Origin of the sequence: Ancylobacter rudongensis (assembly GCF_900100155.1) — a bacterium.
GTDB classification, from domain to species: Bacteria; Pseudomonadota; Alphaproteobacteria; order Rhizobiales; family Xanthobacteraceae; genus Ancylobacter; species Ancylobacter rudongensis.
In genome coordinates, this window is the sequence record NZ_FMTP01000004.1 from 1 (window position 1) to 225,354 (window position 225,354).

Genomic DNA, 225,354 nt, shown 5'->3' on the forward strand with positions numbered 1-225,354 from the left:
AGAACGGCTTCATCGAAAGCTTCAACGGCCGATTGCGGGACGAGCTGTTGAACGAGACGCTGTTCTCCAGCCTGCCCCAGGCCAGAGCCGCTCTCGCCAAGTGGCAGCTCGACTACAACACGGCCCGGCCGCACTCCAAGCTCGGATGGCAGACGCCAACGGCCTTCGCCTCAACGTTCCACCCGCGGCGGGATCAGACGATCCTCACCATCAACGGCTCCGCGTCTGCCCCCGCCGCTCCGCACGCCCGACAGGGCAAATCCAACCGTCAGAACGAACTGAAAGCTGGATAGAAGTTGGGGGCAACGTCACCGCGCTGCTCTACACCTCGGGCACGACAGGCCGCTCCAAGGGGGCGATGCTGACCCACGCCAACCTCGCCTCCAACGCGCAGGCGCTGGTGGAGACCTGGCGCTTCACGGGCGATGACGTGCTGATCCACGCGCTGCCGATCTTCCACACGCACGGCCTGTTCGTCGCTATCAACGTCACGCTGGCGGCGGGCGCGTCGATGATCTTCCTGCCGAAGTTCGACCCGGAGCGAATCCTCTCCCTCATGGGCCGGGCGAGCGTGCTGATGGGCGTGCCGACCTTCTATGTCCGGCTGCTGAAATCCTCCGAACTCACGCCCGAGGCGGCGGCGGGCATGCGCCTGTTCATCTCCGGCTCGGCGCCGCTGCTGGCCGAGACGCACCGCGAATGGCGCGCCCGCACCGGCCACGCCATTCTCGAGCGCTACGGCATGACCGAGACCGGCATGAACACCTCCAACCCCTATGAGGGCGAGCGCCTCGCCGGCACGGTCGGCTTCCCGCTGCCCGGCGTGGAACTGCGCGTGGTCGCCCCGGAAAGCGGGGAGGTGCTGGGCACAGGCGAGATCGGCATGATCGAGGTGCGCGGACCGAACGTGTTCAAGGGCTATTGGCGCCTGCCGGAAAAGACGGCGGCCGAATTCCATGATGGCTGGTTCGTCACCGGCGATCTCGGCCTCATCGGGCCGGACGGCTATGTGCAGATCGTCGGGCGCGGCAAGGACCTCGTCATATCGGGCGGCTACAATGTCTACCCGAAGGAGGTCGAGACCGAGATCGACGCGCTGCCCGGCATCATCGAGAGCGCGGTGATCGGCCTGCCGCATCCCGATTTCGGCGAGGGCGTGACCGCCATCGTGGTCGCCCGCCCCGACGCCGCGCTGGACGAGCAGGCGGTGCTGGAAGCGCTGGAAGGGCGGCTCGCCCGCTACAAATCCCCCAAGCGCGTCATCTTCCTCGACGACCTCCCGCGCAACACCATGGGCAAGGTGCAGAAGAACCTGCTGCGCGAGCAGTACAGGGGGCTGTACGGGGGGTAGGGGAGCGGTTCGGGCTGTTTCCAGGACGCCTGCATCCGCATCCCGGCCAAACGGAGGCGCAGCTGAAGCGCCGAGCCGGACCCAGCCCCAAAGCCTCCGGCGAAGTTCTTTTCGCTCTCTTTGTTGAAAGCGTGCACCCGGTCCCCCGGCCCCCGGATCGGCGCCGCAGCGCGGCGCTTGTCCGGGGATGGCGGGGCCGGACGCGGCCCGCTCCTCACCGGAGCTTGCCGAGCACCTCGATGAGTTCCGACACCTTGGCGCGCTGGTCGTCGGCGTCGCCGGAGGCCATCGCGTGGGCGACGCAATGGCCGAGATGGTCGCGCAGCACTTCCTCCTCCACCCTCTTCAGCGCCGCCCGCACCGCCGCCACCTGGGTGACGATGTCGATGCAGTAGCGGTCCTCCTCGACCATGCGGGAGAGGCCGCGCACCTGTCCCTCGATGCGGCTCAGGCGTTTCAGACAGGCGGTGCGGGTGTCGTGCTGCATCCTTGCCATATACCCATGCGGGGTATATATCGCAAGTATCGAATACCTCATGGGGGTATAAGGAGGGCGTCATGGCCGACAGGAACCACGATCACCCGGCGCAGGAGCATGCCGCGCACACGCAGGGCGCGCCCGGCAAAGGCGCCTCCTGCTGCGGCGGTCATCATCATGACGCCGCCCCCGCGCCCGCCCATCCGCACGATCCCGGACATCCGCACGCGCATGCCCACGCCGCGCCCGCCTCCCACATGGCCAAGGACCCCGTCTGCGGCATGGATGTGGACCCGCACACGGCGACGCTGAAGGCGGACTATCGCGGCATCACCTATTATTTCTGCGCCCCGGGCTGCCGCACCAAGTTCATCGCCAACCCGGAAAAATACCTCGGCGACAAGGGCCCGGCCGAGCCGGTGCCGGAGGGCACGGAATATACCTGCCCGATGCACCCGGAGATCGTGCAGGTCGGCCCCGGCAGCTGCCCGATCTGCGGCATGGCGCTGGAGCCGATGCTGGTGAGCCTCGATGACGGCCCGAACCACGAACTGATCGACATGACCCGCCGGTTCTGGATCGGCCTCGCCCTCACCGTGCCGGTGTTCGCGCTTGAAATGGGCGCGCATCTGGTGCCGGCGCTGCATCACCTGGTGCCGCCCGCCACCTCGGCCTGGATCCAGCTCGCGCTGGCGACGCCGGTCGTGCTCTGGGCGGGGTGGCCGTTCTTCGTGCGCGGCTGGCAGTCGCTCGTGACGCGCAACCTCAACATGTTCACGCTGATCGCGCTCGGCACCGGCGTCGCCTATCTCTACAGCCTCGTCGCGGTGCTCGCGCCCAGCCTGTTCCCGCCCGCCTTCCGTGGCGCGGACGGGGCGGTGGCGGTCTATTTCGAATCGGCCGCCGTCATCACCGTGCTGGTGCTGCTCGGCCAGGTGCTGGAGCTGCGCGCCCGCGAACAGACCTCCGGCGCCATCAAGGCTTTGCTCGATCTCGCTCCGAAGACCGCTCGCCGCCTCAATGAAGATGGCAGCGAGGAGGAGGTGCCGCTGGCCGATGTCGTCGTCGGCGACCGGCTGCGGGTGCGGCCGGGCGAGAAGGTGCCGGTCGACGGCACCGTGGTCGAGGGCCGCTCGGCGCTCGATGAATCGCTGGTCACGGGCGAATCCATGCCGGTCAGCAAAGGGGAGGGCGATGCTGTCATCGGCGGCACGCTCAACCGCTCGGGCGGGCTCGTCATCACCGCGGCCAAGGTTGGGCGCGACACGCTGCTCGCCCGCATCGTGCAGATGGTGGCGCAGGCGCAACGCTCGCGCGCGCCGATCCAGCGCCTGGCCGACCACATCGCCGGCTGGTTCGTGCCGCTGGTGGTGGCCTGCGCACTGTTGGCTTTCGCCGCCTGGGCGCTGTTCGGGCCGGAACCGCGCCTCGCCCATGCACTGATCGCCGCCGTCGCGGTGCTCATCATCGCCTGCCCCTGCGCGCTGGGCCTCGCCACGCCGATGTCGATCATGGTCGGGGTCGGGCGCGGGGCGCAGATGGGCCTCTTGGTGAAGAACGCCGAGGTGCTGGAGCGGATGGAGAAGGTCGACACGCTGGTGGTCGACAAGACAGGCACGCTCACCGAAGGCAAGCCGGCCGTTACCGCCATTGTCACCCTGGAAGGGTTCACCGAGGACGAGGCGCTGCGCCTTGCCGCCGCCGTCGAGCGCCCGTCCGAGCACCCGCTCGCCCACGCGATTCTCACGGCGGCAGAGGCGCGCGGCCTCGACATCCCGAAGGTGCGCGGCTTCGATTCACCCGTGGGCAAGGGCGCCTATGGCCTTGTCGAGGGCAAGCGCGTCGCCATCGGCAGCGCGGCGTTCCTGAAGGAGCTCGGCATCGACCCGGCGCCGCTGCACGCCCGCGCCGACGAACTGCGCCGCGAAGGCGCCAGTGCCGTGCTGCTGGCCGTCAACGGCAAGCTTGCGGCGGCGCTCGCGATTGCCGATCCGGTGAAGGCGACGACGCCGGCGGCGCTGGCCGCGCTCGCCAAGGAGGGCATCCGCGTCGTCATGCTCACCGGCGACAACCGGGTGACGGCGGAGGCGGTGGCCCGCCGGCTCGGCATCACCGAGGTCGAGGCCGAGGTGGCCCCCGAGGACAAGGCGGCGGTGGTGGAGAAGCTGAAGGCGCAGGGCCGCGTCGTCGCTATGGCCGGCGACGGGGTCAACGACGCGCCCGCGCTGGCAGTGGCCGATGTCGGCATCGCCATGGGCTCGGGCACCGATGTCGCCATCGAGAGCGCCGGGGTGACGCTGCTGCATGGCGATCTCGCCGGCATCCTTACCGCCCGCCATCTGTCGCAGGCGACGATGCGCAACATCCGGCAGAACCTGTTCTTCGCCTTCCTCTACAATGGCGCCGGCGTGCCGATCGCGGCCGGCGTGCTCTACCCTGTCTTCGGTCTGCTGCTCTCGCCGATGGTGGCGGCGCTCGCCATGGCGCTGTCCTCGGTCAGCGTCATCAGCAACGCGCTGCGGCTGCGGTCGGTGAAGCTGTAGGGCGGGGCGGCGCGGCGGCGGGGCCTGTCCACCCCGCGCAGCCTCATCCCCGGGCCTGACCCGGGGATCCAGTCACTTCCCCGCCGCGCCCCTCGTTCCCCGGACAAGCCGCGCTTGCGCGGCGCCGATCCGGGGCCAAGGTGGGACGGGCACGCACCCAACGCCCCCCGCTGGCGCGTTGCCGAAGAGTCTTCCGCTGGGTCCCGGCGCGCCTTCCGCTGGCGCTGCAGGCGATCGGGACACGCGGGCGGGGCCCGTCCACCCCGCGCGCCCTCATCCCCGGGCTTGACCCGGGGACCCAGCGTTTCCGCCCGGCCCCGGCCTGAGGGCTGGGTGGCCGGGTCACGCCCGGCCATGAGGGGGCGGGAGCGGGGAAGGGGGCGCGGTCCCAGCCCCCGCGCGCCTTTCCTGATCGGCCGCCGCGCGCCACCGCTCTTGCAGCCGCGCCTAAATCGTAATAAACGAAGTTACATGAAGCGCGACAGCCGTCTCTCCTCGGTTCTCCACGCCCTGCTGCACATGGCGGAGCGGGAGGGGCCGATGACCTCGGAAGAACTCGCCGCCTGCATGCACACCCATCCGGTGGTGGTCCGCCGCACCATGGGGCTGCTGCGCGAGGCGGGGCTGGTGCGCTCGGCCCGGGGGCCGCAGGGCGGGTGGCGGATCAGTGCCGATCTCGCCGCCGTCACCCTGCGCCAGCTGCACGAGACGCTGGGCGAGCCGGCCATCTTCGCCATCGGCAACCGGCAGGAGATGCCGGGCTGCCTGGTCGAGCAGGCGGTCAACGCCGCGCTGGACGACGCCTTTGCCGAGGCCGAGGCGCTGCTGCTGGCGCGTCTCGGCCAGATCACCCTGGCGGATCTCGCCGCCGATTTCAGCCGCCGCCATGCCGGGCGGCGTCAAGGGAACACCTGATATGCACGATGTCATCGTCGTCGGCGGCGCCTATGCCGGCATGGCCGCCGCCCTCCAGCTGCTGCGCGCCCGGCGCCGGGTGCTGGTCATCGATGCCGGCCTTCGCCGCAACCGCTTCTCCCGCGCCTCGCACGGCCTGCTCGGGCAGGACGGGGTCGACCCGGCCGAGCTCGCCCGCACCGCCCGCCGCCAGCTGGAGGCCTATCCGACGCTGCAGTGGATCGAGGGCGAGGCGCAAAGCGCGGCCGGTGCGAGGGATGATTTCACCGTCAGCACGGCGGCCGGCGCGCTTCATCGCGGCCGGCGCCTGCTGTTGGCGCTCGGCGTCAGCGACGAGCTCCCGGCGATCGAGGGGCTGGCCGAGCGCTGGGGGCGCAGCGTGTTCCACTGCCCCTATTGCGACGGCTACGAGCTTGATCGCGGCCGCATCGGCGTCATCGCCACCGGGCCGATGTCAGTGCATCAGGCGTTGATGGCGACGGAGTGGGGCGCGGTGACGCTGTTCACCCATGCCAGCTTCGTCCCGGACACGGCGACGCGGGCCGAACTCGCGGCCCACGCCATCGCGCTGGAGGAAACGCCGCTGGCGCGGCTGGAGGGGCATGCGGACGTCGTGCTGGCCGATGGCCGCCGGCTCGCCTTCGCCGGCCTGTTCACCGCCCCGCGCAACAGGCCGGCATCAAAGCTGGCCGAGTGCCTTGGCTGCGCGCTGGAAGAGACGCCGTTCGGCACGCAGATCGGCACGAATGAAGCGAAGGAAACCAGCATCCCCGGCGCCTTCGCCTGTGGCGATGCCGCCCGCGTCCCGCACTCGCTCACCCTCGCCATCGCCGATGGCGCCTGGGCCGGCATGCAGCTGCACCGCTCGCTGGTGTTCTGAGCCGCCGACCCGCCCGCCGCTTCCCAGCCCCGCCGCGCGCCCCTCGTTCCCCGGACAAGCCGCGCTGGCGCGGCGCTGATCGGGGGCCCAGGGGGAGTGGGAGCGCCGCCTTGCACCTCCCGTCGCGCAAGGCGTTGCCGAAGAGTCTTCCGCTGGCTCCCGGCGCGCCTTCCGCTGGCGCTGCAGGCGTCCGGGACACGGGTGTCTTCACGACACATCTCACCGCCCTCATCCCCGGGCTTGACCCGGGGACCCAGCATTTCCGCTTGGGGCCCGGCTTGAGGGCTGGGTGGCCGGTGGAGATGCACCCGCCGCACGCGGCGGGCGGCTTACTCGGCCGCGAGGCGCAGCAGCGGGGCGGGCGCTTCCACCGGCATCGCGTCGGCCACCTTGGCGGCGATGATCTCGGCGGTGGCGCAGGAGAGCGTCCAGCCCAGATGCCCGTGGCCGGTGTTGTAGAACACGCCCGGCTTCTTGCCGGCGGCGACGCGCGGCATCATGTCGGGCATCATCGGCCGCAGCCCGGCCCACGGCACCACGCGCGCGGTGTTGACGCCGGGGAACAGCTTGCGGGTCCAGTCGACCAGCGGGCGGATGCGGTCGGCGCGGATGTCGCGGTTCTCGCCGTTGAACTCGGCGGTGCCGGCGACGCGGAAACGGTCCTTGCCGAGGCGCGAGGTGACGATCTTGGTCTTGTCGTCGAGCAGGCTCACCCAGGGGGCGGAGGCCTGGCTCTCCTCGTCGTCCAGCATCACCGTGATCGAGTAGCCCTTGACCGGATAGATGTTCACCCGGTCGCCGAGCCCGGCGGCGATGGCGCGCGAGCCGATGCCGGCGCACACCACCGCGCCGTCGAAGGACAGCGTCTCGCGGCGCGGCAGCGCGTCTTCCGCGTCGGGGGCGACGGAGAAGGTGACGTCAACGCCGGTGCCGTCCTTGCCGGTGCCGGTGTGGGTCACGCGCTCGACGCTGGCCTCGCTGATGAAGCGCACGCCGTGGCGCCGGCACACTTCCGCCAGCCCATAGGTGAATTTGTGGATGTCGCCGGTGGAATCGGATTCGGTGAAGAAACCGCCATAAAAATGGCCCTTCAGCGTCGGCTCCAGCGCGCGGATTTCCTCGCCCGTCACCTCGCGCCGCTCCAGCCCGCCCTTGGCATAGAGCGCCGACACCTTGCGGGCGTAGTCCTGGGCTTCCTTGTCGCGGTAAATGTGCAGGATGCCGCGCGTCTCGTGGTTGAAGTCGATGCCCTCGCGCTTGGCGATGTCGAACATGTAGTTGCGGGCCTGGATGGCGAGACGGGTGGTCTCGACCGTGTTGGCCTCGTAGTTCGGGATATTGGCGAGGAACTCGGCCATCCAGGAATATTTGTGCCAGGAGGGCATGGGGTTCATCAGCAGCGGCGCGTCCGGCGTGAACATCCACTTGATGCCCTTGAGCACGGTGGCCCAGGAGTTCCACACTTCGGCATTGGAGGCGGAGAGCTGGCCGCCATTGGCGAAGGAGGTTTCCATCGCCGAGTAGCGCTGGCGGTCGATGACGGTGACGTCATAGCCCTTCTGGTTGAGGGCATAGGCGGTGGTAACGCCGGTGATACCGGCACCGATAACGGCGATGTGGCGCATGGGAGGCTCCCGCGCTTGAGGACGACATGGCCCGACGCGCGGTGCCCCGCTTGGCGTCGGCCGGCTGTCCCCATCTGTCGCGGTACCTGAGAGCTCGCCCCGAGACAGACGGCGGCGCCGTCAAACCATCCCGGGCTTCCCCTTCGGTGGGCGTCCTACCCCGGGAAAACCCGGCGCGACGCCTCTCTCCAGATTGTCCTGACCATGCGGTCCGTGGTGCCTGAGAGTTTCCTGGGGGGTTGCTCCGTCGGCGCCGACAATTGTCCGGGAGGACTGTCGATCTCTCCCGCATGATCACTAGCAGACGGTCATATGCATCGCACGAATGCATGCCTCATTCAAGGGCAGGCACCCCCGCTCGCGCCGAGTTGAGCCTGCGACCTTGGGAGGGGGCCAGGGGGAAAAGCCGCCGAAGAGTTTCCCCTCGTGTCCCGGCTCATCGCGCCGGCTTCGCCAGCGCTCGTCCGGGACACGATGGGGCTGCCACTGATGTCGCCCCTCATCCCCGTCCCCGGACTTGACCCGGGGACCCAGCGTTTCCGCTCGGGCCTCCGCCGAAGGCTGGGTGGCCGGGTCAAGCCCGGCCATGAGGGGAGGGGATGACGGCGTTAAGCGGGAGGCGAGCGCACGGCTGCTTCGCCACCGCCCCGCGCCGCGCCGGGTGGGAAAGAGATTCTGCCGAAGAGTCTTCGCTGGGTCCCGGATCATCGCGCCGGCTTCGCCTGCGCTCGTCCGGGACACGAGGGGGCTGCCGGTTGCGCCGTCGCTCGTCCGCGCGCCGAGAGCCTCGTGTCCCGGACGCCTGCAGCGTCAGCGGAAGGCGAGCCGGGACCCAGCGGAAGACACTCCAGTGGAAGACTCTTCGGCCAAAAAGCCTCAACCGCCCCCCGCCAACCCGCCCCTCACACCTCCGCCGCGTCCAGGCCGAGGTCGAGGATCGGGGCGGAATGGGTGATCCAGCCGACCGAGATCAGGTCCACCCCGCTGGCGGCGATGGCGCCGACCGTTTCGCGCGAGACCCGGCCCGAGGCCTCGGTGAGCGCCCGCCCCGCCACCAGCGCCACCGCGTCGGCCAGCATGGCGGGGGTCATGTTGTCGAGCAGCACCGCGTCGACCCCCTCGGCCATCGCAGCGTCGAGCTGGGCCAGCGTGTCGACCTCGACCTCGATCTTCACCATATGCCCGGCATGGGCCTTCGCCGCCCGGATCGCCGGCACCACGCCGCCGGCCACGGCGATGTGGTTGTCCTTGATCAGCACCGCGTCATCGAGGCCGAAGCGGTGGTTGGAGCCACCGCCCGCCCGCACCGCGTGCTTTTCCAGCGCCCGCAGGCCCGGCGTGGTCTTGCGGGTGCAGACGATCTGCGCCTTGCCATGCTGGCGGGCGATGGCCACCAGCCCTGAGGTGGCGGTGGCAATGCCGGACATGCGGCAGGCGATGTTCAGCGCCACCCGCTCGGCGGTGAGGATCGACCGGGCGGAACCGTCGAGCCGCAGCACCACGTCGCCCGGCGCCACCTCACTGCCATCGCCGCGCTCGACGCTCACCTTGAGTGCGGGGTCGATCAGGTCGAAGGCGATCACCGCCGCGTCGATGCCGGCGATCACCCCCGGTTGCCGCGAGGCGATCACCGCCTGAAACCGCGCCTGCGGCGGGATGCAGGCATCGGTCGTCACGTCGCCGGCGCGGCCGAGATCTTCCAGCAGCGCGGCGCGCACCACCGGCTCGACCAGCAGGCGGGGGAGGGGGGGAAGGGAAGATGACATCACTCGACTCGCTTCACATTCAAGGCCCCTCAGGACCGAGCTTGACCCGGCCACCCAGTCATCTGGATCCCCGGGTCGGGACCGGGGATGAGGGTGGTTCAATGGCAGCCCGTCGCGGGCGCCGAAGTGGAAGACCTGGACATGCCCGGGCATGGCGTCGTCGTCCGGGCGGTTCTCACGCCACCTGCCGCGCCTCGATCGAGGGCGCGACGCCCGGCGTCTCGTCGAATCGCGTCTGCGAATGCCGCGCCACCATCGCCGGGTCGGGGTGGTCGGCGCGGAAATGGCCGCCCCGGCTCTCGCAGCGCCGCAGCGCCGCCTCGGTGATCGCCAGCGCCACCAGCGAGAGGTCGCAGCCGTCGCGGTCGGCGATCGCGCCGAGCCGGGCGGCGGCGGCTTCCAGCCCTTGCGCCTCGCGCACCACCCCGACCTGCCGGTCCATCAGCGCGCGGATCTCGGCACGGGCCGGGGAGCGCGGGCGGGCGGGAGAGGGCGCGCGCGGCGTGCCGGGGGCGGCCTCTTCGCCGGCGATGTCAGCCGCGATCCAGTACGCATAGGCCAGCGCCTCCAGCAGCGAATTGCTGGCGAGCCGGTTGGCGCCGTGCAGCCCGGTCGAGGCGACCTCGCCGCAGGCCCACAGGCCCGGCACGCTGGCGCGCCCGGCGCCATCCACGCTTATGCCGCCCATATGGTAATGCGCCGCCGGCCGCACCGGGATCGGCGCGCGCGCCGGGTCGAGCCCATGCGCGCGGCACAGCGCCACGACGCCGGGAAAGCGGGTCTCGATGTCCTTGATGCGGGCGTCCAGCACCACGGTCTCCCCGGCGGCGATCTGCGCGAAGATCGCGCGCGCCACCACGTCGCGCGGCGCCAGTTCCTGTCCCGGTACCTCGGCCATGAAGCGCTCGCCGCGGCTGTTGAACAGCCGGGCGCCTTCCCCGCGCAGGGCCTCGGTGGCGAGCGGCATTGGCGCAGGGCCGCCAGAGGCGGCGCGTTCGGGGTCTCCGCCCACCGCCATCGCGGTGGGGTGGAACTGCACGAACTCAAGATCGCGCAGCACCGCGCCCGCGCGGGCGGCGAGTGCCAGCCCGGAGCCGACCGCGCCGAGCGGGTTGGTGGTGGCGCCATAGAGCCCACCGAGCCCGCCGGTGGCGAGCACCACGGCGCGGGCGGCGAGGGTGAGCGTGCGGCCGGCGCGGTCGCGGGCGGCGATGCCGGCGATGCGGCCCTGGGCGTCGGCCAGAAGCTCGCCCGCCCGCCAGCCTTCCATCACCGTGATGGACGGGCAGGCCCGCGCGGCGCGGGTCAGCGTTTCCAGCACCACCCGGCCGGTGCCGTCGCCCTGCGCATGGACGATGCGCCGGCGCGCATGCGCGGCTTCCAGCCCGAGGGCGAGGCTGCCATTGGGGTTGCGGTCGAACGGCGTGCCGAGCCCGACCAGCCAGTCGATCGCGCCCGGTGCCGCCGCCGCCACGCGCCGCGCCACCAGCGGCTCGGACAGGCCCGCCCCGGCGGCCAGCGTGTCGATGGCGTGCAGATCCGGCCGGTCGTCGGCGCCGAGCGCGGCGGCGATGCCGCCCTGCGCCCAGCCGGTGGCGGCCTCCGCCCCCAGCGGCGCGGCCACGACCAGCGTGACCGGGAGCGGGGCGAGCCGCAGCGCGGTGGCAAGGCCGGCCACCCCGCCGCCGACCACGACGATGTTCTCACGCGAATGGCTCACAAGCGGACCCTTCCGAGATGCGTTCAGCGAGGGAGAGGCGTTCAGCTGATCGCCAGCATGCGCTCGACGGCGAGGCGGGCCCGGCCGGCGATGGCTGGGTCGATCTCGACCTGCGTCGTCATCGTCTCTAGCGCCCGGCGGATGTTCGGCAGGGTGATGCGGCGCATATGCGGGCACAGGTTGCACGGGCGCACGAACTCGATGTCGGGATGGTTCACCGCCACATTGTCGGCCATCGAGCATTCGGTGATCAGCACCACCCGCGCCGGCTTCTCGTCGCGCACATAATCCGCCATCCCGGCGGTGGAGCCGGCATAATCGGCCTCCGCCACCACCTCCGGCGGGCATTCGGGGTGCGCCAGCACCACCACGCCGGGATGGTTCTCGCGCAGATCGCGAATGTCCTGCGGGGTGAAGCGCTCATGCACCTCGCAATGGCCCTTCCAGGCGATCAGCTCCAGCTCGGGCACCAGCTTCTGCACATTCTGGGCGAGGAACTCGTCCGGCAGCATGAGGATGCGGTTGACGCCCCACTCCTTCGCCACCGCGCGCACCACCTTCACCGCGTTGCCCGAGGTGCAGCAGTAATCGCTCTCGGCCTTCACCTCGGCCGAGGTGTTGACATAGGTGACAACAGGCACGCCGGGATAGCGTTCTTTCAGCAGGCGGATATCGGCGGCGGTGATGCTGTCGGCCAGCGAGCAGCCCGCGCCCATGTCGGGCATCAGCACGGTCTTGGACGGGTTCAGCAGCTTGGCGGTCTCGGCCATGAAGTGCACGCCGGCCATGACGATGACATCGGCATCCACCGTCACCGCCTCGCGGGCGAGCGCGAGGCTGTCGCCGACGATATCGGCCACCGTGTTGAAGATTTCAGGCGCCTGGTAATTATGGCCGAGCACGACGGCGTTGCGCTCCCGCTTCAGCCGCTCGATCGCCTCGACCTCGCGGGCGATCAGCGGCCATTCCGCCGGGGTGATGTGCTTGGCGACGCGGGCATAGAGGTGCCCCAGCGCCGGCGCGGCAGGCCGCTCGTCGGGCAGGCCCTGGACAAACGCCTCGGGGCGGTCGGCATGGGCACGGTCGGCATGGGCAGCGACGTCGAAGTCCAGCATCGCCTTCTCCATTATGCTCGTTATGAGTATAACTAGGGCCAAAGAAGACCGGGCACCAAGGCCCGGCGGATCGCCATTATGCTAGGACTGAGTATAAGTCGCTGTCAACACTTCGTCACAAATCGGGCGATATGGGATTTGCATCGGTGAGGTAACGCATGACGCTCGATATCGACTCCGCCCGCATGGACGACGAGAGCGCGGTGGTCGCTCTCTGGCAGGCCTGCGGGCTAACGGTCCCCTATAATGACCCGGCGGCGGATTTCCGCTTCGCGCGCGGTGGGGCGAATTCGGACGTGCTGGTGGCGCGCCGTGACGGCGGCCGCGTCTTCGCCTCCGCCATGGTCGGCCATGACGGGCATCGGGGCTGGATCTACTATGTCGCCGTCGATCCCACGCTCCAGCGCCAGGGCGTCGGCGCGGAGATCGTGAGCGCGGCGGAGGCGTGGCTGAAGGCGCGGGACGTGCCGAAGGTGCAGCTTCTGGTGCGCGAGACCAACACGGCGGTCGTCGCCTTCTACGAGAAGCTGGGCTTCGAGGTCGCCCCGCGCGTGGTCCTGTCGAAATGGATCGACGGGCGGGACTAACCCTCACCGCCGCCCGAACCCTCCCGGCAACCTCACCCCCGGCGCCGGGCGCTCCAGCAGCACTTCGCGGCGGAAGCGCACCAGACGGGCGGGGCGCCCGCCGGTCTCGGCCGTGCTCTCGCCGGTCTCTTCCACAAGGCGCTGCTGCTCCACCAGCCGGCGGAAATTCTGCTTGTGCAGCCGCGAGCCGGACAGCGCCTCCACCGCCTGCTGCAGCTGGCCGAGCGAAAAGCTCGGCGGCATCAGCTCGAACACCACCGGGCGGTATTTGATCTTGCCGCGCAGCCGGGCGATGGCGAGGGCCAGCATGCGGCGGTGGTCCTCGCGCATCTCGGTGCCCGAGGGGACGGCGGCGATGCGGCCGGAGCCGCGCTCGCGCAGCGCCTCGCCCACGAGGCCGGCCTCATAGAGCAGTTCGTAGCGCTCCAGCACCCGCTCCTCGTTCCAGCCCGCCTCATGGCCGCCGCCGGCGCCGCCGAAGCCCAGCGCGATGCGCTCGGCGCGCCGCTCGCTCAGCCGTCCCTGCGCCGCCCCCGCCGCCCAGGCGCGCAGGCCATGTTGGAGCGTGTCGAGCACGGCGGGGCGCCCGCCGCGCCAGTCCTCCCAGGGGAAATAGCGGTACCAGCTCTGCCAGGCGGCGTCGGTGTCGCCGGCCGGGCGGGCCTCGCGCACGAGGGCGAGATAGGCCAGCGAGAGCGCGCGGGTGCCGTCCTCGCCCCGGTCGCGGTCGCCGAAGGTGTAGAGCTGCTCGACATAGCCGAGTTCCTGCAGCGTCTGCCGCTCCACCCAGCTGCGCAGGCCCACCTCCAGCGTGCGGTGGCCGCGCTCCAGCGGGCCGGAGGGCAGCGAATCGCGGCCGTCGCCATGGCGCAGGGTGAGCACCTTGGGGTCGTCGCCCGTCACCGCCACGATCACCGCCGACAGGCCGATCGCCAGCGCCGGCTCCGGCGCGTGGGAAGGGGCGGCGCTCGCGCGCTCGTCTGGGCTCGGCGTGGTCGGCATCGGGTTCCGGGCGGTGGCTCTGTTGTCGTCCACCTTAGCACGGAAGCGGCGGCGGCGCTGCGCCGGCAACTCTTGCGCCGGCGGCGCGGGAGTGGCACTCCGGCGGAGGTTGCAACGGAGGCGGATGATGAGCGGCAAGGCGGTTTTACCCGGCGGTCACAAGGTTTCGGCGCTTGGCATCGGCACCTGGATGATGGGCGAGCGCCCTGAGGCGCGGGCGGAGGAGACCGAATCGGTCCGCCTCGGCGTCGAACTCGGCCTCTCCCTGGTCGACACGGCGGAAATGTATGGCGAGGGCGCCTGCGAGCGCTTTCTCGGCGAGGCGCTGGCCGGGCTGCGCGACAAGGTGTTCCTGGTCTCCAAGGTCTACCCGCACAATGCCAGCCGCGCCGGCGTGGTCTCGGCCTGCGAGCGCAGCCTCAAGCGGCTGAAGACCGATCATCTCGATCTCTACCTGCTGCACTGGCGCGGCAGCGTGCCGCTGGCGGAAACCATCATCGGCTTCGAGCAGCTGAAGACCCAGGGCAAGATCCGTGACTGGGGCGTGTCGAATTTCGACACTGACGACATGAACGAGCTGTACGAGACCCCCGGCGGCGAGGCCTGCGCCACCAACCAGGTGCTCTACAACCTCACGCGGCGCGGGCCGGAATGGGATTTGCTGCCCTGGCTGCAGGAGCATGAGATCCCGCTCATGGCCTACAGCCCGATCGAGCGCGGCCGGCTGAAGAGCACCGGCGTGCTGGCCGATCTCGCTGCCAAGCACAATGCCCGGCCCTATCAGATCGCGCTCGCCTGGGCGCTGCGCATGCCGGGCAACATTGTCATCCCCAAGGCCTCGCGCGCTGCCCATATGCGCGAGAATGCCGGTGCCCGCGACATCGCGCTCGACGCGGAAGACCTCGCCGCGCTGGACGCGGCCTTCCCGCCGCCCTCGCGCCGGCGGGCGCTGGAAATGCTGTGAACAGACTGCCCGGCGCTCATGGTGCCGGGCAGCGCACCGCCCGGCGGGGCATCATGTCGGCGAAGAGATAGCCGGCGACGGCAATGACCACCAGCGCGCCCCCGAACAACGTGGCTGGGTCGACCCGTTCGTCAAAGGCCAGCCACACCCAGAGCGGCGACAGCACCACGTCGAGCAGCAGCAGCAGGCCGGTCTCGCCCGAGCGGATGTGGCGCCCGCCCATCAGGGTGAGCACATTGGCGAGGCCGGAGGTCAGCACCCCCAGCAGGGCGCAGACCCAGAGCATGTGGAGCGAGGGCAGGCCCGCGGGCAGCAGCGGCAGGGCGACGAGCGCCGCGCCGAGCGCCGACAAGACGCTGATCAGCGTCAGGTCGAGCGCGGGGTGTTTCTTCGCCTGCACCAGCAGCCCGGCCCAGCTCAGCGTCATCACCAGCGAGACCGCGATGCCGGCGGCATCGCTCATCGCCATCGCGGCGCCAGAGGTGATGACGATGCCGAGCGTCGCCAGCGCGGCCGCCGCGCCGAAGCGCCGGTTCAGCGGCTCGGCCAGCAGCAGGAAGCCCAAAGCGGCGGTGATGAAGGGCAGCGTTGCATAGACGGTCATCACGGTGGCGACCGATGTCAACTGCACGGCGGCGATATAGGCAATGTTGCCGGACACGGCGAGCCCGATCGTGATCATGCCGGGCTTCGAGAAGGTCGCGCGCAGCGCCTCCGCCTTGTTGCCGGTGGCGAGCAGCCAGAACGGGCCGAGCGCCAGTGCGGCAAAAACTGAGCGCCAGACAATGATCGACCACAGATCGGCATCGGCCATGCGGACAAAAAGGCCGACAAGGCTCCATAGCAAGGTGGAGACGAGAACCACGGCCAAGCCGGTTGAGCGCGGTGTCACAATGGAGTTGGGCACGATGGACATGACGGCCTCTCTGTGTTCCGATCCGACACAGGATGGATTAAAGTAGACCGGTCGTCTAGTCATGACAGGAAAGATATCCACGCGCGACAGGATCGTCGCGGCTGGCAGGAGGGCGATGCTGGAGCATGGCTATGCCGGCACCGGCATTGGCCCGCTGCTGGCGTCGGTGGCGGTCCCCAAGGGCTCTTTCTACCACTTCTTCGCCAGCAAGGAAGATTTCGCCGCGGCGGTCCTCGATTCCTATGTCGCCCAGTATCGCCAGCAGCGGCAGGAACTATTTGCCGATGAGGGCCTAAGCCCGCTGGCGCGGATCGAGCGTCACCTCGTGCAGGTCGAGCACGACGCGGCGGCGGATACGAGCGTGACGGCGTGTCTCTACGGCGCCCTCGCCCAGGCCTCGCCCGCGCTGGGCACCGAACTGCGCGACCGGGTGAACGGCGCCTTCGCGGCCTGGGAACAGGATCTCGCCGCCCTGATCGCCGAGGCACAGCGTGCGGGCGAGGTCGACCCCGCGCTCGATCCCGTGGACACCGCCGCCCATGTGATTGACGCCTTCGAGGGGGCGGTGATCCGCGCCCGTGCCGGGGCTGGACCGGCGGCCTTCGCCCGCTTCCGCACGTTCACGCTGGCCACCCTCCGGCGCGGGGTGGGTACGTCCGGTGCCTGAGCCGCGCGCGCCGACGAAACGCCCCCTCGACAGCATGGCCGTCCCGGTCCGATAAGCGGCGAGGCGGCGACATGTCGTCCCTTCGATTTCCTCCGCCCCGGAACGCCGCCCGTGCCGCATGCCCCGCTGATCCGCCTTGAGAATGTCACCCTCACGCGCGGCGGCCGGGTGGTGCTGGACGCTGTCTCGCTCGACATCACCGAGCGCCGGGTCGGGCTGATCGGCACCAACGGTTCGGGCAAGAGCTCGCTGGTGCGTCTGCTCAACGGCCTGCTCGCCGCCGACAAAGGCCGCGTCAGCGTGCACGGCCTCGACGCGTCGACGCAGGCGAGCGAGCTGCCGCGCAAAGTCGGCTTCATCTTCCAGAACCCCGACCATCAGATCATCTTCCCCACCGTGGCGGAGGAGATCGCCTTCAGCCTGGAACAGGCGGGAATGCCGCGCCGGCAGGCCGCGAAGGAGGCCGTGCCGGCGCTCGCCCGCTTCCAGCGCGCCCACTGGGCCGAACGGCCGGTGCATGCGCTCTCGGAAGGCGAGAAGCAGTTCTTGTGCATCATCGCCGTGCTGGTGATGAAGCCGGCGCTGCTCATCCTCGACGAGCCGTTCTCCAGCCTCGATTTGCCCACCCGCCGGCGGCTGGAGACATTGGTCGCAGGGCTGGAGCAACAGGTGATCCTCGTCGCCCATGAGCTCGACGCCTTCGCCGGTTACGACCGGGTAGTCTGGCTGCATGAGGGGCAGGTGCGCGGTGACGGCCCCCCCGGCGAGATCATCCCCGCCTACCGCGCCTTCGCCGAGGCGCTGGCATGAGCGCGCCGCGCTTATCCCGCCGTGTCCCACCCCCGCGCCGCGCTCCGCGCAGCTTGTCCGGGACACGAGGGGGCGGGATGCGTGAGGTTCTGACGTGATCTCGCTCTATCTCACCCAGCGCACCTGGCTGCACGCCATCCCCGCCGGCTGGAAGCTGCTGGCGCTGGCGCTGGTCAGCCTCATCGCCGCGCCGCTCGACAGCCTGCCCGTGATGGCCGGGCTGCTGCTCGCGGTGCTGGCGCTCTACGCCTCGCTCGGCAAAGCGGCGCTGGCGCAGATCGCCCTGCTGCGCCCGCTTTGGCCGCTGTTCCTCATCCTGCTCGCCTTCCACTGGTGGAATGGCGACATCATCGCCGGCCTCGTCGTGCTGGCCCGCATCCTGGCCATGGTGCTGCTGGCCAATGCGGTGACGATGACCACCCGCATGGACGCGATGATGGACGCGGTCGAGCCGCTGCTCGCCCCGCTCGGCTGGTTCGGCGGGTCGCCGCGCGCGGTGGCGCTGGCCGTGGCGCTGATGATCCGGCTGATCCCGCTGCTGTTCGCGCTGTGGGAGGCGCTGAACGAATCCTGGCGCGCCCGCACCGGCACGCGCGGCGGCTGGCGCCTGCTCGCGCCTTTCTGTATCCAGACGCTGAGACTGTCCCATCACACCGCCGAGGCGCTGGCCGCGCGCGGCGGCGTGCCGCGAGGAACCCGCCGATGAAAGACCGCACGCTCGTCCAGGTCGCGCTCTACGCCGCCATCTTCGCCGTGCTCGGCCTGCTGCCGCGCTTCGATTTGCCCTTCGCCGCCGGCGTGCCGATCACCGCCCAGAGCATGGGGGCGATGCTGGCCGGCGTGATGCTCGGTGCCTGGCGCGGGGCGCTGGCCATGGTGCTGCTGCTGTTCGTTGTCGCGCTCGGCGCGCCGCTGCTGGCCGGCGGGCGCGGGGGCTTGGGCGTGTTCTTCACCCCGTCGGTCGGCTTCATCTTCGGCTGGATCGCGGTGGCGTTCGTCTCCGGCTGGCTGATGCAGGCGCTGCGCAAGGCGCCGGTCTTCCCCGCCGCGCTCATCGCCGCCGTGCTGGGCGGCATCGTGGTGATGTATGCCTTCGGCATTGCCGGCATGGCGCTGGTCGGCGGGCTCACGGTGATGGATGCCACCAAGGCCTGCCTCATCTTCATTCCCGGCGACGCCATCAAGGCGGTGCTGGTGGCGCTGATCGCCCAGACCGTGGCGCGCGGCATGCCGGAAGCGCTGCTCTCGCGCAACGCCTGAGGCGATGACCCGCACCCTCGGCGCCGACCTGCCCGCCTTGGCGGAGGCGGCACCCGCCCGCGCCGCGCTGGTCTGCGACGACGAGGAGGTGAGCCGCGCCGCCCTCGCGGCCCGCATCGGTGGGGTGGCGGCGCATCTGGCGGCGCACACCGCGCCGGGGCAGGGCGTGGCGCTGGCCATGGGCAACGGGCCGGAACTGGTGGAAGCCTTTTTCGCCTGCGCCGTCAGCGGCCGGCAGGCCTTCGTCTATGATCCCGCCTGGCCGGCGCCCTACCGCGCCGCCATCGACGCGGCGCTGGCCCCGGCGCTCACGCTGGAAACCCTGCCCAGCCTCGCCCCCGCCGCGTTCCCGCCGGCGCCATCGCCGGACGCGCCGTTCTATGTCGGCTTCACCTCCGGCTCCACCGGCCTGCCCAAGGGCTACCGGCGTTCCCACCGCTCCTGGATCGACAGCTTCGCCGCCAGCGCGGTGGAATTCGGCCTCAGTGAACAAGATGTGGTGCTGGCGCCCGGCGGGCTGGCGGCCTCGCTGCATCTCTATGGCGTCGTCCACGCGCTGCATATCGGCGCGCTTGCGGTGATGATGCGCCAGTTCCACCCGCGCCGCGCCCTGCGCCTCATCGCCCGGCATGGTGTTACCGCGCTTTATGCCACCCCGACCCAGCTGCAAATGCTGGTCGAGGCCGGGGCGGGCGAGAGCTTCCCGACGCTGCGCCGGCTCATGATTTCAGGCGCGAAATGGCGGGCGGAGACCCGCGCGGCCACCCTGGCGCTGTTCCCCAAGGCCGGCATTGCCGAGTTCTACGGCGCCTCGGAAACCAGCTTCATCACCATCGCCCATCCGCGCGAGGCCGTGCCCGCCGGCTCGGTCGGCCGGCCCGCTTATGGCGTCACCCTGCGCATCCGCGACGCTTCGGGCCGGGACCTCACGGCCGGCGAAGCCGGGGCGATCTGGGTGGCAAGCTCCCAGCTTTTCGACGGCTATGCCTGCGGCGACGCCCCGGAAACCCGCCGCGAAGGCGGCTTCCTCACCATTGGCGACCATGGGCGGCTGGACGAGGCCGGCTTTCTCTACCTGCATGGGCGCGAGAAGCGCATGCTCGTCACCTCGGGGCTCAACGTCTATCCCGAGGAGGTGGAGACGGTGCTGATGAGCCTGCCCGGCATCGAGGAAGCCGCCGTGTTCGGCCTGCCGGACGATTTGCGCGGCGTCGAGCTTGTGGCGGTGCTGCGCGGCGCGGTTGACGAGAAGTCGCTGCGCGCCGCCTGCCGGAAGCTGCTGCCGGCGGCGAAGATTCCCCGCCGCTTCCTCAGCTTTGAGGACTGGCCGCGCACATCAGGCGGCAAGGCGGATTTGCGGGCGCTGGAGGCGATCGCGCGGGAGACATTCACGCGATGAACCCGGCCTTTATCCTCGCCGCCCGCCGCACGGCGGTGGCCCCGCGCGGGGGCGCCTTTCGCGCGGTGGAAGCGCACGATCTCGCCGCCCCGGTGCTGCGCGCCTGCCTCAACGATGCGGGCGTGGCGCCGCATGAGGTCGATCACGTCATCCTCGGCAATGCGCTCTCCGGCGGAGGCAATATCGCCCGCCTCGCCGCGCTGGCGGCCGGCCTGCCCCCCACCGCGCCGGCGCTGACGGTCGACACCCAATGCTGTTCCGGCCTCGACGCCATCCAGCTGGCGACACGGCTGGTGGAATCGGGCGCGGCGCAGCTTGTGCTGGCGGGCGGGGTGGAGAGCTTCAGCCGGTCGCCCCTGCGCGCCGTCCGGCCGAAGGCGAAGGGCGAGGCGCCGGTGTTTTATGACCGCCCGCCCTTCACCCCCTGGCCGGCGCGCGACCCTGACATGATCGAGGTTCTGGCCCGCGCGGCGCGCGGCCTCAGCCGGGCGGAACAGGCGGCCTTCGCCATTGCCAGCCATGCCAGGGCGCTGGCGGCGCGGGCACGGCTGGCGGCGGAAATCGTGCCGGTGGCGGGCCTCGCCTTCGACAGCTTCACCCGCACCCTCACCCCGGCTCTGTGCGCCCGCGCGCCGGTGCTCCACCGCGACGGCGAGAGCGAGCTGGATGCGGCCGGCGTCGCGGTAGAGGCGGACGCCGCCGCTGTCGTGCTGGTGGCCTCGCGGCAATGGGCGCAGCGCCTGCAGGCCGGCGGCGCGGTGTGCGAGGTGTCCTTGGCCCGCTCCTTCGCCGCCACGCCGGAGGACCCGCCGGGGGCGATCGACCAGGCATTGCGGGGCGGCCCTGCCGGGCTGGAATGGGCGCGCATTCCCGTGGTCGAACTGATGGAAGCCTCCGCCGGGCAGGCGATTCAGAACTGCCGGCGCGCGGGCCTCGATCCGGCCGCGATCAATCGCGGCGGCGGGGCGCTGGCGCGCGGCCATCCCATCGGCGCCTCCGGCGCCATCCTCGCGGTGCGCCAGTTCCACGAACTGGCCCGCGAGGCCACCGGCGCGCTCGGCCTTTCCGCCATCGCCGCCGCCGGCGGGCTCGCCAGCGTGCTCATGTTGCAGCGCCTCTAAACAGGCGTTTGCCGCGCCCGGCCTCCTTGTGCAGGATGCAGCACGAATCGTCCGCAGAAGACGGTCGTTCATTTCGGGAGAAAGACCGTTGGCCGCATGAACGCGATCTCCTCACGCCAGCAGGACATTCTGGGGCTCGCGCGCGCCCAGGGACGGGTGAGCGTCGAGGACCTCGCCGGCCGTTTCGACGTCTCGCCCCAGACCATCCGCAAGGATCTCAACGATCTGTGCGTGCGCCGGCTGATGTCGCGCGTGCATGGCGGCGCCGTCGTCGCCTCCGGCGTCGAGAACCTCGCCTATGAGGCCCGCCGCGCCATGGCGCAGGGCGCCAAGCGCGCCATCGCCGAGGCCGCCGCCAGCATGGTGCCGAACCGCGCCTCGCTGTTCATCAATATCGGCACGACCACGGAAGAGGTCGCCCGCGCGCTGTCCGACCATGAGGACCTTCTGGTCATCACCAACAACCTCAATGTCGCGACGCTGCTCTACCGCCACCCCCGAATCGAGCTGATCATGGCCGGCGGCCCGGTGCGCCATGCCGACGGGGCGGTGATCGGCTCGGCGGCGGTGGACTTCGTCCGCCAGTTCCGCGTCGACTACGCCGTCATCGGCGCCTCCGCCATCGAGGAGGACGGCACGCTGCTGGACTTCGACTACCGCGAGGTGCAGGTCGCCCGCGCCATCATCGACAATGCCCGCCAGATCATCCTGGTCGCCGACCGTTCCAAGCTGGAGCGCACGGCGCCGGTGCGCATCGGCTCAATGTCGGAGGTCGACACCTTCGTCACCGACACCGTATCCTCTCCCGAGCTGCGCCATGTGTGCCAGCGCGAACAGGTGGAACTGATCGAGGTCGGTTCGCTTGACGAGGACGGGTTCTAGAGCACGCGCCGATCAGCTTGCATCGCAAGCTGATCGGATAACGCGTTCTCTATCTTAGAGTTAGAGTGCGATCCCGCATTGCAACATTGGGGCGACGCGCGCCAGGGCCTGACAGCCTGCGGCGTCTGCCGCGTCCCGCTTCATCGACCGCCGGAGGAGAGACGAATGGAACTGCGCCGCCTCGGACGCTCGGATATTCTGGTGCCGCCACTGTGCATCGGCGGCAATGTCTTCGGCTGGACCGCCGACGAGCCCACCTCGTTCCGCTTGCTCGACGCGCTGTTCGAGGCCGGCTTCTGCTTCATCGACACCGCCGACATGTATTCGCGCTGGGTGGAAGGCCATGTGGGCGGCGAATCCGAGGCCATCATCGGCCGATGGATGAAGGCGCGCGGCAATCGTGACCGGCTGGTCATCGCCACCAAGGTCGGTGCCGATATGGGACAGGGCAAGGTCAGCCTCGCCCCGGACCATATCAAGAGCGCCGCCGAGGCCTCTCTCGCCCGGCTGCAGACCGACTATATCGACCTCTACCAGTCGCATTGGGACGACCCGGACACGCCGTTCGAGGAGGTGCTGGGCGCCTATGACGAGCTGATCCGCGCCGGCAAGGTGCGGATCATCGGCGGCTCGAACCTCACCGCGCCCCGGCTGTTCGAAGCGCTGGCAGTGTCGACCCGCGAAAAACTGCCGCGCTACGAGACGTTGCAGCCGGAATACAACCTCTACGCCCGCGCCGGCTATGAGGCCGATATCGAGGCGGTCTGCGCCGCCAGCGGCCTTGGCGTCATCCCCTATTTCTCGCTCGCCGCCGGCTTCCTCACCGGCAAGTACCGCAGCGCCGCCGATGCCGGCAAAAGCGTGCGCGGGGCCTCGCTGGTGGAGAAATATCTCAACCCCAGGGGCGAGCGCATCCTCGCCGCGCTGGACGAGGTTTCCGCCGCCCATGGCGCCACCCCGACCCAGGTGGCGCTGGCCTGGGTGATGGCCCGCCCCAGCATCACCGCCCCCATCGCCAGCGCCTCGCGTGTCGAGCAGCTCGGCGACCTCATCGCCAGCGCCGATCTCGCCCTCACCGGCGCCGAGATGGCCCTGCTCGACACCGCCAGCGCCTGGAAGGACTGACCATGGCGACAAAGAGCCCGGCCGAGATCGCACGCCTCATCGAGGCCGGTCGCGGCACCGCGCCGGCCGACCTCGTCATCAAGGGCGTCCAGCTGCTGGATGTCATCACGGGCGCGATCACCCGCACCGACATCGCCATGGTGGGCGAGCGCATCGTCGGCACCTATGGCGCGTATGACGGCGCGCAGGAGATCGACGGCGCCGGCCTGTTCGCTGTGCCCGGCTTCATCGACACCCATCTGCATGTCGAATCCTCGCTGGTCACGCCGCTGGAATTCGACCGCTGCGTGCTGCCGCACGGCGTCACCACCGCGATCTGCGACCCGCACGAGATCGCCAATGTGCTCGGTGCAGAGGGCATCGCCTATTTCCAGCGCTGCGCCGAGCACACGATCATGGACCTGCGGGTGCAGCTCTCCTCCTGCGTGCCGGCCACGACCTTCGAGACCGCCGGCGCTGAGCTCGCCGCGCCCGATCTCGCGCTGCTGCGCGGCCATGGCTCCGGCATTGGCCTCGCCGAATTCATGAACTTCCCCGGCGTGCTGTTCGCCGATGAAGGGTGCCTCGCCAAGCTCTCTCTATTCTCCGACGGCCATATTGACGGCCACGCGCCGCTGCTGCGGGGCCAGGACCTCAATGGCTACATCGCCGCCGGCATCCGCACCGAGCACGAGGCGACCTCGCTGGAGGAGGCGCGGGAGAAGCTGATGAAGGGCATGTCCGTCCTCATCCGCGAGGGCTCGGTCTCGAAGGACCTGCACGCGCTGATCCCGCTCATTTCCGCCGACACCTCGGCGTTCCTGGCCTTCTGCACCGATGACCGCAACCCGCTCGACATCGCCGAGGAAGGCCATCTCGACTACATGATCGCCGAGGCGATCCGCCACGGCGCACCGCTGCACCATGTCTACCGGGTGGCGAGCTGGTCGGCGGCCAATGCCTTCGGCCTCACCGATCGCGGCCTCATCGCGCCGGGACGGCGGGCGGACATCGTGCTGGTGGACAGTCTGGAAGCCTGCTCGGTCCGCCAGGTCATCTCGGCCGGGCGGCTGGTGACGCCGGAACTGTTCGCCGGGCGCGGCAGCGTCGCCCCGGTCGGCATGGATTCGGTGAAGGCGCGGCCCGTGACGGCGGAGGATTTCCGTATCCCGGCCACTGAGAGTGCCACCCGGGTCATCGGCGTGGTGCCCGGCCGGATCATCACCGAGGATGTGCGGCTCGACCTGGAGCTGATCGACGGCGAGAAGCGGGTGGACCTTGAGAAGGACGCGGTGAAGGTCTGCGTCGTCGAGCGGCACGGGCGCAACGGCAATATCGGCCGCGGCTTCGTCCATGGCTTCGGCATGAAGCGCGGCGCCATCGCCTCCTCGGTCGGCCATGACAGCCACAACATCACCGTGGTCGGGGTCGATGAGGCCGACATGGTGCTGGCGGTGAACCGGCTGATCGAATTGCGCGGCGGCTTCGCGGTGGCGCAGGACGGCGCGGTGACGGCCGAGCTCGCTTTGCCCGTCGCCGGGCTGATGGCGGACACCTCGTTCGAGGACGTACACGATGCGCTGATCCCGCTGCGCGCGGCGGCCAAGGCGCTCGGCGTGGTGCTGGCCGAGCCGTTTTTGCAGGTGGCGTTCCTGCCGCTGCCGGTGATTCCGCATCTGAAGATCACCGATTTCGGCATGTTCGACGTCAACGCCTTCGCCCTGCTGGAGCCGCCCCCGCCCCCCGCCGGCAACGGCTGACGCGCGCGGGGAACGGCCCCTCATCACCCTCGCTCCCTCATGGCCGGGCGTGACCCGGCCACCCAGGCTGGAGACCGGGCGCGGGCGGCAGGGCTGGGTCCCCGGGTCAAGCCCGGGGATGAGGGGGCTTGCGCTGCGCAGCCTCCCGGTCGCCCTGGGCCCCGGATCAGCGCCACGCGGGGCGTGGCGTGTCTGGGGAACAGCCCCCTCATCACCCTCGCGCCCTCATGGCCGGGCGTGACCCGGCCACCCAGACTGGAACCGGGCGCGGGCGGCAGGGCTGGGTCCCCGGGTCAGGCCCGGGGATGAGGGGCCTGCGGCGCACACCCTGCCGGCACCCCTCCCGCCGGCCGGCTCGATCTGCTAGACGTTCCAGCCCCGTTCGAGACCCCCGCCCATGGCCCGCCTGCGCTCCTCGTTCTTCCTCGTCCTGCTGGTGGTGTGGACAGCGCTGCTCGCCGTGACCATTCCCTATTTCGCGCTGCGCGACCGGCCGCCGCTGACCCGCCGCTTCTCGCGCTTCTGGGCCGGCGGGGTGATGGTGATCCTGCGCCTGGTCGGGCTTTCCTACCGCACCATCGGCGAGGACAACCGCCCGCCCGAGCCGGCGCTCTATGTCGGCAACCACCAGTCCGCCTTCGAGACCATCGCCGCCGCCTTGCTGATTCCCGATGTCGCCATCGTGCTGAAGGAAGAGCTGTACCGCATCCCGGTGTTCGGCTGGTTCCTCAAGCGCTCGCCGATGATCGCCATCGACCGCGCCGGCGGCGCTTCCTCGGTGAAGAAGATGTTCCGCGAGGGGCGCGAGGCCAGCGAGGCAGGGCGCAATCTGCTGATCTTCCCGGAAGGCACCCGCCGGGCGGTGGATGAACGCGCCGAATTCCATCGCGGCGTGCTGCTGCTCTACAAGGCGCTGGACCTGCCGGTCGTGCCGGTCGTCAACAATGCCGGCCTGTTCTGGCCGGCGCGCAGCTTTGCCATCCGGCCGGGCACCATCACCGTCTCCTACCTGCCGTCCATCCCGCCCGGCCTGCCGGACAAGGAGTTCATGGCCCGGCTCACCGAGGCGATCTATGCGGAACGCGACCGGCTGGTCGCGCAGGAAGGGAGGGCTTCATGAGCGAGGTGGGCACACGCGAGGCGGGCATCGTCATTGTCGGCGCCGGGCAGGGCGGCTTCCAGGCCGCCGCCTCGCTGCGCGATGCCGGCTATGCCGGCCGGCTGGTGCTGGTCGGCGACGAGCCGGGCCTGCCTTATCAGCGCCCGCCGCTGTCCAAGGCCTATATGAAAGGCGAGGCCGGCATCGAGCAGATCGAACTGCGCGCCGGCGCCTTCTATGCCGATCACCGCATCGAGCTGGTCAACGCCCGCGCCACCGCCATCGACCGGCCCGGCCAGCGCCTCGTGCTGGAGGACGGCACCGCGCTCCCTTACGCCCATCTCATCCTCGCCACCGGCGCCCGCAACCGGCCGCTCCCGGTGCCCGGCCATGACCTTGCCGGCGTGTTCTATCTGCGCACCCTGGCCGATGCCGACGCGCTGAAGGGCAAGCTCGCCGTCGCCCGCCGCGTGGTGGTGATCGGCGCCGGCTTCATCGGGCTGGAATTCGCCGCCGTCGCCCGCGCGCTCGGCCATGAGGTGACGGTGCTGGAAGGCGCCGGCCGCGTGCTCTCCCGCGCCGTCTCGCCCGAAATGTCGGCGTTTTTCGCTGACGCCCACGCCGCCATGGGCACCACGCTCGTGCTCGGCGCCGGCGTCATCGGGCTGCGCGGCGAGGGCGGCCATGTCACCGGCGTCGAGACCGGCGACGGCACGGTGCACCCGGCCGATTTCGTGCTGGTCGGCATCGGCGTGGTGCCGAATGTGGAACTGGCGGCTGAGGCCGGGCTGGACGTGGCGAACGGCATCGTCGTCGACGCGCATCTGGCCACCAGCGACCCCGCCATATCGGCACTGGGCGACGCGGTGGCCTATCCCAGCCGCTTCGCGGCAAAAGACGGCACCGCCCATGTGCGGCTGGAATCGGTGCAGAATGCCGCCGACCAGGCCCGCAGCCTCGCCCATCGGCTCACCGGCAAGGTGTCCCCGACGGGGGAGCCCGCCCCCTTCGACGCCGTGCCGTGGTTCTGGAGCGATCAGGCCGACCTCAAGCTGCAAATGGTCGGCCTCGCGGCCGCCACCGACAGCGCGGTGCTGCGCGGCGACCCCGCCTCGCGTCGCTTCTCGGTGTTCCGCTTCCGCGACGGGGTGCTCACCGCCATTGAGAGCGTCAACCGCCCCGCCGACCACATGCTCGGCCGCCGCCTGCTCGCCGGCACGCCGACGCTCACCCCTGAACAGGCGGGGGATGAGGGGTTCGAGCTGAAGAGCCTGCTGGCGAAATAGCGCGCGGGGGGCGAGGGGGCTGGGCGATGTCGGCCTGTTCGCTCTCATCGGCCTGATCGTCCACCTCATCGGCCCGGCTAGGCGGCGGTAAAACGGGGGTCTACACTCGCCGGGGACCTCTCCCCCCGGAACTTCCGATGGCTTTTTCGCTGCGCCAGCTTCAATATCTCGTCGCGGTGGCGGAGAACGGTTCCGTCTCCTCAGCAGCGCACACGCTGTCGATCTCGCAATCGACCGTGACCGAAGCCCTGCGCGAGCTGGAGCTGGACCTCGGCGTCACGCTGCTGGAGCGCCATGCGCGCGGCGTCGACCTCACCCTCAAGGGCCATCATTTCCTGCGTCACGCGCGAAAGATTCTCGGCGATGTCGCCGATGCGCGCCGGGCGCTGGCGGGGCCGGAAATGGCGGCGCTCACCGGCCGCCTGGCGGTAGGGGTGACGCCGCTGGTGGCCGGCTACATCTATTCCGACCTCATCGCCCGCTTCCACCGTGCCTTCCCCGGCGTGGCGGTGGAGGCGGTGGAGGACGCGGCCGATTATCTCGAACATCTGCTGGTCGGCGGCGAGCTGGATGTCGCGGTCATGGTGCTGCCGCCCGGCCGGCAATCGGCGGCGCTGCAGACGCAGGCCGTTGAGATTTCGCCCTATCGTGTGTGGCTGCCGCTCGGCCATCCAGCGCTGGTGGAGGAGCGGGTGAGCCTGCGCGATCTCGCTGAGGAGCCGCATGTGCTTCTCACCATTGATGAAATCGCCGAGGCGTCGGAAATCGTCTGGCGCCGGCTGGGTATCCGCCCGCCGGTGGCGTTCCGCACCCGCTCGGTGGAGGCGGTGCGCTCGCTGGTGGCCACTGGGGCGGGGGTGGCGGTGCTGCCGGACCTCACCTATCGGCCCTGGTCGCTGGAAGGCGACAAGATCGAGGCCCGCACGCTGATCGACAATGTGCCGGCGGTGGAAGTCGCGACCGCCTGGCGGCGCGGCTCCCCACTCTCGCCCGCCGCCACCGGCTTCGTCTCCATCGCCGCCACGCGGCATGGCGGGCGCGGGCGGTAGCGGGGCCTTGTTTGCCGCGCCCGTCCAGCGTTCCCCGGGCAAGCCTGCGGCCCCATTCGCAGATGCGTTCCCCGGACAAGCCGCGCGGACGCGGCGCCGATCCGGGGCCCAGGGGGGGCGGGCGCGGGCTCGGGCCGGGCGTGGGCGGTCGGCTTCTCGCTGCCGCCGCTCAGCATCGCTGAAGAGTCTTCCGCTGGGTCCCGGCTCCGCGCTCCGGCTGCGCCTCCGCTTGGCCGGGACGCGCGGGGAGGGTGCGCGCATCAGAGCCCCTTATCCTCCGCGCCGCCCTCATCCCCGGGCTTGACCCGGGGACCCAGCCTTGCGCGATGCCCGCGCTCCCCCCGGGTGGCACTTCAAGCCCGGCCATGAGGGCAGTAGAGGGGAATATCTGCCCATTTCCTGCTCATCGGTTTTTCCGATGGCTGCCTTCTGATCTTTGGTGTGGCGCCCCGCCCGACGCAGCGTCACACTCACCCCAAAGGGCCGCCTGCGCCCGCAGAACAGAGGGAAACAGACCATGCCGCGCCTCTCGCCTTATCTGCATCTGCCGGCGCTCGCCGCCAGCGCTTCTCTCGCCTTAAGCCCTGTTTTTGCTGCGGAAATGACATCGGTCGGCAAGGGCGAAGGCCAGGTCGATATCGTCGCCTGGGCCGGCTATATCGAGCGCGGCGACACCGACAAGGCGTTTGACTGGGTCACGGAATTCGAGACCAAGACCGGCTGCAAGGTCAATGTGAAGACCGCCGGCACTTCCGATGAGATGGTCGCGCTGATGAATGAGGGCGGCTTCGACCTCGTCACCGCCTCCGGCGACGCCTCGCTCCGCCTCATCGCCGGCAAGAAGGTCGCCCCCATCAACACCAAGCTGATTCCGAGCTGGGGCACGGTGGACCCGCGCCTGCAGGACGCGCCCTGGCACACGGTGAACGGCGTGCATTACGGCACGCCCTATCAGTGGGGCTCCAACGTGTTGATGTACAACACGGAAGCGTTCAAGGGCGAAGCGCCCAAGAGCTGGAACGTGGTGTTCGAGGAGCAGACCCTGCCGGACGGCAAGTCCAATAAGGGCCGTATCCAGGCCTTTGACGGCCCGATCTACATCGCCGATGCCGCGCTCTATTTGATGACCCATAAGCCGGAACTGGGCATCAAGGACCCCTATGAGCTGACCGAGGCGCAGTACAAGGCGGCGCTCGACCTGCTGCGCCAGCAGCGCAAGATCGTGCAGCGCTACTGGCACGACGCGATGATCCAGATCGACGATTTCACCAATGAGGGCGTCGTCGCGTCCTCCTCCTGGCCGTTCCAGGTCAACCTGCTGAAAAGCCAGAACAAGCCGATCGCCTCCACCATCCCGAGCGAGGGGGCGACCGGCTGGGCCGATACCACCATGATGCACGCCGACGCGGCTCATCCCAACTGCGCCTATATGTGGATGGAGCACTCGCTGAGCCCCAAGGTGCAGGGCGACCTCGCCGCCTGGTTCGGCTCGGTGCCCGCCGTCCCCGCCGCCTGCAAGGGCAATGAGCTGCTGGGCGCGGAAGGCTGCACGACCAATGGCATGGAGGAATTCGAGCGCATCCATTTCTGGCGCACGCCGGTCGCCAAATGCGCCACCCAGGCCGAAGGCTGCGTGCCCTATTACCGCTGGGTGTCGGACTACATTGCCGTCCTCGGCGGGCGGTGACGCGCCGCGTCACACAACGCAATCCTGAGGTGCCCGGGCGAAAGCCCGGGCGTTGAGGGATGCTGAAGCGGAAGGGGATTTGAGCCGCCTGCGGCGGCACTCTCCGCTGGGTCCCGGATCGGCGCTCCGCCTGCGGCGCCGCTTGTCCGGGACACGAAATCTGGCTTCCCGGACAAGCCGCGCGACGCGCGGCGCCGATCCGGGGCCCAGCGCACGAGTCGCGCAGCGTCCTCTCGCTCTGATTTCTGACCGCCTTCCCGGAATTTCTTCATGCACGCTCACGCCGCCCCGCTCGTCCTGCCAGCTGTCCGTTTTGCCGGTGTCGTCAGGCATTTCGGCGCGGTGCGGGCGGTGGATGGCGTCGACCTTGCCATCGCGCCGGGCGAGTTCTTCGCCATGCTGGGCCCGTCCGGCTCGGGCAAGACCACCTGCCTGCGCCTGATCGCCGGCTTCGAGCAGCCCGATGACGGCCATATCGAGATCTTCGGCGAGACGGTGGAAGGCCTGCCGCCCTATCGGCGGGCGGTGAACACCGTGTTCCAGGACTATGCGCTGTTTCCGCATCTCTCGGTCGGCGAGAATGTCGCCTATGGGCTGCGGGTGCGCGGTATCGGCCGGGCCGATCGCGACCGGATGGCCCGCGAGGCGCTGGCCATGGTCAAGCTGTCGGGCATGGAAACCCGCCGCCCGGCGCAGCTCTCCGGCGGCCAGCGCCAGCGCGTGGCGCTCGCCCGCGCCCTGGTGGTGCGGCCGAAAGTGCTGCTGCTCGACGAGCCGCTGGGCGCGCTCGACCTCAAGCTACGCGAGGAAATGCAGAGCGAACTGAAGGGCTTGCAGCGGGCGCTCGGCCTCACCTTCGTCTTCGTCACCCATGACCAGAGCGAGGCGCTGTCCATGGCCGACCGCGTCGCCGTGTTCAATGAGGGGCGGATCGTGCAGGTCGGGCCGCCGGAAGAAGTCTATGAGCGGCCGGCCACGCGCTTCGTCGCCCGCTTTGTCGGCTCGGCCAATGTGCTGGAGGCGCGTGAGGCGCTGGCGCTGGGCGCGCCGGCCCGGCCTTCCAGCCTGCGGCCGGAGAAGATTGTGCTCCTCGCCCCCGGCGCGCCGGTGCCGGAAGGCGCGGCGCTGGTGGAGGCGCGCGTCACCGACGTGTCCTATCAGGGCCCGGTGCGCCGCGTCAGCGCGGTCACGGGCGAGGGGCTGGCGCTCACGGCCGCCGTTCCCGCAACGGCTTCAGGCGTGATGGCGGGTGCCACCGTCCGGCTCGCCGTGCCCGCAGGGGCGGTGCGGCCGATGGGGGGCGAGCAATGAGCCTCGCGACCCTCGATCTGCCCGCCCCGCGCGAGGGCCTGCTGCGCCGGCTTTCCGACGTGCTGGTGCGCCGCGCCCGGCTGCTGACGCTGCTTCTGCTGCTGCCGCCGCTGCTGTGGCTGGGGCTTGTCTATCTCGGCAGCCTGTTCGTCTTCCTCGGGCAATCGGTTTTTTCGATAGACGAGTTTTCCGGCACCATCGTCCGCGAGCCGACCACCGCCACGCTGCTCGAACTCTTCCGCCCCGCCAATCTGGACATTCTGCTGCGAACCATCGGAATTGCCGGGGGCGTCACCCTGCTGTGCGCGATCATCGCGTTCCCCATCGCCTATTATGCCGCCCGCTATGCCGGGCCGAAGGTGAAGGCGGCGTTCTATCTCGCCGTCATGATGCCGCTGTGGTCGAGCTATCTGGTCAAGGTCTATGGCTGGAAGCTGCTGCTGGCCAAGGAAGGGGCCATCGGCTGGTTCGCCGGCAAGCTGGGCCTCGGCGGCGCGCTGGAGGCGTGGCTGGCGCTGCCGCTGGTCGGCGGGCCCTCGCTTTCGGTCAGCTATACCGGCATGGTGCTGACCTTCACCTATCTCTGGCTGCCCTTCATGATCCTCCCCGTCCAGGCGGCGCTGGAACGGGTGCCGCCGCATCTCATTGAGGCGGCGGGCGATCTCGGCGCCGCGCCGGGCCTCGTCTTCCGCACCGTGATCCTGCCGCTCGCCATGCCGGGCGTGGTGGCGGGGTCGATCTTCACCTTCTCGCTGACGCTGGGCGACTACATCGTGCCGCAGATCATCGGCACCTCGGCGCTGGTGCTGGGGCAGGCAGTGTACACGCTGCAGGGCACGGCCGGGAACATCCCGCTGGCGGCGGCTTTCTCGCTGGTGCCGATCCTGGTCATGGCCGTGTTCCTCACCCTCGCCAAGCGCACGGGAGCGTTCGATGCGCTGTGAGGTCGGGCGTATCGGTAATCTCGATGGGAGCGCCACACCATGACTCGCGCCCCGCTCTCGCTCAAGATCGCCGCCCTTGCCGGGCTGGCCTTCCTGCACATCCCGCTGCTGTTCATCCTGCTCTATTGCTTCACCACGGAAGAGAAGAGCTACGCCTTCCCTCCGCCCGGCTTCACGCTGAAATGGTTCGGCGTGGTGTGGGGGCGGGCCGATATCTGGGCGGCTGTCGGGCTGTCGCTGAAGGTGGCGAGCATCGCCACGCTGCTGGCGCTGGTGCTCGGCACGCTGGCGGCCGGAGCGTTGGCGCGGGCGCGGTTCTTCGGCCGCGAGCCGATCTCGCTGCTGTTCGTGCTGCCCATCGCACTGCCGGGCATCGTCACCGGCATCGCGCTGCGCCAGGCCTTCGGGCTGATGGAGATCCCGTTCTCCGTCTGGACCATCGTGCTCGGCCACGCCACCTTCTGCATCGTCGTCGTCTACAACAATGCCGTGGCGCGCCTGCGCCGGCTCTCGCCCTCGCTGATCGAGGCGTCGATGGATCTGGGCGCCGATGCCTTCCAGACCTTCCGCCTCGTGGTGCTGCCGAACATCGGCACCGCGCTGCTGGCCGGCGGCATGCTCGCCTTCGCGCTCAGCTTCGACGAGGTGATCGTCACCACCTTCACCGCCGGCCAGCAATCGACTTTGCCGATATGGATGCTGTCCGAACTCATCCGCCCGCGGCAGCGCCCCGTCACCAATGTGGTCGCCGTGCTCGTGATCCTCGTGACTTTCCTGCCCATCCTCGCCGCCTACTACCTCACCCGCCATGGCGAGGCGGTGGCCGGCTCGGGAAAATAGGAGACGCCCCATGACTGCCTTGTCCGATACCGAAATGCTGATCGGCTCCGCCTTCGTCGCCGGCACGGAGACGACGGAGACGGTGCTGAACCCGAAGACCGAGGAGACGCTGATCGAACTGCCCGAGGCGTCCCCGGACCAGATCGACGCGGCGGTGAACGCCGCCGACAAGGCATTTCGCACCTGGTCGCGCACCACGCCGGCCGAGCGCTCCTACATGTTGCTCAAGCTGGCGGACCGCATCGAGGCCGAGGCGGAAGCCTTCGCAACCCTTGAGGCGCTGAACTGCGGCAAGCCCCGCCATGCGGTGCTGAACGACGAGATTCCCGGCGTGGTCGACTGCTTCCGCTTCTTCGCCGGCGCCGCGCGGACCCAGCACGGCATGGTGGCGGGCGAGTATCTGGCCGGCCACACCTCGATGATCCGGCGCGACCCGATCGGCGTCGTCGCCTCCATCGCGCCGTGGAACTACCCGCTGATGATGGCGGCGTGGAAGCTGGCCCCGGCGCTGGCCGGTGGCAATACGGTGGTCATCAAGCCTTCCGAGCAGACGCCGCTTTCCCTGCTGAAGCTCGCCCGGATCATCGCCGATATTTTCCCGGAGGGCGTGGTCAACGTCGTCGTCGGGCGCGGCGAGAGCGTCGGCAATGCGCTGATCAATCATCCCAAGGTCGCGATGGTCTCGCTCACCGGCGACATCGCGACCGGCAAGAAGGTGCTGACCGCCGCCGCCAAGACGGTGAAGCGCACCCATCTGGAACTGGGCGGCAAGGCGCCGGTCATCGTGTTCGACGATGCCGATATCGACGCCGTGGTCGAAGGGGTAAAGGTGTTTGGTTACTACAATGCCGGGCAGGACTGCACCGCTGCCTGCCGCATCTATGCCGGCTCCAAGATCTATGAAAAACTGGTGGCGGATCTCGCCTCGGCGGTGTCGGGGCTGAAATTCGGCCAGGTCGATGACAGCGAGAACGACATCGGCCCGCTGATTTCCGCCCGCCAGCGCGCCCGCGTCGCGTCCTTCGTCGAGCGGGCTTCCGAGCTCAATCACATCGAGATCGCGACCGGCGGCAAGGTTGCCGGTGGCGCCGGTTCCGGCAAGGGGTTCTTCTACGAGCCGACCGTGGTGGCCGGGGCCCTGCAATCCGACGAGATCGTTCGCCGGGAGGTGTTCGGTCCCGTGGTGTCCGTCACGCGCTTCAGCGATATCGACGAGGCCGTGGGCTGGGCCAATGACAGCGACTACGGCCTCGCTTCCTCGGTATGGACGCAGGATATCGGGCGCGGCATGGCCACCGCTTCGCGCCTGCAATATGGCTGCACCTGGGTGAACTGCCATTTCATGCTGGTGAGCGAGATGCCCCATGGCGGGTTGAAGCAGTCCGGCTATGGCAAGGATCTCAGTGCCTATGCGCTGGAGGACTATACCGTCGTGCGCCATGTCATGGTGAAGAACGCCTGATCTGACCGAGTTTCGCTCGAAATGGCGCGGCGGGCAGCCGGGTAGTCGGCACCTTCCGCAAGTTGGAGTATGATGTTCCGGCAGGCGCGTGAAAGTGATCGTCGCGGCGTCGTGTGACACATAAGTGAGTTGGAACTCTTCCTCTAATCTGTTGTGTCGCAGCATGAAATTGCGTGCTTACCGACACAGTCCGATGGGGGCATGATGCGACGTGGAACCGGCTTGCTGCTGACGATCGCCGTGCTTGCGGGAGCTGGCTGGCTTGCCCATGACCAGGGCTGGGTCGAGACGCAAGCGCTGTTCGGCGGGCGCAGCCAGGCGAACGCGGCGGCCCAACCCGCCACACCCCGCGCGGTTCCTGTCGAGGTGGCGCCGGCGCGTGCCGCGTCGGTGACCACCGACATCTCGTCCATCGGCTCGCTGCAGTCCGACGAATCGGTGAAGGTGGCACCGGAGGTTTCCGGGCGCATCCAGGAAATCCGTTTTCAGGAAGGCCAGCACGTGAAGGCCGGCGACGTGCTGGTGCAGCTCGATGCGGCGCTGGTGAAGGCCTCGCTCGACGAGACAGAGGCCCGCCTCGCGCTGGCCGAAGCCAATTACGACCGCGCCCAGCGGCTGCAGAAGACCGGGTCGGGCACGGCCCGCGCCCTGGACGAGGCGCAGGCGGAACTGAACACGGCGCGCGCTTTGCTGAATTCCCAGCGGGTTCAGATCGCCAAGCACACCATCACCGCCCCGTTTGACGGGGTGGTCGGCCTGCGCACGGTCTCGAACGGCGCCTACATCGCGGTGGGCACCGAACTGGTCAATCTCGAGAAGATCGACACGCTGAAGTTGGACTTCAAAGTGCCGGAAACCCAGCTCTCCAGCATTGCCGAGAACCAGAGCGTGACGATCACGCTCGACGCGCTGCCGGGCCGGAGCTTCTCCGGCACGATCTACGCCATCGATCCCATGGTCGACATCAATGGCCGTTCGCTGAGCGTTCGCGCGCGGCTCGACAACAAGAACCTTGAACTGCGCCCAGGCCTGTTCGCGCGCGTGGTGGTGCAGGGCAGCCAGCCGCGCGATGCCGTGTTCGTGCCGGAAAGCGCCATCGTGCCTCGCGGTCAGGAGCGTCTGGTCTGGCAGATCGTCGACGGAAAGGCGCAGCAGCTGAAAGTCGAACTCGGCCAGCGCGCCAATGGCGAGGTCGAGGTCAAGGGCGTTTCGGCCGGGGCTTCCATCGTCGTCGCCGGCCAGGGGCGCCTGCAGGCCGGTTCCGTGGTGGAGGTGGTGCCGCCGCCGCCCGCGCCGCAGGGCTGAGGCCGCGCCATGGGCATTTCCGAACTCTGCGTCCGCCGCCCCGTCTTCGCGACCGTGCTGAGCCTGCTGCTGATCCTTATCGGCATTGTCTCCTACGACCGGCTTTCGGTGCGTGAATACCCGAATATTGACGAGCCGACCGTATCCGTCGTCACCAGCTATCCCGGCGCCTCGGCGAGCATCGTCGAGAGCCAGGTGACTCAGGTGCTGGAAGGCTCCATTGCCGGCATCGAAGGCATCGACGTGCTGGAATCCACCAGCCGTTCGGAATCGAGCCGCATCACGGTGCGTTTCCGCCTGGAGATCGACCCCGACGTCGCCGCCAGCGATGTGCGCGACCGGGTGAGCCGGGTGCGCCAGCGCCTGCCGGACGAGATCGACGAGCCGGTGATCTCCAAGGTCGAGGCCGACGCCCAGCCGGTGCTGTTCGTCGTCTTCCGTTCCGACCGCATGTCGGGGCTCGAACTGTCCGACTATATCGACCGCTATGTCGTCGACCGCTTCAAGAACATCAGCGGCGTCTCCGATGTGCAGATCTATGGCGAGCGGCGCTATGCCATGCGCGTCTGGGTCGACCGCGAGCGGCTCGCCGCCTACGCCCTCACGGTCCAGGACGTGGAGGACGCGCTCAGCGCCCAGAATGTCGAGATTCCCTCCGGTCGCATCGAAAGCGTCGACCGCGAATTCACCGTGCTCTCGCGCACCGGGCTGACGACGGTCGACCAGTTCAACCAGATCGTGGTCAAGCGGGCCGAGGGCGCGCAGGTGCACCTCAGCGACGTCGCGCGCGTCGAGCTCGGCGCGGCGGACGAGCGCCGGGCCAGCCGCTTCAACGGCGGCGCGGCGATCTTCATCGGTGTGATCAAGCAGGCGGTGGCCAACCCGCTCGATGTCTCCGCCGGCGCGCGCGCCGTCCTGCCGCAGGTCAATGAGAGCCTGCCCGAGGGCATGACCGCCACCATCGGCAACGACAACGCGGTGTTCATCGACCGCTCGATCGAAGCGGTGTTCCACACCATCTTCGAGGCGGTGATCCTGGTCGTGCTGGTGATCGTGGTGTTCCTGCGCTCGTTCCGGGCATCGATTATTCCGATAGTCACGATCCCGATCTCACTGGTCACCACCTTCGCCATCATGTACGCGCTGGGTTTCAGCGTTAACACGTTGACACTTCTGGCGTTTGTGCTCGCGATCGGCCTCGTGGTCGACGATGCCATCGTCGTTCTGGAGAACATCTTCCGCCATATCGAGCACGGCATGAAGCCGATCCCTGCCGCCATCAAGGGTGCGCGCGAGATCGGCTTCGCCGTCATCGCCATGACGATGACGCTGGCTGCCGTCTATGCGCCTGTCGCCTTCGCGCCCGGGCGCACCGGCCGGCTTTTCCTCGAATTCGCGCTGACGCTCGCCGGCGCCGTCATCATCTCGGGATTTGTCGCGCTGACGCTGACGCCGATGATGTGCTCGCGCCTGCTCAAGCACGAGGCAAAGCCGGGCCGGGTCTCGGCCTTCATCGAGGGACGGCTGCGGTCCATGGAGAGCGGCTATCGCCGCCTGCTCGGAACGGCCCTGAAGATACGGCCCCTCATCCTGCTGCTGGCGCTGATGGTCGCGGGCGCCAGCGCCTTCTTCCTCACGGCGCTGCCATCCGAACTGGCCCCGGTGGAAGACCGTGGGGTGATCCGCGTCTCCGGCAGTGCGCCGGAGGGTTCCACCCTTGCCTACACGTCGCGCTACACCAACCAGATCGACCAGATCGTCTCGAAGGAGCCGGAGGTCGGCAGCGTCCTCATCATCAACGGCTTTCCCGAAGTGCACCGCTTCCTGGTGATCGGCCGGCTGAAGGACTGGGACGAGCGCGACGTGCGCCAGCAGGAACTCGTGGCCAAGCTGACGCCGGAACTCAGGCGCATCGCCGGCATCAATGCCTACGCCAACAACCCGCCCTCGCTCGGCGCGTCCAATAATTCGCGCCCCATCGAGTTCGTCATCCAGACATCGAGCACCTATGAGCAGCTCGACGAGTATGTGAACCGCTTCCTGGAACGCATCCGCGACTATCCCGGCCTTGTCAGCATCGACAGCGACCTCAAGCTCAACAAGCCGGAGATTTCCATTGCGGTGGATCGCGCCAAGGCGGCGGATCTCGGCATCGACATTGCGGTTCTGGGGCGCACGCTGGAAAGCCTGCTCGGCGGGCGGCAGGTGACGCGCTTTGAGGTGGGGGGCGAGCAATACGATGTCTACGTCCAGCTCGACGCCAGCGACCGTTCCTCGCCAGCGACGCTGGACACCATCTATCTGCGCTCGGCGGGCGGGGAAATGGTTCAGCTCTCCAACCTCGTCACCGTGCGCGAGAGCGTGGCACCGCAGGAATTGAAGCGCTTCAACCAGCTGCGCGCCGCCACCATATCAGGCAATCTGGCGCCGGGCTTCTCTCAGGGCGAGGCGCTTGATTTTCTCGACCAGACCGCCCGCGAGGTGCTGCCGCAAACTGTGCAGACCGATGTCGCCGGCCAGAGCCGTGAATTCCGCGCCGCCGGCCAGAGCCTGGTGGTGGTGTTCCTGCTCGCCCTGGGGTTCATCTATCTCGTGCTCGCGGCGCAGTTCGAGAGCTTCCGCGATCCGGTCATCATCATGCTGACCGTTCCCCTGTCGATGACCGGGGCCCTGGCGGCGCTCTATTTCACCGGCGGATCGCTCAACGTTTATTCGCAGATCGGACTGGTGACGCTGGTCGGCCTGATCACCAAGCACGGAATCCTGATCGTCGAGTTCGCCAATCAGCAGCAGGACGCGGGTCTTGATCGCCGGGCCTCGGTGATCGAGGCTGCCGTGCTGCGCCTGCGGCCCATTCTGATGACCACGGGCGCCATGGTGCTGGGAGCCGTCCCGCTGGCGCTGGCGAGCGGTGCCGGTGCCGAGAGTCGGGCGCAGATCGGCTGGGTCATTGTCGGCGGAATGACCCTGGGGACGCTGCTCACCCTGTTCGTGGTCCCGGTGGTCTATTCACTCATCGGGCGCGTTCACCACACGCCCCATGCCGAGGTCGCTCCTGGCGTCGTCCACACCCCGGCCGAATAAATGGCGAACGGGGCGAAGGCGGGACGGGGCTAGCCCGATAGTCCTTCGTGGCTGATGGGCGGTGCGCGGGAGGCCTATTTGATGGCCCAGAAGTGCAAGCATTCCTCACACAACTCACCCGCGTCACAATAGGGGCATTCGATCTCGTAAGCATCGAACAGCCAGTGCCAAAGGCTCATGACGAATTTTAGCATTGATGCTTTTCACCGCGATGACGAATTGTTGAGTGTACATTCGCGGTGCAATGGGTTCGGAGTGTGGTCGAATTATTTCACGACTATACGATATTGTTTCTGAAAATTACTGTCGAGAATTGGTCAATGCTGTGACCGGATCAAGGCGAGCCGCGCTGCGTGCTGGTAGATAGCCGAACGCCACGCCGATGAAGCTGGAACAGGCGAGGGCGAGCAGGATCGACCCACTGGAATAGACGAGGGTAAAGGTCGAGCCGGCGAGGGCGAAAGCGGCTCCGAAGGCCAGAGCCAGCCCCACCCCGGTTGCCCCGCCCAGCAGGCAGACCATCACCGCCTCGGTCAGGAACTGCTGGAGAATGTCGGACGGTCGGGCGCCGACCGCCATCCGCACGCCGATTTCGCCCACGCGCTCGGACACCGACACCAGCATGATGTTCATCACCCCAATGCCCCCGACCACCAATGAGATGACGGCGATCGCGGCGATCAGTAGCGTCATGGTCTGGGTGGTGCTGGTAATCGTACGGCGGATGTCGTCGGTGTTGAGGATGAAGAAGTCCTTGGCGCCATGGCGCTGGGTGAGAAACTGCGTCACCGCCTGCGCCGCATAGGCGCTATCAACGTCATCCTTGATCTTGAGGGTGATGGAGCGTAGCGCGGTCGTGCCGAGAATGCGGGTCTGCACGGTGGTATAGGGCAGGTAGAGCGAGAGGTTCTGGCTGGATCCGAACCCACCCTGCTGGGGCTGTATGACGCCGACCACGCGCGCCGGCACCGTGCCGATCAGGACCACGGCTCCGATAGGTTCGACGCCCGCCGCATCGAACAGCGCCTTGCGGGTATTCTCGTCGATGACGACGTCCAGCGCCCGGGAGGCGACACTGGTCGCGTCGAAGAAGCGGCCGCGCGCCAGCTTGGTGCCCTTGGCGGCGAAATAGCTTTCGCTCACCCCGTTCACCAGCGCGTTCGCCTCCTTGGCGCCGAGGCGCACCGTGCTCTGGGTGGAAACGGTAGGGGTTGCGGCGGCGACATAGGGTTGGCGGGCGAGCTGGTCGGCGTCGGCGGCCACCAGCGTGGTGATCCGCCCCGAGCGCGTGTCGCCAAAGTCCTTGCCGGCGAAAATCTCGATCGTGTTGGTGCCAAGAGCGCTGATATTGGCGAGTACCCGCTGCCGCGAGCCTTCCCCCAGCGCCACCACGCACACCACTGAGGCGACGCCGATTACGATCCCGAGCATGGTGAGGCCGGTGCGCAGCCGATGTGCGTTCATCGACATCAGCGCCATGCGGAACGCCTCGCGGAACGGGTCGAGCCTTTGACGCCAGCGGGGCGGGACCATTGCCGGCGTCTCGGATGACACCGGCGGTGGCACCCGCGCCGGCCCGGTGAGGCGGTCATCGACGATCCGCCCGTCGTCGATTTCGATGATGCGCCGGGCGCGCGCCGCCACATTCATGTCATGGGTGACGATGACTACGGTGCGGCCTTCGGCGTTGAGCTCGTCGAGGATCTTCAGCACCTCTTCTCCGCTCTGGCGGTCGAGCGCGCCGGTCGGTTCGTCGGCCAGGATCACCTCGGCGTCGTTCATCAGCGCGCGGGCGATGGAGACGCGCTGCTGTTGCCCGCCGGAAAGCTGGCCGGGGCGGTGCGCCAGTCGCGAGGCCATGCCGAGCCGGCCGAGCAGCGCGGCCGCGCGGGTCCGGCGCACGCTTGGCGCCAGGCCGGCATAGATGGCGGGCATTTCGACATTGCCGAGCGCGCTCAGTTCCGGAAGCAAATTGTAGCGCTGGAACACAAAGCCGAAATGCGCCCGCCGAAGGCCTGCCAGTTCATCCGCCGAGAGCTGCGCGACATCGCGGCCGGCGACTCGGTAGCGTCCGCTGCTCGGTCGGTCGAGGCAGCCGAGTATGTTCATCAGCGTCGATTTGCCGGACCCCGAGGCGCCGACGATGGCCACCATTTCGCCGGCCATGATCGAGAGGTCGAGGCCCCGAAGCACGGTGACCGTTTCTTCGCCGGAGATGTAGGTGCGCGTCACCCCCTCCAGCGCGATGAGCGGCGCCGCGCCGGTGTCTGCCTCGTGCATGTTCAGAACCCCATGGGCGGCGGGCCGGGCATGCCGGACGTGGAGGGCGTGACATTCGCCGTGTCGCCCGTCACCACCCGCTCGCCCTCCGACAGGCCGGCGCGAATTTCGGCAACCGTCTTGTCGTTGAGACCGATCTCGACCCAGCGCGTCTCGACCTTGCCGTCGCCACCTAGGACCCGCACCTCGTAGCGCCCGTCGGCGCCGCGCGCGCCGAGCGCCATGGCGGGCATGGTGAGAGCGTCGGCGACATGGCCGACGACGATGTGCACCTCGGCCGTCATATAGGTTCGCAGCCGCCCCTCCGGGTTCGGCACGTTGAGGATGCCGTTATAGTAGATCGCCGAACTGCTGCTGCTCGACGCGCTCGACGCGGAAGAGGTGGCCGTGCTGGAGGAGAAGCTGTCGTCGCTCTTGATCGATTCCGGCGCCGGTTCGATGAAGGCCAGCTGCGTCTCGTAGCGATGGGTAGTGTCGCCGACGATGGTGAAATAGGCACGCTGGCCGGGGGCGGTGCGCACCACATCGGCCTCGGAGATTTCGGCCCGCACCGTCATCGTGTCGAGCTGGCCGAGCACCATGATGGTGGGCGCGGACTGGGCCGCATTCACCGTCTGGCCCTGCTGGCTGACGATGGCGAGCACGGTGCCGTCGATGGGCGCGGTGATGCGGGTATAGCCAAGATTGGACTGGGCATTCTCGACCGCGACTTCGGCCTCGATGATCTGCGCCTTCAGCTGATCGATCTGCGCACGGGTGGCCTTCACATCGGCTTCGGCCGCCTCGAAATCGGCCTGCGACACGATCTTGCTCGTCACCATGGAGGTGCGGCGCTCCAGGATCAGCACGTCGCGCTGCAACAGCGCCTCCTTCTCGGCGCGTTGGGCGCGGACATTGTCGAGCGCCGCGCGGGCTGTGCGAAGGGCGTTCTCCTGCAGAACGGAATCGATCTCGGCGAGAAGATCGCCTGCCTTCACCTGCTCTCCCAGCGCGACCGCGACGCGGGTGATGCGACCGGAGGCCTGCGCACCGACGGCCACCAGCGTGATAGGCTTCAGCGTGCCGGTGGCCAGCACGGCTTCTTCCACCTCGCCGCGCGCCAAACTTGCTGTCACCAGCGTCGAAGTGGGATCGGTGGCCCATTGGCTGCGTGTGGCATAGACGCCTGCCAGCAGGATGAGAAACGCCACCAGCAGGAGCGGCGCGAGAAGCCTGCCCTTCACTTTTCCTCACTCGGTTCAACCTGTCGCCGGCCCGGCGAGCCGGGTCGACCTAGCGCGCGCCGATTGCCCCACTGTTTCCCGCGCGGTTTCGAAGAGAGGCGTTTTGTGTCCCGCAATGGCCAGCGGCGGGCGCAGCAACATTCGTTCATCCAGGCCGCTGCCGCGCGCGACCAGGCGCCGGTTCGCGCTGTGTCGCCTCCGCCACAGTCGGGTCTGATGCGAAGCCCCGAGACAAAGTTAACGCCGCGTTAACCATGCTACCCCGATCCTGCCGCCGGTGCGCTGCGGGTGCGCCGGACGGCGGATTCGAGAACGTTTGATGCGACGGCGCCTTTTCACGACATGCGGATCGGCAATTTTCGCCCTGTGGGCGGGCCATGTCTCCTGGCCGGCTGCTGCAGAAGACATCAGCTGCCAGCTCACGGCCACGGCTTTGCAATGCGGCGGCGCGGCGAGCGGTGCCGCTTCCACCGCCATCGGCGATGACGCGCAAGCGACCCAGGCCGGCACCACCGCGGTTGGTCAGGGCTCACGCGCCTTCTCTGACAATGCCAGCGCTTTCGGTCAGCTCGCCGTGGCCAATGGCGTTTCCTCCACCGCCATCGGCTGGAGCGCCACGGCCAATGGCGAGCAAGCCACCGCGACCGGACAGAGCGCCGTCGCCAATGCCGCCTACTCGTCGGCCTATGGCAGCGGCGCGAGTGCCAACGGCACCGCCTCGTCCGCCCTCGGCCAGGATGCGCTCGCCAATGGTACCAACGCCACAGCGGTGGGGCAGGGCGCGCGGGCCAACGCTTCTGCGACCACTGCCGTCGGCCAGGGGGCCGTCGCCAATGCGGCAAATGCCACCGCCCTCGGCACCGGCGCCACCGCCAATGGCGCCGGCTCGACCGCGCTCGGGCAAGGCGCCGTCGCCAATGCGGACAACGCTACCGCGCTCGGCTACGGCGCGACAGCCAATGGCTCGGGAGCCACCGCCCTCGGCCAGAACGCCGTCGCGGCAGGGACGGGCGCCGCTGCGCTCGGCCAGAATGCCAATGCGTCCGCGGCTCAGTCCAGCGCCATCGGCTACGGCGCCATCGCCGCCTATGAGGGATCGACCGCAATCGGCGCCGGGGCGACCACCAGCCGGGCGAACCAGATCGCGCTGGGAACCGCGAGTTCGACCTACACCATGTCCGGCTTGACCTCCGGCGCCAGCCGCGCCGCGCAGAGCGGGGCGGTGCAGATCGTCACCACCGACGCCGCCGGCAACCTCGCCAGCGCCAGCACGGCGGAGCTGTTCGATCTGCGCCCGGTCATGGCCGAGATCGACCGCGTCAGCGAGGGCGTCGCCATGGCGATGGCGATGGACACGCCGCCCCTGCCCAGCGGCAAGAACATGGCGCTGAGCGCCCAATGGGGAACGTTCGGCGGGCAGAACGCGCTCGCCCTTTCCAGCATCGCGCGGATTCACGAGGATTCCTTCTTCGTCACCGGCAGCATCGGCGTCGGGCTCAACGAAGGCACGGTCGGCGGCAAGGCCGGCGTGCTGTTTGCCTGGTGAGGCCGATGCGTCGCCGCCTCCACCTCACGGTTCTCATGGTCGCTCTGGCGGTGCTCGTGCCGGGACTCGCCCGGGCGCAGGAGAAGCCCGCCGATGCGGTCCCCCAGCCGGCGGTGCTGCTGGCTCTTCTGCGCGGCACGCTGATGGCGCTCAATCAGGCCAATATCACCGGTAATTACTCGGTCTTGCGCGACCTGGCGGCCCCCTCTTTCCGGGATGCCAATTCGAGTGCCGCCCTCGCCGATCGTTTTCGCGCCTGGCGCGAGGGCCGGCTCGATTTTGCCGCCGTGGTCCTGCTCGACGCCAAGCTCTCGGCCGCGCCGGCCATCGGACCGGATGGCGCGCTGCGCCTGCGCGGCCATTTCCCGACCGCGCCGCTGAGGATCGGTTTCGATGTCGCTTTTCTGCCGGTGGAGGGGCACTGGCGTCTCGGCGCCATCACCGCCGAACCGCTTGAGCCGGAAGCGACGGGGTCCGTTGCCCGCGCGGTGGAGGTGCCGGCCAAGCCGGTGGCGCCTGCACCTATCGCGACAGCCGCGACGGAGGCGCCCGCGACATTTACTCTGCCTGAGCTGCCCCCCGCCGCCAGCCTCGGCATCCCGCTTCCTCCCGGCGACCGCCCGCGTGGCTAGAGCATGCGCCGACCAGCTTGAACCGCAAGCGGATCGGATAACGCTATGTCCTAGCGTTTGAGAATGATCTACCGATCAGGCTGATCCACTCTGATCGGATAGCGACCGACCGTCGGCGCGGACAAAAGTCCGATCCTCACTGCGGTGCGGGCACGGTCGGGTAGCCTTCCAGCGGTGCGCTGGGCACGCTGGGCGCAGCTTCGGGAGCGGCCGACATGGTGCGTGGTGCACTCTCCGGAGCCCGTGCGGGTGCCGGCGGTGGTGCGCTTGCGCCGCCCGAGCCGAAGGCTTCGGCGGGATAGATTATCGGCCCGCCGATCCGGCCAAGCTCGGGCGAGGCTGGGAGTGGGCGACCATAAGGCTGCCAGCTGCGCGGCAGGAAATAGCCATTGATGGTGTAGCGGTACATGATCCGCAGGAGAGAGGCCTCGCTCGCCCCGCTCTGGCAGAAGCGCAGACGTACCGAGAGCACGCCGCGATCGCCGGTCATGACATTTACCCGGTCCTGCCCCTGGATACGCTGCCAAGCATAGAGGCACAGATCGCGCCCCTGTCCATGGCCCAGCGCGTAGCCGAATGGCCCATAGCGGTTCTGGACGAAATAGGTTGAGGGGCGCATGTCGACGCCCGTCAGCGCCCGCTCCATCTCCTCCGCCAGCGCGTCGTCGGCTAGAAATGTGTCGCTCTTGATGTTCTCGGGGCCGGTGCGGCCCTCCACCGGACCGAAGAAAGTGACGTGAAAAGCGTTCTGGCCGGGCGTCGCGGCGTCGGTGCCGAGCATCACCTCCTGCTGCAGCGCATTGGCAAAGCGCGTCTCTATGACGCCGATGACGCGCGGGCCGCCCGGCTCGGGCAGGATTAGCGCTTCAACGGCAGGCACCTCGATCGTCATGGTGGCGACCACAGGCGGTCCGCCGCGCGCCGTCACGCAACCTCCCGCCAGCAGCAGGCAGCCCATGGCGAGGACATGCCGGGGCAAGCTTTGCGCGCTTTTCTGCCCGGCAGGACCGCTCTGGCGGTGCACGGTGGTGCCGCCCGCGCCTGGGGTCGAGCGGGTCATGGCGGGCCTTTCAATCTCGCAAAACGAATCACGCATTTCGACAATCTAGCTCCCCGGAGCCGCGGCAGAAACGGTCAAAGATCGAGGAAGATGATCAGCGAAGTGATGATCTCGTGAAGTCTCACCTCGTCCGGCGACTTGCGACTAATCTCAGCGTCACGTAAGAGCCGCCGGCAAGGCGACTGCGGAGACCGGCCAAAATCATGAATAGGAAGTGGCTTACTGGTATTTGGGTAATGTTAATCGCTATGGTGGCGTTTATCATCACCTTGCCGGTTAACTTGCAGGCGCAGCTGGTTACCGGCTGCATTGTGATTCTACTAATTGTCTTTTTGAAAATGTTTGCGCCCGAAGGGGTTCCGCGCATGGTCGCGCTGGCTCTCGGTGTCGCAATGGTATCAAGGTATGTCTACTGGCGAACGACGTCAACCTTGCCGCCGATGGAGGAACTGGCCAATTTCATTCCCGCGATGCTGCTCTATTGCGCGGAGATGTACAGCGTCGCCTTGATGGCGCTCAGCCTTTTCGTCGTCTCGTCGCCGCAGCCGCCGCGCACCGCGCCGGTCATCGCGCCCGGACGCGAGCCGACGGTTGATATTTTCGTTCCCAGCTATAACGAGGATGCGGGTCTGCTCGCCACGACGCTGGCCGCCGCCTCGGCGATCGATTATCCCCGTGATCGGTTCACGGTATGGCTGCTCGACGATGGTGGCACCGACCAGAAATGCGAACAGCACGATCTCGCGGCGGCCCGCGAGGCGCAGATGCGGCGGGAGACCCTGACCGAGCTCTGTCGCGAATTGGGCGTGAACTACCTCACTCGTCCGCGTAACGAGCACGCCAAGGCCGGCAATCTCAACCACGGCCTCGCCCATTCGAGTGGCGAACTCATCGTCGTCTTCGATGCGGACCATGCGCCGGCGCGCCCGTTCCTGCGCGAGACCATCGGCTATTTCAACGAGGACCCGCGCCTGTTCCTCGTCCAGACGCCGCATTTCTTCATCAATCCCGATCCGGTGGAGCGCAGCCTCGACACCTGGCGGCGCATGCCGTCGGAGAACGAGATGTTCTATGGCGTCATCCAGCGCGGCCTCGACCGCTGGGGTGGCGCGTTCTTCTGCGGCTCGGCGGCGGTGCTGCGTCGCGAAGCGCTGAAGGAAACCGACGGCTTCGCCCATTCCTCCATCACCGAGGATTGCGAGACGGCGCTCACTTTGCATGCGCGCGGCTGGCACAGCGTCTATGTGGACACGCCGCTCATCGCCGGGCTGCAGCCGGAGACCTTCGCCAGTTTCATCGGCCAGCGCTCGCGCTGGGCGCAGGGCATGTACCAGATCCTGCGCTTTCACTTCCCGCTGTTCCGGTCGGGGCTGACCGTCGCGCAGCGCATCTGCTACATGTCCAGCATCCTGTTCTGGTTCTTTCCGATTTCGCGCGCCATCTTTCTCGTTTCCCCTTTCTTCTACCTGTTTTTCTCGTTGGAAATATTCAACGGTTCCGGTGCTGAATTCGTCGCCTATACCGCCGTCTACCTCCTGATAAATCTATTTATACAGAGCTATCTTTACGGGAAATATCGCTGGCCGTGGTTCTCTGAGCTCTACGAGTACATTCAGACGGTCTATCTCCTGCCAGCTCTTCTGTCCGTCATGATCAATCCGAAGAAGCCGACCTTCAAGGTGACATCGAAGGGTGAGACCATTGACGAGAACCGCATTTCGGAGATCGGTATTCCGTTCTTCGTCATCTTCGTGATTCAGATCGCCGCTGTGTTCGTGACCTTCTGGCGGATCGCGACGGAGCCCTATGCGGCCGACATCACCATCGTCGTCGGTATGTGGAACCTGCTCAACCTGATCATCTCGGGCTGCGCCTTGGGCGTCGTGTCGGAGAAGGCAGCCAAGCGACACAGCCAGCGCATGGCCATTACCCGGCGTTGCAGCTTGCTGATCGATGGCGTCGAGGTGCCGGCCATCATCGACGACGTCTCCATGGGCGGCGTGCGCGTGCGCACCGAGCTTCCCTCCGAGGCGACGGCGCGAGTGGGCATGCATGCCGTGGTTCGGATAACGCCTCCGGACGACTGCATCAGCGACACGCTGCCGGTGCTCGTGCGCAACGTCGCCCGCGACGATGGCGTGGTGGTGCTGGGGACCCAGTTCAACGCCAAGACCGCCGCTCACTATCAGCTGATCGCCGATCTCATTTTCGCCAATGCGGATGAGTGGAAGAAATTCCAGGCGGGGAGGCGGAAAAATCCGGGCGTGTTGCGCGGCACTGTGATGTTCGTGATGATGGCAGGCTTCCAGACCCTGCGCGGCCTTGCCTATGTCACGCAGCTCGAAAGACTGACCCGCCGCTTTGCACCCGGCCTTTTTGCAGGGGCGCATGGCCGATGAGCGCCCTTGCACGCTGCTTGCCTTGCGGCACTCTCCTCGCTGCGCTGCTTCTCTCGACGTTTGGCGCAACGGCACAGCCGGCTTTCAACATGGACGAAGGAAACGCGGCGCCTGGCGATGCTGTGATGTCACCTGCCTTGGATATGGGAAACGACGGCACGGGCGCGGGCGATCCCCGTTCCCCCGTTTTCGACATTCAGGGCCGAATGAAAAACGGGCCGGGAGATGCGACGGGCGCGCCCTTCACCATGACGGCCCCCGGTCCGGCCGGCGGGTCCGACGCGACATCGGCGCCGGGGGCGGCCGCTCCGGGTTATGTGGCGCCGTTCCAGATGCTGCCGGGCCAGCCTGTCACCACGGCTCCGGCCAAAGCGGAAGTGGCCGGGCCAATGGTGCCCGACCGATTCATCGTTCCTGGTCCCCGTCTCCGCCTTGAAGGGGAGTCGGTGTCGCGCAGCTGGATGACGTACTTTACCCAGCAGGAGGTGGAGCGCCCCGTCACTCTGCTGATCGGCTACGTCAACGCGATTTACGTCATGCCGGAACTGTCCCGGCTTCGCGTCACGATCAATGGCCAGTTCGTGACCGAAATAGCGATCACCTCGCCCCAGGGGCCGACACAGGTGAAGGCGGCGATCCCCGCCGGCGTCCTGCGTGCCGGGGGCAATCTCATCCGCCTCGACATGCAGGCGGTGCATCGCACCGATTGCTCGATCGAGTCGACCTATGATCTCTGGTTGGAACTCGACAATGCGCTGACCGGCGTGGCTTTCGCGGGCGGCCCCGCCGCGCCTCCCGCCATGGTCGACGATCTTCCCGCTGTCGGCGTCGATGTGCGTGGATCCACCCATATCCGCTTCATCCATGCGGGGGCTATCGAGCCCAATTACAGCGCCCAGGTTCTGCTGGCCGCCCAGGCGCTGGCGTTGCGCGGGCGCTTTTCCCACCCCGTCGTGTCGATCGTCGGGCCAGACCCCGGGCCCACACCCCCCGGGACACTGAACGTGGTTCTCGGCTCACCCGAGGATCTACGCAACGCGATGGCGTTCCCTCCTCCGATGGCGACCAATCAACCGCTGGTGCGTTTCGTCAACGATAGCCGGGCGGGCGGGACTGCCCTGGTGATAGGCGGGGAAACGGCGCGCACCGTCGATGCGGCTATCGACCGCCTGGCTTCCGGCAGCGGGCTTGCCAATGACGACAAGGTGATGATCTCCAGCCGCTTCGCGCCGGACGCCCATTTCTTCACTGGCGCAGGCAGCGTCCGCTTTTCGGAACTTGGCGTGACCACCCAGGAGTTTTCCGGCCGCCGGCTCCGGTTAGGCTTTCCCATCGCCCTGCCGGCCGATTTCTATGGCGCGGCGAATGGTCAGGCGCGCATCCTGCTCGACGCGGCCTACGCTCCCAGCGTGCGCCCGGGCAGCCAGCTTTCTGTTTACGTGAACGGTTCGCTCGCTTCCGCCTACATGCTTACCGAGCGCCATGGTGGGCTGATGGAGCGGAAGGTCATCAAGGTTCCGCTGACCCATTTCCGCGCCGGCATCAACAGGGTCTGGATCGAGGTGATGCTGGAGGTCGACGCCGACAAGATTTGCGGTCCCGGCGCCACGCTGGTGCGCCAGCAGCGCTTTGTGGTGTTCGATTCCAGCGAGTTCGTGATGGATGACTTCGCGCGTATCGGCACGAGCCCCAATCTCGCAGCGTTTGTCGGCCGGGGCTTCCCTTATTTCCACTCGGCCCAGCCTGTCGCCGTGGTCATGCGCCATGACGTCCCGACGGTTGCGGCGGCGGCGACGGTCATGGCTCGGCTTGCTCTCGCCCACGAGGGCACGACGTTGGTCGACACCGCCCCGTCGCCCGCGTCTCTGTCAAGTCGGCCCGTTCTCTTCATCGGAGACATCAATCACATCCCGCCCGACGTGCTGCGCCAGGTCGGAGTGGTCGATGCGAGCAAGATTCGCTGGCTCGCCGACCCCGCGAACGACCGAACGGGGCAGGGGACGACGCCCACCTGGGACAGCGCGATAGCCTCCACGCCAAATCCTGCTGCCATGTTGGATCAGGCCGTGCGCGTGCGCTCAGGTTCCGGCAATGAGGCCATCTACGACCGTTGGCGCGATGAAGTCGTCAGCGAAAGCTATGTCAGCGCCGAACTCCTGCATTTTCAGGAGTGGGTCAGCAGGACCTTCGGCATTTCGCTCGGTCTGCCTGGGGCCGGCGGCGGCGAGGAGCCGTTCACCCCGCCGCAGAACACGTCGGTACTGATGGCTCAGGGCTTCGCGCTCAACAGCAATGCGGTCTGGACGCTTATCGCCGGCCATACGGCTGAAAGTCTCGATGCCGCCGTCAACGAGTTCACGCTGCCGGAGTACTGGGTGAAGGTCTATGGTCAGGCTGCCGCGTTCGACGACGCGACCGGGCAGATGGAGATTCGAATGGCCACGGACCGGCGATTTGTCGTGACCCAGCCTCTCACCCCGTCCAATCTCAGGCTCATCGCGGCAAACTGGCTGTCGCTGAACATTGTCACCTACGCGCTGGTTCTCATCCTATGCTGCATTGCTTTTGCCATCGTCACCAGCCTTCTGCTCCGGCGCCGGGCGGGAGGTCGAGGCTAGGTAACCTCGCGAGTCTGGCAGCCCTTCTTCCGGCGATGCTGCTTCTGGCCGCGCTCGTCGCCTCTGCTGCCTCCGCACGGGCCCAGCCTGGCATGATCTCCCCTGCCGACTGGTCTGACTATGCGGCGCGTTTCGTCGACCCTAGCGGCCGTGTCATCGACGATGCCAATGGCCGCATCAGCCATTCCGAGGGCCAAGGCTACGGCATGTTGCTGGCCTATCTCGCCGGCGACAAAGCGGGTTTCGAACGGATATGGACGTTCACCCGCACCGAACTGCTGATCCGTGACGACGGGTTGGCCGCCTGGCGCTGGGACCCGAACGCGGACCCGCATGTCACGGATATCAACGTCGCCAGCGACGGCGACCTTCTCATCGCCTATGCGCTCGCCCTGGCCGCCCAGGCGTGGAACGTGCCGGACTATGAGCGGAGCGCGGCCCGCATCGCCCAGGCGCTCGGCCAGCAGGTGATCCGTCGCGAAGGCGGGCGGCTTGTGCTGCTGCCGGGCGCGACCGGCTTTTCGGTCGGCGAGCGCCCGGATGGGCCGGTGCTCAACCTGTCCTACTGGATATTCGAGGCCTTTCCGGTGCTTGCCCGCCTGGCGCCCGAGGTGGACTGGGACGGTCTTGCCGCTTCCGGCCGCGAGTTGCTGTCCCTTGCCCGCCTCGGCCCGGCGCGGTTGCCGCCGGACTGGATCTCCGCCCCCGCCGACGGTCCGCTGGAGCCGGCGGAGGGCTTCGAGCCGGTCTTTGGTTACAATTCGTTAAGGATAGTTCTTTACCTTCTGCGGGCTGGCATCGCCGACACCGACGTTCAAAAAGCCATTCTCAACAATTGGATGGTCCAGAATGGCGGGATGCCGGCGATCGTGAATATTCCGACCGGCAAGGCCTTGGCCCGGCTGTCGGAGCCCGGCTACCGGATGCTTGCGGCGACGCTTGCGTGTGCGATCGACGGCTCGGCCATTCCGGCCGACCTGCGGCGCCTGCAACCGAGCCAATATTATCCGTCGACGCTGTATCTCCTGAGCCTTTCGCTGGTGGGTGAGAAATATCCGACATGTCTTCGCTGAGGGTAATCTTGCTGGTCCTGATCGGGGCGGCTGCCGTCCCGGCCATCGGCCAGCAATTCACCTCTCCCTCCTCGTCCGAAGACACCGCCGCCCCCTCCGGCACGACCCCGGCGCCCAAGGTCGATGAATCGGCGCTGCGCTTCTTCGCGGCCCAGGGCGACAGCCAGCGGCTGGAAGCCGAAATGGCGCGCCTGCGGGCGCTTTATCCCAATTGGCAGCCGCCCAAGGACCTGTTCAGTCCGACCCCCGACCAGGATCCGGACCTGGTCCGGCTGTGGCAATTGTTCGCCGAGGGCAAGTTCTCCGACATACGCGCCGCCATCGCCCAGCGTCAGGCGGCGGAGTCCGGCTGGCAGCCGCCAGCCGACCTGCTGACCCGGCTTGATGAGGGCGAGGCTGCCCGCCGGCTGGTCAATGCCGCCGAGGCCAAGCAATGGGCCTCAGTTCTGCGCATCGCCACCGATACGCCCGGCATGCTGGTCTGCGCCAACATGGATGTTCTGTGGCGGGTGGCGGAGGCCTTTGTGCGGACCGACGCGACCGAGCGGGCCAAGGACGTCTACGCCTATATTCTCAGCACCTGCCCCGACCCCAAGGAGCGTCTCGCCACCGCGCAGAAGGCGATGCAGGTGCTCGACGGGCCCGAGCTGGATTCGCTGCTTGCTCTTCAGCGTGCCAAGCCCGACGGTACGCCTGAGTTTGCCAGCCTGCGCGACGATCTTCTGCGCACGCGCGTCGGCCGCGCCGCGCAGGATGCGACCCTCAACGTTTCCGCCGAAGACATCGACGCTTTGGAGCAGGTGGCCCGCAATGGTTCAGCGGCCGACGACGCGCTGGTTCTCGGCTGGTATGTCTTCCGGCGCGGGGATGCCGCCCAGGCGCTCGACTGGTTCAAACTGGCGCTGGATCGTAAGGGTGGGGCTTCGGCCGCCGAGGGCTATGTGCTGGCGCTGGAGGCGACAGGGCGGGCGCTCGAGGCGGAGCCGATCGCCTATCAGTGGCGCGACGCGGGTGCCGACAACCGGACCGCCTATATCGACCTGATGGCCGGCCTGCTTGCCCAATCGCCGCCGCCCCGTCTCGACCAGTCGATCGTCGCCCGGTTCGCCCCTGTTGTATCGCAGGACAAATCCGCAACCGGGGCGCAGGCGCTCGGCTGGTATGCCTACAATACCGGGCAGCTCCGCACCGCTGCCTCCTGGTTCCGCACCGCCGTACAATGGGCGCCGGAGGACGAGACGTCGGCCTTTGGGCTCGCCCTTGCCAGCGCGCGCCTGAAAGACAATGCGACGCTCGACGCCATCGCCGCCACCTGGGCCGGCAAGTCCGAGCGCATCCTGGCGCTGGTGTCGCCGGCGACACGCCGCCAGCTGGCAAGCCGCGCGCCCGCCACCGCCCCGCTTCCGCTGCCGGCGGCATCCGCACCGACGCCCATAGCGCGGCCGGCCGCGGCGGCACCGTCCAGTCCCCCAGCCGCTCCCATGCCGCTCAATGTCGCGGTGAATGACCGGCGTGGCACCAACGAGACGAGCGGCGCGCCGGCATCGTCGGCCGGCCGTGGGCACACGTCTTGCGCGAGCACCGGCGACGCGGCTTTCCGCGCCGGCCGCCTTTCGGCCGAGGATGCCGTGGGGCGCGGCTGGTGCCTGCTCGATCTCGACCGCCCGAGGGAGGCCATCGATGCGTTCGACATCGGCCTCCGCAACGGCGCGGGCCGGACGGCGGAAGATGCGGCCTACGGCAAGTCCTTGGCCTATCTGCGGCTGGGCCTGACCAATCAGGCGCAGGTGGCGGCGGTTGAGACCGCCCAGCCGCCTGCCCGTGCGGTCGAACTGAGCGTCGATCTTCTCACCCAGCGGGCGATCGCCGCCTATCGCGATGCCCGCTATGTCGAGGCGATCCTGGCGCTGGACGAGCGCAACCGCCTCGCGCCCGAGCAGCAGGACCTGATGATGATCCGCGCCTGGTGCTATTTCAAGCTCAGGGACTTTGCGTCCGCCGGCCGGATCTTCAAGGCTCTGCGCGCGGCCGGCTATGCGGAGGCCGGTGCCGGCATCAACGCCATCATGGCCGTCACGCGCCAATGGCGCAGCTGAACCGCTACCGCCTGCCTCGCTAAGCCAGTGCTCAGCGGCGAGCGGCCGGTGCCACGCCCGACCACACCGGGAAAAGGTGTTCCAGCATCATCTTGGGCACGATGAGGCCGAAGGCCATCGCCAGCAGGATCATCGCCGCCGTGGTGGCATCGATCACCAGCGGCACCAGCAGCGCCGGATTTGCCGCCTCGCCGGCGCTCATCAGCGTCACCAGGCCCGCCGCCAGTCGGAACAGGAAGGCGCCCGGAAGCAGCGAGACGACCGAGGCGAAGGCGACGGCGGCGAAGGGCAGATGGAGGCGGTTGGCGACCGGGGTCACGATCACGCCGACCAGTAGACAGGCGATGAAGGCGCCGCCCGCCACGCTCGCTCCATCCGCCAGCGCCAGCCAGCGGCTGGCATGCGCCAGCATGCCGATGGCGATCGGGATCGCCAGCGTGCGCCAGGGCATCGAGAAGAATGTGCCATAGGCCGCCACGGCGACGCCCGCCGCCAGCATGTCGATCAGCAGCGGCACCGCCACAACAGCGCTGGGCCGGGGCAGGCTTTCCCGGCCGAGCGCCAGCCCGGCGATAAGGCCGGTGCAGATGACCAGGATGATGAGCCCGGCAAAGCTGAATCGGGCCACGCCGAGAGCAATGCGCAGCCGTGCCAGATCGAGCGCGCCATTGAGCAGATGCGGGCCCGGCACCAGGATCATGCAGGGGCACAGCGCAATGAGATAGGGATCGGCGTCCGGCAGCAGCCGCGAGGCCAGCGCGGCGATGACGCCGGCCAGCAGGGCGGCGCAAAGCGGCTGGGTGAGAAAATTGGCCGAGATATGGGCGAGGCTGCGACGCGCGGCGCCGCCGGCGCAGGCGCTGAAGAAGGTGATCAGAAGCGTGGCGGTGTCGCTGGCACCGAAGATGATCCCAAGGGCGGCAGCTCCCGCGCCGTTCATGGCGATCGTGCGCAGCACCGAAACCGGCGCCACCTTGTCGACCTTCGCCAGCGCCTGCAGCGCCTGCCGGGCATCCATGCGCCCGGCGGCCACCGCATCGACGATGTTGAGGGTCAGCGTCACCTTGTTCATTTCGACGCCCGCCGGTGCCGCCGCCACCGTCTCCACAACCGGGCTGCCGGGAAGCGCATCGCCCTCGATCCGCAGCACGATCTCGCCCCAGGCGGGCAGCACCGAAATTGTCAGGCCGAAGGCCCGGCCGAGCCGCTCCACGGTTTCGATCAGGCGTTCGGTGGTCAGCCCGTTGGCGTAGAGCAGCCGGGCGACGGCGGAGGCGACGGCGACGGGTTCACCCGCCGCCCTCCTTGGCGCTGCCATGTCAGATGGCGGGGTAGCGGGGGATATAGGCGAGCTCATTGATATGCGCTTCGATGTCGGCGGGGCGGGGCACCCGGGCGAGGCCCTTGTCGAAGATGAGCTCGGCGATGCGCGCCGCCACATGCAGCGACGCTTTGCGGATATCGCGCTGCGGCGGATAGATGAGACCCAGCGCGAGGTCGTCCGGCGTCACCTGCTCGGCCACCGCCTTGGCGGCGACGATGAACATGTCCTCGGTGACGCGGGTCGACTGGGTGGCGAGCACGGCCATGCCCATGGCGGGGAAGATGTAGACATTGTTGCCCTGGCCCGGCACGAACCGCTTGCCGCCGAACTCTACCGGCGGAAACGGGCTGCCGCTGGCGAAGATCGCCTGGCCATTGGACCATTTATAGGCTTCCTCTGCCGTGCATTCCGAACGCGAGGTGGGGTTCGAGTAGGGGAAGATGATCGGCCGGGCGTTTATCTTCGCCATCGCCTCGATCACCGCCTGGTTGAACAGCTTCGGCACGGTGCTGACGCCGACGATCCCCGTCGGCCGGATCGCCTCGATCGCCTCGACGAAAGAGGAGACCGGCGCGTGGTCGTGGGCGAAGGGCTTCTGGAACCCGGCAATGTCGGTGCGCGAATTGACCATCAGCCCGTTGACGTCGAACAGCCAGTTGCGGGCCCGGGCTTCCTCGACGGTCGCGCCTTCGAGCACCATGGCCTGGCTGATCAGCTCGGCAATGCCGGTCGCCGCCGAGCCGCCGCCGAGGAAGAGGAAGGTCTGGTCGGTGAGCTTCTCGCCGGAGAGCTTCAGTGCCCCGTAGATGCCGGCCACGGCGACCGCCGCGGTGCCCTGGATATCGTCATTATAGGTGCAGATCTGGTCGCGGTAGCGCTCCAGGATCGGCACGGCATTGATATTGGCGAAGTCCTCCCACTGCAGGCAGCACAGGGGGAACAGCTCGGTCACCGCCTCCACGAACTCGGCGATGAAGGCGTCGTACTCCGCGCCCCGCACGCGGTTCTGGCGCAGGCCGAGATAGAGCGGATCGTCGAGCAGCGTGCCGTTATTGGTGCCGACATCAAGGGTGATCGGCAGCGTCATTTCCGGTGGCACGCCGGCGCAGACGGAGTAGAGCGCGAGCTTGCCGACCGGAATGCCCATGCCGTTGACCCCGAGGTCGCCGAGCCCGAGAATTCGCTCGCCATCGGTCACGACGATGAAGCGCACATCCGGATGCGGCCAGTGCGACAGCACCTCCTTCAGGCGTCCCTTCATGGTGATCGGCAGGTACATGCCACGCGTCGCGCGCAGCACATGGTCGTATTTCTGGCAGGCCTCGCCGACGGTCGGGGTATAGACCAGCGGCATGAACACCGCAGGGTCGGACATCAGCACCGCATAGTACAGCGTCTCGTTGCGGGCCTGCAGGTCGCTGAGCAGCAGGTATTTCTGCAGGTCGTTGTCGAGGATCGACAGCTGCAGGTGAATGCGGGCGACCTGCGTCTCCAGCGTATCGGCCATCGGCGGCAGGAAGCCTTCGAGGCCGAGCCGCGCCCGATCCTCGCTGGAGAACGCGCTGCCGCGGTTGAAGACGGGATCGTGCAGCAGGGACGGACCGCTCGTGGCGGGCTGGGTGCCGGACTGCGACATGGCTTGGTTCTCCAGGAGGACGCTTGGAAAGGCTTGAAGCTGCAGGGGCCCGGCAACGCCGCGCGGGCGCCGCCGGGCGATATCCGGAAAGGCCTCAGCCGTCCTGTTCCTTGGCGACGTAGGGCTTCACCATCTTCGCGGGATCGACCACCCGCATGAACTCCTCCTCGGTCACGAAGCCGAGTTCGAGCGCGGCTTCTTTAAGCGAGAGGTCGTTGTCCATCGCGTGATGGGCGATCTTCGACGCACGATCATAGCCGATCACCGGCGCCAACGCTGTGACAAGCATCAGCGAGCGGTCGACATAGGACTGGATGCGCTTGAGGTTCGGCTTGGTCCCTTCGACCAGGAACCTGCGGAAATTGGTGCATCCGTCGGTGGCGATGGCGATGGAGTGCATGATGTTGAAGATCATCAGCGGCTTGTAGACGTTCATCTCCAGATAGCCGCTGGCGCCGCCGACGCCGACGCTGACATCATTGCCCATCATCTGCACGGCGATCATGGTCAGCGCCTCGGCCTGGGTCGGGTTGACCTTGCCGGGCATGATCGAGGAACCGGGCTCGTTCTCCGGGATGATCAGCTCGGCGAAGCCGGCGCGCGGGCCGCAGGACATCAGCCGGATATCGTTGGCGATCTTGTAGAGCGAGACCGCCACCGTGCGCAGCGTGCCGGAAAACTGCACCAGCGCGTCATGCGCGCCCTGCACGGTGAACTTGTTCGGCGCCGTCACATAGGGCAGGCCGGTGAGGGTGGCGATTTCCGCCGCCACCGCCTCGGCGAAGCCCGGCGCCGCATTGATGCCGGTGCCGACCGCCGTGCCGCCGAGCGCGAGGCGATAGACGTCGCCGAGCGCGGCCTCAAGGCGCGCCACGTCGTCGGCTAGCATGCCGGCATAGCCCGACCATTCCTGGCCCAGCGTGATCGGCGTCGCGTCCTGCATGTGGGTGCGGCCGATCTTGACGATATCCGCCCATTCTTCCGCCTTGGCGGTGATGGCGCCCTCAAGCGCCTTGAGAGCCGGGATCAGGCGCTGGGTCGCGTTCACCCCGACGGCGATGTGCATCGCCGAGGGGAACGAGTCGTTGGACGACTGCGACATGTTCACATGGTCGTTCGGGTGAACCGGCGCCTTGCTGCCGAGCGGGGTGCCGGCGAGCTGGCAGCAGCGGTTGGAGATCACCTCGTTGACGTTCATGTTGAACTGGGTGCCGCTGCCGGTCATCCACACATGCAGCGGAAACATGTCGTGATGCTGGCCGGCGAGAATTTCGTCGCACACCGTCACGATGAGCTTGAACGCCTCGTCGGGCAGGCGGCCGCCGGCGTGATTGGCCCGCGCCGCTCCCTTTTTCAGGAGCGCATAGGCGGTGATCATTTCGCGCGGCATCAGGTCCTTGCCGATGCTGAAATGCTCGAGCGAGCGCTGCGTCTGGGCGCCCCAGAGCTTGTCGGCCGGGACCTGGACTTCGCCCAGGCTGTCGGTTTCTTGGCGGAAATCAGACATGTGGAACCTTCTGGTGGCCGAAGCCTCGGCCCAAGATCAGCGACGAGGTGAGGTGGGATATCCTACCTCCCACGCGGGCCTTGCCCAAAGCTCTCTGACTTCGCCACAGCCTGTCAAGGAAACCGATCCGGGTCCGGCGGGGAGGGCGGAAAGGCCCTTGCCGGCTGCCCCGGTCCGTTGCGTCAGCCTGCCCTTCAGGAGCATATCTTGATAAGGCAATTCTATTCAATAGATTTGATAATACTAATGTTGGCTATGGGGCGTAGCGTATTTGTAATTCTGAGTAAAAGAAGTATCGTCTAAAGAATGATTTATCTCCTTTGCACTGAATGATGGACGGGCAGCGCCGCGATGACGAGACTTTCTGGAGCCGAAGCGAGCCCCACTTTCGCCTATGACGGCTACGCTACACTCGGGCGCATCGGTCTTATCTATATCGCCTCCAGCGTGGTGATGGATGCGGAGATGGCCGCGATGGCGGCGCCCGGTCTTGCCGTGCACACCACGCGCCTGCGCCTGCCCAAGGTCACGCTCGAAGGGATCGACGCGATGATGACCGCGCCGGAGCTTGAGCAGTCCGCCCGCCTGGTCGGCTCGGCGCCCATTGACGCGCTGTGCTTCGGCGGCACCAGCGCCTCCTTCGTCTATGGCACCGCCTATGACAAGGCGCTGATCGCGCGCATGGAAGGCTGGGCGCCCGGCCCGCGGGTGACGACCGCGTCCACCGCCTCGCTGGCGGCGCTGGCGGCGGTGAAGGCCGGCCCGGTGGCGCTGGCGACGCCCTATGTCGATGCCATCCACCAGCGCGCGATCAACTTCCTCGGCTCCAATGGCCATCCGGTGCTGCGGCACGGCAATCTTGGTATCGACGAGGACCACGCCCTGGCGGAGGTGCCGCTGGAGAAGGTCTATGACCTCGTCTGCTCGGTCGACCATCCCGATGCTACCGCGATCTTCATCAGCTGCACCAATTTCCGCTCGGTCGGCGTGATCGCGGCCCTGGAGACGGCGCTCGGCAAGCCGGTGATTTCGGCGGTTCAGGCGTCCTTCTGGCATTGCCTCGAGATCACCGGCATCCAGGGAGCGCGCCCCGGCTACGGCCAGTTGCTGGACAACCGGCTCGCTCGATGAGCGGAGCGCGTAGGATAGATCCATCCAATGCAATGCAGCGAATAAATATATTTTATTGATAGCCTGCAAGACGGCACGCTGCCCACCTCATGTCTCGGTGCGGCGGATCGGCCCGCCGGATGCCGGGCGTGTATTTCAAGTAATAAGTCCACAAGATCAAATTATTCTCATCTTCAATGTGTCAGGCTCTGAACGTTATGGCGTTCGGAGTTTTCATTGTTGCTTTATAAGAACTAGTGGTCTAATTGCCAAGATATGAAACAAGTCTATGTCCATAAAATAGACAACTGCACAAATTTAATGTGATGGGTCAGGGTATCAGTATTTATACTTGACGAAGCGGCATCGTTCTCCAAAATCAGCGACACAAGAGAGGTGTCGCCATGCTTGAGATGTCCGCTCGGCAGATCGGAACGCTCATCGGCCGCGAGCAAGTGTCGCCGCTGGACCTAGAACGCGCGGGTTTTGTGCGGTTCGAGGCGGTGCTCCCTTAGGTCAATGCCTTTCGCCGTCAGCGCCGGGTAGGTGACGCAAGCGCTTCGTCTTGCGCCCGGCAGCCCGGGCCGTGGCCGCGCTGAAGCTCATGAGTCACTGGAGAGCAGGTTTTGCAGATCAAGGACGTGCGCGTCAGCGTGCATCGGTTCAAGAATTCGGTGCCGCTGATCAACAAGCCGATCGAGGATGATTTCCGCATCATCTGCGAGATCGAGACCGACGAAGGGCATGTCGGCGTCGGCATGGCGTCGCGCTTCCTCTGGCACGGGGTGGCGGCGATCGTTGAGAAGCATCTCGGCCCGGCGATCATCGGCATGGACCCGCGCGATCTTGAGAAGATCCACGCCCGGCTGCAGCCGCTGATCTCCGAGCGCGGCGCGATGACCGGCATCAACCTGGCCGGCCTGTCCTGCGTCGACCTCGCGCTCTGGGACGTGATCGGCAAGGCCAGCAACCAGACCGTTGCCCAGATGCTCGGCGGCGCCAAGGATTATGCCGACGCCTATGTCACCTATGGCTTCGGTGCCTTCGAGACCGAGCACCTGATCGAGATGGCGCGGATACTGATCGGCAAGGGGCATACGCGCCTGAAGATGCTGGTCGGCACCGGCCGGGGCCTGGTCGCAGATGCCCGCCGCGTCGCCGCCGTCCGCGAGGCGGTGGGCGAGGACATCCTGCTTGCGGTCGACGCCAATGAGAGCCTGCGGGCGGAAGAAGCGCTGCGCATCGCCAAGATGATTGAGCCCTATAACATCGCCTGGTTCGAGGACCCCCTGCAGCGTGTCGATGCCCGCGATCTCGGCAATATGCGTAAGCGCACCAGCATCCCGCTCTCCGCCGGGCAGATGGATGGGCATTCGCTGCGCTTCCGCGAATGGATCGAGCATGACGCGATCGACATCTTCATGCCGAACAGCATGTATAATGGCGGGATGACCGAGACCCGCCGGGTCGCTCATCTCTCCCAGATCTACAACAAGCCCTTGTCCGACGCCGGTGGCGGCGGCGTGTGGTGCGTTCATCACGTCGCCGGGTTTCGAAACGGCACGCTGGCGGAAATCCACCTCGGCACCGAGCAGGTGGAGGAGCAGATGTTCGTCGACCCGCCTCGGGCGGTGAACGGACGGATCGCCATACCGGCCGCGCCAGGCTTCGGCGTCACGCTCGACAGGGATGTCCTCAAGGAAACGCTCGTCAGCGCCTGACGGGCCAACGCAGGAGACTGAGTAATGACACGCCGCCTCACGTCCAGTGCCGTGCTCGCAGCCCTCGCTCTCGGCGCGGCCCTCTTCACCGCCCCCGCGAGTGCCCAGCCGCTGCATCTTAAGATCGCCAGCCCGTCGCCGGCCGGCGGCTTCGATACCGTCATGGCGCAGAAGATCGCCGACAAGATGAAGGCCAAGCTTGGCGACCAGTTCACCTATGAGCTGTTCGACAATGCCACCATCGGCGACGAAGTCGTCCACATGCAGCAGGTGCGCACCGGCCAGATCGACATGACGCCGCTCGGCTCGGACGCCGTGACCCTCGACCCGGTATGGGCGGTGTTCGACATGCCGTTCATCTTCGCCGACCGCGCGGCGGTGGCCAAGGCGCTCGACGGCCCGTTCGGGCAGGAGCTTGCCGCTTCCATGCGCGAGAAGGCCGGCCTCGAAGTGCTGGCTTTCGGTGAAATCGGCTTCCGCCAGATCACCAACAGCGTCCGGCCGATCAAGACCCCGGCCGATTTCAAGGGGATGAAGATCCGCGTGCCGGGCAGCGAAACCCGCATGCTGACCTTCAAGACCCTCGGCGCGACCCCGGTCAACATGAACTTCGGCGAGGTGTTCCTCGCCCTGCAGAACAAGACCATCGACGGGCAGGAGAACCCGCTGAACGACATCGTCGAGCGCTCGCTCAACGAGGTCCAGCCCTACATCTCGATCTCCAACCACGTCTACACGCCCGTCACCTTCGTGATGAACGCCCGCAAGTTCGCCGCTCTCCCCGACGAACAGAAGGCGATGCTGAAGGAAGCCGCGCTGGAATCCGCCAAGGAGATCCGCGAACTCGGCGCGGTGAAGGATGTCGAGCTCCTGGCCAAGCTGAAGGCGGCCGGCAAGAACGAGATCATCGAGATCGATCGCGCCTCGTTCGTCGCCGCCTCGCAGCCGCTCTACGAACAGATCGGCGCCATCGCCGGTGGCACCTACGCCGCCGACCTGCTGAAGGCCGTCAAGTAGCGGCACCCGGCCCCGCGCATCAGTGGCGTCCGGCCGCATGTCGCGCCGCCGGGCGTCTTCTCTCAGGAACGGATGCGATGTCCTTGCCCGCCCAGCCCACCCCCATCGACGAAGACCTCCGCCGCCAGTTGGAGGAGGCCGAATTCGAGGTCGAGCTCGGACAGAACGAACGGGGCCTCGACGCCTGGATCAACGGCATTGCCGGCGCGCTCGGGGCGGCGACGCTGGCGGTCATCACCCTTCTCGTCTTCACCAATGGCTCGCTGCGCTACCTCTTCAATTCCGGCATCATCTGGGCGGATGAGATCGTGATCGCGCTTGTTCCCTGGCTCACCATGATCGGCATGTTCCTGTCGGTGCGCCGGCGGGAGATCATCCGCATCACCCATTTCGCCAATCGCCTGCCGGAGCGGGTCCGCCGCCTCATCAATGCCTTCGCCGATCTGCTCTCGGCGGCCTCCTTCGCCTATCTCGCCTTCTTCTCGTTGGATTATTTCGCGCTGTTCGGCGGCGACAAGACGATCTACCTCAAGATCCCGAAGGGCTGGTTCGTCTCGGCGATGGTCATCGGCTCGGTGTTGCTCGCCCTTGCCTTCCTGGTGGATTTCCTGCGCAGCCTGCGCGCCCCGCGCGCCGCGCCGGTCTCCGAGGAGGGGGCGGCACGATGACCGGCGCCCTGATTGCCATCGGCATTCTGCTCTGCCTCCTCGTGCTCGGCGTGCCGATGATCGCGGCGCTGCTGACGGCGGTTGCGCTGCTGCTTTATCTCAGCGGCCAGTGGGGCCTGTCGCTGCCGCAGACCATGGTGGCGGGAATGTCCAGCTACACGCTGCTGGCGCTGCCGCTGTTCGTCTATGCCGGCAGCCTGATGAACTCCGGCGGCATCGCCGTGCGCCTGTTCGACTTCGCCCGCTCGCTGATCGGCTGGACCAAGGGCGGGTTGGCGCAGGTGGACGTGCTGACCAGCATCTTCTTCGGCGGCATGGTGGGCTCGTCGGCGGCCGATCTTGCCGGCACCGGATCGGTGATGATCCCGGCGATGAAGCGGCATGGCTATTCCGGCGCTTTGGCCTCCGCCGTCACCGCATCGTCCTCCGGCGTCGGGCCGCTGATCCCACCGTCTTCGCCGGCCATTCTCTACAGCGCGGTCACCGGCACCTCGCTCAGCGCGCTGTTTCTGGCCGGCCTCATTCCCGGCCTGCTGCTGGGCCTCGTCTTCATGCTCACCATTGCGTGGCTGGCGCGGCGGCACGGCTATCCCACCTATGGCCGCTTCTCCCTGCGGGAGGTGTGGAAGACCGGCCTTGCCGCCGCCTTCGCGCTCGGCATGCCGGGGCTGATCATTGGCGGGCTGGTGGTCGGCGCCTTCACCCCGTCGGAGGCCGGCGCGTTCGGGGCGTTCTATGCCGCCTTCGTCTCCTGCGCGATCTATCGCACGCTCAACCTCAAGGGCCTCTACCGCGCCACCGTGGCCGCGGTGCAGATGACCGGCGAACTGCTGGGCATTGTCGCCTTGTCGGTGGCGCTCGGCAGCGCCCTGTCGGCCGCCCATGTGCCGCAGGCCTTCACCGGCCTCATCGACCTTCTCACCATCGGCGACAGCGTGTTCATGCGCCTGCTGGCGATGATGATTATAGCCGTTATCGCCGGCATGTTCATCGACCCGCTGATCCCCGTGCTGGTGCCGGTGCTGATGCCGGCGCTGCTGGCCTACGGGATCGACCTCACCCATTTCGGCGTGCTGATGATCATGGCGGTGGTGATCGGCCAGATCACGCCGCCGGTGGCGATGTCGCTCATCATCACCGCCCGCATCGCCAAGGTCGACCAATGGCAGGTGTTCCGGGCCAACATGCCGTTCTTCATCATCACGCTGGCGTTCACGCTTGTGCTGATCGCGGTGCCGGGGCTCTCGACATGGCTGCCCGCCTATATGCAGGACTGAGCGGGACAGCGTCGCAATGGAAGGAGTGTCGGGCTTGAAAGACGAATGGGCGATCATGAACTGGGTCAAGCGCGGCAATGTCCGCTCGAAGATCTGGGCGATTCTCCCGGTGGAGACCGCCGCCGTCCTGCCGCGCATCGACGACACCGGCTATTGGGAGGATTTCCGCCGCCTTCCGGCGCAGCGCTTCGCCGGCCATGCCGCCGCTGCCGAGGCGATCGAGTCGGACGGATTCTGCTTCATCACCGAAGCCCTGGCCATCGGCCCGCTGGTCAACTGAGGCGGCGTCGGGCATCCCGGCACGCGGACTGGCGGGGAAGCAGCTTAGCCACGCCCTCCATCGAATGATCTGAGCGTGGTCCGGCTCTCCGCCTCGATCGCGCTGCCAAGCGCCCGCAAGGCCTCTCGCGCACCGGGACCGGCCTTGGCGCCCAGCTCCGCCGTCGCGGCCACGAGCTGGCGCACCACGTCCGGATCGTTCATCCCATAGCGCGCGATCGCCGCGAGAGCAGGGCAGGCGAACTCCTGCAGCGAGCTCACCGGCGTGATCACGCGCAGGTGCCCGTCCTCGTCCGCCCGCACCGGCGAGGGCAATTCCCGTTCGGCCAGCGCGCACAGCGCCTGCGCCAGCCTGTCAATGCAGTAGAGCGCGGTCGTCGGGTCGTTGATGCCGGGCGAGAGCGCGCGCTGGGCAATCTCGACGAACCGGCGCAGCGAGAAATGCAGGTCCTGCGTCGGCGTGCGGTCCACTCCCACCACGAACGCCTCGCGCAATAGGTCGAGGACCTCGTCGGGCGCGCGGGCGCGGGGAGCGGCCCGCAGAAGCGCGTCCCGTTCGGTGACAAACCGACCCGGCGGAGCGTCGACGCTCACTATGAGATCGTGTTCGATGGCGATGCGCATCAGCGCCGCTTCGTCGAGGCGCTGCACATAGCCGCTTCCGGGGATAAAAACGGCGTTCGAATCCGCCGCCAGCTCCCGTAGCAGCCCGGCCGGGGCATGGGCGTCACGCGGGTTCGGCTCCTGCCCCAGCTGGGTGGGATAAAGCCGGTCGATCGCGGCCTGCGTCTCCCGTGCCAGCTCGGCCAGCACCGTCTCGATGCGGATCGAGTTGGCGATGTGGTGGATGAAATAGATGAGCACGGCAAGGCTAAGCGTTGCCAGCACCACGCCGAAGGTGACGGAGATATGCGGGACGAAGCTCGATTCCTCGGTGCCCCGCACGGTACGCAGGACCAGCAGGCAGTACAGGAACGTGCTGGTGAAGGTGCCGAGCACCAGCTGGTTGCCCCGATCGCTCATGAAGCTGCGCAGCAGCCGGGGACCGAACTGCGACGAGGCAAGCTGAAGCGTCAGCATGGTCATTGAGAAGGTGAGGCCGGCCACCGTGATCATCGAGCCCGCGACCGCCGAGAGCACGGCGCGCGCGCCTTCCGGCCCGAAGCCGTAGAGCCAGCCCAGGCGCTCGATCACTCCGTCGTCCAGCGAGGTGTCGACCCACACCAGGGCGAAAGAGAGCGCGGCAGCGCCCGCCGCCATCGTCGAGGGCAGGAACCAGAAGCTGGAGCGCAGGCGATCCCACACGCCCAGCAGCCAAGTCGGCAATGACAGATGTTCCATGCTCACCCCCACCCATCAATCACCAGGGCACCATTTGGTTCCGGCGCGACAGCGTGCTTGGCCGCCCCGGGAGCCGGGCTTGGCGAAAGGGGCAAAGTCCTTCTTCATCCTTGAAAATAATCGGGCACCGGAGCGCCGGGCAGGAGTTCACCGCTATCTCGCTACCGGCTAGAACGTCGTTGCTGCGGATGGAGCACGATAGGCCGGATACCCCTACAATCCTCCTGCTCGGGCATAAGGCGACCCTTCACGAATCCCTCTCGCCGATCCGGATCCGAGCCCTTCTCGGCGAGGCGGCGCTGCGGGGTGTCAGGGTGGTCCTGGCCCGTAGTGCCGATTGCGACGTTTCCACCGGGCGGATAAGGGCCAATGAGTTCGTGGCAGGGGCCTGGACGGGCGTGGAGATAGGTGTGCCGCCGCTTGTCGTCGCGGCGGCGCCGGTGACCCGGCCCGAGCATCGCGTCGTCGAGAACTGGCTGCAGGCGAGAACCCGGCTTCTCGGCTTTGACGGCTTCGACAAGCACGAAATGACCGCGCTACTGGCCGCCTATCCCCACCTTGTGCCGCACCTGATTCCCGAAGCGGTGCTCGTCGCCGAGCGGGTCGAGGCACAACTCGCCCAGGGACTGGCCCGTGGCCCGATCGTGGTGAAGCGCTCCGATGGCGCTCTGGGAACCGGAATCTTCTTCATCATTCCGCAGGGCGACGAGGTTGTCGTTCACAAGGACTCGCAGTCCTGGCGGGGCACGGCCGGCGAGGCAATCGCACGCGTCGCCGGCGCGATCCGCGCGCGCATGGCGTACCGGACCTATCTGGTCCAGCGCTTCATCGACACCCGCGATGCGGCTGGCCAGCCGGCGACGGTGAGGGCCGACATAGTCCGCCGGCCGTTTCTCGAAGCCAACAAGCGCCCGCTCGCCCATGGTGCCGAAGTGGAACGGATGGGACCGGCGATGACCTACTGGCTGTCGCTGATCGACGCCTGATCCCGTCCTCCCCAGGCCCCTGAGCCGGACGACTGGACCAACCCGTCGATCAGTGTGCCGAATGTGTTGCTGCTCACGGTTTCCTGTATCGTTCCATGGTTGCTGACGCCTTGGAGCGGCCGCTCGACGACACGCGGCAAGCCGGAGAGATGCCGCGCCGACGCCACGTCCGCGACGTTCTCAGTGCCGTAGACGATCTCGATATGAGGTGCCCGCTCGGCGCTGGCGATCTGGTGCCGGAGATTGGTCTCGTCCTCGGTCAAGGGACGTCCGATCCTGGTGCCGATGCGGTCCCGCGTCCGTCCCGCCACCACCGGAAGGATTTTGGGGCTGAAGGTCACAATGCCGTCGGCGCCGAGCTTCAGGCCGTAATGGAGCGCGCCGAAGCCGCCGGCGGACTGGCCAAGGCAGAGCACCCGACGCGACTGGAGGTCCGCGCAGATACCGTGAAGTCGCCGCCCCGTCGTCTCCACGTCGCCGCCGAGCCCAGACACCCCTCCGAAATAATAGCTGTGCGACCAGTCGAAGAGATAGATGATGTTGGCGTTCAGCCGTCCAAGCAGGCTGTGCATGAAGTAGATGGACAAGCCAGCGGGAGAGGTTTGTTTAGTCCAATTGAGGTATCATATGCACGCTCTCGAAACCTGAGCAAGGGCCGGGCGCACTCCAGCCATCCGCTTCCCGCGAACGCTCCATTTTCCGCGAACCGGCATTGCCGCCCTGTTTCCCGTAGCCGGGAAAATGCGCCAGAATTGTTTCCAGGCGTTGCGCGTACCGGGACAGCAATGCTGGTTTGCAAAATTCTTCGGCAGCGTCGAGGTTGGGCGCGTATAGCGGCGGCATGAATGATATGCGCGGTTCGGAAGCGGGCGGTGGCCCCCACATACTCGTGGTCGATGACGACCAGCAAATCCGCAAGCTGCTCGGGCGCTATCTCGTCGAGCAGAATTTTCGCGTGTCGCTGGCGGCCGACGGCAAGGAGGCGGAACGCCGCCTCACCGAGGGCCGGATCGACCTGGTGGTGCTCGACCTGATGCTGCCTGACGTGTCCGGCCTCGACCTGTGCCGGACGATCCGAACGCGCTCCACCGTCCCGATCATCCTCCTCACCGCACTGAAGGAAGACGTGGATCGCATCATCGGTCTGGAGATCGGCGCCGACGATTATCTCGGCAAGCCGTTCAATCCGCGTGAGCTGGTGGCCCGCATCCGCGCCGTGCTGCGGCGCCTGTCGCCGCGTGACGCGACCCCCGCCGCACCGGCTATACGCCTGCGTTTCAACGGTTTTGTCGCCGATCCGACCAGTCGCCAGCTTTGGGATCCGGAGGGCGAGGAAATCGTGCTTACCGGCGCCGAGTTCGACCTTCTGCTCGCCCTTCTGGAGCGGCCCGGGCGCATGCTGTCGCGCGAGCAGCTTCTGGACATCACCCATGGCCGCGCCTCGGCCGGCTTCGACCGTTCGGTGGACGTGCTCATCAGCCGGCTGCGTCGTAAGCTGGGCGATGCCGGAAACTTCCAGATTATCAAGACCTTGCGCAATGGTGGCTACCAGCTTGCCGCGCGGGTCGAGCCCGCAGCTGGCGCGGACACCGCCTCCTCGTGAACACCATTCGCACCAAGCTCACCGCACTTCTGGTCGGTTCCGTCCTGGGCGTGCTCATCGTGGCGACCGGGCTGTCCTTCCTCATGCTCACCCCTCCCGATTTCGGCCGGGTGGACGATGCGGCGGCGGTTCAGATCGGCCTGCTGGTCGATCTTGCCGAGCGCACGCAGGATGCTGTGCAGGAAGGCCCCTATGGCCGCATCGCCGGCGCTCCGGCCGGCGGGCACCGGATCGAGCCCGTCACCGACGCGATCAACGGGGCCCTCGCGCGTCGCGGGCGGGCGTTGCACGTTCTCATCAGCGAGCCGCCGGATCTGGATTGGCCGGTTATCTCGGCTCCGCTCTCCGACGGGCGCTGGCTCATTGTGCCGATGGCCCTTCCGTTGCCGGGGCCGGACAATGCGTGGGCGCTGGTTGGCTGGATACTTCTGGTCGCGCTGGGGGTGACGTTGGTGATGGTGATCGCCGTGCGGCGGATGACGGAGCCGCTGGCGCTGCTGCAACGGACCGCCGATGCCATCACGCCCTGCAGCGATGTTGATCCGGTTGCCGAGAAAGGACCCGCCGAGGTGCGCGCTGCGGCGCGCGCTATCAACCAACTGGCGACACGGCTGCGACAGGTGATGGAAAGCCGCATGCGGCTGGTGGCGGCGGCTGGGCACGATCTGCGCACGCCGATGACGCGCATGCGCCTGCGCGCCGAGTTCCTCGGCGAAGAGGAGCGGGCGGCATTCATCGAGGATCTCGACGAACTCGACCGGATCGCCGACAGCGCCATCCGGCTGGTGCGCGAGGAGGTGGAGGAAGGCAGCGGCGAGCCGCTGCGGCTTGAGGCGATGGTGGCCGACACGGCGGAGGAACTGCGGGAGATCGGCTATGCCGTGGCGGTGGCGCGGACCTGCCCGGCCTTGATCCGTGCGCGACCGGAGGCGCTCCGCCGTGCCATGCGCAACCTGTTCATCAATGCTGCCACCCATGGCCGTGCGGCGACAGTCAGCATGACCAGCCGGGACGGCAGGGTGCAGATGCTGATCGAGGATGCCGGTCCCGGCATTCCTGAGGAACTGCTTCCCCGCGTGTTCGAGCCCTTCTTTCGTGTCGATCCCGCGCGCGGCGCTCCCACCCCAGGGGCGGGGCTGGGCCTCGCTATCGCCGAGCAGATCGTCACACGCAGTGGCGGTACCCTGAAACTGGAGAACATGCCGGTCGGGTTGCGACAGGTGCTCGAGTTTCCAATGGTGACGCAGGGAGAGGGGGTGCCCGAAGGAGGATAACCCAAGGAAGGTATTGCGCTGGCGCGTCTTTCCGGGCTGAGATGGCGCATCCCCCCTGTGCCGGAGCCAGTCATGGCCAATTACGTAAAGATCAGCGGCTTTCTGGGTGCCTGCATCACGGGCGTCGTGCATTTCCTCACCGATCTGCGCAAGGCTCCCGCCCTTGCCGAGGAAGCCGGCTATGGCGACCTGCCCAAGCTTCCCAAGCCCAAGCCGACACTCATTCCCATCATGAAGATCGCCCCGGCCATCGGCTGGGGACCGGGCCAGAAGCCGACGCCCGCGCCGGGCTTCAAGGTCAGCTTCTTCGCCGAGAATCTCGATCATCCGCGCTGGGTCTATGAATTGCCCAATGGCGACATTCTCGTCGCCGAGACCGCCGGCCCGCGCTGGCCGGCGGGCATTTTCAGCCTGCGCTGGTGGGCGATGGGCTTCGTCATGGTGCGCGCCGGCGCCGGCGTGAAGAGCGCCAACCGCATCACCCTGCTGCGCGACGCCGATGGTGACGGGGTGGCCGAGATCAAGGTGCCGTTCCTGGAGAATCTGTACTCGCCCTTCGGCATGGCGCTGGTAGGTGACCAGCTCTATGTGGCGAACGCGGATTCGCTGGTGCGCTTTCCCTATGTTCCCGGCGCCACCCGCATCGACGCGCCCCCGGTGAAGATCTGCGACCTGCCTTCCGGCCGCAATCACCACTGGACCAAGAGCCTTGTCGCCAACAAGGAAGGCACCAAGCTCTATGTCGGCGTCGGTTCCAACTCCAACGTTGCCGAGTTCGGCATGGAGGAGGAGGTCGACCGCGCGGCCATCCTGGAGGTCGACATCGCCACCGGGACGCGGCGCGTCTTCGCCGGCGGCCTGCGCAATCCGGTCGGCATGGACTGGAACCCCGTCACCGGCGAGTTGTGGACCAGCGTCAACGAGCGCGACGAGATCGGCGACGATCTGGTGCCGGACTATATGACCTCGGTGAAGGACGGCGCCTTCTATGGCTGGCCCTATTGCTACTACGACAAGATCGTCGACGAGCGGGTGAAGCCCCAGCGGCCGGACCTTGTCGCGGCCTCGCTCAAGCCGGATTACGCGCTGGGCTCGCACACCGCCTCGCTCGGCCTCACCTTCGTCGATGACGACCGCTTCGGCGCGCGCTTCACCCATGGCGCCTTCATCGGCCAGCACGGCTCTTGGAATCGCAACCCGCCCTCCGGCTACCGGGTCATCTTCGTGCCGTTCAAGGACGGCAAGCCGGCCGGGCCGCCGGAGGAAATCCTCGGCGGCTTCCGCGTCGACGGCAAGGCGCTGGGACGCCCGGTGGGGGTGATCGTCGACAAGCGCGGCGGGCTTCTGTGCGTCGATGATGTCGGCGACTGCATCTGGCGCGTGTCGGCGGTCTGATCGCCGCAGCGCGGTATGACGAAGGCGCCGGCCCTTCCTCCGGAGCCGGGAATGGCTTAAACGCGCGGGAGCTTCTCTTCAGGACCTCCCGCGCGCATGATCCGGCTCGATTCCATCGGCAAGCAGAACGGCAAGCAACTCGTCTTCATCGAAGCGTCGGCGACGCTGCTGAAGGGCGAGAAGGTGGGCCTCGTCGGTCCCAATGGCGCTGGCAAGACCACGCTTTTTCGCCTGATCACCGGCGAAGAGGCGCCTGACGAGGGGCAGGTATCCACCGATCGCGGCATCACCATCGGCTATTTCAGCCAGGACGTCGGTGACATGGCCGGCAAGTCGGTGCTCGCCGAGGTAATGGACGGCGCTGGGCCGATCAGCGTCATTTCCGCCGAATTGCGGGCGCTCGAGGCCGCCATGGTCGACCCCGACCGCGCCGACGAGATGGATGCCATCATCGAACGCTATGGCGAGGTCCAGGCCCGCTTCGAGGAACTCGACGGCTATTCGCTGGAGGGCCGGGCGAGCGAGGTCCTGGCCGGGCTCGGCTTCACCCAGGAAATGATGGAGGGCGATGTCGGCCGTCTCTCCGGCGGATGGAAGATGCGCGTCGCGCTCGGCCGCATCCTGCTCATGCGCCCCGACGTGATGCTGCTCGACGAGCCCTCGAACCATCTCGACATTGAGAGCCTGATCTGGCTGGAAGCGTTCCTGAAGAATTTCGACGGCGCGCTGATGATGACCTCCCATGATCGCGCCTTCATGAACCGGATCGTCAACAAGGTCGTGGAGATCGACGCCGGTTCGCTCACCTCCTATTCCGGCGATTACGAGTTCTATGCTCAGCAGCGCGCTTTGGCTGAGAAGCAGCAGCAGGCGCAGTTCGAACGCCAGCAGGCCATGCTGGCCAAGGAGGTCGCCTTCATCGAGCGCTTCAAGGCGCGCGCCTCCCATGCCGCGCAGGTGCAGAGCCGGGTGAAGAAGCTCGACAAGATCGAGCGTGTCGAGCCGCCTCGCCGGCGCCAGACGGTGGCCTTCGAGTTCCAGCCGCCGCCGCGCTCGGGCGAGGACGTGGCCAGCTTGAAGAACGTCCACAAGAGCTATGGCACCCGGCGCATCTATGACGGGCTGGACTTCCATGTGCGCCGGCGCGAGCGCTGGTGCGTGATGGGCGTGAACGGCGCCGGCAAGTCGACCCTGCTCAAGCTGGTGGCGGGCGAGACCGCGCCGGACGATGGCAGCGTGTCAGTCGGTGGCAGCGTGAAGATGGCCTATTTCGCGCAGCACGCCATGGAGGTGCTGGACGGCGAGCGCACCGTGTTCGAGACGCTGGAAGACGCCTTTCCGCAGGCGGGGCAGGGCTCCCTGCGCTCGCTGCTCGGCTGCTTCGGCTTCTCCGGCGACGATGTGGAGAAGAAGTGCCGTGTGCTCTCAGGTGGCGAGAAGGCGCGCCTCGCCATGGCCCGCATGCTCTATGACCCGCCGAACTTCCTGGTGCTCGACGAGCCGACCAACCATCTCGACATTGCCACCAAGGAAATGCTGATCGCCGCCCTCGCCGACTATGAGGGCACGATGCTCTTCGTCAGCCATGACCGACACTTCCTCGCCGCTCTGTCGAACCGCGTGTTGGAACTGACGCCGGACGGCATCCATCAATATGGCGGCGGCTATATCGAATATGTCGCGCGCACCGGGCAGGAAGCGCCGGGGCTGCGGAACTGACGGGCGCCTTCAGACCGGCGCGCTGATCGCGCGCAAGCCCTCTTCTTCGAGGGTGAGCGTGTCGTCATGCGCTTCCGGCACGAAGCCGAGCCGCGCATAGAAGGCCTGTGCGCCGGCATTGGCTTTGTCGACATGCAGCTTGATGAAGCTGCAGCCCTTCGGCGCCTCGCGGGCGATGACGGCGGCAAGGAGCGCGCGCCCCAGCCCGCTGCCGCGCTCGGCCGGCGCCACATAAAGGTCCTCGACGAACACCCCCGGCCGGCCGCGCCAACCGGAAAAGGCATAGGTGTAGAGGCACAGCCCGACCGGGCCCCTCGGCCGGGTGGCGATAACAGCCTCGAACAGGCCGAGCCCAGTCGGCCCATAGCGCTCCAGGCTCGCCGCATCGGCGCCCGGTGTGAAGCCTGGCCGGACATGGTCAGCCAGCTGCGCGATCATGTCGGCCACGGCGGCGAGGTCGTCCCGCTCGATCGGCCGGATCGTCGGGGCCTCCACATCTTCCATCGCCCTCACTAGCCTGCCCCCGATGCCACGCGATGGGTCGCGCCAAAGCCGTCGAGAAAGGCGATCAGGTTGCCTCCGAGCCCGTCGCAGACATAGCCGCCTTCCTGCACCAGAACGGTCGGCAGGCCGAGCTGGCCGATCTGCTCGCCGATGCGCCGGAAGCCGGGCGTCGAGACGCTGAGCCCGGCGAACGGGTCGCCCTCATAGGCGTCGAGCCCGAGCGCGATGACGAGCGCGCCCGGACAGAAGGCGGCGATGCGCGACAAAGCGCGGTCGAGCGCGGCAAGAAAGCCTTCGTCGCCGGTCTTTCGGGCCAGCGGCAGGTTGAAATTATAGCCGAGGCCCGGCCCTTCGCCGCGCTCATCGTCATGGCCCCAGAAGAAGGGGTAGAAGCGGGCCGGGTCTGCATGAAGCGAAACGGTGAGCACATCCGCCCGGTCGTAGAACACGCCCTGCGTGCCGTTGCCGTGATGCACATCGATATCGAGGATGGCGACGCGGGGCGTGTTGGCGCGCAGCACCTGCGCGGCGATGGCGGAATTGTTGAGGTAGCAGAAGCCGCCGGCCAGATCCTTGAAGGCATGGTGGCCGGGTGGGCGGCAGAGTGCATAGGCGGCGCTCTCGCCCTCCATCACGCGATGCGCCGCATGGGCGGCGGCATGGGCGCTGCGCAGCGCGGCGGCGTAGGTCTCCGTCCCGATCGGGCAGGACGTGTCCGCCATGTGATAGCCGGCCTGCCCGACGGCGGAGAGCGGATAGGCGCTGCCGCGCCGGTCGGGGTGGATGTTCGGGATCACCTCTTCCGAGGCCCCTTCGATCCGCTGCCAGCGCGCGAAGATGCCTTTCAGGAAGGAAAGATATTCCGGTGTGTGGATGGCTGCCGCCGGCGCGAGGCCGAGATCAGGCGGCACTTCCGGCGTCAGGCCGGCGGCGCGTGCGGCGTCGTGCAGGATGTCGGCGCGGGCGGGCGTCTCCGGGTTGGGCGCGCGGGCGCCGCTGGTCAGGAAGAAGCCGGGATAGTGCCGCTTCTGCGCGGCATCGAACATCACCTTCATGGCGTGGCATCCTTGCTGGCGAGGGGCGGCGGACCCTTCAGCGCCAGCCGGGCGCGCACCTCGTCGGGGGTGGCGAGGCGGTAGCCGAGTTCCTCGATGATCCGCGCCATCTTGCGCACCTGCTCGGCATTCGAGGTGGCGAGTTCGCCGCGGGCGATGGCGAGGTTGTCCTCAAGTCCGACGCGGACATTGCCGCCGAGGATGACGCCCATGGTGCCGAGCGGCATTTGCTGGCGGCCGGCGGCGAGCACGGAGAAGTGGTAGTCGGCGCCGAGCAGCCGGTCGGCGGTCGCCTTCATGTGCATGAGCTGCTCCGGCGCGGCATCGATACCGCCCAGCACGCCGAGCACGAACTGCAGGAACACCGGCGGCTTCAGCAGGCCCTGCCTGAGATAGAAGGCAACGGTCTGCAGGTGGCCGACATCGTAGCATTCCAGCTCGAAGCGGGCGCCGCGCGCCGCGCCGATGTCGGCCAGAATGGTCTCGATATCCTCGAAGCTGTTGCGGAAGATGACCGAGCGCGTGGCCTCGAGAAAGCCGCGCTCCCAGTCATGGCTCCACTCATAGCGGTCGGCGAGCGGGAACAGGCCGAAATTCATCGAACCCATGTTCAGCGAGCACATTTCCGGCTCGATCAGCCGGGCGGCGGCCAGCCGGTGGTCGAGCGTCATGCGCGAGGAGCCGCCGGTCGACAGGTTCAGCACCGCATCGCTGCGGGCGCGGATACGGGCGACGATCTCCTCGAACAGGGCGGGGTCAGCCGAGGGCATGCCGGTGGCGGGATCGCGGGCGTGCAGGTGCAGGATCGCCGCGCCGGCCTCCGCCGCCTCGATCGCCTGGTCGGCGATCTGTTCGGGCGTGATCGGCAGATAGGGGCTCATCGACGGCGTGTGGATCGAACCGGTTACCGCGCAGGTAAGAATGACCGGACGGCTCATCAGCCGGCTCCCATAGGCAGTTTCGCCTCGGTCGCGAAGTTTTCCAGTGACGCACCGAGCTTGTCCATGATCTCGTCGATCTGTTCATCGGTGACGATCAATGGTGGGCACACCATGAAATGATCGCCGATTCGCCCCCCTCGCGTGCGACGGGAGTAGATGATCAGCCCCGCCTCATAGGCGAGGTCGACGAGGCGCAGATGGGCATTAAGCTGCGGCGGCAGCGGGGCCATCGATTCGCGGTCCGCTACCAGCTCGAAGGCCAGCAGCAGCCCCTTGCCGCGTACGTCGCCGATGAAGGGGAAGCGCGCCATCAGCTCTTCCAGCCGGGTCTTCAGCGCGGTCCCCTGTCGCTCGGCGGCCTCGATGAGGCCCAGCCGGTCGATTTCCTCCAGCACGGCGAGGCCGGCGGCGCATGCCAGCGGGTTGCCGGCATAGGTGTGGCCATGAATGAAGCCGCCATGGTCGATAACTGTCTCGGCGAGGATGCGGTCCGCGACCATGGCGCCGAGCGGGGCATAGCCGGCGCCGAAGCCCTTTGAGAGCGCCACGATGTCGGGACGAAGGTTCCAGTGCTCGCTGGCGAGATAGCGCCCGGTGCGGCCGGCTCCGCTCATCACCTCGTCGCAGATCAGCAGCAGGCCGAACTCGTCGCAGATGGCGCGGATGGCGGCGTAATAGCCATCCGGCGCCACCAGCGCGCCGGTGGACGCGCCACCGACCGGCTCCATGATGAAGGCGAGGACGGTTTCCGGCCCCTGACGCAGGATTTCCTCGCGCAGCATGTGGGCATAGCGCAGGCCACGCTCTTGGAGGCTGAGCCCGTCGCGGTCGAGATAGCAGGTCGGGGCCGGTATTTTCGGCATCTCCCGCAGCATTGGCGCGAAGGGCGCGCTCATCAGCGACATGCCGGTGACGGCCAGCGCCCCCAGCGTCGAGCCGTGATAGGAGGGAAAGCGCGAGATCACCTTCCAGCGCTCGGCCTGGCCGCGCGCCACCGCATATTGCCGGGCGAGCTTGAGTGCGCTCTCCACCGCCTCTGAACCACCGGACACGAAGAACACCCGGTCGAGCCCTTCCGGCATGCGGCCGGCAATGCGGGTTGCGAGGCGTTCGGCCGGTTCGTTCTCGAAATGCAGCCGGTAGCCGAAGGTGGAAAGCTCCATCTGACGGCGCATGGCGTCGAGCACGGCCGGGTTGGAATGGCCGATATTGGAAACCATCGCCCCGCTGGAACCATCGAGATAGCGCTTTCCCTCGCTGTCCCAGAGATAGACGCCCTTGCCACGCGCGAGCGTCGGCCGGCGCAGGCGGGTCTGGTAGAAGAGATTGGAGGCGGGACGCTCAAGGCTCATCGGCGACTCATGCGCGGCGGCGAGGAAAGCGGGCGCCATCACCCGGCCCGCCGGCGGTGAGGGCGTCGAGAGGCAGCCTTTGCTCATCACGCATCACGATGGAGCGGTGTGATCGGCACCGGATCCTGCCGATTCGCATGGAGAGGGGCGCCCACTATCGCGCCAATCACGGCATCGCGCTACCGAAGGCAGCTGCCGCTAACCGAGGCAGGCATCCTCGGTCGCACTATAGCCCTCCGGCCGTGGCGCGCTTTTTGCCGGTTGCCCCCGCCCGAGCGCGCCATCCGAGCGCGCCCTGAGATAGACGAAGATGGCGTCGACGAAGCACATCACATTCGGGTTTTTGCCGAAGGCCGGCATCACCAGATCCTGGCTGGTGCTGACATTCTGCTTGCCGTTGGTGATGGTGTCGAGGAACTGGCTGTAGTTGAGGTTCTGCAAGGCATCGGTCAGCGCGGGCGCGAAGCTGGAGCCGAGCCCGTCCGGGCCATGGCACTGCATGCAGTTCGCGGTATAGCGGATGTAGCCGATCGCCGTGTACCAATCGACCGTGCCGTCCTTGTCGATCTTGTAGGTCGGGTTGCCCTGCTTGTCGCTGTATTCCCCGGCGTCGGAGCTGACCGCGGCCGGGTCGCCGGAGGGGTCGGCCAAGGCTGAGGGCATCAGGAAAAGCAGGCAGGCGGCGATGGCCGCGCCGGGGCGTGCAGGCATGCGATCCTCCCGCTCCGCCGTCTTGTTCTGGAATGGCGTGCGGTCGGAGCGGTCCGATGCTCCATCGCCGGGCGCGCGCGGTCAAGCGGCGAAGAGCCGGGGCGCGGGTGGCGCCGGATGGCTGCGGCGGAGAAATCGTGGTGGGAGCGAACGGAAAGGCTCCTTGCTGGACAAACGAGCGGGCGGCCATGGGCCGCCCGCGATGGAAGGGTAAACGCGGACACGATCTGCGCCGGAGGAGAGTGACACGGGGGCGAAAACCTCGCCGTTCCTCATCCTGTCCGCAAACGCTAGCCGGTCAAATCACGGTCTGACCGGGAAAATGATGGTCTTGATCTTATTGTTTTGGGTGGTTGCAACAACACCCGCCATGGCGGCGCCCGCCCCGATGCCGGCGGCAATCGCTAGTGAAGGGTTTGCAAACCCCCAAAACGACCAGCAGCAGGAACTCCAGCTACAGAACTCCTACCAGCAAAAGTTGCACTGGCGCAGCTCGTCGGGGGGCGCCTAAGCCTGCGTCGGACACATAAGCCAGTGCGCCCGTCTCACCAGTGCCACCCGAAGCCGGCTTGACGCCGCTCGAATCCAGCGTCTGCTGGCCGCAGTCGGGCACCCGGACCGTCTCGATCGTCGAACTCGCAACCGTCATCTTCCGGTCATAGCCGAAGTCGAGGACGGCATGTCCCTCGCCATCACCGACGATCTCGTCGCCGGTCTAGCCTCATGGCGGCCCTAGGGCTACAAATCGACCCCGGTCCAGATTGGTACAATGATGTTCACGAAGGACCAACGACACGCAGCGACCCGCGCAAGACGACGGCTGCTGGATCCGCAGCGGCCACCCAGTGTAGCCACAAAATAGAAAACCCACCCATCTGTATGGGTGGGCTTTCATTTGAATCAATCAGAGTTCGGCACCACACGTCCGTGTACCCTCCGCAGCCAGCGAGAGGGGAGCCCTTGAGATCAGGGGCTGACCGGGAAGATGATGGTTCGGTTGTTACTCTGTGTAGTCGAAATCGCCGCGCCAATGCCAGCACCAACACCGAGCATGCCGAAGGTGATAAGGGGAGCATTGTCTTGCGGAACAAAACCAGGCAGCGGGTTCACCCCAGGGACGGAGCCCACCGGCTCGACATACGCCAGCGCGCCCGTCGCCGATTCGGTGGCGCATACCGTCGCGGTGGACGAACGGGCGACCGCCAATTGCTTGCCGGTGATGTAGGCGAACTCCGCGTTGCCATCGCCGATCACGGTGATCTTGTCGCCGGCCTTGAGCTCGGTGCCGGTCACGGCGCGCTCATAACCATCGCCCCGCTGGATGAGCACCGACCCTTCGGTCGCCGTCAGCTTGCCCACCGGCTGCTTCCCCGGCGCATGGCAGATATCATTGGTCAACGCCGAAGCGCCGCTAACGGCTCCGAGCGACACGGCGCCCGCCACCAGTATCGAAGAAAAAATACGCATCATAGCCCCTCGACCTCCAGGACACTGAGTGCCACAGAACGACCCTACCACTGCATAGCACATCTGGCCCCGTAGATAGTTACCGCAACGACAATCGAAATGCCCTGAAAGGAACCTGACGTGACGCAGTCCGGCGGATGCAACCCTGGGATGAGGGGCTTCGCAGAAAAGCGTTGCGTGGATAAGGGCTTGGAAGGCACGGTTCGCACTGTTGCGCGTGGGCCACAATGGGCGAGCTTTTTGGCGATCTTCCCCGCTCGCGGGACGATGACGTCAAATTGGGGGCCGATTCGCAGTCCTGTACCCGCGCGGAAGTGGGCTGGGCGGGCGGTGAAGAGCCGTTCCGCCGCGCGGCCCGCCGTTCTGGCCGGATGGGCGATTCCCGGCCGTGTCGCGGCCGTGAAGCACAGGGTTGAATCTGCCCCGCGCCTCATCCTATAGCGAGGCTTCGCATGGCTGAGGGGCGGAGAGCGTGATGGAAGGCGAGGAATTGCGGATGATTCTGTGTCGACTGGAAACCGGAATGGTGCTCACCGTCCCGGACGCCTGGATCGACAAGAAAATTCCCGGCTCGCATGTGACCCGTGCCCGTCTGGTGGCCGAGATCGCCCGGCAGTATTTCTGCAACCACCATCAGGACTTTGGCTCGCAGCGCTTTGAAAAGCAGGAAGTGGCCTTCACTGGGTGAGATTCTCGCGCGCGGCGCTGGAGCTCACGGAACCGGTCGCGCTTCCAGTTCACCCAGGCGAGACGGCGTGGTCTGCGGCTTTGCGAGCGCCCGCTCTAATACCGCGTTGAAGGCCTCCGGGGTTTCGATCATCGGGCAATGGCCGGCATCGGCGATGGAGTGCAGATGCAGGAAGGGGTTGGCGGCTGCCATCTTCCGCCAGGGATCGATCGGCGTCACCCGGTCATGCGCCCCCCATATCAGGTGGGTGTCGACCGCCACGCTGTCGATGAACTCGCGCACATCTATCTTTTGCAGCGAGCGCAGGATCGAAAGGCCCATCATGAAGCACTGGCGATTGGCTATTTCGCGAAAGGTCGTTTCGATCATGGCGGTGTCGAGCCGCGACGGGTCGTGGAAAAGCTCGCGCGATATTTTGTGGGCATAGTCCATCGAGAGGATGCGGGTCACGCCGAGGCCGAGGGTCACATTTTCCCCCGCGCCCGGGCACCCGCTGACAAAGGCCTGTTTTACGTTGAAATTCGGATCACTTGCCAGGGCGAGGCCGATATAGCCACCCATAGAGTTTCCAAATACCATCATCTCCCGCGACTTATGCGGAAGCAAAGCCTCCTTCACAAAATCGATCAGCCTGGGAACCGTACCGTAATTCTTGCCAAATTTGACAAATGGATCGTCGAATACGATTGGCTCAAAGCCATTGTTTCGCATTATTTCGATCTGGGCCGACCAGATCCAGGATCCGGCAAAAAGTCCCGGCAAGAAAATAGCTAGATTTGGCATCTTTTGCCCCCCGGCGATGCATGGAACGTTCATAAAAGCATTTTCCGGGCCAAGAAGCCGGAACAGAACATCGCATACACCGGAAGAATGGGCGACGGTCAGTGACTATTTTTGATCGGAGTTAGCGTATTGAAGCATCCGACCGATGCGTGCGCTGGAAAAGCGGAAAAAAATCTGATCGTATGGAAAAGCTCCCACCCTCGGCGCGTCGGTGCAAGACATGCCTGCACGCAATACTGCTTTAGAGGCGTGGTTGGGCGAGGGGCGTCGGCCTGACAGCGAGGGAGGTTCTCGCGGGCTTTGTTGTTGGGGGTATGATGACGCCGCGCTTTCGCTTGCCGACCAATATCGTCGTCGTCATTCTGACCCTGGTTCTGTTTTCTCTTGCCGCTCTTTTCGTCGTTTCCGCGCCGGGCGGGTATCAGGGCTATGCGGAGGCCGATTTCATCTTTGTCGGGCCGGATGAGGCCGGGCGCATCGTCGATCTCAAGGTCGAAGATGGTGCGCGGGTGACGAAGGGCATGCCGCTCTTCACCATCGACGAGGATTTGCAGCTGGCCGACCTGAAGTCGGCCGAAGCCGCCCTTGGCCAGGCGCTCTCTGAGCTTGCCAACGTCAAGGCGGCGGCCAAGCGCCCAGCGGAAGTGGCGATTCTGGAGGCGAGCGAGAGGCGGGCCGCTGCGGCGCTGGAGCTTTCCCGACTCGAGCTCGACCGTCAGAAGGACCTGCAGTCCAAGCAGGTGGCATCGCAGGCGGCCCTGGATTCGGCGCAGCAGACCTACAACCAGAACGAAGCCACGCTGGAGCAGGCGCGCCATGAGATCGAAGCCGCCAAGCTCGCGGGCCGCGATGATCAGATCGCTGCGGCGGAAAAATCGGTTGATGCCGCCCGAGCCAGCCTGGCAGCTGCGCAGGTGCGGCTGGACCGGCGGCGCATGTTCTCGCCCGTCAGCGGCACGGTGGAGACGCTGTATTTCCGCACGGGTGAACTCGTGCCGGCCGGGAGGCCGGTGGCGTCGATCCTGCCGCCGGAATTGATCAAGGTGCGCTTCTTCGTGCCGGAGCCGGCCCTGCCGCAATTCCAGCTCGGCACCGCCGTGACGGTGAGCTGCGATGGCTGTGCCGAAGAGATCGAGGCTACCGTCAGCTACATCGCCGCCAGCGCCGAGTACACGCCGCCGGTCATCTACAGCCTGGATGAGCGCTCCAAGCTGGTATTCATGATGGAAGCCAAGCCGCGCGATCCCTCGAAGCTGCGCCCCGGACAGCCGGTCACGGTCGAGATTGCGCCATGAGCGCCCGACTGGAGCGTGTGGAGGGGAGGGCGCCGGAGCCCGGGCCCGCTCGCGGCGTCGACTACGCCATCGATGTTCAGGGGTTGAGCAAGAGCTTTGGCGCCAACCGCGTGGTCCGCGATCTCTCCATGCGCGTGAAGCGTGGGCAGATCTATGGCTTTCTCGGCCCCAACGGCTCGGGCAAGACCACCACCATCCGCATGCTGTGCGGCTTGCTGACGCCGGACCAGGGGCAGGGCACCTGCCTTGGCATGGACATCCTGACCCAGGGCCGCGCCATTCGCCGACATGTCGGCTATATGACGCAGAAATTCAGCCTCTATGCCGACCTCTCGGTGCGGGAGAACCTCGAATTCATCGCCCGCATCTATGGCGTGCCCGATGCCGAGGCGGCGGCGGCCGATGCGATCGTCTCTCTCGGGCTGGATGGGCGCGAGCTGCAGCTGGCCGGCGAACTTTCCGGCGGCTGGAAGCAGCGGCTCGCCCTCGGCGCCTGCATCCTGCCCAGTCCCCAGCTGCTGCTGCTTGACGAGCCGACCGCCGGCGTCGATCCCAAGGCACGGCGCGAGTTCTGGACGCAGATCCATGACCTTGCGGCTGGCGGCGTCACCGTTCTCGTTTCCACCCACTACATGGACGAGGCCGAGCGCTGCCACGAGATCGCCTATATCGCCTATGGCGAATTGCTGGCGCAGGGCACGGTCGAGGAGGTTGTCGCCCGCTCGGCGCTGCACATGTGGCGCGTGACCGGTCCGGACCCGGCGGCGCTGGCGCGTGAGCTGATGCAGCAGCCCGGCATCGAGCTTGTCGCCCCCTTCGGCACCAGCGTGCATGTCGGCGGACGCGACCGGGCGGCGCTGGAGCTCGCTATCGCCCGCTTTTCGACGCGGGAGGAGCTTGTCTGGCGCCCGGACAGCCCCAGCCTGGAAGATGTGTTCATCGACCTCATCAACCGCTCAAGGGATGGCCTGCGGTGAACGGCGTGGCGGGTTCCCTGCGCCGTATCGGCGCGATGATACGCAAGGAATTCATCCAGCTGATGCGGGACCGGGTCTCCTTCGCGGCGATGGTGTCGATTCCGCTGCTGCAGCTGATCCTCTTCGGCTACGCCATCAACACAACGCCGCGGCACCTGCCGACCGCCGTGCTCGCCTATGACCAGTCGTCGCTGACCCGCTCGATCCTCGCCGCTATCGAGAACACCAAGTACTTTTCAATCACCCATCACCCCGTGAACGAGGCCGAGGCCGAGCATCTGCTCCGCTCGGGCCAGGTGCTGTTCGTGGTGGAAATCCCAGCTGGCTTCGAGCGCGCGGTACGGCGCGGGGAGAGCCCATCCCTGCTTGTCTCGGCGGACGCCACCGATCCCGTCGCCTCGACCAGCGCGCTGGCGGCCCTGGGGCAATTGGTGGAAACCTCGGTCCGGCGCGAGCGCTTCAACCTCGATGACGCACCCGAAGGCAGCGGGCTGGAGAAAACCCCGTCGCCCTTCGAGTTCCGCACCCATCCGCGCTACAACCCGGCCGCCGTCACCCAGCTCAACATCGTGCCGGGCCTGCTCGGCACCATCCTCACCATGACCATGCTGATCTTCACGGCCCTGTCGGTGACGCGGGAGATCGAGCGCGGAACGATGGAGACGCTGCTCGCCATGCCGATCCGACCGGTGGAGATCATGGTGGGCAAGATCGCACCCTATGTGATGGTCGGGGCGCTGCAGGCGGCGATGATCCTTGGTGCGGCGGTGCTGCTGTTCGACGTTCCCGTCGTCGGCAATCTGGCGCTCCTCACCGTCCTGACCGGCCTGTTCATCCTCACCAACCTCTCCATCGGCTACACGTTCTCCACGCTGGCGCAGAACCAGCTGCAGGCGGTGCAGATGACCTTTATGTACTTTCTGCCCAATATCCTGCTGTCGGGCTTCATGTTTCCCTTCGCCGGCATGCCGACCTGGGCGCAATGGGTCGCCGAGACGCTGCCGCTGACCCATTATCTGCGAATGGTGCGGGGCATCCTGCTGAAGGGCGCGACGTCTGCCGATCTAGCGCAGAACATTCTCGGCCTCAGTGTGATCATGCTCGTCGCCATGGTCATCGCGGTGAAGCGCTTCCGGCAGACATTGGACTGATCAACCGCGCGTCGCGCGGTTCAGCGGGCTCCGCCCGAGCCCAAGGCGGGCGACCCCGGTCCGACCGGAGGAAAGGTGGCGAGCAGGGTGAACCGTGCGAGATCCTCGGTGCCGATCACGTCGATCGCGTCCGAGCGCACCCACAGATGGGCCATTAGCTGGCCTTGCTCGTCCTTCATCACGCCGTAGTAAAGCGTAGTCGGCACGCCGCGCCGGTGCAGGATCACCCGAGCCGACAGTCCCTGTTCGAGGCACATGGCGCGAAACGGCATGCGGCGCGCCACCGCACGGATCGCCCACCGCGCCCGGATGATCTGTTCCCGGGCATCCGCCGGCGGCGGGCGCGTCGGCCAGGTCGCGGAGATGCGGGCGACATGGCGAAACGGCAGCAGCACGATCGCCAGCCGGGCGAGGGTCACGGTCAGCAAGGCCTCGCCCAGCAGCGCGCGGTCGCGCCAGTTCAGGCGGCGCCAGCGGGCGGCGAGCGAGCGCGGGGCGGCGCTCATGGCGCGATCACCCATAAGGCCACAAGACCCGCCGGGACGGTCGACGTTGGCCAGGACATCAAGGTGTTACGATCCTCCAAGGTCGCCGCCGGGGAGGCGAATCCCCGCGCGACGCTCCGGCGGCCATCCAAGACCGAAGCCGACCGTTTCTCAAGCCCGCCCATCGGCGGGGAGGTTGGGCGTCACTGACGGTCGAGGAGCTTGCGCTCCACTGTCTGCAGGTGGGCGCGCATGCCGGCAGCGGCGGCGGCGATGTCGCGATGCTCGATGGCGTCGACGATCGCTTCGTGCTCGGCGAAACTGTGATGGTCGGGCAGCGGTTTCACCGGCTCGGTTCGCAGCCGGCCCCAGGTCACGGCCCGGCGCACCGCGTTCAGCGTGTCGAACAGGCCGAGAAGCAAGGTGTTCTGCGAAGCTTCGGCAATGGTGCGGTGCAGGCGCGTGTCCCAGGCTTCATATTGCCGCCAAGTGTCGGCCTGCCGGGAGCGGGTGAGGCACAGACGCATCTCGGCGATGTCCTCCGGCGTGGCGGTGAAGGCGGCGGCACGGCAGATTTCTGGCTCCATCACGATGCGCGCCCGCATCACCTCGGCCGGATTGCTGCGCCGGGCAAGCGCCGCGATGTCGGCGAAGGTGTCCAGCGGCCGGCTACCCATGAAGGTGCCTTTGCCGACATGACGCCAGAGCTGACCCTCCGCCTCCAGCACGTCGAGGGCTTTGCGCAGCTCGGTGCGCGACACGCCAAGCGCCGCCGACAATTCCCGCTCGGGCGGCAGGCGGCCATCATCTGCAAGATCGATCTGGGCCAGATAGCCACGCAGCTGCGTGACGATGCCTTTTTCCAGATGGGGGTCGGCGGAAGGATTAAGCATGGGTGTCCGGATCAACCAAAGTGCGAATTGGTTCATTCTATGGCGGCATCAAAACGTGCAGTCAAGCCAATCCGACCTTGACCCATTGCGACGGCCAATATAAACCAAATCCAAATTGGTATCCAACCTCGCGGGTTGGGTGAGTGGCGGATTAAAACCGCTCGGCGCTCATGGGAGACTGGAAATGCTCAAGGAATTCACGAGAAAACGGTGCGGTCTGTCCGCAATGGCGGTCGCTATCGGCGTCGGCCTTGCCGTGGCGTCAGTGCCGCAGGCCGAAGCTAAGGTGCGCGTTGCCTATGGCGACATTGCCTCGGTCGAGAACCTCCATCTGCTGGCGGCCTTCGAACTGGCCAAGCAGCGGGGTGTCGACATCGAGATGACCTATCTCAAGTCCGAGGACATCGCTGCGCAGGCGGTGGTGAGCGGTCAGGCGGATATCGGCGTCGGCGGGCCCTACGCGCTGATGCAGAAGGTTAAGGTGCCGGTGCGCATCTTCCTGCAACTCTCGACCTTGCGCTTCTACCCGGCGGTCAATGCCGAATTCTACAAGACCTGGAAGGACCTGAACGGCCAGGAAATCGCGGTCCATTCGCGCGGCTCGGGCACCGAAGCCATCATGAAGCTGATGGAAGAGAAGCAGGGCATCAAGTTCTCGAAGATCAGCTACATCCCCGGCTCGGAAGTACGCACCGGCGCTCTGCTGCAGGGCAACGTCAAGGCGACGATCGTGGATTCGGCAGGCCGCCGGCTGCTGCAGGAAAAGGCTCCAGGCAAGTTCATCATCCTGCCGCTCGAGGGCATCAACGCCACGGACGAGGCGCTCTTCGCCCGCCAGGATTTCCTCGACAAGAATGCCGGCGAAGTCGACGTCATCGTCGAGTCGGTCCTCACCACCTGGCGCGAAGTGACCAAGAACCCGGCGATCGTCGCGGAGTGGCGCACCAAGTACAAGCTGCTGCCCGACCTGCCGGCCGATCAGGTGGCGGAGATCACCCCCTACTTCACCGAGCTCGCGGAGGGCAAGGCGTTCCCGCTCAATGGCGGCGGCGAGGCGGCGGCCAAGGATGACTTCGCCTTCTATACGCTCTCCGGCCAGCTCCAGGGCGACGCTGCGAGCCTGAAGGTCGAGGATTTCTGGGCCCTCGAGCCGCTGAACCGCGCGCTCGGCAAGGTCGGCACGAACTGAGGCCGGTTGGATGAGTTTTCCGGTACAGGCGAACGGCTCCTCGCGAGCCGTTCCCACCTCCGAGGCTTCCTTCTTTTGGAGGAAGCTCTCGGAGCACCGCACGGCCCTTTGGCGCCTGGCGTCAATCGGCCTCTTCTTTCTCGTCTGGGAGATCGCCGGCCGGATTCCGATCAGCTACGCTTTCCCGACCTTCCTGGAGACGCTGCGCGCCTTTGTGACGATGACGCTCGATGGGTCCTTCGTCGCGGCCTATGCCGAGACGCTGCAGCCGCTGGTGATCGGCATCGCCATCTCCGCCTTCATCGGCATTGGTCTCGGCATCGTCATGGGCCTGTCGCGCTTCGCCGAATGGCTGGTGGCGCCGGTGTTCATCGTGCTTCAGGCGGCGCCGATGGCGGCGCTGATTCCGCTCATCACCTTCGTCTATGGCATCGGCCTGGTGTCGAAGACGCTGGCGGTGATCATGCTGGCACTGCCGGTGATCGTGCTCAACGGCTACAAGGCGGTGCGCAACGCCAATCCCTCGCTGGTGGCCATGTGCTACTCGTTCCAGGGCAATCTGTGGCAGCGCATTACCAAGATCATCATCCCGGATGCGAGTCCGGTGATCTTCGCTGGCCTTCGTCTCGGCCTCGCCGCCGGCTTCATCGGCGTGATCCTGGCGGAACTGCTGATCACCCCGACCGGCATTGGCGACCTCATCACCTATCATCGCTCGGTCGCCAACTATGCCGAGATGTATGCGGCCGTCGTCTCCATCATCCTCGTGTCCACCCTGACGCTCGCCGCGCTTGAGGCTTTCGAGCTTCGCGTGCTGCGTCCCGAGAAGAGAAAGTCCTGATCATGCGGAACATTACCGCTCAGGCGGCCACCGCCGCCGCCGTTGCCGCCGGCTCGGATGTCGCGGTCGAAGTGCGCGGCGTGTGCAAGATGTACAATGAGGTCGAAGCCCTGCGCGGCATCGACCTCGACTTCCCCGCCGGCAAGCTGACCACGCTGCTTGGCCCGTCCGGCTGCGGCAAGACCACCCTTCTCAAGATCATCGCCGGTCTGATCCCGGCCACCTCGGGCGAGATCAGGGTCAATGGCCAGACCGTCACCGGCCCCGGCCCCGAGCGCGCCTTCGTGTTCCAGGACTTCGCGTTGATGCCGTGGGCGACGGTCATGCGCAATGTCGCCTTCGGCCTGGAACTCAAGGGCATGGGCAAGGACGAGCGCCAGTCGATCGCCCGGAAGTACATCGCCGAGGTCGGCCTGTCCGGCTTCGAGAACAAGTACCCGCACGAGCTTTCCGGTGGCATGCGCCAGCGCGTCGGCCTCGCCCGCGCCTTCGCGGTAAATGCCGATGTGCTCCTGCTCGACGAGCCGTTCTCGGCGGTGGACGAGCAGAACCGCCGCAAGTTCCAGGAGGACCTGCTCGAACTGGTCGAGAAGGAGAAGAAGACCTTTATCTTCGTCACCCACTCGATCGAGGAAGCGGTCTACTGCTCCGACCGCATCGTCATCCTCTCGCGCCGGCCCGGTCGGATCGCGCAGATCATTGAGCCTGAAATCGACCGTACGGCCTCGCCGGACGCCATTCGCCGTGACCAGGGCTACCTCGATACGGTCGAGGAAATCTGGCAGGGCCTCAAGCGCTACGTCGATTAGGGGAGGCCGCGATGACTTTGTTTGGCTATCGCGTGCCCATGATGGCGTCGCTGCTTGTGTGGTGCGTCATCTGGGAAATCGTCGGGCGTTCCGGCGCCATGTTCCTCATTCCGCCACTCTCCGACGTGATCGTCGCGGCGATGGCGCTGGTACAGACCGCCACCTGGCAGTCGGCAGCGATTACCACGCTGAACAGCTTCTTGCTTGGCATGTTCTTCGCCATCGTCGTCGGGATCGCCATCGGCGTGCTGATGGGGCGTTCGACCACGGCCGACAGCCTGCTCGGCATCTGGGTGAACATCTTCGTCTCGGCGCCGCTTTCGGCGCTGGTGCCGGTGCTGATGATTCTGTTCGGCATGGGCGAGACGACGGTGGTGGTCACGGTCTTCCTGTTCGCCGTCTGGATCATTGTGCTCGACACCCGGGCCGGCATTCAGGGCGTCCCGCCCTCGCTCGTCGAGATGGGGCGCAGCTATGGCGCGTCGCCCTGGACGCTTTACAGCAAGATCATCTTCTTCGCCGCGCTCCCCGAAATTCTCGCCGGCATCCGGCTGGGCGTCGTGCGCGGCGTCAAGGGCGTGGTGATCGGCCAGCTTCTGGTGGCGATCATCGGCTATGGCGAATTGTTCGAGCTCTATTCGCGCAATTTCGACATGGAGAATTTCTGGGCCCTGACCATCATCCTTTTCGCCGCCGCGATGGGGCTGTCGGCCCTGATCGAGAGCATTGAGAAACGCGTCGACTATTACGCAGGAGTACGCTGATGAACGCGCCTATCGACACTTCCGTCTATGTGATCACGCCTCCTGGCATTCCGACGCTGCCCGTCGAAGGCTCGGACCAGCTGTTCCCGATCCATCGCATCTACTGCGTCGGCCGCAACTATGCCGAGCACGCGATCGAGATGGGGCATGATCCCGACAAGGAGCCGCCCTTTTTCTTCCAGAAGAACCCCGACAACGTCATCACCGACGGCACCTTCCCCTATCCCGACAAGTCCAGCGACGTGCATTACGAGCTGGAAATGCTGGTCGCGATCGGCAAGGGCGGGGTGAACATCCCGGTCGAGTCCGCGCTCGATCACGTGTGGGGCTATGGCGTAGGTCTCGACATGACCCGCCGCGACCTGCAGGGCGAGGCCAAGAAGCTGGGCCGTCCTTGGGAAATCGGCAAGGCCTTCGAGGACTCCGCCCCCTGCTCGGCACTGGTACCGGCCTCGGTCATCGGCCATCCCGCCGCTGGCAAGGTGTGGCTGAACGTCAACGGCACGCAGCGCCAGGTCGGCGACCTCAACCAGATGATCTGGAAGGTGCCGGAGATGATCTCCTACCTCTCCGGCCTGTTCGAGCTTCAGCCCGGCGACGTCATCATGTCAGGTACCCCGGCCGGCGTCGGTGCCATTGTGCGCGGCGATGTCATGGAGGGCGGTGTCGACGGCGTCGGCTCGCTCACCGTCAAGGTCGTCTGAGCGGCTGTTGCCGGCACCCGGGGCAATCGCCCGGTGCCGGCATCGCACTAACCAAACGGGACGCGGCGCCATGGCCCGCGTCCCGTTTTCGTCTGGAGGCCATGCGTGCCGCTGTTCTAGCGCGCATCAGGGGCGTCGCGGCGGCTTGCTCTTGGCATTGGACTTGCCGCCCGGCTTCTTGCCGGCGAAAGGCTTGGCCTCGAACGTCTTTGCCTCGAACCGCTTAGCCGTGGGCTTCTTAGCCGGAGCCGATTTGCCATCAGGCTTCCTGCCTTCAAATCTCCCCGGCGGCTTTCCTTCGAACGCTGTGGGGCGCACGGGCTTGGCCGGCCGCTCGCCGTCGCTGTTGGCCAGCGGGTTCCATTCGCGCGGCTTCTCGAAACCGCCCTTGCGATGCGCCGTCTTGCTGCGCTCATAGGTGCCGCCCTCCGGCGCGCCGCGCTCCGGCCGGCTGTCGGCGGGCTTGCCCTTGGCCGGCTCATGGCGCGGGGCTGGCTCGCGCTTCTCGTAAGCAGGTTTCTCATGGGCAGGCCTGGCGTAGGCGGGCCCGTCCTGCGCCGGCCTCTCGCGCTCCGGCCTATCGCGTTGCGACCGTTCAGGCGACGGCCGGCTGCGCGGCGGGCGTGATGAGCGCTCCTCCGACGGCCCGCCAGGCAGCGGCTCGATGACGACGTCGCCACCTTCGATCTTGCGCACCGACTTGCCGAAGCGATCGGCGGCGGCACGGCTGACCTCGAAGGCGGTTTCCTCGTCGAGGATGCGGATGATGCCGATTTCCTTGCGGGTCACGTTGCCACGGCGGCAGATCAGCGGCAGCAGCCATTTGGGGTCGGCATTGCTGCGACGCCCGACATTGAGCCGGAACCACACGCTCCCGCCGCCCGATGGCCCGCCAAACTCCCGGTCGGCGGCGCGATCGCGCACAGCGCCCCCGCGTGGCTCGCCGGGGTCGGCGACCTCCTCCGGTGCCGGCAGGCCGGCCCGATAGAGCCGCACCAGAGCGGCGGCGAGATGCTCGGGGGCATGCGCCGCCAGCAAAGTGCGACCGGCGGCAAGGTCTTCTTCATTCGCTTCGTCGGTGAGCAGCGCGTCCCGCAGCATGCGCTCATGGTCGAGCTTGCGGATCTCCTCTGAGGTCGGCGGGCCTGACCACGCCGGCACGATGCCGAGCCCGCGCATCAGGTCCTCGGTCCGCCGACGCCGGAACGGCGGCACCAGAAGCACGCTCACGCCCTTGCGCCCCGCCCGCCCGGTGCGGCCGCTGCGATGCTGCAGGCTCTCGGCGTCGTTCGGCAGGTCGGCATGGATGACGAGGCCGAGATTGGGCAAATCAATGCCGCGCGCGGCGACATCGGTGGCCACGCACACCCGTGCGCGTCCGTCCCGAAGCGCCTGCAGGGCGTGGTTGCGCTCGTTCTGGCTGAGTTCGCCGGACAGTGCCACGGCGGAGAACTGCCGTTCCTGCAGCATGGCGTGCAGCCGCCGCACCGCCTCGCGCGTATTGCAGAACACGATGGCGCTCGGCGTGTCGTAGAAGCGGAGCACATTGACCACCGCGTGATCGATCTCGGTCGGGGCGATGCGGATGGTGCGGTATTCGATATCGGCGTGCCCGCCCTCGGCGCTCGCCACCTCGATGCGCAGCGCGTCGCGCTGATAGCGCTTGGCCAGCGCGGTGATGCCGCGCGGCATGGTGGCGGAAAACAGAAGGCTGCGCCGCTCCGGCGGGGTGGCATCGAGGATGAATTCGAGATCCTCGCGGAAGCCGAGGTCGAGCATCTCGTCGGCCTCGTCCAGCACCGCGACTTTCAGCGCGGAAAGGTCAAGCCGGCCGCGCTCCAGATGGTCGCGCAGCCGCCCCGGCGTGCCCACCACGATATGCGCGCCCTGATTCAGCAGGCGCTGCTCCTGGCGCGGGTCCATGCCGCCGACGCAGGAAACGATGCGCGCGCCGGTCGCGGCATAGAGCCAGGCGAATTCCCGCTGCACCTGCAGCGCCAATTCGCGGGTCGGAGCCACCACAAGGGCGAGGGGAGCCGTCGCGTGCGGCAGACGCTCCTCCCCGCCCAGCAGCGTCTCGGCCATGGCGAGGCCATAGGCCACGGTCTTGCCGGAACCTGTCTGCGCCGAGACTAGCAGGTCGCGCCCCGCCGCCTCTGGCGCGAGCACGGACAGCTGCACCGGAGTCGGGTTGTTATAGTCCCGTTCGGCCAGCGCTTGGGCAAGCGCCAGGTTCGTCGTCATGAAGGTCACGGCTGGTCCGCCTATGTCGCAGTCTCGTCAGGCGTCGAAGGGGAGCCATCGGAAAAATGTCTGGAAGCCCCTTCCTTAATCGCGCCGGAGCCGCGACGCCACTGTCGTCCACGCATCCCCGCGCCGTGCCCGGCGCAGGGCCCGCCCCGTTGGCTTCCCGCACGAGGAGAGTCTGCCGCCAAACGCTGGGGCGGCGGGCTTTGCTTGAAACGGCGTGATCCTCGCCGGAGGGGCCCGTCACGCGGCTTTCACGCGAGGTGATCACGTTGCACGCTACCATCGCCGGACGACGCAGGAACCTTGATGCAAGAGCACCTCCCCCACGCGAGTCACGAGCCCGCCATCGGCAGGACGGTTCAATACTACATCGACGAGCGGCCGAACTGGCCGGACGGCACGCCGGTGCCCGTGACGCCGATGACCGCGATGCAGTGGCGCATCTGGGGGCTCGCGGCAGCCGGAAAGTTCTTCGAGGGTCTCGTCGTCTTCATGACCGGCGTGGCTATGCCGCTGATCGCCAATGAATTCGGCCTCGGCGCGGTGGAGCACGGGGTTGTGGGTGCCGCCTCGCTCGCCGGCATTCTGGTGGGCGCCTTGCTGCTCGGCGGCCTTGCCGATCAGTTCGGCCGCAAACTTATGTTCATCGTCGAGATGGTGCTGTTCATCATCTTCCTCATGCTGCTGTCCGTGGCACCGAGCTACGTCTGGCTCGTCGTCTTCCTTTTCGGCATCGGACTCGCGCTCGGCTGCGACTACCCGACGGCGCACCTCATCATTTCCGAGAGCATCCCGACGAGTGCCCGCGGCCGCCTCGTCCTGGGTGCGTTCGCCTTCCAGGCGGTTGGTGCGCTGGTCGGTACCGGCGTCGGCTATGTCGTCCTCACCATCGATTCCGACGTCACGGCGTGGCGGTGGATGTATGCCGCAGCCATCATTCCGGCCATGCTTGTGCTAGCCGGCCGCTTTTTTGTCACCGAAAGCGCGCCCTGGCTGTTTGCCCGGGGCCGGAAACATGAGGCTGAGCACGAAACCGCCCGCCTGCTGCAGCGCAAGCCCGCCTATCCGAAGAAGGTGGTTCTCTCCGCGCCCCACAAGGTGGAGGCGGGCGCCACTGGCTGGATGGCGCTGTTCAATCGCCGCAACCGCCGCGCCACCATCCTCGCCTCTGTGCCGTGGTTCCTGCAGGATCTGTCGACTTACGGTATCGGCATCTTCACTCCCACCATCCTCGCCGCGACGCTCGGCCATGACAGCGGCAACGCCCGCAATATCGCCGAGATCATTCAGAACGACATCGCCGCCGCCGAAGGCGCGGCCATGATCGACGTGCTGCTCATCGTCGGCATTATCTTCGCCGTCGCGTTGGCGGACCGGGTTGGCCGGGTCCCGCTGCAGATCCTCGGCTTCATCGGCTGCGCTGCCGGGCTGCTGATCGCGTCCTTCTCCGCCTATTACGACGGTGCGATGGGGACGGCGCTCATCTTCATCGGCTTCATGATGTTCAACTTCATGACCAATCTCGGCCCGAACGCGCAAACTTACCTGCTTGCCGGCGAGGTGTTCCCGACCGCCATTCGTGGCAAGGGCGCCGGCTTCGCCGCTGCTTTCGCCAAGATGGGCGCCGTGCTCACCGCCTTCGGCTTCCCAATTCTGCTCGCCTCCCTTGGCCAGCAGATGCTTCTCTTCGGCCTCGTGGCGATGTCGCTGCTGGGTGCCGCCGTCACTTGGTGGTTCCGCATCGAGACGACGGGCGTCAGCCTCGACGAGGTGGGCGCTCATGGCCACCATGCCGGCAAGGTTCCAATTCCGGACAGCGCCCTTGCCGAACTGTGAAGCGGGTGAACCTTGTCGGACCCAACGAGGATAGATTGCAACGTCCCGCGGTAAGCCGGCACGCCGGGAAGGCCATATTCAGGGAGTGCCCCCTTGCGCTCTCTCCTGTGAAGCATGCGCCGGGGGACTTGAAGCCACCGGCCGGCACCCTTATGGTGCGGCCACCTGAGCGGGCGTAGTTCAATGGTAGAACGGCAGCTTCCCAAGCTGCATACGAGGGTTCGATTCCCTTCGCCCGCTCCACAAGCTTCTCGACCGCTTGCCCAATGTTGCCTGACGCGCCCTCGTCGGCGGACGGATGCCAGGGTGGCGACGGCCGGGTGGCTTCCGGCGGAGCGTGGCTCAGCTGGCTTTCTGTCGGCCGTCCCGAGCCGTTAGGATGGTTGCGCCCGGCGAGTCGGCGGGCGGGAAAACGGGAGAAGGTGCGTGAGCGGGGAGGCCCTGGTCTTTTACAGCGCGGTGGACAATGCGCAGGAATGGCGCGCGGCGCTTACCGCCGAACTCCCTGATCTCGATGTACGCATTGCCCCTGACATCGGCGACCCCGCCGACATTCGCTACGCACTAACCTGGGTCCCGCCGGCCGGTTTCTTCGCGCTCTTCCCCAATTTGCAGCTGGTGGTCAATCTCGGTGCCGGCGTGGATGCGTTGATGAAGCGCGACGACCTGGTGCCGGTGAAGTTCGCCCGCCTCAACGATCCTGGCATGGAGGCGATGATGGCGAGCTACGTCATCTTCGCCGTTACCCGCTATGCCCGTGACATTCCCGTCTTCGAGCGCGCCAAGCGGCGCGGGGAGTGGGAGTATGTTCATCCCCGTCCGCTGTACGAGATCAAGGTCGGCGTACTCGGGCTCGGCGAGCTCGGCGCCGCGTCGGCAAAGGCGTTGGCGGCGATGGGCTTTTCCGTCACCGGCTGGTCGCGCAGCCCGAAGGACATTCCCGGCGTCACTGCACTGACCGGCCGCGAGGGGCTGGAGCGCGTGCTGAGCGAAAGCGAAATTGTCGTGTGTCTGGTGCCGCTAACGCCGGACACTCATCATCTGCTCGGCGCCACCGAACTGGCCCTCATGCAGAAAGGCGCCAAACTGGTGAATGTGTCGCGCGGCGCGCTGGTGGATGAGGCGGCGCTGGTCGAGGCGCTGCGTTCCGGCCATCTCGCCGAAGCGACGCTCGATGTATTCGAGACCGAGCCGCTGCGAGAGGGCCATGCGCTCTGGGCGCTCGACAATGTGCTGATCACTCCCCATGTGGCGAGCATCACCGTGCCGGCCCTGGCCGCGCGCGATGTGGCGGAGAGCATCCGCCGCGTGCGTCAAGGTCTGCCGCCGCTGCATGAGGTGGACCCGCGCCGCGGCTACTGAGGTGGCGGCCGTCTCGGCTTTGACGGCCGCCACCTCGTTGGTGCTGTTCGTGCTAAGCTGCAGTTGAGGGAGAAAGCGATGGCGGAACTCGCACGTTCACGCGGAAGCGTCTGGAACTGGGGGGCGGGCATCGTCGCGCTCCTGGTCGTTGCTGCGGCGATCGGCCTGTGGGCGCGCCACGGTGCGGCCGTTTTCTTCGACATGCTGACGGCCGGGCTGGCTTATTGCTTCTGAGCCTGTGAATTGACCCCTGGCGCCGGCCTGTGCGGCCTCGCCAAGCCTTGCTGTGGTGCCATGTCTAACCGTCGTGTTCTGCTGCTCCTCGCCGCCTTCGTCGTCGGTGCCGTCGTCATCGTCGCCAGCGCGCTCACCTTGCTCCCGCCGGGCCCCGGCACGGTGACGAGCCAGGTTACGATCGGCGGCCCTTACGAACTGATCGCCCAGGATGGGCAGGCGGTCACGCAGGAGACCTATGCCGGCAGTCCCACGCTGGTGTTTTTCGGGTTCACCCATTGTCCCGACATCTGCCCCACCGCACTCTATGAGATGTCGCAGCTCTTCGAGGAGCTGGGTCCCGATGCCCGCAAGGCGACGGGACTGTTCATCACCGTCGATCCCGAGCGGGACACGCCGGAGGTGTTGAAGGCCTATCTTGGGAGCTTCCACCCGAGCATTCAGGGCCTGAGCGGCACACCGGAGCAGATCGCCGCCGTCACGCGGGCCTATCGCGCCTATGCCAAGAAGGTGCCCACCCAGGGTGACGACTACACCATGGACCACACGGCCATTGTGTATCTCATGGACAAGGATGGCCGGTTCGTCGCCCCCTTCAACTTGAAGCGGCCCCCAGAGGAGGCCGCGGCCGAACTGCGCCGCTACTTCTGAACCTTACGACCGGCCGCAGCCGCTGCCGCCGGCGCGAGGTGCGCGCCAGCCCGTGCTCGGTCTTCGCCCAGCGGGAGGGAGCAATTGCCAGCTCGACAAGGGCGCGCCAGGCGGCGGCGGACATCATCAGCCAGTAAACCGGCATCAGCGCCGCGACGCGGGCGATGCCGGGGACGCCTCGTCGGTGCATGCCCATGAAGGTGGACAGCACCACACCTAGAAGCCCCGCAAGCAGCACGCCGAACCAGATGGCGTCGAGCAGGCTCGCCATGAAGGACGGGTATTGCCTTGGCGCGGCCACCAGATCGAGCAGCAGCGAGACGACCAGCACCGGATGCAGCAGTGCCGCCGCCGTGCCGCTGCCGAGCAGGAAGAGCAGCGTCAGCGTGCCTGGCCATCCGGCCGTGCGGCCCATAAGCAGCGGCTGGCGCGCATGCACCAGAAGGGTCTGCATCCATCCCTTGTACCAGCGCGTGCGCTGGCGCATCCACGCACCGAGCCGGCGCGGCGCTTCCTCGTCCGTCGCCGAGGCGATGACCTCGGTGCCCCAGCCGGCTCGTGCGAGCCGGACGCCGAGATCGGCATCCTCTGTGACATTGAACGGGTCCCATCCGCTGACGGCATCCAAAGCCTCACGGCGGAAATGGTTGGACGTCCCGCCAAGCGGCAGCGGTAGCCGGCAGCGGCCGAGCATGGGGAGCACGACGTCGAAATAGCCGGCATATTCGGCGGCGAACTGCTGGGGGATCCAGCCATCGGCGAGATTGTCGATGACGAGCCGCGCCTGAACGCAGCCTATGCGCTGGTTCCTCCGCGCTTTGAGAGCGGTACAGACCTGCCGCAGTTGCAGCGGATCGGGCACATCCTCCGCATCATAGATGCCGACCACCGCGCCACGGGCAAAGGGCAGGGCGGCATTCAAGGCCTTCGGCTTAGTCCGTGGCCCGACATCGGGTGCGACGATCACCTCGAAGCCGGGGCGACGGGCGTGCAAGGCCAGTGCAGTCGCTGTCGGTTCGTCATCGGCCTCGATGACCAGCAGCACCTGGAGTTTCTCTCTGGGATAATCGAGTGCGTACAGGGCATCGACAAGCTGCGGCACCACCCGTGCCTCGCGATAGAGCGGAACGATCAGGCTGTAATCGGGCAGTGCTCCGTCGTCACGCATGGGGCGTGGCGGGGCCTGCGGCGGCGTCGTGCACGCGGCGAGTTTCAACGTCGCGCTGCCGACGAGCATCAGCGCCACGAGCCCGGGCAGTACCCATGCGCCGAAGAACGAGGTTGCCGTTGCGGTAAGGAAGAGGGCCGCCAGGGCGAGGGCGGCAAGGCCGAAGAGATAGCGCGACGTCGTCAGCGTTCCGGCCGACAGGCGGGGCTGGCAATCCCGCAGCTCGAAGGCGGCGCTCCAGCCGAGTTGTCGTGCGAAGCGCCATCGCACGAAGCTGGCCAGCCGTTCAGGCGTCGTCAGGCTCACCCGGCGCCGCAACTCCGGCCGCTCGTCCAGCGTCGCCGCCAAATGGCGCAGTCGCCGCCCACGGGCGGCGATGACGAGCCGCCCATCCGCCGCGCGCATCACGCCGCTGCGCGGAACGGCGACCACATCCCTGGCACTGAGCCGCGCGGGTGCTGTGAAGATGGACGGGTCGAGCGGCTCAAAAGGCACGCCGAGCTGACGCGCCCCTGCTTCGGCAAGGTCGTCTGGCGAGACATGACCTGCCGCGAGCAGTGTCTCATCGATGCCGACGCCGATCCGGTCTGCCCGACGCCGCGCGTTATGCAGCACGGATGGATCGAGCCGGTGCGCTATGCCGGCCGCTTCGACCGGGATGTCACCCAGGTCCAGCGCCTCAAGCGGGGCGCAAGCGCGCCCCCGTACCACCTGTGTCATGCGGCGGCCCCTCGCCTAGTGGACACCAAGACGGTAGAACATCGCGGTGGCGCGGCAGCCGCCAAACCCAGCGCGAGGCCAGTGTGCGGTATTTTAGTCCGGTAGTTAAGCCCTGTTCGGTGAGGGCGTTTATCTTTGCCGTTGCCCTGGCGCTGGCGGCGCCACTGGACGCGGCATCGGCTCAATCGGCGCCGGCGCCGACACCGTCGGCCGACACCGCCGGGGCGGTGATGGTGCCCGGCTTCTGGGACCCGAAGCGGCGGCCGGAGCGGCCGGATGTCACCCGCCTGCCGGTCCAGATACGTTTTGTCACCACCGAGGACTATCCGCCCTTCAGCTTCCGCGGCGAGGACGGGCGCCCGACCGGCTTCAATGTCGACATCGCCCGCGCGATCTGCACCGAGCTTGCCATTCGTTGTACGCTTGAAATCCTGCCCTTCGAGCAACTCGTCGAGGCGCTGGACAGCGGCAAGGCGGATGCCGCCATCGCGGGTATCGCCATTTCCGCCGCCAGCCGCGAGCGCACGGATTTCTCCGATCGCTATTTCCGCTCGCCCGCCCGCTTCGTCGCCCGTCGCGGCGATCCGGCGCAGAAGGTGACGCCGGACGCGCTTGCCTCCAAATCGGTCGGCGTGGTCGCCGACACCGCGCACGAGGCCTATCTGCGCGACTTCTTCAACAAGATCGCCATCCGCCGCTTTCCCGATGCGGAAGCGGCGCGTGCCGCCTTGCAGAAGGGCGACATCGACCTGCTTTTTGGCGATGGCGTGCAACTCGCCCTGTGGCTCAACGGCACGGCCTCCGCCGGCTGCTGTGTCTTTGTCGGTGGCCCCTTCACCGAGAGCCTTTATTTCGGCGAGGGGATGGGGATTGCGGTCAAGCGTGGCAACGACGCTCTGCGCCAGTCGCTGAACTACGCGCTGGCCCAGCTGTGGGAGGAGGGGGTGTACACCGACCTCTACCTGCGCTGGTTCCCGATCAGCGTTTATTGACGCGGACCGCCGCACTACCTAGAGCATGGGCCGAGGCGGCGCAGCCGCCTTTGACGTTTCAGTGAAGCCAAGCCCAGGAGGGCCTATCATGACGGCGACCGCTCCGGTCGAAGATTTTGCAGTCGAACTGCGCACGCTGGCGGAGACCGCCGGCGCCTGGCCGTTCGAGGAAGCCCGCAAGATCGTCGAGCGTCTGAAGCGGAAACCCAAAGACGAGGTTCTGTTCGAAACCGGCTACGGCCCGTCCGGCCTGCCGCATATCGGCACTTTTGGCGAAGTGGCGCGTACCACCATGGTGCGTCACGCCTTCCACGTGCTGACCGAGGGCAAGATTCCGACGCGCCTGCTCTGCTTCTCCGATGATATGGATGGCATGCGCAAGATTCCGGAAAACGTTCCGGACCCGGCGGCGCTGAAGCCCTATCTGCAAATGCCGCTCACCAAGGTGCCGAACCCGTTCGGCGGCGGCTATGAGAGCTTCGGCCACCACAATAATGCGATGCTCCGCCGGTTCCTCGACACGTTCGGCTTCGACTACGAATTCGCCAGCGCCACGGACTACTACTTCTCCGGCAAGCTCGATGCCGTGCTGCTGAAGGCGGCGGAGAAGTACGAGGCCATCATGGAAGTGATGCTGCCGACGCTGGGCGAGGAGCGGCAGGCGACCTATTCGCCCTTCCTGCCGATTTCGCCGGTTTCCGGCCGCGTGCTCTATGTCCCGCTGAAGGCCGTTGACGCGAAGGCCGGCACCATCACCTTCACGGACGAGGACGGGGTGGACAAGACCCTTCCCGTAACCGGCGGCCATGTGAAGCTGCAATGGAAGCCGGATTTCGGTGCCCGCTGGGCGGCGCTCGATGTCGATTTCGAGATGTTCGGCAAGGACCACCAGACCAACGCACCGATCTATGACCGGATCAGCGAAATCCTCGGCGGCATCGCGCCCGAGCATTTCGTCTATGAGCTGTTCCTCGACGAGAACGGCCAGAAGATCTCGAAGTCGAAGGGCAACGGCCTGACCATCGACGAGTGGCTGACCTATGCCAGCCCGGAGAGCCTGGCGCTGTATATGTTCCAGTCGCCGCGTTCGGCCAAGAAGCTGCATTTCGACGTGATCCCCAAGGCGGTGGATGAGTATTTCAGCTTCCTCGCCCGCTATCCGACGCAGGACTGGAAGAACCGGCTCGGCAATCCTGTGTGGCACATCCATTCCGGCAACCCGCCGGTGGAGGAATTGCCGCTGAGCTTTGGCCTGATGCTCAAGCTCGCCTCGGCTTCCAATGCTGAGGACAAGGGCGTGCTCTGGCGCTTCATCGAGCGCTATGCGCCCGGCACGTCGCCGGAAACCCACCCGACCGTCGACCAGCTGGCCGGCTATGCCGTGCGCTATTTCATCGACCGGGTGAAGCCGCACCGGAGCTATCGCCTGCCCGATGAGGTCGAGGCGCAGGCTCTGGCGCGGCTCGACGCGGCGCTGGCGGAAGTGGATGGCGAGGATCGCGATGCGATCCAGAACGCCGTGCTCGATGTCGGCCGCGCCGAGCCGCGCTACCAGGACCATAAGCGCAAGAGCCCGACCGGCGGGCCGGGCGTGACGTTCGCCTGGTTCAGCGCGCTTTATGAGCTGCTGCTCGGCGAGAAAGAGGGTCCGCGCTTCGGCGGTTTCGTCGCTGCCTATGGCATCCCGGAGACCCGTGCTTTGATCGCCCGGGCGCTGGCCGGCGAACTGGCCAAGGGGGCGGCATAGCCCCGATGCGCAGGGGGCCGGCCGGGCACGTCCCGGCTGGCAAAGGGGGCGGGTGACATGTCCAGGCGGCGCAAAGGGCAGATCGATCTCCGGGTGGACGACCCGCAGCAACTGCTCGACATGCTGGATCCATTTCCATTCCGCGAGCGCGGACTGGATAGCGAGGTCGACGAGTATATTTGCGAGCATGCCGCCGAGGTGCCGCCGGAGCTTGCGCTCGCCATCACCATCCATCTGCCGCCGGCACAATGGCAGGGCATTCTGGCGCAGAGCCTGCCGGGCGTCGTCCGGCAGCACTTCCACCAGCAGGCGAAACGGCGCGGCAACGAACTGTCGCGCCTGTTCGCGCAAGGTCGCAAGGCGCTGCTGATCGGCCTCATCGTGCTCGGCCTGTGCCTTCTTGTCGGCCAGTCGCTGGTCAACCTGTTCCCCGAGTCACGCTTGGCTGGCGTTGTCATGGAAGGCCTCGTCATTCTCGGATGGGTGGCGAACTGGCGGCCGATGGAGATTTTCCTATTCGACTGGTGGCCGCTGGTGCAGGAGCGCCGGCTCTATCGCCGCCTCGCCCAGGCCAATGTTGCCGTGGTGGCGCGCGAAGACGCCTGATCCCCGGACAAATTCTTACGGATGGCTTGCGACAGTGCGGGCGCGTTCTCTATTTTGGCGCGAGAAGGCGGTCTATGCCGAGAGTAAGGGCTATGACGTTGCGGCAGCTTGGTTTTCTTGGCACGGCGCTGGGCGCCACTTTCGGTCTGATGGTGGGTAGCGCCAGCGCCCAGTCGGTCCCAGCCGGCAGCTATCTCGAAAGCTGCCGGGAGGTGCGCGACGTCGCCGGGTGGCTGAAGGCAAGCTGCCGCGACCGCGCCGGCCGCTGGGTGGACGCGACCATGGCGATTGCCTGGTGTGCCCCCGGCAATGACATCGTCAACGACAATGGCCGCCTGGTCTGCGGCGGTGCCGCTCGACTAGCTCCACCGCCTCCGCCCACCACCCCCTCGATGATCGAGCGCCCACCCTATGGCTCCTACATGGCGAGTTGCCGCGATGTGCGGATGGTCGCAGGCTGGCTGAAGGCGACCTGCCAGGATGCGCGCGGCCGCTGGGTCGATGCGACAACGGCGGCGAGTTGGTGCACCGGCGGACGCGATATCGCCAATATCGACGGCCGCCTCACCTGCCGCTAAAGGCGCCGCTGCGCATCCCCCGCCGGGGTGAGGGTCAGCTGGCTGCGGCCCTGAGCGCGTTCTCCCGCAGCGCGCTTAACGTCGTCGTGGGGGTGATCGCCTCGGGATCGAGCTTCACATGCACGATGGACGGCAGGCCGGAGGCGAAGGCGGCATCGAGCGCTGGCACGAAGGCATCGTCCGTTTCCACCGTGGCGCCGAAGCCGCCAAAGGCGCGGGCATAGGCGGCGAAATCCGGGTTTCTCAGCGTCGTCCCGAATACGCGGGAGGGGTATTCGCGTTCCTGATGCATGCGAATGGTGCCGTACATGCCGTTATCGACCACGACCGCAACGATCGGCGCGCCATACTGAACCGCTGTCGCAAACTCCTGCCCGGTCATTAGGAAATCACCGTCGCCGCACACCGCCACCACGGGCGTCTCGGGCTGCGAAATCTTGGCCGCTACCGCCGCCGGCAGGCCATAGCCCATCGACCCGGAGGTCGGGGCAAGCTGCGTTCCATAGGCGCGGAAGCGGTGGAAGCGGTGCACCCAGATGGCGAAATTGCCGGCGCCGTTGCAGATGATCGTCTCTTTCGGCAAGGCGCCGAGATAGTGCACGAGGCTCGCCATCTGCACCGCGCCGGGATTGGCGGGGGGCGCCTCGGTCCATTCGAGATAGTCCGTCCGCGCCTGCGCCCGCCAGTCGCCCCAGGGCAATTCGTTGGGCGGCTGCACGCCTTCAAGCGCCGCGGCGAAGGCGCCTGCAGAGGCGTTGATGGCGAGCGCGGGCTGGTAGACCCGGCCCAGTTCCTCCGCATCGGCATGGACATGCACGAGCGGCACGCCAGGATCGGGAATACCGAACAGGCTGTAGCCCTGTGAGGGCACCTCGCCGAACCGCCCGCCGGCGAGGATGACGAGGTCGGCTGCTTTCAGCCGGGCGAGCAGCTTGGGGTTGGCGGAGAAGCCGATATCGCCGGCGAAACAGGCGTGATCGGCCGGGAACAGCATCTGACGGCGGAAGCTCACCGCCACCGGCAGGTCGAAGCGCTCGGCAAAGCGCTCCACCGAGGCGATGGCGCGCTCATTCCAGCGGGTGCCACCGAGGATCATCACCGGCCTTTCGGCGGCCCAGAGCAGGCGTTGGAGGCGCATCATGTCGGAAAGGCCGGGCCAGGTTTCGGCAGGCTCCACCGCGACGGCATCCGGCACGGCGGCGATCTCGCTCAGCACGTCTTCCGGCAAGGCGATCACCACGGGGCCGGGCCGCCCCTGCATCGCGACCCGGAAGGCGCGCGAGACGATTTCCGGTATGCGCGCCGCCTCGTCGATCTCCACCGCCCATTTGGCGAGCGGACCGAACACGGCGCGGTAATCGACCTCCTGGAAGGCCTCGCGCCCGCGCATGGAACGCGAGATCTGGCCCACGAACAGGATCATCGGCGTGGAATCCTGCTGCGCGATATGGATCCCCGAGCTCGCATTTGTGGCGCCCGGCCCGCGGGTGACGAAGCAGATGCCGGGCCGCCCGGAGAGCTTGCCGCAGGCCTCCGCCATCATCGCAGCGCCGCTCTCCTGCCGGCAGATAACGAAGTCGACATTGCTGTCGGATAGCGCGTCCAGCACGTCGAGATAGCTCTCGCCGGGCACCCCGAAGGCCCGGGAGACGCCATTGGCGAGGAGGGCATCGACAAGCAGACGGGCGCCGGTGCGCGGGGCGGGGGAGGGCAGGGAGGTCATGATCGTGGACTCGGGCGCGACAAGAGGCCGGCACTCTAGAGCCGCCCGTGAACGAAGGCGAGTGGGCGCCGCCGGTCATCGTCGGTTCTCATGCGAAGCCGATCCAGCGCCCCGCGACGAGTATGGCCAGCCAGAGGAGGGCGGAAGCCGCCGCTGAGGCGCGCACCCCGACCGTCAGGGGGCCGCCGGCCAGAGCGCCGCGATAGGCCGGATTGACGTGCTGAATCGTCACATTCATCAGCGCCGCCCCCAGCAAGGCCAGCTTGATGAGGAACGCGCTGTTGTCGACATACTCGGCCGGTCTCACCGTGAACAGCCACAACCCTGTCACCACCGCAAGACCAACCCCGATTGCGGCGACGCGCGCATGTAGCGGGGCGATAACCACAAGCGGCACCTTCCTCAGGCCGCCAAGCAGCCGCAGGTCGAGCACGAGGATAGAGCCAAGCAGCAGCGACACGCCAAGTATGTGAGCGGCGTTCACCAGCAGATAGGCGATCCACGACGCCCGCAACCAGCGGGCGCCGGGCCAGCCGCCGAGCGCGGCGAGGAGGCTTCCGGTATCCTCCAAGACGGCCTCACCTGCTGCCGATCCGCTCCGGGTACATGTCGTAGTTCTTGCCGGCGATGGTGATGCGCACCGCCTTCATATGCGACTTGGCCTCGTCGCGGTTGCGATTGCCAAGCACGGTGATGGCTTCGCCCGGCTTGGCGGTGGCACCGGTGAAACCGGAATTGGCGGTCTGACGGGGATTGCCGAGATCGACTTGCCAGAGCGTACCATCCCGCGCGGTCACTTGCAGCGAGGGGTGCGGCGGCGCCATGGAGATGGTCGTGATCGTCCCTTCCAGCGTCATCTGCGCGCTCTCCGCCCAGCTCCATCCGTGATGGGCAAGGGCGGGGGCGGAAAGCGCCAGCAGTGTGGCAAGGCCGGTGCCGACAAGGGCGCGGCGCGTTCCGGGGCGGGTGATGGCAGACATGAAGCGGCTCCTGTCGTTAGGGAAGTCGCTTCAACTATGGTGCGCCATTGCGAGGGAGCGAGTCACCGATCGCTCACTTCTGCGCCAGCGCAGCTACCAGTCGGCCCTTCGGCCCCTGGAGCATCACACGTCGACGCTGGCGCGCAGGGCGTTGTCCTGGATGAACTCGCGACGCGGTTCGACCACGTCGCCCATCAGCCGGTTGAACAGGTCGTCCGCGTCGGCGACCTCTTTCACCTTCACCTGCAGCAGCGAGCGGGCGTCGACGTCGAGCGTCGTTTCCCACAGCTGTTCGGCGTTCATCTCGCCAAGGCCCTTATAGCGCTGGAGCGCGATGCCCTTGCGGCCGGCATCGGTCACGGCATCGAACAGGTCCATCGGGCCGAAAACCTGCGTTTCCACACCCTTGCGGCGGAGGGTGGAAAGCTCGGCATGAACCTCCTGGAGGTCGGCGGCGAGGCTGTCGAGCCGGCGCGCCTCGGCCGAACCCACGAAGGTGGCATCGAGAACCGCCACTTCCTTCACGCCGCGCACGGTGCGGGTGAAGCGGAAGCCGGCGCCATCCGCCTCGCCGACCCAGCCCCGCTCAGTGTCGTCGGCGATGAGATCGAGGCGTCGGGCGACAACCTTGGCAATGTCGGCGGCGCGCTCTTCCTCGATCAGGAGGCCGGGGGTGAGGGCGCCGGCGATTGCCGCCTGCTCGACCACCGCGCGGTTATAGCGGGGGTGAAGCCCGTTCATCACATGGCGGAACGAGCGGGCGCTTTCCAGCACATGGTGAAGATCGGCACCGCCCCGCACCTCGCCTGTCGTGAGCAGCAGCGACGCCTCGTCGAGCCCCTGTGTGATGAGGTAGTCTTCCAGCGAGCGTTCGTCCTTCAGATACTGCTCGGACTTGCCGCGCGTCACCTTATAGAGTGGCGGCTGGGCAATATAGATATGCCCGCGTTCCAGCAATTCAGGCATCTGGCGGAAGAAGAAGGTCAGGAGAAGCGTGCGGATATGGGAGCCGTCCACGTCCGCGTCCGTCATGATGATGATCTTGTGGTAGCGCAGCTTGCCGACATTAAAGTCGTCGCGGCCGATGCCCGTGCCGAGCGCGGTGATCAGCGTGCCGATCTGCTCGGAGGAGAGCATCTTGTCGAAGCGGGCGCGCTCGACGTTCAGGATCTTGCCGCGCAGCGGCAGAATGGCCTGGAAGGCGCGGTTGCGGCCCATCTTGGCCGAGCCGCCGGCCGAGTCACCCTCGACGATGAAGAGCTCGGACTTGGCGGGGTCGCGCTCCTGGCAGTCGGCGAGCTTGCCGGGCAGGGAGGCGACGTCGAGGGGGTTCTTACGCCGTGTGAGTTCGCGCGCCTTGCGCGCCGCTTCGCGCGCCGCAGCCGCCTCGACCACCTTGGTCACAAGCGATTTGCTTTCCCCCGGGTGTTCCTCCAGCCAGCTGCCCAGCGCATCATTGACCAGCGCCTCGACCACCGGCCGCACCTCGGAGGAGACCAGCTTGTCCTTGGTCTGCGAGGAGAATTTCGGATCGGGGACCTTTACCGAGAGAACGGCCGTCAGACCCTCGCGGCAATCCTCGCCGGTCGGATCGACTTTTTCCTTCTTGGCGATACCCGAGCGCTCGGAATAGCCGATGATCTGGCGTGTGAGGGCGGCGGCAAAGCCTGTGAAATGCGTGCCTCGGTCGCGCTGCGGGATGTTGTTGGTGAAGCACAGCACGTTTTCGTGATAGCTGTCGTTCCACGAGAGCGCGCATTCCACGATGATGCCGTCGCGTTCGGCGCGAATGACGATGGGCTTCGGCAGCAAGGCCTGCTTGGAGCGGTCGAGATACTGCACGAAGGCTTCTACGCCGCCCTCATACATCATCTCCTCGCGCTTGATCTCGGGATGACGCGCGTCCGTCAGCACGATCCGCACGCCCGAATTGAGGAAGGCGAGCTCTCGCAGCCGGTGCTCCAGCGTCGCATAGTCGAATTCGATATGCGTGAAGGTGTTCGGGCTCGGCACGAAGGTGACCATCGTCCCGCGCCGTCCGGCCGGTGCCGGCCCGGTCACGGCCAGCGGCTTTTCGGCGTCGCCATGGCGGAAGCGCATATGGTGCTCCAGCCCGTTGCGCCAGATCGTCAGGTCGAGCGTGGTCGACAGCGCGTTGACTACCGAGACACCCACGCCATGCAGGCCGCCTGAGACCTTGTAGGAGTTCTGGTTGAACTTACCGCCCGCGTGCAACTGGGTCATGATGACCTCGGCCGCCGACACGCCCTCTTCGTCGTGAATGTCGGTGGGAATGCCGCGCCCGTTGTCGGTCACGGTCACGGAGCCCTCGGCGTTAAGTGTCACCGTCACCTCGTCGGCATAGCCGGCGAGTGCCTCGTCGATGGCGTTGTCCACCACCTCATAGACCATGTGGTGCAGGCCGGAGCCATCGTCGGTGTCACCGATATACATGCCCGGGCGCTTGCGCACGGCATCAAGGCCGCGCAGCACCTGGATCGACTGCGCGCCATAGTCGTCCCCGTTCGCCGTGGGGGTCGGTGCGTTGTCGGGGTCGGACATGGATGAAGCTCTTCGATTCGTTTGACGTGACGGTGGTTTATACCGCAATCGCGCGGCTATTTCGTGGCTAGGGGCGCCATACTGGCGGCCGTCGCCCTGCCGGCGGGGGTCTCAAGGCGAGACGCCGTGTTGCGCGTGCCACGCAGGCGCGCGTGACCGCAGTACGATAGGAGATTTTCCCTTTATTTTCAAGGATACATGCCTAGTCCGGGTCACGGCGATGGACGTGGCCGGGTATCACCGCGAAGCGCTCGGCCTGTTCCGGAAGCGCGGCAAAGGCGGAGGGGTCCGCGCCCGTCATCCACACCTGGCCGCCAAGCGCGTCGAGCGCGGCGAACAGGGCGATGCGACGCGCGGGGTCGAGATAAGCAACGACATCGTCCAGCAGCATCACCGGCGCAATGCCGGTCATTTCAGTGACTAGCCGCGCATGGGCAAGGGCGAGGCCGATCAGAAGCGCCTTCTGCTCGCCGGTGGAGCCTTGTCCGGCGGGGATGGACTTCGGCCCGTGGCCGACGAGAAGGTCGGTCAGGTGCGGACCTTCGAGCGTGCGTCCCGCCGCCCGGTCACGCGGGCGTGCGGCGCGAAGAGCGAGCCGGTACTGGTCCTCGACGAGGGTGGCCGGCTCGCGCGCCAGCGCGCGCTCCACCTCGCCCTCAAGCGCCACCGTCGCCCAGGGAAAGGGCGCGGCATCATCACCGCCCTCGTCCCGTCCCTGCGCGATGCCGGCGGCAAGACGGCGCACGGTTTCCATCCGCGCGGCGGCAACGGCGATGGCGAGCGCGGCGAGTTCCTGCTCGACGGCATCGAGATAGCGCGGATCGGTGGAGCTGTCTTCCAGCAGACGGTTGCGCGCCCGCAAAGCCCGTTCCAGCGCGTTGACCCGCGCCCCGTGCTCGGCATCGACCGCCAAGACCAGCCGATCGAGAAAGCGTCGGCGCTCGGAAGGCGGGCCAAGGAACAATCCATCCATGTCAGGCGTCAGCCAGACGACGCGCACATGCGCGGCGAAGGCGGCGGCGGAGCCGACAGGTTCGCCATCGATGCGGCACCGCCGCGCGCGGGCCTCGCCGTCCGCCTCGACACCGGTGCCAAGCACGACCTCGCCATAGGCACCTTCGACCACGGCGGAAACCGCCCAGCCCGGCGCCTGAGTGCCGTCCGGCCCACGGGCCGCGAACTGGTCGAGGCTCGCTCGCCTGAGGCCGCGCCCGGGCGCCAGCAGGGAAATGGCTTCCAGCAGATTGGTCTTGCCGGCGCCGTTCGGCCCGAGCAGAACGATTGGGCCCTTGCCCGCACGGATTTCCGCCTGATGGTAGCTGCGGAAATCGGTCAGCCTCAGGCGAACAATGCGTGCCGTGACCGTCGCGCGCGAACTCACACGCGCATCGGCATCAGCACATAGAGCGCGCCGCGCTTTTCCGGGTCCTGGACGAGGGTGGGAGAGCCCGGATCGGCAAGCTTCAGCTCGGCGGTGCTGCCTTCGATCTGCGAGGTGATGTCGAGGAGATAGCGGCTGTTGAATCCGATATCGATCGGCTCGGCCGCGTATTCAACCTCGATCTCCTCGGTGGCGCTGCCTGAATCCGGATTTGTGACGGAAAGGGTCAGTTTGCCATCGGCGATGGAGAGCTTCACCGCGCGCCCGCGCTCGCTCGCCACGGTCGAGACGCGATCGACAGCTGAGGCGAAGTCGGCCTTGTCGACGATCAGGGTCTTGTCGTTACCAACCGGGATGACACGGCCATAATCGGGGAAGGTGCCGTCGATCAGCTTGGAGGTCAGCACCACGCGGTCGAGCGACACGCGGATCTTGGCGGCGGAGAGTTCCACCGTCACCTCGGCGTCGGCATTCTCGGCCAGCCGCTGGATCTCGGCGACCGCCTTGCGCGGCACGATGACGCCCGGCATCCCGATGGCGCCGGCGGGCGCCGTGGTCTGCGCCTGCGCGAGCCGATGGCCGTCGGTGGCGACGGCGCGAAGCACCGGCCCACCGGCATCGGCGACATGCAGGTAGATGCCGTTGAGATAATAGCGGGTCTCTTCGGTCGAGATGGCGAACTGGGTCTTGTCGACCAGCCGCTTCAGCTCGCCGGCCGCCAGCGTAAAGCTGTGTGTCATCTCGCCGGCAGCGAGGTCTGGAAACTCGTTCTCCGGCAGGGTCTGCAGCGCGAAGCGGGAGCGACCGGCCCGCACGGTGAGCGTGCCGCGATCGCCGGAGGTTTCGATCATCACCTGCGCGCCTTCGGGCAGCTTGCGCACAATGTCGTAGATCGTGTGCGCCGGCACCGTGGTGGCGCCTTCCTGCTGCACCTCGGCGGCGATCGTCTCGACGATCTCGATGTCGAGGTCGGTGGCGCGCAGGGCGAGGCCGCGCGGATCACTGCGCATCAGCACGTTGGCGAGGATCGGAATGGTGTTGCGCCGCTCGACGACACGATGAACGTGGGCCAGAGACTTGAGCAACTCGGCCCGCTCGACAGTGACCTTCATGGCCGCGACACCCGTGGCTTTACGAAAAAGGGAAGGCGCACGAGGCACGGGCGGCCGGACGATGCCCGGCCACGCACCCCGGGCAGCGGCGCAGCTGCGCCGCCGGGGGCGACGACATTGCCGCCACTGGCGTATCAAGGCAAGCGGCGCACCCCGTCGATGCGCCTAAATGATGGGGAAATCTACGGGGATAGTGGGGAGCAAGCTGCCAGGCGGCGCTTTCGGCTACTCTTCGTTGACCAGCCGCTTCAGCGTTTCCACCTCGTCGGCCAGCACGCGGTCGGTGCCGACAAGGCCGTCGATCTTGCGCACGGCGTGCAGCACGGTCGTGTGATCGCGACCGCCGAAACGTCGGCCGATCTCGGGCAGCGAGCGCAGGGTCAGCATCTTCGCAAGGTACATCGCGATCTGGCGCGGCTTCACCACATTGGCGGTGCGGCGCTGGGAGAGGATGTCGGCACGGCTGACATTATAGTGCTTGGCGACGACGCGCAGAATGTCGTCCACCCGCACGCGCTTGGGCTCGCTGGAGCGCACCAGGTCGCGCACAGCTGTCTCGGCCATCTCCAGGGTGATGGCGCGCGAGGTCAGCTGATTATGCGCGAGCAGGCGGTTCAGCGCGCCGTCGAGGTCGCGGCCGTTCTGACCGCAATTGCGGGCGATGAAGTTCAGCACGTCCGGCGGCACACCGAAGCCGGGATGCTGGTGCGCGAGGGTGGCGATGCGGGCGGCCAGGATTTCGAGTTTCAACTCGTCATCCAGCGGCGCGATTTCGACCACGAGGCCACCGGCGAGGCGCGAACGTACCCGCTCCTCCAGTGCGTCGAGTTCGGCCGGCGGACGGTCGGCGGCGATCACCACCTGGCGGCCGGAATCCATCAGGGCGTTGAGCGTGTGACAGAATTCCTGTTGGACGCTCTTGCCCTGCAAGAACTGCAGGTCGTCGATAACAAGCGTGTCGATGCCGCGCAGCTGCTCCTTGAAGGCCAGCGAGGACTGGCTCTTCAGTGCGGCGACGAAGCCGTACATGAAGCGTTCGGCGGTGAGGTAGACGACGCGGCGGCCATGGTCGGCGCCATCGGCGGCAATGGCCTGGAGCAGGTGCGTCTTGCCGAGGCCGACGGCCGCGTGGAGATAAAGCGGGTTGAAGACCGGCCCGCTGCCGGACGGAGCATGGGCCACCTTCAGCGCCGCAGCGTGGGCGAGGCGGTTGGAATCACCAAGACGATAGGTCGAGAAATTCAGACGGGGGTCCAGCGGCGATCCGTTGGCCACTTCCGCCGGATTTGCCATGGCGATCGATACGGGCGTCGCGACGTCGGCCTCGATGGGTGCGGCGGGCCGCGTCACAGCGGCGCGCACCGGCATCGGCGTGGCGCCCGGCGCCCGCATCACCGCTGTGCGGACGATCAGTTCGACGCGGTCGGCCGAGCCCTCTTCCTGCCAGAGCGCTACCAGGCGCTCTATATAGTGCTGCTGAATCCACGTCTTGAGGAAGCGTGTGGGGACGGACAGCCGCACGAATCCATCATGGATTCCATCCAGTTCGATGCGCGGGAACCAGCTCGAATACACCTCTTCGCCGACTTCGGCGCGCAGACGGCGGCGTACACGATCCCACGCTTCGCGTGCGTCCGTGTCCAGCCCTGCCCGCGCACCAGCGCGTGCCGCCACGCCGGGGAACTGGGCTTTGCTAGAGGGTTCGATGCCATCTTTGAACATATCGGCTCCGCGCTTTTTATGCGGTTGTTGGGACACACGAGAGCCATGCCGTCACGCAGGATCGCAGGCGCGACCGAGCGGGCGACAGGCTCATCAGTGTGAATGGAGTGGTCGACGTCGCCTTGCGGCCGTCCATCAATCGGCGGGGGATGTCATTAGACGACCCGCATCAGCGCCTCAATAGGCGAATGGACTAGCATATGAGGCTCACGCGGAACGCAGCTTGACTGAGGGTTTCGTCTTTCGTCGTCGCCGACGCCATCCACCATCGTAATGGTGGGGCGTTCGGGGCACGCACCCTCTTGTGCGCTCATTCGCGTGGTCATAGCAGCCCCTTCACGGCAAGATCATTGCCGCCCTTAAAAGTTCAGATTGTTATGATTCAACTAAAAATCGGCAACACTACGCACTATGCTGACAAGTTCTTCTCTTGGGGAAGATATGTCGTTTGACGCCAGGCGACAGCAAATCTGGTTGAGGTAGGGTCATGAATACAGCACACACCACCCTCCTCACGTTGCAATGAGCCGTTCCAAAACTCAACTTTTCGCTGAGGTGTCCGGCCGGACCGGATGAAGACAACATACACAGCACCCCCCTGCGGTGCAACGTCATCGGCGTCGCAGCAGTGGCATCTGAGTGCCGCACGCCGCTGATTCGGGCGCCCAAAAAAGAGCCATCAGTCGGCAAATCTCTGAGTCACTTGCAAGATTCATCGAGGCGGATTGGCGGGTCTTTCCGCAGCTAAATTTGCATGGGAGGGGGGAGGGGCGGGTCGGGAGAGGGTGATTCGAGAGGGTGTGGCGAGTGTGGGTCATAAAGTAATGAAAAATAAGGGAAAATTCTGCGCGGCGCGCTCGCAATTTGACAGCGATTTTGCGATTTTTGGCCTTGCTCGGGGTGGCGCTTGAGTCAAGGAGCATCGCTCCTCGGGATCAAGGAGTTTGAGCCGTGACCAACCTCTGTGACACTTTTGCAACGTCGTTCGCAGCGGCCGTGCGACCGCCCCAGCCATGCCCGGGGGAGCAGCAACCCCGCCACTTCGCAAATGCGAAAAGCCCGGCACAGGGCCGGGCTTCACGTCATATCGATCGTCTTGATCGGGTCTGCCTGCAAGTCATCCCTGCAAGCCGAGGCGTTCAGGCGCTAAGCTTGGCCAGACGCTGCGCCAGACGCGAAACCTTGCGCGAGGCGGTGTTCTTGGGCAGCACGCCCTTCTGGGCGGCGCGCATGATTTCCGGCTCGGCATTCTTGAAGGCCGCACCCGCCGCATCCTTGTCGCCGGAGGCCAGAGCCTCCTCGACCTTGCGCACAAAGGTGCGCATCCGCGAACGGCGGTTCTTGTTGACCTCGGTCCGGCGCTCAATCTTGCGAGCCGCCTTTTTGGCGGAGGGCGTATTGGCCATCGGCCATCCTCTTCATCTTCGCAAGGACGCCACGTACCGCGCCTTGCCGAAATGTCGGTTGCAAATGATTAAGCAGAGCTGACCCCGGAGGAGCTCCGCGTGAGTGGCGGGCTTATAGTCGGGGGGCGCCGCCGCGTCAATATGCAAGGCGCGAGCGGCCGCGATGGCAATGGTTAATTGTTGGTGAAAGAGGCTCCGCGCTTGTCCGCAAAGGCAGTCATTCCTTCTTTCTGGTCGGCCGTGGCGAACAAGCTCTGGAAGAGCCGGCGTTCGAATCGGATTCCTTCGGCCAGTGAGGATTCGAAGGCGCGGTTGACGCTCTCCTTGGCCATCATCACCGAGGGGAGCGACAGGCCGGCGATGGTGTCGGCGACCTTCATCGCCTCGGCCTTCAGCTCAGCTAGCGGGACCACGCGCGAGACCAGGCCGTAGCGGTCGGCTTCCTCGGCGGTGAGGGTGCGGCCGGTGAGGATCATCTCCATCGCCTTGGCCTTGCCGACCGCCCGGGTTAGGCGCTGCGAGCCGCCGGCGCCCGGTATGATGCCGAGCTGGATCTCCGGCTGGCCGAAGCGGGCATTGTCGGCGGCGAGGATGATGTCGCACATCATCGCCATCTCGCAGCCGCCGCCGAGCGCGTAGCCGGCGACCGCGGCGACCACCGGCTTGCGGCAGCGCGACAGCCGTTCCCAGGAGGTGATGAAGTCGTCGACATAGGTCGAGGGAAAGCCAAGCCCCTGCATTTCCTTGATATCTGCTCCCGCCGCGAAGGCGCGCTCGGAGCCGGTGAGGACGATGCAGCCAATGGCCGGGTTGCGCTCGAAGCCGTCCAGCGCCCGGCCGAGCTCGTCGATCAGCGCGGCGTTGAGGGCGTTCAGGGCCTTGGGGCGGTTGAGGGTGATGACGCCGACGCGCCGGTTGGTTTCGACGAGGATGGTGTCGTAGGACATGGCGGCTCCTAGCGCTGGCAGGCGGCACAATAGAAGGTCGAGCGCCCGCTTTGCACAAGCCGGGCGATGGTTCCCCGGCATTTGGGGCTCGTGCAGGCGCCGCCCTCGCGGTCATAGACGCGGAAGGTGTGCTGGAAATAGCCAAGCGTACCGTCCACTTGGGCGTGGTCGCGCAGGGTCGAGCCGCCGGCCTTGATGGCCTCCTCGAGTACCATCTGGATGGTCTCGACCAGCTGGACGGTCAGTGCGGTGGGGTGGCCGGTCGGTGCGGTGAGGGTGAAGGCCGCACGTTCCGGCGAGAGGCCGGCGCGGTGCAGCGCCTCGCACACATAAATATTACCCAGCCCGGCGACGACCTTCTGGTCGAGCAGCGCCGCCTTGATCGGGGTGCGGCGCCCGGCGAGGGCGCGGGCCAGCGCTTCGGGGGTGAAGTCGGCGCCCAGCGGCTCGGGCCCGATGTCGCGGAACAGCGGGTGCGCCGCCAGGCCCTCGCGCGGCAGCAGGAACATGGCGCCGAAGCGGCGCGGGTCGTTGTAGACGATCTCCACGCCGCCTGCCGCACCTGTCGGGCTCCCGTCGGCGCTGCCTTCCATGCGCAGCACGACATGGTCGTGGGCGGCGAGGCGCGAGCGCGGCAGGTGGAAGTCGCCCGGAGTTTCCGGCGGGCCGGTGTCGGGCTCGATGCGGAACGAGCCGGACATGCCCAGATGCATGACCAGCACCTCGTCGATGCCGCCGGCATCGGGTCCCACATCCGCCATGAGGTATTTCGCCCGCCGCTCCAGCCGGCGCAGCGTCCGTCCGGTCAGCCGCTCGGCGAAGCGCTCGGGCAGCGGCCAGCGCAGGTCCGGCCGCCGGGCCACGGCCGCCAGGATGCGGCGGCCCTCCATGACCGGGGCGAGGCCCCGCCGGACGGTTTCGACTTCGGGCAGCTCGGGCATGGATGAAAAGGGCTCGCGGCGAAAAGGCTTCAGGCGACCATATGGTGCGCGCGCAGGAACGTCGCGAGCTCGGCCGCCCGGGTGAAAAGGTGGGCGCGCAGCCCCGCCTCGCGGGCGCCGGCGATATTGGCGGGCTTGTCGTCGATCATCACCGCCTCGCCGGGGGCGACGCCATAGCGGGCGGCGACGCCTTTATACACGGAAGGGGACGGCTTCTTCGCCCCGAACTCGCAGGCGACATGCATGGCCGGGCCGAACAGCGCCCGCAGTTCCGGCACCAGCACGTCGAAATGCTCGCGCATGATGTGGCCGTTATTGGTGAGCAGGGCGATGGGCGCGCGCGCCCGCACCTCCTCCGCCAGCGCCAGCGCCTCCGGGTCCAGCGTCATGGCGAGGGCGCGCGTGCGCAGCCAGTCGGCGCGGCCGAACGGCACGCCGAGTGCCTGCGCGATGGCGGCGAGATAGGCGTCGGGGGTGAGGTGGCCGAGGTCGGAGGCGTTCTCGATGCCGCTGTGCCAGACGAGGCGCTCGACATCGGCGGCGGAGAGCCCCGCCGGAGCGCCCATGGCGGCGCGGCGGGCCTCGACATCGTAGTGCAGCAGCACGTCATCCATGTCGAAGATGACGAGGCGGGGAGGGGAGGCGTCCCCGGCGGCCGCAATCATCGGCGCCGCCTCACGGAAGCGCGTCGTAGCCCTGGCCGAACCCGTTGAGATTGAGCGGGATGCCGATGCCCTCATCCGGCTCGGGCGTCTCGCGGATGACGAAGATCGCCTTGGTGCCGTTGCGCAGGCGTTCCATCAGCGTGGCGTCCATCTCCACCTCGGCGACGCAGCCATTGGGCACGCAGCGCACGAAGCCGACGCTGCCGATGGGCGTGTCGTCGATGATGAGGCCGAGGCCGGAGGGCAGCAGCACGCCGAGCGGCGCGAGCACGCGCAGCAGCGACTTGCCGCTGTCGCGCATCTTCAGCACGATGGCGGTGAGCCCGACATTGGGGCGGTCATCCGCCTGCACGCTCTGCAGCAGCACGCATTGCTCGGACTGGGCGCCGGGCGGGGTGTCGCACCGGATCTGCCATTCGCCATGAACCGAGCGCACGACGCCCTGCGCCGCCGCCCCGTCGAAGGAGGCGAACAGCGCCGCGACGGCAAGCGCCGCGACAATGGCTGAACGGAGGGCCGCGAAGCCGGGCATGGCTGTCTCCCGAAAAGTGTCGTTCGCTATGTCTTCTAAAGAATCGGCGGCGGGGGACAAGGCGAATCGTGCGTGGGGCCCTTTTCCACCGCTCCCCAGGGCAGGAGGCGGTACAAGCCCGAGCGTGATGTCAAGAATGCGGCAATCCATCGCCCCACGGAGATAGAACGGTTCCAGGCACCCGACGTCATGTCGCAGGAGGGTACCCCCCCTGGCGCGTTGCTCAGGTGTCCTTTTTGTGTTTGATGAAGATCAAATCACGCTGGCCCGACACGCGATTGCCATCGCTTCATCCGGGCCACGGGGAAGCTGATGGGAGTGACGTTCGCGATGAATTCGTGGGTCCGCAACGCTGCACGCCGGACGGCCGGCCTTGCCGGTGGGGTGCTCGGCATGCTGGCGCTGGCTTTTACCGGGGCCGCGCTGGCGGAAACGGGACAGCCTTCGCCCTGGCAGATCAATCTTCAGGGGGCGGCCTCTCCGGTGATGGAGAGCATCCACTCCTTCCACTTCTTCCTGCTCGTCATCATCGTCGCGGTCGTGCTGCTGGTGCTGGCGCTGCTGATCGTGGTGATGGTGCGCTTCAACGAGAAGGCCAATCCGGTGCCTTCCCGCACGACGCATCACACCATGATCGAGGTGGTGTGGACGGTGGTTCCGGTGCTCATCCTGGTGGCGATCGCCATCCCCTCCTTCCGGCTGCTGTTCCTGCAGCTGGACCTGCCGAAGGCGGACCTCACCGTGAAGGTGACGGGCCACCAGTGGTACTGGTCCTATGAATATCCCGACAATGGCGCCTTCAGCTTCGACAGCCTGATGGTGCCGGAAGCGGACCTGAAGCCCGGCCAGCCGCGCCTGCTCGCGGTCGACAACGACGTGGTCGTGCCTGTCAACAAGGTGGTCCGCATCCAGGTGACGGCCGCCGACGTGATCCACTCCTTCGCTCTTCCGTCCTTCGGCGTGAAGATCGACGCCCTGCCGGGCCGGCTGAACGAGAGCTGGTTCCAGGCGACCAAGGAAGGGATCTATTATGGCCAGTGCTCCGAGCTGTGCGGCAAGGACCACGCCTTCATGCCCATCGCCATCCGGGTGGTGAGCGAGGAAGAGTTCGCGGCCTGGGTCGAGACGGCCAAGCAGGAATTCGCCGGGGCTCCGGCGCCGGCGCGTGTCGCGCAGGGCGACGTGGCGGGCATTGCTGCCCGCTGAGAGTGCCGGTTCGGCGCATTGAAGTTTCTAAGTGCCTGAAAGGGCGCGAATGAGGGACGGTTCCATGGCATACGCAGCCGGTCACGCGGGCGATCCGACGGGTTGGAAGCGCTGGGTCTATTCGACCAACAACAAGGACATCGGTGTGATGTACCTGATCTTCGCGATCATCGCGGGGATCGTGGGCGGCGCCCTGTCCATCGGCATCCGTATGGAGCTGCAGCAACCGGGGATGCAGATCTTCTCCGATCCGCAGACCTTCAACGTGTTCACCACCGGCCACGGCCTCATCATGATCTTCTTCATGGTGATGCCGGCGATGATCGGCGGCTTCGGCAACTACTTCATCCCGCTGATGATCGGCGCGCCGGACACCGCCTTCCCGCGCATCAATAACGTGGCGTTCTGGCTGCTGCCGCCCGCCTTCGGGCTGGCGATCCTGTCGCTGTTCGTCGAGGGCGCGGCCGGCTCCACCGGCTTCGGTGGCGGCTGGACCATCTACCCGCCGCTGTCGAGCAAGCTCGGCCATCCCGGCCCGGCGATGGACCTGCTGATCCTGTCGCTGCACATTGCCGGCGCCTCCTCGATCCTCGGCGCGATCAACCTGATCACGACGATCCTCAACATGCGCGCCCCGGGCATGACGCTGCACAAGATGCCGCTCTTCGCCTGGTCGCAGCTTGTGACCGCGTTCCTGCTGCTGCTGTCGCTGCCGGTTCTGGCCGGCGCCATCACCATGCTGCTGACGGACCGCAATTTCGGCACCACCTTCTTCGACCCGGCCGGCGGCGGCGACCCGATCCTGTTCCAGCACCTGTTCTGGTTCTTCGGCCACCCGGAAGTGTACATCCTGATCCTGCCCGGCTTCGGCATCGTCTCGCACATCGTCTCGACCTTCTCGCGCAAGCCGGTGTTCGGCTATCTCGGCATGGCCTATGCGATGGTAGCGATCGGCGTGGTCGGCTTCGTGGTGTGGGCGCACCACATGTACACGGTCGGCCTGTCCTCCTCGACCCAGGCCTATTTCGTCGCCGCGACCATGATCATCGCGGTGCCGACAGGGGTGAAGATCTTCTCCTGGATCGCCACCATGTGGGGCGGGTCGATCTCGATGCGCGTGCCGATGCTGTGGGCGATCGGCTTCATCTTCCTGTTCACGGTCGGCGGCGTCACCGGCGTCGTGCTCTCCAATGCCGGCATCGACCGCTCGCTGCACGACACCTATTACGTGGTGGCGCATTTCCACTACGTGCTGTCGCTCGGCGCCGTGTTCGCCATCTTCGCCGGCTGGTACTACTGGGTGCCGAAGATGTTCGGCTACATGTACAGCGAGGGCATCGCCAAGGTGCACTTCTGGCTGACCTTCATCGGCGTCAACCTGGTGTTCTTCCCGCAGCACTTCCTCGGCCTCGCCGGCATGCCGCGCCGCTATGCGGACTATCCGGACGCCTTCGCCGGCTGGAACTTCGTCTCCTCGATCGGTTCCTACATCTCCGGCTTCGCGGTGCTGGTGTTCCTGTTCGGCATCTACCGGATGTTCGCCGCCAAGGTCCCGGCCGGCGCCAATCCGTGGGGTGAAGGCGCGACCACGCTGGAATGGACGCTGAGCTCGCCGCCGCCCTACCACCATTTCGACGTGCTGCCCAAGATCAAGTGAGCCGGCGCACGCCGTGATCGACCACCCGGCGCGGGTCATCCGCGCCGGTCGCCTGCAGGGCGCCGGGCCGGCTCTGGCCCGCCCCCGGGTTTGCGGCGGCGGCTTCCAGCGGGAGCGCCGGTCCTGAGAGCCTAAAGCGCCAAGAGCGCATCGCCCCGGCGGTGCCGGCAATGAGAGCATCGCCTTGGGCGATGCCGGAGTTGAGTGAATGAGCGACATCGCCTCGCGCGAATTCGACCTGACCCCGACCGAGCCGCGCGCGCCCGGCACGCCGTCCTATGCCTCGGTGGCCGACTATGTCGCGCTGCTGAAGCCGCGGGTCATGTCGCTGGTGATCTTCACCGCGCTGGTCGGCATCGTCCGTGCGCCGGGCGAGGTGCACCCGGTGATCGCCTTCACCGCCCTGCTGTGCATCGCCATCGGCGCCGGCGCCTCGGGCGCGCTCAACATGTGGTGGGACGCCGATATCGACGCGGTGATGACCCGCACCCGCCGCCGCCCGATCCCCGCCGGCCGGGTGACGCCGGGCGAGGCGCTGGCCTTCGGCATCACGCTGGCGGTCGGCTCGGTGCTGGTGCTCGGCCTGCTGGTCAACGCGCTCTCCGCCGCGCTGCTCGCCTTCACCATTTTCTTCTATGCCGTCATCTACACGATGTGGCTGAAGCGCTGGACGCCGCAGAACATCGTCATCGGCGGCGCCGCCGGCGCCTTCCCGCCCATGGTCGGCTGGGCGGCGGCCTCGGGCGGCATCGGGCTGGAGAGCATCCTGCTCTTCCTCATCATCTTCTTCTGGACCCCGCCGCATTTCTGGGCGCTGGCGCTCTACAAGTCGGGCGACTATGCCCGTGCCGGCGTGCCGATGCTGCCCGTCGTCGCCGGCCCTTCCGAGACGCGCCGGCAGATCCTGCTCTACACGCTGCTGCTGGTGCCGCTGGCGATGTCGCCCTTCTTCCTCGGCATGGCCGGTCTCGGCTATGGCATCGTCTCGGGCGTCTCCGGCGCGCTGATGCTGCTCCTGGCGGTGCAGGTCTATCGCCGGCGCGAAGGCGCGGCGGCGGAGGTCGCGGCGCGGCGGCTGTTCGGCTTCTCGATCCTTTATCTTTTCCTGCTCTTCGCGGTTCTCCTCATCGAGGCGGTCGCGCCGGCCGGCTTCGGGCTGTGAGCGCATGGCGGCGAGGGCTGGTATGAGCGACAAAAGCAACCCCCCCGGTCAGGAACCCGACGGCGTGGTGCTGACCGAGGAGCAGAGGCGCAGCCGGCGCGCCCGTTCCATCGCCATAGCGGTGGTGCTGGCGGCGCTGTGCGTGCTGTTCTACGTCGTCACCATCGTCAAGCTCGGCCCCGCCGTGCTTGTCCGGCCGCTGTGAGGTTGCCATGGCAGCAGAACGCGAAGACCCGGTCGAGGCTCCCGCCGCGCAGGCGGCCCGGCGTCGCGCCCGCAACCACCGCACGGTGGCGCTGAGCTGCGCCGCCTTCGTCGCCGTGATGACGGGCGCGGCCTTTGCCGCCGTGCCGCTCTACCAGATGTTCTGCCAGGTCACCGGCTTCGGCGGCGCCACGCGGGTGGCGGCGGCGGCCCCGGGCGCGCCGCTGGAGCGCATGGTGGAGGTGCGTTTCGACGCCAACACCGCCCCCGGCCTCGACTGGAGCTTCACGCCCGAGCTTCGCTCGGTGGATGTGCGGGTGGGCGAGACCAAGCTCGCCTATTACCGCGTGCACAACCGCAGCTCCCAGCCGGTCACGGCGTCGGCGACCTACAACGTCACCCCCACCCAGTCGGGCTACCACTTCGCCAAGATGCAGTGCTTCTGCTTTACCGACCAGACGCTGCAGCCCGGCGAAACGCTCGACATGCCCGTCGTCTTCTTCGTCGATCCGGCCTTCGCCGAAGATCCGGAGATGCGGGGCGTCAAGACCATCACCCTTTCCTACACCTTCTTCCCCAAGGCGGCCCCGCTCGCCGCCGGCACGTTGAAGGACGGAAAGGCGCCCCTTTAACCGGGCGGAACGCCACATTGCGGCCGCGCCGACGGCCCGCTAGAGAAATAGACGGAACGGAGAGCGCGACCCATGGCCGAGGCCCACGCCAAACATCACGACTACCACCTCGTCGATCCGAGCCCGTGGCCGTTCGTCATTTCGGTTTTCGCCTTCATCCTGGCCGTTGGCGCGGTGTTCTGGATGCATGGCCAGATGACCTCGCTGGTGATGATCGTCGGCCTGCTCGGCGTCATCTACACCATGGCCGTGTGGTGGCGGGACGTCATCCGCGAGGGTGAACACGAGCACCACCACACGCCGGTGGTGCAGCTTCACCTGCGCTACGGCATGATCCTGTTCATCGCCTCCGAGGTGATGTTCTTCGTCGCCTGGTTCTGGGCCTTCTTCGACGCCTCGCTGTTCGTCGGCGAGGAGATCAACTTCGCCCGCGCCACCGCCACGGGCGGCGTGTGGCCGCCGACGGGCATCGAGACCTTCGATCCCTGGCACCTGCCGCTGCTCAACACGCTGATCCTGCTGACCTCGGGCACCACGCTGACCTGGGCGCACCACGCGCTGGTGCATGGCGACCGCCAGAGCGCCAAATGGGGCCTGTGGCTGACGGTCGGCCTCGGCTTCATCTTCTCGCTGCTGCAGGGCTTCGAGTACAGCCATGCCGAGTTCGCCTTCTCCGGCAACATCTATGGCGCCACCTTCTTCATGGCGACCGGCTTCCATGGCTTCCACGTCATCGTCGGCACCATCTTCCTGGCGGTGTGCCTGGGCCGTCTCTATGCCGGCCATTTCACCCCGACCCATCATTTCGGGTTTGAGGCGGCGGCCTGGTACTGGCACTTCGTCGACGTGGTGTGGCTGTTCCTGTTCACCTTCATCTATGTCTGGGGCAGTGCCGGCGCCCCGCACTGAACCGGCGACAGCTTTCGGCAAGGGGCGGCTTCGGGCCGCCCCTTTTTCGTTATGTGGCGAAATGCCCGTGCCGCCCCGGCCCGGAATGGGAGTAGAAACCGGCCATGGACCTGCAACCTTACGATAGCGGGGTCTCGCCCTATACGGCCGGCCTCACCTGCCGCTGCCCGCGCTGCGGCCGGGGCAAGCTGTTCAACGGCTTCCTCACCGTGGCGCCGTCCTGCACCGCCTGCGGGCTGGACTACAGCTTCGACGATTCCGGCGACGGGCCGGTCGTGTTCATCATCCTCGCCGCCGGCGCGCTAGTGGTGGGGCTGGCGCTGTGGGTGGAACTCACCTGGCAGCCGCCCTTCTGGGTACATGGGCTGCTCTGGACGCCGCTGGTGCTGATCGCCACGCTCGGCCTGCTGCGGCCGCTGAAGGCGACGCTGATCGCGCTGCAATATGCCAAGCGCGCGCAGGAAGGCCGTCTCGACAAGGGTGATGCGTGAGCGAGGAAGCTCCCTTCTGGCGCCGGCTGCTGCCGGCGGCCGTGGCGACGCTGGTCGCGTTCGGCATCCTGGTCGGGCTGGGCGTGTGGCAGCTGGAGCGCCTCGCCTGGAAGGAATCGCTGGTCGCGCAGGTCGAGGCCCGCATCCACCAGGCGCCGGTGGCGCTGCCGCCGGAGGCCGACTGGAGCCAGATCGACTTTGCCAATGATGAATATCGCCGCGTCACGACGCAGGGCCGGTTCCGCCATGACCTCGAAGTGCAGGTCTATGCGCTGGTGGACCAGGAGCCGGATGGCTCGGGCGGGCCGGGCTACTGGGTGGTGACGCCGCTCGGGCTGCCCGATGGCGCCTTCGTGCTGGTCAATCGCGGTTTCGTGCCGCTGGAGCGCAAGGCCCCCGCCAGCCGCCCCGAGGGACAGGTGGACGGGCTCGTCACCGTCACCGGGCTGCTGCGCCTGCCAGAAGAGGCGGCGTTGTTCACCCCGGCCAATGATGCCGCCGCCGATAGCTGGTATGTGCGCGACCCGGAAGCGATCGCCAGCGCCAAGGGGCTGGTGCGGGTGGCGCCGTTTCTGATCGATGCCGATGCGAGCGCCAATCCGGGCGGCCTGCCGCGCGGCGGGCTGACGCGGATCGCTTTTCCCAACCGGCATCTCGAATATGCGCTGACCTGGTTCGGGCTGGCCGCCTCGCTGCTCGGCGTGTTCGCCGCCTATGCCTGGGGCCGGCGCCGACGCTGAGGTCTTGAGCACGCGCTTGCTTGCGCATGCGCGCCCCCGCCACTAGTTTGCGGCCACTTTCTCCAGCGGAGGCGCGCGTGCGCTACATCTCGACCCGCGGCGAGGCCCCCGTGCTCGCCTTCTCCGATGCCCTGCTCGCCGGCCTCGCCCGCGATGGCGGCCTGTATGTGCCCGAGGCCTTTCCGGTGCTCGCCCCTACGGCGATTTCCGCGCTGGCGGGGCATACCTATGCCGAGGTGGCCGGACGGGTGATCGCGCCCTTCGTCGATCCGATCTTCACGCCCGACGTGCTCCGGCCGATGCTGGAGGCGGCCTATGCCAGCTTCCGCCACCCCGCCACCACGCCGCTGGTGCAGATCGCCCCGAACCGCTTCGTGCTGGAGCTGTTCCACGGCCCGACGCTCGCCTTCAAGGACGTGGCGATGCAGCTGCTGGGCCGGATGATGGACCATGTGCTGGCCGCCCGCGACCAGCACGCCACCATTGTCGGCGCCACCTCGGGCGATACCGGCAGCGCGGCGATCGAGGCGTTTCGCGGCTCGGCCCGCACCGATGTGTTCATCCTCTACCCCGCCGGGCGGGTCTCCGAGGTGCAGCGGCGGCAGATGACGGCGGTGCCGGACGCCAATGTCCACGCCATCGCCATCGACGGCACCTTCGATGACTGCCAGGCGCAGGTGAAGGCGATGTTCAACCATCACGCCTTCCGCGACCGGCAGCGCCTCGCCGGGGTGAACTCGATCAACTGGGCCCGCATCGTCTCGCAGGTGGTGTATTATTTCGTCGCCGGCGTGGCGCTGGGCGCGCCGCACCGCAAGGTGTCCTTCGTGGTGCCGACCGGCAATTTCGGCGACGTGCTCGCCGGCTATGTCGCCAAGCGCATGGGCCTGCCGGTCGACCGGCTGGTGGTGGCGACCAATGTGAACGACATCCTCGCCCGCACCCTGGAGACCGGGCGCTACGAGGTGAGCGGCGTGCGGCCCTCCTCCTCGCCCTCGATGGATATCGAGGTGTCGTCCAATTTCGAGCGCGTGCTGTTCGAGACGCTGGACCGTGATGCCGGCGCGCTGCGTGGGCTGATGGCCTCGCTGGCGCAGGCGGGGGCGTTCTCGCCGCCGAACGGGGCCATGGAAGCGCTGCGGGGCGATTTCGACGCCGGACGGGCGGACGAGGCGCAGACGGCGGAGACGATCGCCCGGGTGCGGGCGGAGACGGGCTATCTGCTCGACCCGCACACGGCGGTCGCCGTCTCGGTGGCCGAGCGCGTCGCCCATGACCCGCATGTGCCGCAGGTGGTGCTCGCCACCGCCCATCCGGCGAAGTTCCCCGACGCGGTCGAGCGGGCCTGCGGCGAGCGCCCGGCGCTGCCGCCGCATCTGTCCGACCTGATGGAGCGGCCGGAGCGGCTGCCGACGCTGCCCAACGACCTCTCGGCGATCGAAGCCTATATCACCCGGCACGCCCGGGCCTCGGAGACGCTCGCTTGACCAAGGACCTTCCCGCCGGCCCGCGCATCACCACGCTCGACAACGGCATCACCGTCATCACCGATTCCATGCCGCATCTGGCGACCACCTCGCTCGGCATCTGGGTGGGGGCGGGGGCGCGCGACGAGGCGGCCGACGAGCACGGCATCTCGCACCTGCTGGAGCATATGGCGTTCAAGGGCACTCGGCGCCGCTCGGCCCGCGGCATCGCCGAGGAGATCGAGGCGGTCGGCGGCGATATCAACGCCGCCACCAGCGTCGAGCACACCTCCTATAACGCACGGGTGCTGGGCGCCGACATGCCGCTCGCCCTGGAGGTGCTCGCCGACATTCTCGCCGAGCCGGCCTTCGATCCCGAAGAGCTGGCGCGCGAGCACAATGTGATCGAGCAGGAGATCGGCGCCGCGCTGGATACGCCCGACGACCTGGTGTTCGACCTGTTCCAGGAGCGGGCCTTCCCCGGCCAGCCGATCGGCCGCTCGATCCTCGGCACGGCGGAAAGCGTGCGCTCCTTCGGACCGGACAAGCTGCGCACCTATCTCGGGCGCAATTACCGGGCGCCGAAGATGATCGTGGCGGCGGCCGGTGCGGTCGAGCATGAGGCGCTGGTGGCGGAGGCGGAAAAGCGGGTGGCGAGCTTTGCCGCCGCCGACAAGCCCGAGGCGGTGCCCGCCCGCTATGAGGGCGGGGTAGAGATCGGCGGCGGGCGCGAGCTGGAGCAGGCGCATCTGCTGATCGGCCTGCCCGGGCTTTCCTATCGCGATCCCGGCATCCACGCGCTGCAGGTGTTCACCAATGTGCTCGGCGGGGGCATGTCGTCGCGGCTGTTCCAGGAGGTCCGCGAGGCGCGGGGCCTGTGTTATGCGGTGTATTCCTTTCATTGGGGCTATGCCGATACCGGCCTGTTCGGCGTCTATGCCGGCACCGATGGCGGCGATGTCGGCGAACTGGTCGATGTGGCGGTGGACCAGATTCTCATCACCATCGACAGCATGACCGAGGCGGAACTCTCGCGCTCCAAGGCGCAGGCCAAGGTCGGGCTGCTGGCGGCGCTGGAGAGTTCCGGCGCCCGGGCGGACCAGCTGGCGCGGCAGATGCTGGCGTTCGGGCGGCCCATCCCGCTGGAGGAAATCGTCGCCAAGGTGGAAGCGGTGACGCTGGACGATGCCCGCGCGGCGGGAAAAGCGCTGATCGGGCGCGGGCGGCCGACCTTCACCGCGCTGGGTCCGGGAAAATCGCTTGAATCGGCGGCGCGCATCGCGGAACGTCTCAGCGCAGCATAACCGCCGTCGGCAGCGCACATGGCCCTGTTTCGCACCGTTTCCTGGCATGAGCCGCCCATGCTCGTCGAGGGTGAGACGGTGCTGCTGCGCCTGCCGCAAATGGCGGACTTCGCCGCCTGGTCGGCCCTGCGCGAGCAGAGCCGGGATTTCCTTACCCCGTGGGAGCCGACCTGGCCGCCCTATGACCTCACGCGCGGCTCGTTCCGGCGGCGGATGCGCCGCTATGCCCGCGATGTGCGCGAGGACGCGGCCTATCCGTTCCTGGTGATCCGCCGCGCCGACCGGGCGCTGCTGGGCGGCGTGTCGCTGTCCAATATCCGCCGGGGCGTGACCCAGACCGCGAGCCTCGGCTACTGGATGGGCGCCCCCTACGCCGGCAAGGGCTATATGGGCGCGGCGGTCCGCACCCTGCTGCCCTTCGCCCATGGCGCGCTCGGCCTGCGCCGGATCGAGGCCGCGTGCCTGCCGGGCAACGCGCCCTCCATGCGGCTGCTGGAAGGCAGCGGCTTCCGGCGCGAGGGCTATGGCCGGCAGTATCTCTGCATCAACGGCACCTGGCAGGACCATGTGCTCTTTGCCCGGCTGGCCGGCGACCCCATCGCCCGGGCGGAGGGTTTCGAGACCGCCAGTTTGGTGCCGTTCAAAAGTGCAGATGAGTTGAGCGGTAACGTCTAATCTGGAATCTCTCAAATCTGAGCGAACGAAGACTAGTCGATCACCTCACATGATCGGCAGATTGACATTTGCCAATTGACGGCCCGCCGGAATAGCGCGAAAAGAGAAGACAAAGGCGATATTTAGAATAATTCTAAATGCCTTAAAGCTTCGGTTTCGCGTCGCGATGATCGTGTGTTCGTGCAATGTGCTTTCCGATCGTCAGATCCGCAGCGCGGTGACGGAGACGCCGGCGCCTGTCCGCACGGTGGGGCAGGTCTATCGTTGCCTTGGCTGCAGCGCCCAGTGCGGGCGTTGCGCGCGCACAATCCGCAAGCTGCTCGACGACGTGAATGCCAGCGCCTGCTCGATCTGCCCGCTGGACTGCCCGGTATCGGCGCAGGCGCCCGGCCAGCCGGCGCAGCCGCACGCCGAACACAGCCATGCCGGGCATAGTCATGCCGGGCACAATCACGTTGGGCATCGTCACGCCGAACATGGCCATTCGGCGCCTGCCCATACCGGACATGCTCATGCGGGACATACCCATGGCGAGCAGGGGCATGCCCCCAGCAACGGCCGGCACACCCGCACCCCGCGCCGGCTCGTGACCGTCGACCACGCCCGGTCCCCGCATCTGGCCGGCCATGCCGTGGCCGCCGAGTAGGTCGCCCTTCGCCTCTCTCCCCTATGCCTTATGCCGCTGACAGCCGCGCCTTGTGCCGCGTCGAACCCGGGTGAAAAACCCGTGCGCGCGCCCGGCGACGCGCGATAATGGGTTGCCTATTCCTTAGAAGTTTTCTAAACAGGAGCCACTATCTCGCAGCAGGAGAGGCGGCGCCATGAAGGGCGATTCAAAGGTCATCGACTATCTCAACCGCGGCGTCCGCTCGGAGCTCACCGCGATCAACCAGTACTGGCTGCATTACCGCATGCTGGACAACTGGGGCTACAAGAAGCTGGCCGCCAAGTGGCGCGCCGAGTCGATCGAGGAAATGCAGCACGCTGATCGCTTCATCGATCGCATCCTGTTCCTCGAAGGCCTGCCGAACCTGCAGGTGCTCGACCCGCTGCGCATCGGCCAGGACATCAAGGAAGTGATCGAGTGCGATCTCGCCGCCGAGATCGAGGCGCGCGCGCTCTACCAGGAAGCCGCGACCTATGCCGAGACGGTGCAGGACTATCCCAGCCGGGACCTGTTCAAAGAGCTGATGAAGGACGAGGAAGGCCATATCGACTTCCTTGAAACCCAGCTCGACCTGATCGCCAATCTGGGCATCCAGCTCTACGCCCAGCACCATATTGGCGGCCTCGACTGAGGTTTTCGGCGTCATCGCCAGGGTTTAGCGGGGGCCGGTCGCAAGACCGGCCTTCGGCATTCAGGGGCACTGCTTTTCGCGTCCCCACCGGGGCACGACGCAGTTTACCTCGCGGCGTCAAACCCTTCCGCCATAGTTTTTGATTAGACTTATTCCAAGCTATTGACTTCACTTAGCTTTTCGTTGACCCACCGGCCCCCGTCAGCTACCGCCTGCGACAGACGTAACGTCAACCATGCGATCGCCAGTTGACCGGCGATCCGCACGCAGGAGACGCCGATGACTGCCCGCACGCTCACCCCGTTCACCCGCCGCCTGGCTCTCGGAGGCTTCATCGCCGCCAGCCTGGCGCTGGCGCCGATCGCCGCGTCCGCCGAAGAGGTCGTCAACATCTACACGACCCGCGAGCCGGGCCTGGCCAAGCCGCTGTTCGACGCCTTTACCGAGAAGACCGGCGTCAAGGTGAACAGCGTGTTCGTGAAGGACGGCCTCGCCGAGCGCGTGAAGGCCGAGGGCGAGGCCTCCCCCGCCGACGTGCTGATGACGGTGGATGTCGGCGCGCTGCTCGACCTCGTCGACCAGGGCGTGACCCAGCCGGTGACATCCGACGTGCTGGACAAGGCCATCCCCGCCAATCTGCGCGGCGCCAATGGCGACTGGTTCGCGCTCTCCGCCCGCGCCCGCGTCGCCTACACCTCGAAGGACCGGGTGAAGGACACGGCGATCACCTATGAGAGCTTCGCCGACCCGAAGTGGAAGGGCGAGGTCTGCATCCGCTCGGGCAAGCACCCCTACAACACCGCGCTGATCGCCGCCTATATCGTCCATCACGGCGAGGCCAAGGCCGAGGAATGGCTGAAGGGCGTGAAGGCGAACCTTGCCCGCAAGGCCGCCGGCGGCGACCGTGAAGTGGCGCGCGACATTCTCGGCGACATCTGCGACATCGGCCTCGCCAATTCCTACTATGTCGGGCTGATGCGCTCCGGCAAGGGCGGCCCCGAGCAGGAAGAATGGGCCAAGGCGATCAATGTCGTGCTGCCGACCTTCGAGAATGGCGGCACCCATGTGAACATTTCCGGCGCCAGCGTCGCCAAGAACGCCCCGAACAAGGGCAATGCCGTCAAGCTGCTGGAATATCTCGTGTCTCCCGAGGCGCAGGCGCTCTACGCCAAGGGCAATTACGAGTACCCCGTGGTGCCCGGCGCGCCGGTCGACCCGATCATCGCGGCCTTCGGCCCGCTGAAGGTGGACAATGTCGACCTGGTCGCGGTCGCCAAGGCCCGCAAGGCGGCGGCGAACCTCGCCGACAAGGTCGGCTTCGACAACTGATCCCGCGCCGGCCGCGTCACCGAGACGATTGGCCGGCGCTGAGGGCAGCGCCGGCCAGCCTCCCTGAAGAACGCCTGGCTGACGCTGAGGACAGCGCCGGCCAAGCTTCACCGACATGATTGGGTCCCGGGGTGGTTGCCGCCCCGGGACATTTGGCAAGATGAGCCTGGTTCTTTCCCATCGCCCGCGCCGCGCCCCTGTTACCGGCTCCCGTCTCGTGCGGGCGGCGGCGGGGGCGGTCGTGCTTCTGGTGCTGCTGCCGCTGCTGGCGCTGTCCTGGACCGCGCTGCAGGGCTCGGGCGATTTGTGGCCGCACCTCATCGCCAATGTCATTCCTCACGCTCTGTTCGAGACCACGCTGCTGGTGCTCGGCGTCGGCGCGTTCGTCGCCGTCATCGGCACCGGCACCGCCTGGCTGGTGGCGGTGTGCCGCTTTCCCGGGCGGGGCGTGTTCGAGTGGGCGCTGCTGCTGCCGCTCGCCATCCCAACCTATATCCAGGCCTTCGTCTATGTCGACGCGGTGCATCCGCTGGGGCCGATCCCGACGCTGATCCGCACCAGCTTCGACCTGCGCCCGCGCGACCTCTGGCTGCCGGAGGTGCGCTCGCTGCCCGGCTGCATCGTGCTGCTTGGGCTGGTGCTCTACCCCTATGTCTACCTCTCCGCCCGCGCCGCCTTTCTGGTGCAGACCGCTTCCGTGCTCGACGCCGCCCGCACGCTGGGGGCGGGGGCGGGGGAGGCGTTCTTCCGCATCGCCTTGCCGCTCGCCCGCCCGGCGATCGCGGTGGGGGTGACGCTGGCGCTGATGGAGACGGTGAACGACATCGGCGCCTCCGAATTCCTCGGCGTGCAGACGCTGACCCTGTCGATCTATTCCACCTGGCTGAACCGCTCCAGCCTGCCGGGCGCGGCGCAGATCGCGCTGTGCATGCTGGCGCTGATGTTCGCGCTGGTCATGCTGGAGCGCTGGGGCCGGCGCCACCAGCGGACCGGCAATATCGGCGACCGCGCCCGCCCGCCGGCGCGGCGCCCGCTCTCAGCCGGGGCCGGCGCGCTTGCCTTCCTCGCCTGCCTGCTGCCGGTGCTGCTCGGCTTCGTGCTGCCGGCCGGCCATCTCGCCCATGCGGCATGGAAGCGGATCTCCTTCCATGGCGTTTCCGAGACCATTCTCGTGGAGACGGCGAACACCGCCTTCTTCGCCGCGCTCGGCACCGTGCTCGCCTTGCTGCTCGGCTTCGCCGTGGTGGTGGCGCTGCGCACCGGGGCGCTGCGCTCCGGGCTGGCGCTGCGACTTGCGAGCCTGGGCTATGCCGTGCCCGGCACCGTGCTGGCGGTCGGTCTGCTGGTGCCGCTGGCCGGCTTCGACAATCTCGTCTCCGGCCTCGCCGAGCGCTTTGCCGGCGTCTCCACCGGATTGCTGCTGTCCGGCTCCGGCGCGGCGCTCATCATCGCCTATGTCATCCGCTTCCTCGCCATCCCCATTGGCGGGCTGGAGGCCGGCTATGGCAAGGTCGGCACCACGCTCGACATGGCGGCGCGCAGCCTTGGCGAGACGCCGGGCGGGGTGGTGCGCCTCGTCCATCTGCCGATGCTGCGGCCGGCGCTGGGCGGCGCGGCACTGTTGGTGTTCGTCGACTGCATGAAGGAACTGCCGGCGACGCTGATGCTGCGGCCACTGAACTTCGAGACGCTGGCCAGCCATGTCTATGCCGAGGCCGCGCGCGGCACCTATGAGGACGGCGCGTTGGCGGCGCTGCTCATCGTGCTGGTGGGGCTGGTGCCGGTGATCCTGCTGGCGCGGCTCTCCCGGCCCCGGCAGGGGTGAGGCTTCACTCCGCCAGTTCGGGCCGGTTGCGGAACAGCTCCAGCGATTCCGGGTTGGCCAGCGCCTCGGTGTTCTTTACCGGGCGGCCATGCACCACGTCGCGCACGGCGAGTTCGGTGATCTTGCCCGAGCGGGTGCGCGGAATGTCCGTGACCGCAAGGATGCGGGCCGGCACATGGCGCGGGCTCGCCCCGGTGCGGATCTGGGTGCGGATGCGCTTGTCGAGCTCGGCGTCCAGCACCGCGCCCTCGCGCAGCCGCACGAACAGCACCACCCGCACATCATTGTCCCAGTCCTGGCCGATGGCGATGGCCTCGACGATCTCCGGGATCTGCTCGGCCTGGGCGTAGATCTCGGCGGTGCCGATGCGCACGCCTTGCGGGTTCAGCGTCGCGTCGGAGCGGCCATGGATGATGAGCCCGCCATGGGTGGTCCATTCGGCGAAGTCGCCATGGCACCAGACATTGGGGAAACGCTCGAAATAGGCGGCGTGGTACTTCGCGCCCTTCGGGTCGTTCCAGAACATGACCGGCATGCAGGGGAAGGGTTTTGTGCAGACAAGCTCGCCGCGCTCGCCGGTGACGGGCGTGCCCTCGTCCGACCATACCTCCATCGCCATGCCGAGGCCCGCCGCCTGGATCTCGCCCTTGTAGACCGGCGCGGTGGGGTCACCGAGCACGAAGCAGGAGACGATATCGGTGCCGCCGGAGATCGAGGCGAGGTGCAGGTCCGGCTTGATCGCCTCATAGACGAAAGCAAAGCTCTCCGGCGCCAGCGGCGAGCCGGTGGAGGTCATCGCCTTCAGTGCCGACAGATCATGCGTCTCGCCCGGGCGCACGCCCTCCTTGCGCAGCTGGTCGATATATTTGGCCGAGGTGCCGAACAGGGCGAAGCGCTCCTGCGCCGCATAGTCCCAGAGCACGGAGGCGTTGGGGGCGAAGGGCGAGCCGTCATAGAGGCAGAGGGTGAGCCCGCTGGCGAGGCCGCTCACCAGCCAGTTCCACATCATCCAGCCGCAGGTGGTGAAGTAGAATAGCCGGTCGCCGGGCACGAGATCGCAGTGCAGCCGGTGCTCCTTGATGTGCTGGAGCAGCGTGCCGCCGGCCCCGTGCACGATGCATTTCGGTGCGCCCGTGGTGCCGGACGAGAACAGGATGAACAGCGGGTGGTTGAAGGGCAGCCGCTCGAAGCTGAGCGGGGCGGGGGAATGGGGGGCTAGGAAGGCCTCCAGCGTCACGCCGTTCGGCAGGCTCTTCGCCACCTCTTCCGCCTGGCCGAGATAGGGCACGATCAGCGTCGTCGTCGCGCTTGGCATCTGCGGCACGGCGGCCCGAAGCTTCTCCGCGATCGAGACCGGCTTGCCATTGTACCAGTAGCCGTCGCAGGCGACATAGACCTTGGGCTCGATCTGGCCGAAGCGGTCGAGAATGCCGCGCTCGCCGAAATCCGGCGAGCAGGAGGAGAACACCGCGCCGAGCGAGGACGCGGCGAGCATCACGGCGATGGTCTCGGGCAGGTTCGGCATGGTGGCGGCCACCCGGTCGCCGACGCCGACGCCGGCGGCGCGGAGCGCCTGCTGCAGGCGCGAGACGAGATCGGTGAGTTCGCCGAAGCTCACCTGCCGCTCCACCTTGTCCTCGCCGCGAAACACCAGCGCCACGCTGGCGCGGTCACGGGGGCGGAGCAGATTCTCGGCATAGTTCAGCCGGGCCTCGGGGAAGAAGCGGGCGCCCGGCATGCGATCGCCGTCGACCAAAGAGGGGCCGCTGCGGGTGCCGATCACCTCGCCCAGCTCCCACACCGCCTCCCAGAAGGCAGCGGGGTGGGCGATGGACCAGGCATGCAGCGCGCGATAATCGGCCAGCGCGGTGCCGTGGCGGGCGTTCACCCGGGCGATGAAGGCGGTGATCTGGCTATGGGCCACACGTTCGGGGCTCGGCGTCCACAATGGCGCCTGACCCGTGGTTGCAAAGCCTGCCTCTGCCATGCCGTCCTCCCCTTCGGTTCACGCGCCGTTGCCGCGCGCTTCGCATTGCAGCATTCATAGCGCCGGGCGGAACGCCTGTCAGGCCATCAAACAGACACAGAGCGCCAACATGGTGCGGCAACCTTGGTACGGCACCCGCGCGCGACCCGTACCTGTATGAGCGCGGCCCTTGCTTGCGCGGCTTCGCTCCGATGCGGTAGCGAGGGCGGGGAGCATGACGACACAATGAAGAAGTTCATTCCATTCCTCCTCGTGCCGCTGGCACTGGCGCTGGTGGCCGGCGTGCTGGCGCCCAAGCTCGCCTCCGAGGAGACGCTGCGGGCCGAGGCGCGGGCGATGATCGCCGCCGCCACCGGGGCCGAGCCGACGCTCGACGGGCCGGTTTCCTTCGCCGTGCTGCCCTGGCCCTCGCTCTCGATCGGCGGGGTGAGCCTGGAAGACCCCCGCGCCCGGCTCGACGTGCCCACGGTGCGGGTGGTGCTCGATGTGCTGCCGCTGCTGGCCGGGCGCGTGCGCGCCGACCATATCGAACTCACCGATCCCAAGCTGGTTCTGGTCGATCCGGGCGACGGGCTGGCGGCGCTCAGTGGCTTCATCGCCGCTCTCGGCACGGCCGAATCGCGCGGCGATCTCATCGTCACCCATGGCAGCGTCGGCATCGCCCGCGGCGATACGGTCGACATTCTGGTGCCGCAGGCGGACCTGACCATTGGCTGGCGCGGCGGAGCCAGCGTCGAGGTGGCCGGCAGGGCGGTGTGGCGCGGCGAAGCGGTGGAGATCGACGGCCGTCTTGGCGGCCTGCGGGCGCTGGCGGTCGGCGAGGTGGGCGGTCTCACCTTGTCGCTGACCGCCCCGCTGGCGAACGCCTCCTTTACCGGCGGGGCGCGGCTGGCGGGCGGGCCGGTCGTCTCCGGCGAGCTGAAGGTCGAGGCCGGGCAACTGCGCGAGGCGCTGGCCTGGCTGGGGATGGACGCGCCGACCGCGGGCGGCTTCGGCCCCTTCGAGCTGCGGGCCATGGCGCTTGTCTCGGCGCAGGGCGCCCAGCTCAACCAGGCGCGGCTCGATCTCGACGGCAATTCCGGCATCGGCGCCTTCAATCTGCGCATCGATGGCGCGCGCCCGATGCTGCAGGGCTCGCTGGCGAGCGAGACCATCGACCTGTCGCCCTATGGCGAACTGAACCTCTCCAGCCCCCGGCAGGGCGGCTGGAGCCGCGAGGCCATCGATCTCGGCCCGACCCAGGCGCTGGATGTCGAACTGCGCCTCTCCGCCGGGCGAGTTCGTCTCGGCGGCGCCGATCTGCAGCGTATGGCCGCCAGCGCCACCGCCAAGGGCGGGCGGCTCTCGCTCACCATCGGCGAGGCCGAGGCCTGGGGCGGGCTGTTCCGCGCCTCGGTCCAGCTCTCGCCGCGGCCGGCCGAGCCGGGGGTGAATGTGCGGGTCGACCTTTCCGCCGACGATGTGGCGCTGGGCCCGGCGCTGGGCGAGCTGTTCCGCTTCCAGCGCCTTGAAGGCACCGGCTCGTTCCGGCTGTCGGCGATGGGCGGCGGCAGCAGCATCATGGACATTGCGGAGGGGCTCGGCGGGGCCTTCACCCTTACCGGCAGCCAGGGTGGGTTGGTCGGCATCGATGTCGGGCGTATCCTGGCGCGGCTGGAGAAGCGCCCGCTCTCCGGCGGCGATCTGCGCGGCGGGCGCACCCCCTTCGCCGATATCGTCGTCGATGCGCGCATTGACGGCGGCATCGTCAAGCTCGACCGGCTCGATCTCTCCAGCGACACGCTGCATGTGGCACTGGCCGGGGAAAGCCCGGTCGCCTCGCGCGCGCTCGATCTCTCCGGGGTTGCCCAGCTGGTGCGCGCGGTGCCGGCCTCGGCCACCAGGGCGGAGGTGAGCACTGCCGTGACCGGCGCGGAGACGATGGATTCCGCGCCTGACGCCGCCGCCCCGGCCGCGGCCGGCGTGGTGGCGAGCCTCGCCGCAGGCGCGCCCTCGACCGTAGCGCCGAATGGCGCCGCAGCCCAGGCCGCGCTTAAGCCGTCGCCTTCCGTGGCTTTCGCGCTGCCCTTCATCGTGCGCGGCGACTGGCAGCGCCCGATCCTGCTGCCCGACCCGCAGGCACTGATCCGTCGCTCCGGCGCCGGCCGGGCCCTGCTTGGCCCTTCAGAAAAGCTCGACGTCTCCGCCCCGGCGCCCTGAGGCCGCTACTCCGCCAGCACCCGTGTCGAGGGGAAGATGATCTCGACGATGGTGCCGACATCCACCGCGCTGCGGATGTTGAAGGCGGCGCGGTTGGCTTCGGCCAGCGCCTTGGTCAGCGGCAGGCCGAGGCCCGTGCCGCCGGAGCCGGCGCGGGCGGAGGTGGTGATCTGGCGGAACGGCTCCATGGCGACGATCACGTCGGATTCCGACATGCCGACCCCGGTGTCGCGCACCCGCAGCACCACCTCGCCCTCCTCGGTCAGCGTCGTCGACAGGATCACCTGCCCGCCGGGCTGGGTGAACTTGATCGAGTTGGAGACGAGGTTGAGCACGATCTGCCGGATCGAGCGCGTATCGGCCACCACGGGGGGCAGGTCGGTGGCGAGCGAGGAGCGGATGATGATGCGCTCGCGGTTCGCCTGCGGCTGCATGATGCCCATGCATTGCTGCACCACCTCGTTCAGCGAGACGCTGGTGAAGGCGAGGTCGAGCTTGCCGGCCTCGATCTTCGACAGGTCGAGCAGGTCGTTGATCAGCGAGATGAGGTGTTCGCCGGAGGCGTGGATGTCGCGCAGATAGTCGCGGTAGCGCTGGTTCTCCACCTGCCCGAAGCGCTCCTCCATCATCACTTCGGAGAAGCCGATAATGGCGTTGAGCGGGGTGCGGATCTCGTGGCTGATCTTGGCAAGGAAGTCGGACTTGGCGAGGTTGGCGCGCTCGGCGAGCCGCTTGGCCTCGATCAGCTCTTCCTCGGCGCGCTTCCACTGGGTGATGTCGCGCAGCACGGCGCAGAATTTGGTGGGGTCGTCGCCGACCCGGCCCACGGTCATGAACAGGGGGATCAGCCCGCCCTCGCGCACGCGCCCGATCACCTCGCGCCCGTCATTGAGCACGCTGGCGACGCCGTTGGAGGCGAGGCCGTCGAGATAGTCCACCGCCGCGCGGTGGCTTTCCGGCGCCAGCAGCAAAGTGAAGGATTCGCCCTTCACCTCGCCGGCATTGAAGCCGAACAGCGCCTCGGCCGGGTGGTTCATCGACAGCACGGTGCCGGCGGCGTCGATCAGCACCACGCCGTCGGTGGCGGTATCGAGAATGGCGCGCAATTCGCGGCTGGAACTTTCCGCCTCGCGCAGGGCCAGCTCGGCCTGGCGCAGGCGCTCGTCGGCCGCCCGCTCATCGGCCGCGCGGGCGTCGGCGAGCGCGGCGGCGTCACTGTCGGCGGCAGCGAGGGCGGTGGCGCGGTGCAGCACATAGAGCATCGCCGGGCCGCCCTCCCAGGGGGAGGACATCAGCCGCGCCTCGACGCGGATCGGCGCGCCATCGGCGCCGAGGATGGTCAGCGGCACATCCTCGCCCGTTGCCGCCGGGCCGGTATCGAACAGCGAGGGCAGGCCGCCCGCCGCTTCCAGCGCGGCGAGGTCGGCATGGCCGGTCCACTCCAGCAAAGCGCGGTTGGCGTAGAGCAGCCGGTCGCCGCGAAAGGCGATGAGGCCGAGCGGCAGGCGGTCCAGCACCGGGCGCTCGCCATCCGACAGCACGCGGCGCAGGCCGGTGGCCTCAGCGGTGGGAGCGTCCTCGTTCGCGGCGCCGTCGCCCGCATCGGTGGTCGGGTTCAGGTTCGCATTGTCCTGCGCCACCGGGGGCGTGGATGTCTCGGTCGCGGGGGCGCTTGGCGGCGAAGGCTCGGGCGTCGCCTCCTGCGCCGGCTCGACAAGGTCGTCGACCCCTTCCAGCCGCGCGCCGAGCGCGCGGGCGATCTCGCGGAAGGCATTGCGCTCGCCGGTCGACAGCCCTTCCCAGGACGAGCGGACATTGTCGCGCCCGGCCTCGGAACTGCCGGTGCGCAGCGGCACGACATTGGCGGGGGATGGCACGAGGCTCAGCGTCACCCGCACCGGCGGGGTGAGGTCGGGCGCCGGCGGCGCGGGCGCGGTGACGGGCGGCAGGGGCGCCTCGGCCGGCGGGTTTTCGGGAACCTGCATCGTCGCGCGCGGCGGCAGTGCCGGGGGCGAAGCGGGCGGCAGGGCGGGCGCGTCGGCGCAGACCTCCAGCGGCCGGCGGCCCTTGACCAGTCCGAAGCCGCGCATGCCGTCGCCGCGAATGGGCGCGCCGCCGAGCTCGATGTCGAGGCCATCGCCGCGCCCAGTGGGCAGGTGTACCGCCAGATGGGTGAAGCTGGCGCCTTCCATCACCGCCCGGTGGGCGTCGGGCGCGCCGAGCGCCCGCCAGTCGAGACCGGCGAGGTCCTCCGGTGCGCGCGCCAGCGCGGCGGCAAGGCGCGGGTCGATGCGGTTCAGCCGGGCATCGGGGCCGGTGCTCCAGGTGAAGCGGGCAGGGGCCGGGGCGGCGGGCGTCATCGAGGGGGTCGCAGGGGGCGCCGCCGGCTGGGCGGGCACCGCGTCGAGCCCCACCAGCAGCAGCGCCCGCGCGCCACCGGCTGTGAGCATAGAGCAGGCGAAAGTGGCGGGGGTCAGCGCGCCGGGCAGGCGCAGCCGCTCCAGCCGCGCCGGGCGGCTGGGGCGCAGCGTGACGGCAAGGCGCGGCGCGAGGGCTTTGAGCGTCGCCGCGTCGAGCACTGCGCGACCGGCTTCATTGGCGGCGATCGGCGTTCCGTCGGCCTGGACGAGCACGGCCGGCGCCGCCCCGGCGAGCGCGGTCGCCGCCTGAGCACGCAGGTTCTGCGTCGCCGAAGTGCCGAAATCGTCGGTGTTCATGGTCGCCTGAATGATCCCGCCGGTGCGAACCGGATGCCGGCGCCGGCCCGGAAAGACCTGCCGCCGCATTCCAACAATAGTGCGGGCCGACACCGCTTGCCATGCGCCGGGGCCTCTGTCGCGCCAGCTTCACCTTTTCCGGTTAATTGGTTGCCACCGATCCCGGTTAACCAAACGCAACCAGGCGCGCGGCGCGCGCCTGAATTCCATTGCGTTTTGCCGGATGCCCCCTACTTTAGACGTAGGCATCAGGCCGGATAGAAGTGCCTTACGTTGCGTCTAGACTCCCACATCGTCATCCGGAGGAGTTTTCGCCATGGCCGACAATCCGAAACTCGACGTTCCCCCCGAACTCCGCGCCATCGCCGAGCAGGGCGTGGGACAGGCACGCGCGGCCATCGACGGCTTCCTCACCGCCGCGCACAAGGCGCTCGACGACGCCAGCCGAAAGGTCGATGCGGCGCATGGCAATGCCCGCGACATCGGCCGCACCACGCTGGATTTCGCCGAAGCCAATATCGCCGCCGGGTTTGATTTCGCCTCGCGCCTCGCCAAGGCGACGACAGTGGACGAATGGACACGGCTGCACGCCGACTATGTGAAGGAGCAGGCCGCCCGGCTGACCGAGCAGGCCAAGGCGATTGGCCAGCACGCCAGCGCGGCCTCGCCCTTCGCCAAGGGCGATAAATAGCCGGCGCACGGGCGCGCGGAGGCGTTGCGATCCGGCGCGTCGGCAAAAAAAGTCGAAAAAATCGCGGTTCCGGGCTTGTTGTGCATTGCAATATTATGCTGCAATGCACAATTATAGCGTACCAGACGAGGCAGAGGGTCGGGTTTCACTCTGACAGCGCCTTTGCCGGTCAGGGCGGTGCCGCCAGCGCGGAGCGGTCGCCGCACGCCTGAATCCGCCGCGATTGCGAGGAGATACCCCATGGTTGACGCTACCCCGATCACCCCGTCCCCGAAAAAGGCCGCCAAGGCCGCCACCTCGGCTTTCGAGGCCGCGATGCCCAAGTTCGAGATGCCGAAATTCGACATGGCGGCCGGCGTGGAAGTGCCTGCCGTCGTGCGGGAACTGGCCGAGAAGAGCGTGCAGAACGCGCGCGACACCTATGAGAAGCTCAAGGCCAACGCCGAAGAAACCACCGACCTGCTCGAAGACACCTATTCCACCGCCTCGCGCGGCCTCACCGAGTACAACACGGTGGCGCTCGAGTCGCTGCGCACCAATGTGAACGCCGCCTTCGACTATATGGGCGCGCTGTTCGGCGCCAAGAGCGTCTCGGAAGCGGTGGAGCTTTCCACCGGCCATATGCGCAAGCAGTTCGACGTGCTCTCGGCCCAGGCCAAGGAACTGTCCAGCCTGGCCCAGAAGGTCGCCGCCGACACCGCCGAGCCGATCAAGGCCTCGGTCGAGAAGACCATCAAGAAGTCGGCCTGATCGCGGCTTCGCCTGCTATCAAACACCCGGTTCGCGCTCTGCGCGGGCCGGGTTTTTTGCGTCCGGCGATCCCGTCCGCCTTCGTGACACAATGTGACGGTTTCTTCCCGCCCGGCCCGCTTGACTCACCTCGGCACCGTTCCTATCTCGGCAGCGAGTTTGGCACTCACCCCCGAAGAGTGCTACTACGCTTCTCACCCAGCGCCAGTACGGCGCGCGATAGGAAGACCGAGGATCTACCGATGGCCAAGCTGAAGTTCCGCCCCCTGCACGACCGCATCGTGGTGAAGCGCCTCGACGCCGAAGAGAAGACGGCGGGCGGCATCATCATCCCCGACAGCGCCAAGGAAAAGCCCTCGCAGGGCGAAGTGCTCTCCGTCGGCCCGGGCGCCCGCGACGAGGCCGGCAAGCTGGTCCCGCTCGACGTGAAGGCCGGCGACAAGGTGCTGTTCGGCAAGTGGTCGGGCACCGAGGTCAAGATCGACGGTCAGGACCTCCTGATCATGAAGGAATCGGACGTCATGGGCATCGTCGGCTGAGCCGACCTTATCCTTCCCGACATACTGAATTTCAGGAGTAGGCCAGATGGCTGCCAAAGACGTTAAATTTGCCGGCGATGCCCGCGAGCGGATGCTGCGCGGCGTCGACATTCTCGCCAATGCGGTGAAGGTCACGCTCGGCCCCAAGGGCCGCAACGTCGTGATCGAGAAGAGCTTCGGCGCTCCGCGCATCACCAAGGACGGCGTCACCGTCGCCAAGGAAATCGAGCTTGAGGACAAGTTCGAAAATCTCGGCGCCCAGCTCGTGCGCGAAGTCGCCTCCAAGACCAACGACCTCGCCGGCGACGGCACCACCACCGCCACCGTGCTCGCCCAGTCGATCGTCCGCGAGGGCGCCAAGTTCGTCGCCGCCGGCATGAACCCGATGGACCTGAAGCGCGGCGTCGACCTCGCGGTCGCCGAGGCGATCAAGGATATCGAGAAGCGCGCCAAGAAGGTGAAGAACACCGACGAAGTCGCGCAGGTCGGCACCATCTCCGCCAATGGCGATGCCTCGATCGGCGAGATGATCGCCGGTGCGATGCAGCGCGTCGGCAATGAGGGTGTGATCACCGTCGAGGAAGCCAAGACCGCCGAGACCGAGCTCGACGTGGTCGAGGGCATGCAGTTCGACCGTGGCTATCTCTCGCCCTACTTCATCACCAATGCCGAGAAGATGACGGTGGATCTCGAAGATCCCTACATGCTCATCTTCGACAAGAAGCTCTCCGGTCTGCAGGCGATCCTGCCGGTGCTCGAAGCCGTGGTGCAGTCGGGCAAGCCGCTGCTGATCGTCGCCGAGGACGTCGAGGGCGAGGCCCTGGCCACGCTCGTCGTCAACAAGCTGCGCGGTGGCCTGAAGGTTGCGGCCGTCAAGGCTCCGGGCTTCGGCGATCGCCGCAAGGCCATGCTGGAAGACATCGCCATCCTCACCGGCGGCCAGGTCATCTCCGAAGAGCTCGGCATCAAGCTGGAGAGCGTCAATCTCACCATGCTCGGCCGCGCCAAGAAGGTGATCATCGAGAAGGAAAAGACCACCGTCATCGATGGCGCTGGCAAGAAGAAGGACATTGAGGGCCGCGTCGCGCAGATCAAGGCGCAGATCGAGGAAACCTCTTCCGACTATGACCGCGAGAAGCTGCAGGAGCGCCTGGCCAAGCTCGCCGGCGGCGTCGCGGTGATCCGCGTCGGCGGCGCGACCGAAGTCGAGGTCAAGGAAAAGAAGGACCGCGTCGACGACGCGCTCAACGCCACCCGCGCGGCTGTGCAGGAAGGCATCGTCCCCGGCGGCGGCATCGCCCTTCTGCGCGCCAAGAAGGCCGTGGAGAAGCTGACCTCCGACAACCCGGACATCCAGGCCGGCATCAAGATCGTGCTGCGCGCGCTTGAGGCTCCGATCCGCCAGATCGCCGAGAATTCTGGCGTCGAGGGCTCGATCGTGGTCGGCAAGGTGCTGGAATCGAAGGACCCGAACTTCGGCTTCAACGCCCAGACCGAGCAGTTCGTCGACATGATCGCCTCCGGCATCGTCGACCCGGCCAAGGTCGTGCGCACCGCCCTGCAGGACGCGGCCTCGGTCGCCGGCCTGCTGATCACCACCGAAGCGATGATCGCCGATGCGCCCAAGCGCGACGGCGGCGCCCCCTCCATGCCCGGCGGCGGCGGCATGGGCGGCATGGACTTCTGAGGAAGTCCATCTGGTTTCCAGGCACCGAAGTCGGCAATAGCCGACTTCGGGAGGCGGCATGGACTTCTTCAGTGGTCCATTCGCCCCTGTGGGCTTCAATGGAAAAAAGGGCGCGGCGCAAGCCGCGCCCTTTTTGTTGGCGCCATTCGATGGGATGCCTCTCTGCACCGTCAGCGTGCTTGGCGCGGCCTTCCATGCGCAAGCGGCACTGTCGCAAAGCAATAGACGGCCGGGCCCGGTCCGGGCCTGACGTTGTGAAGGGAATTGATAGCCCTCAGATCGGCGGCAGCTTGAGCCAGTCGGCGGCGGCGCTCAGGATGAGATCGACCGCCAGCGCGGCGAGGATCATGCCCATCACCCGGCTAATGATGGAGGCGCCGCCACGCCCGATCAGCTGCCCCAGGCGGCCGGCCGCCAGCATGATGAGGAGCGTCGCCAGCAGCACCAGGCTGAACGTGACGATAGTCATGATCCGCTCGGGAAAATCATGCCGCGCCGTGTCGGTCAGCACCACCGCCGCCAGCATGGCGCCCGGGCTGGCGATGGAGGGAATGGCCAGCGGATAGATGGCGATCTCGATCGGATTCAGCTCGGCCGGCGCGTGCGGGTCGCCGTGGCTCTTGCCGTGGATCATAGTGAGCGCGAACAGGAACAGCACGATGCCGCCAGCGATCTGGAACGACTCGATCGACACATCCATCGACCGCAGCAGCCAGTGCCCCGCCATGGCGAAGAACACCAGCACGCCGAAGGAGACGAGAGTCGAGATCAGCGCCGCCTTGGTGCGGTCCGCCGCGCTGAGCCCGGCCGTCACCGCCAGGAAGACCGGAAGCGTGCCCAGCGGGTCGATGACCACCCAGAGGGTGACGAATTCCTGAATGCGTTCCGACCAGTTCATGATCCGCTCGTTTGGTTGCCGGGCCTTCTAGGCGCATTCGCCCGCGGGCGGACGGTAATGTTGCATGCCTGCCGCCCGCTCGGCATGGTGCGGCGAGGGCTCCGACGCGAATCACGTCGGACTTGCGCCGATTTCTATGAGAGACCTTCCATCATGGCCGAGCCACGACAGAAGCCGGATTTTTCGCGGGAGTATGAGGCGCACCGCGCGGGCGAGGTGCCGGTGGCGGGTGTCGACGAGGTGGGTCGCGGCCCGTGGGCCGGGCCGGTGGTCGCCTGCGCCGTGGTGCTGGATCCTGCGCGCGTGCCTGTGGGGCTCGACGATTCCAAGCGCCTCTCTGCCGCCCAGCGCGAAAGGCTGTTCGAGGAAATCTGCGCCAGTGCCGATGTCTCGCTGGCCTTCGCGCCGCCGCTCCGCATCGATGGCCATAACATCCGCCAGGCGACGCTGTGGGCCCTGGCGCGGGCTGTGGCGGGCCTCGCCTGCACCCCGCGGCTGGTGTTGGTGGATGGCAATGACCTGCCGCCCGTGCCCTGCGCCGCGCGCACCATTATTGGCGGCGACGGGCTGGTGGCGTCCATTGCGGCAGCGTCCATCGTCGCCAAGGTGACGCGCGATCGGCTGATGGGCGCGCTCGGGGCCGCGCATCCCGGCTATGGCTTCGAGCGGCACATGGGCTATGGCACGCCGGAGCACCAGCAGGCGCTGGCGGCGCTCGGCGTGTGCCGCCACCACCGCACCTCCTTTGCCCCCATCCGAACCCGCCTCGCGGAGACGCCAACGGCCTGACCTGGACCGGCGCGGCGGCGGGCTCAGTGGTAGCCCTCACCCTCGCGCACCTTGCCGCGGAACAGCCAGTAGACGAAGGCGATGTAACCGAGGATCACCGGCAGCATGAAGATGGTGCCGATGAGCATGAACACCTGGCTTGCCGGGGCGGCGGCGGTTTCCCACACGGTGAGGGTCGGCGGCACCAGATAGGGGAAGATCGACACCCCGATGCCGAGATAGCCCAGCAGGAACAGCCCGATGACGCCGAAGAACGGCAGATTGTCGTGGCCCTTTTCCAGCCAGCGCCAGACATAATAGGACAGCGCCAGGGTGAGCAGCGGCACCGGCGCGAGATAGAACAGGTTCGGCGTGGTGAACCAGCGCTCGGCGATGCGGGGGAAGGCCAGCGGCGTCCACAGGCTGATAATGGCCATGAACACCAGCACCACTGGCAGCAGCATCTTGGCCCGCGCACGCGAGCGGATGGCGGCGGCGCCCTCGGTCTTCATGACCAGCCAGACGCTGCCGATCAGCGCATAGCCCGCCACCACGGCAACGCCGCAGACCAGGGCGAAGGGGGTGAGCCAGTCGAGCGGGCCGCCGGCGAAGGCGTTGTTCTCGACCTTGATCCCCTGCACGAAGCCGCCCAGCAGCACGCCCTGGAAGAAGGCCGCCAGGGTCGAGCCGCCGGCGAAGGCGATGTTCCACAGGAACCGGCTGGTGTCGGCGACATGGCGGAACTCGAAGGCGACGCCCCGGAACACCAGCGCCAGCAGCATGAAGATGACCGGCAGGTAGAGCGCCGGCATGACGATCGAATAGGCGAGCGGGAAGGCGACCAGCAGGCCGCCGCCGCCCAGCACCAGCCAGGTCTCGTTGCCGTCCCAGAACGGGGCGACCGAGCTCATCATCTGGTCCTTCTCCACATCGCTGGCGGCGAAGGGGAAAAGGATGCCCATGCCGAGGTCGAAGCCGTCCAGCACCACATACATGGCGATGGCGACGGCGAGCAGCAGCGACCAGATGACGGGCAGATACCATTCCATGCCGGAGCCGACGAACATGCTCATTCCCCCGGGTTGTTGATGGCCGCGCGCGTCGCCTTGTGCGCCGAGGCGAGCGGACGGGTCGGCACGCCCACCGGCGGCTCGACGGCTGCGCCTTCGGGGCCCTTCGCGATCAGCCGGTTGATGTAGTAGATGCCGCCGGAGAACACGATGCCGTAGACGAAGACGAACAGCGCCAGCGTGGTCGCCACCGCCCAGCCGTCGACCGGCGAGATCGCGTCCGCCGTGCGCAGGATGCCATAGGCGACCCAGGGCTGGCGGCCGACCTCGGTGACGAACCAGCCGGACAGGATGGTGACGAAGCCGATCGGCCAGATGTGCTGCAGCGGCGCGAGGTACCAGTCGGTCTCGAACAGCCGGCGACGCCAGAGCAGGAACACGCCGAGCCAGCCGACCAGAATCATCAGGATGCCGAGCCCGACCATGACGCGGAAGGCAAAGAACGGCACCGCGACCGGCGGACGGTCGGCGCGGGGGAATTCCTTCAGCCCCTTGATGGTGTCGGTCCAGCTATGGGTCAGGATGAGGCTGCCCAGATGCGGGATGGCGATCTGGTAGTCGTTGCGCTCCGTCTCGTCATTGGGAAGGGCGAACAGCACCAGCGGCACGCCGGTGGCGCCGGGCTCGTTCTCCCAATGCGCCTCGATGGCGGCGATCTTGGCCGGCTGGTGCTTCAGCGTGTTCAGCCCGTGCGCGTCGCCGATGAAGGCCTGGAGCGGGGCGAGGATGGCGATGAGGCCAAGCGCCATGCGCATCATCGTCCGCCCGTCTTCCGGGTAGCGGCCGGAATAGACATAGCGCGCGCCCACGGCCAGCACGACGAAGGCGGTGGTGAGGTAGCAGGCCGTGACCATATGGGCGAGGCGGTAAGGGAAGCTGGGGTTGAAGATGACCGCCAGCCAGTCCACCGGATGGGCGACGCCATCGATGATCTCGTGGCCGGCCGGGGTCTGCATCCAGCTATTGGCGGAGAGAATCCAGAACGCCGACAGCGTGGTGCCGAGCGCGACCATGACGCAGGAGAAGACGTGCAGGCCGCGCGGCACCCGGTTCCAGCCGAACAGCATGATGCCGAGGAAGGTGGCTTCCAGGAAGAAGGCGGTCAGCACCTCATAGCCGATGAGCGGGCCGATGACATTGCCGACGACGCGGGAGAAATGGCTCCAATTGGTGCCGAACTGGTAGGACAGCACGATGCCGGAGACCACGCCCATGGCGAAGGACACGGCGAAAATCTTGGTCAGGAAGCGGGCGATGCGGTGGTAGCGCTCATGCCCGGTGCCGATCCACAGCAGCTCCAGCGTCGCGATATAGGCGGCGAGCCCGATGGTGAAGCTGGGAAAGATGATGTGGAAGGAAACGGTGAAGGCGAACTGGATGCGCGCCAACATTGCGGGATCGAATTCCATCGCTCAACCTCTGCCGTCACCGCCTGCGAGGGTGACGGGCGGCAGGGTAGGCCCATGCGCGCGTCAATGGAATGACTCAAATCAGACACCGGGTGGTCGAATTGTCCCGGTGGTCCGGCCCTGTCGGCGCGAGCCTATGTGCTGCCTCGCTTTTCACCGAGCCTGGCCTCGATGGCGAGCATGTCGCGCCAGGCCATGCGCTTGCCGAGCGGGGTGCGCAAGAGATAGGCGGGATGGAAGGTGGCCAGCGCCGGGATGACCCGGCTGCCGGTGTCGTACTCCACCCAGCGCCCGCGTGCCTTGGTGATTCCCTCGCGCAGGCCGAGCAGGGTCTGCGCCGAGGGACCGCCAAGACAGACGAGGAAATCGGGATTGGCCAGTTCGACCTGCCGGCGGATGAAGGGCAGGCAGATCGCGGTTTCCTGCGGCGTCGGCGTGCGGTTTCCCGGCGGGCGCCAGGGCACGACATTGGCGATGTAGGCACTCGTGCGGTCGATGCCGATCGCCGCCAGCATCCGGTCGAGCAACTGGCCCGAGCGGCCGACAAAGGGCTTGCCCTCAATGTCCTCGTCGCGCCCCGGCGCCTCGCCCACCAGCATCAGCCGGGCTGAGGGGTTGCCGTCGGCGAAGACCAACCGGGTGGCGGTGTGCTTGAGCGGGCAGCCCTCGAAGCTCTCCAGCAATGCCCGCAGCGCGTCGAGGTCCGGGGCGGAGGCGGCGGCCTCGCGCGCCTCCAGCGCCGCCACGTCAGGCGGCGGCGGGGAGGCGGGTGCGAGAATGGCGGGGGCTGGCGCCGGAGCGCGGCGGGCTGGCGGCGCGGGGGCAGCGGCGGCGCCTGCCGTGCGCGGCGGTTCCTGAGCCGCGAGGGGAGGGGCCGCGGCGCGCGCGGCCTGGCTCTCGGCGAAACGGTCGACCGGCTCCTCACCCAGCGCGACATCGACCCCCGCCTCCAGATGGAAGGCGAGAATGTCGGCAAGGGCGTCGCGGTCGCCCGCCCAGTCGTCGCCGTTGCCGCTGTCGCTAAGTGTCGAACTCATAAGGCGCATTCTTCCTGTCGGATGGCTGATCCTATCCGTCGCGGGGAGAGTTGTCAGGTCGGGGCAAGCGTGGAAGAAGTCCAATCAGTACCCTGCGGCAGCGGAGAGATGGAATGGACGCGGCGGAACTGCCAGCAGAACTACCTGAGCGCGAGGCGATGGAGTTCGACGTGGTGATCGTCGGCGCCGGTCCGGCCGGGCTCGCCGCCGCGATCCGGCTGAAGCAGCTCGACGAAAACATCTCGGTGGTGGTGGTCGAGAAGGGCTCGGAGGTCGGGGCGCATATCCTCTCCGGCGCGGTGGTCGATCCTTCCGGGCTCGACCTTCTGTTCCCCGATTGGCGCGAAGAGGCCGACCCGCCGCTGAAGACCCCCGTCACCGACGATCGTTTCTATTTCCTCGGCCCCGCCGGGGCGCTTCGGCTGCCCAACGCGCTGATGCCGCCGCTGATGAGCAATCACGGCGCCTATGTCGGCTCGCTCGGCAATGTCTGTCGCTGGCTGGCGGGCAAGGCGGAGGCGCTGGGCGTCGAGATCTATCCCGGGTTCGCCGCCGCCGAAGTGCTTTATGAGGATGGCGCGGTGGTGGGTGTCGCCACCGGCGACATGGGGATCGGCCGCGACGGCGCGATCACCGACCGCTTCACTCGCGGCATGGAACTGCGGGCCAAATACACGCTGTTCGCGGAAGGGGCGCGCGGCCAGCTCTCCAAGCAGCTGATCGCCCAGTATGGCCTCGATGCCGGGCGCGAGCCGCAGAAATACGGCATCGGCCTCAAAGAACTGTGGACCGTGCCGGCGGAAAAGCACCGGCCGGGGCTGGTGCAGCATTCCTTCGGCTGGCCGCTCGACAACGCCACCGGCGGCGGCTCCTTCCTCTACCATATGGAGGACCGGCAGGTGATGGTGGGCTTCGTGGTCCACCTCAACTACGCCAATCCCTGGCTCGCCCCGTTCGAGGAATTCCAGCGCTTCAAGACCCACCCGCTGGTGCGCGAGACGCTGGAAGGCGGCAAGCGGATTTCCTATGGCGCCCGTGCCATCACCGAGGGCGGCTACCAGTCGGTGCCCAAGCTCGTCTTCCCCGGCGGGGCGCTGATCGGCTGCGCCGCCGGCTTCGTCAATGTGCCGCGCATCAAGGGCAGCCACAACGCCGTGCATTCCGGCCTGCTCGCGGCCGAGGAGGTGGCGAAGGCGCTGGCCGTCGGGCGCCAGCACGATCAACTTACCGGCTACGAGGCCGGCTGGCGCGGCTCGGCGATCGGGCGCGATTTGTGGAAGGTGCGCAACGCCAAGCCGCTGTGGTCTAAGCTCGGCACCGCCATCGGCATCGCGCTGGGCGGGGTCGATATGTGGCTGAACACGCTGCTCGGCGTCTCGCCCTTCGGCACACTGGGGCACGGCAAGCCGGATTCGGCGACGCTGAAGCCGGCCGCGCAGGCAAAGCGCATCGACTACCCCAAGCCGGATGGCGTGGTGTCCTTCGACCGTCTGTCCTCGGTGTTCCTGTCCAACACCAATCATGAGGAAGACCAGCCGATCCACCTCAAGGTCGCCGACATGGCGCTGCAGAAGGCGTCGGAACTCGAGGTCTATGGCGGGCCGTCGGCGCGCTACTGCCCGGCCGGCGTCTATGAATGGGTGGAGGAGGGCGGCGCGCCGCGCTTCGTCATCAACGCGCAGAACTGCGTCCACTGCAAGACCTGCGATATCAAGGACCCGAACCGCAACATCACCTGGGTGGCACCGGAAGGCGGGGGCGGGCCGAACTACCCTAACATGTGAGGAACGACCATGCGCAGCCGTGTTCTCGCCGCCCTGGCGATCGGGGCCAGCCTGTTTATGGGGGGCAGCCTGCCGGCGCGCGCGCAGGAGAAGCCCGATTACGCGCCCTACCGGGAAGGGCTGTTCCTGCGCTACCTCAATGCCGAGCCGGGCGAGATCGACGGCGTGCCGCGCATCGGCCTTTCCCTTGGTGGGCGGCCGCTGCGGGCGGTGATCGATTCCGGGTCCACCGGCATCGTGGTGGCGGCGGAATTCGTGCCGGGCTTCGAGACCATGCCCTCGCTGGGGCCGGCCAAGCTGACCTATTCCAGCTCCGGCCGGGTGATGCTGGGCCAGTGGGTGGTGATGCCGGTCACGCTTTCCGGCCGTGAGGGGGCGAGCGTCACCACCGATCCGCTTCCGGTGCTGGTCGTGACCGAAGTGCAGTGCCTCGACTATGCCCGCGTCTGCCAGCCCACCAACGCGCCGCGCAACATCGCCATGGTCGGCGTCGGCTTCGCGCGTGAGGGCGACAGCCAGAGTCAGAGCACGCCGGACAAGAACCCACTGCTGCATGTCACTGGCGGCGAGGGCGCGCGCCGGCAGGGCTACATCCTCTCGCCGGAAGGCGTGCATGTGGGCCTGACCGCCGCCAATACGCGCGGCGCCTTCCGCTATGTGAAGCTGGACCGCCGGCCCGACGGCACCGACTGGGCGCCGCTGCCGGGCTGCGTCGCGCTGGGCGGCTCGACCCTGCCTGCCTGCGGTACGGTGCTGGTCGATACCGGCGTGTCGGTGATGTACATGACGGTGCCGGAAGCGCAGGCGGCGGGGGCGCAGGGAACGCTGCCGCCGGGCACGCAGGTGGCGATCAGCATCGGTACGGAAGGCAGCGCCTTCCCGCTCTACAGCTTCAACGCCGGTGATGGCGGGCCGATGAGCCCGAGCGCCATCCATCTGCGGGTGGCGGACGACCGGACCTTCGTCAACACCAGCTACCACCTGCTGAACGGCTTCGACGTGCTGTTCGATGGCGAGGGCGGTTATGTCGGGTTTAGGCCGCGCTGACGTGCGCCCTCAGAACAGGCTGAACAGGAACACCGCGAGCAGGATGGCGGCGGCCCACAGGTCCGTCACCATCGCCACGGTCTCGCGCATGGTGCGGTGCGGGCGCATCAGGTGGTTGACGCCGGCCAGGCCGAGAAACAGGCCGCCGATGAACGCCACCGGCAGCGCCCAGATCGAGAACAGGATCGACAGAATGCCGGCGAGGCCGATGGAGGCATTGGCGAAGCCGAGTTCCTGCACCACCACATGCGCGCGAGTTTCATCGACGCCGAATATGCCCTTGAGCGTGAAGCCGGGCCGCAGGATCTGGGTGACGCCGGCCAGCAGCAACCGCACGCCCACCGCCCAGAAGGCGAACCATTTGGTGGCGATGACGATCAGGCTGCCGAGCCCGGTAATGCCGGGATACTCCGCCGCGATGCTCAGCAGCGGCGCCACCACCATCGTCAGCGCGACTATTGCATAATACATGCGGTTCCCGCTCCCGTTCAGCCTGCCCAAACCCGCGGCGAGTGTGCTGACTAAGCCGCGCCGAAGTCAATGAAGCCGATGGCGCGGCAGGGTTTTTCCCACCGGAACGGCGCCGGGCGGGGCGCGCGCCTGGGTGGCGCAGAGGGGGGCTCATTGCACCCCAATACCGCCTGAAAGCCGCGCGGCGACAGGGCGGGCGCCGTGTCATGGAACTGTAACCGAGGCTTCATCCACCCGTCACCGCGGGGGGCTACCCCAAGCCGGTCTTCAACAGGCCGGCGGAGCACCGATGGCGGCAGCCCTTCAACTCGACCGAGTGAGCAAGACCTACGGGCAGATGCGCGCGGTGGAAAACGTCTCGCTCACCATCCAGCCCGGCGAGCGCGTCGCTCTCATCGGCGCCTCCGGGTCGGGCAAGTCGACGCTGATCCGCCTCGCCTCCGGCCTCATCCTGGCCGATAGCAACGGGTCGGGTTCCGGCGCCGTGCATTCCTTCGGCATCAAGGTGCAGGAAGGCGGCAGGCTGGCGCGCGACGTGCGGGCCGCCCGCCGCCATATCGGCCTGGTGTTCCAGCAATTCGCCCTGTCGGGCCGGCTCACCGTGCTGACCAATGTGCTGGTCGGCGCGCTCGGCCGGATGAGCGCATTGCGCGGCACGCTCGGCCTGTTCAACGCCGATGAGCGCCGCACCGCCTATGCCGCGCTCGCCGAGGTCGGCATCGCCCAGCACGCGGCCAAGCGCGCCCGCGAGCTTTCCGGCGGCCAGCAGCAGCGCGTCGCCATCGCCCGGGCGCTGGTGCAGGGCGCCAAGCTGGTGCTCGCCGACGAGCCCATCGCCTCGCTCGACCCCAAGAGCGCCAAGCGGGTGATGGACACGCTGGTGACGATGAGCCGCGACTACGGCATCGCGCTGGTCGTCTCGCTGCACCAGGTGGACTACGCCACCGCCTATTTCGACCGCATCGTGGCGATGAATGCCGGCAAGGTCGTGTTTGACGGCCCGGCCTCGCAGATCAACGCCGCCTTCCTGACCGAGCTCTACGGCGCCAGCGCCGAGGAGCTGATCCTGCCCAGCCAGTTCGTGGTGCCGGCCCCGGCCGAAGCCGCAGCCCCCTCCCAGACCGTTTCCTGACAGGAGCAACCCCCATGAAGCGTCTCATTGCCGCCGGCCTCGCGCTGGCTGCCCTTGCCGTCCCGGCTCGCGCCGAAGAGATCAAGGAGCTGAACTTCGGCTTCATCTCGACCGAGTCCTCGGCCAACCTCGCCAAGAGCTTCGAGCCCCTGATCAAGGACATGGAGAAGGCCATCGGCGTGCCGGTGAAGCCGTTCTTCGTCGGCGACTATGCTGGTGTCATCGAGGGCATGCGCTTCAAGAAGGTCGATATTGCCTGGTACGGCAACAAGTCGGCCATGGAAGCGGTGGACCGCGCCGGCGGCGAAGTGTTCGTGAAGACCGCCAAGCCGGACGGTTCTTCGGGCTACTACTCGCTGATCGTCACCAATGTCGATCGCAACGACATCAACAATCTCAAAGACATCCTCGATTGCTCGAAGGGCTATAACTTCGGCAACGGCGATCCGAACTCGACCTCGGGCTTCCTGGTGCCGAGCTACTACGTGTTCGCGCTGAACAATGTCGACCCGAACAAGTGCTACAAGCGCGTCGTCGCCTCGAACCATGAAGGCAACCTGCTCGCGGTCGCCAACAAGCAGATCGACTTCGCCACCAACAACACCGAGAACGTGTCGCGCCTGCAGCAGACCCGCCCGGCGGAAGCCGCCAAGATCAAGGAAGTGTGGCGCTCGCCGCTGATCGCCGGCGACCCGATCGTGTGGCGCAAGGATCTGCCTGCCGACCTGAAGGCGAAGATCTACACCTTCTTCATGACCTATGGCCGCAACGGCACGCCGGAAGAGATCGCCCACGCCCGTGAGGTTCTCGCCAAGACCTCGGACGGCTGGGGTCCCTTCCTCGCCTCCTCCGACGCCCAGCTGATCCCGGTCCGCCAGCTCGAACTGTTCAAGGCCAAGGTCAAGGTCCAGAACGACGACAAGCTCTCGGCCGACGAGAAGGCCGCGAAGGTCAAGGAGATCGACGCCAAGCTCGCCGCTCTCGAAGACCAGCAGAAGAAGCTCCCCAGCATGTGAGGCGCGCGGGACCGCACGTTCGGTCCCGCATCCTGCCACCGAAAAACGTCATCCCGGACGGCCGAAAGGCCGATCCGGGATCGCTGCGACAGGGCCCGCCGATGACGCAGGCCGGACGACGATCACGGGGATAAGCCACATGTTTGCCGCTGCCGACGACGCCCACCGCTCCGCCACGCGCACCATGCCGGCGCCGCCGGTGACGCCGCTCACGACACGGTTGTTCCGCCTGGCCGTCGCGGCGCTCACCATCGTGGTGCTGGTGGCCGCCTGGTACGAGGCGGAGATGAACCCGGCGCAGCTCTGGCGCGATTCCGGAAATATGGCGACCCTTGGAGCCGATTTCCTGCGCCCCGATTTCACTGACTGGGACGTCTACGTCAACGCCATGCTGGAGACGCTGGCGATCGCCATCTGGGGCACGCTGCTGGCGGTCATCGCCGGCATCCCGCTCGGCATCCTCTCGGCCGAGAATGTCGCCCCGCACTGGATGGTGTTCACCGTGCGCCGGCTGATGGACGCCTGCCGCGCCATCAACGAGCTGGTCTTCGCGCTGATCTTCATCGCCGCCGTCGGCCTCGGCCCCTTTGCCGGCGTTCTGGCGCTGTTCATCCACACCACGGGCGTGGTCGCCAAGCTGTTCTCCGAGGCGGTCGAGGCGATCGATCCCGCCCCGGTCGAGGGCATTCGCGGCACCGGCGGCACCTGGCTGCAGGAGGTCATCTATGGCGTGCTGCCGCAGGTGATGCCGCTGTGGATTTCCTATGCCCTCTATCGCTTCGAATCCAATGTCCGCTCGGCCACCGTGCTCGGCATTGTCGGCGGCGGCGGCATCGGCATGACCTTCAACGAAACCATGCGCGGCTTCCTCTATTCGCAGGCCTCGGCGATCCTGATCATGGTGGTGATCACCGTCTCGCTGCTCGACATGGTGAGCCAGCGCATCCGCAAGCGGTTCATCTAAGGCGCGGAGAAGGCCGTTGCAACCGACGGTATGCGCGGTATAGTTGCGTGCCGGCCCCTTTACCGTCCGGTCAGCGTGTTGATTTCCATGAACTCCTGGCATGGGTAGGGAAATGTCCGCTCAGACCGAGATTATCGTGACCAACGGCACGACAGCGGCGGTGACCGCATGGCTGACGTTGGGGCCGACGCCCGGATGTGTTTCCAGCGTCAGCGACGTGCCGTTCGTGACGACGCAGGTAACGCCCCTGCAGGGTTCCTTCGTGCTGGCGGGCGGTGCGTCCGTTTCCTACACCTCGCCCGATTCCCTGGGCTTCAACGGCAACATCACCTTCGGCACCCCGCCTTTGAACTGTCCCACCCCGGACTGCCCGGACGGGATCAACCTGGCGGAGTTCATCGTCAACAATGCGTTCCAGGGTCCCTACGCCCAGGAGACCATCGACATCAGCGCGGTTGGCGGGGTAAATGCCCTCATCGAATTCCAGATGAGCGGGGGCGGAGCCTGGTCGGCGAGCACCGCTTATCCGGACGTCACCTCTTTTCAGAACAAGGCGATCGGTGCCAATCTCGGCCAGGTCGGCGTATTTCCGTATGGCTGCGACGATTGCACCGCCAGCGTCAGCCCGCCCCCTTGCGCGACCCCTCCGGTGAACGCGCCGAATCCCCTGACCCCGCAGAAGACGGCGATCTGCAATGTTCAGCGATCCGCCAGCGGCAGCGGGGGCACGGTGACCATCACCTTCCTCGGCTTTGCGGACGGCGTGACCTGCTGACCCGGTGATGCGCGTGGCCCACGCGCCGTCATCGACGCGAAGGCGCGGGCGCACGGCGTCCGCGCTTTCATTTTGCCGGTCGGCGCGGACGGTAGCGGAGAATAGCACCCAGGCTCTCCAAACGGTAATGTTGCGGCCACCCTCCCGCCAGCTTCGCCCGGCGTAGATGAGGTAATCGCGACCTCTGCCGGAGTAGCCCCCTTGCGCGCCATCCTCTCCCTGCTCGCCGATGTCTGGCGGCTGTCGATCCCCTATTTCCGTGGCGACGACAAATGGCGCGGCGGGGGCCTGCTCGCGGCGATCATCGCGCTGGAAGTCGGCTGGGTCTATGTGATCGTGCTGATCAACCAGTGGAACGCGGTGTTCTACAATGCGATCCAGGAGAAGGACTATCCCGGCTTCGTCCACCAGCTCTGGATCTTCGCGCTCTATGCGGCGGTGGCCATCGCGGTGGCGGTGTATCAGGTCTATCTGCGCCAGTGGCTGGAGATCCGCTGGCGCACCTGGATGACGGAGAAATACCTCACCGCCTGGCTGGCGGACGAGACCCATTACCGCATGCGGCTGAAGGGCGACGAGGCCGACAACCCCGACCAGCGCATCGCCGAAGACATCAGCTCCTATGTCAATCGGACGCTCGGCCTGTTCCTCGGCGTGCTCAACGCGGTGATGACGCTAGCCTCCTTCGCGGTGATCCTGTGGGGGCTGTCGGGCGATTTCAGCTTCAACCTGTTCGGCGCCGACTGGGACATTCCCGGCTATCTCGTCTGGGCCGCCTTCGCCTATGCGGCGCTGGGCACCTATCTCACCCACCTCATCGGCCGGGTGCTGATAAAGCTGAACTTTGACCAGCAGCGCTACGAGGCGAACTACCGCGTCGACCTGGTGCGGGTGCGCGAGAATGGCGAGCAGATCGCGCTCATGCAGGGCGGGCCGGTGGAGCGCGAACGCCTGCTCTCCCGCTTCGGCCATGTCGTGCACAATTACTGGGGCATCATGATCGCCCAGAAGCGGCTGACCTGGTTCACTGCCGGCTATGGCCAGCTGTCGACGATCTTCCCGCTGGTCGTCGTCGCCCCGGCCTATTTCGCCGGCGCGATCCAACTCGGCCAGCTGATGCAGACCGCCTCCGCCTTCGGCCAGGTGCAGGGCTCGTTCTCCTTCTTCATCAACGCCTATACGACGCTGGCGGAGTGGAAGTCGGTGGTCGATCGTCTCATCGGCTTCGAGAAATCGGTGCAGGCGACGCAGGCCGAGGCGCTGCGCAGCGAGTTCCACCGCGTGCCGGCAAGGGGCCCGGCGCCGCTTGTGGTGAGCGCCATGGAGGTGCGGCTGCCGGACGGGAGGGCGCTGCTGGAAGTGGGCGCGCTCGATCTGGCGCGCGGCGAGCGTGTGCTGCTCTCCGGCCCCTCGGGCAGCGGCAAGAGCACGCTTCTGCGCGCCATTGCCGGCATCTGGCCGCATGGCCATGGCGAGGTGGGGATAGCGCCCGGCGCGCGGGTGCTGACCTTGCCGCAGCGGCCCTATCTCCCGGTCGGCACGCTGCGCGGCGCGCTGGCCTATCCCGACCCGCTGGAGAACTATGACGACGAACGGCTGCGCGAAGCGCTGGAGGCGGTTGGCCTGCCGGCGCTGGCCGGGCGGCTGGACGAGAGCGGGCCGTGGGCGTCCATCCTCTCGGGCGGCGAGCAGCAGCGGCTCGCGGTGGCGCGCGCCCTGCTGGTCGAGCCGGACGTGCTGCTGCTCGACGAGGCGACATCGGCGCTTGATGAGGCGAGCGAGGGCGCGCTCTACCTGCTGCTCCGCGCGCGGCTGCCGCAGACCGCGCTGCTCTCCATCGGCCACCGCTCGACCCTGATCGAGCTGCATGAGCGGCAGGTGACGCTGACCCGTGACGGCGAGGGTCCGGCGCGGCTGATCGATCTCGCGCCCGCGCCAGTGGCGGCGTAGGCGTTCAGCGCGAGGCGGCGGCGCGGGCCTCCGCCTCGAGGGCCAGCGTGCGCTCCAGCAGAATCTCGTAGATCGGCCGTCCGCCGAGCGCGAGGAAAACCATGTGCGCGAAGATGGCTGAGATCATCACCGGCACCAGCACCGCATAGGCGCTGGTGAGTTCCAGCACCAGCACCATGCCGACCAGTGGCGCGCCGATGGTGGCGGCGAACAGCCCGCCCATGGCGGCGATCGCGAAGGTGGTGTGCGCCTGGTCCGGCAGGGTGAAGAACAGATCCAGCGTGGTGCCGTAGCAGAGCCCGATCGTGGTCGCGAGCGCCAGGATCGGCGCGAAGATGCCGCCGGCCACCCCGGTGGAATAGCTCGCCATCGTCATGACGAAGCGCAGCAGCACGACGAAGACCAGCATGGCCAGCGGCAGGTTCTCGCGGGTGAGCTGAACCGCCAGCAATTCGCCGCCCTGCGTCGCCTCCGGCCGCACGAACATCAGCACGCCCACGGTGAGGCCGACAAAGGTGGGGAAGATGTAGAACGAGGTGCGCATGCCGAGCCGGCGCACATGGTCGAGCGACCAGACCAGCGTGCGGTTGAACACGAAGCCGGCCAGGCCGAGGATGGCGCCGAGCACCACGAAGGCCGGCAGCCAGACATAGGGGATGGTAGCCGCTTCCAGCAGCATATAGGGCCGGCTGCCGGTGAGATATTCGGTGACAATGGCGCTGGCGATGGAGGCCAGCACCACCGCGATATAGGTGCGCGAGGAATAGGGGAACTGCCGGCGCGTCTCCTCGATGACGAACAGCACGGCGGCGAGCGGCGCGTTGAAGGCGGCGGCAAGGCCGGCGGCGCCGCCGGCGGCGAGCAGGCCGCGCATGTCCTCGCCCGACCATTTCATCAGGTCGGAAGCGGCCTTGGCGACCGAGGCGCCGATATGGATGGTCGGCCCCTCGCGCCCAAGCACCATGCCGGAGGACAGCGAGAGCAGGCCGGCGACGAACTTCACCGGCAGCACGCGATGCCAGCGCACCTCGCGCAGCCCTTCCATCGCGCCCTCGATCTCCGGCACACCGGAACCGCTCGCTTCCGGCGCAAAGGTGCGCACCAGCCAGAGCGACACCAGCGTCATAGCGGCGGCGACCAGCGCAGCGGCGGCATAGAGGGGGAAGCCGTCCAGCCCGAGGCCGGTGTCGAGATAGGCCGGCCAGGCGGCGGTGAGCTTTTCGACACCGACATGAAAGGCGGAACCGAGAACGCCGACGACGGCGCCGACCCCGATCGCCACCGCGTGATACGGCACATTGCTCATGCCTGCCCCTCTGCGTCCCAGATGCCCCCGCATCGGTTAGCATCGCTGGGCGGCGATCGGAAGACCGGGCGGCGCTGCATATGTGGGTGCCGCCCGGCGGAGAGGTCCGGCGGTGCGCCTAGGGCAGGGGCGGCGCGTAGACCGACACCGGCTCGACCGTCTCGATCAGCCCATGGCCCTTCATGAACTCGCCGAAGCGGGCATAGCGGCCGGCATCCAGCCCCGCCGGGGCATGGGCGAAGCGGCGCAGCGTATCGGTCCAGGCGGTGCGGTTCAGCTCGTCGTCGAGCTTCGGGTTGGCCTTGACGAACAGCCCCCAGGCTTCCTCGGGGTGGTTGAGGATGTAGATGGTCGCGTCCTCCACCGCAGCGAGGAATCGCTTCAGCCGGGGATCGGCGAGCTTGTCCTGGTGGGCGACATAGATCAGCTCGTCGAACACAGGCACGCCGTGCTCCTCGGGGAAGAAGGCGCGACCCTCCTTGCCCTCCAGCCGGATCTGGGTGAGCTCGAAATTGCGATAGGCGCCGATCACCGCGTCGACCTTGCCCGCGACCAGCGCGGGGGAGAGGGCGAAATTGACGTTGATCATGGTCACGTCTGAGGGCTTCAGCCCCACGCTCGCCAGCATGGTGCCGAGCAGCGCATCTTCCAGCCCGGCGACGGAATAGCCCACCGTTTTGCCCTTCAAGTCAGCGATGGTCTTGATCGGCCCGTCCTTTAGCACCACCAGCGCGGTGAGCGGGGTGGAGATGAGCGTGCCGAAGCGCACCAGCGGCAGGCCTTCCTTCACCTGGAGATAAAGGCTCGGCTGGTAGCTGACCGCGATATCGGCCTGGCCGGCGGCGACAAGGCGTGGCGGGGCGGAGGGGTCGGCCGGGGCGACCAGCTCGACATCGAGGTCGTGGGCTTTGAAGAAGCCCTGTTCCTGCGCGATGATCAGCGGGGCATGGTCGGGGTTGACGTACCAGTCCAGCAGCACGGTGAGCTTGTCGGCCGCCGCTGCGGGCGCCAGCGAGAGCGCGAGAGCGAGGATGAGGCCGCCGGTGCGGGCGGCAAGGTTCTTGAACATGGATCTCCTCCCAGTTGGAGATCCGGCGCGAGCTTTCGGGGGAAATCCGGCGCGGGAGTCACGCGCCGCGTGCGGCCCCGCCGTCGCTCCGTCCCTTCGCCGGCATGACCCGGATCAGGTTCAAAGGGTCTGGCGGCTGCCATCTCAGCCCCTTCAGCCTTGCGGCCGGCGGGACACCCCTCGGACGCGGGAAGGCTAGCAGAGCCGCCGGGCAGGGGCAAATGGGGGCGACATCACGGGGCGCGGTGAAAGGTCTGGGTCCCCGCGTCAAGCCCGGGGATGAGGAAGAGCGGGGAGGGAATGAGGGGTGGGCGATGGGCGACCATCTCACTCGCCCCGCCAGCCCTCGGCATAGACGATACGTTCCACCCCGGCAAAGCGGGCGTGGCGGGTTAGTTCGGCATCGAGCGCGTCGAGCCGTCGGGCGGAGGCGCGCACGCCCGGTTCCAGCCAGAGCCTGCGCACATCAAGGGTGCCAGCCTTGCGGTCAGCCTTCATGTCGATGCGCCCGACCATCCGGTCACCTTCCAGGAGCGGGAAGACGTAATAGCCATAGACGCGCTTTTCCGCCGGCACGAACACCTCGATGCGGTAGGAGAAGCCGAACAGCCGTTCCGCCCGGGCGCGGTCGCGCAGCAGCGGGTCGAACGGGCTCAGCACCCGCAGCCGCGCCGGCGGGCTCGGCAGCGAGGCGAACAGGGCGGCGCTGCCGGCGAAGGCGTGCGAGGCGCGGGGCTTGCCGTCCACCCCCTCGATCAGCACCGGCTCCAGCCGGTCGCGGTTGGTCTCCACCCAGGCTTTCGCCTCGGCCGGCGTGACGAGGTCCCAGAAGGCGGCGATCTCGCCTGACGTTGCGAAGCCCAGCCGCTCCAGCGCCGAGGTGCAGGCCCAGTCGATGAAGGCCTCGCCCGTTACCTCGGGCACGCGGTGGGGCGCAGGGATGACGCGCTCCGTGAGGTCGTAGCGCTTCTGGAAGCCCTCGCGCCCGGCAATGGCCAGCGCGCCGGTGCGCCAGTGATATTCCAACGCGGTCTTTTCCGGGTGCCAGTTCCACCAGCCGCCGGGCGGACGTTTTTCGGCTTCGAAATCCCGCGCCATCAGCGGGCCCTCATGGCGCACCCGTTCCAGCACATGGTCGACATAGGTCTCGAAGCCGTTCTCGTGCCAGCTGCGCCAGCGCGTCGCCAATGTCTCCCGCGCCCGGGCGAAGCGGTGCTTCCAATAGGGGAAGAAGGCGGTGGGGATGATGGCCGCGTCATGCGTCCAATGCTCGAACAGCGCGCCGTCGCTCTCCAGCAGGGCGGTGAGGTGCTCGCGCCTGTAGCTCGGGTTGCGGGCGAACAGGATGTGGTGGTGGGCCCGCTCCACGGTGGCGATGCTGTCCACCTGCACGAAGCCGATGGCCTCGATCAGTTCCAGCAGCCCGGCCTTGCTCAGCGCCCCGCGCGGGCGGCTGAGGCCCTGGGTGGCGAGGAAGACGCAGCGGGCATCCGCATTGGCGAGATAAAGGGTCATGTCCGCAGCGTTTCCGGCGCCCAGGGCACGAGACGGGTGAGTCCGCGATCGACCAGGGTGAACAGGATCAGCGCCATCGCCAGCAGAACGGCCAGCGCGGCGAACACCATGTCGGTCTGCATCCGGGCGTTGGAATAGATCATGAGATAGCCGAGCCCCGCCGAGGCGCCGACCCATTCGCCGACCACCGCGCCGATGGGGGCGACGGCGGTGGCGACCTTCAGCCCGGAGGCGAGCGCCGGCAGGGCCGCAGGAATGCGGATGAAGCGCAGCGTCTTGATGATGCCGGCGCCATTGAGCCGGGCAAGGTCGACCAGCCCCTGCTCGGTGCGCGCCAGCCCGTCATGAAAGGCCGAGGCGACGGGAAAGAAGATGATGAGGCTCGCCATCACGATCTTGGAGGCAAGGCCGAAGCCGAACCAGATGACCAGCAGCGGGGCGATGGCGAAGACCGGCAGCGCCTGCGCCACCAAGAGCACCGGCCGCATGGCGCGGCGCGCCAGCGGCGAAGCCGCCATGGCCAGCGCGCAAAGGATGCCCAGCAGCGAGCCGCACAGTAGCCCCAGCAGCATTTCCCCCAGCGTGATGCCGGCATTGTGGACCAGCACGCCGGCATTGTTCCACGCCGTCATACCAATGCGCAGCGGACCGGGCAGGATATAGGCGGGGACGGCCAGCAGGCGCACCGCGGCTTCCCACAGGCCCAGCAGAACGAGAGTGACGGCAAGCGCGCGCCCGATGGCGGCCATGAGGGGGGTCCTACTGGGAAATCCTGCATTCGTTGCAGCCCTTATAGCCGCCGCCCGGCAAATGCGCGACGTTTGCGCCGGCCAGGGTATGGCTGACGTAGGGACGGCCGGCGCGGACAGACTTGACGGCCGTCAATGCGGCGACACTTCTTGGGATGCAAAAGAGTCTTCATCAGAACCGTGGAGGAAGCCAGATGATCAAGGACATTCTCGTCAGCCTGCGCGTGGCGGACGTTGGGGAAGACGTCGCCGGCGATTATGCGGTTTCCGCCGCCGCCGCGCTCGATGCCCATCTGACCGGTGTCGCCGTGAGCTACGAGATCGACGTGCCGCCGGTCTACACGGAAGCCTTCTCCACCGATTTCATCGAGGCGCAGCGGGCGGAAGGCCAGCGGCTGGCCCGCTCCTCGGTCGAGCGCTTCGGCGAGGCGGCGCGCTCGCTCGGCCTCACCGGCGAGGTGCGCCTGATCGATGGCACGCCGGGCGGGGCGGCCGAGCAGATCGGCGTCATGGCCCGGCTCTACGACCTGACCATCGTCAACCAGGCCGACCCGGACAGGCTCGGCCCGGAGGATGTGGTGACCGAGGCGGTGCTGTTCGATTCCGGCCGGCCGGTGCTGGTGGTGCCGCGCAAGCAGCAGAAGCCGTTCTCGATGAAGCGCATCATGGTCGCCTGGGACGGAAGCCGCACGTCGGCCCGCGCGGTGGCGGAGGCGAGGGCGCTTCTTGGCCACGCCCATCTGGTCGAGGCGGTGGTGGTCGAAACCGGCAAGCCGCTGCGCAAGAAGGGTGTCGACCTGCCGGGCGCCGACCTTGCCCGCCATCTGGCGCGTCACGAGAAGACAGTGGAACTGCGCACGCTGGTGCCGACCGGCGGTGAGAGCATCGCCGATGTGCTGCTGAAGGAAGTGGCGGCGCGCGACATCGATATCGTCGTGATGGGCGGCTACGGCCATTCGCGGCTGCGCGAATTCGTGCTCGGCGGTGTCACCCGCGACATGCTGGAGCGCATGACGGTGCCGCTGTTCCTCGCCCATTGAGGCGCAGCGACCGGCGCGACACGTCAGGCCCGGCGTCCGCGCCGGGCTTTCGCGTTTCTGGGCCGGCTTTCGTGTTTCCAACCGGTTGCTCACGGCCGCCGGCGGCTGGAGCGCAAGCCATTCTTAAGATGTGAAGGGACAGGTCTGCCGGATGGTCTTACCTTTCGGGGTGGACTGACGGTACGGAAACCGAAAGGAAGACGATGAAAAAGCTCCTCGCTACCACGCTGGCGCTTCTCGCCACCGTCAATATGTCGCTGGCCTGCACCGCCGTCGATCTCGTCGCCAAGGATGGCAGCGTCATCGCCGGCCGTACCATGGAGTGGGCGTTCGACATGAAGTGGCAGCTGGTCAGCCAGCCCAAGGGCACCGAGCTGACGCTGATCGCTCCCGCCGCGCTCAATCTGCCCGCCCACAAGGTGGCGACCAAATATTCCGTGGTCGGGGTGAATGCCGGCATCATCCCCGGCGGGGCGCTGCTCGACGGGCAGAACTCCGAAGGCCTCTCGATGAGCGGCAACTTCCTGCCGGGCTTCACCCAGTATCAGACGGTGACGAAGGACGACAAACAATACCAGACGGTGCTGACCTTCGGCTCCTGGGCGCTGGGCAGCTTTGCCAATGTCGCCGAACTGCGCGCCGCGCTGCCGCAGATGAAGGTGTGGGCGGATGACACGTTGCAGACCGGCCCGACGCCCCCGACCATTCATTTCGTGTTCGTCGACCGCAGCGGCGCGGGCATGGTTGTGGAATATGTCGGCGGCGAATTGCAGATCCACGACAATGTCGCCCATGTGCTCACCAACGCGCCGACCTATGACTGGCACCTCAACAATGTGCGGAACTATCTGAACCTGACCACGGTGGGCGTGCCTGCCCGTGAGATCGGCACGACGAACGTGACCGAACTTGGTCAGGGCGGCGGGCTGATCGGCCTTCCCGGCGACTACACGCCGCCTTCGCGTTTTGTCCGCGCCACTCTGCTGCGCCACGGCGTGACCGAGCCGGCAGATGCGGGCGCGGCAGCGCAGGCGGTTGCCCATATCCTGAACAATGTCGATATCCCGCTCGGCATCGCCCAGTCCCGCCTGAAGGACGGCTCGCTGGTCTCGGATTATACCCAGTGGGTGGTGGTGAAGGATCTTACCAACAATCGGCTGATGATCGCCGATTACGCTAACCGGCTGAACTATCTCACCATCGACCTCGCCCCGCTGTTCGCGCAGGAAAAGCCGGCGACGCGGCTGGTCACCGAGCTGCCCTATCCCAAGACAAGCGCCGGCGCCGAGGTTCTGGCGCCCTGATCTCCCGTCCGGCCGGCCGGACGCTTTCTTGTCGGCTGCCAGTTCGCCTTGCGGGCTGGCAGCCGACTTGCATGGCACGTTGCCCCCAGCGAGGAGGCCGTGCCGATGACGTTGATCTCCCCCCCGACGCTGATGCGCCCGATTCCCGCATCCCCACCCCTTACGCAGGAGCGGGTGCGCGCTGCCGAGGCGTTCGCCCTCGCCTATGCCCGTAAAAGGGGCGGGCGGGTGCGGGTGCGCCCGGATGTCTGGCTGGAACTGCGGGCGGCGGGCGCCGACATGTCGCTCTATATCTGCGACACGCGCTGAATTAGCTCGCGCGGCCTATTGGCCGAGTACGGCCTTGAACTCGTCCGGCAGGCTCACATTGGCCGAGGCGTCCTTGAACATCGGGGCGATGTCGGCCGGGGTGTAGCCGGCATGGCCGCAGCCGATCGGCGTGAGCTGGAAGGAAAGGTCCGGCCGGGCGGCGGCGAATTTCAGGAAGCGGCGGACATATTTCTGGATGTCCGGCAGGGGCATCGTCTCGATGTCCCAGTCCTTGGTGGGAATGGCGAAGGCGGTGCCGGTGAGACCGAAGCCGACGCCCCATTCGGCGCCCCGGTTGTCATGCGCCCAGCGTGCCGCCCCGCCGGCATGGATGCCGGCGAGATTCGAGCCGAAGACGAAGACCGGGTTGCGCTCCATGCCGCCATACCTCATGTGCCCTGCGGCCACCGGGCGACGCTATTGGGCGACGCATCTGGACGTCTGAAAACGGCGCCCGTGCGGCACGCCGGAGGCGTGCCGGCACTGTCCGACCAAAAAGATGGGGGCGACGGGGATTCTGGTACAGCTGGGTGGGCTCGAACCACCGACCTCCGGTTCCACAGACCGGCGCTCTAACCAACTGAGCTACAGCTGCGTGCCAGAACGGCGCGGAACCTACTTTGGCGGCCGGCGCTTTGCAAGGCCACCGCGCACGCTTCCTGACGCCGGCGTGGACAACCCGCCTGACGCCCCCCTTGGCGCCCCCCGCAGATCGATCTCGCGGGTGGCACGCTTCCTGTATGATCGTGGCGCGCAGCGCGCAAAGATGGGAGGCGGGGCATGCGGTCAGCAGCGACGGGTGAGGGCGAATCGGCGTGCGGGGCGCTGCTCGATGCAGGGCTGACGGTTGCGGGCCTGCCACTGGAGCCGGAACTGCGCCCGCGCGTGCTGATGCATCTTGAGACAGCCGCAGCGATGGCCGCGCTGGTGACGGCGTTCGCGCTGCCGGACGAGGCCGAGCCGGCCCCGGTCTACCGGCCATGAGCGCGCCCATGCCGGCCGATGCCGACGCCGCCACCCTACGCGCCGCGACCCTGCTCGCCGGCCCCGCCTGCGACCTGGCGGCGGCGGTGCGCGAGGGGCGGATAAGCGCCCGCGCGGTCACGCAGGCGGCGCTGGCACGGATCGACGCCGTCGATCCGGTCTTGAACGCCTTCACCGATGTGACGCGCGAGCGGGCGCTGGCCGAGGCCGACGCGCTCGATGCCGCCCACGCGGCCGGCGCGCCCCTGGGGCCGCTGGCCGGCGTTCCGTTCGCGGCGAAGAACCTGTTCGATCTCAAGGGGCTGCCGACGCGCGCAGGCTCGAAGATCAACCGTGACCGGGAGCCGGCGCCGCGCGACGCGACGCTGGTCGAGCGGATGAATGCGGCGGGGGCGGTGTGCCTTGGCGGGCTGAACATGGGCGAATATGCCTATGACTTCACCGGCGAGAACCTGCATGACGGCCGTTCGGCCAATCCGCACGATCCCCAGCATATGTCGGGGGGCTCCTCCGGCGGCTCGGGTTCGGCGGTGGGCGGCAGGCTGGTGCCGCTGGCGCTCGGCTCCGATACCAACGGCTCGATCCGCGTGCCGTCGTCCTTCTGCGGCATTTTCGGGCTGAAGCCGACCTATGGGCGGCTGTCGCGGGCCCGCAGCTTTCCCTTTGTCGCCAGCCTCGACCATCTCGGCCCCTTCGCCCGCCATGTCGGCGATCTCGCCGCGACCTATGACGCGCTGCAGGGACCCGATGCCGACGACCCGGCGCTCGCCGACCAGCCAGTTGCGCCTGTTTTGGCGCGCCTCGATTCGCCCGGCGACCTCAAGGTCGCGGTGCTGGGCGGCTGGTTCGCCCGGCAGGGCACGGCGCAGGCCTATGAGGCGGTGGCGCGCGCGGCGAAGGCGCTGGGCGCGACGACGACGGTGGAACTGCCCGAGGTCGAGCGGGCGCGGGCGGCGGCCTATCTCATCTCCATGGCCGAAGGGGCGGCGCTGCATGAGGGGCGGCTGCGCGACCGTCCGATGGATTTCGACCCGGCGGTGCGCGAGCGCCTGCTCGCCGGCGCCGTGCTCCCGGCGACCTGGATCGCCCGGGCGCAGATCTTCCGTCGCTGGTTCCGCGCCCGGGCGCTGGAACTGTTCGCCGACTGGGACGTGCTGATCGCGCCCTCGACCCCGGTGCCGGCGCCGCGCGGCGGGCAGACGACCTTCGTGCTGGACGGGCGCGAGATGCTGGTGCGGCCGAATATCGGCATCTACACCCAGCCCATCTCCTTCATCGGCCTGCCGGTGGTCGCCGCGCCTATCCCGACCGACGACCCGCTTCCCATCGGCGTGCAGCTCATCGCTGCCCCGTGGCGGGAAGACAAGGCGCTGCAGGCGGCGCGCGTGCTGGAACGGGCGGGGGTGGCCTTCGCGCCCGCGCCTGTCCTGTGAGGCTCAGTCGCGCCGGAAGGCGAGATTGGCGATGAAGCCGACACCGAGCGCCATCAGCGCGGTGGCCAGCCCGTAGAGCCAGGGATGGTCCTGCGCTGTCGTGGCCACCGTCTGCTCGAAATCGATCTTCGCCACTTCCAGGCTCAGCGCCCCCCGGCTCACCAGCGCGCCATCGGCAAAGGTCTTCACCACCACCTCATAGGGGCCGATGGGGGCGGTGCCGGGAATGGGGATAGTCGCCCGGAAGATATTGGATGCGATGAACTCGACCCCGGCTGGCCGCTCGAAATAGAGCCCCTGCGCCTGCTTGACCCGCAGGAAGGCCTGCCGGAACGGGTCCTGCGGCACCACATCGGCATAGTCGGAACCGATGCGCTGTAGCAGGCGGGTATTGTCCAGCCCCACCTGCTCGTGCCGCAACGTCTCCGGGCTGGCGATCAGCGCCGGGTCGCGGCTGGCGAGGACGGCGAGATAGGACGGCGCGGCGAGGAAGCTACGGCTGTCGACGTTCACCCAGATGCCGAGATAGCGCTCCTTGCGCCAGGTGGTGAAGCTCTCGCTCGGCCCGCGCACGGTGACGACGACATCCTGCGGCCGGGCCGGCGCCGTGGCGTCGCCGGGAGCGATGACGCCGAACAGGACGATCGTGTCGCCGGTGAAGTTCGAGGTGATGGTGACGCGGGCCTTCGACAGCGAGAGCACCAGCTCCGCGCCACGCGCGTCGCCACCGGCCAAGGCCAGAATGAGGAGCAGCAGCGGCGCAGCGAGCCTTTTCATCGCGCCGCCTCGTCGATCGAGACGGCGTAGAAATCGGCCGGGGTGACGATCTGGTCAATGGCGACGCGCAGGCCGACGGCGAGCACCAGCAGGCCGAGCAGTAGCCGCAGCTTTTCTGCCGGCATCGCCTGCCCGGCACGGGCGCCGAACTGCGCCCCGATGGTGCCGCCCACCATCAGCACGAGGCCCAGAACCGCGTCCACCGTCTGGTTGAGCACGGCGTGCATGAGGATGGCGGCGGTCATCGTCACCAGCGTCAGCATCAGCGAGGTGGCGATGGAGGTGAGGGTGGGCACGCGCAGCAGGTAGATCAGCGCCGGCACCAGGATGAAGCCGCCGCCAATGCCCATCAGCGCGCCCAGAAACCCGATGGCGAAGCCGATCGCCACCACGGGGATGACCGAGACATAGATGCGCGACTGGCGGAACCGCATCTTGAACGGCATCCGCAGGAACCAGGGATGCGCCCCCGGGCGCTTCACCTGCGCCTTCTCGCCGCGCCATTCGCGCAGAAGCGCCCGCAGGCTCTCCGCCACCATCAGCGAGCCGATAGTGCCGAGCATCACGATATAGGTGACGGCGATGACCAGATCGAGCTGGCCATACCGGCGCAGCAGCATGAAGGCCACGACGCCGGCCAGCGTGCCGGTGAGGCCGCCCGTTAGCAGCACCAGGCCTAATCGGACATCCACCAGCCGGCGCCGGAGATAGGTGAGCGTGCCGGAAAAGGAGGACGCGGCCATGTGGGTCGACACGCTCGCCACCGCCACCGCCGGCGGCACGCCGAGGAAGATGAGCAGCGGCGTCATCAGGAACCCGCCGCCGACGCCGAACATGCCGGAGATGAAGCCGACCGCGATCCCCAGCGCCAGCAGCGTGAAGATGTTAACCGGTAGTTCCGCTATCGGCAGATAGATCGTCACGGGCAGGTCCGGCGGCGTCGGGGCGTCAATAGCCCATAGCAGGATTCGCCCGACAAGGATGTAACGCCGCCAGCGCCGACCACGCCAGCCGTATGGCAGGCCGGTGCTATAATACATTATCAAAGATAATGTCGGGCAGTGTTGTTTTTGTGGATGTAGTAGTCCGCTGCTACGCGCAGCGTCATGGTAATATTTTTTGTCCGCCAAGATGAATTAGTGGCAGAAACGCCAGTGTTGCTGACTTAACGTTTGCGTAAGGCATGCTAGCGTGCCGCGTCAACGGACCCGAACGAGGTCCGGGATGTCCAGGAGGAAACCCCATGTCTCTTTTCCGGCGCGGTTCGCGCAACGCTGCGCTTCTCGCATCCACCATGTTCGCGGGCGCGATGATGCTGTCGGCTTCGGCTCATGCCCAGTCGACCGACAACATGCAGAAACTCTCGAACTTCCAGCAGACCGGCGCCTCCATGGAAATGGAAACGGTGCCGCAGACCGGCCCGCGCGTCGATGCGTTCAACAAGACGCTGGCCGGGATCAAGCTGCCGGACGGCTTCAAGATCGCGCTCTACGCCATCGTGCCCGATGCGCGCGAGATGGCGGTGGGACCGACCACCGGCGTGGTCTTCGTCGGCACCCGCAAGGCGAAGGTGTGGGCTGTCACCGATCGCGACAAGGACCGCGTCGCCGATGAGGTGAAGGTGTTCGCGCCCTCGATCCAGTTCAAGCTGCCCAACGGCGTGTGCTTCTCCAAGGACGGCTTCCTGTTCGTCGCCGAGCAGAACCGCGTGCTGCTCTTCCCGGCCGCCGAGTTCTTCTATGAGGGGCCTGATGTCGCCGCCTTCGAGGTGGTCAAGCAGGGCGAACTGATCCCGCCCGCCGAGGAATCCTACAACCATACCGCCCGGGTCTGCCGCATCGGGCCGGACGACAAGCTCTACATCACGCTCGGTCAGCCCTTTAACGTGTTCGCGCCGGAGAAATACGACCTCTACAAGAAGAACGGCATTGGCGGCATCGTGCGGATGGATCGCGACGGCAAGAACCGCGAGGTCTATGCGTGGGGTATCCGCAATTCGGTGGGCATGGACTTCAACCCGAAGGACAAGACCTTGTGGTTCACCGATAATCAGGTCGACGGCATGGGTGACAACATCCCGCCCGGCGAACTGAACCGCGCCACCGAGGCCGGCCAGACTTTCGGCTTCCCCTATTTCGGCGGCGGCACTGTCCGCACCGTCGAATACAAGGACCAGACGCCGCCGGCCGATTCGGTGAAGCCGCAGGTGGAGATGGACGCCCATGCCGCCGATCTCGGCATGACCTTCTACACCGGCAAACAGTTCCCGGCGCAGTATCGCGGCGGCATCTTCTCGGTGCAGCACGGCTCGTGGAACCGCACCGATCCGGTGGGGGCGCGGGTGATGTTCACCTCGCTGAACGAGGACGGCACCGCCGCCAAGAGCGAGCCCTTCGCCGAGGGATGGTTGGTCGACGGCGAATATCTTGGCCGTCCGGCCGCGGTGGCGCAGCTCAATGATGGCTCGTTGCTGGTGGCGGACGACACGTCGGGAGCGATCTACCGCATCTCTTACGAAAAGTAAGCGGGCCGCAGCCTCGCCCCCGCGCCGTCGGGCGCGGGGGCGCATTTTTTCTTTGCCGGGAACAATCAATGAAACGGATGATCTGCGCGGCCCTGCTGGCGGCCGTGGCGTTTGGCTGTGCCCCCGCCATGGCGCAGGATGCCAAGGCCGGGCGCGCCAAGGCCTCGGCCCAATGCGCCGTGTGCCACGGCACGGACGGCATCGCCCAACTGCCGACGGCGGCCAACCTCGCCGGCCAGCAGGAGGTCTATCTGGCCAAGGCGCTGGAGGATTTCCGCGCCGGGCGCCGCATCAACGAGATGATGACGGTGGTCTCCAAGGACCTGACCGATGCCGACATCGCCAATCTCGCGGCGTGGTACGCCTCGATGAAGATCACGGTGCAGGTGCCTGAGCGCCAGCCCTGAGAGCCAACTCGCAGTGCCTTGCCACCGAAGGGGGCGGATGTCGTGCGCGTCGCGGCGTCCGCCTTCTTCATTTGGCGGCGGGCTCACATTCGCGGGCGGCTCTGGTGGAACTGGGCCAGCAGGGCGGCGAGCAGCGCGTCGAGCCCCCGGGCGAGGCGCGCCAGCGCGAGTCGGCCGGGGCGCGGCAGTGGCACATGGACAAAGACGGCCAGGCGCGGGCCTCCATCCGCCCGTCGCCCCGCCCGCGCCCAGCCATAGGCGCCCCAGGCCAGCGCGTTGCAGACATAGCGGCCGGCTTGGCGCGAGAGATGAGCGGGCACCCCGGCCGCGCGCAGCGCCGCCAGCAGCGGGGCTGGCCGGGCGCTCAGCGTCCGCTCGGCCGGCGCGCCGGGTTGCAGCGGGCGAGAGGCCGGGCGACGGCGGGCGGCATCGGGGAAATCGCCGGTGGCGTTGCGCGCGACGAGTTCGATCGAGACCTGCCGGCGCCGGGCGGCAACGCCCAGCATCAGCACGATATCGGGCGCGGTGTGCTCCAGCAGGGCCGGGAAGGCGGCGGCCACGTCCCAGCGTGTCGGCAGGAGATGCAGCGCGACCTGCCCTCCCGCACGGCGGCGCCCGCGCGCCAGAAGCCGGGCGAGGCTGGCGGAAGGGTTCGCCGGCATCCCGGGAAAATGGCCGAAGCCTGTGATGAGCAGGGTCGGCGCGGGCAGGTTAAGGTTGGGCCGGGCCAGGGCGGGCAAGTTGGAGCCGTCCCGAGGCGCGACGTGCCCGGCGGGCATCAGGCGGCGCGCTTGTCCAGCGCCCGCGAGAGCGCGCCCTGCAGATCGGCGAGCTGGAACGGCTTGTTCAGCACCGGGCAGTTGCGCCAGGCGGCATCGATGGCACTGTCGGAATAGCCGGTGGAGAACACGATCGGAATGCCGTGACTGGCGATCGCCTCGGCGACGTCATAGCTGTGGCGGGTGCCAAGATTGAGGTCGAGCATGGCGACATCAATCTCGCCATGACGCGCGGCGACGAAATTCAGCGCATCGTCAATGCGCGACTCGTTGCCGACAACGGTGGCGCCCAGTTCCTCAAGCATGCCCTCGATCATCATCGCGACCAAGGTCTCGTCCTCGACAACGAAGACGCGCTGGCCGGACAGCGTGGGCAGATCCTGCATGATGATATCCGTCACTCCTTCTGGTCGAGCTTGCCATTTCGGTGCCGACCAGGAACCGTCGCCTCTGCCGTCAATATTCTTCCATCATTTCGGCTTTTTTGCGAGTCGAAGGCTCAAAGATCCTTCCAGCCGAAGAGGTCCGCGATCTTCGCAGCGCCGAGCGTGGGCGAGAGCGATCCCGCCGCGACGGCGTGCTCGATGGACGGCAACCGGGCCCGCAGGGCCGGCTCGGCGCGCATCCTTTCGCGCACTCGCTCGTCGAACAGGGTCCACATCCATTTGACCTGCTGGGCGCTGCGCCGGGCGCTGAGCGCTCCGGCCGCCTCGCTGCGGTTGCGGTGTTCGAGAACCTTGGCCCACAACGCCTCGACCCCCTCGCCGGTGAGGCCGGAATAGGTGAGCACCGGCGTCGACCAGAATGACTCGCGCCCGCCCAGCACATGCAGCGCCCCGCGGTACTCCCCCGCCGCCGCACGGGCACGGGCGAGGTTGGCACCGTCGGCCTTGTTCACGGCGACAATGTCGGCCAGCTCGATGATGCCCTTCTTGATGCCCTGCAGTTCATCGCCGGCGCCGGGGAGCATGAGAACGAGGAAGGTGTCGGTCATGTCGGCCACCGCCGTCTCCGACTGGCCGACGCCGACCGTCTCGACGAGGACCACGTCATAACCCGCGGCCTCGCACAGCAGCATCGTCTCGCGGGTGCGGGCGGCGACGCCGCCCAGCGTGCCGGCGGCCGGGGAGGGGCGGATGAAGGCGCGCTCCTCCAGCGCCAACCGCCCCATGCGCGTCTTGTCGCCGAGGATCGAACCGCCTGTGCGCGAGGAGGAGGGATCGACCGCCAGCACCGCCACCTTGTGGCCCTGCGCGATCAGATGGCTGCCGAGCGAATCGATGGTGGTCGACTTGCCGACCCCCGGCACGCCGGTGATGCCGACGCGGATGGCATGCCCGGTCTGCGGCAGCAGCGCTTGCAGCAGCTCCGCCGCCAGCAGGCGGTGCGCCGGCTTACGCGATTCCACCAGCGTGATCGCGCGGGCGAGCGTCGCCCGGTGGCCGGAGCGGACCCCCTCGACGAGGGCGGGAAGCGGGGCAGCGGGCGACACGTCAGGAATGGGCGAACTCCCAATAGAGCTCGCGGGCCCGGCGATAGACCGGGCCAGGCTGGAGGTCCCGGTCCTCGATCCGCGTTACCGGCGTCACTTTGGAATAATTGCCTGTCGAGAAGATCTCGTCCGCTTCCAGGAAGTCGCGCCAGGTCAGCGCGCCCTCCACCACCTCGATCCCCGCCGCGCGCAGCAGATTTGCCGTGCGGGTGCGGGTGATCCCCGCCAGGAACGTGCCGTTCGGGGCCGGGGTGAAGGCCACGCCGTCTTTGGCGAGGAAGACATTGGCGGTGGCAAGTTCGGCGACATTGCCGATCATGTCGCACAGCACCGCATTGTCGAAGCCGCGCGCGTGCGCCTCTACCAGCGCCCGGCTGTTATTGGGGTAGAGGCAGCCGGCCTTGGCGTCGGTTACGGCGCACTCAAGGGTGGGGCGGCGGTAGCGCGACAGGGTGATCGCGGTGCCGTGGTCGGGGCTCGGCATGCCGGCCTCGTAGAGGCTGAGGCACCAGCGGGTCGATTCCGGGTCGGCGTCCACCGTGCGCGCGCCGGGATATTCCGCCCAGTACATCGGGCGGATGTAGAGCGCGGCGCCGGGCGCGAAACGCTTGATGCCCTCATGGGTCAGTTCGACCCATTTCTCCACCGAGACGAGAGGCTTCAGCCCCATCGCCAGCGCCGAGCGGTTCACCCGCGCGCAGTGCTGGGCGAGGTCGGGCGTCACCCCCTCAAAGGCGCGGGCGCCGTCGAACACCGAGGTGCCGAGCCAGGCGGCATGGGTGCGCACGCCCATGATCGGGATATTGCCCTCCTGCCACTCGCCGTTGAAGAAGCTCCAGGTCTGCGTCCAGTGATGCGACATATCAGCTACTCCGCCAGCGCCGCCAGGATGCGGACCCAGCTGCGAATACCCTTGTGGAAGGAGGTGAGGTCGTATTTCTCGTTCGGTGAGTGGATGCGGTCATCGTCCAGCGCGAAGCCGACCAGCAGCGTATCCTGCCCCAGTACCTTCTTGAACTGGCCGACCACCGGGATTGAGCCGCCTTCGCCATAGGTGACGGCCGGTGTGCCCCATTCCTCGCCCAGCGCCGCAGCGGCCTTTGCCAGCAGCGGGTTGTCATGGGCGACGGCGACCGCCGGATTGCCCTCGCCGCTGAGGAATTCGACCGTGCAGTCCGCCGGCAGCTTCGAGCGGATATAGGCACGCACGCAATCGCGCACATGGGCGGGGTCCTGGTCCGCCACGAGGCGGCAGGTGATCTTGGCGGTGGCGATGGAGGGGATGACGGTCTTGGCGCCCTCGCCGGTATAGCCGCCCCACATACCGTTGACCTCGAAGGTCGGGCGGGTCGACACCATCTCGATCAGCAGCCGATCCTTCTCGCCGATCGGCTCGGAAAGGCCGATGGGGCCGAGGAAGTTCTCCGCCGTCAGGTCGAGCTCGGACCAGGACCGCTTCACATGCTCCGGCGGCTCGACGACGCCGTCATAGAAGCCGGGAATGGTGATCCGCCCATCCGGCCCGTGCACGCCGCCTATGATCTTCGAGATCACATGCAGCGGGTTGGCGGCGGCCCCGCCATAATAGCCGGAATGCAGGTCGCGATCGGCGGCGCGCACGACGAACTCGTCATGCATCAGCCCGCGCAGCGAGAGGATGATGGCGGGGGTGTTCGCATCCCACATGCCGGTGTCGCAGACCAGCGCCAGATCGGCCTTCAGCGCTTCCTTATGCGCCTCAAGGAAGGGCCCGATATGGGCCGAGCCGCTTTCCTCCTCGCCCTCGACGACGATCGCCACCTCGACCGGCAGGCGGCCTACGGTGCGCAGATAGGCGCGGCAGGCCTCGACGAAGGTCATCACCTGGCCCTTGTCGTCCGAGGAACCGCGGGCGACGATCCGCTTCACCCCGTCCGCGTTCTCGACGATGCGCGGCTCGAAGGGCGGGCTGTCCCACAGCTCCAGCGGATCGACCGGCTGCACGTCGTAATGGCCATAGAACATCACCCGCCGCGCCGCCGCCCCGGCCGAGGTGCCGGTGACGATCGGGTGGCCTGGCGTGTCGTTCAGCTTCGCGGTAAGGCCGAGCGAGGCCAGATCGTCCGCCAGCCACTGCCCGGCACGTCGGCACTCGGCGGCATAGGCGCGATCGGTTGAGATGGAAGGGATGTGCAGAAAGGCGAACAGGCGCTCGATCGAGGCGTCGAGATCGGTATCGACGGTGGCGAGTACGCGGTCGAGGTCTGCCTTGGAGAGAGCGGCCATGGCCGGGAGTCCTTGTCGTTTCAAAGAAGCCTTTTCCGCCTTATCCCCGGGCTTGACCCGGGGACCCAGACACCTTGCGCCTCCGTCAAGGACTGGGTGGCCGGGTCAAGCCCGGCCATGAGGATCTGATGGGTGTCTACCGCCGGCGCGCACCGCCCAGCACGTTGCGCAGAATGGCCTTCGTCAGCTCATTGGTGACCTGCCGCGTCACCTGATTGACCATCCGCTCGCCCATGCTCATGCCGCCGCGCGGGCCGCGCCGGAACAGGCCGCCCAGCGCATCGGACAGCCAGCCGCCGCTTTGCGCCTCGGCTTCGGCCGGCGTGGGCGTCGCGTCCGGCGCGGTGGCCTGTTCGGCACGCTTGGCCAGGATTTCGTAGGCGGATTCGCGGTCCAGCGTCTCGTCATAGGCGTGGCGCACCGGGCTTTGGGCGAGGGCGACCTTGCGCAGTTCCGGCGTGATCGGCCCGACGCGGGCGGCGGGCGGGGCGATCAGCGTGCGCTCGACCATGGAGGGCGTGCCATTGCCCTCCTGCATGGAGACCAGCGCCTCGCCCTTGCCAAGCTCAGTTATGACCTGCGCCGTGTTGAGTTTCGGGTTGGGGCGGAAGGTGTCGGCCGCCGCCTTCACCGCCTTCTGGTCGCGCGGGGTGAAGGCGCGCAGCGCGTGCTGCACCCGGTTGCCGAGCTGGGAAAGCACGCTGTCGGGCACATCAAGCGGGTTCTGGGTGACGAAATAGACGCCCACCCCCTTTGAGCGGATCAGCCGCACCACCTGCTGGATCTTCTGCAGCAGCGCCTTGGGCGCCTCGTCGAACAGAAGATGCGCCTCGTCGAAGAAGAACACGATCTTTGGCTTATCGGGGTCGCCGACCTCGGGAAGCTCCTCGAACAGCTCGGACAGCAGCCACAGCAGGAAGGAAGCGTAGAGCCGGGGCGAGCCCATCAACTTGTCCGCCGCCAGCAGCGAGATGGTGCCGTAGCCCGAGCGCGGCTCGACCCGCATGAGGTCCGTGATCTTCAGCGCCGGCTCACCGAAGAATTTGTCGGCGCCCTGATTCTCCAGCACCAGCAGCGCCCGCTGGATGGCGCCGACGGTCGCGGGCGAGACATTGCCATAGGTGGTGGTGAGCTTGCCCGCATTCTCCGCCACGAAGGCGAGCATGGCGCGCAGATCCTTCAGATCGAGCAGCAGCAGGCCCTGCTCGTCGGCGATGCGGAAGACGACGTTAAGCACGCCCTCCTGCACGTCGTTGAGGTCCATCAGCCGCGCCAGCAGCAGCGGGCCCATCTCCGAGACGGTGGCGCGGACCGGGTGGCCCTGTTCGCCGAACAGGTCCCAGAAGATCACCGGGAACTCGTCCGGCACATAGTCGATGCCGATCTCGGCGCAGCGCTTGACGATCCAGTCCTGCCCCTCGCCGGGCATGGCGACGCCGGAGAGATCGCCCTTGATATCGGCGGCGAAGACCGGGACGCCGGCGCGGGAAAAACCCTCCGCCAGCGTTTGCAGCGTCACCGTCTTGCCGGTGCCGGTGGCGCCGGTGGCAAGGCCGTGGCGGTTGGCGAGCTTGAGCGCGAGATATTCCGCCTTGCCGCTCGTCGGGTCACTCGCCTTGCCGCCGTCGCTCGATGGGCTGAGCCCGACGAAAATCCTGCCGTCGGTGTCACCGGACATGGCCGTCTCCTGCGCACGCTCGCACTGCCTCCTTTAGAGCGCAGGCGGGGGCGGTTCGGCAAGCCGGGCGAAGGCCTGAGAGCGTAAGGACGGTTCTTGTGCGTGTCGGCGCTTGCCTTCGCCGCCGGCTCGCGCGATTTGAAGGCAACTGCCAAACCGGAACCGCCATGGCCGCTCTTACCCCGCCCACCCAACGCCTGCTCGACGCGCGCGGCCGCCGGCTGGACTATGCCGGCCGCACGCTGGTGATGGGCATTCTCAATGTCACGCCGGATTCCTTCTCCGATGGCGGGCGCAGCGCGGCGCTCGACGATGCGCTCGCTAACGCCCACCGGCTGGTGGCGGAGGGAGCGGATATTCTCGACATTGGCGGGGAATCGACCCGTCCCGGCCACACACCCGTGCCGGCGGAGGAAGAGCTGCGCCGCGTGCTGCCGGCGGTCGAGGCTTTGGCCGGCCTGCCGGTGCCGCTCTCCATCGATACGCAGAAAGCCGTCGTGGCCGACGCCGCGCTGAAGGCCGGGGCCAGCCTTGTCAACGACATATGGGGCCTGATGGGCGACCCCGAGATGGCGCGGGTGGCGGCGGCGTATGACGCCGGCGTGGTGGCGATGCACAACCGGGCGCGGGTCGATCCGGAGGTCGACATCGTCGCCGACATCCTCGCCTTTTTCGAGCAGTCGCTGGAGCGGGCGGCGCGCGCCGGCATCCGCTCTGACCGCATCAGCCTGGATCCCGGCATCGGCTTTGGAAAAACCTTCGAGCAGAATCTCAAGGCGCTGGCCTCGCTGGCGGAGCTCGGCAGTCTCGGCTTCCCGATCCTGCTCGGCACCTCGCGCAAGTCGCTGATCGGCAAGGTGATCGAAGCGACGCCGGCCGAGCGTCTGCCGGGCACCATCGCCTCGAATGTGCTGGGCATCCGCGCCGGCTGCGCCATCATCCGCGTGCATGATGTGGCCGCCCATGTGCAGGCGGCGCGGGTGACGGAGGCGATCCTCCATGCCTCCTAAGCTGCCGCCCGATTTCTTCATCCGCCGGCCGCGAAAGGTGGAGAAGGCCGTGGCCTATCTCTGTCTCGGCTCCAATCTTGGCGACCGTGCCGGCACCATGGCCAAGGCGGTGGGGCTGATCGCCCGAACCGGGCTGAAGATCATCGCCCGCTCCTCGCTCTATGAGACGCCGCCTTGGGGGCCGGTGCCGCAGGGGCCCTATCTCAACATGGTGGTGGCGGTGGAAACCGAACTCTCGGCGCGGGAGCTGCTGCACATGCTGCTCGGGGTCGAGCACGCCTTTGGCCGCGACCGCACCCGCGAGGTGCGCTTCGGGCCGCGCACCATCGACATCGACATTCTGCTCTATGGCGAGGAGGTGGTCGCCGAGCCGGACCTCGAAATCCCGCATCCGCGCATGATGGAGCGGGCCTTCGCGCTGATTCCGCTGAGCGAGCTGGCCCCGGAGCTGAAGGTCGGCGGCGTGGCGGTGGCGGCGGCGTTGGCTGGGCTCGACCGCAGCGGCATCGTCAAGGTCGAGCCGCAACCGGCGAGCGACTGACCGCACCCATATCAGACGCGAAGGGCGGCGGATCGCTCCGCCGCCCGCTCGTCCGTCGCGCCTTGGGTAGGGGAGGGCGCCGCTTAGCGGCACACCTCGACATCGCGGTAATAGGGCTGGCCCCAGCTGTTGTAGAGCGTGCGCGTCTCCATCCAGCAGCTCGGGCGGTAGTAATTGTTGGCGGCGCCGGCCGCGATCGCGCCTACGGCGAGGCCGCCAATGATGCCGGCGGCGACGGCGGCGCCGTTATTGTTGCGGCGCGGGCCGTAATAATAGCCCGGTCCACCCCAGCCGGGACCACGCCAGCCCGGGCCGTAGCCGGGACGCCCCCAACCGGGGCCACCGCCCCCATGGCCGCGCCAGCCCGGTCCACGCCAGCCATCGGCGGCGGCGGGAACGGCGGCGAGGAGAGTAGCGCCCGCGAGAGCGAGCGCGACGAGCTTGCTGGTCTTGGTGAGGCCGATCATGGCGAAATCCTCGGATGGACGCTGCGGGTCGCTCGCGGGCCGGTCTGGCCTTTGATGAACGCCACCCTAGCCGCCTCCTGCCGAACCCAATCTGAACCCCCTGTTGCAAAAGGTTCATCAAACTGAACGCATTCCAATCGGTGCGTTCATCTGCCATTCATTCGCGAAACGCAGGAGCCAGGCTTTGCCCGACTATGACAAGGAAGGTCTCGTCTCCGCCTGGACCTTTGACGGCAATGGCGGGGCGCGGCGGATCGGCTGGCAGGAGATCGGGCAGGGCGTGCCGTCGGGCGAGCGCTTCCAGTGGATCAACCTGCAGCAGATGGAACATCGCCACGGCCGCAACACCTGGCTGGACAACCACAGCGGTATCGATCCCTCCATTCTCGAATCGCTGGTGGCGGCGGAAACGCGCCCGCGCTGTGCCTTGTTCGACAATGGAGCCTTCCTCAATCTGCGCGGCATCAATTTGATGCCCTATTCGCTGCCCGACGAGATGCACTCCATCCGCTTCTGGGTGGAGCCGCACCGCATCGTCTCGGTACGGCGGAAGGCGCTGTCGGCAGTGGGCGATTTTGAGGATGCGATCCAGCGCGGGCGGGCGCCACGCACCCCGGGCGAGTTCGTCGCCGACCTGTCCATGCGCCTGGTCGACCGCATGGATACGGTGATCACCGCGCTGGCCGAGCAGGCGGATGAGCTGGAGGAACAGGTGCTGAGCGCCACGCTCTCCAATCTCAGCCCGAAGGTCTCCGAGGTCCGGCGCGTCGCCATCATCCTGCGCCGCTACATTGCCCCGCAGCGCGAGGCGCTGAATCACTTCTCGCTGGAAGACGCCGAATGGCTCTCGCCCCGCGATCGCAACCGGCTGCGCGAGGCGGCCGACCGGGTGACGCGCTTCGCCGAAGAGCTGGATTCGGTGCGCGACCGCGCCGCCGTCATCTACGACCAGATGGTGGAACGGCGCGCCGAGCAGATGAACCGCTCCATGCTGGTGCTGGCGGCGGTGACGGTGATCTTCGCGCCGCTGACGCTGATCACCGGGCTGATGGGCATGAATGTGGAGGGCATTCCGGGCTCGCAGGACCCGAACGGCTTCTGGGCCGTGACGATCCTCGCCGCCGGGCTCGGCGTCGGGCTGGTGGCATGGCTGCGGATGATCCGCTGGCTGTAGGGGCCCCTTTCCCTCGCCCCGCCGGCGCATACATTGACAGGGTGCTGGCCGCGACTTTTCGCCGGCCGTGGAGGGAAGTGCGATGCGCGGGAAAGCGATTGCGTCGGCGGCGGTCGTCGCCGGTCTCATGCTGGGATGGGCTAGCGGCGCGGCCGAGGCCTATGAATTCACCGGGACCTTTCCCGGCGGCGATTGCCGCAAGATGGCGGCCTCGATCCCGCCCGGGCAGCTCTGGTACGGGCATTTCACCGGCAGGCGCCAGTCGCCGTGGAACATCGACTTCATCGAAGGCCGCACCGCCGACGGGTGCTTCCGTACCAAGGCCGAGTGCGACAACTGGCTCTACCAGTGGCGATCGGCCTGGCAGCTCAATTTCTGGAACGACTATTGCGTGAAGGGCTGGCCGCCCAAGGCCCGCCCGGCCGGGCCGCGCACCGAGGTGCCGTTCGGGCAATAGGGGCGCGAATGCCCATGAAAAAGGGCGCCGTCGACCCGCGACGGCGCCCGGTTTTGCACGAAGGCCGTTCAGATGGCCTTGGAATACAGCTCGGCGACGTAGTCCCAGTTCACCAGGTTCTCGACGAACGCCTTGAGGTAATCGGGGCGGCGGTTGCGATAATCGATATAGTAGGAGTGCTCCCACACATCGCAGCCGAGGATCGGCGTGGCGCCGTGCACCAGCGGGCTCTCGCCATTGGCGGTCTTCATCACGACGATCTTGCCGTCCTTGACCGCCAGCCAGTTCCAGCCCGAGCCGAACTGGGTCACGCCGGCCTGGATGAAGTCTTCCTTCATCTTCTCGACCGAGCCGAGGTCCTCGATGATCTTCTTCTCAAGCTCGCCGGGGATGGCGCCGCCGCCATTCGGCTTCATCCAGTTCCAGAAGTGGAGATGGTTGAAGTGCTGGCCGGCATTGTTGAACAGGCCGGCATTCTTGCCGAAGGAGCCCTTGACGATCTCTTCCAGCGACTGGCCTTCCCACTCGGTGCCCTTCAGCAGATTGTTGCCGTTGTTCACATAGGCGAGGTGGTGCTTGTCGTGGTGATATTCGAGCGTCTCGCGCGACATATAGGGGGCGAGGGCGTCGTGGGAGTAGGGAAGCTCGGGAAGCGTGAAGGACATGGAATCTGTCTCCGCAGAAATGAAATCCGGCCGCGCCGCGTCGGCGCCCCTCGCGGGTGCGCGGACACCGTGAAAGATCGGCACCGATTAGATAGGGCGCGACGGCGCGGGCGACAACCAAAAGCGTCGCGCGCGGCCGAATTCTTCCCCGCCGGCGCGCGCGGCCCGATGACACGGCAATCGTCCTGCCCGCTTTCGCTAAAGCTGTACTGGACGTAAAGTCTCGTACAAGAAGGACCGACGGCGAATCGGTCCGGCGGAGTTTCTTCATGGGTGCAGTAGTCATCGGAATCGGCGCGGCTCTGGCAGCGCTCGGCGTCGTCTTCGGCGTAATAGGGTTCGGTTCCGCGGAGACGACTTCCGGCGCGGGCCTGATGATGGTCGGCAGTACCGCTTTTGTCGGCGGTCTTCTGATGGTCGCCCTCGGCTTCATTCTGCGGGTCTTGGGCGACATCGCCGAGAAGCTGGAAGGGGCGGTGCATTTCGAGCCGTTCGAGGACGAGCACCATGCCGCGCGGATGGAGGCGCCCACCACTGCCGTGGCGGGTGGCGCCCTCGCTCCTGTGGCCTCGGCCTTTGAGGATGCACCACCGGCGCGCGCGCCACAGGATGAACCGCCGCTCGACGAGGAGCGTGCGCCGCCGGCCTGGTTCGGCCGCAAGCGCGCCGCCGAACCGCCGAGCGTGAGCGATGCGGCGTTCGAGCCGGAGCCGGAATTCGAGCCCGACGTCGAGCCCTTGCCGCCCTTCCGGTCTCCCCTTGCTGAGGCGGCGCGCCTGGAGAGTATGCGGGCGGAGCCTTTGCGCACCGAACCCTTGCGTGCAGAGCCGGCGCGGGCGGACACGGTTCGGCCCGAACCTGTGCGCCATGAGCCTGTGCGCCATGAGCCTATGCGCGCCGAGCCCCCGCGTGTCGAGGCCGCCCGGCCCGAGCCTTTCCGGCCTGAACCCCCACGCGCCGACCCCCCGCGGACCGAGCCACCGCGCCGCGAGCCGCCGGGCTTCCTGCGCCCACCTGCGGCCGCGAGCCTGCCGGTTGAGCGGCCCGCGCCCGCGTCCGTTGCGCCCGCCGCTGAGGAAACCAGAGTGCCGCCTCCGCGCGAGGAGCCCATGCCCGAGCCTGACAGCGAGCCGCCTGCCTTCCTGCGTGAGACGGACCTGCTGGTCGAGGAGCCCGCTCCGGCGCCGGAGGAACCTTCCGTCACCGTGCTCAAGTCCGGCACCATCGGCGGCATGAGCTACACGCTCTATTCCGATGGCTCGATCGAGGCCGACCTACCCGACGGCGTGCTGCGCTTCGCTTCGCTGCAGGAACTGCGCGACCACGTCGCTGGTGCCGCCGCGCGCGACTGAGGTGCCGACGGGCGGCAGACATGCAAAGGGCGCCCCCGGGGCGCCCTTTTTCATGTTTCATCGGTTTCGGACCGAACAGCGTCAGCGTCCCGCCGTGGCGAGGGCGAAGGCGTAGATCATCGCGGTTTCCTCCAGCCGGTCGAACCGACCCGAGGCGCCGCCATGGCCGGCCTCCATATTGGTGCGCAGCAGAATCGGGCGGTCATCCGTCTTGGCGGCGCGTAGCTTCGCCACCCATTTCGCCGGCTCCCAATAGGTGACGCGCGGATCGGTGAGGCCGGCCAGGGCGAAGATGGCGGGATAGTCCTGCGCCGTCACATTGTCATAGGGCGAGTACGCCCGGATGGTGGCGAAAGCCTGCGCGTCGGTGATCGGGTTGCCCCATTCCGGCCATTCCGGCGGGGTGAGGGGGAGCGTGTCGTCGAGCATGGTGTTGAGCACGTCGACAAAGGGAACTTCCGCCACGATGCCGGCGAACAGGCCCGGGCGCATATTAGCCACCGCGCCCATCAGCATGCCGCCGGCCGATCCGCCATGGGCGATGATCCGGTCGGGCGCCACGATCTTCTCGGCGACAAGGTGCTCGCCAGCGGCGATGAAATCGCTGAACGTGTTGGTCTTGCGGGCGAGCTTGCCTTCGCGGTACCAGCGCCAGCCCTTCTCCGTGCCGCCGCGTATATGAGCGATGGCGAAGACGAAGCCGCGATCGACCAGCGACAGGCGCGCGGTGGAGAAGCCCGAGGGCATGGACATGCCATAGGCGCCATAGCCATAGAGCAGGCACGGGGCGCTGCCGTCGAGCGGGGTGTCGGCGGCAAAGAGCAGCGACACCGGCACAAGCTCGCCACCCGCCGCCGGGGCCATCAGGCGGCGGGTGACATAGCGCTTCGGGTCGTGGCCGGATGGCACTTCCTGGCGCTTGCGCAGCGTCCTGGCGCGGCTCGCGACGTCATAGTCCCACACTTCGGCAGGGGTGGTCATGGAGGAATAGGTGAAGCGGATTTCGGTCTTTTCGAAGCCGTGGCCGGGATCGAAGCCGAGTGAATAGGCCTCCTCGGCGAAGGCGACCTCATGCTCGGTGCCGTCCGCCAGCGTCCGCACCACGAGGCGCGGCAGCCCGTCCTCGCGCTCCAGCCGCACCAGATGGTCCCGCAGCACGGTTGCCGACAAGAGCAGGCGGCCGGGCTTGTGCGGCACCAGATCACGCCAATGGGCGCGGCCGGGTGAGCTGAGCGGCGCGGTGACGATCTTGAAGTCCTCGGCCCCGTCGGCATTGGTCTCGATGACCAGGCTCTCCACGCCGCTGAGTGCGGGGTGATGTTCGACGCCGTAGCGCAGGCCGGGCTCGCGCGGCTCTACCCGGAGCGGGGCGTCGAGCGGGGATTCGAGGTCGAGGAGCCAGACCTCGCTGGTGTCGTGGTCGCCGCAGGAGATAAGGCCGAAGCGGCGCGACTGGGTGCGGCCGAGCGAGACAAAGAAGCCCTTGTCCGGCTCCTCATAGACCAGCACGTCCTGCGCCGGGTCGGTGCCCAGCCGGTGGCGATAGACGAAGCTCGGGCGGTGCTCGGCGTCGCGGCGGATGTAGAACAGGTGGGCGCCGTCGGCGCTCCACAGCACATCGCCCGTGGTTTCGGCGACGAGATCGGGAAGGTCGGTGCCAGCCTCAATGTCGCGGATACGCAGCGTGTAATATTCCGAGCCGGCCTCGTCCGTCGTCCAGGCGAAGAGGCGATGGTCGGGAGATTGCTGCGCGTCGCCGAACTGGAAATAGGCCTTGCCTTCCGCTAGCGCGTCGCCGTCGAGCAGCACGGTTTCGCCGGCAATGGCGCCGGCCGGGCGCCGGCAGATCAGCGGATGCTGCCCGCCTTCGCGGAAGCGGGTGAAATAGGCAAAGGGGCCATCCGTGGACGGCACGGACGAGTCGTCCTCTTTGATGCGCCCGCGCATCTCCTTGACCAGTTGGGCGCGCAAGGCGGCGTGAAGCGCGAGCCACGCCTCGGCGGAGGCATTCTCGGCCTCCAGCCAGGTGCGGATGTCGGGCGCCAGCAGGCCGGGATCGCGCATCACGTCGCGCCAGTTGTCGGCGCGCAGCCAGGCATGGGGATCCACCAGCGTCTGGCCGTGAAAGCTGCGAATCAACGGCGGATGGGCGGGTTCGAGAGGCGCGTCGGTCGGGCGGGCAGCAGTGTCGGTGTTCACGCGGGCTTTTCCTCGACGCTAGGGGCATCGGCCTGGAAGGCGAGGGCGACGCCGTTGATGCAGAAGCGCAGACGGGTGGGGGGCGGCCCGTCGGGAAAGACATGCCCGAGATGGGCGTCGCAGGTGGCACAGCGCACCTCGACCCGACGCATGCCATAGGAATGGTCGTGATATTCACTGACCGCCTCGGCATCCACCGGCTGGAAGAAGCTCGGCCAGCCCGTGCCCGATTCGAACTTGGCGTTGGAACGGAAAAGCGGCGCCTCGCAGCACACGCAGCGGTAGAGGCCTGGCTCCTTCTGGGAGAGGTGCGGGCCGCTAAAGGCGCATTCGGTGCCGTGACCGCGGGTCACTTCGTACTGCTCGGGTGTGAGCTGGGCGCGCCACTCCGCGTCCGACTTCACCACGCGGGGGCGGCGGGAGATCTGATCCATGGGAAAATCCTTGAGGTTTTCCGCTGAGATAATGGCCCCTGGGGGCAGCGGCAAGTGTTGTCGTCCTTCACGAAGTTTTGCCCGACGGAACGGCGTCGCCCCATCGCGGCGCTACAGGCTTTCGATCGGCCTTAGCTTGCGACAGCAGGACGACAGTCTCACGGCTGCCCGGCGTTGCACACATCATTGCGACCAATGGCGCTCGAAAAACCTTGTTATCTCTCCTGTTCAAGTCTATCTGTGGCTTTGCCGTTTCCGACGAACCGAATACGTTTGGAAAAGACGTATTTGGACGTACAGTGGCGGCGCGCAGGGCGCGCCTGGGCCTTGCACGAGACTTTTGCAAAATGAATTGAAGAATGAGCCATGAGCGATATCAACGACGCCGACAGCTATATCGAACTCGCCGCCGATATTGTCTCGGCGTATGTGAGCAATAATTCGGTCTCGGCCAATGAACTAGTCACCCTCCTTGCAGATGTGCACGGCGCCTTGCAGCGTGTGGACAAGGGCGAGGTCGAGGTGGTGGTGGAGCCGCTGAAGCCGGCCGTTCCGCCGAAGAAGTCGGTGATGCCCGATTACATCGTGTGTCTCGAAGATGGCAAGAAGTTCAAGTCGCTGAAGCGGCACCTGCGCACGCAGTACAACCTCTCTCCTGAGGCGTATCGCGAGAAGTGGGGCCTGCCGGCCGACTATCCCATGGTGGCGCCCAACTATGCCGCCGCGCGCTCGGCGCTGGCAAAGGAAATGGGTCTGGGCCAGCAGCGCCGGCGCACCCCCGCCGGCGGCTGAGCCGCAGCGCCAGTACGGAACCGATTGGAAAGGCCGTCACCCCGGGTGGCGGCCTTTTTCATTGCGCAACGGACTTGCCAGCGGGGCCGCGGCTTCCGCTTCGGCCAGAAGCCGACGCAGCGCGCCATGCCGCGCTGCGTCATAACCCATGCCGGAGCCGGCGGCCCGCCGCTCGGCCCGCAGCAGGCGCCGCAAGATCGCGCCCTGCCCCTCCTGCGGGCGCCCAAGAAAGGGTCGCAGCGCCGCCACGCGGCCGTTGATGATGTCGTCCCGTTCCTCGCTGCGGGTGGCGCGGATGCGATGGCCGGGGCGGTGGCGGGCAGGTGATGGGCATCTCATGGCGAACCTCGCTGAACCGGGGCCAGTATCGGCTCGGCGGAGCGGGTGCGGATAAAATTCCTAGATCGCCGACTCGATGCACCGTGGCGACTTCTCCGTCATTTGTGCGCGCGAAAAGCCAGTGTTCTATTTTTGTTCTTGTCGGGTTGCGATTCTCTCAATAGGCTTAAATTCCTTTAGTGGAGATGCCTCATGCCTGACCCTCTCGCCCTGTCCACCCAAGCGCGACCGGCGGCCGAAACGTGCTTGATCGCTGCCCGGCTGGCCGCCGACGCCACCGCGATTCCCTTGCCGCTGGTGCTGCATCCGAGGCGGCTCGACCGGCGCTGCGCCTCGGCCCGCGCGTTGGCCATGTATCTCGCCCATGTCGGCCTCGGCCTGCCGATGAGCCGGGTGGCCGCCGGTTTTGGCCGTCACCGCTCCACCGTCGCCCATGCCTGCCGCCGGATCGAGGAGCGCCGCGAGAGTGCCGGCTGGGACCGCTGGGTCGCGGCGCTCGAGGACGATGCTCGCCGCCTGTCACCCCCCGTCGGCGCGGTCGGTATCGGCGCGGGAGGGATTCATGGTTGAGCGCCGCATCGACCATGTCGAGGTGGAGATCGACGGCGTGCGCCGCGCCGTCGCCATCGATCTGGAGGAGAGCCCGCTCGGTTGGCTGGCGCGGCGGCGCGGGCGCGACGGCAGAAGCTTCATCGCGCCGGTTCAGCTGATCGCGGGCGAGCGGCTGCGGGCCGATTTCACTCGCGCCGGCATGGCCCCGCGCCTGACGGCCAACTGGGACGCGGTGACGCGGGCGGACCGCGCCGGAGGGGCGGCCGGGCTCAATGCGTCCGAGGCGATGCTTGCCGCTCGCCAGCGCGTGGGGCGGGCGCTGGAGGCGGCGGGGCCGGAATTCTCCGGCCTGCTGATGGATGTGTGCTGCTTCCTCAAAGGACTGGAGCAGGTGGAGCAGGAGCGTTGCTGGCCGAACCGCACCGCCAAGGTGGTGCTGGCGCTGGGGCTGGACCGGCTCGCGCGCCACTATGGGCTGAGCGCGGCGGCGCGCGGCCCGGCCCGCGCCCGCACCCGCGCCTGGAAGGCGGCGGAGGGCGCCGGTGGCGAAGGAGCTTAGGACGCCTGTGCCAGCGCCGCCCGGGCGTCGGCGCGGATGCGCTCGACCATGGAGCGAAGCCCGTTCGACCGTTGCGGTGTCAGGTGGTCCTTGAGTCCGATGCGGGTAAACACAGCGCCGGGATCGGCCGCCATGATGTCGCGGGCCGGGCGGTCCGAATAGAGCGCCAGCAGGATGGCCACCAGGCCGCGCACGATATGGGCATCGGAATCGCCGCGAAAGGTAAGGCGGGGCCCCTCCGGATCGCCGCTGGCGTCGCTCACCAGCCAGACCTGACTGGCGCAGCCCTGAACCTTGGATTGCTCGGTGCGACGCTCTTCCGGGAAGGGCGGCAGGGCGCGGCCCAGCTCGATCAGGTAGCGGTAGCGGTCGTCCCAATTGTCGAGGAGTTCAAAGTCCTCGATGATGCTGTCGATCTTTGATGTCATCGGCGCCTCTCGGCCCGCATATAGGGGCGCCGGGGCGCCGAGCGCAATGGCGTGCGGTACACCCGCCTTGCTCAGGCGGGCCGTTTGGGCGGCAGCGGCACGCCGGCGGGTGCCTCCGGCTGGGGCACGACGGCGCCGGGCGGGGCCGGCGCCGCGCCGGCCGAGCCAGTTATGTCGGACGGCGCCCCGCCCGCCGGCGGGCGCGGGCCCTGCCAGGCGGGGCTGAGATCGTGGGTGGTCAGCGTGTCGCCGGCGCGCGAACCGCCGGTACGGGCCGCCGCCTTGCGCTTTTCCTCGACAATCTGCTCCGAGAGGTAGCTGAGCGCGAAGCGCGCCCCGGCTTCGGCCCGCTCGCCGATCAATTGGATCAGGCTGCCACCGATCGCACAGGCCTGCGGCTGGCGTGCGCAGAAGCCGCCGGCATCGGCCGCCGCCGCCGTTGCCGCCGAGAGCGCGTCCATGGCGCTGACCTGCGGCTCGCCCGCTGTCGGCTTGCCGTCCCCAGGGGCATGCGTCGACGGCCCGCCGACCACCGCCGGCAGCAGCAGGAAAACGAGGGTGAGCCAGAAACCGATGCGCAGCAGAAAGAACATGAGCCGTCCCGCAGAAGCCTAGAGGCCGAGGATAAAGGCCGCAGGTTGCCCAAGCTGTGTCGAAAACCGGCAAAATCAGCCGATCGCGGAAAGGCAATGTTAAGCACGAAGGCGGCTTTTAGGGTTCGCTTAAACCCCGCATGGCATGGTCTTCCGGCCTTGCCTCCTGCGCCCTCCGATTCGGTTTCCAGATCACGGTTCCATGCCCCGTTCCTATGCCAGCGACCTTCTGGTGGACGATATCGATCTCCATGGCGAGCGCGTCGCGGGGCGCCCCTATCGCCACGGACGGCGGCGCTCGGACCTGTTCATGCTCGTTCTCGCCGCCGGCGCCAGCGCCGCCGTTCTGTTCAACGCGCTGGCGCTGCAGCAGGGGCGTCCCGGTTCCGCCGGGCGCGGCGCGGTGCCGGTTTCGGCGCCGCCCGAACTGCGCCAGGTCAACACGCCCCGCGCCCCGAGCATTTCGCCGCCGGTGAGCCCTGCCGAACCGCCGGCGGCCTCGGCCCCTGCGGCGGCTCTGCCTCTGGAAGCTCCCGCAGTGCCGACGCCATTGCCGCCTGCCAAGCCCGTGGCGCTACGCCCAGCCGCCGCAGCGCCCGCGGCCGCGGTGCCCGCGCCGACGGCCGAGAAGGCGGTTGCCTCGCCCGCCGGACTGCTGCCGCCCGGTGACGTGCCGGTGTCGCCGCGCGTCATGGAAATCCAGAAGGCGCTGGCGCGCCTCGGCTATGGTCCGATCCGCATCGACGGCGTCTTCGGCGCGGCCACCGAGGAGGCGATCCAGCGCTTCGAGCGCGACCGCCGCCTGCCGGTCACGGGGCAGATGTCCGACCGGGTGATCCGCGAACTCACCGCCGTTTCCGGCTTCAGCATACGGTAGGTCTTCATGCGGCTGAAAAGCGGGATCTTCGTTTCCGCCCTGCTGCGCCGGGCCAATGGCGCGGGCGCCTTTGCTGCCGTGCGCCGGCGTGGCGCGGAGGAGGCGGGCGCGGTCTTCGTGATTGTGGCGACGCAAGACGGCAAGGCGGCGCTCTATGGTCCGGCTCTGCCCTCGCTAGATGGGGCGCCGGAAGACGAGGGCGTGCGGCTGTTCACGCCGCTGGTGCCGCCGGGCAGCCCCGAGAGCGAGGCGGAGGCGCGGATGGCGCGCGAGGCGCGCTATGATTCCGACCTCTGGCTGGTCGAGATCGAGGACCGTGCCGGGCGGTGCTTCCTCGATCTGGCGCGCGACTGATCGTCTCGCCGCTCAACTCTTGCGCTGGCGGCTTTCGGCGACCGCCGGAACCTGCTGCGGCGCGTGGGGCGCATTGAAGCTGCGCATCGAGGGGGCGTCCTCCGCCCGCTCGCGGCCCGGGCGCCGTCCACCGCGCCAGGAGGCGACCAGATGCTGGGCGCTGGCGAGGGGGAGGTCGTCGAACATTTCCGCCAGCCGCGCCATGTCGCCGGCGGAGCGGCCGGCCACCGGATGCAGCCGGAACAGCACGCGCGAGAGGATGGCGAAGGACAGGCCCAGCGCGCGGGCGACCACCGCCAGCGACTGGCCGGTGTCGTCGGCGATGATGCGGGCGGCGTTATCGGGCGTAACGCCCAGTGCGCGCTCCATCAGCGCGGCAAGGTCGCCCGTGCCCTTCGCTTTGGCGGCGTCCAGCAGGGCGTCGATGAAGCTCGACGGCGGCGCTGCCGGGCGCTCGGACAGCGGCAGCGGCGGCAGGGTGACGAGGCGGGCGATGAGGCTGGCGCGCTCCTCCGGCCCGGCGAGGAAAAAGTCGGGTCCGGCGGGCGGCGCCGACTCGGCCGGTACGGCGCGAAAATCGGCCGGGCCTTCGGCGACGAGGGGGGCGGCCGTGGGGGGCTCTACGAAGGATTCCGCCGCAGGTGCCTCCGGGGCGGCTTCGCTGCTGCGCCGATGGGTCAGCTCGGCGAGGCGCTTGGCGAGGGCCGGCGTCACCTCGCGGCGGGCGGCCATGGCAGCGAGATGGGCGGGGCCCGCCTGTTCCGCCAGCCCCGCCAGGTCCTTCTCGTCGAGCACCGGCGAGAGGCGCAGGATCGGACCGGCCAGCGCCAGCGGCCCGGCGGCGAGATGGCGGGCCAGCGCGCGCGGCAGCGCCGGGTGCGCCGCGATTTCGCGCACATGGCGGGCCGCCACCGTCGGGTCGACACCCTCGATCAGCCGGACGGCGAGAGTGATGAAGCGGGCTTCTGCCGCTTCGCCGAGCACCGGCTGCCGCAGGAATTCGCGCACCAGCAGCCGCAGCATGGCCGGGCGGGTGTCCTGATAGGGACGTCGCGCCGTGTCGTGCGGGTCGATGGGGCCGGTACCGGACAGGGAAGGCATGGAGGCGGAGAGCTCGCGATTGTCACGTCGCGCCCACCGGGCGGGGGCGCGAAACCAAGCTAGCGTTCGAACGTTAGAAAGCCGTTAACCATGGTTGTCCCGTACTGGGCCACTGCCGATTGGCGGGATATGGGAGGGCGCGATGGGTGCCTTAGTGCCGTTTCCGACCGTGCGGGCGCAAGGCGAGGCTGCGGGTGTGCGTGTGCCACCCGAAGGCTCGGCCAAGGTGCTCATTCTTCCCGTTGTGCAGTATGTGCGGCCGGCGACGGCGGCATTGGCACCCGCGGCCGCCGGGGTCCACGATCCGCGCTAGGCGCTGCGTCGACCGCCGCCATCAGGCGGCCGGGGCGCAGTTCGCCAGCTGCATCCGCGCGCGCACCTCGTCGCGGGCGCTGCGCTCGCGGACCAGGGCCCGGATGAGCACGATGCCTTCATCGCTGGGTGATTCGACGATCAGCCGGTCGGCGGCGGTCACTTCGTCGTCTTCCGGCAGCGCCGCGCGCTGCTTGGCGTTCATCAGGTCCAGCTCGATGATGGAGCGCCCCGCTGAGCGGTCGTTGATGGCGTAGAAGGGCAGGCCATGGCGGGTGTAGAACGACACCGAGGTGTAGTCCTCCGTGGTGGGAACCCGCACCTTGAGCGGGCCGGCGGTCAGATCATACAGGCACACTGCGGAGATGAAGGCCGGGTCGGTGGCGGGCAGGACCGCGCCGAGGTCGGAAGGGTCGTCGATCGGCACCACCTCATTGGGTGCCGCTACCGCTGCCAGCCGGGCATAGGCGTCCCGCTCGGCCAGATAGGGCAGCACCAGTACGGCGGCCAGATGGACGATGAGGCCGAGCACGATGCCGGCGAGGGCGGTCAGGATGAAACGGCTCATCAATGCGCGCTCATGAGCTGCGTTCCCATGGGCAATGCTCGGTCAGGATGCGGGGCATTTCCGGGGCGTCGCTGGTGCGGTTGGCGAGGCCGACCGCCGTGTCGTAGAGGCGGAGGGTGAGAACGATGCGGTCGCGGGCGCCGGTGGGCAGCCAGTTGCCGGCCCGTGCGCGCGGACCCAAGGCCACATCGAGCGTGCTGTCGCGGTTCCACACCACCTCGGTGCTGGTGAATCCGGTGCGGGCGGCGGCATTGTCGATCAGCCGGCCCTCGGCATCGCTCAGGGTTAGGGTCCAGAACCGTGCCTGCGGCAGGCTGCCGGAAACCCTTATCTCGCAGCGCCCGTCGAGCGGGCGGCCCGCAGAATCGGTGGCGGCGACAAAGGCGATGCCGTCAGCCAGCTCTAGCGGCAGTTCGCCGGCGCGGGCGAGGGCGGCGCGCGCATAGGGATCGGCTGTCTCGGTGCCGGCGCGCGGCCAAGTCTCCCACGGCCCGGAACGCACCAGCCCCGGCCCGTACCCGTTCACCGTGGTGATCCAGGTAAGGCCGAGCCCGAGGGCGGCGCCGATGGCCAGGGTCAGGAGGAACAAAAGCGAGCGCACGGGCAGAGGCTATCCGATGGAGCGGGCGCCTCATGGATGGGCGCTCGCGGGAGGAAGGTCAATCGCGGCGGGTCAGTTGCTTCCCACAAGGCTGGTGCCGGGAGATGGAGCAGGAGCGATGCCGGCGGTGGGACGGCGGGCAGGCAGGGCCGCCGCCTCCTTGAGGCGCGCCGACAGGTCCATCAACCGTTGCGCCGAGGCCGGCGAGAGCGTGACCGGGCGCTGGACACCGTCGATCTGGAGCGCCGAGGCCTGCGCTGCCGCGCCGTCGAGCACCGGTGCAGGCTGGTTGCCGAGGCCCGGCGTGGGCTTCAGTTCGATGCCCTGATGGGCAAAGGCCATCACCTTCTGCCAGGTCATCGCCGGCAGGGAGCCGCCGGTCATCTTGCGTGTCGACTGGTAGTCGTCATTGCCGAACCAGATCGCCCCCACATAATTGCCAGTAAATCCGACGAACCAGGCATCGCGATAGGCGTTGGTGGTCCCTGTCTTGCCGGAGACCTTCGTGCCCGGGATCATGGCGCGTCGTCCGGTGCCATTTTCCACCACGCTGTTCAGCATCGGATTGATCATGGCGATGATATCAGGCGGGATCAGCTCCTTCGGCTTCGGTCCGTTCTGGGCGAAGCTCCACACCGGCTCGCCATTGGGCGTGCGCATGTCGACCACGGCGTGCGGGTCGACTGAATAGCCGCCGCTGGCGAACACCGAATAGGCAGTGGCCATGTCCACCACCGTGACCTCGGCCGCGCCGAGGGGGAGGGCGCGGGTGATCTTGAGTTCGGTCTTCAGGCCCATCGCATGTGCGAGATCGACGATGCGCCCGCGGCCGATACTCTCCGCCAGTTTGACCGCCACCGTGTTGAGCGAGCGGGTGAGGGCGTTGATGAGTGGGATCGAGCCGGCATAAGAGCGGCCGTAATTCTGCGGGCACCAGTTGCCGATACAGATCGGCCCGTCGACGACGATGGTGTTCGGCTTGTATTTCCCGGTCATCAACGCCGCCGTATAGACGAAGGGCTTGAACGAGGAGCCGGGCTGGCGCAGGGCGTCGGTGGCGCGGTTGAACTGGCTCTCGCCATAGTCGCGCCCGCCGACCATGGCGCGCACCGAGCCGTTCGGCTCCATCACCACCATGGCGGACTGCCGCGCGCCATAGTCCTTGCCGAACTGGCGAAGGCTGTCGCGGATGGCGGTGTCGGCCGCTTTCTGGATGTTAGGGTCAAGAGCGGTACGCACGATGAAGGAGCGTTCGGCGTATGTCCTGGGTAGGCCGTCGACGATCTGCTTCACCTGGTCGAAGGCGTAGTCGAGATAGTATTCCGGCAGGTCGTCCTGCTTGCGGTCCACGGGGGTCGCAGGGTTGCGGCGGGCGCCGAAAACCTGACCCTCGGTGAGGAAGCCGGCATCGACGAGATTGTCGAGCACCACGCTGGCACGTCCGCGCGCCGCCGGCAGATTGATATGCGGGGCGAATTTCGACGGTGCCTTGAAGAGGCCCGCCAGCATCGCCGCTTCGGCCAGGTTCACGTCGCGGGCGGACTTGCCGAAATAATACTGCGCCGCCGCGTCCACGCCGAAGGCGCCGCCGCCCATATAGGCGCGGTCGAGATAGAGCTTGAGGATCTGGTTCTTGGTGAGGTGGAACTCCAGCCAAAGCGCCAGGAAGGCTTCCTTGATCTTGCGCTCCAGTGTTCGCTCGTTGGACAGGAACAGGTTCTTGGCCAGCTGCTGGGTGAGCGAGGAGCCGCCCTGCACCACGCCGCCGGCCCGCGCGTTGGAGAGCACGGCGCGGAAGGTGCCGGGAATGTCGATGCCGAAATGCTCGTAGAAACGGCGGTCCTCGGTAGCGAGCACGGCCTTGATGAGGTGATCGGGAAACTCCTCCAGCGGCACGGTGTCGTTGTGGCGGATGCCGCGCTCGCCGATGGTGTTGCCGTAGCGGTCAAGGAACGTGACCGAGAGCTCGGCGCGCTTCAGCCAGTCGTCCGAGGTCTCCTGGAACGCCGGGACGGCAAGTGCCAGCATGAGCACGGCGCCCACCGCCCCCCAGGTCATCGCCTCCGAGCCGAGGGAGATGGCGTGGCGGGCGGGGCCCTGCACGTTGAAGCGCTCGGTGAAGGCGACGAAGCCGCCCCAGGCCGCGCGCAGCCCTACGCCGCCGGAATAGATCGAGGAGTCGATCCAGGAATCGATGGCCAGCAGCACATGGCGCAGGCGCCGGCGGAACGGCGAGGGCGGGCGCCCGCCCGCAGATGATTCCCGGGGCGTGTGCGGCGGCGGATCGTTGGTCGGCGTATCGTTCAAGCCCGTGCTCCAGCGGCGCGCGGAAGTCCCTTCCGGGTCATCCCCGCCCTTATAGCTGAGCCCTTGCCGCGCGACGAGGGCGGCATCAAGGCTCGCCAGGGCGAGGATGCAACGCTATCTAAGGAGTGATTGCCAAGACGTGAGTGCCGGGTCGTCCACATGGGCCGGGCGATGAGCGCGAGCCGGATACAGCAGAGCGATGCACGACGATCACACCACCCTCGCGGCGGCGCCGTTCTGGCGGACCAAGACGCTGGAACAGATGGATTCTGCTGAGTGGGAGAGCCTGTGCGACGGCTGCGGCCGCTGCTGTCTCGTCAAGCTGCAGGACGAGGATACCGAGGCGATCGCCTATACCGACATAGGCTGCCAGTTGCTGGATGACTTCAACTGCCGCTGCCGCAACTATCCCGACCGCCAGAAGCAGGTGCCCGATTGCGTGCGGCTGACGCCGGAGACGGTGCGCGCGCTCGGCTGGCTGCCGCCCTCCTGCGGCTATCGCTTGGTGGAGGAGGGTCGCGATCTCTACTGGTGGCACCATCTCGTCTCCGGTGACCGCGAGACCGTTCATGCGGCCGGCGTTTCCGTGCGTGGCAAGGTGGCGGCGCTGGAGGACGAACTGCCGCTGGAAGACTATGTCGACCACATGGTGCGCTGGCCCCTGCGCCTGCCGCGCGGCGCGGTGCGCAAAACGGCGAAGGGGTAGGGCGCGACGGAGAGCGCCCCGCCCCCCTTCCTCACAGCGCCAGCACGCTCCTATCGACCTGCTCGATGTCGCGCGTACCGGTGAGGGCCATGGAGACGTCGAGTTCCCGGCGGATGATCTCGATCGCCTGTGCGACGCCGGCCTGGCCGCCGGCGGCGAGAGACCACAGGAAGGCCTTGCCCATCAGGCAGCCCTGAGCGCCCAGCGCGCGCGCCTTGAGGATGTCCTGGCCCGACTGGACGCCGCCGTCGAACCAGATTTCGCTTTTGCCCCCGCCAATGGCGTCGACGATCTTCGGCAGGGCCGAGATGGACGAGACCGCCCCGTCGAGCTGGCGCCCGCCATGGTTCGACACCACGATGGCGTCGGCGCCGGTGGCGGCGGCGATCTTCGCGTCCTCGACATCGAGAATGCCCTTGAGGATGAGCTTGCCCGGCCAGAGCGAGCGCACCCATTCCACATCCTTCCACGACAGGGACGGGTCGAACTGGCCGGCGATCCACTGCGAGAGGGTGGAGAGGCTGTCACTTTCCTGCCGTACGGCGAGATTGCCGAAGGAATGGCGCTTGCCCATCAGCACGCTGGCGATCCAGCGCGGCTTGGTGGCGATATCGAGCGCATTGGCCAGCGTGAGCTTTGGCGGAACGGCAAGGCCGTTCTTGATATCGTTGTGGCGCTGGCCCTGGATCTGCAGGTCGAGCGTCAGCACCAGCGCCGAGCATTTCGCCGCCTTGGCGCGCTCGATCAGCGATTCCGAAAATTTGCGGTCGCGCATCACATAGAGCTGGAACCAGAACGGCTTGTCCACCGCGCCGGCCACGTCCTCGATCGAGCAGATCGACATGGTGGAGAGGGTGAAGGGAATGCCCGCCGCCTGGGCGGCACGGCAGCCATGGATTTCGCCATTGCCATGGAAGAGACCCGTCAGCCCCGTGGGGGCGATGGCCAGGGGGAGGGCGACCTTCTCGCCGATCATAGTGGTGGCGGTCGAACGGTCCGACACGTCGATCATCACCCGCTGGCGCAGCTGGATGGCGGCGAGGTCCGCCTTGTTGGCGGCGAGCGTGGTCTCGTCATAGGAGCCGCGATCGGCATAGTGGAAGATGGCGCGGGGCACCTTGCGCATCGCGATGGCGCGCAGGTCCTGGATATTGGTCACGGTGGCCATTGGCGTTCCTCCCGGCTTCGCTTCCGGGCAGGCTGATACGCCTCCTCCGGCCGACGTCAATGATAGGCACGGCGGCAGCGACGGAAACGGCCTCGCCGCCTTCTGGTCGCTTCTGGTAAAATTTAATTACCATGGAAGTCAATGGCCGGCCGGGATGCGCGCGCGGGGGCGGCGATGTAGTCTCTCGCCGTGAACACAACAGAAGAAGAAAACGGGGAGTGGCCGACGTGGAACGCTTGCGCACACCGAAGCTGGCGGAGGCGATCGCCGAGCACATCGAGCGGCTGATCCTGGAGGGGGTGTTGCGGCCGGGCGAGAAGCTGGCCAGCGAGCGCGATCTCGCCGAACGGCTCGACGTCTCGCGCCCCTCGCTGCGCGACGCGCTTGCGCTGCTGGAACAGCGCGGCCTGCTGGCGACCAGCCGCGAGGGCACCCGCGTCACCGAGTTTCTCGCCGGCCTTACCGACCCGCTCGCCGGGCTGCTGCAATCCAACGAGCAGGTGACAGCGGACTATTTCGAGTACCGCACGGCGGTAGAGCGCATGGCCGCCGGGCTGGCAGCGGTGCGGGCGACGGCGCCCGAGCGGCAGGCGATCCGCGACTGCCTCACCGAGATGGTGGCCGCCCATGCCGCGCAGGACCCGACCCGCGAGGCCGAGGCCGACATCGTGCTGCACCGGCTGATCTACGCCGCCTCGCACAATCTGGTCATTCTCCACGTCATGCGGGCCTTTTCCGAAATGCTGCGGCGGGACATCTTCTTCAACCGTACCAGCCTGTTCGCGCAGGCCGAGTTCCGCGACGCGCTGCTGAGCCAGCACCGGGCGATCGGCGAGGCGGTGGTGGCGGCCGACCCGGAGGCGGCGGAGAAGGCGATCTACGAGCATCTGAAATTCACCGGCGAGACGGTGGCGCGCACCCATCGTGACGCTGCCCGGGTCGACCTCGCCGTGCGCCGGCTGAACCGCTCGACGCTGCTCTCGGGGTAAGGCGGAGGGCGGAATGCGCAGAAAAATGGGAACAGCGCCCATGCCGCAACGTTAGCGTTGGGAACGAGGCGCTGGACCGGCATGCCGAGGTGAGTGCATGCGCGGGTTCGCCAAGCCGCCAGTAGGTGCGGTGCGGGCCCGGTCGGGCGCTTTCTCGCGGCAACCCAAACACAGGAGATGGACATGCGCCGTCTTTCCATCGCCACGGCCATGCTCTGCGCCGTCGCCGCGCCGGTTCTGGCGCAATCGCCCGGCCCGGGTGTTCTTCCGGAAAAGACGGCCGCCGCCGCCTTCATGAGCCCGGATGGCGAGCAGATCGGCAATGCCACGCTGAAGCAAACGCCGCATGGCGTGCTGATTTCCGTCGAAGTCGCCGGCATCGCGCCGGGGCAGCATGGGTTCCACATCCACGAAACCGGCCGGTGTGACCCGCAGGACGGCTTCAAGTCGGCCGGCGGTCACTATGCGCCGCGCGGCAATCGCCACGGCCTGCTCGACCCGGACGGGCCGCATGCCGGCGACATGCCGAACCAGTTCGTGGGACCGAGCGGCACGATCAGCGTGCAGGTGCTGAACACAAATGTGACGCTCGAGTCCGGCACTGGGACGTTGTTCGATGAGGATGGTTCGGCATTGGTGATCCACTCCGGCCCCGATGATTACAAGAGCCAGCCCGCCGGAAATGCCGGCGACCGGATCGCCTGCGGCGTGATCGAACGCCCCTAGGACGTGATCGAACTCCCCTAGGAAAGGTCCCCGTCGCGCGGCTTCGGGCACGGCCGCCGGGTTCGATTAATTCCAGTCGGTCAAGTGATTTTGTAGACAATCGGCTTCAAATAAAGCCGCTTCGTATGCCTGTAATATTCTGAATTTGATAAACAATTCAGTTAATTTCAATGGCGTTCTTGATTAAGCTTGGAGACATACAGCACTTAAAATCTTGAATGCCTCCTCTGGCGGCGACGTGTCGCCCAAACCTAAGGAGATGACTATGATGATGACCCGAAATGCCATGTGCGCTGTTGTCGCCACTTCCGTGTTGGCGCTTGGCGCGGGAGGCGCCCTTGCGCAGCAGGCGCCTGCGACGGCCCGGCAGGCCCCTTCAGCCGCGCAGCAGAACACCGGGGCGCAGGCACAGGGGCAGGCCGGCCAGCCGACCGCCCAGAGCGGCCAGATGGGCGTACAGGGCCAGCGCCAGGTGGCGCGCCAAGTGGCGCGCCAGTGCCTCGACAATCTGCGGGCGTTCAATGACCAGATGAACGAGGATGGTTTCTGGCTGTCCGGCTGGGGCGGAGCGGGGATGCAGGCCGATCTGCGCGGCGCCCGCGCCGGCGCGGGAGCGGATGGATATGCGGCCTCGGCCCAACGCGCGCCCGCCTCGGGTAGCGTGCCGGCCAACCAGTCGCCGGCGGCACGGGCGCCAAACACACAGGACAACGCCGTGACGCAGCCGCGTCCGCCCTGGGGCGGAAGCAGCTGGGGCATCGCCTCGCCGCCCTACCAGATCCGCACGCTCTATGCCGCGGCGAATGTGCTGGGCCAGCGCGGCGACCAGCAGACCTGTAACGATGTGCTCGCCGAAATGAAGGGCGTCTATGGCGACTACACGGAGCGCCTGCGCCGGGCGGGTGTTGAGCCGGGCGAGGTCACGTCCTGGCGCCAGCAGCGTCTGGTGGGCGCGCGCCCCGTCACCGAGATCGACGCCGGGCTCATCAACCTGGCCGACGTGACCGGGACCGAGGTCCGCAATCCGCAGGACCAGCAACTCGGCACGGTCGAGGATGTGGTGCTCGATTCCGAGAAGGGTGGCATCCGCTATGTCGTCATCTCGAGCGGGGGCGTGCTTGGTATCGGTGAGGACATGGTGGCGCTGCCGTGGCAGGCGCTGCGGACCACGCCGGGCATGAACACCTTCGTGCTCAATGTGTCGGAGGAGGTGATCGAGGATGCGCCGTCGATCGACCCCCCGCAGCTTGCCGATCCCAACCGCTCTAAGGAGATTCGCCGCGAGGTCGACCAGTTCTGGCACGACCAGATGAGCGGCTGACGCTCCCAGCCCTTGCAAGGGTAACATTGTGAAGACCGTACCGGCTACGGCCGGCACGTTCCTGCGGACGGGGCGGCAGCGATGCCGTCCCGCTTCGACTCCGCTGCCGGGCGGCGGCGCGGGGAACGCGTCAGGCGCCGGGATGCTCGACCACGGCCTCGGCCCGGCCGATGCGGATGACGCCAAGCACCAGCGCGCAGCCCATGCCGATGACCACGCCTCCGGCGATCTGCGGCAGCGTCAGCGGCTCGTTCAGCAGCAGCGTGCCGATGGTGACGGCGACGCCGGTGACGCCGAACTCGACGCTGATGGCGCGGGTGGGGCCGATGGAGGCGATCAGCCGGTAGAAGATCACATAGGTGATGGCGCTCATGATCACGCCGGCGATCAGCAGCGTGCCGATGTCCAGCGGCCCCGGCAGGCCGGGCACCGGCACAAAGCCGATGAGCGGCAGGCTGAGAAGCCCGCCGAATAGGAAGGCGCCGATGGTAATCTCCCACGAGCCCGCCTTGGACAATCGCCTTCCGGCATAGACGCTGCCAAAGGCGGCGGAGAGGGTCGAGCCCAGCGTGGCGGCGCAGCCGATCAGGAATTCGGGCGTCACCGGCTGGGCCGGAAAGCCGACCAACAGAACGATTCCGGCGGCGCCGAGCACGATGCCGACGAGGCCGCCGAGCCGGATTGGCTCGACCCCCCAGAGTGCCGCGATCAGCATGGTGAACAGCGGGATGGTGGCGACGAGGATCGCCGACATGGCGGTGCCGATCTGCGGCAGCCCATAGGACAGCAGCCCCAGCTGCAGCGCTACCGTGGTGGCGCCGAGCACGAAGAGCGGAAATATCCCGAAGGAGAAATCCAGCCGCCGGCCGATGGCGCGGGCGACCAGCAGCAGAGTGGCCGCAGCGATGAAGGAACGGAAGGAGACCGAGCCCGCCCAGCCAAAGGCGTGGATGTTGTGGTCCATCACCACGAAGGACGCCCCCCAGACGAGCGCCAGGAAGACATAGGAGACCAGATCCCGGGATTTCATGAACCGCACCGCAGCCGACAGACGCGGCTCATGCGGCCGGTACGTGAGCGGAAACTAGTTGCTCGCGGGCGGCTGTCAATCCGTCCGGAAATGGGATAAGGGAAACGCCATGAAAGTAACCGACACATTTCAAGACCGACAGAAGACCGCTGCCGAAGCCAAGGCCCGCCTGCTCGCCAAGCTCGCCGCCCGTCCCGGCCCGGACGACCCGGCGATGATCGCCAAGGCAGCCGAGCGCAAGGCCGCCGCCGAGGCGCGCCAGATTGCCAACGAAGCCAAGCAGGCGGCCAAGATCGCCCGCAAGGAGGCGGAGGCTGCTGCGGCGATCGCTGCTGCCGAGGCCGCCATCGCCGAAGCTGCCGCCCGCGCCGAGGCGGAGGCCGCCGCTGCCGCCCTCGCCATCGAGCAGGCCGCCGCCGCCGAGGCCGAGGCCAAGGCCCGCCGCGATGAGCGCTACGCCGCCCGCAAGCAGCGCAACGGCCGCTGAGACCGCGCGCGTCGGGTCTCGGCGCGCGTTTCTCCTTCTATCTCAGATGCTTATCCCGCCGCCCGCGCCGAGGTGGAAGCGGCCGCCGCCGCCCTCGCCATCGAGCAGGCCGCCGCCGCCGAGGCCAGGCCCCGCCGCGACGAGCGCTACGCCGCCCGCAAGCAGCGCAACGGCCGCTGAGACCGCGCGCGCCGGGCCCCGGCGCGCGTTTCTCCTTCTATCTCAGAGACTTACCCCGCCGCGCGCTGGCCGGCGAACTGGCCGCCATAGCCGCGCCGGGGCACGCCCAGCGTCTGCTCCAGAATCAGCTGGCACACCTTCATCCCAGCCCGCAGCCGGATCGGACGCGGCCCGAGATTGATGATCTCCAGCTGGATCTGCCCGGTCGAGCCGGCGTGAATGGTCGGTGCGGTGAGGTGGACGATCAGGCCGATGCGAGCGAGCGAGCTCTTGCCTTCCACCCGCGCCGCCAGCCGCGCCCCCGGGCGCAGATCCACCCGCTCCAGCGTCCAGCCCAGCACCAGACGGCCGGGATCGAGCACGAAGCCCTCCGCGCCGATGTCGATCTCGCCGGCCATGCGGGCGATCGCCTCGCGAAAACTGTAGCCCGGCCCGGCCGGGTCGATCACCGGGTCCTCGCCCGGCTCGGGTTCGCGGTAGAGGCTAAGCCGGCGGTCGAGCCGCAGATCGACGCCGTTGGGGGCGTAGAACTCCTCCGGCGGGGCGGGCTCGATCAGCACCGAGCCCTCGTTCATGGCATCGAGAATGTCGCGGTCGGTCAGGATCACGGGCGTTGGCTCTCGCGGGTCAGCGCTGCGGGAGCGCTAACATGGGCGCAGTACGCCGCAAAATCCATGCCGGCGGGGCGATTGGTGCCGCCTTCGGTTGACATTCCGGTGCGGTGCAAGAGCTTTCTTGCGGCATTGCAGGAAAAGGGGGTTGAGCCGCGCGCCGCGGCGCCACACTCTGCCCCGAAGCCATTTGGCCCCCCACGCCTTTTAGCCCACCACGCCTTTCGCCTCATTGTGGAGTAATCGAGACATGACCGACCGCCCGAAGCTTCTCGGCATTTCCGGCAGCCTGCGCTCCGGTTCCAATTCGACCGCGCTGCTGCAGGCGCTGAAGGCCGCCCTTCCCCCGTCGATCGAGCTCACCGTGCTGACGCTCAACGACGTTCCACTTTACAATGAGGACGAGGACGGGGCCACCCAGCCGGAAGGCGCCGCCTCGCTGCGCGCCAAGATCGCGGCGGCGGACGGGGTGCTGTTCGTCTCGCCGGAATATAATTACGGCCCCTCGGGCGCGATGAAGAACGCGGTGGACTGGGGCTCGCGGCCTTATGGCAAGGGCTCGCTGCTCGGCAAGCCGGTGCTGGTCGTCACCTCCTCGCCCGGCTCCACCGGCGGCATCCGCGCCCAGGCGCCGCTGCGCGAATCGCTGAGCGCGGCCGGCGCCCGCGTGGTCGACTATCCCCACCTCGCCGTGCCCGGCGTCGCCGACAAGGTGAAGGACGGCGCCTTCACCGACGAGAAGACCGTGAAGTTCCTCACCGGCGGCGTCAACGCGCTGGTGAAGGAGATCCAGCTGCTCGCCGCCCACGCCAAGGCGGGGTGAGGGTCCCCACCGGCGTCAGACACTCGCCGGGCCGGGTTCGGCCGACGAGCCTGTGCTGGGTCCCGGATCGGCGCGGCGCGATGCGCCGCTGGTCCGTGACACGGAAGGGGGCGGCGCTGCCACTCGAACGCCCTCATGGCCGGGCTTGACCCGGCCACCCAGGCTTTCGCTGCCGTGCCGTTGCAAAGGCTGGGTCCCCGGGTCAAGCCCGGGGATGAGGGTGTGTTGGCGGGGCGGTCGGACTGGGGTTCGGCCGCTCCGTTTCCCGGACAAGCCGCACGGCGCGCGGCGCCGATCCGGGACCCAGGGGCCCCTCCGAGGACGGGAATCCGTGGGTGTCCGGTCCGAGGCATGGCATGATGGTGTGCTGACGGGGCGGTGGAACCGGGCTCGCGATGTGGCAGTGGAGCGGGAGTGCGAGCGGTGAGAGAAAGTCGAGAGCGGCTGCTTTTCGCACCGTATCCAAGACCAAAGCAAGGAAATGAGAATGCCGACCCCATTTATTTGGCGATAGGGAGGGCATTATCTTCTTGGGAGGCCACAGAAGACAATCTTGCGCGCCTTTTTTCTCATATAGTGAACCCTAATAAACTTCAGATGCCTGTTATGAAGGCATATTTATTAATTAAATCTGCTAGAAATAGAAAAGAATTAATAACGGAAACTGGACGAACGTTTCTGGAGTTTTTTCCAAGTGAGGAGGCTGCGCATGGTCTTAAAATTGTAAGTGAAACCTATCAAAGGGGATCTGACCGGCGAAACGAGATCGCGCATGGTATTGTCGCCGGGCATATTGATTTTTCTGGTAGTGATTCAGGTTATTATTTGGGGCCAAGTATGACATCATTCAAAAAGAGGGATGATAAATTTAGGTCAAAATACTTATATTCGAGCAATGAAATCGGCGCATTCTGCGACGAGAATTCGAGATTCCAGTCCAATATTTCCGAATTGGCTGAGGCGATAACTGCCGCATACCGATCGGGCTCGGACGTGGCTTTCTCCCGCTATTGAGATCGTTTCCTGTCAATTCGTTGTGGCCGGGCATGACTCACTCCTCCACGTTGAGGCCCGCGCGGCGCGAAAACAGTGAATGCCCGGGGTCGAGCCCGGGGATGAGGGGGCGTTGGTTGGGGAAGCGTCGATCCGGTCGGCGACGGAATGGCTTCTTGGCCAAAAATCCTAGACTAGGAAAATAGTCCTTGACAGCGTGACGCTGACCGGGTAGCTTTCACCCATACTCCACAACTGCGTCGGGCGGCGGCGGGTTCTGAACCCCAGCCCCGGAGCGCAACGTTTTCAGCCGGCCTGCGGGCCGGCTTTTTCATGTCGGCCAGGCGGAGGTGGCATGTCGGTTCCTGTGCGACCCGTTTCGCCGGAAGCGCTTGAAGAGGCGCGCCGGCTCTATGAACTCACGCGCGTGCCGGTGCAGCAGGTGGCGGATATGCTCGGCATTGCCAAATCGACGCTGAATGTCCGCCGGCGCCTCTGGGGCTGGACGCCGCGCAAGGGGCGCATTCCGCGCGCCGCCGATGAAGGCGCGGCGCCGGCCGACAGCCCCGCCGACCGCCGCGCGCTGATCGCCCGGCTGGTGCGGCGGATCGAGACCGAGATCGCCGCCATCGAGCGGCTGGTCGGGCGCTCCGGGCTGAAAGCCGCCCTGAAGCCGGAGGCGAGCCACGCCGACAGCGAGCGCGCCGCCCGCACGCTGGCCATTCTCGTGCGCTCGCTGCGCGAGCTGGCCGCGCTGGACAAGCTGGAGCCGGACGGGAATGACGATGACGCCAGCCGCGACGCCGACACCTTCCGACGCGAGCTTGGCCGGACACTTGAACGCGTGCTGGCGGGCGGGGAAACTGCCTGAGGCGCTGGCCGCGCTCGACGCGCCGACCCTCGACTGGCTGCGCCATCACTGGCCGCTGATCGGCCGCCTCGGCCAGCAGCCGCCTCTCGCGGCGCAGGGCGGCGGCGACTGGCTCACCTGGCTGATGCTGGGCGGGCGCGGCGCCGGCAAGACACGGGCGGGCGCGGAATGGGTGCGCGCGCTCATTCATGGCCGCGCCGGGCCGAAGGCGGGGCGGCTCGCTTTGGTGGCGGAGAGCCTTGGCGATGTGCGCGAGGTGATGGTGGAGGGAGTCTCCGGCCTGCTCGCCATCCACCCCAGCCATGAGCGCCCGAGCTGGGAGCCGACGCGCCGTCGCCTCGTCTGGCCCAATGGCGCCGTGGCGCAGGGTTTTTCCGCCGACGACCCCGAGAGTTTGCGCGGGCCGCAATTCGACGCCGCCTGGTGCGATGAACTCGCCAAATGGCGCTACGCCCAGGCCGCGTTCGACATGCTGCAATTCGGCCTGCGGCTCGGCACGCGGCCGCGCCAGATGGTGACGACCACGCCCCGCCCGACCGCGCTGCTGCGCGCCCTGCTCAACGATCCCCGCACGGCGGTGACGCGGATGGGCACAGCGGAGAACGCGGCGCATCTGGCGCCGAGCTTTCTCGACACCGTGGTCGGCCGCTATGCCGGCACGCGGCTCGGCCGGCAGGAGCTGGAGGGCGAGCTGATCGAGGACCGCGCCGACGCGCTGTGGAACCGCGCCGGGCTGGAGGCGGCGCGGCTGGCGCCGGCGCCGGAGCTGCTTCGGCAGATGGAGCGCATCGTGGTGGCGGTCGACCCGCCGGCCTCGTCGGGCAAAAGGGCCGATGCCTGCGGGCTCGTCGCGGCGGGGATCGATGCGGACGGCATTGTCCATGTGCTGGCAGATGAGAGCGCGCAGGGCCTCTCGCCGAACAGCTGGGGAGGGCGCGCCATCGGCCTGTTCCAGAGACTGGAGGCCGACCGGGTGGTGGTGGAGGTGAACCAGGGCGGGGAGATGGTGAAGACCATTCTCGCCGGCCTCGACCCCACCGTGCCGGTGAGCGAGGTGCGCGCCACGCGCGGAAAATGGCTGCGCGCCGAGCCGGTGGCCGCGCTCTACGAGCAGGGACGGGTGCGCCATGTCGGCCCGTTCCCGGCGCTGGAGGACGAGATGTGTGATTTCGGCCCGGACGGCCTCTCCAATGGCCGCTCGCCCGACCGGCTCGACGCGCTGGTCTGGGCCGTCACCGCGCTGGCGCTCGGGCCCCGCGCCACGGCGCCGCGGGTGCGGCGGGTGTGAGGGGCGGCGTGCCTCGCGGCCGGGATGACGGCCTTTCTTTCAACCGGAGCCCGTTTGATGACGCTCTTTCCCTTCTCCCTCGGCCGCCGCGCGGCGCCGCCCGAGGCCAAGGCCTCGCGCACCCAGGCGCTGGTGGCGCTGCTGGCCGGCCACCGGCCGCAATGGACGCCGCGCGACTATGCCGCGCTCGCCCGCGAGGGCTATCAGCGCAACGCCATCGCCTATCGCTGCGTGCGGATGATCGCGCAGGGGGTGGGCGAGCTCGCCCCGCTGCTGACGCTGGACGGGCGCGAGAGCACGAGCCATCCGCTGCTCGACCTGCTGGCGCAGCCCAATCCGCGCCTGGCCGGCCCGGGATTGATGGAGGCGCTGGCGGCGCATCTGCTGCTGTCAGGCAATGCCTATGTCGAGGCGGTGAGCCTCGGCGCGAGCCCGCGCGAGCTGCATGTGCTGCGCCCGGACCGCATGCGCGTGGTCTCCGGCCCGGATGGCTGGGCGCAGGCCTATGACTACACGGCGGGCGGGCGCTCGGTGCGCTTCGTGCAGGAAGGGGTGCCGCCGCCGATCCTGCATGTGGCGCTGTTTAACCCGCTCGACGACCATTACGGCGCCCCGCCGCTGGAGGCGGCGCAGATGGCGCTCGACCTGCACAACGCCGCCAGCGCCTGGAACAAGGCGCTGCTCGACAATGCCGCCCGCCCGTCCGGCGCGCTGGTCTATGGTGGGGCGGGGAACCTCTCCGATGAGCAGTTCGAGCGGCTGAAGGAGGAGCTGGAGGCCAATTTCTCCGGCAGCGCCAATGCCGGGCGGCCGCTGCTGCTGGAGGGCGGGCTCGACTGGCGCCCGCTCTCGCTCACCCCGCACGACATGGATTTCCTGGAGGCGAAGAACGCCGCCGCGCGCGAGATCGCGCTCGCCTTCGGCGTGCCGCCGATGCTGCTCGGCATTCCCGGCGACGCCACCTACGCCAATTACGCCGAGGCCAGCCGGGTGCTGTGGCGCCAGACCATTTTGCCGCTCGGCCGCCGGCTGCTGCACGAGATCAGCCTCTGGCTCGGCCCCGCCTATGGGCCGGGTCGGCTGGTGCTGGAGCCCGACCTCGACGCCATCGAGGTGCTGCATGGCGAGCGCGAGGCGCTGTGGCGCCGGGTGAACGAGGCCACCTTCCTCACCGAGGACGAGAAGCGCCAGGCGGTGGGCTACGGGGTGCGGGAGTGAGGGAGCACCCGTGTCCCGGGCAGGTGACGCCGCAGGCGGAACGTCGATCCGGGACCCGGCGCAAAGGGGTTCGGCTGAAGAGTCTTCCCTGGGGCCCGGATCGGCGCCGCGCTTTGCGCGGCTTGTCCGGGGAACGGGCTCCAACGAGCATTTTTTGATGCGTCGTCATCCTGAGGTGCGAGCGAAGCGAGCCTCGAAGGATGGTTTGCGCGCACGATGCCTCCCCTCAGGACCGGGCTTGAGCCGGCCACCCAGACTTTCGGCCTCGCCGCTACGGAAACGCTGGGTCCCCGGGTCAAGCCCGGGGATGAGGGGCGCACCCGCCTGGCTTCGGCCGGGAGGACGACCTTGCGGGTCGCGGCGACCGCCAGCGCGGCAAACGGGCCGAGGAGGGAATCCATGCAGCCGCTCATGACAGCCTTCGCTGACAAAGCCGACATCGCCCATCTCGCGTTGCTGATGTGGGCGCTCGGCGCCTCGGCGCTGGCCGGGCTCGCGCTGCGCGAACTCGGGCACGCGGTGCGCCGCTTCGACGATTTCGTGCGCGAGATCGCCCGCTTCAACGCCCTGTTCGGAGACGACACATGACCGCTACCCCGCGCATCCGGGCCTTTTTGCCCGGCCGCTTCACCGCGCTTGCCGCCCGCCTGCCGGCGCCCGACCGGGCCGGGCCGGCGCCGCAGGTGTTCCGCCAGTTCGGCCGCACGCTGTCCAAGCTGGAGCGCGCCGCCGCCACGCGCCGGGCCGGGGCGGCCGGCACCGGGCAGGGGGAGGGCGCATGAGCGGTTTCCTGGTTCACTCCCCGGCTCCGCGCGGCGCGCCGCCGCTGCAGACCAAGGCGCAACTGGGCGCGCTGGCGAACATCGCGCCCGATGGCAGTTTCGAGGGCTATGCGGCGCTGTTCGGCCGGGTCGATCTCGGACGCGACCTGATCCTGCCCGGCGCGTTTGCCCGCTCGCTGGCCGAGCGCGGGGCGGGCGGGGTGCGGATGCTGTTCCAGCACGACCCGGCCGAGCCGATCGGCTTCTGGACGAGCCTCACAGAGGATTCGCTCGGGCTGCAGGTGAAGGGCCAGCTCACCCTCGATGTCGCCCGCGCCCGCGAGGTGCTCGCGCTGATGCGCGCCGGGGCGATCGACGGGCTGTCGATCGGCTTCCGCACGGTGGAGGGCCGCACCGACCCGCGCACACGGGTGCGCCGGCTCTCCCATATCGACCTGTGGGAAGTCTCGATCGTCACCTTCCCGATGCAGCCGGAGGCCCGCATCGCCTCGGTCAAGCGGGCCGGCGACACGCTCGCGGGCACCATCCGCCGCGGCGCCCGGCGGCTGAGGGGGCTGCCGGGCCTGCGGCCGGTGTTGGTGTAGCGGCCTGGCCCTTAGGGCCTGCGTGCCTCAAAGCCGGCGCGTGGCGCCGGCCTCGAAGCACGACGGGCGTCGCTCATAGACCCTCATGGCCGGGCTTGACCCGGCCACCCAGACTTTGGCGGTGAGTTGTCGGAAAGGCTGGGTCCCCGGGTCAAGCCCGGGGGATGAGGGGGCGTGCGAGCGTCCGTATCCCGGCCAAGCGACGCCGCAGGCGGAGCGCTGAGCCGGGACCCAGGAGAAGGATTTCGGCCGAAGAGTTTTCCCTGGGCCCCGGATCGGCGCCGCGCGGCGCGCGGCCTGTCCGGGGAACGGGCTCGATTGTTTGATGCGCCGTCATCCTGAGGTGCGCGCGCAAGCGAGCCTCGAAGGGTGGTTTGCGCGCGCGATGCCTCCCCCTCATGGCCGGGCTTGACCCGGCCACCCAGACTACTGGCCGGGCGCTGTCGGAAAGGCCGGGTCCCCGGGTCAGGCCCGGGGATGAGGGGGCTGCGTGCCTCAAAGCCGGCGCGTGGCGCCGGCACCTCAGCATGACGGGCCTCTCACATCGGCCCTCAGGACCGGGCTTGACCCGGCCACCCAGACTACTGGCCGGGCGCTGACGGAAAGGCTGGGTCCCCGGGTCAAGCCCGGGGATGAGGGGGCGTGCGAGCGGCCGTGTTCCGGCCAAACGCCGCCGCAGGCGCCTCGGCATCGCCAGCCCGTTTCACCCTCCCGGCTCTCCGGCGGCGCCGGTGGCCGGGAGGACGACGCTCTTCTTGAACAGGACATCAACCACATGGAACCGAGCATGACCGCACCGGAAAGCAAGTCCGCCGGCCCGGAAGTCTCCGCCGCCTTCGAGGAGTTCATGAGCGCCTTCGAGGCGTTCAAGGACGCCAATGACCAGCGGCTCGGCGCGCTGGAGCGGCGCGGCGGCGATGTCGTCGCCGACGACAAGGTGGCGCGGATCAGTGCCGCGCTCGACACCCAGAAGGCGCTGATCGACGAATTGGTGCTCAAAGCCCGCCGGCCGGCGCTGGGCGGGGGCGACCTCGTGTCCGACCTCGCCGCGCGCGAGCACAAGGCGGCGTTCGATTCCTATGTCCGCACCGGCGAAGCGGCGGGGCTGAAACGGCTGGAGGCCAAGGCGCTCTCCGCCGGGGTGGGGGCGGATGGCGGCTACACCGTGCCGAGCGAGACCGAGCGCGAGATCGGCAAGCGGCTCGCCGCGCTGTCGCCGATCCGCGCCATCGCCGATGTGCGGGTGATTTCGGCCGGCACCTACAAGAAGCCGTTCATGACCTCGGGCCCGGCGGTCGGCTGGGTGGCCGAGACCGGCGCCCGCACCCAGACCGCCAGCCCGGTGCTTGATGAGATCGCCTTCCCGGCGATGGAGCTCTACGCCATGCCGGCGGCGACGCAGACGCTGCTGGACGATTCGGCGGTGAATATCGACGAGTGGCTCGCCATCGAGGTCGAAGCCGCCTTCGCGGCGCAGGAGGGCACGGCTTTTGTCACCGGCGACGGGGTGGGCAAGCCGAAGGGGCTGCTCGCCTATGACACGGTGGCGGAAAGCGCCTGGGCCTGGGGCAAGCTCGGCTTTCTCGCCACCGGCGCCGCCGGCGACTTTCCCGCCGCCAGCCCTTCCGACCCGCTGGTCGACCTCGTCTATGCGGTGAAGGCCGGCTACCGGCAGAACGGCTCCTTCCTGATGAGCCGGCGCACGCAGGGCGCGGTGCGCAAGCTGAAGGACGAGAACGGCCAGTATCTGTGGGCACCGCCCACCGGCCCGGGCGCGCCGCCCAGCCTGATGGGTTTTCCCGTGCACGAGGCGGAGGAGATGCCGGGCATCGGCGCGAACAGCCTCTCGATCGCCTTCGGCGATTTCCGCCGCGGCTATCTGGTGGTCGACCGGGCGGGCGTGCGGGTGCTGCGCGACCCCTATTCCGCCAAGCCCTATGTGCTGTTCTACACCACCAAGCGGGTCGGCGGCGGGGTGCAGGATTTCGACGCCATCAAGCTGCTGAAATTCGCCGCCTGAGGCGCGCCGCCTGACGCGCGACGCAAAAAAGGGGCGCCCCGGTGAGGGGCGCCCCAGATGAGACGGTCAGTCTCGGGAAGTCGGTCCGGCACGCTCAGTGGGTCGAGCGGGCGTTCGCCTCGACGGCCTGGTTGATATAGGCGTCGGAGACGGTCGGCAGCGTGACAGTGGCGTTGCGGCCTTCGACGACGTTGCGCTGGGCCTGCGGCTGCGCGGGCTGGGCCTGCGGGGCGGTGACGCGGGTGTAGAGCGTGCCGTCACGGCCGGCGGCCTGGGCGCCGGCGGCACCGAGGGTGGCGAGGGCGACAGCGGCGATGAGGATCTTGTTCATGGTGAAACTCCTTGGAAAGCGGCCGGCGCGCGCTCAAAGGGGGCGCCGGCCTTGAGGGAAAGAGAGGGGATCAGCGGGTCGAACGGGCGTTCGCCTCGACCGACTGGTTGATGTAGGCGTCGGAGACGGCCGGCAGCGCCACAGCGGCGTTGCGGCCTTCGACGACGGGAGCCTGGGCGGCCTCGGCCTGGGCCGGGACGGCGCGCTCATAGAGGCTGGCGTCGCGGCCATCGGCGGCGCTGGCGGCGACCGAACCGAAGGAGGCGAGGGCGACGGCGGCGAGGAGGATCTTGTTCATTTTGGCTTCTCCGAAGTGTGGGTGGGCGGCCCGTGTCGGCCGCGCCGTTCATGGAGAGAAGCTAGTCTCGGCGTTGACGCATCGCCACTTGTGTTTGGGCGCTCAGAACTTTGCGCTGACGCAATAACATCTGCGTGTTCGCCCTCTGGCGAAAGTCATTTCGAGCGCCTAGGAGAGAAGCGAAAGCGATTAGATCGCGTCCGCTTTAAAATCCCGCCGAGCATCCGGAACCGGCCGCGTGCGCGTGACGATTGCACGCGCCGCCCCGGGCCGCCACACTGCGAAACCAACTGCGGAGCCGCCTTTGACGCGCCTATTGTTCGTGTGCAGCCGCAACAAGCTGCGCAGCCCGACCGCCGAGCAGGTCTTCGCCGGGCGGGAGGGCCTCGACGTCGCGTCGGCCGGCACCAACCGCGATGCCGACACGCCAGTGACGGCCGAGCTCGTGGCGTGGGCCGACATCATCTTCGTGATGGAGAAGGCGCAGCGGGAAAAGCTGCAGGCGCGCTACCGCGCCGCGCTCAAGGACAAGCGTCTGGTGTGCCTCGACATACCGGACCGCTTTGCCTTCATGGACCCGGCGCTGGTGCAGTTGCTGGAGCGCAAGGTGAGGCCGTTCCTGCGCTGAGGCCTCGCTCTAACGCCCGATTCCCCGCAGCGTGGCCTCGATCCAGGCGCGCTGCGGGCCGATCAGCGTGGCGCCGGTGACGCCGCCGCAGCCGCGCGCCCCGCCTGCCGCCGTCGACCAGCCGATGATGCCGGCGACCACGCCCTCGATCAGCACCGGGCCGCCGCTGTCGCCGGTGCAGGCGCCTTTCGCCGCGCCGTCCGACAGCCGGACCATGATGCCGCCCGTGGTGCCGATGCTCGGCAGGGACGCCGTGCGCAGCGTGCCGGCGCTCTTGCCGTCGCCGTCCTTGGTCACGCCATAGCCGGCGATGGTGAAGGCGGTGCGCTTCGGCGGCAGCGCCACCTCGCTGGTGAGCGCGGCGGGGCGGAAGGTGGCGGGCAGCGCCTCGCTGAGCCGCACCAAGGCCAGGTCCGGCGTCGGGCGCCGCGTGGCGAAGGAGTTCGGATCGAAGGAGGGGTGGAGCGCGATGCGGTTGATGGGGATCAGCCGGGGCGCGCCGCCCTCGAACACCACCACCGCATAATCCGCCGCCGGCTGCACGCAATGGGCGGCGGTGAGCAGCACATTCGGCCCCAGCACCACGCCGGTGCAGGTGGCGCCGCGCGTCGACACGATCATCGCCGTCTCCGCCGTCAATGCCGGGTCCGCCGGCCCGCCGCCGACAATGGCGCGGGCGGGGGTGGCGAGGGCGAGGGCAGCGAGCAGGGCAGGCAGCAACAGGCGCATCGGCGGGTTCCAGAAGGGGACGGGCCGTTGTGGCGGCGCCCGGCCGCAACGTCAATCGGCGCGGCGGTGCGGGGGGATTGGGCGGAGGGGTCTTCGCTGGGTCCCGGATCGTCGCTCCGCCTGCGGCGTCACTTGTCCGGGACACGCTTCTTCTCGTTTCCCGGACACGCGTCCTTCGTCCGGAACCCAGGCGCCGCGCTCGCCCGCATCTTCACACAGGGAGGCACCATGCCCGCGATCCTTCTCGCCGGGCCGACGGTCGAGCCGCTGACGCTCGCCGAGGCCAAGACCTATCTGCGCGTCGACCACGCCGCCGAGGACGCGCTGATTTCCTCGCTCATCACCGCCGCGCGGGCGACCGTCGAGGCGCTGACGCGGCGGGTGCTGATCGACCAGAGCTGGCGGATCGTGCGCGACGCCTGGCCGGCTTCCGGGCTGATCGCGCTGCCGGTGAACCCTCTGAAGGCGCTGACCGCCGCCCGGGTGCTGGACGGCGCAGGCACGGCGACCGCCCTGCCGCTCGATGCCTTCAGCCTCGACACCGCGCGGCTGCCGGGGCTGATCAAGGTCGCGCGCGGCGCGGTGCCGGCACCCGGCCGCCCGCTGGCCGGCATCGCGCTCGACATCACCGCCGGCCACGGGCCGAATGCCGACCACGTGCCCTCGCCGCTGATCGAGGCGGTGCGGGTGGTTCTTGCCCATTTCTACGAGCACCGCGATGTGGCGGGGCCGGGCGCGGCCTTTCCCGCCCGGCTCGACGCGCTGGTGGCGCCGTTCCGGGTGACGCGGCTATGAGCGCGATCGGCGCCCTGCGGCACCGGCTGGTGCAGGAAACCCCGGTCGAGACCCCGGACGGGCTCGGCGGGGTGACGCGCGGCTTCATCGCCGTCGATGCCCTGTGGGGCGCGCTGGCGACGCGCGGCGCGGCGGCGGAGATCGCCGACCGCCCCGGCGCGGTGCTGGTCCACGCCATCACCGTGCGCGCGCCGGCCACGGTGCAGCCGGGCGACCGGCTGCGGCTGGGGGCGCGGCGCTTCCTGGTCGAGGCGGTGAGCGACCCGGATGGGCGCGGCCGCTTTCTCATCTGCGACTGCCGGGAGGAGACGCCATGAAATTCGCCACGCGGCTGAAGGGCCTGGAGGCCCTGCGCCGGCGCTTCGCGCAGCGCGCCGAGGCGCCGCGACCGGGGAGGCGGCGATGAGCGCGGCGGCAGCGGTGGCGCTGCGCCGGGCGATCCATGCGGCCCTTACCACCGACACGGTTCTGACCACCGCGCTGGGCGGCCCGCGCATCCACGACGTGCCGCCCGCCGCGCCGGAATTTCCCTATGTGACGCTGGGCGAGGCGCAGGTGCTGGACTGGTCCACCGCCACCGAGGCCGGGGCCGAGCACCGCCTGACACTGGCCTGCTGGTCGCGCCAGGGCGGGCACGGAGAAGCGCACCAGCTCGCCCATCTGGTGCAGCAGGCGCTGCACGACGCGCCGCTGGCGCTGGAGGGGCACCGCCTGGTGAATCTGCGCCTGAGTTCGGCCGAGATCCGGCGCGAGCCGGGCGGGCGGACCTATCGCGCGCTGCTGCGCTTCCGGGCGGTGACGGAGCCCGAGGGAAGTTAGCCGGCAGCTGCAGCATTGGCGCGCAAATGATTCTGCCGACTCGTGAATCGGCGCTGGCTTGAATCGGCACATCAGAACCGGGACGGAATCGGCGCGGTTTTCCCGCCGGCGACGCGCGGAAACAGGTTGAAGATTTCCGAACCTGTCAGGAAAGCCGCGCAAGCGATTCCGCGGACTCATGAATCCGCGTGAAGTTGATTCAGAAGATGAAGTCACTTGGCGGCGTTTGCGGAATCAAACGGTGAAGGCGGCAAGCTGTCTCGCCGGGGCCGACCGGGATGCAGTGTAGTTCCCAAGGGTTAACCGTCTCTGAATACCGTCCTGCGACGGCAGGGGCAAGCAAAGGAGCGGCCGATGGCGGCGCAAAAGGGCAAGGACCTCCTGCTGAAGATCCATGACGGCACCGCCTATGCCACCGTGGCCGGGCTGCGCTCGCGGCAGATCGCCTTCAATGCCGAGCCGGTGGACGTGACCCATGCCGAGAGCGCCGGCCGCTGGCGCGAGCTGCTCGCCGGGGCGGGGGTGAAGCGGGCTTCGGTGGCGGGCTCGGGCGTGTTCAAGGACGGCGCGTCGGACGCGCTGATCCGCCAGAGCTTCTTCGACGGCACGATCCGCAACGCCCAGATCGTGGTGCCGGACTTCGGCACAATCGCCGGGCCGTTCCAGATCACCGCCCTCGAATTCGCCGGCGAGCACGACCGCGAGGTGACGTTCGACATCGCGCTGGAGAGCGCCGGCGAGATCACCTTCGCCGCGCTCTGAGGGGGGCTGCGAGGTGACGGCGCGGCGAGGAACATACCCGCCCTCATGGCCGGGCTTGACCCGGCCACCCAGCACGTCGCCGGGCCGTCGGCGGGAAGGTTGGGTCCCCGGGTCAAGCCCGGGGATGAGGGGTGTTGAGGTGCATTCAGGAACAGGCGGCGAGGAGCGGGCGGAGCTGTGAGCGGCGTCCCCCGTCTCCCTCATGGCCGGGCTTGACCCGGCCACCCAGCACGTCGCCGGGCCATCGGCGGGGAGGCTGGGTCCCCGGGGTCAAGCCCGGGGATGAGGGCAGGATTTTCGCGTCAACTTCAGACCCGCAGGAAGGAAGCAGACCATGGCCAACCGGCATCGCGGCGAGATTTCCGCCGAGCTCGACGGGCGCCGGCGCACGCTGGTGCTCACGCTGGGCGCGCTGGCCGAGCTGGAAGACGCCTTTGGCGCCGACGACCTGGTGGCGCTGACCGGGCGTTTTTCCACCGGCCGGCTTGCCGCGCGCGACGCCATCCGCCTGCTCGCCGCCGGGCTGCGCGGGGCGGGCGAGGCCGTCACCGAGGATGAGGTGGCGCGCATGACCACGCCGGGCGGCGCGGCGGGCTTCGCCCGGCTCGTCGGCGAGCTGATCGCGGCGACGTTCGGCGGCGGGGAGGGCGGGGAGCGGGCCGACCGCCCTTTGCCCGATCCTCCGGAGACGAGGGGATAGGGCGCGCGCCGGCCTTTCCGGGGGAGGGCGGTCCATCGCCCTTCCCCTGGCAGGCGGCGATGGCGCTCGGCTTCGGCCGGCTGCGGCTCTCCTCGCAGGCATTCTGGGCGCTGACGCCGCGCGAACTCGCCGCCGCGCTGCGTCCCTTCACCGGGGAGGCACGGGCGCCGCTTGGGCGGGCCGGCCTCGCCGCGCTGATGGCGCGGTTTCCGGACTGAGGGGGTGCCGTCTCGCCGCGCGGGCCCTCTTCCCCGGGCTTGACCCGGGGACCCAGCGCCGCCGCCCGCACCCGGTCTCAAGTCTGGGTGGCCGGGTCAAGCCCGGCCATGAGGGCGCGAGGGAGCGCGCGCGGCGCTCCAGCTGCGCCTCCGCTGATCCGGGACACGGAACCATTTCACACAGGAGGGCAGGATGGCTGCGGAGGATAGCGAGGCGTTCGACGACGGGCTGACGGTGGAAATCACAGCCGATACCAGCGCCTTCCGGCGCGAGATCGCGGAAGCGGAGCGGCTGGCGCGGGGCTTCGGCCGGGCGGTGGGCGATGCGCTGACCGGCGCGACCCTGAAGGGCCGCGAGGCCGACGACGTGCTGCGCTCGCTGGCGAGCCGTCTGTCCTCGCTGGCGCTCGACATCGCCTTCAAGCCGCTGGAACAGGGGCTTTCCGGTCTTCTTCAGGGCGCGCTCGGTGGGGTTTCCGGCTTCGCCAGCGGCGGGGCGTTCGCGCACGGGCGCGTCACCCCCTTCGCCCAGGGCGGGGTGGTGGCGGCGCCGACCTATTTCCCGATGGCCGGCGGCCAGCTCGGGCTGATGGGCGAGCGCGGGGCGGAGGCGATCCTGCCGCTGGCGCGCGGCGCCGATGGCCGGCTCGGCGTCGCCGCGCAGGGCGGGGGACGCGCGAGCCAGGTGACGGTGAATGTCGCCACCCCCGACCCGGGCGCCTTCCGCCGCTCCGACGCCTATCTCGCCGGCCTGATCGCCCGCGCCGTGGCGCGCGGGGAAAGGAGCCTGTGAATGCCGGCCTTTCATGAAACGCTGTTCCCGCTCGACATCGCGCTCGGCGCGGCGGGCGGGCCGGAGCGGGCGACCGAGATCGTCACCACGCTGACCGGACGGGAGGAGCGCAACACGCGGCTCGCCCATTCCCGCCGGCGCTGGGATGCCGGCTATGGCGTCACCTCGCTGGCGCAGCTCTCAACCGTGGTCGCCTTCTTCGAGGAGCGGCGCGGGCGGCTGCACGGCTTTCGCTGGCGCGACCGGCTCGACCATGCCTCCTGCCCGCCGGGGGCGGCGGTGACGCCGCTCGACCAGGTGCTGGGCACCGGCACCGGCGCCCGGACGCAGTTCGCCCTCGCCAAGACCTATGGCGGCGCGCACGCGCCCTATCAGCGCCCCATCGCCAAGCCGGTTGCCGGCTCGGTGCGGGTGGCGGTGAATGGGGTGGAACGGGTGGCGGGCACGCATTTCAGCCTCGATGCCGCGACCGGGCTCGTCAGCTTCCTGCCCGGCCATGTGCCCGCAAGCGGGGCGAGCGTGACGGCGGGGTTCCTGTTCGACGTGCCGGTGCGCTTCGACACCGATTTTCTCGAGGTGAACCTCACCGCCTTCGAGGCGGGGGCGATCCCGCGCATCCCGATCCTGGAGATACGGCCGTGAAAGACATCCCCCCCGCCCTGGCCGCGTCGCTCGCGGGCGGGGTGACGACGCTGGCGCGCTGCTGGCGGCTCACCCGCCGCGACGGCGTGGTGATCGGCCTCACCGAGCATGATGACGACCTCACGGTGGACGGCACGCTGTTCCGCGCCGCCTCCGGCGCCTCCGGCAGCGAGGATGCGTCCGCGCTCGGCTTCGCGGTGGGCGGGGGCGAGATGTCCGCCGCCCTTACCTCGGAACTGATCGACGCCGCCGATCTCGACGCCGGGCGCTATGACGGGGCGGGGATCGAACTGATCCTCGCCGACTGGTCGGCGCCGGAACATTTCCTGCGGCTGCGCCGGGCGACTCTGGGCGAGGTGCGGCGCAGCGAGGGCAGCTTCACCGCCGAATTGCGCGGGCTCTCCAGCGCGCTCAACATGGTGCGCGGGCGGCTGTTCACCGCCGGCTGCGACGCCGATCTCGGCGATGGCCGCTGCCGGATCGCGCTGGCCGCGCCGGCGTTCACCGGCCACGGCACGGTGAGCGCGGCCGAAGGACCGGGGTTGATCGTGGCGGCGGGGCTCGGCGCCTATGCCGCCGGCGGGTTCACGCAGGGGCGGCTCATTGTGACCAGCGGCGCCAATGACGGCTTCGCTACCGAGGTGAAGGCCCACACTGTGAGTACCGGCACGGTGCGGCTGGAACTGTGGCAGCGCCCGCCGGCCCCGTTGGCCCCTGGCGATGCGTTCACCGTCACCGCTGGCTGCGACAAGAGCTTCGCGACCTGCCGCGACCGCTTTGCCAACACGCTGAATTTTCGCGGCTTTCCCCACATGCCGGGCAATGACGCGGTGCTGCGCGTCGCCACGCCGGGGAGGCCGTGATGGGCGAGGGGGATGTGCGCAGGCAGGCGATCGCCGAGGCGCGGGACTGGATCGGCACGCCCTATCTGCACCGCGCCTCGCTGAAGGGGCAGGGGGCCGACTGCCTCGGCCTCATTCGCGGGGTGTGGCGGGCGGTGGTGGGGCCGGAGCCACAGGGCCTGCCGGCCTATGCGCCGGACTGGGCGGAAGCGACCAAGGCCGAGCAGATGGCGCAGGCAGCCGGGCGGCATATGCGCACCGTGGATCTGGAGGCGATCGCCCCGGGCGATGTGCTGCTGTTCCGCTGGCGGGCGGGTTTTCCGGCCAAGCACGCGGCGCTGCTCGTCACGCCCGATCGCATGGTGCACGCCCATGACGGTGCGGCGGTGGCGGAAGTCTATCTCGCCCCCTGGTGGCGCCGCCGGCTCGCCTTCGCCTTCGCCTTTCCCGGCGCGTGAGGGCCGGGGCGCGCATCCTTTCACCTTGGGGGTCTCTTATGGCCACACTCATTCTCGGCGCGCTGGGCGGGACGATCGGCGGGGCGCTGTTCGGGCCGGTGGGGGCGCTGGCCGGGCGGGCGCTGGGGGCGCTCGGCGGTTCGGCGATCGATTCGCTGGTGCTGAACCCCGGCCAGCGGGTGGAGGGCCCGCGCCTCGCCGAGTTCGGCACCATGACCTCCACGGAAGGGGCGGCGCTGCCCCGGCTCTATGGACGGGCGCGGCTGTCCGGGCAGGTGATCTGGGCGGCGCCGGTGCAGGAGGTGGTGTCGACCCAGACGCAGGCCTCCGGCGGCAAAGGCGGGATGGCGGGCGGCACCAGCACGACCACCTACAGCTATTTCGGCAGCTTCGCCGTCGGCCTGTGCGAGGGGCCGGTGACGCGGCTCGGGCGCATCTGGGCCGATGGGCGGCTGCTCGACACCCGCGCGCTGAACGTGCGGCTGCACAAGGGCGGCGAGGACCAGCTGCCCGATCCGATGATCGAGGCGCGCGAGCCGGGGGCGCCGGCCTATCGCGGGCTGGCCTATCTCGTCTTCGAGCGCCTGCCGCTGGCGCGCTTCGGCAACCGGCTGCCGCAGATTTCGGTCGAGGTCGAGCGGGCGGTGGGGGCGCTGGAGAACGCGGTGCGGGCGGTGACGCTGATCCCCGGTGCCACCGAGTTCGGCTATGAGCCGCGCGAGGTGCTGCGGGTCGACCGGCCGGGCGTCTACCAGCTGGAAAACCGCCATGTGACCACCCATGCGAGCGATTTTTCCGCCGCGCTCGACCAGCTGCTCGCCACCTGCCCGAATCTGGAACGGGTGGCGCTCGTCGTGGCCTGGTTCGGCAGCGACCTGCGCGCCGGCCAGTGCCTGGTCCGCCCGGCGGTGGAGCGGCGGAACAAGCCGACGCAGATCGGGATTTTCCCCCTGGCGTGGGAGGTGGCCGGCCAGAGCCGCGCCAGCGCCGCGCTGGTGAGCCAGTTTGAGGGCAAGCCGGCCTATGGCGGCACGCCGTCCGACCCCAGCGTGATCGCGGCCATACAGGCGCTTAAGGCGCGCGGGCTGAAGGTGACGCTCAACCCGTTCGTGATGATGGACATTCCCGCCGCCAACGCCTTGCCCGACCCGTGGAACCCCGGGGCGCTGCAGCCGGCCCATCCCTGGCGCGGGCGCGTCACCTGCCATCCCGCCCCCGGTGTGGCCGGCTCGCCCGACGGCACGGCAGCGGCGGGGGCGCAGGTGGCGGCGCTGTTCGGCACTGCGGGCGCGGCGCATTTCGGCGTCGCCTCGGGGCACGTCACCTATGCCGGCCCGGCCGAGTGGACGCTGCGGCGGATGGTGCTGCACTACGCCAAGCTGGCTGAGATCGCCGGCGGGGTGGAGGCGATCCTGATCGGTTCGGAAATGGCGGCGCTGACCCGGGTGCGTTCCGCGCCGGGCGTCTACCCCGCCGCCAGCGCCTTCGCCGCGCTGGCCGGCGAGGTGCGGGCGATGCTGGGGCCGGGCACCCAGATCGGCTATGGCGCCGACTGGACCGAATATGGCGCCCATGTGCGCGAGGGTGGGGCGGAGGTGCGTTTTCCCCTTGATCCGCTCTGGGCCGCGCCGGCGCTCGATTTCATCGGCATCGACTGGTACCCGCCGCTGGCCGACTGGCGCGACGGCGACGCCCATCTCGACGCCGGGAGCTTCGAGAGCGGGCATGACCGGGCCTATCTCGCCGGCAATCTCACTGGTGGCGAGGCGTTCGACTGGTATTACCCCGATGACGCCGCCCGCGCCGCGCAGGCGCGCGCCCCGATTACCGACGGCGCCTATGCCGAGCCGTGGATCTTCCGCCAGAAGGACCTCGCCGGCTGGTGGAGCCACGCCCATCACGAGCGCGTCGCCGGCGTACGGCAGGCGAGCCCGACGGCGTGGGTGCCGGGTTCGAAGCCCGTGCGCCTGACCGAGATCGGCTGCCCGGCGGTGGACAAGGGCGTCAACCGGCCGAGCGCCTTCCCCGACCCGAAATCGACCGAGGGCGGCCTGCCGCCCTTTTCCAGCGGCGCTCGCGACGACCTGATCCAGCGCCGGCATCTGGAGGTGAGTCTGGCCGGCTTCTCCGCCTCCACGGCGCTGAACCCGGTGGCGCCGGGCCTGCCGGGCGGGCGGATGATCGACCCGGCGGCGCTCACGCTCTGGACCTGGGACGCGCGGCCCTTTCCGGTGTTTCCGCGCGCCGTCGACGTATGGGCGGACGGCGCCAACTGGCAGACCGGGCACTGGCTCAATGGCCGGCTCGGCGCCGCGCCGCTGGCCGAGCTGACGCAGGCGCTGGCGGCGGATTTCGGCGTGCCTGACATGGTGACGAGCGAATTGCGCGGCATTGTCGATGGCTATGTCGTCGACCGGCCGATGACGGCGCGGGCGGCGTTGGAGCCGCTGGCGCGGGCCTTCGCCTTCGATCTGGTCGAGCGCGGCGGTCGGCTGGCGCTGACCCCGCGCGGCGGGCGGGTGCGGGCGGTGATTACCGATGAGGACATCGCCACCGGCGAGGGGATCGCCGCGCCCTCGCTGGTGCGGGCGGCGGAGGGCGAGTTGCCGCTGTCCGCCACGCTCGGCTTTACCGATGGCGCGCAGGATTACCGCCGCGCCACCGCCGTTTCGCGCCGGCTCGCCGGGGCGGCGCGGGCGGAGACCGGGATGGAGGTCGCCATGGTGGCCGATCCCGGCCTCGCCGCCGGCCTCGCGGATATGTGGCTGCAGGATGCGTGGGCGGGGCGCGACACGCTGAGCCTGACGCTGCCGCCCTCGCACATCGCGCTGGAGCCGGGCGACCTGGTGCGGCTGGAGCGCGACGGGGCCGCGCGGCTGCTGGAGATCGTCTCGATCGAGGACCGGGGCGCGCGCAGTGTGAACGCGCGCAGCATCGACCCGGCGGTCTTCGCCCTTGCCGTGCGCGAGGGGCGGGCCGGCGCGGTCGAATTGCCGGGGGGCGAGGGGCCGGCGCTGGTGCATCTGCTGCAGGCGCCGCTAGCGCGCGGCGAGGGGGCGCCCACGCTGGCCTGGCTCGGCGCCTTCGTCACGCCGTGGCCGGGGAGCCTGAACGTCTGGCGGGCGGTGGACGGGGGCAGCTTTCAGCCGATCGCCACGCTGGCGGCGGCGGCGGTGACGGGCGAGACGCTGGGCGTGCTGCCGGCCGGCCCGCTCTGGCGCTGGCAGCGCGCCAGCCTCGACGTCGCGCTCGATGGTGGCCTGCTGGCGGCGGCGAGCGAGGAGGCGGTGCTGGGTGGGGCCAATGCGCTGGCGCTGATCGACCCCTCAGGCGCGGTGGAGGTGATCCAGTTCGCGCAGGCGGAACTGATCGGTGCCACGACCTGGCGGCTGTCCGGCCTGCTGCGCGGCCAGCTCGGCAGCGAGGCGCGCGCCACCACCGAATGGCCGGCCGGCACGCGGCTGATGACGATCGACGCCAATCTGGTGCCGGTCGCGAGCGGGCTCGACATGATCGGCCGCGCCGTCACCTACCGCATCGGCCGCGCCGACCGCGACCATGGCGACGACGCCGTGACCGAAATCGCCGCCACGCTGGGGCCGGCGGCGCTGCGCCCCTTCGCGCCGGTGCATGCCCGCGCCCGGCGCAGCGCCGCCGGGGTGGCGCTGAGCTGGACCCGGCGCACCAGGAGCGACGGCGATTCCTGGGATCTGGCCGAGGTGCCGCTCGGCGAGACCAGCGAGGCCTATGCGGTGGAGATCCTGAGCGGGGGGATCGTGAAGCGGCGCTTCACTGTTTCCGCGCCGGCCGTTCTCTACGCGGCGGCCGACGAGATCGCCGATTTCGGCGCGGCGCAGACCTTTCTCGATGTCCGCATCGCCCAGCTTTCCGCCGAGATCGGTCCCGGCGCGGCGCTGACCGCCCGGCTGCGGGTTTGACCGCCGCTTTCACAGGAGCCCCCCATGAGCGAGACGACACCCCTGCTGGCGCTGCCGCTGCTGGCGGCGGCGCAGGCGCAGAAACATGTGACCCATAATGAAGCGCTGGTGCGGCTCGACGCGGCGGTGCAGCTCGCCGTGCTCGACCGCACCCGCACGGCGCCACCGGCCAGCCCGTTGCCCGGCGACCGGCATCTGGTGGCGCCCGGTGCCAGTGGCGCTTTCGCCGGCCATGAGGGTGAGATCGCGCTCTACGATTCCGGCTGGCGCTTCCTCGCCCCACGTGCGGGCTGGCGCGCCTATGTGGCGGGCGAGGCGCGCAGCGTGCTGTTCGACGGCACCGCCTGGCGCGAGGCGCTCGCGCTCACCCCCTCCGGCGCCAGCGCCACTCTACGCACGGTGGAGGAGGAACTGACCCTCACCGGCGCCTTCGTCGCCTCGACCCTGCTCATTCCCAGCCGGGCGATCTGCCTCGCCGTCGCCAGCCGCACCGTGACGGCGGTGACGGGGGCCACCGCCTATGAGGTCGGCATTTCAGGCGAGACCGCGAAATTCGGCGGGCTTCTGAGCATCGCCGCCGGCGCGAGCAATATCGGCGTGATCGGCCCGCAGGCCTTCTATGCCGACACGCCGCTGCGCATCACCGCGCTGGGCGGCAGCTTCACCGGCGGGCGGGTGCGCCTCGTCCTGTCCTATCTCGCCTTCACCCTCTGATCTCCGGGAGCGAACCATGCCCTATGATTCCGCCAAGGACCCCTGGCACCAGCGCGCCCTCTCGCCCGGCGGGCTCGGCCGCGCCGGCGCGCTGGTGACGCCGAACGACGCCGCCGACCTGCCGCGCTATGCACGGCTGCGGGTGTTCGTGCCGGCCACGCTGGCCAGCGCGGAGATCCGAATCCTCCCCGTCGATGCCGCCGACGACGCGCCGCTGACCCTGCCGCTGCCGCCCGGCCAGGTGAGCGTGCTGGAATTCCTGGTGAGGCGCGTGCTGGCCACGGGCAGCACGGCCGGCCTCGTCATTCATCGGGTCGATTGAGATGGCGACCTTCGGCTTCGCCCTCGATCTCGCGCGCCGCGCCAGCAGCCCGCCGGCGCGGCCCTCGCTCGACGCTTTCGCCGGCACGCTCTATGCCGCCTACGGGCTCTCCCGGCTGGTGTCCTCCTATGCTGGCCCCGGCGTGCGGGTGCGCCGCTCCAGCGACGGCACGGAGGCGGAGCTCGGCTTCACCTTCCTCGGCGCGCTCGATGTCGCCGGGCTGCTTGCCTTCGCCGGCACCGCCAGCGCCTTCGTCGTCGCCTGGTACGACCAGAGCGGGAGTGGCCGCCACGCGACGCAGAGCGTGACCGCCTCGCAGCCGAGATTAGTCAATGCCGGGGCGCTCGACACCGGCCCGAATGGCCGGCCGGCCCTGGCCTTATCCGGCAGCCAGAACTTCGGCATCGCTGGCGCGGCGGACTTTGTCCGCGGTGCGGACAGCGTGACGGTCGGCGTCGTCGGGCAGTCCTCGATCGTGGCGGGCTCCGCCGCCTTCTTCACCGCCTCGAAGGGGGTGAACCTGTCCTGGTATCGCATCGGGCTTGTCCACACGCCGACGCTGAACGCCGCCCGCTTCGCCGCATCGGCGAACGACATCGACAACCCGCCGCTCGCGTTCCGGGCCTACACGACCGGGGCCTGGGGCCGGTTTATCGGCCGGGCGAGGTTCCTCGAGGGCGGGCTCGACTTCGCCCTCGACGGGGCGACGACAACAGCGGCCCTTGGCACTGCGACGGCGTCGGTCGACAGCGACAGCCTGGTGCGGATCGGCATCTCCCCCAACTCCGGCGCTCCGCTTACCGGCCAGATGTCGACACTCGTGCTCTCGCGCGCGCCGCTCGCTATCGCGGCGCTCGACGCCGCCCTGCAGGGAACATTGCCATGAGCTATCTGATCTTCGCCTCGGCCGCCGAGGCGGCGGCCCGCAGCGCGCAGGCGTGGCAGGCGCTCGGCACGCCCGCCGGCGCGACGCGTTATCTCTGGGCCTGGCAGGAGCATCCGGTCGATGGAAGGGCGGCGCTGCGCATCCCGCCGACGGCGGGCGAGGCGCAGATCGACCTGCCGCAGGCGGGCTATGAAGGCCTGCTCACGCCCGAGGAGCGCGAGGCGCGGGTGGAAACCTTGCCCGGCGAGGGCTGGAGCGTCGCCAATGTCTGAGGCGGCGCGCCTATTCGGCCGCTACCGGAACGCTGCCACCTTGCGGTCGGGGCCCGACGGCCGGGGCTGCCACAGCAGGCGCGGGGGCGGCACTCGCGGCTGAACCGGAGGCAGCCGCGCCCGAGGCGGCGGCCTTGACCGCTGCCGTCGCGGTGGGCTTTGCCACCATCATCGGCCGGGCGACGATGCGGCGCTTGGCGGTTTCGACCACGGTGGCGATTTTTTCGAATCGCTTCAGCCGGTCGATCTCGTTGTTCAGCCGGTCCAGCTCGTCGCCAATGGCGCGGCAGATGGCCCGATAGCTCTCGGGCGCCAGGCGGTCGCGCATATAGGCGACGCCGCGCTCACGTTCCGATTCCGTGCTCTTCAGCACCACCGGGGCGACAGCCAGAAGCGCTTCCGCCTGCACCTGTCCGGAGCTGCGGCGGGCTTCATCGAAAATGCTGCGCAGATCTTCGACAAGTCGATCTTCTCTTGCCATGACGAGCGGAGCCCCTTGTCCGTAGCCAGCTATCTCAAAAAGACTCTTGGAATCCCGGTATTTTTGCAACCGTGCCAGGGTAGTGGAACGGTTAACATAGCGTTAATCCCCAGAAAACACCCCCAAAATCTTGCAGCGGAGCCATGCAATGACCGCGTCGAGCTTCGACGAGGCGCTGAGGCGCGTGCTCGTCCATGAGGGCGGCTATGCCGACGACCCCGCCGATCCCGGCGGCGCGACCATGCAGGGGATCACCCAGCGTGTCTATGATGGCTGGCGCCGGCGCCATGGCCAGCCGGTGCGCAGCGTGCGGCGCATCGCGCCGGACGAGGTGGCGGCGATCTATCGCCGCCAGTACTGGGACGCGGTGCGCGCCGACGACCTGCCGGCCGGGCTCGACTATGCGCTGTTCGACGCGGCGGTGAATTCCGGCCCGGCCCAGGCGGCCAAATGGCTGCAGCGCACGCTCAATGCCGTCGCCGACGGGCAGGTGGGCGAGGCGACGCTGGCGGCGCTGGCCGATCACGAGACCGGCGCGCTGGTCGATGGCGTGTGCGACCGGCGGCTGGCCATGCTGCGGAGCCTGCGGACCTTTTCCACCTTCGGCGCCGGCTGGACCCGGCGCGTCACGGACGTGCGGGCCACGGCCCGGCGGATGGCCGGCGCGGCCGCACCGATGGCGGAGAACGCGCCGGACAGCGCCGGCGCCGCCCGCGCGCGGCCGGCCGACACACGGCTCTCGCGCACCCCGGAAGGGGCGGGAGGCCTCCTCAGCGGCGCCGGCGTGCTCGGCGCTGTCGTGGCCGAGCAGGCGGACCGGCTGGCGCCGCTCGCCTCCCTGGCCGAACCGCTGAAATGGCTGTTCGCGGCGCTGATGCTCGCGGGCGTGGCGCTGACCCTGCGCGGGGCGCTGGCGCGGATCGGCGCCGGCGAGGCGACACCGTGACGGCGCTGCTGGGCCTGCTGGCGAGCCCCCTCGGGCGGGGCGCGGCGCTGCTGCTCGCCGCCCTCGCGCTGGCCGGCGGGATCTATCTCAAGGGCCGCTCGGAAGGCCGGGCCGCCTGCATCGCGCAAGGAGAACGGGATGTGCTGGACACGATCGAGCGCGCGAACGGCGCGCGGGCTGATGCTGATCGCCGTAACGCTGATGAGCGCCGGCTGCGCGACGACGACACCTTCCGCCGCGACGAGGGGCGCCTGCGGCGCCTTCCGGCCGATCCGCTGGGCGAGTGAGGACACCGACCCGACCATCCGGCAGGTGAAGGCGCATAATGCGGTGGGGCGCGAGCTGTGCGGGTGGCGGGGGAGATGAGGGAGGGGTGGCACGCTATATCCGCGGGGCGCTGTACTTCCGGCCCCCGGTGGCGCGGGCGGCGACTTCACCTTCGCCGTGCTGTCGCCAATGCACACTTCAAGCAAATCCAAATCCACTGTCGCCGCCAATTGCCATCGATAATATAAGGCGACATGGCATTCGAAATGACATTGCGGGAACGCCTCGCCGCAGGTCGGCCTGATGTGATCGCCGACCTTTATCTTTATCCTCCGCGTTCGGGCGGAAGGTGCCTGAAAATCGGTTTCGGATGGGGCTGTCCTTGCAGCTTGAGCAAGATCTCGGTGGAGGCATGGAGTGGGTATCCTTTGCTGGCGTGCGAGATGATGCCCGGCGAGCGGCGGCGGGTCGGATTCGTGTTCCTGACCAGTCAGGCTGCGGTGACGGCGCTTTCGACTGGGGGACGTTTTTACCTGTGGGAGACGGGCGTGATCGGCGAAGCGACCATCGTCGGGTAGCCGCTTTGGAAAAGGTCATTGGTTCGTCCGATGTCAGCGTGACCGCTTGCTTTGCTGGCCGCGCGCCCGTGATCCTGCGGCCCGACCAGGGGGCCATGCTGCGCGCGACGGTACGTCATTTGCCAACCATGGATGGTGGGCTAGCCTGCCATCGCAATGAAGTATCTGGCAGAAAGAGCCGCCCGCTCGTCTTCTACTCCCACACCCCGCACCTGACATCCGCCGCCTACGGTGGCATGCTCAGGCCGCCGCGTGCCCCCCGCGCGGTGTGCGTGAGGAATTGCCGTGCGCCTGCTTGTCGTCGAGGATGATCCCGATCTGAACCGCCAGATGGTGGAGGCGCTGGTCGAGGCCGGCTATGCCGTCGACCGCGCCCATGACGGCGAGGAGGGCCATTTCCTCGGCGAGACCGAGCCTTATGACGCGGTCGTGCTCGATATCGGCCTGCCGAAGATGGACGGGCTCTCGGTGCTGGAGGCCTGGCGGCGCGAAGGGCGCAAGATGCCGGTGCTGATTCTCACCGCGCGCGACCGCTGGAGCGACAAGGTGCAGGGCTTCGATGCCGGCGCCGACGACTATGTGGCCAAGCCCTTCCA

Annotated in this window: 214 protein-coding genes, 2 tRNA genes, 1 pseudogene and 3 riboswitches (1 of these 220 only partly in view); of the genes and pseudogenes, 141 read left to right on the plus strand and 76 right to left on the minus strand. The window is 67.9% G+C overall.

What is annotated here, in order from left to right:
• The coding region (locus BLO63_RS11245; RefSeq protein WP_143007038.1) for an integrase core domain-containing protein at positions 1-293 on the plus strand (293 nt) is incomplete at its 5' end.
• A gap of 11 nt (positions 294-304) precedes the next feature.
• Positions 305-1,351 (plus strand): annotated as a pseudogene (locus tag BLO63_RS11250) (AMP-binding protein); the annotation flags it as partial.
• 214 nt (positions 1,352-1,565) lie between these two features.
• Here BLO63_RS11250 and BLO63_RS11255 read toward each other — a convergent pair.
• Positions 1,566-1,838: a metal-sensitive transcriptional regulator gene (locus BLO63_RS11255; protein ID WP_091440439.1), complete on the minus strand. Its 273-nt coding sequence runs from the start codon at positions 1,836-1,838 to the stop codon at positions 1,566-1,568.
• A gap of 71 nt (positions 1,839-1,909) precedes the next feature.
• Here BLO63_RS11255 and BLO63_RS11260 point away from each other — a divergent pair, with 71 nt between their 5' ends.
• From BLO63_RS11260 to BLO63_RS11270, 3 genes are all read left to right on the plus strand, one after another.
• Positions 1,910-4,372 carry a heavy metal translocating P-type ATPase gene (locus tag BLO63_RS11260; RefSeq protein WP_205409321.1) on the plus strand — a complete coding sequence of 821 codons (2,463 nt, stop codon included), beginning with the start codon at positions 1,910-1,912 and terminating at the stop codon, positions 4,370-4,372.
• Positions 4,373-4,843: 471 nt separating this feature from the next.
• Entirely contained in the window at positions 4,844-5,287 is a 444-nt protein-coding gene (locus BLO63_RS11265; protein WP_091440441.1) for an Rrf2 family transcriptional regulator, read from the plus strand.
• 1 nt (position 5,288) lies between these two features.
• On the plus strand, positions 5,289-6,167 hold the full coding sequence (locus BLO63_RS11270; protein WP_091440442.1) for an NAD(P)/FAD-dependent oxidoreductase: 879 nt from the start codon (positions 5,289-5,291) through the stop codon (positions 6,165-6,167).
• A 329-nt stretch (positions 6,168-6,496) separates the two neighbouring features.
• Here the strand turns inward: BLO63_RS11270 and BLO63_RS11275 are convergent, their stop codons facing one another.
• The 4 genes from BLO63_RS11275 to nadA all read right to left on the minus strand — a co-directional run bounded on the left by BLO63_RS11275 (position 6,497) and on the right by nadA (position 12,393).
• Positions 6,497-7,792: a D-amino acid dehydrogenase gene (locus tag BLO63_RS11275; RefSeq protein ID WP_091440444.1), complete on the minus strand. Its 1,296-nt coding sequence runs from the start codon at positions 7,790-7,792 to the stop codon at positions 6,497-6,499.
• A gap of 70 nt (positions 7,793-7,862) precedes the next feature.
• Positions 7,863-7,988, minus strand: a riboswitch (glycine riboswitch).
• A 1-nt stretch (position 7,989) separates the two neighbouring features.
• Positions 7,990-8,091: riboswitch (glycine riboswitch) on the minus strand.
• A gap of 603 nt (positions 8,092-8,694) precedes the next feature.
• Positions 8,695-9,558 carry a carboxylating nicotinate-nucleotide diphosphorylase gene (nadC, locus tag BLO63_RS11280; protein ID WP_091440446.1) on the minus strand — a complete coding sequence of 288 codons (864 nt, stop codon included), beginning with the start codon at positions 9,556-9,558 and terminating at the stop codon, positions 8,695-8,697.
• Positions 9,559-9,733: 175 nt separating this feature from the next.
• Positions 9,734-11,278 carry an L-aspartate oxidase gene (locus tag BLO63_RS11285; protein WP_091440448.1) on the minus strand — a complete coding sequence of 515 codons (1,545 nt, stop codon included), beginning with the start codon at positions 11,276-11,278 and terminating at the stop codon, positions 9,734-9,736.
• Positions 11,279-11,319: 41 nt separating this feature from the next.
• Positions 11,320-12,393, minus strand: coding sequence for a quinolinate synthase NadA (gene nadA / locus BLO63_RS11290; protein ID WP_244517825.1), 1,074 nt, complete (start codon positions 12,391-12,393; stop codon positions 11,320-11,322).
• Between the two features lie 158 nt (positions 12,394-12,551).
• Between nadA and BLO63_RS11295 the strand changes: the two genes are divergently transcribed.
• Positions 12,552-12,980 (plus strand): GNAT family acetyltransferase, encoded by a 429-nt coding sequence (locus BLO63_RS11295; protein WP_091440449.1) that lies wholly within the window; start codon positions 12,552-12,554, stop codon positions 12,978-12,980.
• Positions 12,981-12,983: 3 nt separating this feature from the next.
• Here the strand turns inward: BLO63_RS11295 and BLO63_RS11300 are convergent, their stop codons facing one another.
• Positions 12,984-13,982, minus strand: coding sequence for an NUDIX hydrolase (locus tag BLO63_RS11300; RefSeq protein WP_244517826.1), 999 nt, complete (start codon positions 13,980-13,982; stop codon positions 12,984-12,986).
• Positions 13,983-14,109: 127 nt separating this feature from the next.
• Here BLO63_RS11300 and BLO63_RS11305 point away from each other — a divergent pair, with 127 nt between their 5' ends.
• Entirely contained in the window at positions 14,110-14,946 is an 837-nt protein-coding gene (locus BLO63_RS11305; RefSeq protein ID WP_162841806.1) for an aldo/keto reductase, read from the plus strand.
• A 16-nt stretch (positions 14,947-14,962) separates the two neighbouring features.
• Here the strand turns inward: BLO63_RS11305 and BLO63_RS11310 are convergent, their stop codons facing one another.
• Entirely contained in the window at positions 14,963-15,862 is a 900-nt protein-coding gene (locus tag BLO63_RS11310; protein WP_091440452.1) for a DMT family transporter, read from the minus strand.
• A 61-nt stretch (positions 15,863-15,923) separates the two neighbouring features.
• Here BLO63_RS11310 and BLO63_RS11315 point away from each other — a divergent pair, with 61 nt between their 5' ends.
• From BLO63_RS11315 to BLO63_RS11405, 19 genes are all read left to right on the plus strand, one after another.
• Positions 15,924-16,529, plus strand: coding sequence for a TetR/AcrR family transcriptional regulator (locus tag BLO63_RS11315; RefSeq protein WP_091440453.1), 606 nt, complete (start codon positions 15,924-15,926; stop codon positions 16,527-16,529).
• Positions 16,530-16,640: 111 nt separating this feature from the next.
• Positions 16,641-17,339: an energy-coupling factor ABC transporter ATP-binding protein gene (locus BLO63_RS11320; RefSeq protein WP_091440455.1), complete on the plus strand. Its 699-nt coding sequence runs from the start codon at positions 16,641-16,643 to the stop codon at positions 17,337-17,339.
• A 94-nt stretch (positions 17,340-17,433) separates the two neighbouring features.
• A complete protein-coding gene (locus BLO63_RS11325; RefSeq protein ID WP_091440456.1) occupies positions 17,434-18,045 on the plus strand; it encodes an energy-coupling factor transporter transmembrane component T family protein in 612 nt (203 codons plus the stop codon).
• The gene (locus BLO63_RS11330) at positions 18,042-18,599 is read left to right on the plus strand and encodes a biotin transporter BioY (RefSeq protein ID WP_091440458.1); all 558 of its coding nucleotides are present in this window, start codon (positions 18,042-18,044) and stop codon (positions 18,597-18,599) included. Before BLO63_RS11325 ends, BLO63_RS11330 begins: the two co-directional genes overlap by 4 nt.
• Positions 18,600-18,603: 4 nt before the next feature.
• The gene (locus BLO63_RS11335) at positions 18,604-19,998 is read left to right on the plus strand and encodes an AMP-binding protein (protein WP_091440459.1); all 1,395 of its coding nucleotides are present in this window, start codon (positions 18,604-18,606) and stop codon (positions 19,996-19,998) included.
• Entirely contained in the window at positions 19,995-21,119 is a 1,125-nt protein-coding gene (locus BLO63_RS11340) for a thiolase family protein (RefSeq protein WP_091440461.1), read from the plus strand. The genes BLO63_RS11335 and BLO63_RS11340 overlap by 4 nt, the downstream gene beginning before the upstream one ends.
• Before the next feature lie 96 nt (positions 21,120-21,215).
• Positions 21,216-22,001: a DeoR/GlpR family DNA-binding transcription regulator gene (locus BLO63_RS11345; protein WP_091440462.1), complete on the plus strand. Its 786-nt coding sequence runs from the start codon at positions 21,216-21,218 to the stop codon at positions 21,999-22,001.
• A gap of 165 nt (positions 22,002-22,166) precedes the next feature.
• The gene (locus tag BLO63_RS11350) at positions 22,167-23,126 is read left to right on the plus strand and encodes an aldo/keto reductase (protein ID WP_091440463.1); all 960 of its coding nucleotides are present in this window, start codon (positions 22,167-22,169) and stop codon (positions 23,124-23,126) included.
• Positions 23,127-23,128: 2 nt separating this feature from the next.
• Positions 23,129-24,865, plus strand: coding sequence for an adenine deaminase (gene ade, locus BLO63_RS11355; RefSeq protein ID WP_091440465.1), 1,737 nt, complete (start codon positions 23,129-23,131; stop codon positions 24,863-24,865).
• Positions 24,866-25,262: 397 nt separating this feature from the next.
• Positions 25,263-25,985, plus strand: a complete 723-nt coding sequence (locus BLO63_RS11360; RefSeq protein WP_091440467.1) for a lysophospholipid acyltransferase family protein — start codon at positions 25,263-25,265, stop codon at positions 25,983-25,985.
• Positions 25,982-27,250, plus strand: a complete 1,269-nt coding sequence (locus tag BLO63_RS11365; RefSeq protein ID WP_091440468.1) for an NAD(P)/FAD-dependent oxidoreductase — start codon at positions 25,982-25,984, stop codon at positions 27,248-27,250. Before BLO63_RS11360 ends, BLO63_RS11365 begins: the two co-directional genes overlap by 4 nt.
• A gap of 137 nt (positions 27,251-27,387) precedes the next feature.
• A complete protein-coding gene (locus tag BLO63_RS11370) occupies positions 27,388-28,299 on the plus strand; it encodes a LysR family transcriptional regulator (protein WP_091440470.1) in 912 nt (303 codons plus the stop codon).
• A gap of 517 nt (positions 28,300-28,816) precedes the next feature.
• Entirely contained in the window at positions 28,817-29,986 is a 1,170-nt protein-coding gene (locus BLO63_RS11375) for an ABC transporter substrate-binding protein (RefSeq protein WP_091440471.1), read from the plus strand.
• Positions 29,987-30,256: 270 nt separating this feature from the next.
• Complete coding sequence (locus BLO63_RS11380; RefSeq protein WP_091440473.1) at positions 30,257-31,297, plus strand: ABC transporter ATP-binding protein; 1,041 nt, start codon at positions 30,257-30,259, stop codon at positions 31,295-31,297.
• Positions 31,294-32,241 carry an ABC transporter permease gene (locus tag BLO63_RS11385; protein ID WP_091440475.1) on the plus strand — a complete coding sequence of 316 codons (948 nt, stop codon included), beginning with the start codon at positions 31,294-31,296 and terminating at the stop codon, positions 32,239-32,241. The genes BLO63_RS11380 and BLO63_RS11385 overlap by 4 nt, the downstream gene beginning before the upstream one ends.
• Before the next feature lie 39 nt (positions 32,242-32,280).
• The gene (locus tag BLO63_RS11390; RefSeq protein WP_091440484.1) at positions 32,281-33,081 is read left to right on the plus strand and encodes an ABC transporter permease; all 801 of its coding nucleotides are present in this window, start codon (positions 32,281-32,283) and stop codon (positions 33,079-33,081) included.
• 10 nt (positions 33,082-33,091) lie between these two features.
• On the plus strand, positions 33,092-34,543 hold the full coding sequence (locus tag BLO63_RS11395) for a gamma-aminobutyraldehyde dehydrogenase (RefSeq protein WP_091440487.1): 1,452 nt from the start codon (positions 33,092-33,094) through the stop codon (positions 34,541-34,543).
• Between the two features lie 201 nt (positions 34,544-34,744).
• A complete protein-coding gene (locus BLO63_RS11400) occupies positions 34,745-35,848 on the plus strand; it encodes an efflux RND transporter periplasmic adaptor subunit (RefSeq protein WP_244517828.1) in 1,104 nt (367 codons plus the stop codon).
• Positions 35,849-35,857: 9 nt separating this feature from the next.
• Positions 35,858-38,932 carry an efflux RND transporter permease subunit gene (locus tag BLO63_RS11405; protein WP_091440492.1) on the plus strand — a complete coding sequence of 1,025 codons (3,075 nt, stop codon included), beginning with the start codon at positions 35,858-35,860 and terminating at the stop codon, positions 38,930-38,932.
• Between the two features lie 300 nt (positions 38,933-39,232).
• On the opposite strand, the gene BLO63_RS11410 is transcribed toward BLO63_RS11405, so the two are convergent.
• Together BLO63_RS11410 and BLO63_RS11415 are read right to left on the minus strand one after the other, a co-directional pair.
• On the minus strand, positions 39,233-41,212 hold the full coding sequence (locus tag BLO63_RS11410; RefSeq protein WP_091440501.1) for a MacB family efflux pump subunit: 1,980 nt from the start codon (positions 41,210-41,212) through the stop codon (positions 39,233-39,235).
• 2 nt (positions 41,213-41,214) lie between these two features.
• The gene (locus tag BLO63_RS11415) at positions 41,215-42,435 is read right to left on the minus strand and encodes an efflux RND transporter periplasmic adaptor subunit (protein WP_091440503.1); all 1,221 of its coding nucleotides are present in this window, start codon (positions 42,433-42,435) and stop codon (positions 41,215-41,217) included.
• A gap of 319 nt (positions 42,436-42,754) precedes the next feature.
• On the opposite strand from BLO63_RS11415, the gene BLO63_RS11420 reads away from it, so the two are divergent.
• Positions 42,755-43,981, plus strand: coding sequence for a YadA-like family protein (locus tag BLO63_RS11420; RefSeq protein WP_244517829.1), 1,227 nt, complete (start codon positions 42,755-42,757; stop codon positions 43,979-43,981).
• A gap of 5 nt (positions 43,982-43,986) precedes the next feature.
• The gene (locus tag BLO63_RS11425) at positions 43,987-44,613 is read left to right on the plus strand and encodes a hypothetical protein (protein ID WP_091440505.1); all 627 of its coding nucleotides are present in this window, start codon (positions 43,987-43,989) and stop codon (positions 44,611-44,613) included.
• A 136-nt stretch (positions 44,614-44,749) separates the two neighbouring features.
• Here BLO63_RS11425 and bcsN read toward each other — a convergent pair whose 3' ends face one another.
• Positions 44,750-45,673, minus strand: coding sequence for a cellulose biosynthesis protein BcsN (bcsN, locus tag BLO63_RS11430; RefSeq protein ID WP_244517830.1), 924 nt, complete (start codon positions 45,671-45,673; stop codon positions 44,750-44,752).
• Positions 45,674-45,876: 203 nt separating this feature from the next.
• On the opposite strand from bcsN, the gene bcsA reads away from it, so the two are divergent.
• From bcsA to BLO63_RS11450, 4 genes are read left to right on the plus strand one after another with little or no spacing between them, the layout of a single operon-like run.
• Positions 45,877-48,072 (plus strand): UDP-forming cellulose synthase catalytic subunit, encoded by a 2,196-nt coding sequence (gene bcsA, locus BLO63_RS11435; RefSeq protein ID WP_091440507.1) that lies wholly within the window; start codon positions 45,877-45,879, stop codon positions 48,070-48,072.
• Positions 48,069-50,690, plus strand: a complete 2,622-nt coding sequence (locus tag BLO63_RS11440) for a cellulose biosynthesis cyclic di-GMP-binding regulatory protein BcsB (RefSeq protein ID WP_244517831.1) — start codon at positions 48,069-48,071, stop codon at positions 50,688-50,690. Before bcsA ends, BLO63_RS11440 begins: the two co-directional genes overlap by 4 nt.
• A 35-nt stretch (positions 50,691-50,725) precedes the next feature.
• A complete protein-coding gene (locus tag BLO63_RS11445) occupies positions 50,726-51,763 on the plus strand; it encodes a family 8 glycosyl hydrolase (protein WP_091440509.1) in 1,038 nt (345 codons plus the stop codon).
• Positions 51,764-51,771: 8 nt separating this feature from the next.
• On the plus strand, positions 51,772-53,859 hold the full coding sequence (locus BLO63_RS11450; protein WP_244517832.1) for a hypothetical protein: 2,088 nt from the start codon (positions 51,772-51,774) through the stop codon (positions 53,857-53,859).
• Positions 53,860-53,890: 31 nt separating this feature from the next.
• Here BLO63_RS11450 and BLO63_RS11455 read toward each other — a convergent pair whose 3' ends face one another.
• The 3 genes from BLO63_RS11455 to fumC all read right to left on the minus strand — a co-directional run bounded on the left by BLO63_RS11455 (position 53,891) and on the right by fumC (position 58,326).
• Positions 53,891-55,177 (minus strand): threonine/serine exporter family protein, encoded by a 1,287-nt coding sequence (locus BLO63_RS11455; protein WP_091440512.1) that lies wholly within the window; start codon positions 55,175-55,177, stop codon positions 53,891-53,893.
• Position 55,178: 1 nt separating this feature from the next.
• Positions 55,179-56,819, minus strand: a complete 1,641-nt coding sequence (locus BLO63_RS11460; protein ID WP_091440514.1) for an NAD-dependent malic enzyme — start codon at positions 56,817-56,819, stop codon at positions 55,179-55,181.
• A gap of 94 nt (positions 56,820-56,913) precedes the next feature.
• Positions 56,914-58,326, minus strand: coding sequence for a class II fumarate hydratase (fumC, locus tag BLO63_RS11465; protein ID WP_091440516.1), 1,413 nt, complete (start codon positions 58,324-58,326; stop codon positions 56,914-56,916).
• A 351-nt stretch (positions 58,327-58,677) separates the two neighbouring features.
• Here fumC and BLO63_RS11470 point away from each other — a divergent pair, with 351 nt between their 5' ends.
• The 6 genes from BLO63_RS11470 to BLO63_RS11495 all read left to right on the plus strand — a co-directional run bounded on the left by BLO63_RS11470 (position 58,678) and on the right by BLO63_RS11495 (position 64,399).
• A complete protein-coding gene (locus BLO63_RS11470) occupies positions 58,678-59,457 on the plus strand; it encodes a maleate cis-trans isomerase family protein (RefSeq protein ID WP_091440519.1) in 780 nt (259 codons plus the stop codon).
• A 605-nt stretch (positions 59,458-60,062) separates the two neighbouring features.
• Positions 60,063-61,157 (plus strand): mandelate racemase/muconate lactonizing enzyme family protein, encoded by a 1,095-nt coding sequence (locus BLO63_RS11475; RefSeq protein ID WP_091440520.1) that lies wholly within the window; start codon positions 60,063-60,065, stop codon positions 61,155-61,157.
• Positions 61,158-61,181: 24 nt separating this feature from the next.
• A complete protein-coding gene (locus BLO63_RS11480) occupies positions 61,182-62,174 on the plus strand; it encodes a TRAP transporter substrate-binding protein (protein ID WP_091440522.1) in 993 nt (330 codons plus the stop codon).
• A 77-nt stretch (positions 62,175-62,251) separates the two neighbouring features.
• Positions 62,252-62,842 (plus strand): TRAP transporter small permease, encoded by a 591-nt coding sequence (locus BLO63_RS11485; RefSeq protein WP_091440524.1) that lies wholly within the window; start codon positions 62,252-62,254, stop codon positions 62,840-62,842.
• Positions 62,839-64,119, plus strand: coding sequence for a TRAP transporter large permease (locus BLO63_RS11490; RefSeq protein WP_091440526.1), 1,281 nt, complete (start codon positions 62,839-62,841; stop codon positions 64,117-64,119). The genes BLO63_RS11485 and BLO63_RS11490 overlap by 4 nt, the downstream gene beginning before the upstream one ends.
• Positions 64,120-64,144: 25 nt before the next feature.
• Complete coding sequence (locus tag BLO63_RS11495; protein WP_244517833.1) at positions 64,145-64,399, plus strand: hypothetical protein; 255 nt, start codon at positions 64,145-64,147, stop codon at positions 64,397-64,399.
• Positions 64,400-64,443: 44 nt separating this feature from the next.
• On the opposite strand, the gene BLO63_RS11500 is transcribed toward BLO63_RS11495, so the two are convergent.
• Positions 64,444-65,739, minus strand: a complete 1,296-nt coding sequence (locus BLO63_RS11500) for a DUF2254 domain-containing protein (protein ID WP_091440529.1) — start codon at positions 65,737-65,739, stop codon at positions 64,444-64,446.
• 410 nt (positions 65,740-66,149) lie between these two features.
• On the opposite strand from BLO63_RS11500, the gene BLO63_RS11505 reads away from it, so the two are divergent.
• Entirely contained in the window at positions 66,150-66,725 is a 576-nt protein-coding gene (locus tag BLO63_RS11505) for a YheC/YheD family protein (protein WP_091440531.1), read from the plus strand.
• Here BLO63_RS11505 and BLO63_RS11510 read toward each other — a convergent pair.
• Entirely contained in the window at positions 66,698-67,312 is a 615-nt protein-coding gene (locus BLO63_RS11510; protein ID WP_244517834.1) for a hypothetical protein, read from the minus strand. The two genes, BLO63_RS11505 and BLO63_RS11510, sit on opposite strands and share 28 nt — an antisense overlap.
• Positions 67,313-67,566: 254 nt before the next feature.
• Between BLO63_RS11510 and BLO63_RS11515 the strand changes: the two genes are divergently transcribed.
• The 4 genes from BLO63_RS11515 (at position 67,567) to BLO63_RS11530 (ending at position 72,716) form a co-directional block, all read left to right on the plus strand.
• Positions 67,567-68,328, plus strand: coding sequence for a response regulator (locus tag BLO63_RS11515; RefSeq protein WP_244517835.1), 762 nt, complete (start codon positions 67,567-67,569; stop codon positions 68,326-68,328).
• A complete protein-coding gene (locus BLO63_RS11520) occupies positions 68,325-69,602 on the plus strand; it encodes an ATP-binding protein (RefSeq protein WP_091440532.1) in 1,278 nt (425 codons plus the stop codon). Before BLO63_RS11515 ends, BLO63_RS11520 begins: the two co-directional genes overlap by 4 nt.
• Positions 69,603-69,674: 72 nt before the next feature.
• Positions 69,675-70,997, plus strand: a complete 1,323-nt coding sequence (locus tag BLO63_RS11525) for a PQQ-dependent sugar dehydrogenase (protein ID WP_091440533.1) — start codon at positions 69,675-69,677, stop codon at positions 70,995-70,997.
• 96 nt (positions 70,998-71,093) lie between these two features.
• A complete protein-coding gene (locus BLO63_RS11530; protein WP_091440535.1) occupies positions 71,094-72,716 on the plus strand; it encodes an ABC-F family ATP-binding cassette domain-containing protein in 1,623 nt (540 codons plus the stop codon).
• Positions 72,717-72,725: 9 nt separating this feature from the next.
• Here BLO63_RS11530 and BLO63_RS11535 read toward each other — a convergent pair whose 3' ends face one another.
• The 6 genes from BLO63_RS11535 to BLO63_RS11565 form a co-directional block, all read right to left on the minus strand.
• Complete coding sequence (locus tag BLO63_RS11535) at positions 72,726-73,220, minus strand: GNAT family N-acetyltransferase (protein ID WP_091440536.1); 495 nt, start codon at positions 73,218-73,220, stop codon at positions 72,726-72,728.
• Positions 73,221-73,228: 8 nt separating this feature from the next.
• The gene (locus BLO63_RS11540; RefSeq protein ID WP_091440538.1) at positions 73,229-74,275 is read right to left on the minus strand and encodes a histone deacetylase family protein; all 1,047 of its coding nucleotides are present in this window, start codon (positions 74,273-74,275) and stop codon (positions 73,229-73,231) included.
• Positions 74,272-75,213, minus strand: coding sequence for a 3,5-dioxohexanoate:acetyl-CoA acetone transferase (kce, locus tag BLO63_RS11545; protein ID WP_091440539.1), 942 nt, complete (start codon positions 75,211-75,213; stop codon positions 74,272-74,274). Before kce ends, BLO63_RS11540 begins: the two co-directional genes overlap by 4 nt.
• Positions 75,213-76,568, minus strand: a complete 1,356-nt coding sequence (locus BLO63_RS11550) for an aminotransferase family protein (RefSeq protein ID WP_091441409.1) — start codon at positions 76,566-76,568, stop codon at positions 75,213-75,215. The genes kce and BLO63_RS11550 overlap by 1 nt, the downstream gene beginning before the upstream one ends.
• 198 nt (positions 76,569-76,766) lie before the next feature.
• Positions 76,767-77,279, minus strand: a complete 513-nt coding sequence (locus BLO63_RS11555) for a c-type cytochrome, methanol metabolism-related (protein WP_091440541.1) — start codon at positions 77,277-77,279, stop codon at positions 76,767-76,769.
• Positions 77,280-78,245: 966 nt separating this feature from the next.
• Positions 78,246-78,749, minus strand: coding sequence for a hypothetical protein (locus BLO63_RS11565; RefSeq protein WP_143007070.1), 504 nt, complete (start codon positions 78,747-78,749; stop codon positions 78,246-78,248).
• Between the two features lie 472 nt (positions 78,750-79,221).
• On the opposite strand from BLO63_RS11565, the gene BLO63_RS11570 reads away from it, so the two are divergent.
• Complete coding sequence (locus BLO63_RS11570) at positions 79,222-79,434, plus strand: hypothetical protein (RefSeq protein WP_091440545.1); 213 nt, start codon at positions 79,222-79,224, stop codon at positions 79,432-79,434.
• Positions 79,435-79,458: 24 nt separating this feature from the next.
• On the opposite strand, the gene BLO63_RS11575 is transcribed toward BLO63_RS11570, so the two are convergent.
• On the minus strand, positions 79,459-80,250 hold the full coding sequence (locus BLO63_RS11575) for an alpha/beta fold hydrolase (protein ID WP_143007071.1): 792 nt from the start codon (positions 80,248-80,250) through the stop codon (positions 79,459-79,461).
• 281 nt (positions 80,251-80,531) lie between these two features.
• Between BLO63_RS11575 and BLO63_RS11580 the strand changes: the two genes are divergently transcribed.
• Genes BLO63_RS11580 through BLO63_RS11590 form a run of 3 tightly spaced genes read left to right on the plus strand, consistent with a single transcriptional unit; the run spans position 80,532 to position 83,640 of the window.
• Positions 80,532-81,512, plus strand: a complete 981-nt coding sequence (locus BLO63_RS11580; RefSeq protein WP_091440549.1) for an HlyD family secretion protein — start codon at positions 80,532-80,534, stop codon at positions 81,510-81,512.
• Positions 81,509-82,489 carry an ABC transporter ATP-binding protein gene (locus BLO63_RS11585; protein ID WP_091440550.1) on the plus strand — a complete coding sequence of 327 codons (981 nt, stop codon included), beginning with the start codon at positions 81,509-81,511 and terminating at the stop codon, positions 82,487-82,489. Before BLO63_RS11580 ends, BLO63_RS11585 begins: the two co-directional genes overlap by 4 nt.
• A gap of 35 nt (positions 82,490-82,524) precedes the next feature.
• Positions 82,525-83,640 carry an ABC transporter permease gene (locus BLO63_RS11590; protein ID WP_244517867.1) on the plus strand — a complete coding sequence of 372 codons (1,116 nt, stop codon included), beginning with the start codon at positions 82,525-82,527 and terminating at the stop codon, positions 83,638-83,640.
• 20 nt (positions 83,641-83,660) lie between these two features.
• On the opposite strand, the gene BLO63_RS11595 is transcribed toward BLO63_RS11590, so the two are convergent.
• Positions 83,661-84,146: a lasso peptide biosynthesis B2 protein gene (locus BLO63_RS11595; protein ID WP_244517836.1), complete on the minus strand. Its 486-nt coding sequence runs from the start codon at positions 84,144-84,146 to the stop codon at positions 83,661-83,663.
• A 182-nt stretch (positions 84,147-84,328) separates the two neighbouring features.
• Positions 84,329-85,018 (minus strand): FadR/GntR family transcriptional regulator, encoded by a 690-nt coding sequence (locus BLO63_RS11600; protein ID WP_091440556.1) that lies wholly within the window; start codon positions 85,016-85,018, stop codon positions 84,329-84,331.
• 184 nt (positions 85,019-85,202) lie between these two features.
• Here BLO63_RS11600 and BLO63_RS11605 point away from each other — a divergent pair, with 184 nt between their 5' ends.
• Genes BLO63_RS11605 through BLO63_RS11625 form a run of 5 tightly spaced genes read left to right on the plus strand, consistent with a single transcriptional unit; the run spans position 85,203 to position 89,325 of the window.
• Positions 85,203-86,207, plus strand: a complete 1,005-nt coding sequence (locus BLO63_RS11605) for an ABC transporter substrate-binding protein (RefSeq protein WP_091440558.1) — start codon at positions 85,203-85,205, stop codon at positions 86,205-86,207.
• Between the two features lie 10 nt (positions 86,208-86,217).
• Positions 86,218-87,048, plus strand: coding sequence for an ABC transporter permease (locus tag BLO63_RS11610; RefSeq protein WP_091440560.1), 831 nt, complete (start codon positions 86,218-86,220; stop codon positions 87,046-87,048).
• 2 nt (positions 87,049-87,050) lie between these two features.
• Positions 87,051-87,857 (plus strand): ABC transporter ATP-binding protein, encoded by an 807-nt coding sequence (locus BLO63_RS11615; RefSeq protein ID WP_091440562.1) that lies wholly within the window; start codon positions 87,051-87,053, stop codon positions 87,855-87,857.
• An 11-nt stretch (positions 87,858-87,868) separates the two neighbouring features.
• Entirely contained in the window at positions 87,869-88,621 is a 753-nt protein-coding gene (locus BLO63_RS11620) for an ABC transporter permease (RefSeq protein WP_091440564.1), read from the plus strand.
• A complete protein-coding gene (locus tag BLO63_RS11625; RefSeq protein WP_091440566.1) occupies positions 88,621-89,325 on the plus strand; it encodes a fumarylacetoacetate hydrolase family protein in 705 nt (234 codons plus the stop codon). The genes BLO63_RS11620 and BLO63_RS11625 overlap by 1 nt, the downstream gene beginning before the upstream one ends.
• Before the next feature lie 126 nt (positions 89,326-89,451).
• On the opposite strand, the gene BLO63_RS11630 is transcribed toward BLO63_RS11625, so the two are convergent.
• A complete protein-coding gene (locus BLO63_RS11630; RefSeq protein ID WP_091440569.1) occupies positions 89,452-91,578 on the minus strand; it encodes a DEAD/DEAH box helicase in 2,127 nt (708 codons plus the stop codon).
• 303 nt (positions 91,579-91,881) lie between these two features.
• On the opposite strand from BLO63_RS11630, the gene BLO63_RS11635 reads away from it, so the two are divergent.
• The 5 genes from BLO63_RS11635 (at position 91,882) to BLO63_RS11650 (ending at position 95,658) form a co-directional block, all read left to right on the plus strand.
• The gene (locus tag BLO63_RS11635; RefSeq protein WP_091440571.1) at positions 91,882-93,411 is read left to right on the plus strand and encodes an MFS transporter; all 1,530 of its coding nucleotides are present in this window, start codon (positions 91,882-91,884) and stop codon (positions 93,409-93,411) included.
• Between the two features lie 169 nt (positions 93,412-93,580).
• Positions 93,581-93,654 (plus strand) — tRNA-Gly (locus BLO63_RS11640).
• A gap of 183 nt (positions 93,655-93,837) precedes the next feature.
• Complete coding sequence (locus BLO63_RS11645; RefSeq protein ID WP_091440573.1) at positions 93,838-94,773, plus strand: 2-hydroxyacid dehydrogenase; 936 nt, start codon at positions 93,838-93,840, stop codon at positions 94,771-94,773.
• A gap of 78 nt (positions 94,774-94,851) precedes the next feature.
• Positions 94,852-95,007: a hypothetical protein gene (locus BLO63_RS21120; RefSeq protein ID WP_162841807.1), complete on the plus strand. Its 156-nt coding sequence runs from the start codon at positions 94,852-94,854 to the stop codon at positions 95,005-95,007.
• 60 nt (positions 95,008-95,067) lie between these two features.
• On the plus strand, positions 95,068-95,658 hold the full coding sequence (locus tag BLO63_RS11650; RefSeq protein ID WP_091440575.1) for an SCO family protein: 591 nt from the start codon (positions 95,068-95,070) through the stop codon (positions 95,656-95,658).
• Here BLO63_RS11650 and BLO63_RS11655 read toward each other — a convergent pair.
• On the minus strand, positions 95,603-97,546 hold the full coding sequence (locus BLO63_RS11655) for a glycosyltransferase (RefSeq protein WP_091440577.1): 1,944 nt from the start codon (positions 97,544-97,546) through the stop codon (positions 95,603-95,605). The two genes, BLO63_RS11650 and BLO63_RS11655, sit on opposite strands and share 56 nt — an antisense overlap.
• A 230-nt stretch (positions 97,547-97,776) precedes the next feature.
• Here BLO63_RS11655 and BLO63_RS11660 point away from each other — a divergent pair, with 230 nt between their 5' ends.
• The 4 genes from BLO63_RS11660 (at position 97,777) to BLO63_RS11675 (ending at position 101,469) form a co-directional block, all read left to right on the plus strand.
• Positions 97,777-98,538, plus strand: coding sequence for a transporter substrate-binding domain-containing protein (locus tag BLO63_RS11660; protein ID WP_091440579.1), 762 nt, complete (start codon positions 97,777-97,779; stop codon positions 98,536-98,538).
• 88 nt (positions 98,539-98,626) lie between these two features.
• On the plus strand, positions 98,627-100,285 hold the full coding sequence (locus BLO63_RS11665) for a lysine--tRNA ligase (protein ID WP_091440581.1): 1,659 nt from the start codon (positions 98,627-98,629) through the stop codon (positions 100,283-100,285).
• Positions 100,286-100,342: 57 nt separating this feature from the next.
• Positions 100,343-100,891, plus strand: coding sequence for a hypothetical protein (locus BLO63_RS11670; RefSeq protein ID WP_091440583.1), 549 nt, complete (start codon positions 100,343-100,345; stop codon positions 100,889-100,891).
• Positions 100,892-100,983: 92 nt separating this feature from the next.
• The gene (locus tag BLO63_RS11675) at positions 100,984-101,469 is read left to right on the plus strand and encodes a CVNH domain-containing protein (protein ID WP_162841808.1); all 486 of its coding nucleotides are present in this window, start codon (positions 100,984-100,986) and stop codon (positions 101,467-101,469) included.
• Between the two features lie 34 nt (positions 101,470-101,503).
• On the opposite strand, the gene BLO63_RS11680 is transcribed toward BLO63_RS11675, so the two are convergent.
• The 7 genes from BLO63_RS11680 to dnaA all read right to left on the minus strand — a co-directional run bounded on the left by BLO63_RS11680 (position 101,504) and on the right by dnaA (position 110,871).
• Positions 101,504-103,192: a thiamine pyrophosphate-binding protein gene (locus BLO63_RS11680; protein WP_091440588.1), complete on the minus strand. Its 1,689-nt coding sequence runs from the start codon at positions 103,190-103,192 to the stop codon at positions 101,504-101,506.
• A gap of 88 nt (positions 103,193-103,280) precedes the next feature.
• Positions 103,281-103,763, minus strand: coding sequence for a DUF6644 family protein (locus tag BLO63_RS11685; protein ID WP_091440590.1), 483 nt, complete (start codon positions 103,761-103,763; stop codon positions 103,281-103,283).
• 7 nt (positions 103,764-103,770) lie between these two features.
• Positions 103,771-104,172, minus strand: coding sequence for a DUF6152 family protein (locus tag BLO63_RS11690; protein ID WP_244517840.1), 402 nt, complete (start codon positions 104,170-104,172; stop codon positions 103,771-103,773).
• A gap of 123 nt (positions 104,173-104,295) precedes the next feature.
• Positions 104,296-106,734 (minus strand): DNA topoisomerase (ATP-hydrolyzing) subunit B, encoded by a 2,439-nt coding sequence (gyrB, locus tag BLO63_RS11695; protein WP_091440591.1) that lies wholly within the window; start codon positions 106,732-106,734, stop codon positions 104,296-104,298.
• Between the two features lie 202 nt (positions 106,735-106,936).
• Positions 106,937-108,115 carry a DNA replication/repair protein RecF gene (gene recF, locus BLO63_RS11700; protein WP_091440593.1) on the minus strand — a complete coding sequence of 393 codons (1,179 nt, stop codon included), beginning with the start codon at positions 108,113-108,115 and terminating at the stop codon, positions 106,937-106,939.
• The gene (dnaN, locus tag BLO63_RS11705) at positions 108,112-109,227 is read right to left on the minus strand and encodes a DNA polymerase III subunit beta (protein WP_091440594.1); all 1,116 of its coding nucleotides are present in this window, start codon (positions 109,225-109,227) and stop codon (positions 108,112-108,114) included. Before dnaN ends, recF begins: the two co-directional genes overlap by 4 nt.
• Before the next feature lie 225 nt (positions 109,228-109,452).
• Positions 109,453-110,871: a chromosomal replication initiator protein DnaA gene (gene dnaA / locus BLO63_RS11710; protein ID WP_091441412.1), complete on the minus strand. Its 1,419-nt coding sequence runs from the start codon at positions 110,869-110,871 to the stop codon at positions 109,453-109,455.
• Between dnaA and BLO63_RS21125 the strand changes: the two genes are divergently transcribed.
• Positions 110,758-111,051: a hypothetical protein gene (locus BLO63_RS21125; protein WP_162841805.1), complete on the plus strand. Its 294-nt coding sequence runs from the start codon at positions 110,758-110,760 to the stop codon at positions 111,049-111,051. The genes dnaA and BLO63_RS21125 overlap by 114 nt on opposite strands.
• Before the next feature lie 1,037 nt (positions 111,052-112,088).
• Here the strand turns inward: BLO63_RS21125 and rpsT are convergent.
• From rpsT to BLO63_RS11735, 5 genes are all read right to left on the minus strand, one after another.
• Positions 112,089-112,355 (minus strand): 30S ribosomal protein S20, encoded by a 267-nt coding sequence (gene rpsT, locus BLO63_RS11715; RefSeq protein WP_091440595.1) that lies wholly within the window; start codon positions 112,353-112,355, stop codon positions 112,089-112,091.
• Between the two features lie 173 nt (positions 112,356-112,528).
• The gene (locus BLO63_RS11720; RefSeq protein ID WP_091440597.1) at positions 112,529-113,302 is read right to left on the minus strand and encodes an enoyl-CoA hydratase; all 774 of its coding nucleotides are present in this window, start codon (positions 113,300-113,302) and stop codon (positions 112,529-112,531) included.
• An 8-nt stretch (positions 113,303-113,310) separates the two neighbouring features.
• Complete coding sequence (gene mutM, locus BLO63_RS11725; RefSeq protein ID WP_091440599.1) at positions 113,311-114,243, minus strand: bifunctional DNA-formamidopyrimidine glycosylase/DNA-(apurinic or apyrimidinic site) lyase; 933 nt, start codon at positions 114,241-114,243, stop codon at positions 113,311-113,313.
• 29 nt (positions 114,244-114,272) lie between these two features.
• Positions 114,273-114,908 carry an HAD family hydrolase gene (locus BLO63_RS11730; RefSeq protein WP_091440601.1) on the minus strand — a complete coding sequence of 212 codons (636 nt, stop codon included), beginning with the start codon at positions 114,906-114,908 and terminating at the stop codon, positions 114,273-114,275.
• A gap of 10 nt (positions 114,909-114,918) precedes the next feature.
• Entirely contained in the window at positions 114,919-115,440 is a 522-nt protein-coding gene (locus BLO63_RS11735) for an invasion associated locus B family protein (protein ID WP_091440603.1), read from the minus strand.
• Positions 115,441-115,752: 312 nt separating this feature from the next.
• Between BLO63_RS11735 and coxB the strand changes: the two genes are divergently transcribed.
• The 15 genes from coxB (at position 115,753) to BLO63_RS11810 (ending at position 130,338) form a co-directional block, all read left to right on the plus strand.
• Positions 115,753-116,646: a cytochrome c oxidase subunit II gene (gene coxB / locus BLO63_RS11740; protein WP_091440605.1), complete on the plus strand. Its 894-nt coding sequence runs from the start codon at positions 115,753-115,755 to the stop codon at positions 116,644-116,646.
• A gap of 64 nt (positions 116,647-116,710) precedes the next feature.
• Positions 116,711-118,303, plus strand: coding sequence for a cytochrome c oxidase subunit I (gene ctaD / locus BLO63_RS11745; RefSeq protein ID WP_091440607.1), 1,593 nt, complete (start codon positions 116,711-116,713; stop codon positions 118,301-118,303).
• Between the two features lie 208 nt (positions 118,304-118,511).
• Positions 118,512-119,465 carry a heme o synthase gene (locus BLO63_RS11750; protein ID WP_091440609.1) on the plus strand — a complete coding sequence of 318 codons (954 nt, stop codon included), beginning with the start codon at positions 118,512-118,514 and terminating at the stop codon, positions 119,463-119,465.
• 22 nt (positions 119,466-119,487) lie between these two features.
• On the plus strand, positions 119,488-119,670 hold the full coding sequence (locus BLO63_RS11755; RefSeq protein ID WP_091440611.1) for a hypothetical protein: 183 nt from the start codon (positions 119,488-119,490) through the stop codon (positions 119,668-119,670).
• A 7-nt stretch (positions 119,671-119,677) separates the two neighbouring features.
• A complete protein-coding gene (locus BLO63_RS11760; protein ID WP_091440613.1) occupies positions 119,678-120,301 on the plus strand; it encodes a cytochrome c oxidase assembly protein in 624 nt (207 codons plus the stop codon).
• 72 nt (positions 120,302-120,373) lie between these two features.
• Positions 120,374-121,210, plus strand: a complete 837-nt coding sequence (locus tag BLO63_RS11765; RefSeq protein ID WP_091440615.1) for a cytochrome c oxidase subunit 3 — start codon at positions 120,374-120,376, stop codon at positions 121,208-121,210.
• Between the two features lie 104 nt (positions 121,211-121,314).
• Positions 121,315-121,701 (plus strand): DUF983 domain-containing protein, encoded by a 387-nt coding sequence (locus BLO63_RS11770; RefSeq protein WP_091440617.1) that lies wholly within the window; start codon positions 121,315-121,317, stop codon positions 121,699-121,701.
• Positions 121,698-122,441: an SURF1 family protein gene (locus tag BLO63_RS11775; RefSeq protein ID WP_091440621.1), complete on the plus strand. Its 744-nt coding sequence runs from the start codon at positions 121,698-121,700 to the stop codon at positions 122,439-122,441. The genes BLO63_RS11770 and BLO63_RS11775 overlap by 4 nt, the downstream gene beginning before the upstream one ends.
• Positions 122,442-122,518: 77 nt before the next feature.
• Positions 122,519-123,928: a threonine synthase gene (gene thrC, locus BLO63_RS11780; RefSeq protein ID WP_091440623.1), complete on the plus strand. Its 1,410-nt coding sequence runs from the start codon at positions 122,519-122,521 to the stop codon at positions 123,926-123,928.
• Positions 123,925-125,211 carry a M16 family metallopeptidase gene (locus tag BLO63_RS11785; RefSeq protein ID WP_091440625.1) on the plus strand — a complete coding sequence of 429 codons (1,287 nt, stop codon included), beginning with the start codon at positions 123,925-123,927 and terminating at the stop codon, positions 125,209-125,211. The genes thrC and BLO63_RS11785 overlap by 4 nt, the downstream gene beginning before the upstream one ends.
• A gap of 18 nt (positions 125,212-125,229) precedes the next feature.
• A complete protein-coding gene (locus BLO63_RS11790; protein ID WP_091440629.1) occupies positions 125,230-125,886 on the plus strand; it encodes a GNAT family N-acetyltransferase in 657 nt (218 codons plus the stop codon).
• Between the two features lie 166 nt (positions 125,887-126,052).
• On the plus strand, positions 126,053-126,532 hold the full coding sequence (locus BLO63_RS11795; protein WP_091440631.1) for a (2Fe-2S)-binding protein: 480 nt from the start codon (positions 126,053-126,055) through the stop codon (positions 126,530-126,532).
• A gap of 175 nt (positions 126,533-126,707) precedes the next feature.
• The gene (gene bfr / locus BLO63_RS11800) at positions 126,708-127,184 is read left to right on the plus strand and encodes a bacterioferritin (RefSeq protein WP_091440634.1); all 477 of its coding nucleotides are present in this window, start codon (positions 126,708-126,710) and stop codon (positions 127,182-127,184) included.
• A gap of 279 nt (positions 127,185-127,463) precedes the next feature.
• The gene (locus BLO63_RS11805) at positions 127,464-128,513 is read left to right on the plus strand and encodes an extracellular solute-binding protein (RefSeq protein ID WP_091440636.1); all 1,050 of its coding nucleotides are present in this window, start codon (positions 127,464-127,466) and stop codon (positions 128,511-128,513) included.
• A gap of 160 nt (positions 128,514-128,673) precedes the next feature.
• On the plus strand, positions 128,674-130,338 hold the full coding sequence (locus tag BLO63_RS11810; protein ID WP_091440638.1) for an ABC transporter permease: 1,665 nt from the start codon (positions 128,674-128,676) through the stop codon (positions 130,336-130,338).
• Positions 130,339-130,342: 4 nt separating this feature from the next.
• On the opposite strand, the gene BLO63_RS11815 is transcribed toward BLO63_RS11810, so the two are convergent.
• Positions 130,343-132,325, minus strand: coding sequence for an acetoacetate--CoA ligase (locus tag BLO63_RS11815; protein ID WP_091440641.1), 1,983 nt, complete (start codon positions 132,323-132,325; stop codon positions 130,343-130,345).
• 225 nt (positions 132,326-132,550) lie between these two features.
• On the opposite strand from BLO63_RS11815, the gene BLO63_RS11820 reads away from it, so the two are divergent.
• The gene (locus BLO63_RS11820) at positions 132,551-134,524 is read left to right on the plus strand and encodes an AsmA family protein (RefSeq protein ID WP_091440643.1); all 1,974 of its coding nucleotides are present in this window, start codon (positions 132,551-132,553) and stop codon (positions 134,522-134,524) included.
• Between the two features lie 5 nt (positions 134,525-134,529).
• Here the strand turns inward: BLO63_RS11820 and BLO63_RS11825 are convergent, their stop codons facing one another.
• Entirely contained in the window at positions 134,530-137,241 is a 2,712-nt protein-coding gene (locus tag BLO63_RS11825; RefSeq protein ID WP_091441414.1) for a PAS domain-containing sensor histidine kinase, read from the minus strand.
• 316 nt (positions 137,242-137,557) lie between these two features.
• Here BLO63_RS11825 and BLO63_RS11830 point away from each other — a divergent pair, with 316 nt between their 5' ends.
• From BLO63_RS11830 to groL, 4 genes are all read left to right on the plus strand, one after another.
• On the plus strand, positions 137,558-137,932 hold the full coding sequence (locus tag BLO63_RS11830; RefSeq protein WP_091440646.1) for a phasin family protein: 375 nt from the start codon (positions 137,558-137,560) through the stop codon (positions 137,930-137,932).
• A gap of 240 nt (positions 137,933-138,172) precedes the next feature.
• On the plus strand, positions 138,173-138,682 hold the full coding sequence (locus BLO63_RS11835; RefSeq protein ID WP_091440648.1) for a phasin: 510 nt from the start codon (positions 138,173-138,175) through the stop codon (positions 138,680-138,682).
• 242 nt (positions 138,683-138,924) lie between these two features.
• Positions 138,925-139,221, plus strand: a complete 297-nt coding sequence (locus BLO63_RS11840) for a co-chaperone GroES (protein WP_018389796.1) — start codon at positions 138,925-138,927, stop codon at positions 139,219-139,221.
• A gap of 46 nt (positions 139,222-139,267) precedes the next feature.
• Complete coding sequence (gene groL, locus BLO63_RS11845) at positions 139,268-140,908, plus strand: chaperonin GroEL (RefSeq protein ID WP_091440651.1); 1,641 nt, start codon at positions 139,268-139,270, stop codon at positions 140,906-140,908.
• A 274-nt stretch (positions 140,909-141,182) separates the two neighbouring features.
• On the opposite strand, the gene BLO63_RS11850 is transcribed toward groL, so the two are convergent.
• Entirely contained in the window at positions 141,183-141,806 is a 624-nt protein-coding gene (locus tag BLO63_RS11850; protein WP_091440653.1) for a MarC family protein, read from the minus strand.
• Positions 141,807-141,959: 153 nt separating this feature from the next.
• Here BLO63_RS11850 and BLO63_RS11855 point away from each other — a divergent pair, with 153 nt between their 5' ends.
• Complete coding sequence (locus BLO63_RS11855) at positions 141,960-142,595, plus strand: ribonuclease HII (protein WP_091440655.1); 636 nt, start codon at positions 141,960-141,962, stop codon at positions 142,593-142,595.
• Between the two features lie 23 nt (positions 142,596-142,618).
• Here the strand turns inward: BLO63_RS11855 and cydB are convergent, their stop codons facing one another.
• From cydB to BLO63_RS11870, 3 genes are all read right to left on the minus strand, one after another.
• Positions 142,619-143,641 (minus strand): cytochrome d ubiquinol oxidase subunit II, encoded by a 1,023-nt coding sequence (gene cydB / locus BLO63_RS11860; protein ID WP_280138057.1) that lies wholly within the window; start codon positions 143,639-143,641, stop codon positions 142,619-142,621.
• 2 nt (positions 143,642-143,643) lie between these two features.
• Positions 143,644-145,053 (minus strand): cytochrome ubiquinol oxidase subunit I, encoded by a 1,410-nt coding sequence (locus BLO63_RS11865; RefSeq protein ID WP_091440659.1) that lies wholly within the window; start codon positions 145,051-145,053, stop codon positions 143,644-143,646.
• Positions 145,054-145,187: 134 nt separating this feature from the next.
• Positions 145,188-146,090, minus strand: coding sequence for a uracil-DNA glycosylase (locus BLO63_RS11870; RefSeq protein WP_091440662.1), 903 nt, complete (start codon positions 146,088-146,090; stop codon positions 145,188-145,190).
• Positions 146,091-146,203: 113 nt separating this feature from the next.
• Between BLO63_RS11870 and BLO63_RS11875 the strand changes: the two genes are divergently transcribed.
• On the plus strand, positions 146,204-147,874 hold the full coding sequence (locus BLO63_RS11875) for an electron transfer flavoprotein-ubiquinone oxidoreductase (protein WP_091440663.1): 1,671 nt from the start codon (positions 146,204-146,206) through the stop codon (positions 147,872-147,874).
• A 9-nt stretch (positions 147,875-147,883) separates the two neighbouring features.
• A complete protein-coding gene (locus BLO63_RS21345) occupies positions 147,884-148,921 on the plus strand; it encodes a hypothetical protein (RefSeq protein WP_244517842.1) in 1,038 nt (345 codons plus the stop codon).
• Positions 148,922-148,930: 9 nt separating this feature from the next.
• Here BLO63_RS21345 and BLO63_RS11885 read toward each other — a convergent pair whose 3' ends face one another.
• Positions 148,931-149,392: a hypothetical protein gene (locus BLO63_RS11885; protein ID WP_091440666.1), complete on the minus strand. Its 462-nt coding sequence runs from the start codon at positions 149,390-149,392 to the stop codon at positions 148,931-148,933.
• Between the two features lie 289 nt (positions 149,393-149,681).
• Here BLO63_RS11885 and phnC point away from each other — a divergent pair, with 289 nt between their 5' ends.
• From phnC to BLO63_RS11910, 5 genes are all read left to right on the plus strand, one after another.
• Positions 149,682-150,524 (plus strand): phosphonate ABC transporter ATP-binding protein, encoded by an 843-nt coding sequence (gene phnC / locus BLO63_RS11890; RefSeq protein WP_091440668.1) that lies wholly within the window; start codon positions 149,682-149,684, stop codon positions 150,522-150,524.
• 14 nt (positions 150,525-150,538) lie between these two features.
• On the plus strand, positions 150,539-151,540 hold the full coding sequence (gene phnD, locus BLO63_RS11895) for a phosphonate ABC transporter substrate-binding protein (RefSeq protein ID WP_091440670.1): 1,002 nt from the start codon (positions 150,539-150,541) through the stop codon (positions 151,538-151,540).
• A 139-nt stretch (positions 151,541-151,679) separates the two neighbouring features.
• Positions 151,680-152,504, plus strand: coding sequence for a phosphonate ABC transporter, permease protein PhnE (gene phnE, locus BLO63_RS11900; RefSeq protein WP_091440673.1), 825 nt, complete (start codon positions 151,680-151,682; stop codon positions 152,502-152,504).
• 112 nt (positions 152,505-152,616) lie between these two features.
• A complete protein-coding gene (locus BLO63_RS11905) occupies positions 152,617-153,279 on the plus strand; it encodes a hypothetical protein (RefSeq protein ID WP_091440675.1) in 663 nt (220 codons plus the stop codon).
• Positions 153,280-153,480: 201 nt separating this feature from the next.
• Positions 153,481-155,229, plus strand: coding sequence for an ABC transporter ATP-binding protein/permease (locus BLO63_RS11910; protein WP_091440678.1), 1,749 nt, complete (start codon positions 153,481-153,483; stop codon positions 155,227-155,229).
• Positions 155,230-155,233: 4 nt separating this feature from the next.
• On the opposite strand, the gene clcA is transcribed toward BLO63_RS11910, so the two are convergent.
• The 4 genes from clcA to BLO63_RS11930 form a co-directional block, all read right to left on the minus strand.
• Complete coding sequence (gene clcA / locus BLO63_RS11915) at positions 155,234-156,535, minus strand: H(+)/Cl(-) exchange transporter ClcA (protein WP_091440680.1); 1,302 nt, start codon at positions 156,533-156,535, stop codon at positions 155,234-155,236.
• Between the two features lie 118 nt (positions 156,536-156,653).
• Complete coding sequence (locus tag BLO63_RS11920) at positions 156,654-157,604, minus strand: ABC transporter substrate-binding protein (RefSeq protein WP_091440683.1); 951 nt, start codon at positions 157,602-157,604, stop codon at positions 156,654-156,656.
• Between the two features lie 87 nt (positions 157,605-157,691).
• Positions 157,692-157,789, minus strand: a riboswitch (TPP riboswitch).
• A gap of 142 nt (positions 157,790-157,931) precedes the next feature.
• Complete coding sequence (locus tag BLO63_RS11925) at positions 157,932-159,119, minus strand: winged helix-turn-helix domain-containing protein (protein ID WP_091440686.1); 1,188 nt, start codon at positions 159,117-159,119, stop codon at positions 157,932-157,934.
• A complete protein-coding gene (locus BLO63_RS11930; RefSeq protein ID WP_091440689.1) occupies positions 159,116-159,868 on the minus strand; it encodes an ABC transporter permease in 753 nt (250 codons plus the stop codon). The genes BLO63_RS11925 and BLO63_RS11930 overlap by 4 nt, the downstream gene beginning before the upstream one ends.
• Before the next feature lie 194 nt (positions 159,869-160,062).
• Between BLO63_RS11930 and BLO63_RS11935 the strand changes: the two genes are divergently transcribed.
• The 3 genes from BLO63_RS11935 to BLO63_RS11945 all read left to right on the plus strand — a co-directional run bounded on the left by BLO63_RS11935 (position 160,063) and on the right by BLO63_RS11945 (position 162,521).
• Positions 160,063-160,908, plus strand: a complete 846-nt coding sequence (locus BLO63_RS11935) for a universal stress protein (RefSeq protein WP_091440692.1) — start codon at positions 160,063-160,065, stop codon at positions 160,906-160,908.
• A gap of 203 nt (positions 160,909-161,111) precedes the next feature.
• Positions 161,112-162,212 carry a linear amide C-N hydrolase gene (locus BLO63_RS11940; protein ID WP_091440695.1) on the plus strand — a complete coding sequence of 367 codons (1,101 nt, stop codon included), beginning with the start codon at positions 161,112-161,114 and terminating at the stop codon, positions 162,210-162,212.
• 105 nt (positions 162,213-162,317) lie between these two features.
• On the plus strand, positions 162,318-162,521 hold the full coding sequence (locus tag BLO63_RS11945) for a hypothetical protein (RefSeq protein WP_091440697.1): 204 nt from the start codon (positions 162,318-162,320) through the stop codon (positions 162,519-162,521).
• 15 nt (positions 162,522-162,536) lie between these two features.
• Here the strand turns inward: BLO63_RS11945 and BLO63_RS11950 are convergent, their stop codons facing one another.
• Both BLO63_RS11950 and BLO63_RS11955 read right to left on the minus strand, forming a co-directional pair.
• A complete protein-coding gene (locus BLO63_RS11950) occupies positions 162,537-162,899 on the minus strand; it encodes an A1S_2505 family phage non-structural protein (RefSeq protein WP_091440700.1) in 363 nt (120 codons plus the stop codon).
• Between the two features lie 140 nt (positions 162,900-163,039).
• A tRNA-His gene (locus BLO63_RS11955) sits at positions 163,040-163,116 on the minus strand.
• 185 nt (positions 163,117-163,301) lie between these two features.
• On the opposite strand from BLO63_RS11955, the gene BLO63_RS11960 reads away from it, so the two are divergent.
• Both BLO63_RS11960 and BLO63_RS11965 read left to right on the plus strand, forming a co-directional pair.
• Positions 163,302-163,505, plus strand: coding sequence for a DUF4089 domain-containing protein (locus BLO63_RS11960; RefSeq protein ID WP_091440703.1), 204 nt, complete (start codon positions 163,302-163,304; stop codon positions 163,503-163,505).
• Between the two features lie 8 nt (positions 163,506-163,513).
• Complete coding sequence (locus tag BLO63_RS11965; RefSeq protein ID WP_091440706.1) at positions 163,514-164,938, plus strand: AtzE family amidohydrolase; 1,425 nt, start codon at positions 163,514-163,516, stop codon at positions 164,936-164,938.
• A 3-nt stretch (positions 164,939-164,941) separates the two neighbouring features.
• Here BLO63_RS11965 and BLO63_RS11970 read toward each other — a convergent pair whose 3' ends face one another.
• Complete coding sequence (locus BLO63_RS11970) at positions 164,942-165,715, minus strand: TIGR02186 family protein (RefSeq protein ID WP_091440707.1); 774 nt, start codon at positions 165,713-165,715, stop codon at positions 164,942-164,944.
• Positions 165,712-166,638: a sulfite exporter TauE/SafE family protein gene (locus BLO63_RS11975; protein ID WP_091440709.1), complete on the minus strand. Its 927-nt coding sequence runs from the start codon at positions 166,636-166,638 to the stop codon at positions 165,712-165,714. Before BLO63_RS11975 ends, BLO63_RS11970 begins: the two co-directional genes overlap by 4 nt.
• A gap of 320 nt (positions 166,639-166,958) precedes the next feature.
• On the opposite strand from BLO63_RS11975, the gene BLO63_RS11980 reads away from it, so the two are divergent.
• Entirely contained in the window at positions 166,959-168,239 is a 1,281-nt protein-coding gene (locus tag BLO63_RS11980; RefSeq protein ID WP_091440712.1) for a PQQ-dependent sugar dehydrogenase, read from the plus strand.
• Between the two features lie 77 nt (positions 168,240-168,316).
• On the plus strand, positions 168,317-168,646 hold the full coding sequence (locus BLO63_RS11985) for a c-type cytochrome (RefSeq protein WP_425284333.1): 330 nt from the start codon (positions 168,317-168,319) through the stop codon (positions 168,644-168,646).
• A gap of 83 nt (positions 168,647-168,729) precedes the next feature.
• Here BLO63_RS11985 and BLO63_RS11990 read toward each other — a convergent pair whose 3' ends face one another.
• The 6 genes from BLO63_RS11990 to BLO63_RS12015 all read right to left on the minus strand — a co-directional run bounded on the left by BLO63_RS11990 (position 168,730) and on the right by BLO63_RS12015 (position 174,860).
• Positions 168,730-169,386 (minus strand): pyroglutamyl-peptidase I family protein, encoded by a 657-nt coding sequence (locus BLO63_RS11990; RefSeq protein WP_244517843.1) that lies wholly within the window; start codon positions 169,384-169,386, stop codon positions 168,730-168,732.
• Between the two features lie 38 nt (positions 169,387-169,424).
• Positions 169,425-169,811 carry a response regulator gene (locus tag BLO63_RS11995; RefSeq protein ID WP_091440720.1) on the minus strand — a complete coding sequence of 129 codons (387 nt, stop codon included), beginning with the start codon at positions 169,809-169,811 and terminating at the stop codon, positions 169,425-169,427.
• Positions 169,812-169,924: 113 nt separating this feature from the next.
• Positions 169,925-170,917 carry a methylmalonyl Co-A mutase-associated GTPase MeaB gene (gene meaB, locus BLO63_RS12000; protein WP_091440724.1) on the minus strand — a complete coding sequence of 331 codons (993 nt, stop codon included), beginning with the start codon at positions 170,915-170,917 and terminating at the stop codon, positions 169,925-169,927.
• 1 nt (position 170,918) lies between these two features.
• Complete coding sequence (locus tag BLO63_RS12005; protein WP_091440726.1) at positions 170,919-171,779, minus strand: branched-chain amino acid aminotransferase; 861 nt, start codon at positions 171,777-171,779, stop codon at positions 170,919-170,921.
• 5 nt (positions 171,780-171,784) lie between these two features.
• Positions 171,785-173,182 (minus strand): dipeptidase, encoded by a 1,398-nt coding sequence (locus tag BLO63_RS12010; protein ID WP_091440728.1) that lies wholly within the window; start codon positions 173,180-173,182, stop codon positions 171,785-171,787.
• A 136-nt stretch (positions 173,183-173,318) separates the two neighbouring features.
• A complete protein-coding gene (locus BLO63_RS12015) occupies positions 173,319-174,860 on the minus strand; it encodes a helicase HerA-like domain-containing protein (protein WP_091440731.1) in 1,542 nt (513 codons plus the stop codon).
• A 167-nt stretch (positions 174,861-175,027) separates the two neighbouring features.
• On the opposite strand from BLO63_RS12015, the gene folP reads away from it, so the two are divergent.
• Both folP and folK read left to right on the plus strand, forming a co-directional pair.
• Complete coding sequence (gene folP, locus BLO63_RS12020) at positions 175,028-175,870, plus strand: dihydropteroate synthase (protein WP_091440733.1); 843 nt, start codon at positions 175,028-175,030, stop codon at positions 175,868-175,870.
• Entirely contained in the window at positions 175,860-176,411 is a 552-nt protein-coding gene (folK, locus tag BLO63_RS12025; RefSeq protein ID WP_091440736.1) for a 2-amino-4-hydroxy-6-hydroxymethyldihydropteridine diphosphokinase, read from the plus strand. Before folP ends, folK begins: the two co-directional genes overlap by 11 nt.
• Positions 176,412-176,494: 83 nt before the next feature.
• Here folK and BLO63_RS12030 read toward each other — a convergent pair whose 3' ends face one another.
• On the minus strand, positions 176,495-176,878 hold the full coding sequence (locus tag BLO63_RS12030) for a hypothetical protein (RefSeq protein ID WP_091440738.1): 384 nt from the start codon (positions 176,876-176,878) through the stop codon (positions 176,495-176,497).
• 184 nt (positions 176,879-177,062) lie between these two features.
• On the opposite strand from BLO63_RS12030, the gene BLO63_RS12035 reads away from it, so the two are divergent.
• Positions 177,063-178,052 carry a zinc transporter ZntB gene (locus BLO63_RS12035; RefSeq protein WP_091440741.1) on the plus strand — a complete coding sequence of 330 codons (990 nt, stop codon included), beginning with the start codon at positions 177,063-177,065 and terminating at the stop codon, positions 178,050-178,052.
• Positions 178,053-178,134: 82 nt separating this feature from the next.
• Positions 178,135-178,509: a hypothetical protein gene (locus tag BLO63_RS12040; RefSeq protein WP_091440743.1), complete on the plus strand. Its 375-nt coding sequence runs from the start codon at positions 178,135-178,137 to the stop codon at positions 178,507-178,509.
• A 68-nt stretch (positions 178,510-178,577) separates the two neighbouring features.
• On the opposite strand, the gene BLO63_RS12045 is transcribed toward BLO63_RS12040, so the two are convergent.
• Positions 178,578-179,174, minus strand: a complete 597-nt coding sequence (locus BLO63_RS12045; protein ID WP_091440746.1) for a superoxide dismutase — start codon at positions 179,172-179,174, stop codon at positions 178,578-178,580.
• Positions 179,175-179,443: 269 nt separating this feature from the next.
• Between BLO63_RS12045 and BLO63_RS12050 the strand changes: the two genes are divergently transcribed.
• Positions 179,444-180,526, plus strand: coding sequence for a hypothetical protein (locus tag BLO63_RS12050; protein WP_091440750.1), 1,083 nt, complete (start codon positions 179,444-179,446; stop codon positions 180,524-180,526).
• Positions 180,527-180,607: 81 nt separating this feature from the next.
• Here BLO63_RS12050 and BLO63_RS12055 read toward each other — a convergent pair whose 3' ends face one another.
• Both BLO63_RS12055 and msrB read right to left on the minus strand, forming a co-directional pair.
• Positions 180,608-182,725, minus strand: coding sequence for a S9 family peptidase (locus tag BLO63_RS12055; RefSeq protein WP_091440753.1), 2,118 nt, complete (start codon positions 182,723-182,725; stop codon positions 180,608-180,610).
• A complete protein-coding gene (gene msrB / locus BLO63_RS12060) occupies positions 182,722-183,159 on the minus strand; it encodes a peptide-methionine (R)-S-oxide reductase MsrB (RefSeq protein ID WP_091440755.1) in 438 nt (145 codons plus the stop codon). Before msrB ends, BLO63_RS12055 begins: the two co-directional genes overlap by 4 nt.
• 366 nt (positions 183,160-183,525) lie before the next feature.
• On the opposite strand from msrB, the gene BLO63_RS12065 reads away from it, so the two are divergent.
• From BLO63_RS12065 to BLO63_RS12080, 3 genes are all read left to right on the plus strand, one after another.
• Entirely contained in the window at positions 183,526-183,951 is a 426-nt protein-coding gene (locus tag BLO63_RS12065; RefSeq protein WP_091440758.1) for a Ros/MucR family transcriptional regulator, read from the plus strand.
• Between the two features lie 531 nt (positions 183,952-184,482).
• Complete coding sequence (locus BLO63_RS12075) at positions 184,483-184,860, plus strand: helix-turn-helix domain-containing protein (protein ID WP_091440764.1); 378 nt, start codon at positions 184,483-184,485, stop codon at positions 184,858-184,860.
• Positions 184,853-185,401: a DUF6456 domain-containing protein gene (locus tag BLO63_RS12080; RefSeq protein WP_091440765.1), complete on the plus strand. Its 549-nt coding sequence runs from the start codon at positions 184,853-184,855 to the stop codon at positions 185,399-185,401. The genes BLO63_RS12075 and BLO63_RS12080 overlap by 8 nt, the downstream gene beginning before the upstream one ends.
• Here BLO63_RS12080 and BLO63_RS12085 read toward each other — a convergent pair.
• Both BLO63_RS12085 and BLO63_RS12090 read right to left on the minus strand, forming a co-directional pair.
• Complete coding sequence (locus BLO63_RS12085; RefSeq protein WP_091440769.1) at positions 185,398-185,829, minus strand: SufE family protein; 432 nt, start codon at positions 185,827-185,829, stop codon at positions 185,398-185,400. The genes BLO63_RS12080 and BLO63_RS12085 overlap by 4 nt on opposite strands.
• Before the next feature lie 71 nt (positions 185,830-185,900).
• Positions 185,901-186,422, minus strand: coding sequence for a DUF5330 domain-containing protein (locus tag BLO63_RS12090; protein ID WP_091440772.1), 522 nt, complete (start codon positions 186,420-186,422; stop codon positions 185,901-185,903).
• Between the two features lie 202 nt (positions 186,423-186,624).
• On the opposite strand from BLO63_RS12090, the gene BLO63_RS12095 reads away from it, so the two are divergent.
• Together BLO63_RS12095 and BLO63_RS12100 are read left to right on the plus strand one after the other, a co-directional pair.
• Positions 186,625-187,299 (plus strand): peptidoglycan-binding domain-containing protein, encoded by a 675-nt coding sequence (locus BLO63_RS12095; protein ID WP_091440774.1) that lies wholly within the window; start codon positions 186,625-186,627, stop codon positions 187,297-187,299.
• Positions 187,300-187,305: 6 nt separating this feature from the next.
• On the plus strand, positions 187,306-187,653 hold the full coding sequence (locus tag BLO63_RS12100; RefSeq protein WP_091440776.1) for a DUF1491 family protein: 348 nt from the start codon (positions 187,306-187,308) through the stop codon (positions 187,651-187,653).
• Between the two features lie 12 nt (positions 187,654-187,665).
• On the opposite strand, the gene BLO63_RS12105 is transcribed toward BLO63_RS12100, so the two are convergent.
• From BLO63_RS12105 to BLO63_RS12120, 4 genes are all read right to left on the minus strand, one after another.
• Positions 187,666-188,754, minus strand: a complete 1,089-nt coding sequence (locus BLO63_RS12105) for a DUF2336 domain-containing protein (protein ID WP_091440780.1) — start codon at positions 188,752-188,754, stop codon at positions 187,666-187,668.
• A 334-nt stretch (positions 188,755-189,088) separates the two neighbouring features.
• A complete protein-coding gene (locus BLO63_RS12110; RefSeq protein WP_091440783.1) occupies positions 189,089-189,634 on the minus strand; it encodes a DUF1254 domain-containing protein in 546 nt (181 codons plus the stop codon).
• Positions 189,635-189,644: 10 nt separating this feature from the next.
• Positions 189,645-190,235: a DUF1214 domain-containing protein gene (locus BLO63_RS12115; protein WP_091440785.1), complete on the minus strand. Its 591-nt coding sequence runs from the start codon at positions 190,233-190,235 to the stop codon at positions 189,645-189,647.
• A 72-nt stretch (positions 190,236-190,307) separates the two neighbouring features.
• Positions 190,308-192,542: a transglycosylase domain-containing protein gene (locus tag BLO63_RS12120; protein ID WP_091440788.1), complete on the minus strand. Its 2,235-nt coding sequence runs from the start codon at positions 192,540-192,542 to the stop codon at positions 190,308-190,310.
• 199 nt (positions 192,543-192,741) lie between these two features.
• Between BLO63_RS12120 and BLO63_RS12125 the strand changes: the two genes are divergently transcribed.
• Positions 192,742-193,248 carry a YcgN family cysteine cluster protein gene (locus tag BLO63_RS12125; RefSeq protein ID WP_091440790.1) on the plus strand — a complete coding sequence of 169 codons (507 nt, stop codon included), beginning with the start codon at positions 192,742-192,744 and terminating at the stop codon, positions 193,246-193,248.
• A 31-nt stretch (positions 193,249-193,279) separates the two neighbouring features.
• Here BLO63_RS12125 and BLO63_RS12130 read toward each other — a convergent pair whose 3' ends face one another.
• Positions 193,280-194,416: an alpha-hydroxy acid oxidase gene (locus BLO63_RS12130; RefSeq protein ID WP_091440793.1), complete on the minus strand. Its 1,137-nt coding sequence runs from the start codon at positions 194,414-194,416 to the stop codon at positions 193,280-193,282.
• Between the two features lie 227 nt (positions 194,417-194,643).
• Between BLO63_RS12130 and BLO63_RS12135 the strand changes: the two genes are divergently transcribed.
• The 3 genes from BLO63_RS12135 to BLO63_RS12145 all read left to right on the plus strand — a co-directional run bounded on the left by BLO63_RS12135 (position 194,644) and on the right by BLO63_RS12145 (position 197,452).
• The gene (locus tag BLO63_RS12135) at positions 194,644-195,405 is read left to right on the plus strand and encodes an FCD domain-containing protein (RefSeq protein WP_244517844.1); all 762 of its coding nucleotides are present in this window, start codon (positions 194,644-194,646) and stop codon (positions 195,403-195,405) included.
• Between the two features lie 183 nt (positions 195,406-195,588).
• Entirely contained in the window at positions 195,589-196,131 is a 543-nt protein-coding gene (locus tag BLO63_RS12140; protein WP_091440798.1) for a superoxide dismutase family protein, read from the plus strand.
• Positions 196,132-196,396: 265 nt separating this feature from the next.
• Positions 196,397-197,452, plus strand: a complete 1,056-nt coding sequence (locus tag BLO63_RS12145) for a PRC-barrel domain-containing protein (protein WP_244517845.1) — start codon at positions 196,397-196,399, stop codon at positions 197,450-197,452.
• A 130-nt stretch (positions 197,453-197,582) separates the two neighbouring features.
• Here the strand turns inward: BLO63_RS12145 and BLO63_RS12150 are convergent, their stop codons facing one another.
• The gene (locus tag BLO63_RS12150; RefSeq protein ID WP_091440801.1) at positions 197,583-198,482 is read right to left on the minus strand and encodes a DMT family transporter; all 900 of its coding nucleotides are present in this window, start codon (positions 198,480-198,482) and stop codon (positions 197,583-197,585) included.
• Between the two features lie 109 nt (positions 198,483-198,591).
• On the opposite strand from BLO63_RS12150, the gene BLO63_RS12155 reads away from it, so the two are divergent.
• Positions 198,592-198,969: a DUF6481 family protein gene (locus BLO63_RS12155; RefSeq protein WP_091440803.1), complete on the plus strand. Its 378-nt coding sequence runs from the start codon at positions 198,592-198,594 to the stop codon at positions 198,967-198,969.
• A gap of 230 nt (positions 198,970-199,199) precedes the next feature.
• On the opposite strand, the gene dcd is transcribed toward BLO63_RS12155, so the two are convergent.
• On the minus strand, positions 199,200-199,757 hold the full coding sequence (gene dcd, locus BLO63_RS12160; protein WP_091440805.1) for a dCTP deaminase: 558 nt from the start codon (positions 199,755-199,757) through the stop codon (positions 199,200-199,202).
• Between the two features lie 253 nt (positions 199,758-200,010).
• Between dcd and BLO63_RS12165 the strand changes: the two genes are divergently transcribed.
• The 9 genes from BLO63_RS12165 (at position 200,011) to BLO63_RS12200 (ending at position 208,339) form a co-directional block, all read left to right on the plus strand.
• Complete coding sequence (locus BLO63_RS12165; protein ID WP_091440807.1) at positions 200,011-200,583, plus strand: NADPH-dependent FMN reductase; 573 nt, start codon at positions 200,011-200,013, stop codon at positions 200,581-200,583.
• A 423-nt stretch (positions 200,584-201,006) separates the two neighbouring features.
• Positions 201,007-201,597, plus strand: a complete 591-nt coding sequence (locus tag BLO63_RS20955) for a hypothetical protein (RefSeq protein ID WP_143007073.1) — start codon at positions 201,007-201,009, stop codon at positions 201,595-201,597.
• Positions 201,598-201,931: 334 nt separating this feature from the next.
• Positions 201,932-202,447 (plus strand): hypothetical protein, encoded by a 516-nt coding sequence (locus BLO63_RS12170; RefSeq protein WP_091440809.1) that lies wholly within the window; start codon positions 201,932-201,934, stop codon positions 202,445-202,447.
• The gene (locus tag BLO63_RS12175) at positions 202,413-203,735 is read left to right on the plus strand and encodes a DNA-packaging protein (protein ID WP_091440812.1); all 1,323 of its coding nucleotides are present in this window, start codon (positions 202,413-202,415) and stop codon (positions 203,733-203,735) included. The genes BLO63_RS12170 and BLO63_RS12175 overlap by 35 nt, the downstream gene beginning before the upstream one ends.
• A 57-nt stretch (positions 203,736-203,792) precedes the next feature.
• Complete coding sequence (locus BLO63_RS12180) at positions 203,793-204,953, plus strand: phage portal protein (protein ID WP_091440813.1); 1,161 nt, start codon at positions 203,793-203,795, stop codon at positions 204,951-204,953.
• Between the two features lie 399 nt (positions 204,954-205,352).
• Positions 205,353-205,541 carry a hypothetical protein gene (locus BLO63_RS12185; RefSeq protein WP_091440816.1) on the plus strand — a complete coding sequence of 63 codons (189 nt, stop codon included), beginning with the start codon at positions 205,353-205,355 and terminating at the stop codon, positions 205,539-205,541.
• Positions 205,538-205,735, plus strand: a complete 198-nt coding sequence (locus BLO63_RS12190) for a hypothetical protein (protein ID WP_091440817.1) — start codon at positions 205,538-205,540, stop codon at positions 205,733-205,735. Before BLO63_RS12185 ends, BLO63_RS12190 begins: the two co-directional genes overlap by 4 nt.
• Positions 205,732-206,319, plus strand: coding sequence for an HK97 family phage prohead protease (locus BLO63_RS12195; protein WP_091440820.1), 588 nt, complete (start codon positions 205,732-205,734; stop codon positions 206,317-206,319). The genes BLO63_RS12190 and BLO63_RS12195 overlap by 4 nt, the downstream gene beginning before the upstream one ends.
• Before the next feature lie 775 nt (positions 206,320-207,094).
• On the plus strand, positions 207,095-208,339 hold the full coding sequence (locus BLO63_RS12200; RefSeq protein ID WP_091440822.1) for a phage major capsid protein: 1,245 nt from the start codon (positions 207,095-207,097) through the stop codon (positions 208,337-208,339).
• Between the two features lie 94 nt (positions 208,340-208,433).
• On the opposite strand, the gene BLO63_RS12205 is transcribed toward BLO63_RS12200, so the two are convergent.
• A complete protein-coding gene (locus tag BLO63_RS12205; RefSeq protein ID WP_091440825.1) occupies positions 208,434-208,670 on the minus strand; it encodes a hypothetical protein in 237 nt (78 codons plus the stop codon).
• A gap of 70 nt (positions 208,671-208,740) precedes the next feature.
• The gene (locus BLO63_RS12210) at positions 208,741-208,968 is read right to left on the minus strand and encodes a hypothetical protein (protein WP_091440827.1); all 228 of its coding nucleotides are present in this window, start codon (positions 208,966-208,968) and stop codon (positions 208,741-208,743) included.
• Between the two features lie 304 nt (positions 208,969-209,272).
• On the opposite strand from BLO63_RS12210, the gene BLO63_RS12215 reads away from it, so the two are divergent.
• Entirely contained in the window at positions 209,273-209,596 is a 324-nt protein-coding gene (locus BLO63_RS12215; RefSeq protein ID WP_091440830.1) for a low molecular weight protein tyrosine phosphatase family protein, read from the plus strand.
• 9 nt (positions 209,597-209,605) lie between these two features.
• Here BLO63_RS12215 and BLO63_RS12220 read toward each other — a convergent pair whose 3' ends face one another.
• Entirely contained in the window at positions 209,606-210,325 is a 720-nt protein-coding gene (locus BLO63_RS12220; RefSeq protein WP_091440832.1) for a S1 family peptidase, read from the minus strand.
• A 228-nt stretch (positions 210,326-210,553) separates the two neighbouring features.
• On the opposite strand from BLO63_RS12220, the gene BLO63_RS12225 reads away from it, so the two are divergent.
• The 15 genes from BLO63_RS12225 to BLO63_RS12295 all read left to right on the plus strand — a co-directional run bounded on the left by BLO63_RS12225 (position 210,554) and on the right by BLO63_RS12295 (position 222,486).
• The gene (locus BLO63_RS12225) at positions 210,554-211,120 is read left to right on the plus strand and encodes a head-tail connector protein (RefSeq protein ID WP_091440834.1); all 567 of its coding nucleotides are present in this window, start codon (positions 210,554-210,556) and stop codon (positions 211,118-211,120) included.
• Positions 211,117-211,437, plus strand: a complete 321-nt coding sequence (locus tag BLO63_RS12230) for a head-tail adaptor protein (RefSeq protein ID WP_091440837.1) — start codon at positions 211,117-211,119, stop codon at positions 211,435-211,437. The genes BLO63_RS12225 and BLO63_RS12230 overlap by 4 nt, the downstream gene beginning before the upstream one ends.
• Positions 211,438-211,522: 85 nt before the next feature.
• The gene (locus tag BLO63_RS12235; protein WP_091440839.1) at positions 211,523-211,939 is read left to right on the plus strand and encodes a DUF3168 domain-containing protein; all 417 of its coding nucleotides are present in this window, start codon (positions 211,523-211,525) and stop codon (positions 211,937-211,939) included.
• A 354-nt stretch (positions 211,940-212,293) separates the two neighbouring features.
• Positions 212,294-212,701 (plus strand): phage major tail protein, TP901-1 family, encoded by a 408-nt coding sequence (locus BLO63_RS12240; RefSeq protein ID WP_091440841.1) that lies wholly within the window; start codon positions 212,294-212,296, stop codon positions 212,699-212,701.
• 334 nt (positions 212,702-213,035) lie between these two features.
• A complete protein-coding gene (locus BLO63_RS12245) occupies positions 213,036-213,401 on the plus strand; it encodes a gene transfer agent family protein (protein WP_091440843.1) in 366 nt (121 codons plus the stop codon).
• The gene (locus BLO63_RS12250) at positions 213,398-213,619 is read left to right on the plus strand and encodes a rcc01693 family protein (RefSeq protein WP_280138058.1); all 222 of its coding nucleotides are present in this window, start codon (positions 213,398-213,400) and stop codon (positions 213,617-213,619) included. Before BLO63_RS12245 ends, BLO63_RS12250 begins: the two co-directional genes overlap by 4 nt.
• Positions 213,620-213,812: 193 nt before the next feature.
• Positions 213,813-214,412, plus strand: coding sequence for a phage tail tape measure protein (locus tag BLO63_RS12255; RefSeq protein WP_091440848.1), 600 nt, complete (start codon positions 213,813-213,815; stop codon positions 214,410-214,412).
• Positions 214,413-215,054: a DUF2460 domain-containing protein gene (locus tag BLO63_RS12260; protein ID WP_091440851.1), complete on the plus strand. Its 642-nt coding sequence runs from the start codon at positions 214,413-214,415 to the stop codon at positions 215,052-215,054.
• Positions 215,051-215,917, plus strand: coding sequence for a DUF2163 domain-containing protein (locus BLO63_RS12265; RefSeq protein ID WP_091440855.1), 867 nt, complete (start codon positions 215,051-215,053; stop codon positions 215,915-215,917). The genes BLO63_RS12260 and BLO63_RS12265 overlap by 4 nt, the downstream gene beginning before the upstream one ends.
• Positions 215,917-216,354: an NlpC/P60 family protein gene (locus tag BLO63_RS12270; RefSeq protein WP_091440857.1), complete on the plus strand. Its 438-nt coding sequence runs from the start codon at positions 215,917-215,919 to the stop codon at positions 216,352-216,354. The genes BLO63_RS12265 and BLO63_RS12270 overlap by 1 nt, the downstream gene beginning before the upstream one ends.
• Positions 216,355-216,392: 38 nt before the next feature.
• Positions 216,393-220,292 (plus strand): baseplate multidomain protein megatron, encoded by a 3,900-nt coding sequence (locus BLO63_RS12275; RefSeq protein WP_091440860.1) that lies wholly within the window; start codon positions 216,393-216,395, stop codon positions 220,290-220,292.
• A gap of 24 nt (positions 220,293-220,316) precedes the next feature.
• On the plus strand, positions 220,317-221,006 hold the full coding sequence (locus BLO63_RS12280) for a DUF2793 domain-containing protein (protein ID WP_091440862.1): 690 nt from the start codon (positions 220,317-220,319) through the stop codon (positions 221,004-221,006).
• Positions 221,007-221,022: 16 nt separating this feature from the next.
• Complete coding sequence (locus BLO63_RS12285) at positions 221,023-221,328, plus strand: spike base protein, RCAP_Rcc01079 family (RefSeq protein ID WP_091440864.1); 306 nt, start codon at positions 221,023-221,025, stop codon at positions 221,326-221,328.
• Between the two features lies 1 nt (position 221,329).
• A complete protein-coding gene (locus BLO63_RS12290; RefSeq protein WP_091440866.1) occupies positions 221,330-222,214 on the plus strand; it encodes an arabinofuranosidase catalytic domain-containing protein in 885 nt (294 codons plus the stop codon).
• On the plus strand, positions 222,211-222,486 hold the full coding sequence (locus tag BLO63_RS12295; RefSeq protein ID WP_091440869.1) for a hypothetical protein: 276 nt from the start codon (positions 222,211-222,213) through the stop codon (positions 222,484-222,486). Before BLO63_RS12290 ends, BLO63_RS12295 begins: the two co-directional genes overlap by 4 nt.
• A 10-nt stretch (positions 222,487-222,496) precedes the next feature.
• Here BLO63_RS12295 and BLO63_RS12300 read toward each other — a convergent pair whose 3' ends face one another.
• Positions 222,497-222,967, minus strand: a complete 471-nt coding sequence (locus BLO63_RS12300) for a hypothetical protein (RefSeq protein WP_091440872.1) — start codon at positions 222,965-222,967, stop codon at positions 222,497-222,499.
• Positions 222,968-223,115: 148 nt separating this feature from the next.
• Here BLO63_RS12300 and BLO63_RS12305 point away from each other — a divergent pair, with 148 nt between their 5' ends.
• The 4 genes from BLO63_RS12305 to BLO63_RS12320 all read left to right on the plus strand — a co-directional run.
• Positions 223,116-223,913: a glycoside hydrolase family 108 protein gene (locus BLO63_RS12305; protein ID WP_091440874.1), complete on the plus strand. Its 798-nt coding sequence runs from the start codon at positions 223,116-223,118 to the stop codon at positions 223,911-223,913.
• Positions 223,910-224,200, plus strand: a complete 291-nt coding sequence (locus tag BLO63_RS12310; protein WP_091440877.1) for a hypothetical protein — start codon at positions 223,910-223,912, stop codon at positions 224,198-224,200. Before BLO63_RS12305 ends, BLO63_RS12310 begins: the two co-directional genes overlap by 4 nt.
• 234 nt (positions 224,201-224,434) lie before the next feature.
• A complete protein-coding gene (locus BLO63_RS20960; RefSeq protein ID WP_143007074.1) occupies positions 224,435-224,758 on the plus strand; it encodes a hypothetical protein in 324 nt (107 codons plus the stop codon).
• A 285-nt stretch (positions 224,759-225,043) separates the two neighbouring features.
• A protein-coding gene (locus tag BLO63_RS12320; RefSeq protein ID WP_091440883.1) for a response regulator transcription factor crosses the window boundary here: on the plus strand, positions 225,044-225,354 show its beginning. The gene runs 373 nt beyond the window's last position; only the first 311 of its 684 coding nucleotides appear in the window; its start codon is at positions 225,044-225,046; its stop codon lies off the right edge, out of view.

Excerpts from the sequence above, each read along its gene's own strand:
- BLO63_RS11255 (WP_091440439.1), bottom strand. The coding sequence starts at position 1,838 with ATGCAGCACGACACCCGCACCGCCTGTCTGAAACGCCTGAGCCGCATC.
- BLO63_RS11260 (WP_205409321.1), top strand. The coding sequence starts at position 1,910 with ATGGCCGACAGGAACCACGATCACCCGGCGCAGGAGCATGCCGCGCAC.
- BLO63_RS11265 (WP_091440441.1), top strand. The coding sequence starts at position 4,844 with ATGAAGCGCGACAGCCGTCTCTCCTCGGTTCTCCACGCCCTGCTGCAC.
- BLO63_RS11270 (WP_091440442.1), top strand. The coding sequence starts at position 5,289 with ATGCACGATGTCATCGTCGTCGGCGGCGCCTATGCCGGCATGGCCGCC.
- BLO63_RS11275 (WP_091440444.1), bottom strand. The coding sequence starts at position 7,792 with ATGCGCCACATCGCCGTTATCGGTGCCGGTATCACCGGCGTTACCACC.
- nadC (WP_091440446.1), bottom strand. The coding sequence starts at position 9,558 with ATGTCATCTTCCCTTCCCCCCCTCCCCCGCCTGCTGGTCGAGCCGGTG.
- nadA (WP_244517825.1), bottom strand. The coding sequence starts at position 12,393 with ATGCTGGACTTCGACGTCGCTGCCCATGCCGACCGTGCCCATGCCGAC.
- BLO63_RS11295 (WP_091440449.1), top strand. The coding sequence starts at position 12,552 with ATGACGCTCGATATCGACTCCGCCCGCATGGACGACGAGAGCGCGGTG.
- BLO63_RS11300 (WP_244517826.1), bottom strand. The coding sequence starts at position 13,982 with ATGCCGACCACGCCGAGCCCAGACGAGCGCGCGAGCGCCGCCCCTTCC.
- BLO63_RS11305 (WP_162841806.1), top strand. The coding sequence starts at position 14,110 with ATGAGCGGCAAGGCGGTTTTACCCGGCGGTCACAAGGTTTCGGCGCTT.
- BLO63_RS11310 (WP_091440452.1), bottom strand. The coding sequence starts at position 15,862 with ATGTCCATCGTGCCCAACTCCATTGTGACACCGCGCTCAACCGGCTTG.
- BLO63_RS11315 (WP_091440453.1), top strand. The coding sequence starts at position 15,924 with ATGACAGGAAAGATATCCACGCGCGACAGGATCGTCGCGGCTGGCAGG.
- BLO63_RS11330 (WP_091440458.1), top strand. The coding sequence starts at position 18,042 with ATGAAAGACCGCACGCTCGTCCAGGTCGCGCTCTACGCCGCCATCTTC.
- BLO63_RS11335 (WP_091440459.1), top strand. The coding sequence starts at position 18,604 with ATGACCCGCACCCTCGGCGCCGACCTGCCCGCCTTGGCGGAGGCGGCA.
- BLO63_RS11340 (WP_091440461.1), top strand. The coding sequence starts at position 19,995 with ATGAACCCGGCCTTTATCCTCGCCGCCCGCCGCACGGCGGTGGCCCCG.
- BLO63_RS11345 (WP_091440462.1), top strand. The coding sequence starts at position 21,216 with ATGAACGCGATCTCCTCACGCCAGCAGGACATTCTGGGGCTCGCGCGC.
- BLO63_RS11350 (WP_091440463.1), top strand. The coding sequence starts at position 22,167 with ATGGAACTGCGCCGCCTCGGACGCTCGGATATTCTGGTGCCGCCACTG.
- ade (WP_091440465.1), top strand. The coding sequence starts at position 23,129 with ATGGCGACAAAGAGCCCGGCCGAGATCGCACGCCTCATCGAGGCCGGT.
- BLO63_RS11360 (WP_091440467.1), top strand. The coding sequence starts at position 25,263 with ATGGCCCGCCTGCGCTCCTCGTTCTTCCTCGTCCTGCTGGTGGTGTGG.
- BLO63_RS11365 (WP_091440468.1), top strand. The coding sequence starts at position 25,982 with ATGAGCGAGGTGGGCACACGCGAGGCGGGCATCGTCATTGTCGGCGCC.
- BLO63_RS11370 (WP_091440470.1), top strand. The coding sequence starts at position 27,388 with ATGGCTTTTTCGCTGCGCCAGCTTCAATATCTCGTCGCGGTGGCGGAG.
- BLO63_RS11375 (WP_091440471.1), top strand. The coding sequence starts at position 28,817 with ATGCCGCGCCTCTCGCCTTATCTGCATCTGCCGGCGCTCGCCGCCAGC.
- BLO63_RS11380 (WP_091440473.1), top strand. The coding sequence starts at position 30,257 with ATGCACGCTCACGCCGCCCCGCTCGTCCTGCCAGCTGTCCGTTTTGCC.
- BLO63_RS11385 (WP_091440475.1), top strand. The coding sequence starts at position 31,294 with ATGAGCCTCGCGACCCTCGATCTGCCCGCCCCGCGCGAGGGCCTGCTG.
- BLO63_RS11390 (WP_091440484.1), top strand. The coding sequence starts at position 32,281 with ATGACTCGCGCCCCGCTCTCGCTCAAGATCGCCGCCCTTGCCGGGCTG.
- BLO63_RS11395 (WP_091440487.1), top strand. The coding sequence starts at position 33,092 with ATGACTGCCTTGTCCGATACCGAAATGCTGATCGGCTCCGCCTTCGTC.
- BLO63_RS11400 (WP_244517828.1), top strand. The coding sequence starts at position 34,745 with ATGATGCGACGTGGAACCGGCTTGCTGCTGACGATCGCCGTGCTTGCG.
- BLO63_RS11405 (WP_091440492.1), top strand. The coding sequence starts at position 35,858 with ATGGGCATTTCCGAACTCTGCGTCCGCCGCCCCGTCTTCGCGACCGTG.
- BLO63_RS11410 (WP_091440501.1), bottom strand. The coding sequence starts at position 41,212 with ATGCACGAGGCAGACACCGGCGCGGCGCCGCTCATCGCGCTGGAGGGG.
- BLO63_RS11420 (WP_244517829.1), top strand. The coding sequence starts at position 42,755 with ATGCGACGGCGCCTTTTCACGACATGCGGATCGGCAATTTTCGCCCTG.
- BLO63_RS11425 (WP_091440505.1), top strand. The coding sequence starts at position 43,987 with ATGCGTCGCCGCCTCCACCTCACGGTTCTCATGGTCGCTCTGGCGGTG.
- bcsN (WP_244517830.1), bottom strand. The coding sequence starts at position 45,673 with ATGACCCGCTCGACCCCAGGCGCGGGCGGCACCACCGTGCACCGCCAG.
- bcsA (WP_091440507.1), top strand. The coding sequence starts at position 45,877 with ATGAATAGGAAGTGGCTTACTGGTATTTGGGTAATGTTAATCGCTATG.
- BLO63_RS11440 (WP_244517831.1), top strand. The coding sequence starts at position 48,069 with ATGAGCGCCCTTGCACGCTGCTTGCCTTGCGGCACTCTCCTCGCTGCG.
- BLO63_RS11445 (WP_091440509.1), top strand. The coding sequence starts at position 50,726 with ATGCTGCTTCTGGCCGCGCTCGTCGCCTCTGCTGCCTCCGCACGGGCC.
- BLO63_RS11455 (WP_091440512.1), bottom strand. The coding sequence starts at position 55,177 with ATGGCAGCGCCAAGGAGGGCGGCGGGTGAACCCGTCGCCGTCGCCTCC.
- BLO63_RS11460 (WP_091440514.1), bottom strand. The coding sequence starts at position 56,819 with ATGTCGCAGTCCGGCACCCAGCCCGCCACGAGCGGTCCGTCCCTGCTG.
- fumC (WP_091440516.1), bottom strand. The coding sequence starts at position 58,326 with ATGTCTGATTTCCGCCAAGAAACCGACAGCCTGGGCGAAGTCCAGGTC.
- BLO63_RS11470 (WP_091440519.1), top strand. The coding sequence starts at position 58,678 with ATGACGAGACTTTCTGGAGCCGAAGCGAGCCCCACTTTCGCCTATGAC.
- BLO63_RS11480 (WP_091440522.1), top strand. The coding sequence starts at position 61,182 with ATGACACGCCGCCTCACGTCCAGTGCCGTGCTCGCAGCCCTCGCTCTC.
- BLO63_RS11485 (WP_091440524.1), top strand. The coding sequence starts at position 62,252 with ATGTCCTTGCCCGCCCAGCCCACCCCCATCGACGAAGACCTCCGCCGC.
- BLO63_RS11490 (WP_091440526.1), top strand. The coding sequence starts at position 62,839 with ATGACCGGCGCCCTGATTGCCATCGGCATTCTGCTCTGCCTCCTCGTG.
- BLO63_RS11500 (WP_091440529.1), bottom strand. The coding sequence starts at position 65,739 with ATGGAACATCTGTCATTGCCGACTTGGCTGCTGGGCGTGTGGGATCGC.
- BLO63_RS11515 (WP_244517835.1), top strand. The coding sequence starts at position 67,567 with ATGAATGATATGCGCGGTTCGGAAGCGGGCGGTGGCCCCCACATACTC.
- BLO63_RS11525 (WP_091440533.1), top strand. The coding sequence starts at position 69,675 with ATGGCCAATTACGTAAAGATCAGCGGCTTTCTGGGTGCCTGCATCACG.
- BLO63_RS11530 (WP_091440535.1), top strand. The coding sequence starts at position 71,094 with ATGATCCGGCTCGATTCCATCGGCAAGCAGAACGGCAAGCAACTCGTC.
- BLO63_RS11535 (WP_091440536.1), bottom strand. The coding sequence starts at position 73,220 with ATGGAAGATGTGGAGGCCCCGACGATCCGGCCGATCGAGCGGGACGAC.
- BLO63_RS11540 (WP_091440538.1), bottom strand. The coding sequence starts at position 74,275 with ATGAAGGTGATGTTCGATGCCGCGCAGAAGCGGCACTATCCCGGCTTC.
- kce (WP_091440539.1), bottom strand. The coding sequence starts at position 75,213 with ATGAGCCGTCCGGTCATTCTTACCTGCGCGGTAACCGGTTCGATCCAC.
- BLO63_RS11550 (WP_091441409.1), bottom strand. The coding sequence starts at position 76,568 with ATGAGCCTTGAGCGTCCCGCCTCCAATCTCTTCTACCAGACCCGCCTG.
- BLO63_RS11555 (WP_091440541.1), bottom strand. The coding sequence starts at position 77,279 with ATGCCTGCACGCCCCGGCGCGGCCATCGCCGCCTGCCTGCTTTTCCTG.
- BLO63_RS11565 (WP_143007070.1), bottom strand. The coding sequence starts at position 78,749 with ATGATGCGTATTTTTTCTTCGATACTGGTGGCGGGCGCCGTGTCGCTC.
- BLO63_RS11570 (WP_091440545.1), top strand. The coding sequence starts at position 79,222 with ATGGAAGGCGAGGAATTGCGGATGATTCTGTGTCGACTGGAAACCGGA.
- BLO63_RS11575 (WP_143007071.1), bottom strand. The coding sequence starts at position 80,250 with ATGAACGTTCCATGCATCGCCGGGGGGCAAAAGATGCCAAATCTAGCT.
- BLO63_RS11580 (WP_091440549.1), top strand. The coding sequence starts at position 80,532 with ATGATGACGCCGCGCTTTCGCTTGCCGACCAATATCGTCGTCGTCATT.
- BLO63_RS11585 (WP_091440550.1), top strand. The coding sequence starts at position 81,509 with ATGAGCGCCCGACTGGAGCGTGTGGAGGGGAGGGCGCCGGAGCCCGGG.
- BLO63_RS11590 (WP_244517867.1), top strand. The coding sequence starts at position 82,525 with ATGATACGCAAGGAATTCATCCAGCTGATGCGGGACCGGGTCTCCTTC.
- BLO63_RS11595 (WP_244517836.1), bottom strand. The coding sequence starts at position 84,146 with ATGAGCGCCGCCCCGCGCTCGCTCGCCGCCCGCTGGCGCCGCCTGAAC.
- BLO63_RS11600 (WP_091440556.1), bottom strand. The coding sequence starts at position 85,018 with ATGCTTAATCCTTCCGCCGACCCCCATCTGGAAAAAGGCATCGTCACG.
- BLO63_RS11605 (WP_091440558.1), top strand. The coding sequence starts at position 85,203 with ATGCTCAAGGAATTCACGAGAAAACGGTGCGGTCTGTCCGCAATGGCG.
- BLO63_RS11610 (WP_091440560.1), top strand. The coding sequence starts at position 86,218 with ATGAGTTTTCCGGTACAGGCGAACGGCTCCTCGCGAGCCGTTCCCACC.
- BLO63_RS11615 (WP_091440562.1), top strand. The coding sequence starts at position 87,051 with ATGCGGAACATTACCGCTCAGGCGGCCACCGCCGCCGCCGTTGCCGCC.
- BLO63_RS11620 (WP_091440564.1), top strand. The coding sequence starts at position 87,869 with ATGACTTTGTTTGGCTATCGCGTGCCCATGATGGCGTCGCTGCTTGTG.
- BLO63_RS11625 (WP_091440566.1), top strand. The coding sequence starts at position 88,621 with ATGAACGCGCCTATCGACACTTCCGTCTATGTGATCACGCCTCCTGGC.
- BLO63_RS11635 (WP_091440571.1), top strand. The coding sequence starts at position 91,882 with ATGCAAGAGCACCTCCCCCACGCGAGTCACGAGCCCGCCATCGGCAGG.
- BLO63_RS21120 (WP_162841807.1), top strand. The coding sequence starts at position 94,852 with ATGGCGGAACTCGCACGTTCACGCGGAAGCGTCTGGAACTGGGGGGCG.
- BLO63_RS11650 (WP_091440575.1), top strand. The coding sequence starts at position 95,068 with ATGTCTAACCGTCGTGTTCTGCTGCTCCTCGCCGCCTTCGTCGTCGGT.
- BLO63_RS11655 (WP_091440577.1), bottom strand. The coding sequence starts at position 97,546 with ATGACACAGGTGGTACGGGGGCGCGCTTGCGCCCCGCTTGAGGCGCTG.
- BLO63_RS11660 (WP_091440579.1), top strand. The coding sequence starts at position 97,777 with ATGGTGCCCGGCTTCTGGGACCCGAAGCGGCGGCCGGAGCGGCCGGAT.
- BLO63_RS11665 (WP_091440581.1), top strand. The coding sequence starts at position 98,627 with ATGACGGCGACCGCTCCGGTCGAAGATTTTGCAGTCGAACTGCGCACG.
- BLO63_RS11670 (WP_091440583.1), top strand. The coding sequence starts at position 100,343 with ATGTCCAGGCGGCGCAAAGGGCAGATCGATCTCCGGGTGGACGACCCG.
- BLO63_RS11675 (WP_162841808.1), top strand. The coding sequence starts at position 100,984 with ATGACGTTGCGGCAGCTTGGTTTTCTTGGCACGGCGCTGGGCGCCACT.
- BLO63_RS11680 (WP_091440588.1), bottom strand. The coding sequence starts at position 103,192 with ATGACCTCCCTGCCCTCCCCCGCCCCGCGCACCGGCGCCCGTCTGCTT.
- BLO63_RS11690 (WP_244517840.1), bottom strand. The coding sequence starts at position 104,172 with ATGTCTGCCATCACCCGCCCCGGAACGCGCCGCGCCCTTGTCGGCACC.
- gyrB (WP_091440591.1), bottom strand. The coding sequence starts at position 106,734 with ATGTCCGACCCCGACAACGCACCGACCCCCACGGCGAACGGGGACGAC.
- dnaN (WP_091440594.1), bottom strand. The coding sequence starts at position 109,227 with ATGAAGGTCACTGTCGAGCGGGCCGAGTTGCTCAAGTCTCTGGCCCAC.
- BLO63_RS21125 (WP_162841805.1), top strand. The coding sequence starts at position 110,758 with ATGGATTCCATCCAGTTCGATGCGCGGGAACCAGCTCGAATACACCTC.
- rpsT (WP_091440595.1), bottom strand. The coding sequence starts at position 112,355 with ATGGCCAATACGCCCTCCGCCAAAAAGGCGGCTCGCAAGATTGAGCGC.
- BLO63_RS11720 (WP_091440597.1), bottom strand. The coding sequence starts at position 113,302 with ATGTCCTACGACACCATCCTCGTCGAAACCAACCGGCGCGTCGGCGTC.
- mutM (WP_091440599.1), bottom strand. The coding sequence starts at position 114,243 with ATGCCCGAGCTGCCCGAAGTCGAAACCGTCCGGCGGGGCCTCGCCCCG.
- BLO63_RS11730 (WP_091440601.1), bottom strand. The coding sequence starts at position 114,908 with ATGATTGCGGCCGCCGGGGACGCCTCCCCTCCCCGCCTCGTCATCTTC.
- BLO63_RS11735 (WP_091440603.1), bottom strand. The coding sequence starts at position 115,440 with ATGCCCGGCTTCGCGGCCCTCCGTTCAGCCATTGTCGCGGCGCTTGCC.
- coxB (WP_091440605.1), top strand. The coding sequence starts at position 115,753 with ATGGGAGTGACGTTCGCGATGAATTCGTGGGTCCGCAACGCTGCACGC.
- ctaD (WP_091440607.1), top strand. The coding sequence starts at position 116,711 with ATGGCATACGCAGCCGGTCACGCGGGCGATCCGACGGGTTGGAAGCGC.
- BLO63_RS11750 (WP_091440609.1), top strand. The coding sequence starts at position 118,512 with ATGAGCGACATCGCCTCGCGCGAATTCGACCTGACCCCGACCGAGCCG.
- BLO63_RS11755 (WP_091440611.1), top strand. The coding sequence starts at position 119,488 with ATGAGCGACAAAAGCAACCCCCCCGGTCAGGAACCCGACGGCGTGGTG.
- BLO63_RS11760 (WP_091440613.1), top strand. The coding sequence starts at position 119,678 with ATGGCAGCAGAACGCGAAGACCCGGTCGAGGCTCCCGCCGCGCAGGCG.
- BLO63_RS11765 (WP_091440615.1), top strand. The coding sequence starts at position 120,374 with ATGGCCGAGGCCCACGCCAAACATCACGACTACCACCTCGTCGATCCG.
- BLO63_RS11770 (WP_091440617.1), top strand. The coding sequence starts at position 121,315 with ATGGACCTGCAACCTTACGATAGCGGGGTCTCGCCCTATACGGCCGGC.
- BLO63_RS11790 (WP_091440629.1), top strand. The coding sequence starts at position 125,230 with ATGGCCCTGTTTCGCACCGTTTCCTGGCATGAGCCGCCCATGCTCGTC.
- BLO63_RS11795 (WP_091440631.1), top strand. The coding sequence starts at position 126,053 with ATGATCGTGTGTTCGTGCAATGTGCTTTCCGATCGTCAGATCCGCAGC.
- bfr (WP_091440634.1), top strand. The coding sequence starts at position 126,708 with ATGAAGGGCGATTCAAAGGTCATCGACTATCTCAACCGCGGCGTCCGC.
- BLO63_RS11805 (WP_091440636.1), top strand. The coding sequence starts at position 127,464 with ATGACTGCCCGCACGCTCACCCCGTTCACCCGCCGCCTGGCTCTCGGA.
- BLO63_RS11810 (WP_091440638.1), top strand. The coding sequence starts at position 128,674 with ATGAGCCTGGTTCTTTCCCATCGCCCGCGCCGCGCCCCTGTTACCGGC.
- BLO63_RS11815 (WP_091440641.1), bottom strand. The coding sequence starts at position 132,325 with ATGGCAGAGGCAGGCTTTGCAACCACGGGTCAGGCGCCATTGTGGACG.
- BLO63_RS11820 (WP_091440643.1), top strand. The coding sequence starts at position 132,551 with ATGAAGAAGTTCATTCCATTCCTCCTCGTGCCGCTGGCACTGGCGCTG.
- BLO63_RS11825 (WP_091441414.1), bottom strand. The coding sequence starts at position 137,241 with ATGAACACCGACGATTTCGGCACTTCGGCGACGCAGAACCTGCGTGCT.
- BLO63_RS11830 (WP_091440646.1), top strand. The coding sequence starts at position 137,558 with ATGGCCGACAATCCGAAACTCGACGTTCCCCCCGAACTCCGCGCCATC.
- BLO63_RS11835 (WP_091440648.1), top strand. The coding sequence starts at position 138,173 with ATGGTTGACGCTACCCCGATCACCCCGTCCCCGAAAAAGGCCGCCAAG.
- BLO63_RS11840 (WP_018389796.1), top strand. The coding sequence starts at position 138,925 with ATGGCCAAGCTGAAGTTCCGCCCCCTGCACGACCGCATCGTGGTGAAG.
- groL (WP_091440651.1), top strand. The coding sequence starts at position 139,268 with ATGGCTGCCAAAGACGTTAAATTTGCCGGCGATGCCCGCGAGCGGATG.
- BLO63_RS11850 (WP_091440653.1), bottom strand. The coding sequence starts at position 141,806 with ATGAACTGGTCGGAACGCATTCAGGAATTCGTCACCCTCTGGGTGGTC.
- BLO63_RS11855 (WP_091440655.1), top strand. The coding sequence starts at position 141,960 with ATGGCCGAGCCACGACAGAAGCCGGATTTTTCGCGGGAGTATGAGGCG.
- cydB (WP_280138057.1), bottom strand. The coding sequence starts at position 143,641 with ATGTTCGTCGGCTCCGGCATGGAATGGTATCTGCCCGTCATCTGGTCG.
- BLO63_RS11865 (WP_091440659.1), bottom strand. The coding sequence starts at position 145,053 with ATGGAATTCGATCCCGCAATGTTGGCGCGCATCCAGTTCGCCTTCACC.
- BLO63_RS11870 (WP_091440662.1), bottom strand. The coding sequence starts at position 146,090 with ATGAGTTCGACACTTAGCGACAGCGGCAACGGCGACGACTGGGCGGGC.
- BLO63_RS11875 (WP_091440663.1), top strand. The coding sequence starts at position 146,204 with ATGGACGCGGCGGAACTGCCAGCAGAACTACCTGAGCGCGAGGCGATG.
- BLO63_RS21345 (WP_244517842.1), top strand. The coding sequence starts at position 147,884 with ATGCGCAGCCGTGTTCTCGCCGCCCTGGCGATCGGGGCCAGCCTGTTT.
- BLO63_RS11885 (WP_091440666.1), bottom strand. The coding sequence starts at position 149,392 with ATGTATTATGCAATAGTCGCGCTGACGATGGTGGTGGCGCCGCTGCTG.
- phnC (WP_091440668.1), top strand. The coding sequence starts at position 149,682 with ATGGCGGCAGCCCTTCAACTCGACCGAGTGAGCAAGACCTACGGGCAG.
- phnD (WP_091440670.1), top strand. The coding sequence starts at position 150,539 with ATGAAGCGTCTCATTGCCGCCGGCCTCGCGCTGGCTGCCCTTGCCGTC.
- phnE (WP_091440673.1), top strand. The coding sequence starts at position 151,680 with ATGTTTGCCGCTGCCGACGACGCCCACCGCTCCGCCACGCGCACCATG.
- BLO63_RS11905 (WP_091440675.1), top strand. The coding sequence starts at position 152,617 with ATGTCCGCTCAGACCGAGATTATCGTGACCAACGGCACGACAGCGGCG.
- clcA (WP_091440680.1), bottom strand. The coding sequence starts at position 156,535 with ATGAGCAATGTGCCGTATCACGCGGTGGCGATCGGGGTCGGCGCCGTC.
- BLO63_RS11920 (WP_091440683.1), bottom strand. The coding sequence starts at position 157,604 with ATGTTCAAGAACCTTGCCGCCCGCACCGGCGGCCTCATCCTCGCTCTC.
- BLO63_RS11925 (WP_091440686.1), bottom strand. The coding sequence starts at position 159,119 with ATGACCCTTTATCTCGCCAATGCGGATGCCCGCTGCGTCTTCCTCGCC.
- BLO63_RS11930 (WP_091440689.1), bottom strand. The coding sequence starts at position 159,868 with ATGGCCGCCATCGGGCGCGCGCTTGCCGTCACTCTCGTTCTGCTGGGC.
- BLO63_RS11935 (WP_091440692.1), top strand. The coding sequence starts at position 160,063 with ATGATCAAGGACATTCTCGTCAGCCTGCGCGTGGCGGACGTTGGGGAA.
- BLO63_RS11940 (WP_091440695.1), top strand. The coding sequence starts at position 161,112 with ATGAAAAAGCTCCTCGCTACCACGCTGGCGCTTCTCGCCACCGTCAAT.
- BLO63_RS11945 (WP_091440697.1), top strand. The coding sequence starts at position 162,318 with ATGACGTTGATCTCCCCCCCGACGCTGATGCGCCCGATTCCCGCATCC.
- BLO63_RS11950 (WP_091440700.1), bottom strand. The coding sequence starts at position 162,899 with ATGGAGCGCAACCCGGTCTTCGTCTTCGGCTCGAATCTCGCCGGCATC.
- BLO63_RS11960 (WP_091440703.1), top strand. The coding sequence starts at position 163,302 with ATGCGGTCAGCAGCGACGGGTGAGGGCGAATCGGCGTGCGGGGCGCTG.
- BLO63_RS11965 (WP_091440706.1), top strand. The coding sequence starts at position 163,514 with ATGCCGGCCGATGCCGACGCCGCCACCCTACGCGCCGCGACCCTGCTC.
- BLO63_RS11970 (WP_091440707.1), bottom strand. The coding sequence starts at position 165,715 with ATGAAAAGGCTCGCTGCGCCGCTGCTGCTCCTCATTCTGGCCTTGGCC.
- BLO63_RS11980 (WP_091440712.1), top strand. The coding sequence starts at position 166,959 with ATGTCTCTTTTCCGGCGCGGTTCGCGCAACGCTGCGCTTCTCGCATCC.
- BLO63_RS11985 (WP_425284333.1), top strand. The coding sequence starts at position 168,317 with ATGATCTGCGCGGCCCTGCTGGCGGCCGTGGCGTTTGGCTGTGCCCCC.
- BLO63_RS11995 (WP_091440720.1), bottom strand. The coding sequence starts at position 169,811 with ATGCAGGATCTGCCCACGCTGTCCGGCCAGCGCGTCTTCGTTGTCGAG.
- BLO63_RS12005 (WP_091440726.1), bottom strand. The coding sequence starts at position 171,779 with ATGTCGCATCACTGGACGCAGACCTGGAGCTTCTTCAACGGCGAGTGG.
- BLO63_RS12010 (WP_091440728.1), bottom strand. The coding sequence starts at position 173,182 with ATGGCCGCTCTCTCCAAGGCAGACCTCGACCGCGTACTCGCCACCGTC.
- BLO63_RS12015 (WP_091440731.1), bottom strand. The coding sequence starts at position 174,860 with ATGTCCGGTGACACCGACGGCAGGATTTTCGTCGGGCTCAGCCCATCG.
- folP (WP_091440733.1), top strand. The coding sequence starts at position 175,028 with ATGGCCGCTCTTACCCCGCCCACCCAACGCCTGCTCGACGCGCGCGGC.
- folK (WP_091440736.1), top strand. The coding sequence starts at position 175,860 with ATGCCTCCTAAGCTGCCGCCCGATTTCTTCATCCGCCGGCCGCGAAAG.
- BLO63_RS12030 (WP_091440738.1), bottom strand. The coding sequence starts at position 176,878 with ATGATCGGCCTCACCAAGACCAGCAAGCTCGTCGCGCTCGCTCTCGCG.
- BLO63_RS12040 (WP_091440743.1), top strand. The coding sequence starts at position 178,135 with ATGCGCGGGAAAGCGATTGCGTCGGCGGCGGTCGTCGCCGGTCTCATG.
- BLO63_RS12045 (WP_091440746.1), bottom strand. The coding sequence starts at position 179,174 with ATGTCCTTCACGCTTCCCGAGCTTCCCTACTCCCACGACGCCCTCGCC.
- BLO63_RS12050 (WP_091440750.1), top strand. The coding sequence starts at position 179,444 with ATGGGTGCAGTAGTCATCGGAATCGGCGCGGCTCTGGCAGCGCTCGGC.
- msrB (WP_091440755.1), bottom strand. The coding sequence starts at position 183,159 with ATGGATCAGATCTCCCGCCGCCCCCGCGTGGTGAAGTCGGACGCGGAG.
- BLO63_RS12065 (WP_091440758.1), top strand. The coding sequence starts at position 183,526 with ATGAGCGATATCAACGACGCCGACAGCTATATCGAACTCGCCGCCGAT.
- BLO63_RS12075 (WP_091440764.1), top strand. The coding sequence starts at position 184,483 with ATGCCTGACCCTCTCGCCCTGTCCACCCAAGCGCGACCGGCGGCCGAA.
- BLO63_RS12080 (WP_091440765.1), top strand. The coding sequence starts at position 184,853 with ATGGTTGAGCGCCGCATCGACCATGTCGAGGTGGAGATCGACGGCGTG.
- BLO63_RS12085 (WP_091440769.1), bottom strand. The coding sequence starts at position 185,829 with ATGACATCAAAGATCGACAGCATCATCGAGGACTTTGAACTCCTCGAC.
- BLO63_RS12090 (WP_091440772.1), bottom strand. The coding sequence starts at position 186,422 with ATGTTCTTTCTGCTGCGCATCGGTTTCTGGCTCACCCTCGTTTTCCTG.
- BLO63_RS12095 (WP_091440774.1), top strand. The coding sequence starts at position 186,625 with ATGCCCCGTTCCTATGCCAGCGACCTTCTGGTGGACGATATCGATCTC.
- BLO63_RS12100 (WP_091440776.1), top strand. The coding sequence starts at position 187,306 with ATGCGGCTGAAAAGCGGGATCTTCGTTTCCGCCCTGCTGCGCCGGGCC.
- BLO63_RS12105 (WP_091440780.1), bottom strand. The coding sequence starts at position 188,754 with ATGCCTTCCCTGTCCGGTACCGGCCCCATCGACCCGCACGACACGGCG.
- BLO63_RS12110 (WP_091440783.1), bottom strand. The coding sequence starts at position 189,634 with ATGAGCCGTTTCATCCTGACCGCCCTCGCCGGCATCGTGCTCGGCCTC.
- BLO63_RS12125 (WP_091440790.1), top strand. The coding sequence starts at position 192,742 with ATGCACGACGATCACACCACCCTCGCGGCGGCGCCGTTCTGGCGGACC.
- BLO63_RS12130 (WP_091440793.1), bottom strand. The coding sequence starts at position 194,416 with ATGGCCACCGTGACCAATATCCAGGACCTGCGCGCCATCGCGATGCGC.
- BLO63_RS12140 (WP_091440798.1), top strand. The coding sequence starts at position 195,589 with ATGCGCCGTCTTTCCATCGCCACGGCCATGCTCTGCGCCGTCGCCGCG.
- BLO63_RS12145 (WP_244517845.1), top strand. The coding sequence starts at position 196,397 with ATGATGATGACCCGAAATGCCATGTGCGCTGTTGTCGCCACTTCCGTG.
- BLO63_RS12150 (WP_091440801.1), bottom strand. The coding sequence starts at position 198,482 with ATGAAATCCCGGGATCTGGTCTCCTATGTCTTCCTGGCGCTCGTCTGG.
- BLO63_RS12155 (WP_091440803.1), top strand. The coding sequence starts at position 198,592 with ATGAAAGTAACCGACACATTTCAAGACCGACAGAAGACCGCTGCCGAA.
- BLO63_RS12165 (WP_091440807.1), top strand. The coding sequence starts at position 200,011 with ATGACCGACCGCCCGAAGCTTCTCGGCATTTCCGGCAGCCTGCGCTCC.
- BLO63_RS12170 (WP_091440809.1), top strand. The coding sequence starts at position 201,932 with ATGTCGGTTCCTGTGCGACCCGTTTCGCCGGAAGCGCTTGAAGAGGCG.
- BLO63_RS12180 (WP_091440813.1), top strand. The coding sequence starts at position 203,793 with ATGACGCTCTTTCCCTTCTCCCTCGGCCGCCGCGCGGCGCCGCCCGAG.
- BLO63_RS12185 (WP_091440816.1), top strand. The coding sequence starts at position 205,353 with ATGCAGCCGCTCATGACAGCCTTCGCTGACAAAGCCGACATCGCCCAT.
- BLO63_RS12190 (WP_091440817.1), top strand. The coding sequence starts at position 205,538 with ATGACCGCTACCCCGCGCATCCGGGCCTTTTTGCCCGGCCGCTTCACC.
- BLO63_RS12195 (WP_091440820.1), top strand. The coding sequence starts at position 205,732 with ATGAGCGGTTTCCTGGTTCACTCCCCGGCTCCGCGCGGCGCGCCGCCG.
- BLO63_RS12200 (WP_091440822.1), top strand. The coding sequence starts at position 207,095 with ATGGAACCGAGCATGACCGCACCGGAAAGCAAGTCCGCCGGCCCGGAA.
- BLO63_RS12205 (WP_091440825.1), bottom strand. The coding sequence starts at position 208,670 with ATGAACAAGATCCTCATCGCCGCTGTCGCCCTCGCCACCCTCGGTGCC.
- BLO63_RS12210 (WP_091440827.1), bottom strand. The coding sequence starts at position 208,968 with ATGAACAAGATCCTCCTCGCCGCCGTCGCCCTCGCCTCCTTCGGTTCG.
- BLO63_RS12220 (WP_091440832.1), bottom strand. The coding sequence starts at position 210,325 with ATGCGCCTGTTGCTGCCTGCCCTGCTCGCTGCCCTCGCCCTCGCCACC.
- BLO63_RS12225 (WP_091440834.1), top strand. The coding sequence starts at position 210,554 with ATGCCCGCGATCCTTCTCGCCGGGCCGACGGTCGAGCCGCTGACGCTC.
- BLO63_RS12230 (WP_091440837.1), top strand. The coding sequence starts at position 211,117 with ATGAGCGCGATCGGCGCCCTGCGGCACCGGCTGGTGCAGGAAACCCCG.
- BLO63_RS12235 (WP_091440839.1), top strand. The coding sequence starts at position 211,523 with ATGAGCGCGGCGGCAGCGGTGGCGCTGCGCCGGGCGATCCATGCGGCC.
- BLO63_RS12240 (WP_091440841.1), top strand. The coding sequence starts at position 212,294 with ATGGCGGCGCAAAAGGGCAAGGACCTCCTGCTGAAGATCCATGACGGC.
- BLO63_RS12245 (WP_091440843.1), top strand. The coding sequence starts at position 213,036 with ATGGCCAACCGGCATCGCGGCGAGATTTCCGCCGAGCTCGACGGGCGC.
- BLO63_RS12255 (WP_091440848.1), top strand. The coding sequence starts at position 213,813 with ATGGCTGCGGAGGATAGCGAGGCGTTCGACGACGGGCTGACGGTGGAA.
- BLO63_RS12260 (WP_091440851.1), top strand. The coding sequence starts at position 214,413 with ATGCCGGCCTTTCATGAAACGCTGTTCCCGCTCGACATCGCGCTCGGC.
- BLO63_RS12270 (WP_091440857.1), top strand. The coding sequence starts at position 215,917 with ATGGGCGAGGGGGATGTGCGCAGGCAGGCGATCGCCGAGGCGCGGGAC.
- BLO63_RS12275 (WP_091440860.1), top strand. The coding sequence starts at position 216,393 with ATGGCCACACTCATTCTCGGCGCGCTGGGCGGGACGATCGGCGGGGCG.
- BLO63_RS12280 (WP_091440862.1), top strand. The coding sequence starts at position 220,317 with ATGAGCGAGACGACACCCCTGCTGGCGCTGCCGCTGCTGGCGGCGGCG.
- BLO63_RS12285 (WP_091440864.1), top strand. The coding sequence starts at position 221,023 with ATGCCCTATGATTCCGCCAAGGACCCCTGGCACCAGCGCGCCCTCTCG.
- BLO63_RS12290 (WP_091440866.1), top strand. The coding sequence starts at position 221,330 with ATGGCGACCTTCGGCTTCGCCCTCGATCTCGCGCGCCGCGCCAGCAGC.
- BLO63_RS12295 (WP_091440869.1), top strand. The coding sequence starts at position 222,211 with ATGAGCTATCTGATCTTCGCCTCGGCCGCCGAGGCGGCGGCCCGCAGC.
- BLO63_RS12300 (WP_091440872.1), bottom strand. The coding sequence starts at position 222,967 with ATGGCAAGAGAAGATCGACTTGTCGAAGATCTGCGCAGCATTTTCGAT.
- BLO63_RS12305 (WP_091440874.1), top strand. The coding sequence starts at position 223,116 with ATGACCGCGTCGAGCTTCGACGAGGCGCTGAGGCGCGTGCTCGTCCAT.
- BLO63_RS20960 (WP_143007074.1), top strand. The coding sequence starts at position 224,435 with ATGGCATTCGAAATGACATTGCGGGAACGCCTCGCCGCAGGTCGGCCT.